The following is a 224842-nucleotide window of genomic DNA, read 5'->3' as shown; positions in this document are numbered from 1 at the left end:
CATGCTGGCCATTCCGGTCAGCGGTTTGCTCTGGGTGCTGGGCGAGCTGGCCGGCGTGGTGACGGTCACCCAGGTCGCGCTGGTCTGCCTGACTATTGCATTCGTCTGGGCCGTACTGGGCAACGATTTCACGCGACGCATCGCGTTTCCGCTCGGCTTCCTGTTCCTGTCGATTCCGTTCTCCGACGGCATCCTGCCGCATCTCATGCAATGGACGGCCGACGCGACCGTCATCGCGCTCAGGTGGTCCGGCGTACCGGTGTATCAGGACGGTTTCAACTTCATCATTCCGTCCGGCAACTGGTCCGTGGTCGAAGCCTGCGCGGGTGGCCGCTATCTGGTGTCCTCGCTGTTTGCCGGTGCGCTGTACGCCTACATCACTTACACCAGCGCGACCAAGCGTGCGATCACCATGGTGCTGGCACTGGTCATTCCACTCTTTGCGAACTGGCTGCGGGCCTACACCATCGTGATCGTCGCGCATCTGACGAACAACGAATGGGGGCTCGGCGTCAGCCACATCACGCTGGGCTGGATCATCTTCGGCGCCGTCATCATGGGCATGTTCTGGCTCGGCATGCGCTGGCGCGATCCGGAACCGGTGGCGGCGCCGATGCATCCGGATTCCGCCCGCGGCCCGGTCGGCAAGCACTACGCTGCGCTTGTGATGGGTCTGTGTGCCGTATTGATGTGGCAGGCCGTGGCCGCTTGGCGGGCGCCGTCAGCCGATGCAGTCGATGTCCTCGAGTGGACCGCCATCGAACCTGCAAGCGGCTGGACGCTGGCCGAAGCCGATCCGGATGTGCGGTCCACCGTGGTCGGTGAGCGCACTGCGCTGAAGGCACAGTTTTCGACCGGCGAAGGCGATGTGCAGCTCTTCATGTACGCGTTTTCGGAGCAGGCGCAGGGTCGCGAAATGATCAACCGCTTCAACCGCATCGAGTTTCCGGCTGGACTGATCAGTCGCTCACTGTCCGACGAAACGCTGGACGTGGCGGGGATCGAAGTGCCCTTTGTGCGCGAAGCGCACCAGCGCCTCGACAACCGCATCGGATTTGCGGCCTACCGCAGCTACAACGTCAGGGGCCGCTGGACGGCCAGCGATTACGAAGCGAAGGCGCTGCAGGCATGGGGACGATTGAGCGCCGGGCGCGACGATTCGGTCATGGTCCTGTTCGTGACGCGTGCCGAGGCCGATCCATCGGTCGATCGCGATCGTGCGACGCGCTTTCTCGCGGCGTACGGCGATGCCATCCGCGCGCGCGCGGCGTTGGCCGTCGATGCCGCGTCAGAGAGGCGCCCTTGATGGCGAAGCCGCCGCGCGACGCCTTGCAGATCGTTCATGTGGTGTACAGCTTTCGCGTCGGCGGGCTCGAGAACGGCGTCGTCAATCTGATCAACCGTCTGCCCGCCGATCGCTTCCGGCATCGCATCATTTCGCTGACCCGATCCGATCCGGCGTTCGTCGGACGCCTCCAGCAACCGGTCGAATGCATCGATCTGGACAAGCAACCGGGGCACGGGCTGAAGCTGTTCGGCCAGATGCGCACGCTGCTGCGCGCGCTGCGCCCCGATGTCGTACACACGCGCAACCTGGCCGCACTCGAAATGGCGCTGCCGGCCTGGGCGGCCGGCGTGCCGGTACGCATACACGGCGAACACGGCCGCGACGTCGAAGATCCGGTCGGTGACGTGAAGAAGTATCAATGGATGCGCCGCGCCTACCGGCCCTTTGTGACGCATTACGTGGCACTGTCGCGCGATCTGGAAAACTATCTGGTATCCCGCGTCGGGGTGCCGCAAGGCCGCGTGACGCGCATCTGCAACGGGGTCGATCATCGACGCTTCATGTCGTCATCGGCACGTGCGCTGCCGGCCGATGCGCCATTCGGCAACGATGGCCTGTGCATCGTCGGCACGGTCGGGCGGATGCAGGCGGTGAAGAACCACCTCGGACTGGTGCGCGCCTTTGCCCGCCTTCGGTCGGGCGGCGACGAGGCGGCGCAGCGGCTGCGTCTGGTCATCGTCGGCGACGGCCCGGTGCGGCCGCAGGTCGAAGCGCTGGTGGACGAACTGGGGCTGCGCGAGGTGGTCTGGCTGGCAGGCGAGCGCAGCGACGTGCCGGCGCTGATGCAGGGCATGGATGTCTTCGTGCTCCCTTCGCTGGCCGAAGGCATTTCGAATACGGTGCTGGAGGCGATGGCCTCCGGGCTGCCGGTGATCGCCAGTGACGTCGGTGGCAATCCGGAACTGGTCGACCCCGGCGTGACTGGATTTCTGGTGCCGCCCGCCGATACAGAAGCCTGGGCCGACGCGATGCGCCGGCTTGCGACGGGTGATGCGGCATCGCGCATGGGGCAGGCCGCGCGCCTGCGGGTGGAGCAGGAATTCAGCCTCGACCGCATGGTCGGGCAGTACCAGGCACTTTATGAAACGCATTGTGGCGAGCGCCGCACGGCATAACGGACGAGGACGGAACAGTCGATGTGTGGCATAGCAGGCATGTTCGACACGCGCGACCGGCGCGACATCCCGCGCGACATCGTCGGGCGGATGAACGACGTGCAGTTCCATCGCGGACCGGACGGCGGCGACATCCATTTCGAACCGGGCGTGGCGCTGGCGCACCGCCGGCTGGCCATCATCGACGTCGGCGGCGGTCACCAGCCGCTGTTCAATGAAGACGGCTCGGTCGTCGTGGTGTTCAACGGCGAGATCTACAACTTCCAGGAACTGGTGCCCGAACTCGAAGCGGCCGGACATCGCTTTGCGACGCACAGCGATACCGAAGTCATCGTGCATGCGTGGGAGCAGTGGGGCGAAGCCTGCGTGCAGCGTTTCCGCGGCATGTTCGCCTTCGTGCTGTGGGACCGCAACCGGCAGACCCTGTTCGTCGCGCGCGACCGGCTCGGCGTCAAGCCCTTCTTCTACGCGCTGCTGCCGGACGGCATGTTCGTGTTCGGCTCGGAACTGAAGGCATTGATGCAGCACCCGCAGATGCCGCGCACCATCGAGCCGCAATGCGTCGAAGAGTACTTCGCGCTTGGCTACGTGCCCGAGCCGCGCACCATCTACCGCGGCGTGATGAAGCTCGACGCCGGCCACACGCTGACGCTGCGCCGCGGCGAGCCGTTTCCGGCGTCGCGCGAGTACTGGGACGTGCGCTTCACGCTCGACGCGAAGATCAGCGCGGCGGATGCCGAGGCGGAACTGACGGCGCGTCTGCGCGAGTCGGTCCGGCTGCGCATGATTTCCGAGGTGCCGCTGGGCGCCTTCCTGTCCGGCGGCGTCGATTCCAGTGCCGTGGTGGCAACCATGGCGGGGCTGTCATCGAACCCGGTCATCACCTGCTCGATGGGCTTCGACGATCCGTCCTTCAACGAAACCGAATTCGCCGCCATGGTGGCGCAGCGCTATGCCACCGACCATTTTGTCGAAACGGTGGCGAGCGATGATTTTTCGCTCGTCGATGCGCTGGCCGCGCTGTACGACGAGCCCTATGCCGACAGTTCGGCGATCCCGACCTATCGCGTGTGCCAGCTGGCGCGCACGCGTGTCACCGTTGCGCTGTCCGGTGATGGCGGCGACGAAAGCTTCGGCGGCTATCGTCGCTACCGCATGCACCTGATGGAAGAGCGCATGCGCGATGCGCTGCCGCTCGGCGTTCGCCGGCCGCTGTTCGGCCTGCTCGGCAGCGTCTATCCGAAAGCCGACTGGGCGCCACGTCCGCTGCGCGCAAAGACGACCTTCCAGGCGATGGCGCGCGATTCGGTCGAGGCCTACTTCAACACCGTGTCCATCCTGCGCGGTGCGCAGCGCAGCCAGCTCTATTCCGGAAGTTTCCGGCGCGAACTGGCGGGCTACAACGCGCTGGAGGTGTTCCGCCGCCATGCCGCGCGCGCCGGGACGGACGACGCACTGGCCTTGATCCAGTATCTCGACACCAAGACCTACCTGATCGGCGACATCAACACCAAGGTCGACCGCGCGTCGATGGCGCATTCGCTCGAAGTGCGCGAGCCGCTGATGGACCACGAGCTGGTCGACTGGCTGGCCTCGCTGCCCTCCAGCCTCAAGGTGCAGGGCAACGAAGGCAAGTGGCTGCTGAAGAAGGCGCTGGAGCCGCAGTTGCCGCACGACGTGCTGTACCGGCCGAAGATGGGTTTTGCCGTGCCGCTGGCGCGCTGGTTCCGCGGCCCGCTGAAGGATCGCGTGCGCGCGGCGCTGACCGGGCCGGTGCTGTCGGACAGCGGTCTGTTCGATCCGGATGTGCTGAAGCGGCTGTGCGACGAACATCAGTCGGGTCTGCACGACCACAGCGCACCGATGTGGACCGTCATGATGTTCGAAGCCTTCCTGCGTCAGCAGGGCGCCGACGCCCGTCCGCGGGCGCCGCTTGCCGCGTCGGCGGCCTGAGGCGGCACGGCGATGAAAGTCCTGCACATCCTGGATCATTCGATTCCGCTGCACAGCGGCTATACCTTCCGCACGGCGGCCATCCTGCGCGAACAGCGCAAGCTCGGCTGGGAAACCCACCACCTCACCTCGCCGAAGCAGGGCGCCACGACGGCGGCGTTCGAGGACGTGGACGAATTCCGCTTCCACCGCACGCCGGTGCCGGGCGCATCGCTGCCGCTGCTGCGCGAGATCGCCCAGATGCGCGCCATCGAAGTGCGCCTCGAAGCCCTGGTGCGCGAACTGCGCCCGGACATCCTGCACGCCCACTCGCCGGTGCTCAATGCGGTGCCGGCGCTGCGCGTCGGTCGCCGCCTCGGCGTGCCGGTCGTCTATGAAGTACGCGCCTTCTGGGAGGACGCCGCGGTCGACCACGGCACGACCGCCGAAGGCAGCCTGCGCTACCGCGCCACCCGGGCGCTGGAAACCTGGGCGCTGAAGCGCGCCGATCACGTCACGTGCATCTGCGAAGGTCTGCGGCAGGACATCGTCGCGCGCGGCATCCCGTCGTCGAAGGTGACCGTCATCCCGAATGCGGTGGATGTCGACAACTTCACCTTCTGTTCGCCGGCCGAAGCCGACCTGCGCCAGTCGCTCGGACTCGACGGCCATCGGGTGCTGGGCTTCGTCGGATCGTTCTACGCCTACGAAGGGCTGGATCTGTTTCTCGACGCCGCCGCCGCGCTGCGTCGTGACCACCCGGACATCAAGGTGCTGCTGGTCGGCGGTGGCCCGCAGGAAAAAGCGTTGCGCGCGCAGGCCAGGGCCCTCGGCATCGAGGATGCCGTGGTGTTCACCGGCCGGGTACCGAACCGGGAAGTGCAGCGGTACTACAATCTGATCGACCTGCTGGTCTATGCCCGCCACCCGATGCGTCTGACCGAACTGGTGACGCCGCTCAAGCCGCTTGAGGCCATGGCACAGGGCAAGCTGTTCGTGGCGTCGGACGTCGGCGGGCATCGCGAACTGATCCGCAACGACGAAACCGGCTATCTGTTCCGGGCCGGCGATGCGGCCGATCTGGGCCGGACGATGGCGCGCGTGCTCGATCAGCCCGAAAAATGGGACGCGATCCGCGCTGCGGGTCGCCGTTTCGTCGAATCCGAACGCAACTGGCGGACGTCCGTGGCGCGCTACCGGGGCGTGTTTTCGACGCTGGCGCCGGCTGCCGCGTGAAGCTGTCCGGACTGCGTCTGGCGGTGGTCGGGCCGCTGCCGCCTCCGGCGGGCGGCATGGCGAACCAGACCCGCCAGCTGGCCGACAAGCTGTCGGCCGAGGGCGTGAGGGTCGAACTGGTGCAGACCAACGCGCCCTACCGCCCGGCCTGGGCGGGACGCATTCGCGGGCTGCGTGCGTTCGCGCGGCTGCTGCCCTACCTCGGTTCGCTGTGGCGCGCGGCGGGGCGCAACGATCTGATGCACGTGATGGCGAATTCCGGCTGGTCGTGGCATCTGTTCGCCGCGCCGGCGATCCGGATTGCACGCCTGCGCGGCTGTCCCGTCATCGTCAATTATCGCGGCGGCGAGGCGGCCGATTTCCTGCAGGGCCATGCGCCCCGGGTGCGCTCGACCATGGCGCGTGCCAGCCTGCTCGTCGTGCCATCCGGTTTCCTGCAGCAGGTATTTGGTCGTTTCGGCATGTCGGCGGAGATTCTGCCCAATGCGGTGGACGTCGAACGCTTTTCGCCGACGCCGCGGCGGGAGGTCGGCCATGCCCCCCACCTCATCGTGACGCGCAATCTGGAGGCGCTGTACGACAACGAAACCGCCATCCGCGCCATGGCGATCCTGCGCGCCCGCTATCCGCAGGCCCGCCTGACGGTCGCCGGCGAAGGTCCGGAACGCGAGCGGCTGATCGCCCTGGTGAAGCAGCTCGGATTGCAGGACGCCGTCAGTTTCGTCGGTCGTCTCGATCGTGCCGGCGTGGCTGAACTGTATGCACGGGCCGATGCGATGCTCAACCCGTCGCGCGTCGACAACACGCCGAATTCGGTGCTCGAAGCGCTCGCCTGCGGCGTGCCGGTCGTCAGCACGCGGGTCGGCGGCGTCCCCTTTCTGGTCAGCGACGGCACAACGGCACTGCTCGTGCCGCCGGGCGACCCGGCGGCCATGGCGGCTGCCGTCATCCGACTGTTCGACACACCCGGCCTGGTGGAGCAGCTGCACCGGCAAGGTCTGGAACACGTCAGCCAGTTCGCTTGGCCAAAGGTGCGGCAGCGCCTGGCCGTGGTTTACGGCAGCGTGCTGTCAGGCACGGACAATCCGGGCCCCAGCGTCTAGACTTCAAGCGGTCGATTTTTCCTGCAGGGCCTGTCTTTCGACGCCCTTCGTATCCAGATGAATGTTTCGCTGCGGCAAACGCTGACGTCCGCCCTGAAAACAGCGGTGTCGGCGCATCGGGTTCGGGCCGGACGCGCCGGATGAGCGGGCTGTACACGCGCTTCGTGTCGTCGGTGCTGTTCCCGTTGCAGGAACGCATGAAGCAGCACAGCACCGTCGCCGATCATGCGGCACTCGACCGTTCGCAGTGGCTGCCGACGGCGCAGATACGCGACATCCAGTCGGATCGGCTGCGCAGTCTGCTGACGCATGCGGCGACCCACGTACCCTATTACCGCGCGCTGTTCGCCCGTAGCGGCTTCGATCCGGCCGGGGTGACGTCGGCGGCCGATCTGCAGCGGTTGCCCTTTCTCACCAAGGCGGTGATTCGTGCCAACAGCGACGCCCTGCGCGCCGACGACGCGCAGGGGCTGGCGCGCTTCAACACCGGTGGCTCCAGTGGCGAGCCGCTGGTGTTCTTCATCGGCCGCGAGCGGGTCAGCCGCGATGTCGCAGCCAAGTGGCGCGCCACGCGCTGGTGGAATGTGGATATCGGCGACCCGGAAATCGTGCTGTGGGGCAGCCCGATCGAACTGGGCGCGCAGGATCGCGTGAAGCTGCTGCGCGACCGCCTGATGCGCACCCGCCTGCTGCCGGCGTTCGACATGTCGGCGAGCAAGGTGGATCACTTCATCGATGTCATCCGCGACACACGGCCGAAGATGTTGTTCGGCTATCCGTCGGCCTTCGCCCTGATCGCCAGCCGGGCGCAGGAACGCGCCGTGCGGCTCGACGATGTCGGGCTGAAGGTGGCGTTCGTCACCTCGGAGCGCCTGTATCCGCACCAGCGCGAGGTGATCGAATCGGTGTTCGGCTGCCCGGTCGCCAACGGTTACGGCGGACGTGACGCCGGCTTCATCGCCCACCAGTGTCCGGACGGCTCGATGCACATCACGGCCGAGGACATCGTGGTCGAGATCGTCGATGGAGACGGCCGGGTACTCCCGGCCGGACAGTCGGGCGAGATCGTCGTCACCCATCTGGCCACGCGCGACTACCCGTTCATCCGCTATCGCACCGGCGATGTCGGCGTGCTGTCAGACCAGCCGTGCTCCTGCGGTCGCGGTCTGCCGGTGCTGGCCGAAGTGCAGGGCCGCAGCACCGATTTCGTGGTGGCGGCCGATGGCACGGTCATGCATGGTCTGTCGCTGATCTATGTGCTGCGCGACCAGCCGGGCGTGGCGGCCTTCCGCATCGAGCAGGAATCGCTGGCGCAGACACGTGTTGCCGTCGTGCCGGGAGACGGATTTTCAGTGGAACGCAGTGTGCCGGCGATCCGCAAGGGTCTGCAGGACAGGCTGGGCAGTGGCGTGACCATCGTCATCGATCTGGTCGATGCCATCCCGGCCGAAGCATCGGGCAAGTATCGGTATGTCGTGTCGCGTGTGCCGGTCAGCGGACAGACCGTGCCTGCACCGGCTGCCGTGGAGGCTGCCCATGCGTGACATAGCGGTACTTGCAATCGTGTTCGGCGCGAGTCTGTACGCCTTCAAGCACACCTGGGCGGGTGCGCTGGCCTGGACCTGGCTCGGTCTGATGAATCCGCACAAGCAGAGCTGGGGCATCGCGGTCAATTTTCCGGTCGCTGCGGTGGTCGGCGGCGCGACGCTGGTGTCGTGGATTTTCTCGCGCGAGAAGCGCATGGATATCTGGACGCCCGCATCGGTCAGCATGCTTCTGCTGATCGTCTGGCTCGTCGTGTCGACGCCATTTGCCTTCTATCCCGAACTCGCCCGACCGCACCTTGTGGACACCCTGAAGGTGTTTCTGATGATTTTTGTCGCGATGACCGTCATCAACGACAAAAAGCAGCTGCAGTACCTGATCTGGGTGATCGTCGCGTCGCTCGGCTACTACGGCGTGAAGGGCGGTGTGTTCACGATCATGACCGGTGGCGCGCACCGTGTATGGGGGCCGACCGGCACCATGCTCGAAGGCAACAATGAACTGGCGCTCGCGCTGATCATGACCATTCCGCTGATGCGCTATCTGCAGCTTCAGCTCGAGAAACCACGCTACAAGCAGATCATGCTGGCGGCCATCGTGTTGATGGCGGCCAGCGCGATCGGCAGTCAGTCGCGCGGCGCCCTGCTGGCCATCATTGCAATGAGCGGCGTGCTGGTGTTGCGCAGCCGCAATCGCTTGGGCCTGTCGGCGCTGATGGTGGTCGGTGCCGTGGCGGTGGTCGCGCTGATGCCCGACAGCTGGCACGAACGGATGGACACCATCAACACCTACGAGGAGGACGCCTCCGCGATGGGTCGCCTCAACGTCTGGGAGATGAATTACAACATTGCGTGCGCCAAGGTGTTCGGCGGCGGATTTTCAATGTACTCGCCCGAGGTGTATGCCGTCTTCGCACCCGATCCGCGTTTCGTCGTCGTGGCGCACAGCATCTACTTCCAGATCCTGGGCGAGCACGGATTCATCGGCCTGTTCCTGTTCCTGCTGGTCTGGTTCACGACCTACCGCGAATTCTCCAAGGTGCGCCGTTTCGGACTGGCCACGCCGGAGCACGCATGGATGGCCGATCTGGCCGGCATGTGCCAGGTGAGTCTGGTCGGCTATCTGGTCGGCGGTGCCTTCCTCAGTCTCGGTTTCCTCGATCTCGCGTACAACCTCGTGCTCATTGCGGTCTGCATGTCGCGCCTGATGCGCGATCACATCAAGGCGACACGGCCCTATCCGCTGTACGGTTTCGGTGCGCCGATGCCGGGTCCTCCGGCCGGGGAGGGTGGAAAGTGAGCGGTAACTGCCTGCTGATCGCGAATATCTACGCGCCGATCCGGGGCGGCTCGGCTTCGGTCTACGCCACGCTGGCTGCTCACGCGCCGGCCGGGCGCATGGCGGTGCTCGCGTCGCGCCACCATTATGAAAGTGATGCGGAAATTCCCGGCTGGGACCAGCATGACGCGGGGGTGACCTACCCGATCGAGCGGGTCAGACTGCTCCGGCCCGCCGAAATGCCGCCGCCGCGCAACCGTCTCGTGTCGGCGCTGCGTTTTGCCACGATTGATCTGCCGCTGCGCATCGGCGTCGCGTGGCGCACCTTGTCGATGATCCGCCGGCACCGGATTTCGGTGGTCTGCCTGGGCGAACTGAATTCGCTGGCCTGGCTGGGCGAAGTCTGCCGCCGGTTCGCCGGCAGCAAGGTGGTGTGCTACATCCACGGCGAAGAAATCACGACGTCGATGAGCCAGGCCGGTTCTTTCGGCCTGCGGCGTGCGCGAACCCTGCAGCGGGCCGACGCCATCATCGCGGTCAGCCGCTTCACGCTCGAAGCACTGGTGCGCCAGATGGGGGTCGATCCGGCCCGCATCTGCCTGCTCGAGAACGGTGTCGATACGCGCCGCTTCGCGCCCGGTCCGGTCGACGAGGCGTTCCGGGCGCGGCATGGCCTGACCGGCAAGCGCGTCGTGCTCGAAGTCGGGCGACTGGTGCCACGCAAGGGCTTCGACCGCACCGTCGACGCCTGGCCGCAGATACTCGCCGCGGTGCCGGACGCGCATCTGCTGATCGTCGGCGAAGGTCCGCTCGGGCCGGCGCTGCGCGCGCGGGCCGGGCAGCTTGGCGTGGCGGACAGCATCACGTTCGCCGGCGCGCTCGATGATGCCGACCTGCTGGCCGCGTATCGCAGCGCCGATCTGTTCGCGATGCCCAACCGCACGATGCCCGACGGTGACACCGAAGGTTTCGGTCTGGTCTTTCTTGAAGCGAACGCCTGTGGTCGCGCAGTCGTCGGCGGCCGCGCCGGTGGCGCTGTCGAAGCGGTGCGTGACGGCGAGAGCGGCCTGCTTGTAGAGAGCGAGCAGCCGGAGAACATTGCGCGGGCGATCATCACGCTGCTGACCGACGATGCGCTGCGCCAGCGGCTCGAAGCGGGTGGCTTGCGACACGCGCAGGCGAACAGCTGGTCGCACCGCATCACCACCTTCACCGCCCTGTGCGACAGCCTTGTGGCGCCCGGCCCCAAGGAAGTCTCCGCCATCCAGAAATCATGACTGCTCCGCGCACGCTGCTCATCATCGCCGCCGAGTTTCCGCCGCTGAAGACCATCGGCCGCATCCGCACCGTCAAGTTTGCCGAACACCTGCTGGCCCACGGCTGGAAGCCGGTGGTCATCACGGTCGAGCCGAGCGGGCTCGAACCCAATTACGACGCTTCGTTGTTGCGCGAGATCGCCGACGGCGTCGAAGTCATCCGCGTACCGCTGCGCGACTACGAGTCGGACATCGCGCGGCTGGCCAAGCAACTGCTCGGCCGCGGCGACACCGCAACTGCGGCCCCGTCCGCAGCGCCGGCCCCGAAGTCAGGCCCAAAGTCAGACCCCTCGCAGGCCCGGCCGACCGCTGGTGGCGGCTTGATGGACAAGGCGCACGCGCTGGTGCGCCACGTGTTCCGGCATTACATCTACATTCCGGACAGCTATGTCTTCTGGACCTTTGCCGCCGCGCGCCGGGCGCGCGAGGTGTGCGCCGAACGACAGGTCGATGCGATCTACACGACGCTGCCGGCCTTCAGCTCGATGATCGCCGGCCATCGCCTGCGCCGGCAGACCGGGCTGCCGTGGATTGCCGACTACCGCGATCTGTGGTTCGGCGATGTGCTGCGCGAATGGCTGCCGCGCTGGCGCCAGCGCATGGAACTGTGGCTGGAACGGCGGCTGCTGCGTCGCGCCGACGTCATCGTCACGGTGTCGGAACAGAAGACGGCCTACATGCGCCGGCTGCATCCGGACCTGCGCGCGCGCTGGGAAACGCTGACCAATGGTTTCGACGTCGAGCTGTACAGCGGCCGCGCACGCCAGCGACCGTTCGACGACCCGTGCATCGAATTCGTCTATACCGGCCGCCTGTTCAAGAACCGCCGCGGTCATGCGTTCGCCGAGGCGCTGGGTCGCATCGCGCGCAGTGATCCCGCGCTGGCCGCGCGCGCGCGGGTGCGCATCTTCGGCGGCGTCGAACCGGTGATCCGCCAGCGCTACGACGACATCCTCGCCCGCGACGGCATCGGCCACCTGTTCGCCTTCGAAGGCGATGTGCCTTACCAGACGGCGATGCAGGCCCAGGTGGATTGCGACTACCTGCTGCTCATCGTCGATACCGGCGAAACCTCGGATGGCGTCATTCCGGGCAAGCTGTTCGAATACGTCGCGTCCGGCCGACCGATGTTCGCGCTGTGCGATCCGGGCGCCACGCCGGACATCATCCAGCGCGCGAACCTTGGCGTGGTCGTGGGGGCCGAGGATGTCGATGCCTGCGAGCGCGAACTGCGCCGCGTGCTGGCGAGCCCGGTTCCGCGTGCCGTCGAGCCGGACGAGGCCTACCTCGCGCAATTCGACCGGCGCGCGATCACGACCCGGTTCGCCACGCTGCTTGACGAGGTCACCCACCGCCGGAGTCCAGCCGAAGGGCCTTTGGCCTGATGAAGACGCAGGCCGCGATCCTTCTGCTGGGCGCGGCATTGATGCTTGTCGTCTGCGTCGTGCATTCGTCCGGCGGCGTGCGGCGTCCCGTCCGCTGGATCGCTTTCGCGCTGCTGGCATTCGTGTCGATGCAGGGCGTGCTTTTCGTGGCGCTGGAGGTCAGCGGCGGTCGCAGGGACACGAGTTTCGGTCGTGTCGTGGCAGGTGCCGATCCGCTGCCCGGGCGCCCGTCGCTGGTGCTGCTGGGTTCCAGTTACACCGCGCGCAACATCGACGGACAACTGCTGCGCGAGGTACTTGCGCGAGGCGGCGTCGACATACAGGTGCTGCAACTGAGCCTGCCTGGCGGTTTTGCCTATGAGCAGGACTACCATCTTTCGCGTGTGCTGCGCGAGCCGTTGCGGAACACGATCGTCCTTGCCGAACTGGGCACCGAGCGCGCCTGGGGTGTGGCGCGAGAAAATCTCTACAAGCACGACACGATCGGTTATCACGATGCCGTGCGCGTGTGCGACAAGGTCGCGATCGGGCTGTCGGATGACGACGTCGATCAAGAGGGGCTGATCGACGTGCTGAAGCTCGGACTTGCCCATCACGTCAATCTGGGGCTGGCCCACGCGATGGTGTCTGGCGCGCGCCAGCTCGAACTGGCCGGATTTGTCCCGCAGCCCAAACTGTCGGCGGCTGTGCCCCTCGACCGCATTCTCGCCGGCCTGTCGGCGGCCGATGCCGACGTTCCGGTGGCCGAGGCATTCCCCGCCTATGCGCGCCGGCGCGCCGACGCCTGGCGATCCCTGGGTGCCGATCGGGTGCTGTTCTTCCAGCCGCCCAATGCCGATCCGGCCGCACGCGGCTGGACGGGCCGATTCTGTGCAGCCCTGCAGGGATCCTGTGTGCCGTTTGACGGAACCCGCCACATGGCAGGCGACTTCTGGAACAACGAAGGGCACCTGAACCTGCAGGGCGCGCGCCGCTTCACCGAATGGCTGGGGCAACGATTGCTGGAGCGGAAGGACTTCTTCAGTGTCATTTGACAGTCTCGCCTTCGCGGTCTTTTTCTTCTGCAGCTTCTTCATCTACTGGCGCCTCCGGTCGGAGGAGGGCAAGCGCCTGTTCCTGACGCTGGCGAGCATCTTCTTCTACGGTTTCTGGGACGTGCGCTACGTTGCGCTGATGGTGTTCGTGATGGCGGTCGCTTACGCTGCCGGCCGTCTGATCGACGCCGCGTCCATCGACGGCCGTCGAAAGACCTGGCTGTTCGTGGCGGTTGCGCTGCACCTTTCGGTGCTGCTGTTCTTCAAGTATTTCGATTTCTTCGCCGACAGCAGCGCCCAGCTGTCGCTGGCGCTCGGGCTTGGCATGTCGTTCCCGCGGCTCGAGCTCGTGCTGCCGATCGGCATCAGCTTCTACACCTTCCACGCCATCAGCTACACCGTCGACGTGTACCGGCGCCAGGTCGTCGCCGAACGCGATCCGGTGCGCATCGCCCTCTACATTTCGTTTTTCCCGCAGCTGATCGCCGGCCCCATCGTCCGGTCCACCTTCTTCCTTCCGCAGATGCGGATACCCAAGGTCCGTGACGCCGACCAGCTGGCCGCCGGCCTGAAAAGCTTTGCGCTGGGATTCGTGTTCAAGACCGTTCTGGCGGACAACCTCGCGACCATCGCCGATCCGGTATTCGCCGATCCGGGTGCATGGAGCCCGCAGGCACTGTGGATCGGCGCGCTGGCGTACTACGGTCAGATCTATTTCGATTTCGCGGGCTATTCGCTGATGGCCATCGGTGCCGCAGCGTGGTTCGGCTACACCTTGCCGGACAACTTCCTGTGGCCCTGCACGGCATCGTCGGTCACCGAGTTCTGGCGGCGCTGGCATGTATCGCTGTCGTCCTGGCTGCGCGATTATCTGTACATCCCGCTCGGCGGCAGCCGGCGCGGCCGCTGGATCATGTACGCCAGCCTCTGGACGACCATGCTGCTGGGCGGTCTGTGGCACGGCGCGTCATGGAATTTCGTGATCTGGGGCGCACTGCACGGATTCGCACTGAGCGTCCACAAGATCTGGCGGGACCTGAAAGGCCGGCCGGCCGATGACCGCTTCCATGTCGCCGGCTGGCTGCTGACCCAGCTCTGGGTGCTGTTTGCATGGGTATTCTTCAGGTGTCACGAATTCGACACCGCACTGGATTTCCTGGCAGGCATGTTCGGACTGCGTGAATCGCCCGGTGTGCCGCAGCAGTTGCCGGCCTATCTGATCGCCGTCATCGCCATCGCCCTGCTGGTTGACGCGCTGACCGGCCGCTGGCGCGCTGCGCTTCCGGGCATCCGCGTGACCTCGGGCAGCCATGCGGCCGTGATTGGATGCGCGTTCGCACTCGCGCTGTGGTTGATTCCGCTGACTGCGGTACCGTTCATCTATTTCCAGTTTTAGCGCCTGTGGCAGTTCGGGCAGGCATTACGGGACGTGACATTCGAATGAGTTTTCGGCAAACGGTCAAGAAGTGGGTCGTCCGAACCCTGCTGTCGTATGACGGCGAGGCATTGCTCCGGACAGTGCGACGCGCGGGGTTGAAGCCCGGCGACACGCTGATGGTGCATTCGTCATGGCTGGCGATGAACGGCTTCCGCGGCAAGCCGGCCGACATGGTGGCTGCCCTCAAGCGTGCCGTCGGGCCGGACGGCCTGCTGGTCATGACCTCGATGCCTTATCACAACATGAGTTCGGAGCAGTGGCTGGCGCGCGGCAAGGCGCTCGACCTGAAACGCAGCCCGTCGATGATGGGCATGCTGTCCGAAGTGTTCCGGCGCAGTGAAGGCGTGCTGCGCAGCGCCAGCCCGACCCATCCGCTGCTGGCCTGGGGGCGCGATGCGCAGGGATTCATACAGGGGCACGAACTGACGCCTTTCGCTTTCGGTCCGGCCTCGCCGTTCGCCAAGCTGCTGTATCGCGACGCGCTGATCCTGTGCGTCGACGCACCCTTCTCCTCCATCACCTTCACCCATTTCGTCGAGGACCGGCTGGCCCATACGCTGGCCGTGCCGTTGTACTCGCCGGTCCTGCACAGCGGCAGCGTGATCGACCCGGATGGCGAGCGCCATGCACGTGATGTGCGCGTACTGTCGAGCGAAGCCAATGCGCTCAGGCGGGATGCCGTGCTTGAAGACTGGCTGGTCGAGCAAGGCGTGCTGCGCCGGCTGCGCGTGGGCAACACGCGATTGCTCGCGCTGCGCGCCGCGGGCATGACCGCCGCAACCGAGCGCCTGGTTGCGTCCGGCCGCCATTTTTTTGACGTCAAGCCGTGACCGACGCGGCGCCACGCTTCGCATGGACGCTCGATGTGGCGCGCGGCGTCGCAGTGATCTGGGTGTTCCTGTTCCACGTGCAGTCGATGGCCCACATTGCGGCCCCGTCCCTGCATGGACTGTCCGCCATGGGCAGTGCAGGCGTGGTGCTGTTCTTCGTGATTTCGGGTTTCTGCATCCATGCGTCCGCCAGCCGCAAGGTCCGACATGGGTCGAGCGGTGCGGCCGCTTTCATGCGGCGGCGGATGCTGCGCATCTTCCCGCCGTTCTGGGCTTCGATCATCGTCGTGCTCGCGCTGCCGCATGTGCTCGCGCTGCTGAGTGCGTTGGCGAGCGGGCGCTACGAAGTGCCCGCCGCGGCAGACTGGTGGCACTGGACGGTGCTCGACTGGCTGGGTCTGGTGACGCTGAGCCGAGGCCTGTTCACCGGCGACGCGAATGCATACGCCCCGATCAATGCGGTGTATTGGTCGCTGGCGATCGAAGTGCAGTTCTATTTCATCGTGGCGCTCGCCCTGTGCTCGGGACGGGCGTGGAATCACTTTCTGGCGGCGGTGACCGTGCTGTGCCTGCTGCTGATCGGATTCGAGGTGCCGTTACCCGCCACGCTGTTTGTCAGCTACTGGCCGCAGTTCGCAGTCGGCATCGGCCTGCACATGCTGACGCAGCGCAGCGTCGCGCTGCCCGGCGACGGCGGTGTGCCGACGTCGGTGATCGCTGCACTGTGCTTCGGCGCATTGATCATCGCGATTGCCCGGACCGGCATGCCGTCGCCGCTCGGGTTTGCAGTCGCCTCCGCCGTGGCCATCTGGTTGATGGGGCATGTGGAAAGCGGCGCGCGTCGGCGGTTTGCCGCACCGCCCCATCCGCTGGTCCGGCTGCCGCTGCGGCTTGCACTCGCAGCGGGCGTCTGCAGCTATTCCGTGTATCTGCTGCACGGCAAGCTCCATCTGCTGCCCTGGATGTTCGTGCGGCAATGGGTGCCGGCGGACAGCGTATGGACGCTTGTTGGCGTCGTCATCATGACCGTCGCGCTGTGCTACGGGTTCTACGTCATTGCGGAACGTCCTTTCGCAAGCGGACGCAAGAGGGGCTAGGGCGCGATGCACATCACGACGAACGCGGCGGATTGTCCGGCGAGCGGCAGCATGCGTGACCGCAGAAGGGGTGGTCGCGGAAGGGGTGTCGATGCGTGCCCGTCCGCTGACGCGGCAGGCGCAATCAGACAGGCTGTGCGCGCCGGCAACAATCGAGGGCGTGTGCGGCGCGTTCCACGCATGACGCGCGGGACGAAGTGCGCGGCGCGGCCGGATCAATTGCATGTGGAGCGTGGGAACAGATGACCGCACCGGGACATATCGAGCTGCCCATCGGCACAACCGGAGCCGAGGCAGACCGGCCGACGCGACGGACCGATGCGCGCACCACGCCGGACAAGCTCGCCGTCATCGACGCTGCACGCGGCTGGGCCATCCTGCTGGTCATCGTGTCGCACGTCGGCGGGCTGTTTCCGGAACTGCCCTGGCCGGTGAAGAAGCTGACCAACTTCGGCTGGTTCGGCGTGCAGCTGTTCTTCGTGGTGAGCGCCTACACGCTGCTCGCGTCCTGGAACCGCGACCGCCGCGCGCTGCCGCAGAAGACGACCGATTTCCTGATCAGGCGCTTCTTCCGCATCGCTCCGATGTATTACCTGGGCGTCGTGCTCTATCTGTTCCTGCGGCCGCCCGGCGAGCGCTTTTCGTGGGACATGCTGGCGACGACGATGCTGTTCGTCAATGCATGGACGCCGGAATGGCTGGCCGTCGAACGCGGCACCTGGGTGGTCGTTCCCGGTGGCTGGTCGGTGTCGGTCGAATTCATGTTCTATCTGGTTTTTCCGCTGTTCGCGCTGCTGGTGTCTTCGCTCGGGCGCGCGCTGTGTGCCGTGTTCGTCGGTGCGGTGGTGGCCGCCGTGTCCTACCGGTTCGGCAACAGCCACTTCGCGGGCACCGTGAGCGACGAGGCGCTGCAGAACTTCCTCTTTTTCTGGCCGCCATCACAGCTCGTGGTGTTCGCCGTGGGCGCCGTGCTGTTCCATGCGGTCGCGCGCAGCGACGGGGGCGTGCGCCATGTGCGCGTCTGGATGGTTGCGCTGGCGGTACTCCTGCTGCTGATTGCGCAATTCCATTTCGACAAGTTCTGGTTCGTCGATGGCCGCCTGCCGCCGGTCTATTTCCTCGCCTCGGTCGTTTTCGCGGCGCTGGTGAGCGTGCAGTTGCGCGCAGCCCGACCGGCCTGGCTGCTGGTGAATCCGCTGATCTGCCGGCTCGGCGAAGCGAGTTTTTCTGCCTATGTGCTGCACTGGGCGTTTCTGGACCTCACGCACCGGTTTCCGTCGGTCATCCATGCCGATGCGACCGGCGTGCACGCCATCGCGGCCTTTCTGGTGGCGCTCGTCGCGGTGACGGTGGCAGTCTATGTGGCGGCGCGCGCGACCCACCTGCACTTCGAGCAGTACTTCATCCGGCTCGGCCGTCGCGTCGGTCGTCGCGCTTCGGGACGCGCTGACGCATGAGCCCGTTCGCCGCCGCGGCATCCACGATACGGTGGCGGCCGTCACACCGCGTGGCAGATTGGCAGGTAAAAAGCGCCGTGTTGTGCGATATCCGGCTGACGCGCCGCCGCGCAGGCGGCAGCATGCACGTCCATCTCCCGCTCATTCATCTTCACGAAGAATCTTCCGCATGACGCAACTTTCACCCCTCGCCATCAAGTGGCGCACCCTGATGGAAAGCTTCGACGTCGGGCTGTCCGCACCGCAGGACAACCGAGTGCACCTCGACGCGGCCATCCGCTGGCTGAAACTCGCACAGGACGTGACCGGCAACGGCGGCGTCGCGCAGACACGGCTGATCAAGTCGGGCCGCTGGGCACCGTCCTATCCCGAAACCACCGGCTACATCATTCCGACGCTGTATCGCTACGCCGCGCTGGCCGGCGACGACGATTGCCGTGCCCGCGCCCGCCGCATGGCCGACTGGGAAATCGACATCCAGCATCCGACCGGCGGCGTGCTGGCCGGTGCGCTCGGCGATTCCGACCAGCCGACCATCTTCAACACCGGACAGGTGATCTTCGGCTGGGTGCGTGCGTTCGAGGAAGAGGGCGACGAACGCTACCGCGCCGCCGCGATGCGGGCATCCGACTGGCTGTGCGACGTGATGGATCCGGACGGCTGCTGGCGTCAGTGGGGCTCGCCGATGACCGGCAAGCAGATCAACACCTACAACACGCGCACCGCGTGGTCACTGGCGCGCACCTTCGACATCACCGGCGAACGGCGTTATCTCGACGCCGCCGTGCGCAACGCCGAATGGGCGCTGACGCAGGCGCGGGCGAACGGTTTCCTCGACAACAACTGCCTGCAGGACAACGCACAGCCGTTCACGCACACCATCGCCTATGCGATGCGCGGCCTGCTGGAAATCGGTGCGGCGGCGGGGCGCGACGATCTCATCGCCGCGGCGCGCCGCATCGGCGACGCGATGATCGCCGCACTGCCCGCCGACGGCCGTCTGCCGGGGCGCTTCGACAATGACTGGCAACCGACGGTGAAATGGTCCTGCCTGACCGGCGACTGCCAGCTCGGCATCAACTGGGGTCGCCTGTTCCAGCTCACCGGTGACACGACCTACCGCGATGCGACCACGCGGATACTCGGTTTCGTGAAGCGTACGCAGAAGCTCGACGGTGCGCCCGAATCACTCGGCGCCATCAAGGGCGCCCACCCGGTCAATGGCAGTTACCACCCCTGGCAATATCCGAACTGGGCCACCAAGTTCTATGCCGACGCGTTGATGATGGACAGCGCCAATACGGGCGGCGGCCGGTACATCATCCGGGCGGTGCATGGCTGAGTGTCCGGACGGACCGGCGGCGGCCGGCTGTCTCATCTATCTCGCCTGGGAGCCCGACTATCTCGGCGGCGTCGATATCGCGGTGGAACGGCTCTACCGGATGATCTCCGCGCGACCGGGCGGTGCGACCCGCACCTGGGTCGGCGTGCAGGACTGGCAGAAGCAGGGTGAGCACATCGACCCGCAGGGCCGTCGCTTCCTGCACCTCAACCTGCCTGCAGCGCCTGTGGGCGGCCTGCTGCCCTGGCTGCGTTACGCCTTTTCGCTCGGTCGCCGGCTGCTTCCGCTGGCGCGGCAGCTGGCCGAACACCGCATCGAAGTGGTCAATTGCCACTTCCCGACCTCGAACGTGTTCGCCCTGGCTGCGCTGAAGCGGCTGGGCTTGTGGTCGGGCCGGCTCGTGCTGTCGTTCCACGGCTCCGACGTGCGGATGCTTGATCCGTCATCCATGGCCTGGAAGGCCATCGCGCGGGCCGCCGACGACTGCGTCGTGTGTTCCGAGGCGCTGGCCGACGAACTGGCGGCGCGTGGGCTGTGGCCGCGCAGTCGCCTCACGGTCATCCACAACGGCATCGACGCCGCGGCGTTCGCCGATCCGGCGCGTCATCTCGACCCGAAGGACGTGCCGCAGCGCTTCATCCTGAACGTGGGCAACTACGTGTCGCTGAAAGCCCAGGACGCGCTGCTGAACGTGTTCGCCCGCCTGCGCGTAACCGACCCCGATCTGGCACTGGTGTTCGCAGGTGGCAAGGACGATGGCGTATGGCTGGCGCGGCTGCGCGAACACTGCAGCGCGCTCGGCCTGGATGACCGGGTGCGCTTCCGGGTGGATGTGCCGCATGGCGAAGTGCCGAATCTGATGAAGCGTGCCGTGGCGCTGGTGCACACGTCCGAACGCGAAGGACTGCCGCTGGTGCTGCTCGAAGCTGGCGCGCTCGGCGTGCCGGTGCTGGCGAGCCGCGTGGGCGGGATTCCGGAACTGATCGAGCACGGGCGGTCCGGCCTGCTGCATGACTGCCGCGATGAAGCGCAGTTACTGTCCCAGTTGCGCGAGGTCGTGCAGGACGCGCACCTGCGCCGCGTGCTCGCCGAGGGATTGCACGAGCGCGTGGCGCGCGGGTTTTCGGCGGACCGGATGGCGGAGCGCTACGCGGAGGTGTTGTTCGGAGCGCCCGCGCGAAGCTGAGATGTTTTGCGTCGGGTCGTCGCAGGCACCGAAAAACACGGTAGCCTCGACGCGTCCGAACCGCCGCAAAGAGCGGATCGAACGCAATCAATCAGGGGGTTGCCTGCGCCAGCGCGCCCGACGACCCGAATCGGCGAGTCTGTGATGACAAGGGGGCAGCATGGAGTACGTACTTTTCGCGCTATCGGGTCTGGGTCTGCTGGTCAGTCTGTACGCGTTGCACAAGATCCGGCTGATACACATTTCGACCTTCAATATCGAAGCAGCATCGGCCACCGCAGCCCGTGAATCGACGCAGCTGTATGCCCAGATCCAGGCCTACCTGGACCTGATTCGTCTGGTCGAGCCGGCGCGGCCGTTGCCGACCCTGCGCGGCTGGGCCGCATCGCCCGACTTTCTGCTCCGGATCGCCGGGCACGCGCGGGACGCCGCGCCGCAGCGCATTCTCGAATGCAGTTCGGGCGCCTCCACGGTCGTGCTGGCCCGCTGCCTGCAACTGAATGGCAGCGGTCATGTGGTCAGTCTGGAGAACGATCCCGCGTTTGCCGAACAGACGAGGGCGTCGTTGCGGATGCACGGGCTGGCCGATTGGGCAACCGTGATCGATGCGCCGCTGCTGGCGAACCCGGTGACCGGCACGCCCTGGTACAGCCTCGCTGGCCTGACTGACGACCACACTGGGTTCGACATGCTGGTCATCGACGGCCCGCCGCGCACGGTGGCGCCGCTTGCCCGGCACCCGGCGCTGCCGATGCTGTCGTCGCGCCTGTCCGCGGCCTGCGTGGTTTTCCTCGATGATGCCGACCGGGTGGAAGAGCGGGACACCCTGCAGCGCTGGGCGACCGAATTCCGCGATTTCGCGCAGACCCTGCTGCCGTGCGAGAAGGGGTGCGCACGCCTGCAGCGCACGGCGGGCTGAATCAAACCCGACACGACAACGGTTGAAGCACGTCCGGCGCCCCGGCGGTGCTCCGGGACTGACAGCATGAGCCCTACCTTTCTATCGTTTTCCGCGGGATGGACATGAAGGCCGCACATACCCCGCGTACCGTTCTGATGGTGGCGTACGACTATCCGCCACTGAATTCGGGTGGCGTCGCCCGTACCAAGGTGTTCAGTGACCAGCTTGCCGCCCTGGGCTGGCAGGTCGTCGTGCTGACCCCCCGTCACCCTTATGGCAAGTCGCTGCCGGTGGCGGCGGACGCGCCCGGTGCCGAGGTGTGCCGCACGGCCGGCCTGGAGGCCGACGACGTGCTGCGCGGGGTGAACCGGCTGCTGTCCGCATTGGGGTTCGCCAGGGACGGACAGGGCGTCAAGGGCTGGCGGCTGAGGCAGTGGTGGTCTGCGTTGTCCTGGCCGGACGAGCAGACGGGCTGGGCGATCCCGAACATTGTGCGCGCCCTGGGACTGTCGATCAGCCGCCGGGTGGACGTGGTGTACACCACCTCGTCGCCGTGGTCGGATCACCTGGTCGGGCTGGCGCTGTCCGTGCTGCTGCGCAAGCCGTGGATTGCCGACTTTCGAGATCCCTATCTGCGCAATTTCGGCTACGTCCCGGCGGGTGCATTCAAGCATCGCCTGCATGTCTGGTTCGAGCGGCAGATCTGCATGCACGCGGACGTGGTCATCAGTGCGACCGGGCGTGCGTCGTCCGCCTTTGCAGACGATTACCCGGACGCACCGCCGCAGCGTTTCCGGACCATCCGTAATGGTTTCGACGATGCCGAGTTCGCCGGCGAGGTGCCGGTCCGACCGGGGCTGAATTTCGCGCACACAGGGGGGTTCTACGGCACCCGACGCCCGGAGCCCTTCCTCGATGCGCTGCGCGCCGCGCGCGCGGCACACGCCGACCTCCATGACCGGATCAGCGTCACGCTGATGGGACCTTTCCCTGATCCGGATTTCGATCTTCGCTGCCGGAATGACTACGGCTTTGTCACCGCCATACCGCCGCAGCCGCGTGCCGCGTCGATCGAATTGATGCGCTCGTCGCAGGTGCTGCTGCTGTTCCGCCACCTTGAATGCACCTTGACGCTGCCCGGCAAGCTGTACGAATACATGGCCAGTGGAGGCCACATCATCGCCGTGACCGGCGCCGAGGACGAACTCGATGTCGTGCTGGCGGACTACCCGAATTGCCAGATCCTGCGCAATCCGGATGAAGGCGCCTACCGTGCCGCGATCGAAAGGGTGTTCGACCTGTATCGATCCGGGCACCTCGTCGCGCGCGCGCCGGACGCCGTCGCGTCATTCAGCCGTCAGCGTGCGTCGGTCGTGCTGAGCGAGGTGTTCGACGAGGTGCAGCGAGACTGACCTACTTTTCCGTGAAGACGATGTGCTGGTCGCAGACGTAGGAAAACGCCGGTTCGGCGACTGCCCGGGTGGCGAAGAAGACTTTGCCGGGCAACGAATGTGACCGCGGATTGGAACGTCGGTACTCGATGCGGTGCTTGGGAAATGTCCGGTCGAGAATGGCGCGCAGTTCGTTCAGCGAGATCAGTCGCTTGCCGATGTAGCCGCCCTTGCCGAGCAGCTTGCACACGGGGTCCATCGCCGCCCGCGGCAGGAAGCCGAAGAACCAGACGCCGATGTGCGGTTCCGGGCTGACGATCGAAAACCGGTTCGGCGAATTCAGCAGCAGGTTGCCGCCCGGCTTGAGCGCGCGCTGCGCTTCGCTGAGGTAGGCCGACTGGTCGCTGACGTGTTCGATGACATCGGGCGAGTAGATGAAGTCGAGCGTTTCGGAGGCAAACGGCAGCGCTTCGGCGCAACCCGCGACCAGAAAGGCTTCTTCGCCCTTTTCGGCCAGCAGTTTCTTGGCCAGCATCAACTCGACCAGCGAAATGTCGAGACCCACGGTCATGGCCGCGCCGCGCTGCTTCAGTGCTGCGCAGGCTTCACCCGAGCCGCAGCCCAGATCGAGCGTGACGCCCTTGGGCAAGGCCTGGCGTGCAGTGATGTCGAGCAGGGACTCGAGCCGCGACGGCGAACGGATGGCGAGCGAACGGCGATGTTCGATGCTGGCGTCGATCTTCGCGTCCGGGCGCGGGTGCGGAAAGATCTTCCGTTCGAAGAACTCGATCAGCGCGTCGTAATCCATGGTGCGCGACGCTTCGGCAATGCGGTCTGCCGCATCCGATTCTTCCTGGCGCGTCATGTAGGGCGGGTCGAAATGCCGGAAATCGGGAATGCCGTGGATCACCGGATAGCGATGTGTGCCGGACTGATTGACCAGGCTGTGCGCGTCGACCTCGGTCAGCGTTTCGCCGGTCTGAGGGCAGCGCAGCAGCGACAGCAGTTTCTGGTGCATTTGACGCATCCTGTGAATGACTTGAATTGATGTTCGATGCTACCGAAGCACTGGTTTGCGCGCATCGAGCCCACGTCACGAACGTGCGAAAAAGTGCTTTTCGAGCCAGGCTCTGGGGCGTTCGAGCATCGGATCGCTGAGCAGGCGGTGCTGCACCACCCACAGACCCGTCAGCCATCCTGCGAGGGTGAGCAGGCCCGCCAGCGGGAACACGATCAGATCCGGCAGCTTGAAATCGAACACCATCAGGCCGGCTCGCAAGGCGCAGGCCGGGGCCAGCGCGACCAGGCTCAACCGGAAGGACTGCGACAGCTCGCGGCGCAGCGCTACGAAATCGGTCTTCATGACCGTCTGCTTGGCCGTGTACGTGACCGCGATCTGGATCACATAGGTGAGCAGCAGCACGTAGGCAAACGATTCGAGCGTGCGGAACACCCATGCGCAGGCGACCAGCAGTGCAATGCGTACCGGCTGGATGACCAGTTCTATGCGCACCGTCAGGTTCACGTGACCGCTGGCGGTGAGCGCGGTACTGACCAGCGACCACAGTACAGCCACCGCACCGGCTGCGCAGAATATCGGTACCAGTGCGGCGGCGGCGTCCCATTGCGGGCCGAACATCAGGCGCAGTGCTTCGGTCGGGAACAGCGCGAACAGCCCATAGAAGGGCCAGGCGAACGCCGCCACCATCGACACGCTGCGGGTGTGGATTTCATCGAGCGGCTGATTGTTGCGATGGCTGCTGGCAAAGGCGGGATAGGCCACGTTGCGGATGGCCGCCATGACGTCCCGATGGAACAGGCTCATCACGCCCTGGGCCCGGCTCAGCAAGCCGACCTCGGCGAATCCAAGCACGCGGCCGACCACCAGGTCGTTGAAACTGAGCGCAATCTCCGAAATCGTCCGCGCCAGGGTCGACTGACCACCGAAGTGCAGGATGCGCCGCCATTCGAGCAGGCACGGGCGATGCAGGAAGCCGCCGTCGGCGAACCAGGCCGCCATCAGGGCCGTGACCAGCGTATTGGCGATGGACGAGGCGACCAGACTCCACGCGCCGAAACCGGCAGCGGCACAGCCGATCGCGCACACGGTGCTGATCAGGTTGGCAGCGGTGGCGATCCAGAACAAGGCCTTGAAATTCATCGATCGCCGCAGCAGTGCCAGCGCAGTGGAACTGAACGGGATGAGCAGGAAATTGATGGCCAGCACCTGCAGGATCAGGCCCAGCTCCGCATGGTCATAAAACCCGGCGAGCCATGGCGCAATGCCGACCAGGAGGAGAAACGATGCGAGGCTGATCAGGCCGGTCAGCGTGAACGCGGTGCGGACGCGCTCGGGCGTGATGTCGGATTCCTGGATCAGATAGCTGCCGATGCCGAAATCGCGTACGACCTGGGCAAGGCCTATCGTTGCCGCCGCCACCGAATACAGGCCGATCTGGGCCGGCGTCAGCAGTCGGGCCAGGACGAAGAACGAAATCAGCTGGATCAGGATGCCGAAGTAACGTTCTGCCAGCGACAGCAGCAGCGACCTGCGGACCGTCGTCATTGAGCGTCCGCGTCGTCCGGCGCCGCCGGGGTCGGTGCCGCTCGCGCGGGTGCTGGAACGGCGATGCGGTGACCGGCAGCTTCAAGCTTCCTGGCCAGTCCCGGCAACGGGTAGCCGCCGCCGTAAGCCCTTTGCGCGTACTCCAGTGCGCGGTCGTATTGCTTGGCGTCGGCCAGCACGAGACCGAAGTTGTAGGCAAACATGATGCTGGCTTCGCCCAGCGACTCTGCGGTTTCGTAAGCCTTGATGGCTTCGCTGAAACGTCCGCGGTCATGCAGATGGATGCCATGCACGACATGAACACGCGCGTCATCCGGCTTGAACAACATCGCGCGCTGGAAGTAGCAGTCGGCGAAAAGTTTCAGCGGCGCGCTTTCCTTGTAGCCCTCGGCGGGCCTGCCGCCATAGTGCTTTTCGAGCTTCGACAGGGAATTCAGCGCAACGTAGTGATTGGGGAAGATGCCGAGCGTGTACCGGAATTCGCCCGACAGGCGGGCGGGGGAGTACTTCTTGGTGTTCAGGTCGCGCATCGCGGGCTTGAAGTGGACGTTCTCGACCAGTTTGGCCCGACCCTTGGGCGCGTCGCCCGACGGGCGGTGGTTCGCCGGATCGCTGTAATCCCACGGGCCGACGCCGCCGGAACTGTCCAGGCCGGCGCAGTCCATTTCGATCTGCGCCTGCGCGGCGGTCATCGGTACGGCGATCAGCAGCAGCAGGGTCGATAGCCACCGGACAAGCGGGCGGTGTGTGCAGCGGGCAGGCAACATCTTTCTCTCCTCCGGATGCTTGACGGGCTGATGACGGGCCGTCATGTCCTTTCCCCGGACGGTCGTGTCGCTGGCAGGGCATGACGCTGCATCCACTGATCCATCATCATCAGTATCCATACCATTTCGCCGTAGAAGCCGGGGTAGGCAGGCAGGTGCTCGGCGAACAGCGCGTCGGCGAACTGCGGCTGAACGATGCCGCGGTCGACAGTGCCCTGCACCGACGCACGCGACAGCGCATTCAGCCCGTCGTGCTTGAGTGCCCAGTGCCCGAATGGCAAACCGAAGCCATGTTTTTTCTTCGTGATGATTTCATCGGGCAGGAAGCCTCGCAGCGCCTCCTTGAAGAACCATCGCAGATCGAATCCCTTCAATTTGTAGTCCAGCGGCAGGCTGAGCGAGAAATCCAGCAGTTCGTCGGACAGCAGCGGGAAGCCGACGCCGAGCCCGGCCAGTGTTGTGGTGCCGATCACCTTGGGCAGGTCATTGTCGGCCAGCGTGAAGCGCCAGTCGAAGCCCAGTTCGCGGTTCAGGTCATCGTCGGCGTTCACACTGTCCCACACCGACTGCTGCAGCGCGAGCGGCGCGCGGCGGTCGATCTGCGCCAGAAAGTCGGCGGTGAAAATGCTTTCCGGGCCCAGGCGCAGCAGCATGTTGTACATCTCGTTGCGCGCTGGCATCGGCACGCGCGCCTGTTCGACATAGCTGGCGCCCTTGCTGGCCAGCGGCAGCTTGCCGAGCGGGCTGGCCAGCAGCGGCTCGAGCACGGCGCGCAGCACGCCCGGCACGTTGTCGTAGAAGCCGAACACGCGGTTCTTGGCGTAGCGCGAATTGCCGCCGAACAGCTCGTCGCCGCCGTCGCCCGCGAGCAACTTGTCGTAGCCTTCGTCGCGTGCGATCTGCGACAGGATGTAGGCCGGCAGGGCACTCGAATTGCCGAACGGCTGGTCGTAGTGCGCCGCCACCTTCGGGATGGCCGCCACCAGTTCGTCCGGCGTCACGTAGTGTTCGTGGTGGCTGGCGCCGAAATGCTTCGCCGCGAGACGGGCGTATTCCATCTCGTCATAGCCTTCGGCTTCGAAGCCCATCGAGTAGGCGCGCACCGGTCCGTGCTCGCGACACAGCATGCCGACCACGGTGGAACTGTCGGTGCCGCCGGACAGGAAGGCGGCATAGTTACCGGTGGCTTCGCGCGCGACACCGCGCTGCACGATGGCGAGGAAGTCCCGCTTCAGCGTTTCGAAGTTGCCACTGCGGGCCGGGCTGAAACGCGGGTTCCACCAGCGCTCCACCGTCGGCGCCTTGCCAGCGGAAAGCGTCAGACGGCTGCCCGGTGGCAGGCGCAGCACGTCGGGAAACACCGTTTCAGGCGCCGGGATCATGTGGAAGTACAGATAGTCGTACAAGGTCTGCGCGCGCAGTGCAGGCGTTGCGGCCAGCGCATCGGCGCGGCTGGCGATCGCGATCGACGCCGCGCAGTCCGCGCGATAGCACAGCGGATAGGTGGCGTAGCGGTCGGTCCACGCGCGCACGCTCAGCGCAGCAAGATCGATGTCGACGCGCAGCGCGCGTTCGCGCAGTGCGTCTGCCGCGGCGTCTCCGACCTCGATCAGCAGGTGGCTGCCGGACAGTGAAGCGCGAAAAGGCGCCGACAACCTGAGGCTGAAGGCTGCGGACGATAAGGCGACATCGGATCGGCCTGACTGCAGTGCCTGCGACAGGTTGTCCAGATCGGCCTGCGTCGGCACCGCGTGCTGCACGAATTCAATCATTGAGCGGGTCTCTGAAACATCGGGTTCGGTGAAACATTCAGGCGGTCTGCTGCCGGTGGTGGCTGGTCGATTCATGGATCAGCCGTGCCCGCAGACGCGCGACCGACAGGGACACCAGCAGTACGATCACCATGGACATCAGAAAACCGGCGGCAGGCGGCAGCCCTTCGGGTCTGACGAACAGGTAACTGTGAAGAAAATAGATTTCGAGCACACAGGCGTCGAACCACAACGCCGGGGCGCACAGCGTGCGCGGAAGCGGCAGCGTCAGCAACACCCCGCAGGCGGTGACCGACATCAGCAGGATGAGCGGGTAATTGAAGCTGTTGATGCCCGCTATCGCGTTCAGCGCACCCAGTGCGAGCGTTGCGCCGAGGCATGTCGCAAGCTGCAGCAAGCCCGCGCCCGGCCACCTGCGGCCCCCCGCGACGCTGCCAAGCAGGAACGCAAACACCGTCGGCCACAGCATGTGCCCGACATCGACGCTGTAGTGCAGGGCCGTCGTCGCGGCCAGACCGACCAGCGCGACGGCCAGCGCGCCCCGGTTGTTCTGCGTCATCATTCGCAGTACGGGGTAGGCCAGATAGAACATCAACAGCAGCGTGAAGAACCACAGGCCGGCGCCGTAGGGCCCGGGGTTTGGCAGACCGAGCCAGTTGAGCCAGCCCGACAGGCCCAGCGCGGCGATCAGGCTTTCGACGGTCCAGATGCCCGCTCGGTCCTGATACAGGAACAGGGCGAGCAATACGGCATCGATCAACAGGATGGCCGGCACCAGGCGCAGTATCTTCGCGCGCCAGAAGGCCGGAACCGAGAAGCTGCTGCGGTAGCGCTGTGCCGTGAAGTAGCCGGACGAGAAGCCGAACACGAACAGCGCAACCGTGGCGGGGATCCACAACAGGCTGCCTTCGAAGTAGTGCCCGGCCGCGACCGTGAGGATGCTCAGCACCTTTGCCACGGCGAAGTTGTGGCTGACGGTCGCTGCGTCCGGATGCGCCAGGGTCAGGGGCATCGCGTGCACGGGTTGCGGCGAGGGAGGCTGGCAGGCGGTGTCATACCAGCAGCTCCACCGGTTCCGGATGGCTCAGGAAGCCCTGCGGGCTGGCCGTGAAGCCGTACGCGCCGGACTGGAACACGACGACCAGATCGCCCGGTTGCGCATCGGGCAGCGACATGCGGTCGGCCAGCAGGTCGAGCGGCGTGCACAGCGGGCCGACGACCGACACCGGCTCGCCGGCCGGTGCGTTCATGCGGTTGCCGATGGCGACCGGGTAGTTCTTGCGGATCACCTGCCCGAAATTGCCGGAGGCGGCGAGATGATGGTGCAGGCCGCCGTCGACCACGAGATAGGTGTGACCGCGTGACACCTTGCGATCGACCACCCTGCATATGTATATGCCGGCTTCGCCGACCAGGTAGCGGCCGAGCTCGACCACCAGCCCGGCTTCCGGCAGCTCGCGCGCGGCGCGCTCGACCAGATGCGAGAGGTTGTCGCCGACCGGTGCCAGATCGAGTGGCTGTTCGCCCGGGAAGTACGGAATGCCGAAACCGCCGCCCAGATTGAGCGTGCGCACCGGCGCCGGCGCGTCGGCCGCGAGCCGCAGCGCCAGGTCATAACTCTTCAGCTGCGCTTCGCAGATCGACTCCGCCTTCAGGTTCTGAGAGCCGGCATACAGGTGGAAGCCTTCGAAGGCGAGACCCAGGCGGCCGATCTCGCGCAGCAGTTCCGGCACCTGTTCGGCATCGACGCCGAACTGCTTCGGGCCACCGCCCATCTTCATGCCGGACGATTTCAGTTCGAAATCCGGATTGATGCGTACCGCCACCCGCGCGGGCCAGCCATGGCGGGCGGACAGGTCGGCCAGCAGGCGCGCCTCGCGGAACGATTCGACATTGAGCAGCACGCCGGCCGCGATCGCCTGGATCAGTTCGGCTTCGCTCTTGCCCGGGCCGGCGAAACTCATTTCATGCGGATCGGCACCGGCGTCGAGCGCCACTTTCAGCTCGCGGCCGGATGCCACGTCCAGCCCGTCGACCCGCGCCGCCATGTAGGCGACCAGTGCCGGCATCGGGTTCGCCTTCATCGCGTAGTGCAGCTTCACCGCGCGCGGCAGTGCGGCGCGCAGTTCGGCGATGCGCGCATCGAGCGCGCTGCGGTCGTAGGCGTACAGCGGTGTCTGGCCGGCGCGCGCGACGACGCGGCTGAGCGGGATGCCATTGATCTGCAGCTCGCCGTATGCACTTGAGAAAAGGCTCAGCGGGGCGTGCTCGGGCAGCTTGCGGGGGCTTTCGGTCATGGATGTTCCGTGGTGAAGGACGGGCGGCTCACAATCCGGCGAAGCCGGCGGCCAGCGTCTTGCGATCTATCTTGCCATTCGGGTTGCGCGGCAGCGGGCCCTGTTCGACGACGATGCGTGCCGGCAGCTGATAGGCCGGCAGTGTGCGCCGGCATTCGGCGAGCAGTGCGGCCTCGTCGAGCGGCGCGCCGTTGCGGCCGGTCGCGATGACGACAATGGCCTGGCCCAGCGTGGCGTGGTCGACGCCGAACGCGGCGCACTCGCCGACCAGACCGGTCGCGTACAGCGCTTCCTCGATTTCGGTCGGGCTGACGCGGTAGCCCGAGGTCTTGATCATTTCGTCGCGGCGGCCGATGAAATACAGATAGCCCTCGGTGTCGCGGCGCACCGTGTCACCGGAAAAAACGGCGATTTCCGGCATCACCAGCCCGTCCGGGCGAACGCCGGCCGCGGCAGGCAGCGGCCGGAACCGCTCGGCAGTCTTCTCCGGATCGTTCCAGTAGCCCTGGGCGACCAGCGGCCCGCGCTGCACCAGTTCGCCCGGCTCGTCGGCGTTGCACGGGCTGCCGTCTTCGCGCAGCACCAGCACCTCGTTGTTCGGGATGGCCTGGCCGATCGAATCCGGGCGGCGATCGACCTGATCGGGCGGCAGATAGGTGGCGCGGAACGCTTCGGTCAGGCCGTACATCAGGAAGGGTTTCGCCTTCGGGACGCGAGCGCGCAGCGCGTTCAATGTGTCGAGCGGCATGCGGCCGCCGGTGTTGGCGAAGTAGCGCAGGTGTTCATCGACCCCGGCCGGCCATTCGAGCTGGGTCAGCTGGATGTACAGCGGCGGCACGGCGGTCAGGCCGGTCACCTTTTCGCGCACCAGGGCATTGAGCACGTCGCGCGGCATCAGGTAATTGAGCAGCACCACCCGCGCGCCGGAATGAAAGGCCGTGGTGAGCTGCGAAAAGCCGGCATCGAAGGACAGCGGGAGCGCGGCCAGCAGGGTGTCGTCGCCGTGGTTGCCCAGATAGCTGGCCACACTTTTGGCGCCGGCCACCATGTTCCGGTGAGACAGCACGACGCCCTTCGGGCGACCGGTGCTGCCGGAGGTATAGAGGATGGCGGCGATATCCGTGTCCGACATCGCCCCGTTGCCCGGCGCCGCATCGGACGCGTCGAGCAGGGCGGTCCATTCGTGCAGGGCCTGCGTCGGCAGCGCGGTGTCCGGCCGCGCGCCGGTCAGCACGACATGCCGACAGTCGGGGCAGGCGGCCAGGGTATCGCGCAGGCCGTCCAGCCGCTCCGGGGAGGTGATCAGCACGCGCACATTGCAGTCGCGCATGATGTGGCCGACCTGGTCCGCCTTCAGCAGCGGATTGATCGGCACGAAGACCGCGCCGGCGGTGGTCGCGCCGAAGCTGGCGACCACGGTTTCGAAGCGCTTTTCCAGATAGATGCCGATCCGCTCGCCACGCCCGCTGCCGATCGAGCGCAGTCCGGCGGCGAACTGGTCGCACTGCTGCTTCAACGATGTGTAGTCGATGGTCCGGTTGCCGTAGGTGAGCGCAGGCGCTGGACCGGGCGAAATCAGTTGGTGGAGGAGAAAGGCGTCCCGCATGGGTGAAAACCGGTTGAATTCCGACGTCGCAAAGGGTAGCCATCCGCGCCGATGAATGCAGAGACTTTTGCACGTCTCGGCGCGGATCACGCAAGAGGCGTGCCGTATTTGCCGCTTTCCTGGTCGCTCGTGGCATGCGGCGCCCCGCGAGCCGTGCAGACTGGTTCGCGCCGTTGCCGGCCCGAGGCGGCATGTCCGCAGCCGCAGCGCTGCCGAGGTTCTGTGCGCAATTTTGATTCGTACATCACGCGTGCGGCCGTCGCGTCGGATGGCCAGGCGGTGCAACGGGGCCAGTCCAGGCGCAACGTGACGCACGAATCGAATGCGGACAGACCCTAGTGTTATCCTCCGCGTCCGATTGCACGCAGGACGGGTGATGGCCGCGACACCCCCCTGCCGTGCCCAAGCTTGAGGGAGAACGGGATGGAAGTTCAGCAGCAGATCGCGCAAATACTCGATGAGGTATTGAGCCTGAAAGGTCGCTCAGCCACTTTTTCGGCCGCAACACCGTTGCTCGGTGCCGTGCCGGAACTTGATTCGATGGCCGTCGTGGCGGTGATTTCCGAACTGGAAGAGCGGCTCGGCATCGAAGTCGCCGACGACGAAATCGATGGTCAGGTGTTCGAAACCTTCGGTTCGCTGTGCGCGTTCGCCGAGGGCAAGCTGGCGGCCTGATCCGCCGGAGCGTGCTGCCGCGTCAGCTCGCGGCTGGCAAGCGCGAGGTAGCTCAACACCAGCAGCATGACGGTCAGCCGGGGAATGTCGAGCAGGGAGTCGAACATCCCGAGCGCCAGAAAGCCGGCGATGCCAGCGGCGGCGACCGAGCTGGCTGACGCACGATGCGGCCCCTGTACAACCACGCGTCCGAGGCAGGCCGCCAGCAGCAATCCCCAGGCGACGAGGCCGACAATACCGTGCTCCACCCAGAGATGCACCCACAGGTTCTTGGCGTGCCAGGGCAGGTGGTGACGATCTGACGTGAAGAACCAGTGGGCGGCGCCGTCCGTGAAGCGACCGTTCTGAATCAGTTCGCCCGCCGTCAGATCGACGATGCTGACATCGCGCACGTCGAGCAGCGTCGCACCGACGGCGATGAGGGACAGCGCCGACAGGCGCGGCGCATACCATTTCCCGCTGTACATGGGCTTGGCCGGCACGATGACTTCATACTGCGCCCAGTTTCCGTCCCCGTTGACCTTGAGGCTGCGGATCGTGCAGCCATCCTCGTAAAGCAGCCATTTGCGGCACAGCTCGATGTTGATCTCGGTCGCGCGGTTGGCGCGCGCGGTGAGCGTCACCTTCAGCGGGCCGCTCACCGATGAGGGCGCTCGCTGGGTAATGCGGAAGAGCTCTCCGAATCCCTGCACGTGCCGGGGCCCGGCGATCTGCAGGAAGGGGTCGTCATTTTCGGTTCGCAACGTGATGTTGCCCGGGTACTGCGCCTTGGGCAGGTTCCAGAAGTAGGCGGATGGAAACTGGCCTGGTCCGAGTCCGATCCAGCGATCGAGATCGCTCTTGATCAGTGCGATGCCATCGTGGAAATGCGCGGATTTGTGCGCGATGTCGCTGTCGATCGCATCGACGCGTTCCTTGAGGTAGTAGCTGCCCCCGGCGACCGCCAGCACGGCTGCAAAACCGATGCAGCAGAGCAGGCGCGTCGATTCCTGCACGCTGCCTGCCCAGATGGGTCTCGGCAGGAAGGCCTGCGCACAGGCCAGGCTCAGAACGAGCGCCGCTGCAACGAGCGATGACGCGGTCGCTTCGGGGCCGCCCCAGTGGATGCCCACCCAGGCGGCCAGAACTGTCTGTGCCGCCAGCGCACTCAGCACCACAGGGGCCGGTCTGCGCAGCGCAATGACAAGGAGTGTGCCCAGGAAGGCCAGTGCGTACAGTACGTACGGGCCTTTGGGAATCTGCGCGGACAGGGCTGCGGCGGCCAGTCCACCCGCCAGCCCCGCCACCCCCCCAAGCAGGGTTCCGGCGGCCGGGCTGTCCCGCAGGGTCTTGCACGCCAGTCCCGCGCAGGCGAGTGTGCCCGCGACGGCGGCGAGACTGCGATATCCCCCGACCGAGAACGCGCTGACGCATGCGGCAAGTACCGCTGCATTCACGACCACCCACCCGGGCCATCGGCTGAACCCTCCCTGAACGGGCGTCCCGTCGGGTGGTCGGGGCGAAAGGAACAGGCTGACTGCGACGCCGGCGAGGGCAGCGACGTAGGTTGTCCGGGTGAAGGTCGTGAATACGATGTAGGCCACAAGGGCCGCTGCCATCAGCAGCAGCGCCGCAACGCGCGGTCTGTCTTCGCGCTGCAAGCGCCACACCAGCACGGGCAGGGTGAGCACGAGCCATCCATCGAGCGCGGCGCCGCCCACGTGCGCCTCCCAGAACGGCGCCGTGGTCCGGTAGTCCGCAGAGAAGTTCGACAGACCCGGGAAGGCGAGGCGCTCGGACAGCGCCGCCATCGATGCGAGGATCAAGCCTGCGAACAGCCCGTAAAGTACCGAGTGGACGGCTCGCCTGCCGCTTGTTCCCGACTCGATGAACAGGCAGATGCAGTAAAGAATGGCGAGCGGAAACGCCTTGATCAGCCGCAGCGCGTTGGCCGGCGTGTCATAGCCGAGCCAGAATCCGGGCGAGAGTTCCGGCCATGGCCACAGCACCCGGCTCGCCGACAACAGATAGCTCACAGCGACCAGCGCCAGCAGCAGGTAGCCTACCGGCGCGTGCTTGAGCGGGCGATGCCGGATGCGCGGTGGCGCTCGTAGGGCATGATGGCCGAGGATGCCCGCGCAGGCAGCCAGCAGCAGTGCATCGCTTTCGGTAAAGTGGATTTGCCCGGTCCATGGCGCAAGGTCGGCAATCGGCCACAGCGCCGGTACGATGAACAGCCCCAGGCGTGGCCGACCGAGTGCGGCCAGCGCGACCATGATCAACGCGACCACCGCGAATGGCATCGATCCGGCGTAGTGCAGCAGCCAGACGACGACCGAAACGGTGGCGAGCAGCGCCAGTGCGCTCAGCGCCGCTCTGGCGCGGGGCGATCGGTCAGGCCGGGACGACAGTGCGGGAAACGACGATGGGAGATTCACCGAATGATCAGCGGCTGTGCGAACGCCGTAATGTGGTTTGCAGGCGATGATGCACGGAGTTTCCTGCTTCATGCGTGCGCCGCGTCGCGCAAGGACAAGAAATTGCAACGGTGTGTCGCGACGCTGGGCACGATGCGGTCCTTTGCTGCATGCATGCTGCTGTGCCTCGCCGCGCCGCTGTCCGCCGCGACCTGGGTGGTGGGTCCGGCGCACCTGCTGAAGACACCGTCTGACGCGGCGCAGATCGCCCGCGCCGGCGACACCGTGCTCATCCAGTCCGGTACATACAAGGCTGACGTTGCCGTGTGGACGCAGGCAAAGCTCAGGATCTCCGCATCCGGCGGTCCCGTCGTACTCGAGGCGGCGGGCAAGCATGCCGAGGGCAAGGCCATCTGGGTGATGCGCGGCGGTGAATTCGAAGTCGAAGGCATCGAATTCCGCGGCGCCCGGGTGCCCCATGGGAACGGTGCGGGCATACGCTTCGAATCAGGCCGGCTGGTGATCAGGAACTGCGTGTTCCGGGACAACGAGAACGGGATACTGACGTCGAACGACCTGCAGGCGGAACTGCACGTTTTCGACTCGGAGTTCGCCGATGCACCGCGCGATTCACGCGCCCTGCATCACCTGCTCTACGCGGGCAGCATCGCCGAACTGAAGGTGTCCGGATCGCGCTTTCACAACGGCTACAACGGACATCTGCTGAAATCGCGCGCAGCGCGCAGCGATCTGCGCTTCAACCTGCTGGTGGACGGGCCCACGGGCAAAGCGTCCTACGAGGCCGAATTTCCGAACGGCGGCCACGTGGTGATGATCGGCAACGTGATTGGCGAAAGCGCCGCCTCGGGCAATGCCCACCTTGTCAGTTATGGAATCGAAGGTGCGGTCTGGCCGGAGAACGCCCTGCTGGTGTCGCACAACACCTTCTTCTCGAAGGCAAAGACCGGAACGGAGGGTGCGTTCGTGCGGCTGGCAGACCGGAATCGGTTTCCGGCGCCGATTGCGCTTCACCTCATCAACAACCTCAATGTATTGCCGGGACAGGCGGTGCAGGGCGAAGCGACGGAAACATCCGGCAACGTTTTCGTTGTCGCCGGCGCGCTCGGCGACATCGATGCGCTCGACTTCGGGCTGGCATCCGGTTCGGCACTTCGGGGGACCGTCGGATCGGCCCCGACCGTGGGAACAACGGCGCTTGCGCCCGCTTTTGAGTTCGTTCTGCCACGCGGAATCCGTCCGCTTCCGCAGCCCGGAAAGTGGGTTCCGGGTGCTTTCCAGACCCCATCTGGCCGCTGATTGACTGTTCCGGACGCCCGTCCGGTGTTTCTTTTTGTGTCTTTGCCCGGCGACAGTGGCGCTGAAACGGCGTCGCAACGTGCCTCAGTTATCACATCCCCTTGTCGCGGCTCCGTCTTGTGATGGTATTCACGCTCAAAAGGCCTCGCCGCACATATCGTTCGCGCTCCACCGCTCACGGCGTCGCTATCGGCAACCCGTTGCATGACACGACGCGAATCAAAATGAGCAGCTCTAAAAGGGGTCTACCGTGGTCAGGTTGTTCAGTCACTATGTTCCGTCCGTAACGCTCATGAGACTTGTTGCCGAAGCCCTGGTCCTGTTGATTGCCGGCTTTGGCGCGGCGTGGATCAGCGCACCGGGGAGCGTTCAATCGCTGTTGCCGGCGCTGGTGCCCGCTGCGGTGTTCGCCGCCGTGATGACCGTGCTGATGAGCACGCTCGGCCTGTATCAGAGCGAACAGCCGCGCAACCTGTCGGAACTGGTCGGACGCGTGCTGTTTGCCTTCCTGCTGGGCCTCCCGGTGGCTTATCTGGTGTTCCGCCTGCTGCCGCAGGGCAGCATGGCGATGCCGGCGCTCGACATTTCGCTGTGCCTCGGCTTCGGCGGCATCCTGCTGCTGCGTGCGGCGTCCTTCGTGCAGGCCGACGGTGCCGGCATGTTCACCCGCCGCATCCTGGTCGTCGGCACGGGGTCCGAGGCGGCGTCGGTGTGGGCGAGTGTGTCGACGTCGGCCAGTGCGACGCACACCATCGTCGGTTTCGTGTCGGTCGGGGCGGATACCTCGGTGGAAGTGCCCAGCGCGATGGTCATGCCGGAGGGCAGTTGCGTGATGCAGCTGGCCCGCGATCACCGCGCAAATGAAATCGTGGTCGCGGTGCGCGAGCGCCGGGGCGGTGTGCTGCCGCTGCGCGAATTGCTGGACTGCAAACTGGCCGGCGTGACGGTCAATGACCTGTCGAGTTTCTTCGAGCGGATGCGCGGTCAGGTGCGTCTCGATTCGCTGCGCGCCAGCTGGCTGATCTACGGTGACGGCTTCCGCCAGGGCATCGGCCGGACGGTCGTGAAGCGGCTGTTCGACGTGCTCGCAGCGTCGGTGCTGCTGGTCGTGACCGCGCCGGTGATGTTGCTGGCCGCCATTGCCATCGCGCTGGAATCCGGTTTTCCTGTCATCTACCGTCAGGAACGCGTCGGCCAGGGCGGCCGTACGTTCAAGGTGCTGAAGTTCCGCAGCATGCGTCTGGATGCCGAAGCCGATGGCAAGCCGCGCTGGGCGAGCAACAGCGATGACCGCATCACCCGCGTGGGTCATTTCATCCGCAAGACGCGCATCGACGAACTGCCGCAGATCTTCAATGTGCTGCACGGCGACATGAGCTTCGTCGGCCCGCGTCCGGAACGTCCTTACTTCGTCGATCAGCTGACCGACCAGATCCCGTTCTACGCCGCGCGTCACTCGGTCAAGCCGGGCATCACCGGCTGGGCCCAGGTCCGTTACGCATACGGTGCCTCGGTGGACGACGCGGTACAGAAGCTGCAGTACGACCTGTACTACGTCAAGAACCACACCCTGTTCCTCGATGTGCTGGTGCTGCTGCAGACGGTGCGCGTCGTGCTTACCGGCGACGGCGCACGCTGAACCGGCGCGACACGTCGCCCGGCGCGCGTCAGGGTGCCTCCGGTGACGCGCCTGCGGTGACGATCCCTCGGCCGGCGGGCACAATGCGGCGGTTACCCCTCAAGCTACCGGCCCGTCGATGGAATCCTTCCCCGTAACGTTCGCGCTGTACGCCTATGGCGTGGCAGCGGTCGGCTTCGCCTTGTTCGGACTGCAGCTGATCATGGGCGCGCGTCAATCGCCGCGTGCCCGTCTGCTGTCCGTCTGCATGTTGTCGGGTGCTGCGTGGTGCGCGCTTGCAGCCCTGAGCGTGCTGAATGGCCATCCGGTACTGCGTACGCTCGTCTATGCGGCGGACGCGCTGCATACGCTTCTTTTCCTGCTTTTTCTCGCGGCCTGCGTCATCGATCCGGAAGGCCGCCGGCCGTTGCCGACGCTGCTCAAACGGCCGTCCTGGCTGATCCGTTTCGTACTGATTTCCGTGTTGCCGTGCGGCATGGGCTACGTTGCGCTGTCGTGGCTGGTGCCGACCGGTGTGGCATCGGTGATGTGGCTGATGGCATGCGGACTCGGCCTGAGCCTGCTCGGCGCGGTGATGATCGAGCAGTTCTACCGCAACACGCCGCAGCAGTGGCGCTGGGGCATCAAGCCGATGACGCTGGGCCTCGCGTTCTCGATCACCTTCGATCTCTATTTCTTTTCCGAATCGCTGATGTTCAGGCAGCAGGACTCGACGCTGTGGGCTGCCCGCGGTCTGGTGCATGCGCTCGCGATACCGCTGTTTGCGGTGTCGTCGGCCCGCGTCAGCGAGTGGTCGATCCGGCTGAATGTGTCGCGCGAAGCGGTGTTCCATACCTCGGCACTGGTCATGTCGGGCGGCGCGCTGCTCATCATCGCGCTGGCTGGGTACTACGTGCGCTACTTCGGGGGCGAGTGGGGTCAGGCCTTGCAGACGGTTGTGCTGGCAGCCGGCGCACTCGGATTTCTTGCGTCGATCGCCTCCGGCAGCGTGCGGGCGTGGCTGCGCGTGTTCATCAACAAGCACTTTTTCAGTCTGCGCTACGACTACCGGGCCGAGTGGCTGAAGCTCGCCGACACCCTGTACAGCGCGTCCAGCGTCGATGCACTCCGTCAGGCCTCGATCCGCGTCATGGCCGATCTGGTCGAAAGTCCGGGCGGCATGCTGTGGTTGCGCAGCGAAGCCGGTCATTACGCCCCCGCGGCACGTCTGAACGTGCCGATGATCGATGCACGCGAGTCGGCCGACAGCCCGCTGATCCAGCTGCTGCTGGGCAAGATGTGGGTGATCAACGTCGAAGAGCACCGTTCGCGCCCCGGGGTGTACGGCAATCTGAGGCTCCCGGAGTGGGTCGCGCAGACGCCGGATGTCTGGCTCATCTGCCCGCTCGGAAGCGAGGACATGCCGCTCGGCTTCGTGGTCCTGTGCCGTCCGCGTGCGCTGCTGGATCTGAACTGGGAAGTGCGTGATCTGTTGAAGACGGCCGGGCGCCAGGTGGCCGGCGTGCTCAATCAGACCCAGGCCATGGAAGCGCTGATCGAGGCCAAGAAGTTCGAAGCCTTCTCCAAGATGAGCGCGTTCGTTGTGCACGACCTGAAGAATCTCATCGCCCAGCTGTCCCTGCTGCTGCGCAACGCGAAAAAGCATCACGACAACCCCGAGTTCCAGCAGGACATGATGGACACCATCGAACACGCCGTCGGCCGCATGAACGGCATGCTGCTGCAGTTGCGCTCCGGCACCCAGCCGATCGAGCAGGCCGCGCCGGTCGAGCTGACACCTCTGCTCGAGCGACTGCACCGTGCCCGGGCGCGCAGCGGCTGCGAACTCGAACTCGATGCGGAAAGCGGCCTGATGGTGCGCGCCCATGAAGATCGTATAGAGCGGGTTGTGGGGCATCTTGTGCAGAATGCACTGGATGCCACGCCGCAAAACGGTAAAGTCAGTATCCGGGCGCGCCGCATCGACGCCGGGGTCGTGATCGAGGTCGAAGACTCCGGTTGCGGCATGACTGAAGAGTTCATGCGCGAGCGCCTGTTCAAACCCTTCCAGTCGACCAAGGCGAATGGAATGGGGATCGGCGCATACGAAAGTTTTCGCTACGTCCACGATCTGGGCGGGCGGATAGAAGTGACCAGCGAACCGGGTCGGGGCAGTCTGTTCCGGCTCGTTTTTCCTCTGCAGGCGGCTGAAGCAGCCGTTGCTTGACCGGGAGTGACATGGCAGACAAGGGGCGGACACTGTTGATCGTCGAAGACGATCCGGCGCTGCAGAAGCAGATGCGCTGGAGTTTCGACGACTACGAAGTCGTACTGGCCAGCGACCGCGAATCCGCGCTGGCGCAGATCAGGCGCCACGAACCTTCCGTGATCACGATGGACCTCGGGTTGCCGCCGGCGCCCGACGACGTGACCGAAGGGATGGCGCTGCTCGGCGAGATCATGGCGCTTGCGCCGCAGTCCAAGGTCATCGTGCTGACCGGCCAGAACGACCGCGCCAACGCGCTGCGGGCGATCGGCATGGGTGCCTACGATTTCTACGCCAAGCCGTTCGAGCCCGACATGCTCGCGCTGCTGATCGAACGCGCATTCAGGCTGCACGACCTGCAGGCGGAGAACATCCGGCTGGCCAACCAGCACCTGGGTGTCGAAGGGCGATTCATCACGCGCGATGCGGACATGCTGCGCGTGCTGCGGACGATCGAAAAGGTATCGGCGACGCGCGCCACCGTTCTGTTGCTCGGTGAAAGCGGAACCGGCAAGGAAGTGCTGGCGAAGACGCTGCACGACCGCTCGGAGCGGGCGAACGAGCGCTTCGTGGCGATCAACTGCGCGGCCATTCCCGACAACCTGCTCGAAAGCGAACTGTTCGGCTACGAGAAGGGTGCATTCACCGGCGCCACCAAGCAGACGCCCGGCAAGATCGAGGTCGCCAACAAGGGCACGCTGTTCCTCGACGAAATCGGCGACCTGCCCGGCGCGTTGCAGGCGAAGCTGCTGCGCTTCCTGCAGGAACGCGTCATCGAACGCCTCGGCGGTCGCGACGAGATTCCGATTGACGTGCGCGTGGTCTGTGCCACGCACCAGGATCTGCAGGCACTGATCGGTGAAGCACGTTTCCGTGAAGATCTGTATTACCGCCTGGCCGAAATCGTCGTCACGATTCCGCCGCTGCGCGCACGCGAAGGCGACGCCGCGCTGCTCGCACATTCCTTCGCAAAGCGGTTTTCCGGCGAGCAGGGGCGCAGCGCGCTGACGCTGTCGCGCGAGGCGGTGGCTGCGATCGAGGCGCACAAATGGCCCGGTAACGTGCGCGAACTCGAAAATTGCATCAAGCGGGCGACCATCATGGCCGATGGTAGCCAGATCACGGCGGCCGATCTCGGACTGAAGCCGGCCGACCAGGAGGATGCATTTTTCAATCTGCGCCAGATCCGCGAGGAAGCCGAGCGACGCGCTGTCGTCAGCGTGCTGGCGCGGGTAGATGGAAACATGGTCAAGGCGGCCGAAGTGCTGGGTGTCAGCCGCCCGACCCTCTATGACCTGATGAACCGTTTCGGTTTGCGCTGAATGCGCGAGGAGTGTCTGTCTTGAATCGATTTCAACTGCGTGATCGCATTCCGATGAGCCGCCTGGCGGCGGCCTTGTGTTGCGTCACGCTGCTCGCTGCATGTGACAGGAATCTGCCGCCTGCAGAACTTGTTTCCGAAGCGCGCGCGGCCATCTCGCGCAATGATTATCAGACGGCGTCCATCCAGCTCAAGAACGCCTTGCAGCAGGATGCCGGCAACGCTGCCGCACGCTTCGAACTCGGGCGCGTCCATTTCAAGCAGGGGGACATGCCGTCGGCGATCAAGGAACTGCAACGCGCGCGCGAGCTGAATCACGACGAGGGAGAGGTCGTTCCTGCCCTGGCGCGTGCCATGGTGGAAAACGGCAACTTCGTCGACGTCATCTCGAATTTCGCCTCGGCGAAAATGCCCACGCCGCAATCCGAAGCCGATCTGAAGGCGGCACTGGGCTATGCGTACATGGCAACCCGAAACAACGAGGCGGCAGCGGCGGCATTCGATCAGGCGATCGCCATTGACAAGCAGCATGTCTACGCCAGTCTGGGCAAGGCGAGACTGGCTGCGGTGAACAAGGACGTCGACGGTGCCCGCCGGTTGCTCGACGACGTGATCGCAGCGGATCAGGCCGATGAGAATGCCTGGTTCCTCGACGCCGAGTTGAAGAACTCGAAGGGGCAGTTCGAAGAGGCGCTGGCGTCCTATCGAAAAGTCTATGAAATCAGGCCGGACAATGTTCGTGCGCGCTACATCGTGGTGCACGCACTCGCCAATCAGGACAAATTCGCCGAAGCGCGGGCCGAGCTCGCGGCGTTGAAGAAGGCGGTTCCAAAAGCGCCGGAAGCGCTTTATCTGGAAGGTTTTCTGCTGGTCAAGGAACGCAAGTTCCCCGAAGCACGGCAAGTGCTGAACAAGCTGCTGTCGATCGCGCCGGACTATGTTCCGGCGCTTGGACTGGCGGCCTTGACCGAGTTCGAATTGAAGTCGTATGCACAGGCCGAACAGCATGGCGAAAAGGTGCTGGCCGCAGGCGGCGATTCGCTGTTCATCCGCAAGATATTGATCGGGTCGTATCTGCAGACCGGGCGGGTTGCCAAGGCGCAACAGACGCTGGACCCGCTGTTGCAGAAGCTCCCCGAGAACGCCGAAGTGCAGGCGTTGGCCGGTCAGGTGTTCCTGACGGCTGGGGACACCGAAAAAGCAGAAAAGGCCTTTTCCGCATCAGCCCGCCTGAAGCCGGATGACTCGGCGTCCCAGTCCAGACTGGGCCTGAGCCGCCTGGCGGCAGGTGATCGCACGGGCGGCATCGCCGCACTTGAAAATGCAGTGCGGCTGGAGGTGGATGACACGCGGCCCGATGTGCTGCTGATCGTGGCACATCTGCGCAATCGCGAGGCAGACAAGGCTCTCGTCGCAATCGATGCACTGGAAAGGAAAAAGCCGGGCGACCCCATGACGCCGAATCTGAGGGGCACGGCCTACCTGTTGAAGAAGGATTCTCCCAAGGCCCGCGCGAGCTTCGAAAAGGCGCTTGAAATCGAGCCGTCATTTTTCCCGGCCGCATCGAACCTTGCCCGGATGGATTTGCTGGACAAGGATGCGGCTGCGGCCGAATCCCGCTTCCGCAGCATCTTGGCAAAGTCGCCACAGCATCCGGATGCGCTGCTTGCGCTGGCCGGGTTGAAAGCGCGTACCAAGGAAGGCGCGCCGGACGCCCTGGCGCTGCTCGAGCAGGCGGTGAAGGCAAACGCCAAGCTGGTTGCGCCACGCACGGCGCTCGTCCAGTTGCTGTCGGCCATGGGTGAACGCAAAAAGGCGCTGGCGGCTGCAAGCGATGCGGCGGCGGCTTTGCCGGACGACACGGAAGTGCTTGAGTTGCTTGCATCGACCCAGGCGCTTGCCGGAGAGACTGACGCAGCGATCCTGACGCGGGAGAAACTTGTTGCGCGCTCACCTTCGACTGCGCAGCCGCTGCTGCGTCTTGCCGCAACCCAGATGGTTGCCAGGCGCGAATCGGAAGCGCTGCAGAACGTCCGCAAGGCGCTGACACTCGACCCCAAGTCGCGGGACGCGCAGAACATGCTCATCTCGATTCACCTTGATCGAGGTGCGCTCGACGACGCCCTCAAGGTGACGCGCGACATCCAGCGCCAGAACCCCGATCAGGCATTGGGATATGCGATGGAAGGCGAAGTGCTCGCCAAGGCGGGCAAGGCCGATGCGGCCGTCAAGCCCTACCGCGAGGCGCTGGCCCGTGAGCGCAACGCAGGCAACGTCGTAAGGCTGCACGGCGCGCTCATCCGTTCGAGCAATGGCGCTGCGGATGCGAAGGCTGTCGTGGACGGCTGGCTGAAGGAAAAGCCGGACGACAACGCCGTGCCCGCTTACCTCGCCGAGTTCGCGCTGTCCCAGAAGCGCTACGACGAGGCCGGGCAACGATATGAAGCGCTGCTGAAACGCGCGCCCAACGATCCGGTCGTGTTGAACAACCTGGCGTGGCTGGCTGCGCAGCGCAATGACAGCAAGGCGCTCGAGTACGCCGAACGGGCCTATGCGGCGGCGCCCAACAGCCCGGCCGTGCTCGACACATACGGCACCATCCTGTTCGACAGCGGTGAGACCGAACGTGGCCTGACGATGATGAAGCAGGCCGTCGCCGGGGCACCGGCCGCGCATGATCTGCGACTGAATCTCGCGCAGCGGCTGGTCAAGGCAGGCAGGAAATCGGAAGCACGCAAGGAGCTTGAGCCACTGGTGGCACTGGGCGACAAGTTTGCGCGGTCGGCGGAAGTGTCCGAACTGATGAAGAACCTTTGATTGCGGATTGGGGATAGAAGCGATGACCAAAGTTGCTGTGATTGGCCTGGGCTATGTAGGGCTGCCGCTGGCGGTCGAGTTCGGGAAGAAGATGCCGACCATCGGCGTGGACATGTCGGCTGCCAAGATTGCGGCCTACCGTGAATTCTATGATCCGACCGGCGAAGTCAGCCCGGAGGACCTGCGGGCTGCGACGCAGCTGACGGTGAGTACCGACGGGGCGGCACTGAAGGATGCGGATTTCATCATCGTTGCCGTGCCGACGCCGGTCGATGACGCGCACCAGCCTGACTTCTCGCCGCTGGTCGGTGCCTCGGAAACCTGCGGTCGCCATATGAAGCGCGGCGCCACCGTGGTGTTCGAATCGACCGTCTATCCGGGTGCGACGGAGGAAATGTGCATTCCGGTGATCGAGAAGTTTTCCGGCTTGAAGTGGCCGCAGGATTTCAATGTCGGCTATTCGCCCGAGCGCATCAACCCGGGTGACAAGGAACGCACGGTCACCAAGATCGTCAAGGTGGTGTCGGGCGACTGTCCGGAAACGCTGCGCAAGGTGTCGGATCTCTACAAGAGCGTCATCACCGCCGGCGTGTACGAAGCGTCGAGCATCAAGGTGGCCGAAGCCGCCAAGGTGATCGAGAACACGCAGCGCGACCTCAACATCGCCTTCGTGAACGAGCTGGCCATCATTTTCGGAAAGATGGGCATCGATACCGAAGAGGTGCTGCGTGCCGCCGGAACCAAGTGGAATTTCCTGCCTTTCCGTCCGGGTCTGGTCGGCGGTCACTGCATCGGCGTCGATCCGTACTACCTGACGCACAAGGCCGACATGCTGGGCTATCACCCGCAGGTCATCCTGGCCGGCCGTCGCATCAATGACGGCATGGGCAAATATGTCGCCGAACAGACGGTCAAGCAGCTCATCCGCAGCGGTGCGTCGGTCAAGGGCGCCAAGGCGCTGGTGCTCGGCCTGACCTTCAAGGAGAACTGTCCCGACCTGCGCAATTCGCGCGTGATCGACGTGATCCGCGAACTCGAGACCTATGGCATCGAAGTGCTCGTGCACGATCCGGTCGCAGAAACGACGGAAGCCGAACACGAGTATGGCGTGTCGCTGAAGTCGTGGGACGATCTGCCGAAGGTCGAGGCCATCGTGGCCGCCGTGTCGCACAAGGAATTTGCGGCCCGCCCGCTGAGCGATTTCGTGTCCAAGCTGAAGCCGGGCGGCATCGTTGCGGACATCAAGTGCCAGTTCGATGCCGAGGCGCTGCGTGCGCAGGGCGTCGCGGTATGGCGTCTGTGAGTCCGGCGTGACGCAGTTGTCCGCACTCCCGGCAGGCGTTGTCGCAGCGCTGGCGGCGCAGCCGCGCCGCTGGCTGGTGACCGGCGCCGCCGGCTTCATCGGTTCGCATCTGGTCGAAGTACTGCTGCAGGCCGATCAGCAGGTGGTTGCGCTCGACAACTTCTCGACCGGTCACCAGCGCAACCTCGACGAAGTGGTGGCGGGCATGTCTGCTGCGCAGCGTGCCCGGCTCGAGTTCGTGCGCGGCGACATCCGTGATCTCGCCACGTGCGCGTCGGTCTGTGCCGGTGTCGATGTCGTGCTGCATCAGGCCGCGCTCGGTTCGGTGCCGCGATCGCTGGCCGATCCGCTGGCGACGCACGATTCGAATGTCAATGGCTTCCTGAACATGCTGGTGGCGGCGCGCGATGCCGGCGTGTCACGCTTTGTCTATGCGGCGTCCAGTTCCACCTACGGCGATTCGCCGACGTTGCCGAAGGTGGAGGACGTCATCGGCCGGCCGCTGTCCCCGTATGCCGTCACCAAGTACGTCAACGAGCTGTACGCCGACGTGTTCGGCCGCTGCTACGGCCTGCAGTGCGTCGGCCTGCGCTATTTCAACGTGTTCGGTGCGCGCCAGGACCCTGAAGGTGCCTACGCGGCGGTGATCCCGAAATGGGCACGTGCGCTGTTGCTGGGTGACACCGTGCGCATCAATGGCGACGGCGAAACCAGTCGCGACTTCTGTTACATCGACAACACGGTGCAGGCCAACCTGCTCGCCGCGCTGACGACGCGCGCCGACGCGGTCAACACCGTCTACAACGTGGCGGCGCACCGCCAGACCACGCTGAACCAGCTGTTCGACGCCATGCGCGCCGAACTCGTCGTGCGCTTTCCGGACATCGCAAGGGCGCAGGCACAGCACCAGGACTTCCGGGCCGGCGACGTACGGCATTCGCTCGCCGACATCGGCCGCGCGCAGACCCTCCTGGGCTATGTGCCCAGTCACGACGTCAGTCGCGGTCTCGCGGAAGCGATGGACTGGTACATCGCGCGCTTTGCGCCCGTTGCGGCGGCCTGATCATGCGTACCTGGCTGCCTCGCAGTGTTCGGTTTGCCATCGCGTTGTGCGCCGCGGCGCCTGCGTTCGCGATCGAACCGGAGGCGGCCGCCCGCTCGCTGCTCGCCGAAGCGCGTCTGTTCGAACACGGCGAAGGCGTCAGCCGTGACCCGGCGCGCGCGGCGGCGCTGTACTGCCAGGCGTCCAAGCTCGGCGAAGCCGAAGCGCAGTTCAATCTGGCCTGGATGTATGCCAACGGTCGTGGGGTCGAGCGCGACGATGCGCTGGCCGCCACCTTCTTCGACCTGGCCGCGCGGCAGGGCCACGAGCACGCGCAGCGCATGCTGCGTTTCACCGGTGAGCCGACGCGCGAGCTGCCGGACTGCATGCGCGACCCGCCGGAACCCGAGCCGGTGGCGATCGCAGGCATCGCCCCTGATCTTGAAGCCGCCTTCGGCACCACGCCGGACCGGCGCAAGGTGATCGAAATCGTGCGCGAGCTGGCACCGACGTTCGACATCGATCCGCATCTGGTGCTGGCGGTCATCGGCACCGAATCGAATTTCAACCCGAAGGCGAAATCGCCGAAGAACGCGCAGGGCCTGATGCAGCTGATTCCCGAAACCGCGCAGCGTTTCAATGTGCGCGACGCCTATGATCCGGTGCAGAACATCCGTGGGGGTCTGGCCTATCTGCGCTGGCTGCTGGCCTATTTCGAGGGTGATGTCGAACTGGCGACCGCCGGCTACAACGCGGGCGAGGGCGCGGTTGATCGTTACAAGGGCGTACCGCCTTACCGCGAAACCCGCGAATACGTGAAGCGCATTCGCAGCCTGTTCAACAAGCCGGACCATCCCTACGATCATCGCGTCACCACGCCCTCGCCGGTGCTGCCGAAGATCGTGTCGCGCCGTGGCTGACGCCGGGCGCCGTCTCGCCTGCGCGGCGCTGCTGTCGGCGCCGCTGCTGGCGCACGCCGCACTGCGCGAGGCCATCGTCCGCATCAAGCCCTCCATCGTCGTGGTCGGCACGCTGATGCGCTCGCGCGCACCGGCCTTCGAGTTGAAGGGCACGGGTTTCGTCGTGGGCAATGGGACGCTGATCGCCACCAATGCGCACGTGGCGAGCGTGAAGCTGGACGACGAAAAATTCGAAATCCTTTCGGTGCTGGCGCAGGTCGATGGCAAACCTCAGATACGCGAAGCGCGCATCCTGGCATCCAGCCCCGAACATGACCTGGCACTGCTGCAGATACAGGGCGCACCGCTGCCGGCGCTTGCGCTGGGTGACTCGTCGCGCGTGGCCGAAGGCCAGTCGATCGCCTTCACCGGTTTCCCCATCGGCAGCGTGCTGGGCTTCACCCCGGTCACCCATCGCGGCATCGTGTCGGCCATCACCCCCATCGTGATTCCGGTCGACAACGTGAGCCAGCTGAACGCGCCCAACCGCAACCGGCTGGCGCGCGGCAGCTTTCCGGTGTTTCAGCTCGATGCCACCGCCTACCCGGGCAACAGCGGCAGCCCGGTATTCGACCCGGACACCGGCGAGGTGATCGGCATCATCAACATGGTGCTGGTCAAGGCCGGCAAGGAAAGCGTGCTGGCGCAGCCGAGCGGAATCACCTACGCCATCCCGGCGTCGCACCTTGCCGCGATGCTTGCCGTGCAGCGTTAGGGTCTGCTGACGTCAAACGCGAGCCGCGCGCGATGCGACCCTGCGCAGCGGCCGGTCTGGTGCGGCGACGGCCGCTGTTATAATCTGCGCGCTTGACGGTGTCGTCCCGACCCGTCGGCAATCACGCAGGCGTCGCTCCCCGTACATGTCCTTGTTCGCGCTTGGTCTCAATCACCACACTGCTCCACTTGCGGTGCGCGAGCGCATGACCTTCCTGCCGGAAGCGCTGCCCGACGCGCTGGGCGAACTGACCCGCGGCCGCCCGGTGCAGGAAGCAGCCATCCTGTCGACCTGCAATCGCACCGAGCTGTACTGCGCGACCAACGACCCCGACAGCGCGCTGGACTGGATGGCGGAATACCACCGCATCGCGCCATCCGACATCGCACCCTATGTATACAGGCTGGAGCAGCACCAGGCGGTCCGCCATGCCTTCCGCGTGGCGAGCGGCCTCGACTCCATGGTGCTCGGCGAGCCGCAGATTCTTGGCCAGATGAAGCAGGCGGTGCGCGTCGCCGAAGATGCCGGCACCCTGGGTGCGCTGCTGCACAAGCTGTTCCAGCGCAGCTTTGCAGTGGCCAAGGAAGTGCGCTCGACGACCGCGATCGGTGCCAACATCGTGTCGATGGCGGCGGCGGCCGTGCACCTGTCGGAACGCATTTTCGGCAGCCTGTCGACGCAGCGCGTGCTGTGCATCGGCGCCGGCGAAATGATGGAACTGTGTGCCGCCCATTTCGCAGGCTGTACGCCGCGCAGCATGGTGATCGCCAACCGCACGATCGAGCGCGCGCAGGCACTGGCGCAGCGCTTCACCCGGGCCGATCTGAAGGTGGCGGCGGTGAAGCTCGACGAGATCGGTGAACGGTTGTCCGAATTCGACGTTGTGTTGTCCTGTACGGCCAGTCCGCTGCCCATCATCGGTCTTGGTCTGGTGGAACGCGCGCTGAAGGCGCGCAAGTACCGTCCCATCGTCATGGTCGACCTGGCCGTGCCGCGCGACATCGAAGGCGAGGTCGGCAAGCTCAACGACGTGTTCCTCTACACGGTCGATGATCTTGCCCAGATCGTCGATTCCGGTCTGGAGTCGCGACAGGCGGCCGTGGTCGAGGCGCAGGGCATCATCGATGCGCGGGTCGCCAACTTCCTGCAGTGGGTGCAGGCACGTGAAGCGGTGCCGGCCATCCGTGCGCTGCGCGGTCACGCCGAAGACATGCGCACGATGGAACTCGAGCGCGCACTGCGTGCCCTGACGCGCGGCGAGGCGCCGGACCGCGTGCTCGACACGCTGTCGCGCAACCTGACCAACAAGTTGATGCACGGCCCGACCCGCCTGCTCAACGAAGCCCCTTCGGAAGCACGCGGCCAGATCGAGGATCTGGTGCAACGCCTGTACCCGCTGCACGACCGCGAAGGCTAGCGCCGCCCGTCCGTCCTGCTCCCGGGGTCTCTCCGGCGTCTCCATCCTTCTCCGATCGTCCCGCATGAAACCGCGCATCGCCGACAAGCTCGAACATCTGTCGCAACGTCTGGCCGACCTCGACGCCGCGCTGTCCGATCCTGACGTGACGTCGGACATCGACCGCTACCGCCGCTTCACCTGCGAACATTCGGAACTGACGCCGGTGATTGCGCTGTACCAGGCCTGGTGCAAGGCGCGCGACGACGGCGAAGCGGCGCGCGGGCTGCTGGCCGACCCCGACATGAAGGAACTGGCCCAGTCGGAAATCGATCAGTCGGTCAGCGACATGGCACGGCTAGAAGCCGATCTGCAGCGCGCCCTGCTGCCGAAGGATCCGGACGACGGCCGCAACGTGTTTCTGGAAATTCGCGCCGGCACCGGCGGCGACGAATCGGCGCTGTTCGCGGCCGACCTGTTCCGCATGTACTCGCGCCACGCCGAGCGCTGCCGCTGGAAGGTGGAGATCGTGTCGGCGAGCGAATCCGACCTCGGCGGTTACCGCGAAATCATCGCGCGCGTGGCCGGCGAGGGCGTCTATTCGCGGCTCAAGTTCGAATCGGGCGGTCACCGGGTGCAGCGCGTACCGGTCACCGAAACGCAGGGGCGCATCCACACCTCCGCATGCACGGTGGCCGTGATGGCCGAGGTGGATCAAGTGGCGGAGATCGACATCAACCCGGCCGATCTGCGCATCGACACCTTCCGCGCGTCGGGTGCCGGCGGTCAGCACATCAACAAGACCGATTCGGCGGTCCGCATCACCCACGTGCCGACCGGCATCGTCGTCGAATGTCAGGACGACCGCAGCCAGCACCGCAACAAGGCGCAGGCGATGGCCGTGCTCGCCGCGCGCATCCGCGACGCGCAGGTGCGCGCACGCGACAGCCAGATCGCCTCGACGCGCAAGAGCCTGGTCGGCAGCGGTGACCGGTCGGAGCGCATCCGCACCTACAACTTTCCGCAGGGCCGCATCACGGACCACCGTATCAACCTGACGCTGTACAAGATCGACGCCATCATGGACGGCGACCTGACCGAACTGCTCGACGCCCTGGCGCACGAGCACCAGGCCGAACAGCTTGCGCAACTGGCGGAGGAAGGCGCTTGAAGGCTCTTTCTCCGCGTCGTGCCGGGTAACGGGTTCCGATGACGCTCGACGACTGGTTGCGCAGCGCCCGTACCCGCATCGACGGGCGGGATGCGCAGGTGCTCGCTGCGCACGCACTGGGCTGCGACCGCGCCGGGCTGATCGCGCGCGGCTGCGAGAGGCTGGCGGAACCGTCGCTCGTCGCGCTCGTTGCGCTGCTCGAACGGCGTGCAGCGGGCGAACCGGTGGCCTATCTGGTCGGTCGCCGCGAGTTCTTCGGGCTCGACCTCGCGGTTGCGCCGGGCGTGCTGATTCCGCGTCCGGACACCGAATTGCTGGTTGAACTGGCGCTGGCGCGCATTCGCGATCTGGATGCGCCCCGTGTGCTCGACGCCGGCACCGGCTCGGGCGCGATCGCGCTGGCCATCAAGGCGAGTTGCCCGCAGGCGCAGGTGACGGCGCTCGACCGGTCCGACATCGCGCTGCAGATTGCGCGCGGCAACGCGCAGCGACTGGGCCTTGAAATCGGCTTCATCGCCTCGAACTGGCTCGAAGGCATGGCCGGGCACGAATTCGACTGCATCGTGTCGAATCCGCCGTACATCAGGGCCGGCGACGAACACCTGGCGCAGGGCGATCTGCGCTTCGAACCCGAATCGGCGCTTATCGGCGGGGCTGACGGGCTGGATGATTTGCGCCGCCTGTGCGGCAGCGCGCCGGAAAGTATCGCGCGCGGGGGCTGGCTGCTGTGCGAGCATGGTCATGATCAGGCGCCGGCCGTGCGTGCGCTGATGCGCTGCGCCGGGCTGACCGATGTAAGCTCCTGGCGTGACCTTGCCGGAATCGAACGTGTCACCGGCGGGGTGGTGGGCTGATGATTCACGCAGGCGGATGAATGTGTCGCTTCATCCGGATTCATTTCGCCCTGTTTGCGTCATGCGCAACAGGGCTGTTGACTTGAAACATTGAAAGGGAAACACCATGAGCATCCAGGAACAGATCAAGGAAACCGTCACCAGCCACCCGGTGGTGCTGTTCATGAAGGGCACGCCGCAGTTTCCGCAATGCGGGTTTTCGGCCACCGTGATCCAGATACTGAAGCATGTCGGCGTGCAGAACCTGCACACGATCAACGTGCTGGAAGATGCGGACATCCGTCAGGGCATCAAGGAATACGCGAACTGGCCGACCATTCCGCAGCTCTATGTGCGCGGCGAATTCATCGGCGGCTGCGACATCGTCAAGGAAATGTTCCAGTCCGGCGAACTGCAGAAGGAATTGGAAGGGATCTGACGGAAGGTATCCGGCGAAAGCGGCCTGCGAGAAGCTCGCTGATGGCAGCTCGGGGCTCCTTTGGGCACCGGCTGGCATCTGGCGGCACCTGAGGCGAACCTGCTGCGGAACGTCAGTCCCGCAGCGCCCCGGTCATGACGGGTGCACTCGCCTGAAGCTGGCTAAAAAGTTCGAGTCCGGCCGGCCATGGGCCATGGCCGGATTCGGTATTGACGTGCCCCGCCTCGCCGAGGTCGACGAGACGCGCCCCCCATCTGTCGGCCCAGTGCATGGCCGACATGAACGTCATCCACGGGTCATTCCGGCTCGCGGCCAGAACCGTCGGGAACGGAAATGGCGTGTCGGGAATGCGCGCCGTGATGCCGAACTTGTCAGGACTCGCCGGTGCAACCAGCAGGGCGCCCGCAATCCGATCAGCCTGCCGGCTGGCGGCGACCATCGACGCCAGGCAACCGAAACTGTGCGCCACCAGCCACACCGGTCTCGCCTGCGCAACGATGGCCTGTTCCACCCGCGCTGACCAGAGGTCTATGTCAGGTCGGGTCCAGTCATCCTGCTCGACGCGCTGCGCGCCGATCAGCGCTTCGATCCAGCTCTGCCAGTGAGCCGGCCCGCTGCCGTTGAGTCCCGGCACCACAAGCACCGGATCCGCCATCGCACTCATTTCCATCTTCCTCGCTGTAACAAGCGGATCGCGAACCGGGCCGGTCCTGCCCTGTCACTGCCCGGGCGCCACGCCCGCGGTGGCCTTGCCGTTGCGGGCCAGTTCCGTGCCCGATTTCGTCAGGCTCACCATGTCGCCCATGATGTGCGCCGCCTCGTCGAGCAACACGTCGCGCGCCGCCTTGCGTGACTTTTCGGCGGCCAGTTCTGCGCTCAGGCTGCGCTCGCCGGCCTGCAGTCCGTCGTCGCGCGGCAGTGCCGGGCCGTCGGTGTCGGCATCGCCGACACCCTTGGTCTGCGAACGCGCCTTCAGCCGGGCTTCCTGCGCTTCGCGTTCCTTGCGCCGCTCCTTCTCGTTGAGCGAAATTTCGGTGCGCTTGCGAATGGCTTCGACTTCGGCGATGTCTTCCAGCAACTCGCGGTAGCCGGCGTCATTCGCCACCCGGGCGCTGTGCCGGGTGGTCAGCGCCGGCAGCAGTTCGCGCGTGCTGCCCACCGGCTTGAAGTCGGCCGGTTCGATCTGCGTCCACGGCAGCGCGTTGTCGTAGCTCGATTCGCCGAAGCGTTCGCGGTCGGCAAACGACGCGAGCGGGATGTCCGGCGTCACGCCGCGCAATTGCGTCGTGCCGCCCGATACGCGGAAGAACTGGGCGACGGTCAGCTTCAGTTCGCCATAGGTCGGCTTTTCGCTCTTCGCCATTTCATCCATGTCCAGAAGGGTCTGCACCGTGCCCTTGCCGAAGCTCTGCTCGCCGATGACGATGCCGCGACCGTAGTCCTGGATTGCCGAGGCGAAGATTTCCGACGCCGACGCCGATGCGCGGTTGATCAGCACGCCGACCGGACCGTCCCAGGCCACACCCGGGTCACGGTCCTGCTCGATGCGGATCTGCCCCTTCGGATTGCGCTGCTGCACCACCGGGCCACGATCGATGAACAGACCGGTCAGGCGTACCGCTTCGTCGAGCGAGCCACCGCCGTTGTTGCGCAGGTCGATCAGCACCGCGCCGACTTTCTCCGCCTTCAGTTCGGCCAGCAGCTTTTCCACATCGCGGCTTGCGCTGCGGAAGTTCTCGTCGTTCTTGTGCCGGGCGTCGACGTCCTGATAGAACGTCGGCAGCGTGATCACGCCGACCTTTTGCTTTGCGTCGCCACCCACTTCGATCACCGATTTGGCAGCCGCCTGCTTTTCCAGCTTGATGGTGTCGCGCACCAGCGTGATCCGCTTGTGCTTGCCGTCCGGGCCGGCATCTGCCGGCAGCACATCCAGAATGACCTTGGTGTCCTTGGTGCCGCGGATCAGCTGCACGACATCATCCACCCGCCAGCCGAGCACATCGGCCATCGGGGCGTTTTCGTCCTTGGCCACGCCGGCGATGCGGTCTCCGATCGCAAGCTGTTCCGAGCGGGCCGCCGGGCCGCCGGGCACCAGTTCGCGGATGGTCACGTACTCATCGCGTTCCTGCAACACGGCGCCGATGCCGACCAGCGACAGCTTCATCGTGATGGCGAAGTCGGCCGACGCACGCGGGCCGAGGTAACTGGTGTGCGGCTCGATCGATTCAGCGTAGGCGTTCATGAACAGCTGGAATACGTCGTCGCTCTTCGAGCGCGCCGTGTGCGACATGGCCAGTTCGTAACGCTTGGTCAGCGTATCGCGGATCGCCGCGTCGTCCTTGCCGGCCAGCTTCAGGCGCAGCCAGTCGTTCTTCACCCGCTTGCGCCAGATTTCCTTCAATTCCGCCTCCGAGCTGGCCCAGGGCACATCCGTGCGCACATAGCGATAGCTGTCCGGCTTGTTGAAGTCGAAGCCGGTCGCCAGCAGCTCGCGCGCACCGGCCATGCGTTCGCGCACCCGTTGCGTGTAGCGGGTGAAGATCGCAAACGGCGCATCCAGCTTCTGCTGCAGGATGGCGTCGTCGAGCAGGGTGCGCACCGCGCCGAAGGTGTCGATGTCGGACTGCAGGAAGTAAATGCGCTCCGGGTCGAGCGTCTTCAGGTAGCGGTCGAAAATCCGGATCGACATTGCGTCATCGAGCGGCACGTTCTGATAATGAAAGCGCGACAGCAACTCTGCGCTGGCCTGCGCCGCCAGCGCATGTGCTTCGACCGGCCGCAGCGGCGGCGCCATGGTGGCGGTGGTGGCAGCCTGTGCCGAGGTGGCCAGTACAAATGCGATCCAGAAGGCTTTCAGTTTCATCAGGGGTACTCCGGGGCGATGGTCGAACAATGTCTGCAGACGTCTTCCACAGACCGCTGTTCAGGGCAAATCGTTCGGAAAGTCGGGCAATGACCCGCTTCCGAATCGTTCACTGCCCATGTTACCCACCGCTACGGCCATACGGGGCGGGCAGATGCCTCATCTGCCCACCCGTGAAACGCACGACACGCTTTCAGCGCTTGGTCAGGATGATCTGGTCGTAAATGCCGCCGTCGGCGAAGTGCGTCTTCTGCACGGCTTCCCAGCCGCCCAGCCTGTCCTCGACTGTGAAGGTCTTGATGGCCGGAAAGCGCGCGGCGTACTTCGCGAGAATCGCTTCGTTGCGCGGACGGAAGTGATGCTTCGCGATGACTTCCTGGCCTTCGGGCGAGAACAGATACTGCAGGTAGGCTTCTGCCTGACGGCGGGTGCCGCGCTTGTCTGCCACCTTGTCGACCACGGCCACCGGGGCGGCAGCCTCGATCGACAGCGACGGATAGACGATGTCGAACTGGTCGCCGCCCAGTTCCTTGTCCAGCAGCACCGCTTCGTTCTCGAAGGTCACCAGTACGTCGCCGATTCCGCGCTGCGTGAAGGTGGTTGTCGCGCCGCGGCCGCCGCCGTCGAGTACCGGAACATTGGCGAACAGCTTCGCCACGAAATCCTTTGCAGCAGCCTCGTTGCCGGACTTGTTCAGCGCGTAGCCCCATGCCGCAAGATAGGTATAGCGGCCGTTGCCCGAGGTTTTCGGGTTTGGCACGATGACCTGCAGGCCTTCGCGCGTCAGGTCCGACCAATCCTTGATGGCTTTCGGATTCCCCTTGCGCACCAGAAACACCGTGGTCGTTGTGTAAGGCGCTGCATCATTCGGCAGGCGCTTGCGCCAGTCGGGCGCCACCAGACCGTTCTTCACCAGGATGTCGATGTCCGGCGACTGGTTCATCGTGATCACGTCAGCTTCCAGGCCCCCGATCACGGCGCCCGCCTGCTTGCTCGACCCGCCGTGCGACTGGTTCAGCGTCAGCGTTTCTCCGGACTTCGTTTTCCAGGCGGCGATGAAACCCGGGTTGATGTCCTTGTACAGCTCGCGCGACACGTCGTAGCTCACGTTCAGCAAGGTCGTTTCGGCCCGTGCCGGCTGGCTGGCGATCAGGAGCGAAATCAGGGCGGTGACGACTAGGGGGGTACGGCGAATGGACATGACGGCTCCCTGTATGAATGAGCGGCGCAGGCTAGGCGCTTCGTCTAATCACTGGAAGTAACAAGAAATGATTTCGTTAGCAGAAATCCGACATAAGCAGACTGTCGCGCTTCGGCGATGCTGCAGGACCGGTTCAAGCGGACACGGGTGTCAGATTCGCCGGGCGACCCAGCGCATGGCCCTGGCCGCAGGGCGCGCCAGCGGCATGAGCGCGCTGCGCCAGCGCCGCGCAGTCGATACGCGTGACGATGAGCTGTGCGCCGAAACGCGCGCACCGATCCGCCGCGCCCGGCAGAGCGCGTGCGGTGTCATCGTGGTTGCCGTCGAGTTTCACAAAGTCGGGCCTGAGGTGGTCAAACAGCGCGTCGAGCATGTCGGTGTCAGGCAGGTTCACCGCGGTCCGGTAGCCGTTGTAGCGGTAGTTCAACATCACGTAGGCCAGCATCGACAGGTCATCGGCCATCGCGGGCGGCGACTCGATGACGATGGCACGCCGCGGTATGTGCAGCGACGCCAGTACGCGGCCAAATGCGCTGCCGTGGTCGTCACCGACCGCCAGCATCAGCCGTCCATGTACATTGAGGAACAGTGAATCCGCCGGCCCTCCGTGCCCGAAGTAATTGAGCACGTGCAGTGTCCGGCACAGCCGGTCGAGTTCCACCAGGGATTCGTCCGATGCGGCATGCGAGAACAGGTTCCAGGGCGACAGATCGCTGCCGGCATCGTCGAACGAGCGCACGAATGCCTCGTGACCGAAGATTTCACCGGTGCCCAGCAGCACGACCGGTTGGAAGACCGAAGACAGGTTGCATGCCATGAAGCGTCCGACGACGCGCCCGTCGGGCGCACTCCACAGGCGGCTTCGGCCATCGGCGTCACGTGGCAGTGACTTCAGGTAATGCTCGCGGATCCGGGTGCTGTCGGGCACGAGGTTGCTGCGCAGCGCGGGAGGCTCGAGTCGGGCCGTCATGTGACTGCACCGTAGGTCCGCCACAGCAGCACGAGCCCGCACACGAGCGCTACCCAGGCACATACGCGCTCCAGCAGCGTGAGGTCGGCCTGTGGTTCGGGGTGCTCCCGTGACGTTGCAGGTTCGGATCGGGCGGCTTTCATCACTGAAAGGTAATCCACCGGTCGCGGCGCGCGGAACCAAGAATTCCTGCACTGCTTATTCCCGCTGCGCGTCGAAATTCCTGCATTGCTTATGCTGATTTCGATCTGAATTTGAATTGGTTTGATCTGCCGGGTGCCACCTTTAGATTGGCATTCAGCCAAGGCCCGGGCGAATCCGGGCGGCCCATGTCAAGGGGGAGAGCATGACCGCTGCAACTGTCGATGAGAGGGCCGCAACGGCCGCGGCGCATCCGGCGCCCGCACCGCTGCTGCAGGCGCGTGAGCGCGCAGCGGCCGAAGGCCTGCCTTATGCCGGCGGCGTGACGCCGCACGAGGCCTGGGCATTGTTTTCTGCCGGAGAAGCCGTGCTGGTCGATGTCCGGACCTCCGAGGAACGCAAGTTCGTCGGTCAGGTGCCTGGCACGGTGCATGTGGCGTGGGCCACCGGTACCGCGATGACGCGTAACCCCCGCTTCGTGAAGGAACTTGAGGCGCGCGTCGGAAAGGACGCGGTGGTGCTGTTCCTCTGTCGCAGCGGCAAGCGTTCCGCGCTTGCTGCGGAAGCCGCCGCCAAGGCCGGCTTCGGCTCCGCATTCAATGTGCTCGAAGGGTTCGAGGGCGAACTCAATGCGGCGCAGCAGCGACGCAACAGCGGCGGCTGGGTGGTTTCAGGTCTGCCCTGGGAGCAGGACTGACCAGTACGGGCCGGTGTCCGGCGCGGCCCGGGCCTCTTATCGGGATCTCAAATGAATCTGAAGGACAACGGCAGTACCGGGACGTCTGTACTCGACGGGCCCTGGCAACTTGACCGCATCGTGTCGGAGTTGCGCGCGGTGCGCTCGCAATGGCGTGGCGCGCAGCAGCGCACCCGGGAGTTCGGCGCACGCGAGTTCCCGTCGCGCGATGCCTTGCGCGACATCGCCGATGCGCTGTGCGGTGCGCTGTTCCCGATGCGGCTCGGCCCGTCCGATCTGCATCAGGAGAGCGAAGACTTCTACGTCGGCTACACGCTGGATGCCGCACTGGTATCGCTGTTGCGTCAGGTGCAGCTCGAACTGCGTTACAACGCGCGTCACTCTCCGGACGCGAGCAATGGCGTCGATGCCCAGGCGCGCGCCATCGTCGAGTCGTTCGCGCTGTCCTTGCCTGACCTTCGCCGGTTGCTAGATACCGACGTACTGGCGGCGTTCCAGGGCGACCCGGCGGCGCGCAGTGTCGATGAAGTGCTGTTGTGCTACCCCGGTGTGCTGGCCATCATCCATCACCGGCTGGCACATCGCCTGTACAGCCTGGGCGTGCCGCTGGTTGCCCGCATCATCGCGGAAGCGGCACATTCCATTACCGGCATCGACATCCACCCGGGTGCACGCATCGGCGCGGGCTTCTTCATCGACCACGGCACCGGCGTGGTGATCGGGGAAACCGCAGTCATCGGCGAACGGGTGCGGCTCTACCAGGCGGTCACGCTCGGTGCCAAGCGTTTTCCGACCGATGTGGAAGGCACGCTCCAGAAAGGCTTGCCGCGCCATCCGCTGGTCGAGGACGACGTCGTCATCTACGCCGGCGCCACCATACTCGGCCGCGTCACCATCGGGCGCGGCTCCATCATCGGCGGCAATGTGTGGCTGACACGCAGCGTACCGCCCGGCAGCAATGTGACCCAGGCCAGTTCGCTGCATGAGCAGGGCGCAGACGGCAGTCCCAAAGGATGAACGCGCGACCTGATTCGGCCGGCGATCGCGACGGGAAGGCGGCGCAAGACGCTTCGGCGACCGGCGACGCGATTGCCGGCGCATTCGGCCGTGCGGTGCGCCGGGCGCGCGAAGCAAGGGGGTGGTCGCAGGAGTGGCTGGCCGAGCGCGCCGAACTCAACCGCTCCTACCTCGGTGAGGTGGAGCGCGGCAACGCCATGCCTTCACTTGTGACCATCGCAAAACTGGCACACGCCTTTGAACTCAGCGCTTCAGCACTGTTGTCGCGCTGCGAAGGAGAACTTGCCATCGCCGAACCCTCCGGAGGGGGCTGAGCGCGCATTCCCGTGCGTGTTTCGCCTGCTGGCGGCTATAGCCGGTTGAGCCTCGCTTAGAAGAAAGCGATATTAACTTAGCAATTTTTCGAATAAGCCGGATTCCCGGTTTCTACCTCGTCAGGAGTTTCCCATGGCAGAACAACAGGACGCGCAACTGGCGCTCGGCGACAACGCCGCCCGCCAGCTTGCCAATGCGACCAAAACCGTACCCCAGCTGTCCACCATCACCCCGCGCTGGCTGGTGCACCTGCTGCAATGGCTGCCGGTCGAAGCCGGCATCTACCGCCTGAACCGGGTTAAGAACCCGCAGGACGTACGCGTGGCGTGCTCGCAGCGCGACGAGGCTGAACTGCCGCAGATCTTCGTCGACTACGACGAACACCCGCGCGAGTATTTCCTGAATGCGGTGACCACGGTGCTCGATGTGCACACCCGCATTTCGGACCTTTACAGCAGCCCGCACGACCAGATCAAGGAGCAGTTGCGCCTGACGATCGAAACGATCAAGGAGCGCCAGGAAAGCGAACTGATCAACAACCCGGAATACGGCCTGCTGGCGAATGTGCATGACGACCAGCGCATTTCGACCTTGACCGGCGCACCCACGCCGGACGATCTCGACGACCTGATCACCAGGGTGTGGAAGGAACCGGGTTTCTTCCTGACCCATCCGCTGGCCATTGCCGCCTTCGGCCGCGAATGCACGCGCCGCGGTGTGCCGCCGCCGACCGTGAGCCTGTTCGGCTCGCAGTTCCTGACCTGGCGCGGCCTGCCGCTGATCCCGTCGGACAAGGTGCCGGTCGAGGATGGCAAGACCAAGATCATCCTGCTGCGCACCGGCGAAAAGCGTCAGGGCGTGGTCGGCCTGTTCCAGCCGGGCCTCGCCGGCGAACAGAGCCCGGGTCTGTCGGTCCGCTTCATGGGCATCAACCGCAGCGCGATCGCCTCCTACCTGATTTCGCTCTACTGCTCGCTGGCCGTATTGACCGAAGATGCACTGGCGGTGCTCGATGACGTGGAGATCGGCAAGTACCATGAGTATCCCGACACCTACAAGCAGTAACGTGAGCGGCCTGTCCGCGGCCCTGCCGCCCGGCGCGCCCGACGAGAGCCTGCTGGCCCGCATGGCAAGCGAGCTGTTCGCCGCGCTGCCGGGGCAGTCGGCGCCTGCTTTCGGCAGCGGCTCGGGTGCGCAGGCCTTTGCACCCGCGCCGACGCCACAGGCGCCGGCCGTACCGCTGCCCCAGTCAGCGCCATCGTCGCCGGTCACGGCCACCGTCCCGGCTGCGCCGCAACACGGCCTGTCGCTCGGCGCGTCGTCGCCGAAGCTGGTGCCGCATGCCACCGCGCAGAATCATGTGCCCGACGTCGCGAGCGACGCCTATCCGGTCGGATCGCCGCGATCGGCCGCCGCGCAGGGGGTACCTGAAGCCTACGCTGCCTCGCTGCCCGCTGTCGGTGGCGCACCGGCCTTTCCGGCAGGCGGCGCTTCGGCGCCGTCGTCGCCGTATTACTTCATCGGTGAATCAAGCGCGCTGCAATCGGCACCTCAGGCCGCACCGGGTGTGCCGCACGACGATCGGCTGACCGCGCAGTCCTTCGGTCTGCCGGGCAGCGATGCGCTGCGCGCGCTGCTGGCTGAACCGTCGCATGGCGCGTCGCCGACAGCTGCGCCATCGCCGTCAGCCTCACCGTCGTACTACTTCGTCGAGCCGAACGCAGCACCGACCATCGGTCACGCCGGTCGCGTGCCGAATGCCGATGCCGGGCGTCACCCGCCGTTCGACGTCAACGCGGTACGACGCGACTTTCCCATCCTTGCCGAGCGCGTGAATGGCCGGCAACTGGTGTGGTTCGACAACGCCGCGACGACGCAGAAGCCGCAGGCGGTGATCGACCGACTGTCGTACTTCTATGCGCACGAGAACTCGAACATCCACCGGGCGGCGCACGAACTTGCCGCCCGGGCGACCGATGCCTACGAGGCGGCGCGGCAGAAGGTTGCGCGCTTCATCGGCGCCGGGTCGGTCGAGGAAGTCATCTTCGTGCGCGGCGCGACCGAAGCGATCAATCTGGTCGCCAAGAGCTGGGGTGCGAAGAACATCCGTGAAGGCGACGAAATCATCGTGTCGCATCTGGAACACCACGCCAACATCGTGCCCTGGCAGCAGCTGGCGGCCGAAACCGGCGCGAAGATCCGGGTCATTCCGGTCGATGACAGCGGTCAGGTGCTGCTCGGAGAATACGAACGCCTGCTGAACGAGAAGACGAAGCTGGTTGCCGTGACACAGGTTTCGAATGCGCTCGGTACCGTGGTGCCGGTACGCGAGATCGTCGAACTCGCCCATCGCGCCGGCGCGAAGACGCTGATCGATGGCGCGCAGTCGGTGTCGCACATGCGGGTCGATGTGCGGGCGCTGGACACCGACTTCTTCGTCTTCTCGGGCCACAAGATATTCGGCCCGACCGGCATCGGCGTGGTGTATGGCAAGCGCGACATCCTTGAAGACATGCCGCCCTGGCAAGGCGGCGGCAACATGATCAAGGACGTCACCTTCGAGCGGACGATTTTCCATCCGCCCCCGGGCCGCTTCGAAGCCGGTACCGGCAACATTGCAGATGCCGTCGGTCTCGGTGCCGCACTCGACTATGTCGAGCGCGTCGGCATCGAGAACATCGCGCGCTACGAGCACGACCTGCTGGTGTATGCGACGCACGCAATCGAAGGCATTCCGGGTGTGCGACTGATCGGAACGGCGGCCGACAAGGCGAGCGTGCTGTCCTTCGTGCTGAAGGGCTACACGACCGACGAAGTGGGTCAGGCGCTGAACGACGAAGGCATCGCGGTGCGTACAGGACACCATTGCGCACAGCCCATCCTGCGTCGCTTTGGTCTGGAAACCACGGTGCGCCCGTCGCTGGCCTTCTACAACACCTGCGAAGAGGTGGATCGTTTCGCCGCGGTGGTCAGGCGTCTGGCGGGGCAGCGCAAGAGCTGAGCGCGTCACAGCTCCCGGTCGACGTTTCCGGATTCGCTAAACATAACGGGTCTGCTTTCCAGTAACGGAAACAGGCCCGTTATGCATTGCATTCCATGAATAGCTCATCGAAACGAATTGGTTTGGAAGCGCTGCGAGGCTCACTACAGTGCGTGCGTCCTGAACACCGATCTTTTGACCATGACCCGCCTCACCCTGCACACCCCCGACAGCGCACCCGCAGCCAGCCGTCCCTATATCGACAAGGTAATCACGGCCAACGGCTATCTGCCCAATCTGATCGCCGCGTTGTCCAATGCGCCGGTGGCGCTGGAGACCTATCTCACGGTGTCCGAGATCAACAGTCGCGCCAGCCTGACGCTGGCCGAGCGTGAGGTGGTGCAGATCACCGCTGCCACGCTTCACGGCTGCGATTTCTGCGTGGCCGGACACAGCGCGATTGCGCTGAAGAAGGCCGGCTTCGACGCGGCCGCCGTGGTGGCGCTGCAGCGAAGCCAGCCGACCGGTCACCCGCGGTTCGACGCCATCGCCGACTTTGCGCGCGCGGTGATCGCGACCCGTGGTGCTGTCAGCGACAATGAGCTGGCGCGTTTCAGGGCGGCCGGCTTTACCGATCAGCAGGTGCTTGAAGTCATCCTCGGTGTGAGCCTGGCGACCTTGTGCAACTTCGCCAACAGCCTGGCGCAAAGTCCGGTGAACCTGCAGCTCGAACCGTTCCGTGCCGGGGTGCTGCAGCCATGAGCCGTCTTCCCGACCGTTTGCGCGACTGGCTGCAGGCGCAGGCGCCGGCGATCAATGACGGCCGTGCCGACGATGAGGCGCTGCTGCCGGCGCTGGCCGCGGGGGGGCTGATCGGGGCGGGGGTGCCGAAGGAGCAGGGCGGTGCCGGCGGCGATGTGCGGGACGCGGTCGAGGCCATCGCCGCGGTGGCCGAACACTCGCTTGCCGCCGCCTTCGTGTTCTGGGGTCACCGCGCCTTCATCGAATATCTGTTGCAGAGCCCGAACGACGCACTGCGCGCCCGCTTGCTGCCGTCGTTGCTCGATGGCTGCCATGGCGGTGCGACCGGATTGTCCAACGCCATGAAGTTCCTGTGCGGCATCGAGTCGCTGCAGATCGAGGCACGTCGGATACCGGAAGGTCGCCAGCTCGACGGGCAGTTGCCCTGGGTGACCAATCTGCGCAAGTCGGGCTTCACCTTTGCCGCGGCGGTGTCCGATGCCGACGGCGGCCCGCCCTTCATCGTGGCGCTCGACAGTGCACGAAAGGGTGTCGAGCGCAGCGCCGATCTTGACCTGATCGCGATGCGCGGCTCCAACACCGCCGCGATCCGCATCCATGCGGTCAGGATCGACGATGGCGACGTGATCACGCCGGACGCCCGCGCCTGGCTGCCACGCGTGCGGCCGTCCTTTCTGGGCATGCAGTGCGGCATGTCGATCGGTCTGGCGAGGGCGGCGCTGGCCGCTGCCCAGGCACGCTGCAACAGTTCGCGCAGCGTCATACAGGACGCACTGGATGACGTGTCCGGCACGTTGCAGCAGCTGACCACAGCGCTGTTGAGCGGACTCGCCGACGGCATTTATGTGGCTGACGCGGCGTCGTTGTTCCATATCCGCATTGCGCTGGCCGAACAGGTGCAGCGCGCCGTGCAGCTCGAGTTGCAGGCCAGTGGCGGTCGCGCCTATCTGGTCGATCCGTTGTTCGGCTTTGCGCGCCGGCTGCAGGAATCCGCCTTTGTGCCGGTGATCACGCCGAGCGTGACCCAGCTGCAGGGCGAACTTCAGCGTCAGGCAGCGGCCTGCGCGAGAGCCGCGTGAGCGCGCTGGCCGCGCAGGCCGAAGCCGTGCGCGAGATGACCGGCGCGTCCGGTCTTGCCCTGCAGGCCAGCCATCTCGGCTATGCCTACGACGGCGAGCAGCCGGTATTCGCCGACGTGTCGCTCGAGGTTGCGCACCGCGAGATCGTCTGCCTGCTCGGCGGCAGCGGCTGCGGCAAGTCATCGCTGCTGCGCGTGCTGGCGCGGCTGGAAGTGCCCGCGTCGGGCGACATCCGGTTTCTGGGTGAGCCGCTGACGGCACCGCATCCGCGTGCGGCACTGGTGTTCCAGCAACCCGGACTTCTCCCCTGGCTCGACGCTGCCGGCAATGCCGGTTTCGGGCTCGATTTCGAACATCAGCCTCGCCTGTCGCGCAGCGAGCGCGAGGCGCGCATCGAACAGGCGCTGTCGGCGGTCGGCCTGTCGGGCCACGCACATCGCTATCCGTCCGAACTGTCGGGCGGCATGGCCCAGCGCGTGGCGCTCGCCCGTGCGCTGGCGCGCGAACCGCAGCTGCTGTTTGCCGATGAACCGTTCTCGGCGCTCGATGCGATCACCCGTGCCGACATGCAGTCGCTGCTTGTCGAGGTTGTGCACCGCTGGCATACCGCGGTGTTGCTGGTGACGCACGATATTGACGAAGCCATTCTGGTGGCCGACCGCATCCTGCTGATGGGAGGTTCGCCCGGCCGCATCGTGCGCGAGTGGACCGTGAACATCGACCGTCCGCGCGAAGCCGATCCGGCTGCGGTGACTGCGCTTCGACTCGACATCCTGACCGCGCTGCATGACCTGCGTGCGCACTGAACATCCGTCTCTGACCCTGCATTCAAAAGGAAGCAAGATGAATACTGAACATGATGTGCGTCCGGTCCACGTTTGCGCCTCGTCCGACTGCGGCTGCGGCCTGACCCGGCGAGACATGCTGCGTCTGGGCGCACTGACGCTGGCCGGCGTCGCCGCCCCGCTGCTGCGCGCCGGTGATGCGCAGGCGCAGTCGTTCAAGGGCGACGACCAGCCGGTGAAGATCGGCTACCTGCCGATCACCGATGCCACGCCGCTGCTGGTCGCACATGCGCGCAAGCTGTTCGAGGCCGAAGGGCTGAAGACCGAAGCACCGCGGCTGTTCCGCAGCTGGGCCCAGGTGGTCGAGGCGTTCGTGGCGGGCCAGGTGAATGTTATCCACCTGCTGTCGCCGGCGGCACTGTGGGTGCGCTACGGCACGAAGTTTCCGGCCAAGATCGTTGCCTGGAATCACGTGAATGGCTCGGCGCTGACCGTGGACCCGTCGATCAATTCGATCGCCGATCTGGGTGGCCGGACCGTCGCGGTACCGTTCTGGTATTCGATCCACAACATCCTGCTGCAGCAGTTGCTGCGCGCCAGCAATCTGGTGGCGGTCACCCGGCCGAAGGACGCGAAGCCGGCGCCGAACGAGGTCAACCTGATCGTGCTGCCGCCTGCCGAAATGGTGTCGGCGCTCGCCGGCAAGTCGATCGCCGGCTTCATCGTGGCAGACCCGTTCAACGCGCTGGCCGAAACGAAGAACGTCGGCAAGGTGCTGCGTTTTTCCGGCGATGTGTGGCAGAACCACGCGTGCTGCGTCACCTATCTGTCGGAGCGTGACACGGCGGACAAGCCGGAGTGGTCGCAGCGCGTCACCAACGCCATCGTCCGCGCACAGCTGTGGACGCGAAGCAACCAGCTCGACACGGCCAAGCTGCTGTCGGCCGGCGGTGACGGCAAGTACACGCCCCACGCGCTGCCGGTGCTGTCCAAGGTGCTGGCCGCCACCGATTACGCGAGCTACGAGGCCTCGGGTGTCGTGAAGCACAAGGGCTGGTATCAGCGACGCATCGATTTCCAGCCCTATCCCTTCCCGTCCTACACAGAAGAACTGGTGCGTGCGATCAAGCAGACCAAGGTGGAAGGCGACGCGAAGTTTCTGGATGCGCTGGAGCCCGGATTCGTCGCCGGCGATCTGGTCGACGACCGCTTTGCGCGCAAGGCCATCGATCTGGTCGGTGGCCCGTCGGTGTTCGGCCTGCCGGCCGATCTGCGTCGCAAGGAAGTCGTGCTGACGTGACGGCGGTGCGCTTTGTTCTGCCGCTGATCGGCCTGGCACTGGCGGTTCTGCTCTGGCAGGGCGGCACGCTGCTGTTGCAGCGGAACATGGTCATCGCCAGCGCTTTCGCGCCGGTCGAATCGGCCGTGTCGCTGTGGCACCTGATCAGTGGCGGCGAGATCTGGCCGCATGTCTTCGTCAGCCTGAAGCGGGTGGCGATCGGCTTGTTGCTTGCGGTGCTGATCGGTGTGCCATTGGGTGTATTGACCGGCCTGTCGAAGCGATTTGCGCAGGGTACGACCCCGCTGTTCCAGTTCCTGCGCATGGTGTCGCCGCTGTCCTGGATGCCACTGGCCGTCATGGTGCTCGGCGTGGGCGATGCACCGGTCTATTTTCTGCTCGCATTTGCCGCGGTATGGCCCATCCTGCTGAACACCGCAGCCGGCGTGGCCCAGCTCGATCCGAACTGGCTGCTGCTGGCGCGCAGCCTGTCGGCAACGCGGCGCGAAATCGTGCTGCGCATTGTGCTGCCCGGCATCACCGAACATATCCTGACCGGCGTGCGGCTGGCCATCGGCATCATCTGGATCGTACTGGTGCCGGCGGAGATGCTCGGTGTGTCGGCGGGGCTGGGCTACTTCATCCTCGATACCCGTGACCGGCTGGCCTACTCGGAATTGATGGCCGCCATCGTGCTCATCGGTGCACTCGGCTACGCGCTCGACCACCTGGCCCGCACGGCGCATGCGAAGTGGTTGCACCGCTGAGGCGGATGTCGTCACGTTTCCGATGTCGGGCTATTGCCCTGCGGCTGCTATCGTGAACGGGTTTTCATTACCGAGCCCGTGTTGTCGATGACGCTTCATGTGATCTGTCTGTGTGCCGAATGGTGCGGCACCTGTCGCGACTTTCGTCCGGCTTTCACCAGCGTGACCACGCAGTCGGCGGGCGACCGGTTCCAGTGGATAGACATCGAGACCCACGACGCGTTGCTCGATTCCCTGGGCGTCGAGATCGACAGTTTTCCCACCGTTCTCATTGCCGGCGATGATCGGCTTTGTTTTGCCGGACCGGTCACGCCATTCGCCGACACGCTGCAGCGCCTGTGCCGCGCGGCGCGCGCCGGCACGCTGGCATTCGGCGGCGAATCCGTCTGGGTGGAACTGGCTGGCTGCCTCGCGCAGCTTCCCCGCGAGGGCCCGGATGCATCATGCTGATGGCGATCTAGTCACAGTCACCCCGTTTCCTTCGAGCTTTCATGCACCCGCTTTCCCGCCTGTTTTCGCACGCCCGCCAGTACCGCCGAGACGTACGCATCGCCTCGCTCTATTCGGTGCTGAACAAGTTCTTCGATGTGCTGCCGGAAATCCTGATCGGCGTGGCGGTCGATGTCGTCGTGAACCAGAAGGCCTCCTTTCTCGCCGGGCTCGGCATCGTCGATCCAAAGGACCAGCTGGTGCTGCTGGCCATCCTGACGGTGTTGATCTGGGTCGGTGAATCGGCCTTCCAGTACCTGTACGACGTGCGCTGGCGCTCGCTTGCGCAGAATCTTCAGCACGATCTGCGGATGGAGGCCTACCGCCATGTGCAGCAGCTGGACATGGCCTACTTCGAGCGCAATCGCAGCGGCAACCTGCTGTCCATCCTGAACGAGGACATCAACCAGATGGAGCGCTTCCTCAATGGCGGCGCAAACGAGCTGATCCAGGTGTTCGTCGGTTCCCTGATGGTCGGTGGCGTGTTTTTCGTGCTGACGCACGAACTGGCCTTTCTCGCGCTGATTCCGGTGCCGCTCATCCTGTATGGCGCCTTCTGGTTCCAGCGTCGGCTGGCGCCGCGCTACACGGCGGTGCGCGAAGCCGCCGGTGCGTTGGCCACGCGACTGAACAACAACCTGCAGGGCATCGCCACCGTCAAGGCCTATGCGGCCGAAGAGTTCGAAGCCGGGCACATCCGCGATGGCTCGAATGACTACCGCCGTCGCAACGGCGAGGCGATCCGGCTGTCGGCGGCCATCACGCCGGTCATCCGGATGGCCATCCTTGCCGGCTTCACGGTGACACTGCTGTATGGCGGCTTCCTTGCGCTCGAGGGCGACATCGGCGTCGGCAGCTATTCTGTGCTGGTGTACCTGACGCAGCGCCTGCTGTGGCCGCTGACCGGGTTGGCCGAACTGACCGATCTCTACCAGCGTTCGATGTCGTCCATCCAGCGCGTGATGGACCTGATCGACACGCCGGTGAGCATCGGCTACGAAGGAAATGCGCTGTCGCGCGAGGCGGTGCGCGGCGAACTGGCGTTCGAGCAGGTGAGCTTCGCCTACGATGGCAGCGCACGGCCGGCGCTCGATGGCATCGACCTGCGCATCGCTTCCGGCCAGACCGTGGCCTTCGTCGGCAGCACCGGTGGTGGCAAGAGCACGCTGATCAAGCTGCTGCTGCGCTTCTACGAACCGCAACAGGGCAGGGTGCTGCTCGACGGCCAGCCCATTGCGGGGCTGCGCCTGCAGGACGTGCGGCGCGCCATCGGCTATGTCGCGCAGGACACCTTCCTCGCCGACTCGTCGGTCGCCGACAACATCGCCTACGGCATGGCCGACGTGCCGCGTGACGCCATCGTGCGGGCAGCGCAGTCGGCCGAGGCGCACGACTTCATCCGCGCGCTGCCGCAGGGCTACGACACCCAGGTCGGCGAGCGCGGCATGAAGCTGTCCGGCGGCCAGCGGCAGCGGCTGGCGCTGGCGCGCGCCATTCTGAAAGACCCGCCCATCCTGCTGCTCGACGAGGCAACGTCGGCGGTGGACAACGAAACCGAAGCCGCCATCCAGCGCTCGCTCGACCGCCTGGTCGTCGGCCGCACGACGCTGATCGTGGCGCACCGGTTGTCCACCGTGCGTCAGGCCGACGTCATTCATGTCATCGATGGTGGCCGCATCGTCGAATCCGGCACCCACGACGCGCTGGTCGCGCTGGGCGGCATCTACGCGTCGCTGTGGCGGCTGCAGACCGGAGAGCGATCACTCGCCTGACGCGGGCGCCGCTTTGGCGACGAGGGCGCGCTGCACCCACAGTCCCAGCCACACGGCAAAGAACATCGCCGCACCGAACACCCAGCCGGATACCGCACCGGCCATGGTGCCGGACAGCAGGTTGCCTATCGTGCAGCCGAGCCCGATCATCGCGCCCCAGCCGAGCAGCACCCCGCCAGCAAGGCCGCGTGCGGCGTCGCGCAGCGTGGGCCAGCGCGGCGTGAACTGGCCGGCCACCAGCGCCGATGCCCAGGCGCCGGCGACGATGCCGATGACCAGCAGTGCATTCGGTGTCTGCCAGGTTTCGGCGATCACCGTCGCGCAACCGGCGAAGCCATCGAGACCTTCGAGTCGTTCCGGTGTCAGCCCCCATGTACCGCCGAGGCTGCGCGCCTGACTCCCCAGTGCGGCGGTGACACCCAGCGGGCGCAGTCTGAGGATGACCAGAACGGCGATCCAGCCCACCAGCAGGCCGCCGATCCAGTAGGGCCAGCGTCCGCGGAACAGCGCTGCCAGTGCACCGGCAAAGCTGGCGGCGCGTGCGACCGGTTCGGCCGGCGCGGGCAGGCGACGCCACAACAGTGCAGTCAGCACGCCCAGCACGGCAAGCTGCAGCGCAGCCGACCCGGCGTAGCCCAGCCACTTCGGCAGCCACAGCACCGGTGCTTCGGCAATCGCCAGCACATAGAGCGTGTTCCAGCTGGCGAATCCCAGCCCGAAGCCCACGGCGGTGCCGATCAGCGCGAATGGCGCCACCGGTGAGCCCTCGCCAAGCCGATACCAGTGTGCGCTGATGCACGAGCCTGAAATGACCATGCCAAACCCGAACACGACGCCTGACAGGACAAGGGCCCAGCTCACCGGGCCGATGTGTGCCTCCGGCGGAAGTCCGTTCTGTGGCACCGGCAGCCAGCTCCCGAATATCCAGTGCATGCCGAGCGTGCCGATCGCAATGGCGAGCACGATGGCCAGCAGCCCGCGCGCGTCGTCGCGCTCGAAGTAGTCGCGGGCGTGGCAGAAGAAGCAGAAACGGGCGCGCTGCAGAACGACGCCCAGCAGCGTGCCGATGGCCAGTGCGAAGCCGGGCTGGCGGCTGCCCGGCACACCCGACAGCTGCCAGGCCCAGGCAGCTACGGCAATCACCACCAGCCATGCGGCGGCGGAAGAGAACAGGGTGGACATTGGGAGATGGGGGTCAGGTCGGCGGCACAAATGAAAAAAGGGGAACCGGGTGACCGGTTCCCCAACCGTCTGCAAGCAGAAGGAGGAGTGGGACCTGCAAGAAAAACTTACTTCGACGCCCAGACCGTACCGGCCGGATTGTCGATCGGCGCGCCGACCGAATTACCGTATTCGGTCCACGAACCGTCATAGTTGCGCACCGGGTAGCCGAGGATTTTGGTCAGCGCAAACCAGGTGTGGCTGGAGCGTTCGCCGATGCGGCAATAGGTGATGATGGGCTTCGTGCCGTCGAGGCCGACGCCGGCATACAGCGCCTTCAGGTCGGCCGCCGACTTGAACGTTCCATCCTCATTCACGGCCTTGCCCCAGGGCACATTCACTGCACCCGGAATGTGGCCTGCTCTTACCGACAGTTCCTTTGCGCCTTCCGGGGCGAAGATCTTGCCGCTGAATTCGTCGGCTGACCGGATATCGACCAGCTTGGCGCCCGAGCGGCCCTCGGCGGCAGCGATCGCATCCGTCAGACGGGCGCGCAGATCATTGTTCACCTTGGTCACCTTGTACTGGGTGGCTGCGTATTCCGGCGTACGGGTATCGAGCGCGCGGTTTTCGGCCTCCCATTTCTTGCGACCGCCGTCGAGCAGCTTCACATTCGGTGTGCCGTAGATATCGAACACCCAGGCGCCCCATGCCGCAAACCAGTTGTTGCTGTCACCGTAAAGAATGACCGTGGTGTCCTTGCCGACGCCGGCCTTCGACAGCAGCGCCTCGAAGTCCTGTTTCGACACGATGTCGCGGCGCACCTTGTCGTTCAGATCGTTGTGCCAGGAAAAATTGACCGCGCCCGGAATGTGCCCCTTTTCGTAAAGGCCCGGATTCACGCTCACTTCGACGATGCGGATCTTCGGGTCGTTCAGGTTGGCCGACAGCCACTCGGTCGTGACCAGCGGACCGGCCGGTACGTCCGCCGCCAGGGCGGGCAGGAAGGTGCCGACCGACAGGGCGAGCACAGCGACACGGGCGCTTCGGGAGAGGAGGTTCGAGAACATGGGCAGGACTCCGGGTTGTGGGTGCAGCGGACGATACCGACGACATCCGTCGCCCGGAACCAAGAAAACCCCCTCTGCTTTGCACGCGAACTGATAAGCGCTCGCAGTGCTTCGTCCGATATCACCGCGCTGGAAATCGTCTGCCGAAATTCTTGGTTCCCCACGGCTGCGCGACTGGCTAGGTTCTGGGCCCGATCCGGCATGACACCTCGTCATGTCGGCCCCGCCGGCGTGCGCAGCCAGTGCCGCGCCGCATGTCATTCAAAAAAAGGGCTCGCACATGAAGCACAGGAACTCACGAATCCCGTCACCGATCCGGCGCAGACTGGTCAAGGCCGGCGCGCTGCTGGCGGCTGGTGTCGCGTCGATGGCGATGCTTGCCGCGCCTGCGGCCGCACAGAACGCGGGTTCGGCGAAGGAGCTGCGCATCGGCTACCAGAAGTACGGCACGCTGGTCATCCTGAAGGCGCGCGGCACGCTGGACAAGCGACTGGCGGAGCAGGGGGTCACCGTCAAGTGGACCGAATTCCCGTTCGGTCCGCCGCTGCTCGAAGCCATCAACCTGGGCAGCATCGACGTCGGTACGGTCGGCGAATCGCCGCCGATCTTCGCCCAGGCGGCCGGTGCCGATCTGGTGTACATCGGCAACGAGCCCGCAGCGCCGGCCGGCGAGGCGTTGCTGGTGCGCAAGGATTCACCGGTGACGCAGGTGTCCGACCTCAAGGGCAAACGCGTCGCCGTGGCCAAGGGCTCGAATGCCAATTTCCTGCTGGTCAAGGTGCTGGAGAATGCCGGCCTGAAGTACACCGACATCGAGGTGTCCTATCTCGCGCCGGCCGATGCACGTGCCGCTTTCGAAAGTGGCCGTGTCGAAGCCTGGTCGATCTGGGACCCGTTCTATGCCGCGGCCGAGAAACAGCTCGGCGCGCGCGTACTGGCCGATGGCAAGGGCGCGGTGTCGAACTTCCAGTTTTATCTGTCGTCCCGTCCTTATGCGGAGAAGCATCCGGACATCGTGAAGATCCTGATCGAGGAGATTGCCCGGGTCGATCAGTGGGGCGCCGAAAATCCGAAGGAGGTGGCCAAGGCCATTGCGCCGCTCATCGGCGTCGATCTGCCGATCGCGGAACTGGCTGCCAGCCGCCTGGGCTACGGCATCAAACCGGTCACGCCGGCCGTGCTCGAATCACAGCAGAAGATCGCCGACAAGTTCTTTGAACTGAAGCTCGTACCCCGGCAGGTACGCGTGGCCGACGCGGTCGCGAAATAGGTCGTCTCGCACCGCTCCACGCCCCGCTCCGGCGCCACGCCGCGGCGGGGCTTTTTCTTGCCGGCCGATCGCCTTGGCGACCAGAAAGAGGACACCCATCATGACTGAAGCACTGCACCCTCTCATCGACTGCCGCAGCCGGCCCGCTTTTCTGGCCGACTTCTACGGTGCCACACCGGGCACTGCAGGCTTCGATACGGCCCGATGGCTGAACCGGCGTACAGGCTCGCTCGTCGATGACCACTTCCGTGCGTCCCATACGCTGGATGGCTATCTTGACGAGATCCGCCTGAGCGGGATTTCGCAGGCAGTCGTCGTGGGGCGGGACACACCCGGCCTGGTCGTGTCGAACGACCGAATTGCCGATCTCACCCGGGGCCGGCCGCAGCTGATCGGCATCGGATCGGTCGATCCGCAGACCCACGGCATCATCGCCACGCTGACCGAGATCGAGCGGTCGGTGCTCACCTTGGGCCAGAAGGCGATCAATATCGAACCAGGGTTCGGTGCGCCGCCGCTGCACGCCGACGACAAGCTGTTCCACCCTGTTTATGACGTCTGTCAGTCACTCGATGTGCCGGTGTGCCTGATGTCGGGCCCCACCACGCCTGACCTTGCGTACAACGATCCGTCTGCCGTTGGCCGCGTCGCGCGTGCCTATCCCCGGCTGAACATCGTCTGCTACCACGGCTACTGGCCGCGCGCGGACGAGATCATCGGCGTGGCCTTCCGCTACGAGAACGTTTTCCTGTGTCCGGACATGTATCTGTTCGCACCCGGCGGCAGGGCCTACTTCGAGGCCGCCAACGGTGTGCTGCAGGACCAGTTGCTGTTCGGCACGTCCTATCCCTTCCGTGCGATGGCGCAGACGGTAGCGGATTTCAGCGCGCTGGAATGGAAGGATGATGTGAGAGAAAAGGTGCGCGCGGGCAACGCGAAGCGGCTGCTGGGCCTGAGCTGAATCGTCTGCCGCTTTGGCGTCGGTGCTCGTCAGGCATCCCGTTTTTCGCGCTGCAAAGCACTGACCGTGGAATTCTCCGCAGAATTTCTTGGTTCAGTCATGACGACGGGTCTCTTACGCTCGGCGAACTTGTCATGACAAGTTCGAATCGATGCCCAAATCGCTGACCAAACTTTCGCTGCTGCCCGGTGCGCCGTCTCCCCTGTATGCGCAACTGACCGAACTGTTGCGGTCGCGCATCCTGGACGGGACCTATCCGCCGCACAGCCAGATGCCGTCCGAGCATGAACTGGGTGAGATGTTTGGCGTGAGTCGCATCACGGTACGCCAGGCGCTGGGTGACCTGCAGAAAGCGGGGCTCATCTTCAAGATCCATGGCAAGGGCACGTTCGTGTCGCGACCCAAGGCCTTTCAGAACGTCACCTCGCTCGAAGGCTTTGCCGAAGCCATGTCGCGCATGGGCTACGAAATCCTGAACCGGGTTGATTACCTGCGCTTCGTGCCGGCGGACGCCCGCGTCGCGAATCGGCTCGGTCTGGCCGAGGGTGATGAGGTGGCGGAAATCCGCCGAGTGCGTCTGCTCAACCGCGAACCGGTGTCGCTGGAACTGACCTGGCTGCCGGGCGAACTCGGCCACCGGCTGGAAAAGGCCGATCTGGCGACGCGCGACATCTTCCTCATTATCGAGAACGACTGCGCGCTTGCCCTCGGCCACGCCGATCTGGCAGTCGACGCCGTACTGGCCGACGAAGACCTGATGCAGGCATTGCGCGTGGAGGAGGGCGCTCCCGTGCTGCACATCGAACGGCTGACACACGATGCAACCGGACGCCCGATCGATTTCGAACATCTCTATTTCCGCGGCGACGCCTTCCAGTACCGGCTGCGCGTCGACCGTCACAAAACCGATACGCGCAAGGACCCCGCATGACGATGACGCACACGCTCGAGTACGACCTGGTGGTGGTGGGCGGAGGAACGGCCGGGCCGATGGCGGCCATCAAGGCTAAGGAGAAGAACCCGACGCTGCGCGTGCTGCTGCTCGAAAAGGCACACGTGAAGCGCAGTGGTGCGATATCCATGGGCATGGATGGCCTGAACAACGCCATCGTTCCCGGTCACGCGACTGCCGAGCAGTACGTCAAGGAGATCACCATCGCCAACGACGGCATCGTCAATCAGGCCACGGTCCATGCCTATGCCCGGCACAGCTTCGCGACGATCGAACAGCTTGACCGCTGGGGCGTACGCTTCGAGCGCGACGAGACCGGTGACTACGCGGTGAAGAAGGTGCACCACATGGGCGCTTATGTGCTGCCGATGCCGGAGGGACATGACGTCAAAAAGGTGCTGTACCGACAGCTCAAGCGTGCGCGTGTCGCCGTCACCAACCGTGTCGTCGCCACCCGGCTGCTGACTGCGGAGGATGGGTCGATCGCAGGTGTCATGGGCTTCGACTGCCGCACGGCGGATTTCTGTGTGATCCGGGCGAAGGCGGTGGTGCTGTGTTGCGGTGCTGCCGGCCGGCTGGGCTTGCCGGCGTCCGGCTATCTGATGGGCACTTACGAGAATCCGACCAATGCCGGCGACGGTTATGCCATGGCGTATCACGCCGGAGCGGAACTGGCCAATCTCGAATGCTTCCAGATCAATCCGCTGATCAAGGACTACAACGGCCCGGCCTGCGCCTATGTGACCGGGCCACTCGGCGGCTACACGACGAACAGCCAGGGCCAGCGCTTCATCGAGTGCGACTACTGGAGCGGCCAGATGATGTGGGAATTCTGGCAGGAACTGCAGGGCGGCAACGGACCGGTCTTCCTCAAGCTGGACCACCTTGCCGAAGAGACGATACAGACGATAGAAACCATTCTGCACGGCAACGAGCGGCCCAGTCGCGGCGAGTTTCACGCCGGCCGCGGCACCGACTACCGGTGCGACATGGTCGAGATGCACATTTCCGAGATCGGTTTCTGCAGCGGGCACAGCGCGTCCGGGGTGTGGGTGAACGAGCGTGCCGAAACCTCGGTGCCCGGCCTCTATGCCGCGGGCGACATGGCGGCGGTGCCGCACAACTACATGCTGGGCGCTTTCACGTATGGCTGGTTCGCCGGCGAAAACGCAACCGACTATATCGCTGGCCGCGCCCTGTCTGCCGTCGACGCCGGCCAGGTCGAACGAGAGCAGGCGCGCGTGTATGCGCCGCTGCACCGTGCGCAGGGTCTGGCGCCCAACCAGGTGGAGTACAAGCTGCGTCGCTTCGTCAACGATTACCTGCAGCCACCCAAGGTGACGCGCAAGATGGAAATCGGGCTCGACCGCTTCGACGGCATCCGCGATGACCTCGAACAGTTGCAGGCGAACAACCCGCACGAACTGATGCGCGCGGCCGAGGTGTCGGTGATCCGGGACTGCGCGGAAATGGCGGCGCGTGCTTCGCTCTTCCGCACCGAAAGCCGGTGGGGTCTGTATCACTACCGCGTCGACCACCCTCAGCGCAACGATGCCGACTGGTTCTGCCACGCACTGCTGAAGAAGGATGACGGCGGCCGCATGACCAGCTTCAAGCGTGCCGTCGAGCCGTACATCGTGCCCATCGACAGCCAGGAGATGACCGCCTACGAACGCCTGCGCGTGGCCTCGGCCTCACTGGCCAACCCATCGGCCACCCCATCAACCCACGTGCCGGCCATGCAGCCGGTCACCACCTGAACGGAACACGAACATGAGTTTCACCTTTCGCGAAACACTGCAGCGCAGCGCGGCGCCCGTCACCGTCGATCACGACAAGTGCATCGCCGACAAGGGGTGCACGGTGTGCATCGACGTCTGCCCGCTCGATCTGCTGGCGATCGACCCGGACACCGGCAAGGCCTACATGAAGTTCGACGAATGCTGGTACTGCATGCCATGTGCCAAGGACTGTCCGACCGGTGCCGTGCGGGTCGAGATTCCGTATCTGTTGCGCTGAATCGCGCCTGTCGGTGCCTGCCGGACTGCCCGGTCATCCCTTTTGATTCGAGATTGCAGGAGAACACGATAATGAAACTGAAGAACTTGCTGGTCGGCGTGGCCTTTGCGCTTGGCAGCCAGCTGGCTGCATCAGCCGAAACCATTCGCGTCGCCATAGGCACCCAGGACACCACCATCAATTGCGCCACCGGCGGTCTGCTGGTGCGCGAATTGGGTTTGCTTGAAAAGTACCTGCCGCGCGACGGCAAGTACAAGGACGTGAAGTACGAGGTCGAGTGGAAGAACTTCACCTCGGGGGCACCGCTGACCAATGAGATGGTGGCCGACAAGCTCGACTTCGGTGCCATGGCCGACTTCCCCGGTTCGCTGAATGGCGCAGCCCACCTGAAGGCAGGCAAGAAGAGCCTTTTCCTGTCCGTGTTGTCGGGCAGCACCATAGGCAGCGGCAACGGCATCGTCGTGCCGAGCGGCTCGTCGGTGCAGTCGATCGCCGAACTGAAGGGCAAGCAGATTTCGGTGCCGTTTGCGTCGACCGCCCACGGTCTGCTGCTGCGCGCGCTGAACGCCCAGGGCTGGGATCTGGAGCGCGACGTCACCATCACCACTCAGGCACCGGAAGTGGCCGGCAGCGCGCTGCAGGCAAACAAGATCGATGCGCATGCCGACTTCGTGCCCTTCGCCGACCTGTTTCCGTACCGTGGCTTCGCGCGCAAGATATTCGACGGCGCGCAGTCAAACGCGCCGACCTTTCACGGCACGCTGGTCAATGGCGACTTCGCGAAGAAGTATCCGGAAATCGTCGTCGCCTACCTGCGCGCCGCCATAGAAGCCGACCGCCTGTTTGCGGCCGAGCCGGAAAAGTACAGCGAGCTGATCGCCAAGGTGACCGGCATCGAAGCCGAGGTGAATTACCTGTTCCACGGTCCGCTCGGCCTGCAGACGCGCGACTTCACATGGAAGCCCGAGTATCGCCAGGCGGTCGCCACCTCGATCGACACGCTGCGCCTGCTCAAGCGCCATGATTCGGACCTGACCGCCGACGCGTTCATCGACGATCAGTTCGTGCGCGCCGCCTTCAAGGCGTCCGGACTCGACTACGAAGCGCGACTCAAGAATTACGACAAGGTGGCGTTGAACGCCAAGGACGCGCTGACCGGCAAGGCGATCGAAGATCCGAAGCGCGTGGCGCAGGTATGGGTGGTCGGCGAGCCGCTGGTTCGTCATTACGCCACGCCGGAGAACGCCTTTGCCGACGTGAGGAAGATCGAATCGGCGGGCGGCAAGATCCGCGTTGTGTTCGCCCACGACCGCAATCTCGGCATCAAGCTGCTGGCCAACCAGGCCTGGTTTGTCACCGACGCCAAGGGCCAGATCAATGCCTTCCTGCTGAAGGATGCTGCGACCACCTTCGCCCAGTCCAACAAGGGCCGCGTGCTGGATTACGCGGCGGTACGCACGCAATCAGCGCCCGTTGCGCTGGCGCCGTAAGGGAGACGCAATGGCCAGCCCTGAATCGGCGACGCTGGGCGAGGTGCTGGCGTCGGCGGGGCGTACCCCGCCGAATGCCGGATCGCGCCTGTTCAGGGTGACACCACGCGCCCTGGTGTCGGCGGCCTGCGCGGCTGCTTCGCTGTTGACCTGTCTGCTGTTGTGGCACTGGGTGTCGACCACCCGTGCGCACTTCGGCTTCATCACCTTTTCCAACGTGCCGCCGCCGGCCGAAGTCCTGGCAGCGGCCATCGAACTGCTGTCCTCGCCCAAACTCGGTCAGCACGTGGGCCACAGCCTGAGTCGCATCGCATTCGGATTCACCGCAGCGGCTCTGGTCGGCGTTGCCCTAGGCCTGCTGATCGGACGCTTCCGCCTGGCGGCACGTCTGCTGCTGCCGCCGCTCGAGGTCCTGCGACCCATCCCCGCAGTTGCCTGGATACCGCTCGCCATCCTGATGTTTCCATCGTCTGAAATGTCGATGATCTACATCAATTTCACCGGCGCACTGTTCCCCATCCTGCTCAACACCATTCATGGTGTCGAGGCGGTGGATCCGCGGCTGATTGCCTCGGCGCGCAGCCTCGGCACGCGGCGCTGGCGACTGTTCATCGAGGTCATCCTTCCAGCGGCGGCGCCTGGCATCTTCACCGGTCTGTCCATCGGCATGGGGACCTGCTGGTTTTGCCTGGTGTCGGCGGAAATGATTTCCGGTCAGTTCGGCATCGGCTACTACACCTGGGAGTCCTACACCGTGCAGAACTATGCCGGCATTGTCGTCGGCATGCTGTTCATCGGTGCCTTCGGCATGGGCAGCAGTGCACTGGTCCGCTGGATAGGTGCAAGCGTGACCCCCTGGTACCGCCTTCAGGAAAAGCAGTCATGAGCCGCATCATGCCGATGCGCGGGCGCGTCGAGGTGACGGGTGTGGACATCCACTTCGGTCGCGGTGATGCACGATTCAAGGCGGTCAGCGAGGTGTCATTCTCGGTACCTGCCGGACAGTTTCTTTGCCTGCTGGGGCCCTCTGGTTGCGGCAAGTCGACCGTACTCGGGGCTCTGGCCGGACACATCCGGCCAAGTGCCGGAAGCCTCACGCTTGACGCTCAGCCCATCGAGGGACCGGCGCCCGAGCGCGGGCTGGTGTTCCAGCATCACACGCTGTTTCCATGGAAATCGGTGATCGACAACGTCGCTTTCGGCCTGAAAATGCAGGGTATCAGCCGCAGTGAACGCACCGCGCGGGCGCGCGAACTGATCGAGCTGGTCGGCCTGAAAGGCTTCGAGCGCCACTACCCTGTGCAGTTGTCAGGCGGCATGCAGCAGCGCGTTGAGATCGCACGTGTGCTGATCAACCAGCCGCGTGTGCTGCTGATGGACGAGCCGTTCGGTGCGCTCGATGCGCAGACTCGCCAGCTGATGCAGCAGTTGCTGCTCGACGTGTGGGCGCGCGTCGGCACCACCATTGTGTTCGTCACGCACGACATCGACGAAGCATTGTTCCTGGGCGATCGAATACTGGTGATGGGCGCCCGCCCCGGTCGTTTGATCGATGACATTCCCGTGCGCTTCGCCCGGCCGCGCGACCGCACCCTCACCACGACCGTCTCTTTCAATGCGCTGAAGCGCCACTGCCAGGATCTGTTGCATCCCGATCACGCGGGCGCAGCGCGGCCGCGGTTGTCCCCGCTCGACACGGACGCCGATTTTTCGGTTGCGCATTTCGCCATCTGAAGCTTCCTTCGATACCTCTGACGGTTCCTTTTCTCATGCCCCTGACGACCCCGCTGCCGCTTGACTCCGTAACCGATCTGTTTGCCGAGCCCGGGCTGGCTGAACCTGTTTCGCGCCTCGACAGTGATGATCCTGCCGTACGCAGGGTCGCCGTGATTGCGCTGGCTGATCTCGAAGCCGACGCTGCATTGCCCTGGCTGATCCGCACGCTTGCGCAGGACCCGGCCGCCGATGTGCGGCGCGAGGCGGCGCTGCGGCTGGCGGGTTGGGACGATGACGCCGTGGTGCGGCAGTTGGCGCAGGCTTTGACCGACAACGAGGCGGCGGTGCGCGAGGCGGCGGCGCTCTCGCTGACCGAACTCCGCGATCCGGCTGCCGCCTTGCCGCTGCTTGAATGGACGGAGCACGCCGAGGCATCGGCACGCGCCGGTGCCTTGCGAGCGCTGCGCGAGCTGCGCCTGCCTGCGGCCTTCGAGCCGGCGCTGCGGGCGCTTGCGGACGCGGACGCCACGGTACGTCGCGAGGCGGTCGGCGTACTGGGCTGGCTCAAGCATGCCGACGCATTGCCGGCGCTGGCGCGTCTGGCATGTGGTGATCCGGACGCCGCCGTGCGCCGTGCTGCCACCGGCGCGCTCGGCGTGCCTGGTGCGGCGAATGTCATTCCGGCGTTGCTGGCCGCACTGCGCGATGAGGCCTGGCAGGTGCGCGAGGAGGCCGCGGTCACGTTGGGCAAGCTGCGTTCCGCCGAGGCCGTCGTGGCACTGGTGGACGCGCTGTCCGACGCCTACTGGCAGGTCCGACTGCAGGCGGTGCGTGCGCTCGGCCGGCTGAAGGCACTTGCCGCGCTCGACGCGCTGCTCGTGTTGATCGGTCACGCAGTGGTGAACCTGCGCAAGGAGGTGGCGCTGGCACTGGGCGAGCTGGGCGACCGCCGGGCGTTGCCGGCGCTTGAAGCCGCAGCCCGGGACGTGGATCCGGAAGTGCGCAAGGCGGTACAGATCGCGCTGCGGCAGATCGCTGCGGCGCCGGATTGAGCCGGTCCGTCACGCAGCCTGCGTGACGGACCATGGGCGCTCAGTGTTCGTGATCGGCGTGCCGATGTCCGGCCAGCGCCCGCTCCTCGTGATCGTGACCGACCGTAGCGAAGGAACGGTAATCACGCCAGTCAGCGTCGTCCGGCGTCACCGGCGCAGCATGGCCGCCGTGCGCGACGGCGCGGGGCTGGGTGCCGAGCTCCAGCGTCACGCCCAGACCTGCATACAGGTAGTTCTTGCCCCACGCCTCGATGAAGGCACGGAAGGTCGGTTCGCCCGTGCAATGGCCCGGCGCGACATACGCCACCTGGTAGGTATCGCGCAGCGTGCTGACGATCTTCGCGATGTCTTCATCCTTCGCGGTCACCAGATGAAACCCGCCGGCAATCAACTGGATGCGCGGATTGATGGCGCGTGCCGCTTCGGCAATCTTGTCGACGCCCGGATGCGAGCAGCCGACGATGACCACCACGCCCTCAGGTGTGTCGATCGCGAGGGACAGCTCACGCAGTTCCAGTGTGCCGGTCTTGTCCGATACCAGCGCGATCAGGTGGATGCCCGGCGCGATTTCGGTGGTCTTTTCGATGAGTTCGAAATTTGCGCCGTGCCAGGCGCTGCCGAACTTCAGCGTTTCTGCGGGTTGGCCGTCGAAGTAGCGCTGTTCGGCCGGCAGGCCCGCGTCCTTTCGGTAGAAGGATGACGGCAGCGAGAAACCGTACACGCCGAAGTTCTCCTTCGGGGCATACACCTTTACGCCCGGGTTCAGCTTCAGGATTTCTGTCAGGCCGGCCATGTGGTCGCCGTGACGGTGCGACAGCACGACAAAGTCCAGCTTTGCCAGATCGACACCCTTGGCCTTCGCATTCTTCAGCAGGATGTCCGGATTGTCGCCCGTGTCGAACAGGATGCGTTTGCCGCGGTACTCGACCAGGGCGGCATAGCCCCAGTCCTTGGTCAGGCCGGAGGCCTTGCCGAATGCGTCGTACAGCACCGTGATGCGTGCATCGCCGGTTGCCGCCTGTGCAACGGTGAAGCCACACAGTGCAAGCATCAGGATGAGCGTTCTGAAACAGTGTTTGAGCATGGTGAAACAGGTCTCCTGGCAAGGGTGATAGAAGCGGAAAATGAGGGGGCGTGATCGCACGCCCGGTCGACTCAGGCGGCGAAGCGCGCCAGCGCGCTGCGGATCTGGCTGCGGCTGCGCGCAGCGAACACGATGGGCAGTCCGTTCTGACTGGCCAGTCGGCGCACTCGCGCGGCCATGCCGTGATTGACATGGTCGATCACCAGAACGATGCCCTTCAGGCCCTGCGGCAGTGGTTGGTGATGGTCGCCGGAGCGGCGCCCGCTCCAGTGGTGCAGGCGTTCGATGCCGGCTTCGCGCGCCGATTCTTCGAACTGGTTCAGATGATCTCCACCGACGACAAGTATCGACATGACATGCCCCGAAAAATTGTGATGAGTCCGAGGCTAAGGGCAGGCACCGGCAGGACAAACCGATTTGTTCTGCTGTGCTTTGTGCAGTGCGTGATAAGCCCTGTTTCGCGTGTCTTGTGCACAGTGCGCACGTAAAAAGGCCCGGTCTGAACCGGGCCTTTGTGACGACGCGGGCGCGTGACGCGGCTACTTCGGCTGCGGCGTCAGTCTCAGATAGGGGCGCACCGCCTTGTAGCCGGCCGGGAAGCGGCGTGCGATCTCATCCGGGTCCTGCAGCGATGGCACGATGACCACGTCGTCGCCGTGCTTCCAGTTGCCCGGTGTCGCCACCGAATGCTTGTCGGTGAGCTGCAATGAGTCGATGACACGCAGTACTTCGTCGAAGTTGCGCCCGGTGCTGGCCGGATAGGTGATGATGAGCCGCACCTTCTTGTTCGGATCGATGACGAACAGCGAACGCACGGTCAGCGTGGCGTTGGCATTCGGATGGATCATGTCGTACAGCTCGCTCACCTTGCGGTCGCCGTCGGCGATGATCGGAAAGTTGACGGTCGTGTTCTGCGTGTCGTTGATGTCGGCGATCCAGCGCGTATGTGACTCCACCGGATCAACCGACAGTGCGATGGCCTTGACGCCGCGCTTGTCGAATTCGTCCTTGAGCTTGGCAGTCAGGCCCAGTTCGGTGGTGCAGACCGGCGTGAAGTCGGCCGGGTGAGAAAACAGCACAGCCCAGCTTGAGCCCAGCCATTCGTGGAACCGAATGGTGCCGGCGCTGGATGCCTGTTCGAAATCGGGGGCGATGTCGCCCAGTCGGATGGTCATGGTGTATCTCCTTGGCGTTTGATTACAGGGTGGCGCGGGATTGCCGTCGCAGCTTGGCCAGCCAGCCATGTCGGCGCTTGTCCGGTGCCTGACGCTCCATCATGCTCCCGAGTGGCAGATTGCCCTGCGCGTTCTGCAGCAATCGGAACACGCGCAGGCACTGCGGCCACGGACCTTGAAGCGTGTCTGGATTGCCGCCACCCATGGTACTGGCGAGCACCAGTCGGCTACCCCAGCGCTCGGCCCACTGACTGGCGGTGGTCAGGCGCATCCATGGATCGTCGGCGCGCGCCACCACGAGGCTGGTGAACGCCAGCGGCGACTGCGGCAGCAAACTCGAAATCGACGGATAACGCAGACGACTGTCGTCCGCGCTGACGCGCAGGCCATCGGCGCTGAACAGTTCCGGGTCGGCTGGCGCGACCAGCAGTGCACCGGCGACCCGGTCGGTTCGGTCGGCGGCCGCCATCACGCTGGCCAGGCAGCCGAAGCCGTGCGCAACGATCCAGATCGGGCCACTGCTGCGGTCGATCGCCTGCTTCACCCGCCCGGCCCAGCGGGCCAGCACCGGATCGTCCCATTCGTCGTGATCGATGCGCGTGGCACCGGGTACCTCGTGTTCGAACCAGGTCAGCCAGTGCCCGGCATCGGCCCCGTGCAGTCCGGGCACCACCAGTATGTGCGTCACCTGCGTCTCCGAGCGCCGCGCTCAGCCGCTGATGCGGGCGATGGACACTTCGGTCGATTTGACCAGCGCCACCACCTCGACGCCCGGCTTCAGGCCAAGCTCGTCGACCGAACGGGTTGTGATGACCGAGGTGACGATGCCCGCCGGGGTATCCACATCGACCTCGCTGACCACGTCGCCTCGCACGATTTCCTTGATCTTGCCGCGGAACTGGTTGCGGACATTGATTGCTGTGATTGCCATGATGTTTGATGCCTTTCAGATTGCCCACGAAATGCCGGGGAAGTTGGATGAAGAATCTGTTGTGGAGGGGCCGGTTTCGGCGTGCGCCGGTGCGCTCAGCACACGCGACAGAATGCGCGCTTCGTAGGCCGAAAAGCCGTTGCTCGCGCGCTCGCGCGGTCGCGCCAGACGCACGTCGACATCGAGCGCGATTTCGCCGTCCTCGATCAGCAACACGCGGTCGGCCAGCGCGACGGCTTCCTGTACATCGTGCGTCACCAGAATGGCGGTGAAGCCCTGTTCCAGCCACAGCGATTCGATCAGTTGCTGCATTTCGATGCGGGTCAGCGCGTCGAGCGCACCGAGCGGTTCGTCGAGCAGCAGCAGGCGCGGCGAATGAACCAGTGCGCGCGCCAGCGCAATGCGCTGGCGCTGGCCGCCGGAGAGCTGTGAAGGCCAATCCGTGCCACGATCGCCGAGGCCGACGCGTTCCAGCACGTCCTGGGCGCGGGTGCGCCAGGCAGGGGCCAGGCCCAGCGCAACGTTGTCGATCACGCGCTTCCAGGGCAGCAGGCGTGCATCCTGGAACATGATGCGCAGATCATCGCGTCGCCCCTCGATCTGCTGGGTGCCTGCCGACGCGACGTCAAGTCCGGCGAGCAGCCGCAGCAGGGTGCTCTTGCCGCAGCCGCTGCGACCCACGATGGCAACGAATTCACCGGGCCGGATGTCCAGATCGATGCTGCGCAGCACACGTCGCTCGCCGAATGACTTGTCCAGCCCGCGCAGCCGCACGCCCGCACCGTTCGAGGAGTGGTTGGCCGCCGCGCTGACCTGTTCGGTCTCTTCAGGGTGGTAGTACATGTTCATGCCTCAGCGTGCCTGGTAGTTCGGATGCCAGGACAACCAGGAGCGCTCGAGCCCCCGTGCCAGCAGGTCGGCCAGCTTGCCCAGCAGGGCGTAGAGCAGGATGCCGACCAGCACCACGTCGGTCATCAGGAATTCGCGCGCATTCATCGTCATGTAGCCAATGCCTTCCTGCGCGGATATGGTTTCGGCGACGATCAGCGACACCCACATCAGCCCGAGCGAAAAGCGCACGCCGACCAGGATGGACGGCAGCGCGCCCGGAAGGATGACCTCGCGATAGAGCTGCCAGCCGCGCAGGCCGTAGGCCTGACCCATCTCGATCAGACCCGGATCGACGGTGCGGATGCCGTGAAAGGTGTTGATATAGACCGGTAAGAACACGCCGAGCGATACGAGGAAGAGCTTGGCGGTCTCGTCGATGCCGAACCACAGGATGATCAGCGGAATCAGGGCCAGTGCCGGAATGTTGCGGATCATCTGCACCGTGGTGTCGAGCAGGGTTTCCGCCCGACGCAGCGACCCGGTCAGCAGGCCGAGCGACAGGCCGAGGCCGCCGCCGATGGCGAAGCCGATCAGGGCGCGTCGCGCGCTGACCAGGGTGTGCTGCAGCAGCTCGCCACTGATTGCCAGCGCCCAGGCTGCCTGCACCACGGCCAGCGGTGCTGGCAGCACGCGGGTGGACAGCCAGCCCGCCTGCGCGGATACCTGCCACACGATGATCAGCACGATCGGCAGGCTCCAGGGCAGCAGGCGCTGCCTCAGGCGGGATCCGGTTTCGGGAGAGAGGAAGCTCATGGTCGGAGTCAGGTGTAGATGGACGGCTCGGGCACGCGATCGTCGAGTACCCAGCGGCCGATGTCCTGCAGCTTGTAGTCGAGGTTGTCGTGCAAGGTGTGCACACGCACGTTGCGCCAGTAGCGGTCGTGGCCATAGCGGGCGGCCGTGGCGCGCGCGCCCATCAACTCGAAGATGCGCGAGGTGATGTCGAGTGCAGCACGACCGGCGGCGATCTTTGCCTGCCAGATCAGCAGTGCGACCTCGCCGCGGTCGCGTGCCGTCAGCGCGTCGCCCTTGTCCCACGCGCGCTGCAGTGCGTGCTCGGCCTGCACGGCGAGTGCCAGTGCGCCCTGGTACTGTATCCACAGGTCGCCGAAGCGGATCTGGCCGTAAGGGTCGTCGGCGGCACGCGCCACGCCACTGGAGAACCAGGGCCGGGCCTCTTCATGCACATAGCGCCAGGCCGCGCCCAGCGCGCCCTGCGTGTTGCCGAGGTAGATTTCGGTCAGGATCAGCTGCGACACCAGCGTGCGCAGCGTCGCGCGCGGCGTGCCGCGTGTGCCCGGTGGACCGAGGATTTCGTCGGCAGCCACACGCACCTTGCTGAAGGTGACGCTGCCGCTGTCGGTCTGGCGCTGGCCGAGATTGTCCCAGTCGTCATGCACGGTAATGCCGGCGCGGTCGGTCGGAATGCTGAGGAAAACCCGGTCGGCCGGATCGCCACCGCGCGGCGCGGTCACGTTCAGCCGGTCGGAACCGGTTGCGCCGGAACAGAAAGACTTCACGCCATCGAGCACGAAGTGATCGCCTTCGGGCGTCAAGGTGATGCGGGTATCCAGGCCGTTGGTGGCATTGCCCCAGAACCAGCTTTCGCTCACCGTGCGGCTCAGCAGATCGGCCTGCTGCACCGGGTTGGCGAACAGGCAAACGCTGGCGACCTGCAGATGCTGGAACCCGAACAGGTGGGCGAGCGAGCTGTCGACGCGTGCGAAGCGACGGATGATGGCGTAGATGTCGGGCCAGGGCAGTCCGGCACCGCCAAAGGTGGCGGGCACCGCGAGCGTCAGCAGCCCGCTGTCGCGCAGCACCTGTCTTTCGGCCCAGGCGGTGCCACCGTCCTTGTCGCGCTGCACGGCCGTGGCATCGAGTCGGGCGGCAGCGTGTTCGACCGCCTCGGTGTGGCGGCCGAAGTCCTCCCGGAACAGGTGATTGACGGTGTAACTGACCGGATTGCCGGAAGCGGCCGGTGCGATGGCGTGTGCGGAGTGCGGGGCGTTCATGGCAGGCGGCTCAAAGGGCGGGCTTCCAGATCGGCACGGCGACCGCATTCACCTTGCGCGGCAGCAGCCCTTCGCGGGTGAAGGTGTCGGCGATCGCCTGCTGTTCCTGCAGGCGTTCCGGCTGAACCAGACGGACGTCATAGCTGCGACGTCCGTTGGCCTGTTCGACGGTTGCTTCGTCCAGACCCCAGACCGGCGCCAGCAGCGACGCGGCGTCCTTTGGGGTCTGCTTCACCCATTTGCCGGTCTCGCTCAGCGCGTCGTGAATCACCTTGATCACGTCCGAGCGCGATTGTGCGAACGGCGTCGCCGCGAGGTAATAGCGCTGGTACTGCGCCAGATCGGTGCCATCGGCCAGTACGCGTGCCCCGGCCTGTCGCTGCACGGCAGACAGGAACGGATCCCACACCACCCACGCGTCGATGCTGTCACGCTCGAAAGCAGCGCGTCCGTCGGCGGGGGCGAGGTAGGCAGGTGTGATGTCCTTGAAAGTCAGTCCGGCCTTCTCCAGCGCGGCGATCAGCAGGTAGTGCACACCGGCAGCCTTGGCGAAGCCGATACGTTTGCCCTTCAGGTCGGCGACAGTCCGGATCGGTGAATCCGCCTTCACGACAATGGCCTGTGCGGTCGGCGACGGCGCTTCCTGGGCGATATAGGTGAGATTGGCGCCAGCGGCCAGCGCAAACACCGGAACCGTATCGGCCACGTCGGCGGATACGTCGATGCTGCCAACATTGAGCGCTTCGAGCAGCGGCAGCCCGCTGGCGAATTCGTGCCAGCTCACTTTCACGCCCAGGGGTGCCAGACGGCTTTCCAGCGTGCCGCGGGTTTTCAGGATGGTGATCAGCGTGGATGATTTCTGGTAGCCGATCCGCACGGTGGTGGGCTTGTCCTGCGACCAGGCCGGGCCGAAGGCGGCGGCGGGCAGCAGGGCGGCAAGCGTCTTCAGCGTGGTGCGGCGCAGCGGTGAATGGCGTGACATATGCGAGCTTCCTTGTATGGGGTGGCAGGCGCGCGTCAGAGGACGTGCGCACCTTCGAGGACTTCGAGAATCGTGTTGCGGGTGTTCGTCATGGCGGACGAGCGACGGTTGCGCGGCCGCGCGTCATGCACGGCCACCTCCTGGATGACATGGCCTTCGCCCATGACCAGCACGCGGTCGGACAACCAGGCCGCTTCATCCACGTCATGCGTCACGAGCAGGATGCTGGTGCCGTGTTCGCGGGCCACCGACAGCAACAACTCCTGCAGGCGGATGCGGGTGAAGGCATCCACGGCACTGAAGGGCTCGTCCAGCAGCAGCAATCGCGGCTGGTTGAACAGCCCGCGCGCGATGGCCACCCGCTGGGCCATGCCGCCCGAAAGCGACTTGGGCAGCGCATCGGCGACCTCGGACAGTCCCACCTCCGCGAGCAGCGCATGCACCCGCGGGTCACGCGCCCGCTCGGGATCGGCATCGAAGCCGACGTTCTGCGCCACGGTGAGCCAGGGCAGCAGGCGTGGCTCCTGGAAGATGAAGCCGATATCGCGACTGACACCGTGCTGTGGCACGCCGTCGAGCAGCACGTGACCGTCGTGATCGCGGTCGAGGCCGGCCACGATGCGCAACAGCGTGCTCTTGCCGCAGCCGCTGGCGCCCACCAGGCTGACGATTTCACCCGGCCACAGTGCGGCCGAAAAGTTGTCCAGCACGCGCCGGTTGGCGAAGCGCTTCTGGCCGATATGGACTTCGAGCAAGGCAGACATGTCGGCAGCCTCAGACCAGGCGGGTTTCGAGTGAGTCGCGCCACGTCAGCGCGCGTTGCTCGAGCGCCTTGAGCACGCTGTCAGACAGCTTGCCGAGCACCGCCAACAGCAGGATGGCAGCCAGCACGATGTCGGGTCGCGACGTTTCTCGACCGTCGGTGAGCAGGTAGCCCAGACCGCGGGTGGCGGCGATCAGTTCGGCTGCAACCAGGAACATCCACGCCAGGCTGAGACCGACGCGCAGACCTGTGTACAAACTCGGCAACGCGGCCGGCAGCAGGATGCGGCGCACCAGTGCGACCTGGCCCAGACGGTAAATCTCGCCCAGTTCGACCAGCTTGCGATCGACGTTGCGCAGCCCGGACAGCAGGTTGAGATACACCGGGAAAAAGGCGCCGATGGCGATCAGGGTGATCTTCGGCGTTTCGTCGATGCCCAGCCACAGCAGCAGCAGCGGCACCCAGGCGAGGCTGGGCACGGCGCGCAAACCCTGGAAAGTCGGATCAAGCAGCGCCTCGGCGCGCCGGTCCAGCCCGACCACCACCGCTGCGATGACGGCCAGTGAAGCGCCGATGGCAAAGCCGCCGAGTACGCGAGCGACGCTGACGCCGATGTGGCCGGCCAGTCCGCTGCCGAGATCGAACAGTGTGCGCACGATTTCGGTCGGTGCCGGAAACAGGTGCGCTGCCAGTACGCCACTGCGCACCAGTACTTCGAACAGGATGACGGTCAGCACCGGCAGCAGCCAGCCCAATGCCGGATGAGGGTGCCCGCGCCGGACTGGAGAGGCCGCCAGCGGCGCGGGCGGCACCGCCGCCTGCAGGGAGGAGGAGCGTGCGACGGTGTTCATGGCTTCAGTCCTTCGCCGCGAGCACGGCCGAGGTGAAGGTGGGCTCGATCAGTTCCGTCACCACCTTCGACACGTCGGTGCCCTTGCGCACCAGTTCTTCAGCCACCAGGATGGGTGCGGCGGCGCGCAGCGCATCGTGGTGTTCGCGACCGATGCGCGGGTTGGAGAAGTCCGTGCGCTTGAGCTGCGCCTGGGCAACAACCAGGTTCAGCTTCGCTTCCTCGGCAAGAATCTTTGCCGCTTCATCCGGGTTCGCGATGACCCAGCGGCGGGCGCGCTCGTACGCAGCAATGACGGTACGCACCTGTTCCGGATAGTTTCGGGCGAACTTTTCGGATACGTTCAGAAAGCCGTAGGTGTTGAAGTTCACATTGCGGTAAATCAGCTTCGTACCTGCCTCGAGTTCGCTGGCAGCGAGGTGCGGGTCAAGACCGGCCCAGGCGTCGACGCGCTTCTGTTCGAGCGCAACGCGGCCGTCAGCGTGCTGCAGGTGCACGATTTCCACATCATTGCGAGACAGACCGGCCTCGTTCAGCGAACGCAGCAGGAACAGGAAGGGGTCGGTTCCCTTGGTGGCGGCAATGCGCTTGCCCTTCAGTTCGGCGACCGATGTGATCGGTGAATCCTTCGGTACCGCAAGTGCGGTCCACTCAGGCCGCGAATAGACATACACCGACCGGATCGGGTTGCCATTGGCGCGGCTGAGCACGGCGGCCAGTCCGGCGGTACTGCCAAAGTCGATCGAGCCGCTGTTCAGGAACTCGAGTGCACGATTGCTGCCCTGGCTGAGTGTCCATTTCACTTCGATGCCGGACGATTTGACCGCTTCTTCCAGCCAGCCGAAGCGCTTGAGCACGAGGCTGGTCGGTGAGTAGTAGGCGTAGTCGAGGCGGATCTGGTTGGGTGTGTCGGCCGCGTGGACCAGACCGGGCAATGCGGCGGCCAGCAGGCTGCCGAGCAACGCGCGGCGCAGAATCGAGAAACCGGTGCGGATCATGTTCATTCCTTCTGTCGGGGGTCGGTCCGGATACGTCGGACGCACGGCAGTGCCGTGACAGAAGCGATGGTAGGGAGCGCCGCGCAGCCGGAGAACCAAGAAAAACTGCGCTGGATAGTCACCTCGTGCTGCACTGCATTTCGAAACGAGAGATAAGCGATGACGGCATTTCTGCCCTGCACATGGCAAAAAAAAGCCGCAGCGCATGTGCGCTGCGGCAAGTCCCCGTCATCAAACCCGATCAGCTTGCAGCGACGCGCGGCACGTAATGATTGGCAACGATTTCGCCGAACGGGCCAGACAGGCTGAATCCCGGCAAGCCCTGTTGCTGCGCGCGCGGAAGATGCGGAAACACGCGTTCCGCAAAGCTGTAGGCCTCCTCAAGATGCGGATAGCCCGACAGAATGAAGGTGTCTATGCCCAGTTCGGCATACTCCTTCATGCGTTCGGCAATCGTCGGGCCGTCACCGACCAGTGCGGTACCGGCGCCGCCACGAACCAGGCCGACGCCGGCCCACAGATTGGGGCTGACTTCGAGCCGGTCGCGCCGTCCGCCGTGCAGGGCCGCCATGCGGCGCTGCCCTTCGGAATCCATCTGGGCGAACTTCTTCTGCGCGGCTTCGATGGTTGCGTCATCGAGGTGCCGGATCAGATCATCGGCGGCGCGCCAGGCCTCGTCGTTGGTGTCGCGCGCGATCACGTGCAGGCGGATGCCGAAGCGCAGGGTGCGACCATGGCGTGCGGCGCGCTCGCGCATGTCGCGGATCTTTTCGCCGACAGCTGCGGGCGGCTCGCCCCAGGTCAGATAGACGTCGACCTGTTCCGCCGCCAGTTCGTGTGCCCTTGGCGAGGAGCCGCCGAACCACAGCGGTGGATACGGCCTTTGCACCGTCGGGTAAAGCTGCTTGCCACCTTTGACGGTCAGGTGCTTGCCGTTGAAATCGATTGAACCACCCTGATGCGCTTCTGAAAGGATGCCGCGCCAGATGCGCAGGAATTCATCGGTGATTTCATAGCGTTCATCGTGCGAATAGAACAGGCCGTCGCCATCCAGTTCGGTCGGGTCGCCACCGGTGACGACGTTGATCAAAAGCCGGCCACCGGACAGCCGATCGAAGGTGGCGGCCATGCGGGCCGAGACAGACGGTGCGGTGAGGCCGGGGCGCACGGCGACCAGGAACTTCAGCCTTTGCGTGAAGCCGATCAGCGCCGACGCAGTGACCCATGCGTCCTCGCAGGAACGGCCGGTCGGCAGCAGTACGCCTTCGTAGCCGAGCGTATCGGCAGCGATTGCGACCTGCTTCATGTAGTCCAGGCTGACCTGGCGGCCGCCCTCGGCGGTGCCCAGGTAGCGGCTGTCGCCGTGGGTCGGGATGAACCAGAAAACATTCATGACGTGTCCTTCAGTGCGTGACCGGCGCCGGCGCCGGTGCACATCGATGCGTGTGGTGGTCACCCGATGTGCGGGGACTGACCGGGCGGGTCAGATGCTGCAACGGACCTGATCGAACGGAACCGGGTCGGCGGGGGTGTCCGCGGGCGGTCGCCGTTCATGCAGTGCGCGATACTCATACACCAGGCGGTCGCAGGCGCGGGTCAGGCGATCGATGATGTCGTCGGACAGCACATAGCCTCCGCTGTCGGTTCTGGCCAACGTGGCATCGGTGGCATGCACGCCCGGCAGCACCAGTGACGGCGACATCGACTGCAGTACGGGACGCAATGCGTAATCAAGCACCAGGGCGTGGTTCGGGCTGCCTGCGGTGGCCAGGGGCAGCACCACCTTGCCGTCCAGCGCGTCCTGCGGCAGCAGATCCAGGAAGGCCTTCAGCAATCCGCTGTAGGCGGCCTTGTAGACCGGCGTTGCGATCACGATCGCCGTGGCGCCGCGTACCCGCTCGCTGGCGATGCGGATATGCGGGTCGGCGAAGCGTGCGTGCAGCAGTGCCTGCGCCGGCAGATCGGTCAGTTTCAGGCGGCTGTTGTCGATGCCGCGGCGACCGATTTCGTTCGCCACGAACCCCAGCAGAGCCGCCGAGCGGGAGGGCTCGACGGGACTGCCCTGGATGAACAGAATGGACATGAATGCGGATTACTTGACGGTGATCTGGTCAAACACGCCGCCGTCGGAGAAGTGCTCCTTTTGCGCCTTGTCCCAGCCGCCAAACACGTCGTCGATGTTGAACAGCGACACCTTGGCGTACTGGCCTGAATACTTTGCTGCAACGGTCGGGTCGATCGGCCGGTAGTAGTGCTTGCCGGCAAGGTCCTGGCCTTCCGGGCTGTACAGGTATTCCAGGTAGGCGGTTGCCACGGCACGGGTGCCGCGCTTGTCGACCACCTTGTCAACAACGCTGACCGGCGGTTCGGCGAGGATGGAAATCGACGGCGTGACCAGATCGAACTTCTCCGGGCCCAGTTCCTTCACGGCCAGATAGGCTTCGTTCTCCCACGAAATGAACACGTCGCCGATGCCGCGCTCGGCAAAGGTGGTCAGCGAACCGCGGGCACCGGAGTCGAGCACTTTCACGTTGGCGAACAGCTTCCTGACGAATTCCTTTGCGGTGGCATCCGAACCGCCCGGCTGCTTCAGTGCGTAACCCCACGCCGCGAGGTAGTTCCAGCGTGCGCCGCCCGAGGTCTTCGGGTTCGGCGTCACCACCTCTACGCCCGGCTTGGTCAGGTCGTTCCAGTCCTTGATGCCCTTGGGGTTGCCCTTGCGCACCAGGAACACGATGGTCGAGGTGTAGGGCGAGGCGTTGTGCTTGAGGCGCTTCTGCCAGTCGGCCGGAATCAGCTTGCCCTTTTCGTGCAGCGCACCCACGTCATAGGCGAGTGCCAGCGTGACCACATCGGCTTCCAGACCGTCGATGACAGCGCGGGCCTGCTTGCCCGATCCGCCGTGTGACTGCTTGACGGTGACGGTGTCGCCGGTCTTCGCCTTCCAGTGCTTCGCGAAGGCGGCGTTGTATTCCTGATACAGCTCGCGCGTCGGATCGTAGGACACGTTGAGCAGCGTGATGTCGGCCGCGATGGCCGAGGTGGCGAGCGTGCTGCCGAGCAGCAGGCTGGCGGCGATGTTCCTCAGGGTGTGACGCATTTTTCTGAACTCCGTGGGGTAGTGACGGAGCGCACTGTAGGCGGCGCTGCGAGCGGTGCGAACCAATTAGATCTGCATTGCTTTGCGCACATTCGATGCAAAGCTTATGCACCGCAGGGCGTCCGATCCGCAGGCCGGATCAGGTCTCTGCGGGGCACCTGCGCAATGAAAAAGCGCCCTGCAGCATGTGCTGCAGGGCGCTCGTTCCGCGCGGTCGCGCGGGATGCGTTCAGTCTTCTGCCGCGCCGGGTTTGAGGGCGGCCTTGACGGTCACTTCGTTCAGCGACGGCTCGCACAGTTCGATGAAGCGATAGGCATAGCCACGCAGGTAGTGCTTGCGGCGCAACGCGATCAGGCTGGTGTTGGCGGCGAACAGATGGTCGCTGTCGAGCAGGCGCAGGCCGCTGTCACGCACCGAATTGAAGGCGACCGACGCGACGATGCCGACGCCCAGCCCGAGTTCGACATAGGTCTTGATCACGTCGGCGTCGAGTGCCGACATGACGATGTCGGGCAGCAGGCCGGCGCGCGCAAAGGTGGCGTCGATGCTCGATCGACCGGTGAAGCCTTCGTGATAGGTCACCACCGGATGTTCGGCGATGGCTTCCAGCGTCAGCGGCGACACGCTTTCGAGCGGATGGCCGGCCGGCACGATCGCGGCGTGATGCCATGAATAGAACGGGAAGGCCACCAGTTCGGGCGCGCCGGCCAGCGTTTCGGTGGCGATGCCGATGTCCGCCTCGCCGTCGTTGAGCAGTTCGACGATTTCACCCGGGCTGGCCTGCAGCAGCACCAGGTGTACCTTGGGGAACAGCCGCTTGAACTCGGTCACCACGCGCGGCAGCGCATAGCGCGCCTGGGTATGCGTGGTGGCGATGCGCAACTGGCCCTCGTCGCGGCGGGCGAATTGTTCCGCCAGCCGCTTGATGTTGCCGGCGTCGAGCAGCATGCGTTCGACGATCTCGACCAGTTCGCTGCCGGGGTCGGTCAGGCCAAGCAGGCGCTTGCCCTTGCGCACGAACAGCTCGATGCCCAGTTCGTCTTCGAGGTCCTTGATGTGCTTGCTCACGCCCGACTGCGAGGTGAACAGCGCATTGGCGACTTCGGTCAGGTTGAATTGCCGCCTGACCGTTTCGCGGATGATGCGAAGTTGCTGAAAATTCATGATGCGGTGTCTTTCCGGAAATCCTCGATCAGCGCGCAAAAACGCGCAATTGCGACGGCAGCAGCCGCACCGGCTGGCCCTCCTGCAGTCCCAGCTCCTCGACTCGAGTGCGCGTCATTTCCACTTCGAAGTGCTGGCCCGACACGCCATTGAGGCCGTCCAGCTCTACCCTCGCCGTGACGCCGAACGACAGCACGCGGGCGATGCGTGCCGACACGCCGGCGGTGGACGCCGGGTCGATGACGATGTCCAGCTCGTGTGGGCGGGCGAAGGCAACGACCTCGTCGCCCTGACTGAAGTCATTGACACGATGCGGCAGGATATCGTCGCCGATGCGTACCGTACTGCCGTCGATGCGCCCATGGAACGGATTCACCGCACCGAGGAAGCCGTAGACGAAGGGCGTTGCCGGGTGACGGTAAACTTCTTCGGGCGTGCCGATCTGTTCGACCTTGCCGTGGTCCATCAGCACGACGCGGTCGGCGACTTCGAGCGCCTCTTCCTGGTCATGCGTGACGAAGATCGACGTGATGTGCAGTTCGTCGTGCAACCGGCGCAGCCAGCGGCGCAATTCCTTGCGCACCTTGGCGTCGAGTGCGCCGAACGGCTCGTCGAGCAGCAGCACGCGCGGTTCGACCGCCAGAGCGCGGGCCAGTGCGATGCGTTGACGCTGGCCGCCGGACAGCTGCGACGGAAAGCGGTCGGCCAGCCAGTCGAGCTGCACCAGCTTGAGCAGGTCATGCACCTTGGTGCGGATCACCTTTTCGCTGGGACGCTCGGCACGCGGCTTCATGCGCAGGCCAAAGGCGACGTTGTCGAACACATTCATGTGGCGGAACAGCGCGTAGTGCTGAAACACGAAGCCCACATGGCGCTCGCGCACGTGGGTGTCCGAGGCGTCTTCGCCGTCGAGCAGCACGCGGCCGCTGTCGGCGAATTCCAGCCCGGCGATGATCCGCAGCAGCGTGGTCTTGCCGCAGCCGGACGGGCCGAGCAGCGCGACCAGTTCGCCGGTCGGAAAGTCGAGCGATACGTCGCCCAGCGCAACGAAATCGCCGAAGCCCTTGTGGATGTTCTGTACCTGGATGCTCATGATTCTTCCTTGGTCTTTGCGGCCTGATGCTCGATCCACGTCTTGATGCACAGTGTGACCAGCGCCAGCAGGGCCAGTAAGGAGGCCACGGCGAAGGCAGCGGCGAACTGGTACTCGTTGTAGAGAATCTCGACATGCAGCGGCATGGTGTTGGTCAGCCCGCGGATGTGGCCTGACACCACCGACACGGCGCCGAACTCGCCCATGGCCCGCGCATTGCACAGGATGACGCCGTACAGCAGGCCCCACTTGATATTGGGCAGGGTGACATGCCAGAAGGTCTGCCATCCGTTCGCCCCCAGCACTACCGCGGCTTCTTCCTCTTCCTTGCCCTGCGCCTGCATCAGCGGGATGAGCTCACGCGCCACGAAGGGAAAGGTGACGAAAACCGTCGCCAGCACGATGCCCGGTACCGCGAAAATGATCCTGATGTCGTGGTCGGCCAGCGAGGAACCAAACCAGCCCTGGGCGCCGAACACCAGCACATAGATCAGGCCGGCCACCACCGGCGATACCGAGAACGGCAGGTCGATCAGCGTGATCAGCACCTGCTTGCCCGGAAACTCGAATTTGGTGATGGCCCATGCGGCGGCCACGCCGAAGCTCAGATTCAGTGGCACCGCAATCGCGGCCGCGATCAGCGTGAGCTTGATGGCCGATAGCGCATCCGGCTCGATCAGCGCAGCAAGATAGGTATCCCAGCCCTTGCGGAAGGCCTCGACGAAGACCGCAATCAGCGGCATCAGCAGGAAAAGCGTGAAGAAGGTCAGCGAAACGCCGACGATCGTCCATTTGATCCAGGTCGGCTCGCGGGTGGCCGAGCGCGTCTCGAATCTGGCGGCATGATCGACCGCGGCGTGCAGCGACGTGACGGCAGCCATCAGCGGTCCCTCCCGGTTACCTTGTTGGTCCAGGCCTGCAGCCCATTGATGGTCAGCAGCAGGATGAAGGACAGCACCAGCATCACCACCGCGATCGCGGTCGCACCGGCGTAGTCGTACTGTTCCAGCTTGGTGATGATGATCAGCGGGGTGATCTCCGACACCATGGGAATGTTGCCGGCGATGAAGATGACCGAGCCGTACTCGCCGACCGCGCGGGCAAAGGCCAGCGCGAAACCGGTCAGCAGCGCAGGGAGCAGGATGGGCAGCGTCACGTAGCGGAAGGTTTGCCAGCGGCGCGCGCCCAGACTGGCGGCCGCTTCTTCCAGTTCGGTATCGAGGTCCTCGAGGATGGGCTGTACCGTGCGCACGACGAAGGGCAGGCCGATGAAGATCAGCGCGACCAGCACACCGAGCGGGCCGAACGCGACCTTGATACCGAATTCACCTTCGATCCACTGGCCCAGCCAGCCGTTCTTGGCATACAGCGCCGTCAGCGCGATGCCGGCCACCGCGGTCGGCAATGCGAACGGCAGGTCGATGAGGGCGTCGACCAGTTTCTTGCCCGGAAAGCGGTAGCGCACCAGCGACCAGGCGAGCATCAGGCCGAACAGCGCATTGATGGCGGCGGCCAGCAGCGACGCGCCGAAAGTGAGCTTGTAGGTCGCGACGACGCGCGGAGCGGTCACGACGGCCCAGAATTCCGCCAGTCCGAGTTCGGTCGTCTTGATGAATACGGCAGACAGCGGGATCAGCACGATCACCGACAGATAGAACAGCGTGTAACCGAGCGTCAGATTGAAGCCGGGCAGCACGCGCCGGGTGCTCCGGCTCACGGTCGTCGCCCCGATGGATGGGAAGTGATGTGCATGGGTGGTCTCGGAAATGAATCGAATGTCGATCCGAAAGCCTACGGACCACTATCCATATCTGGAAATAATAAGAAACGAATTGCTTAGTCGTTTTTTGAATTGACTTCGAAGGTGTGACGGGTAGGCAGACGCGCCGCACAGGCCGGCTGCCTTTCGCGCGCGCATTTCGCCGGGCTTTCTCCCGTCTTTTCCGCCGATTGCCCGGCGCGGGGCGATCGCACAATCGGTGTCCTGTTCATCACCCGTCTGATCTGCGAACGTGGCAGAAGAAAGCGATCTCGAAAAAACCGAACCCGCGTCACAGCGCAAGCTGGAGAAGGCGCGGGAAGAGGGGCAGGTACCGAGTTCGCGCGAGCTGGCGACCTTTCTGGTCACCATGACCGGTGTGGCCGGCATGTATGGTCTGGCCGGCTGGATGTGGCCGCGCAGCGCGCAACTGCTGCGCGACGGGCTGACCGTGGACCGGCGTGCGATCTTCGATCCGTCGGCGATGTTCACCATCCTGATCGACCGTATCGTCGACGGGTTGATCGTGCTGGCGCCGCTGATGCTGGCGCTATTGGTCGCTGCGCTGGTCGCCCCCTTCCTGATGGGCGGCGCGGTGTTTGCGCCCAAGGCGCTCGAGCCGAAATTCTCCAAACTCAATCCGCTGGCCGGCCTCAAGCGGATGGTGTCGAAAACCGCGCTGGTCGAACTGGGCAAGGGCGTTGGCAAGGCCACCCTGGTCGGCAGCGTGGCCGCCTGGGTCGTGCTGCGTGACCAGGACATGCTGTTCGCCATGTTCAGCGCGCCGGTCGACGTGGCACTTGCCGCCACCGGCGACCTGGTGATGACCGCCACGCTGATCCTGGTGGCCGGCATGGCGCTGATCGTTGCCATCGACGTGCCGTTCCAGCTCTGGCATTACCAGTCCGAGCTGAAGATGACCAAGGAAGAGGCGCGGCAGGAATTCAAGGAGCAGGAAGGCGACCCGCACGTGAAGGGCCGCATCCGCCAGCAGCAGCGTGAGATGGCGCGCAGCCGCATGATGGCCAATGTGCCGAAGGCCGACGTCGTGGTGACTAACCCGACCCACTTTTCGGTGGCACTGAAATACGACGTGGCCAAGGGCGGCGCACCGCGGGTGGTGGCCAAGGGCGCCGGCGAAGTGGCGCTGCGCATCCGCACGCTGGCGGCCGAAGCCGGCGTGCCGCTGGTCGAGGCGCCGCCGCTGGCGCGTGCCTTGCACAAGCACGTGGAACTCGAGCAGGAAGTACCCGCGCGGCTGTTCCGTGCGGTCGCCGAAGTGCTTGCTTACGTCTACCAACTGAACGACGCCTTCGCCAAGGGCGTCGAGAAGCCCCGTCCGCCCGACGACCTGCCGGTGCCCGCCGATCTCGATCCGGGCAGCGCGTAGACAACGCTGCTTTTGCCGTGTCCCGGCACGAATGGGCGCGGCGTATGGATTCCCTGCGACGCCCAAGCAGCACACGACGGTGTGCGCGAGCGACGGGCTCGCGCGCCCCTCGTGTCCACTTCACCCGCTGTCGCGCCCTTTCAGCCTGGCAGTATTACCCTTGACGACATGGCTTGCCTATCCACCGAACGCGTTGTGCTGTAACGGATTTATCGCGAAGCGCTGCAGGGCATGACGTAGACTTCGGGGCTCCGATCTTCACTCAGGTTTCCGTCATGACCCTGCAACCCGTCATTCTGTGCGGTGGCTCCGGCACCCGCCTCTGGCCGTTGTCGCGCGAACGCTATCCGAAGCAGCTGCTGCCGCTGGACGGCGAGCGGACGCTGCTGCAGGACACCGCCCTGCGCGCTGGCGCACCCGGACTGACGATTGCCGCACCGCTCATCGTGTGCAATGAGGAATACCGCTTCCTGACCGCCGAACAGCTGCGCCAGATCGATGTGCAGCCGGCGTCGCTGCTGCTCGAACCGATGGGGCGCAACACCGCACCGGCGCTGGCGCTGGCGGCGCTCGCCGCCGGCGCGGCCGACCCGGTGCTGCTGGTCATGCCGTCCGATCATGTGATCCGCGATACCGGCGCTTTCCGCGATGCGGTGGCACTGGGCGCCGCGCACGCCGACGCGGGCGCGGTGGTCACCTTCGGCATCACGCCGGACAAGCCTGAAACGGGCTACGGCTACATCCGGACCGGCGCAGCGCTGGCCGGTGGTCCGGCGCGCACGCTCGACCGCTTCGTCGAAAAACCCGACGCGGCAACCGCCGAGGCCTATCTGGCCAGCGGCGACTATCTGTGGAACGCCGGCATCTTCATGATGAAGGCAAGCGTGGCGCTGGCCCTGCTGAAGCGGTTCCGACCGGACATCGAAGCGGCCAGCCGCACGGCCTTCGAGCGCGGTGCCGCCGACCACGACTTCTACCGCATCGACAAGGCCGCGTTCTCGGCCTGCCCGTCCGACTCGATCGACTACGCCATCATGGAACCGCTGGCCGCCGGCGAGCCGCGCGTGGCGCCGGCCGTCGTCGTGCCGCTCGATGCCGGCTGGTCCGATGTCGGCGCGTGGGACGCGCTGTGGCAGGTGGCGGCGAAGGACGCCGACGGCAATGTGTCGCGTGGCGACGTGCTGCTGCAGGACACGCAGGACAGTCTGGTGTTTGCCGAAACCCGCATGGTGAGCTGCCTCGGCATGAAGGATGTGGTGGTGGTGGAAACCTGTGATGCGGTGATGGTGGTGGCGAAGGACCGCACGCAGGACGTGAAGCGCATCGTCGCCCACCTGAAGGCGAACAAGCGGCCGGAGGCGGAGAATCACCGCAAGGTGTATCGGCCGTGGGGCTATTACGATTCGATCGACGCCGGTCCGCGTTTCCAGGTGAAGCGCATCGTCGTCAATCCGGGCGCATCGCTGTCGCTGCAGATGCACCACCATCGCGCGGAACACTGGATCGTCGTCAGCGGTACGGCACGCGTCACCTGCGGCGAGAACATCCTGCTGCTGTCGGAAAACCAGTCCACCTACATCCCGCTGGGCACGACGCACCGGCTGGAAAATCCGGGCAAGCTGCCGCTGGAAATGATCGAGGTGCAGTCAGGCAGCTATCTCGGCGAAGACGACATCGTGCGCTTCGAGGACACCTACGGCCGCAAGTGAGCGCGAAGGCAGTGCGGGCGGAGGACGCCCGCACTGGACGTCTGACGAAAGGTCAGACGACGAACTTCTCCAGCCGCTGCCGCATGCTCTGCGACAGGCTGTTCATCGCGTCGGCTGCGTCGCCGACACTGACCACGGCGTGCCGGTTGGTTTCGCTCATGCCGGCGATGCATTCGACCTGCCGGGCGATGCTTTCGCTGGCTGAGGTCTGCTCCAGCAATGCGCGTGAAATGTCTTCCGTGGCGCCGACCACCTTGCGTGATTCCGCCTGGATCTCGGCGATCGCCTGACCTGCGTCATGCGTCGACGCGCCGATCCGTTCGAACTGGTCGAAAAGCGTCGTCATGTTGCCGACCGCGCTTGTGCTGACCGATTGAACGGTGTCCACCGCGGCATCGATCTCGCGCGTCGCCACGGCAGTCCGTTCAGCCAGTTTGCGCACCTCGTCTGCCACGACCGCGAAGCCGCGGCCCTGTTCGCCAGCGCGAGCGGCCTCGATCGCCGCATTCAGCGCAAGCAGGTTGGTCTGGTCCGCGATGTCCTTGATGGTGGCCGCGATCTTGCCGATGTGCGCCATGCTCGCGCCGAGCGCATTCATGCCTTCCATCGTCGAATGAACGTCCTGTGCGGCTTTGGACATGGCGCCGGACGCCGACTCGATCACGCCACCGCCGAATTCGGCCCGTTCCATCGATGATCGGGACACATCGCGCGCGCTGCCGGCGCTGTCGCTGACGTGCGCCACGCTGACCGCCAGCTCCTCGGCCGCCGCCGCCATGTTCGACGTCGAGTCATTCTGCTGGGACACGGCGGCGGCAAGCGTCGACACCGAACCGTGCAACGAGGATGAATGGCTGGCGATGTGCTGCGCGTTGTCGCGCATCAGTCTGAGTACGCTGCGCAGCTCGCCGAACAGGGCGTTGATCGAGGCACCTGCTTCCGACAACTCGTCGCCGAGGTGATCCGGCGCCTTGACGGTCAGGTCGAGTCGCTCGCGTGCGGTCGCCAGCGCGGCGCGCAGCGACTGCAGGCTGTGCGCCAGCCGACGTACCGTGAGCACCACGCCGGTCACCAAGATCAGCGACAACAAGGAAATGGCAATCACCAGCGTCGTGAGTCCGGTCTGGTAAAGCGCGGCGGTATGCGCCTGCGTGCGCACGCCCAGCGCCTTCACGTCTTCGGCCATGCCCTGCGTCAGCGCGGTCATCGCATCGGTCGTGCTGCGGTCGATGCCCTTGACGGCCCGGTCCACCTTCTTGCCGGATTCGGGGTCAGCGGCATCAAATGACTGCAGTGCCGTGCGATAGCTTGCCAGCATCGCGCCGTGCGCCGCGATCAGCGCATCGACTTCCGCGGCGCGCGGCGAGGCGTCTTCCTTCAGGCGGGCGCTGATGCTGCCCAGTCGCTCGGCGACGGCGGCGGCCTGCGTTTCGAAGCCGTCGCGATAACGCTTGAACTGTTCAGGGTCGTTGCCGCGGATGAGCGTGTTCTTCCATTCCTGCACCTGGGTCTTGAAGTCGATGCCTGCGTTCTGCACGTCGAGCACGATATCGACCGCACGGCCCATCTGCGCGAGGTCAATGGCAACACCCCGGTCGAGACGCGCCAGCTGGAAAAGGCCGAAACCGCCGGCCATGAGCAGCCCGAAGAGCGATGCTGCACCGAGCGCGAGCAGTCTGCTGCGCAGGGTCTTGAGTGCAAACATGGACGTGCTCCCCGAATTCCGATGAAGCAATGGATATCGGCAGCAGGAAGTGTGACTTGATGCACGTTTTCGAGGTGCCGTGCGCACCGGGGCACTGCAGCTACTTGCGCTTGATCAGTCCGGCGGCGCCGATTGCGATCAGCACGGCCGGCCACCAGGTGCCGAGAATCTCGCCCAGGTCCCGCAGCGAAAAGAGCTCCAGATTCGACGCCAGCAGCAGCGCGCCGATGAGAATGAGGCCGATCGAACCGATCATGGGGTGTCCTGTGTGCGGTCTGGGTAGTCTGAAGCCGGCGCCTGAACGACATGCCGACGCCGGATGGTAGTGCGAGTCGGCACGTTTGAGGCGACTGCGGCTGCAGCCGTGCGGCTTGCGGCATACTTCCGGCTTCTCCAGTCATCCCCGCAGCACACCATGGCCCAATACGTGATGTCGATGCTCCGCGTGAGCAAGGTCGTTCCGCCCAAGCGCACGATCATCAAGGACATATCGCTTTCCTTCTTCCCCGGCGCAAAGATCGGCCTGCTCGGCCTGAACGGCTCGGGCAAGTCGACGGTGCTGCGCATCATGGCCGGTGCCGACAAGGAATTCGAGGGCGAGGTGCAGCACCTGCCGGGCATCCGCATTGGCTATCTGCCTCAGGAACCCGAGCTCGATCCGGCGAAAACGGTGAAGGAAGAAGTGGAATCCGGTCTTGGCGACATCATGGAAGCGCGCACGAAACTGGACGCGATCTATGCCGCCTACGCCGAGCCGGACGCCGATTTCGACAAGCTGGCCGAAGAACAGGCGAAGTACGAAAACGTGCTGGCGACCGCCGGTGCCGACATCGAAACCCAGATGGAAATCGCCGCCGATGCGCTGCGCCTGCCGCCGTGGGACGCGAAGATCGCGCCGCTGTCCGGCGGCGAGAAGCGCCGCGTGGCGCTGTGCAAGCTGTTGCTGTCCAAGCCGGACATGCTGCTGCTGGACGAACCGACCAACCACCTGGACGCCGAATCGGTCGAGTGGCTGGAACAGTTCCTGGTCCGCTTCCCGGGCACGGTCGTGGCGGTGACGCACGATCGCTACTTCCTCGACAACGCCGCTGAATGGATCCTCGAGCTCGACCGCGGCCACGGCATTCCGTGGAAGGGCAACTATTCGAGCTGGCTGGACCAGAAGGGTGCGCGCCTGAAGCAGGAAGAGAACACCGAATCGGCGCGCCAGAAGGCGCTCGCCACCGAACTGGAATGGGTGCGCGGCAATCCGAAGGCGCGCCAGGCCAAGTCGAAGGCGCGTCTGGCGCGTTACGAGGAAATGAGCAGCGTCGAGTACCAGAAGCGCAACGAAACGCACGAAATCTTCATCCCGCCGGGCGAGCGCCTGGGCGACAAGGTGATCGAATTCAACGGCGTGTCGAAGGGTTTCGGCGACCGTCTGCTGATCGACAACCTCAGTTTCAGCGTTCCGCCGGGTGCCATCGTCGGCGTGATCGGCCCGAACGGCGCCGGCAAATCGACGCTGTTCCGCATGATCCAGGGTCTGGACAAGCCCGATTCCGGCGAAATCGTGGTCGGGCCGACGGTCAAGATCGCCGCGGTCAATCAGACACGCGAAGGCCTGGATGGCGCCAAGACCGTGTTCGAAGCGGTCGCCGACGGCGCCGACATCCTGACCGTGGGCCGCTTCGAAATGCCCAGCCGGGCCTACATCGGCCGCTTCAACTTCAAAGGCGGCGACCAGCAGAAGATCGTCGGCAACCTGTCGGGCGGCGAGCGTGGCCGGCTGCATCTGGCCAAGACGCTGATCGCCGGCGGCAACGTGCTGCTGCTCGACGAGCCGTCGAACGACCTCGACGTGGAAACGCTGCGCGCGCTGGAAGATGCCCTGCTCGAGTTTTCCGGCTGCGTGCTCGTCACCTCGCACGACCGCTGGTTCCTCGACCGCATCGCCACGCACATCCTCGCTGCCGAGGGGGACTCGCAGTGGACCTTCTTCAACGGCAACTATCAGGAATACGAAGCCGACAAGAAGAAGCGCCTCGGCGAAGACGGCGCCAGACCGCACCGCATCCGCTACAAGCCGATCGCCCGCTGAGCCGCTGCCTGCCGGTAGCCGTACCGGCAGGCACTCGGGTTGCAGTCATTCGGCGAACGGCCGTTAATGCTGCAGCGTCTTCTCCTTACCTTCAATCCCATGACTTCCCGGCAGACTCCACTGCAGCGCAACGACGCCGATGCGTCGGCCGCCTCGACGCCGTTGCCCGCCCAGACCATGAACCGTCACACGCGCGGTCGCGTGACCGGCAAGCACCGGCTTCTGCTGCTGCTCGGCCTGCTGCTTTCGCTCGGGTTTGTCATGACGACACTGGTCAGCTACTACGTGTCGAAGAACGGGATCCATCGCTCCATCGTCGACAGCGAACTGCCGCTCACGTCGGACAACATCTACTCGGAAATCCAGAAGGATCTGATCCGCCCGGTGTTCATCGCGTCGATGATGGCCGGCGACACCTTTCTGCGCGACTGGGTGCTGCGCAACGAACGCGATGTGCCGGCGCTGACCAAGTTCCTCGGCGAAGTGCGCAGCCGTTACGGCACCTTCACCAGCTTTTTCGTATCGGAGCGCACGCGAAACTACTATCACCCGGACGGCTTGCTGCGCAAGGTGAGCGAAGACAACCCGCAGGACAGCTGGTATTTCAGGGTGCGGCGGCTGGAAGAGCCCTACGAGATCAATGTCGACACCGATACGCGCAGCCGCGACACGCTGACCGTGTTCATCAACTACCGCGTGTACGACTACGACGGCGGCCTGATGGGCGTGACCGGTGTAGGTCTGACGGTCGATACCGTCCGCAAACTGCTGGCCGGCTACCAGCAGCGCTATCAACGCAGCGTCTACTTCGTCGACAAGCAGGGGAAGGTCGTGCTGTTCGGCGAAACCCCCTGGCACGGCGCGGCTCATCTGAACGAGGTCGAAGGGCTGCGCGACATCGCGCCAGCCATGCTGGCGGCGGAAGCGGGCTCGTTCCAGTATCGCAGCGAGGGGCGCAACTACCTGCTCAATGTGCGTTATGTGCCGGAAATGAAGTGGTTCCTGGTGGTCGAGAAAATCGAGGACGACGCCCTCGCCGACATCCGGCGCACCCTCTACATCAACCTCTGCCTGTGCGTGGTGATCACGCTGGTCACGGTCTATCTGGCCAGCCTGACGCTGGATCGTTACCAGCTCCGCCTGGAAAAGATGGCCACCACAGATCGCCTGACCGGCCTGCTGAACCGGCACGCGTTCGAGATCATGATGGTGCAGACGCTGGCGGATGCCCGGCGCGCGCGTCAGTCGCTGTCAGCGATCCTGTTCGACATCGACCATTTCAAGGCGCTGAACGATCGTCACGGCCATCTGGCCGGGGATCGCATGATCGAGCACGTCAGTGGCCTGATCCGCGCCAGCCTGCGCGAGTCGGACCTGGCGTGCCGCTGGGGTGGGGAAGAATTCCTGCTGGTGCTGCGCGATTGCCGCGAAGCGGACGCGCTCCTGCTGGCGGACACGATCCGGCGCAGGATTGCCGATTGCCCATTGCCGACGATCGGGGAGGCGCTGGCCGTGACGGTGAGCGCCGGCCTCACCACCTGGCGGGCCGAAGACACGCCGGAGACGCTGGTGGAGCGGGCCGATCAGGCGCTGTACGCCGCCAAGCACGCCGGGCGGAACTGCACGAGGAGTGCCTGAAACGGGCGACTTGGGCCGTGCACAATTGCACGCGGCGTTGCAGGGAGTCTGCGATACCCTGCGGCAACCTTGAGGAGATTGCGTTGAAAAAGCCCCTGATTGCGGCAAGTGCCGCGCTGATTGCCACGCTGTCCGTGCCTGCCCAGGCCATTGATGTGGTGTTCGATTACACCTACGACAGCGCCGGATTCTTCACCAGCGACAAGCGGGTGGTGCTCGATCAGGTGGCGCAGGTATTCAGCCTGAACCTGCTCGACACGCTGACCGCGATCACGCCGTCCGGCAGCAACGCCTTCACGGCGCGCCTCTACAACCCCCAGGATCCGTTCGGCACGCCGCTGGCGATCAACAACTTCAGCATCCCCGAGAACGAGATCCGCATTTTCGTCGGCTCACACGCTTTCAGCGGCCAGACGCTGGGCGTCGGCGGCCCGGGCTTCCAGGCCGTCAGTGGCAGCACGGCTTTCATCAACAACGCGCTGTCGCGCGGCGAGCCGGGCGCGCTGACGCCGGTCGAAACCGATTTCGGGCCGTGGGGCGGGTCGATCAGCTTCGGTGCCAACATCAACTGGTACTTCGACAGCGACGTGTCGACCGCCGAAGGCTTTTCCGGCTTCGACTTCTACACCGTGGCGATGCACGAAACGGCGCACGTGTTCGGTTTCGGCACGGCCGACAGCTGGTTCGACGCGGTGGTCGGCGATACCTTCACCGGCGCGGTCACCACGGCCACGAACGGCGGTGCCGCCGTCGCGCTGCAGGGCGACAACACCGATGCGCATTTCGCCACCAGCTTGCGCGGTGTCGCCAATGGCAGCCAGCAGATTCCGCTGCTTTCACCCTTCATACCTTCAGGGCAGCGGCGCTACATGACCGACCTCGACTGGGCGGCGCTGGACGACATCGGCTGGGAAGTGGCCAGCCTGCAGGCCACGGTGCCGGCGCCGATACCCGAGCCGCGCACCTGGGCGATGATGCTCGGCGGCGTGCTGCTGATCGGCATGATGGCGCGTCGCCGCGCCTGATTCCGCACCGGCTGCGACACGAACCGGCTTCGGCCGGTTTTTCATTTGTGGCGCGCTCGCGGATAATCGCGCCTTTACGGCTCATGCCCTGTCGCGCTTCCCGATGACCTCAGACCGCCGCATCCTCGAACTGCTCGCGCCTGCGAAAAATGCCGATTTCGGCATCGAGGCGATCAACCACGGCGCCGATGCGGTGTATATCGGCGGCCCGTCGTTCGGCGCACGCAAGGGTGCCGACAATGAAGTGGCCGACATCGCTCGCCTGGCCGCGCACGCGCACCGCTTCCATGCGAAGGTGTTCGTCGCCTTCAACACCATCCTGCGCGACGACGAGCTGGAACCGGCGCGGCACACCATCCACCAACTGTACGACGCCGGTGTCGATGCGCTGATCGTGCAGGACATGGGCCTGCTGGAAATGGATCTGCCACCGATCCAGTTGCACGCCAGCACGCAGACCGACATCCGGGACGCAGCCAAGGCGCGCTTCCTGCAGGACGTCGGCTTTTCGCAGATCGTGCTGGCACGCGAACTGACGCTGGAGCAGATCCGCGACATCGCATCGAACACGTCGTGTTCGCTTGAATTCTTCGTGCACGGCGCGCTGTGCGTGGCATTCAGCGGTCAGTGCTTCATCAGCCATGCGCACACCGCGCGCAGCGCCAACCGCGGCGAATGTTCGCAGGCCTGCCGTCTGCCCTACACGCTGACCGATGCCAGCGGCGCCGTCGTGGCGCACGACAGGCACCTGCTGTCGATGAAGGACAACGACCAGAGCGCCAATCTGCGCGCGCTGATCGACGCCGGCATCAGCTCGTTCAAGATCGAAGGGCGGCTGAAGGATCTGGCTTACGTGAAGAACATCACCGCCCATTACCGCACGCTGCTCGACGACATCTTGGACGATCTGCCGGCGCACCGGCGCGCATCCAGCGGCCGCTGCACCTTCTTCTTCACGCCGCAGCCGGAAAAGTCATTCAACCGCGGCGCGACCGACTACTTCGTCAATGGCCGGCAGCACGGCATCGAAGCGTTCGAAGCGCCCGGTTTCGTCGGCGAGGAAGCCGCGACCGTGACCCGGGTTGCGGTCGACCACATCGAAGTCGAGTCGCAGGTCGACATCCACAACGGCGACGGTCTGAGCTATTTCGACAGCCACCGCGAACTGCAGGGCCTGCGCATCAATACCGTGCACGGGAAGCAATTGTTCCCCAACGTCATGCCGGATGACCTGAAGCCGGGGCTGACGCTGTTCCGCAACCGGGATCAGGCGTTCGAGCGCGCGCTGGAGAAGAAATCGAGCGAGCGGCGTGTTGCAGTGGATCTGCGGTTTGCAGACACGCCGGACGGTTTTTCATTGACGCTGACCGACGAGGACGGCTGTACGGCGCGCGCGGACATCGCGTTCGAACGGCAGCCAGCGCGCGACGCCGAACGCGCGCTGGCGGGCATCCGGGAGTCCGTCGCACGGCTCGGCAACACGATGTTCGAAGCGCGCACGGTGACGCTGGATACGCAGCAGGCGTGGTTCCTGCCGGCTTCGGTGCTGAACGCCATGCGCCGTGACGCCTGCGAAAAGCTGGAAGCGGCCCGCGTGAAGGCGCATGCACGACCGCGGCCGCTGGCGGCGGTCGAACCGCCGGTGCCGTTCACCGACACCGAACTGAGCTATCTCGCCAACGTGTACAACGAGAAGGCGCGCACCTTCTATCGCCGGCATGGCGTGCAGCTGATCGCCGACGCCTACGAGCTCAATCACGAGCCGGGCGAGGTGTCGCTGATGATCACCAAGCACTGCCTGCGCTACAGCCACAACCTGTGTCCGAAGGAATTGAAGGACTACGACCTGCGCGGCATGGTGAAAGCGGAACCGATGACGCTGATGAACGGCAACGACCGGCTCACCTTGCGCTTCGACTGCAAGAAGTGCGAAATGCATGTGGTCGGGAGCTTGCGAAAATCGGTCCCGCAGGCGCCTGCGATACCGGTCACCTTCCATCGCAGTGCGCCCGCCGGCGTCAAGGTGACGCGCAGCGCGCGCTGAAGTTTCAGCCGCCGATGCCGCTGAAGACGATGGATGCCGTGCGGCGCGCCGCGCGAAGGCATGCCGACCGTTCAACCGCCCGCCTGTCGATTCGACCATGAGCCCGAAACCGAACTGCCCCTCCTGCCGCGTCCCGATGGACGTGCATACCTTTTCGCACCACGGCGGCGGGCCGCTCGAACTCGACATCTGCTACGCCTGCCAGGGCATCTGGTTCGATACGCACGAGAACCAGCAGCTTTCGCCGGCGTCGGTGAATGACCTGTTCAAGCAGCTGCACGAGCATCGCGACGTGCAGCGCAATCCGGTGGCGCCGGTGATGGCCTGCCCGCGCTGCAGCAGCAAGCTCGAACATGGCTACGACATCGTACGCAGTGGCCGCTATGCCACCAGTCGCTGCCCGCATCGCCACGGCCGCTTCAGCACCTTTGCTTCGTTCATGATCGAAAAGGGTTTCGTCCGCCAGCTCACCAAGCCGGAAATCCACGATCTGAGCAAGCGGGTCGGCGCCATCTACTGCACCGGCTGCGGCGCGCCGGTCGACATCCGAAAGGACCACGCCTGTCCGCATTGCCGGTCCGCCTTCTCGCTGATCGATCCGGATGCGGTGAAGAGTGCGCTCAACGGTTATCGTGCGGCAGAGGAAAAGCGCGCCAACCGCGATCCGGAGGCGATTGCCGACGCGCTGATCGAAACCGAAAGACGCGAACAGCAGGCGCGCCGCTCAGGGGGCACGTCGGCCCGTTCGTCGCGTGCCAATCCCGCACTGGACGCCACCTCGCTCGATGTGGGCGATCTGGTGATGGCAGGCGTTTCACTGGTCTGGAAAATACTCACATGATCACCGTTCATCATCTGGCGCATTCCCGTTCGCAGCGCGTGCTGTGGTTGCTTGAAGAGCTCGGGCTCGAGTACGCGGTGAAGCGTTACGAGCGCGATCCGGAAACGTCCTATGCGCCGCCGGAACTGCGCGCGGTACACCCTCTTGGCAAGTCGCCGGTCATCACCGACGGCGATCAGGTCATCGCCGAATCGGGTGCCATCATCGAATATCTGGTCGAGGTGCATGGCGCGGGCCGGCTCAAACCCTCACCCGGAAGTGCCGACGCGCGCCGTTACACCTACTGGCTGCATTTCGCGGAAGGCTCAGCGATGCCGTACCAGCTGATGCATCTGGTATTTCAGAAGGTGCGCAATGCGCCGGTGCCGTTTTTCATCAAGCCCGTGGCGCGCGGTCTGGCCGATCACGTGCTGAAAACCTTCGTGCAGCCGAACATCGATGACCAGCTGCGCTTCATGGAAGCGGAACTGGCGACGCGGCCGTGGTTTGCCGGTGACGCGTTCACCGCGGCCGACATCCAGATGAGTTTTCCGGTCGAAGCGGCGGCAAAGGGGGCCGGCCTCGGTTCGACGCATCCGCGTCTGGCCGATTTTCTGACCCGCATCCACAGCCGCCCGGCCTGGCAGCGGGCACGCGAACGCGGTGGCCCCTACAGTTTCGCCGACTGATCGGCGCGTGCAGCGCGTGCCGCATCCTCTTCGATATGCCGCTTGAAGAAGCGGCCGAACCAGATGCTCATGAAGAGGGTGAATGCAATGACCAGCAGGCTCATCAGTCCGTAGTCGGTAGACAGCAGATCAGTCAGCGCTTTCATGATGCAGACCTCGGTGGATGGTTGGCATCATTGGACTGCTGCGCCGGCCGGGGCAGACTGATTCAGGTCAACCTGGTGCCTGTTTGCCGGCCACCCAGGACAGCAGGTCGCTCAGGAAGCGCCAGACGCGCGGCAGCAGCCACAGCATGCACAGCAGGAACACGCCGAGAAAGCCGAGAAACACGATCGGGTAGGCGAAGGCCAGCCACAGGCCACCGACCGCAACGCCGTCTTCGCTGGTCGATGCGATCAGATTGCTGACCGGTTCGGGCGACGTGTTGATGGCGATACGGCTGCCCGCCTTGGTCAGATGTGTGCCGGCCGTCAGCGAGCCACCGAGCAGTGCGCCCGCCAGCACGACCGGCGCGCTCTGGTCGGCGAGTGCCCACGCGGCGAGCAGCGCCCCCGCCGGAATGCGGATGAAGGTATGCACGCCGTCCCACAGGCTGTCGAGCGCCGGAATCTTGTCGGCAAAGAACTCGACACACAGCATCAGACCAGCCGCTGCGAGCACCAGCGGATGTTCGAGCGTGTCGAGGTCGCCCGGCAGATCGACCCAGCCCAGGCGCCCGGCCAGTCCGGCGAGAAAGATCACCGCATACAGGCGCAGACCACTGGCCCAGGCCAGGCCGGCGGCGGCGGCAATCGTGTCGATGGTGTCCATGCGGTCGCTTTCCTGGTCGCATTGCGGCTGCGCGTAAAAGACGATTAACGGGCGCTGCATGCGCTGCCTTCAATCCTAGCCCAACATCGGGCCCGTGCTCCAGTGTGCCGTTGACAATATAAGGCTCCTAACTATAATGCGGCTAATCATGCTTCAGCTCCGCGATCTCCCGACACCTGATGTCCTGCGCAAGTTTGCCGCCCGCTATCCCGAAGCGGATGTCAGCGCGGTGGCGTCCTTTCTGACCCTGCTGCGCGTGGCGACCGAACTGTCGCAGGCGCTCGACGGATTTCTTGCCCGCCACGGGCTTCTGCAGGGCCGCTGGTGGGTGCTCATCCTGTTGATGCGCGAAGAGGCATTCGAATCTTCGCCCTCGGTGCTGGCCCAGAAGGCCGGCGTCACGCGTGCCACGATGACCGGCCTGCTGGACGGGCTGGAGCGCGACGGGCTGGTGCAGCGCGTGTTCGATACCGCAGACCGGCGCCGCCTGACCGTTCGCCTGCTGCCGGCCGGACAAGCCGTGCTCGATGCGGTCATGCCCGATTACTACCGCCGCGTGCGCACCGTGATGGCCGGGCTCGATGAAGCGCAGCGTGGCGCGCTTCAGGCGATGCTCGGTGTCGTGCATTCCGGTACAGGCGCCTTTGCCTGAATTTGTTCGCCGCTCAAGTGGGCCGGCTGATCCCTTTTCCCCAACTCGACTTTTCAAGACTTTCCCAAGGAGATTCACGTGACTCTGCAAGCCCTTCAAGCCGCCGTTGCCGACCTCAATCAGCGCTGGGACGCGGCCTTCAACCGCGGTGATGCCGCCGCGCTGGCGGCGCTGTACGACGAGCAGGGCGCCGTGCTGCCGGCCGGTGGCAACGCTGCGCTGGGTTCGGCGCAGATCGAGGCGCTGTTTGCCGGTGCGATCGATCAGGGACTGCACAACCACCGCATCGAGCTGCATGCGGTGATCGGTGACAGCGAAGTCGCCACGCAACGAGGGCGCTGGAGCGCGCAGGCCAACGGCGAGGGCGGCCTGCAGACGTTCAGCGGCCATCTGACGATGGTCTATCGTCGCCAGCCGGACCGCAGCTGGCGCCTCATCACCCACATCTGGAACTGAGTCGTCCATGCCGCAGAGCCCGTCCGCGCGCGCGCTGGCAGCCCTGATGCTGCTGGCCGTGATCTGGGGCTACAACTGGGTGGTCATGAAGATCGCGCTGGTCGACATCGGCCCCTTCCAGTTCGGCGCGCTGCGCACGCTGTTCGGTGCCCTGGTCCTGTTCGGCCTGGTGCTCGCGATGCGTCGCCCGGTGCGCATCGTCGAAATGCGCGCGGTAGCGTTGATGGGTCTGCTGCAGACCACCGGCTTCACCGGGCTGATCATTCTCGCGCTGGTCAGCGGGGGCGCCGGCAAGACAGCCGTGCTGGCCTACACCATGCCCTTCTGGGTGATGCTGCTGGCCTGGCCGCTGCTCGGCGATCGCCTGCACGGCTGGCAGTGGCCATCGGCTGTCGCCACGCTGGTCGGCCTGCTGTGCATTCTTGATCCGCTGCATCTGGCCGGAGACCTGCTGAGCAGCGTGCTGGCGACGCTGGCGGGCGTGTGCTGGGCACTGGCGGTGATCGTCGCGAAAAGGCTGCAGGCCCGGGAGCCCGACCTCGACGTGCTGGCCATCGCCGCCTGGCAGTCGCTGATCGGTGCCGTGCCGCTGGTCGTCGTGGCGCTGTGGTGGCCGGCCGAGCCGATCAACTGGACACCGTCGCTGATCGGCGCGCTGCTCTACAACATCGTGCCGGGCACCGTGATCGCGTGGCTGTTGTGGCTGTACGCGCTGCGCCGGCTGTCGGCCGGAACCACCAGCATGGTGTCGCTGGTGACGCCGGTCATCGGCGTGCTGTCGGCTGCCTGGCAGCTCGGCGAGCGGCCGGGCACCGGCGAACTGGCCGGCATGCTGCTGATCGGCATCGGCCTGCTGCTGCTGTCGGCCGAGGCCTGGCGTCGCGGCCGGGCACGCTGATTCCGTTGCCCGCTGCATCCGGATCAGGGATGGGCGGGTAGTGGACGCATGCGGGGTGCCGGACCGGGCCCCGCGCAGATGTTGTGTCCACTGCCTATCAGGAGTCCATCCATGCAAAAGAAGATACTTGGCGCCGTTGTCGCCGGACTGATCATCGCCGGCTGCAGCCAGATGAGCGCACCGCCGCCGGTGGCGGCATTGAATGACGGTCAGTTGCCGCTGCCAACCGACTACCGGACCTGGCCGACCTTCCTCAGTGCGGTGCAGCGCGAGGACGCGAAACAGATCCGCGACATCTACATGAATCTGCAGGCGAAGAAGGCCGGACCGGGCGAGGCTTTCCCGCAGGGCTCGACCTTCGTGATGGAGAACTGGTCGGTCAAGCTCGATGGCGCCGGCAAGCCGATCAAGGGTGCCGACGGCAAGCTGGTGAAGGACAAGCTGGCCGCGGTCTTCGTCATGGGCAAGAACCCGGGCTGGGGCGCCGGCGTACCCGCAGCGCAGAAGAACGGCGACTGGATCTACAGCGCCTTCAAGGGCACCGGCGAACTCAATGGCGAGGCGAAGTACGACACCTGTCGCACCTGCCACACGCCGTTGAAGGACAAGGACTATGTGTTCCGCTACGACGAGCACTTCGCCGCCGTGAAGTAGGCGGGCGTCTCAACCGGCAAGGTCGAGCCGGCCGACGCTGCGCACGCCGCCGCGCCGGTCGGGTTGCACCACCACCGCCCCGCCCATGGCGAGGTTGTCACCGGTCAGCGCCAGGATGTTGACCTGATGCGTCACCAGCGCCACCCGGCGCGATCCCTCCAGCGTTCCGAGCCAGCTGCGCAGCGCGCCGGTCTGTCGTTCGCGCGCGCTGCCATTCTCGAAGAACGAATTCAGCGCCTCCAGCACCTCGACCGGTTGCCCCGGAAACATCAGCGATGCCGTATCGACGCAGCGGCACCAGCGGCTGCTGAACACCGCATCGAACACGAATCCTTGCTGCGCGAGCCATGCGCCGGCGCGTCGTGCCTGTTCGCGTCCGGCCGGTGACAGGTTGCGCTGCGAACCGCAGGTGTCGAGCCGGTAGCCGGGCGGATCGCCGATGCCCGGTTCGGTCGCGGCGTGGCGCATCAGCAGTGCGCAGCCGCCGGATTGCAGCGCCGCACGTGCGGGGTCCGGCGTGCCCGGGCGGGCCCGCCCGGGCACCAGCAGCGCCGCCCCGGCTGCGAACGTGAAACGACGACGGTTCATGGCAGTATCGCTTTCGGTTGCGGCGTAAGGTATGCAGGCTTCGACCGGTCAGATCGCTCGGGTTCCATGGTTTTCATGGTGACCGCCAACACTGGACATCGGGGAGCGCAGCATGAAGCGATGGATGAACGCTGCCTTGTGCAGCCTGCTTGTCAGCACGGCAGCGCACGCAGATGTACTGTCGGGCACGCGCACCATCACGCTGGGCAATGCGCAGGGCGAACGGATCGTGATCGGTCAGGTCACCTTCACGCCGCAAGCCGACGGCACATCGCGCTTCAGCATCGTGCTGGACGAAAAGCTCGGCGAGTATTTTCTGGCGATGCGGCCGTTCCGCTGTCTCACCGGCCCGAAGCAGCGCCTGTGCAATTTCCCGGTCGGGAACGAGCCGCCACTGGTCAGCCGTGCCGACCTCACGCCGCTCGAATACGCCCTGATGTTCATGCATACGCTGCCGGCTGCGCTGCACGTCAATCCGTTCAACGGCGTCTACTACCGCATGAAGATCGATGGCGAGCGCATCGAGGGGCGGCAGCACGATGTCGACATGGATCCGTTCATCGCACCCACCACGGTGCCGCTCGAACGCCGCAAGCGGCCGCTGCGCGACGAAGACCTGACCCCCGCCGACGAGCGCTCGCACTGGCTGCCGCAGCTCACCATAGAGTGAACGCGGCCGCGCGGACTATTGATTCACCGGCATGACGAATTCCGGCCCCTTCGAGCCGCTGTCCGGCCAGCGCTGCATGATGCTCTTGTAGCGCGTGTAGAAGCGCACGCCTTCTTCGCCGTAGGCGTGCAGATCGCCGAACAGGCTCTGCTTCCAGCCGCCGAACGAGTGCCAGGCCATCGGCACCGGAATCGGCACGTTGATGCCCACCATGCCGGCTTCGATGCGCTGCGCGAATTCCTGCGCAGTGCGCCCGTCGCGTGTGTAGAGCGACACGCCATTGCCGTATTCGTGGCTGTTCACCAGCGCGACGGCTTCGCCGAAGCTTGCCGCCCGCACCACGCACAGCACCGGGCCGAAGATTTCTTCCTGCCAGATGCGCATCGCGGGCGTCACGCGGTCGAACAGCGTCGCGCCGAGGAAGTAGCCTTTCTCCCGGCCGGCCACCGTGTGTCGCCGCCCGTCGAGCACCAGCGTCGCACCTTCCGCGATGCCACTCTCGATCAGCGACACGATGCGTTCGCGGTGCGCGGCGGTGACCACCGGCCCCATGTCGGCGCCCGCGCTTTCGCCGTCGCCGATACGGAGTGTCTGCGCGCGGACCTTGACCGCCTCGACCAGCGCATCGGCGATGTCGCCGACCGCGACGGCCACCGAAATCGCCATGCAGCGTTCGCCGGCCGAGCCGTAGGCGGCGCCGATCAACGCGTCGGCCGCCTGGGCGATGTCGGCGTCCGGCATCACCACCATGTGATTCTTCGCGCCACCCAGTGCCTGCGCACGCTTGCCGTGACGTGCCGCGGTTTCGTAGATGTGGCGCGCGATCGGCGTCGAGCCGACGAAGCTCACGGCACGCACGTCCGGATGCACCAGCAGCGCGTCGACGGCTTCGCGATCACCCTGCACGACGTTGAACACCCCCTCCGGGAGTCCCGCGTCGCGGAACAGTTCGGCGGTCAGCAGCGACGGTGACGGATCGCGTTCCGACGGCTTCAGGATGAAGCTGTTGCCGCAGGCGATGGCCACCGGGGCCATCCACATCGGCACCATGAACGGGAAGTTGAACGGCGTGATGCCTGCGGTCACTCCGAGCGGCATGCGCTGGCTCCAGTTGGCGATGCCGCCGCCGACGTTGTCCGAGTACTGGCCCTTGAGCAGTTGCGGAATGCCGCAGGCGAACTCGATCACTTCCAGCCCGCGCTGTACCTCGCCCTGGGCGTCGGGCAACGTCTTGCCGTGCTCGCGCGTGATCAGGCGCGCGAGGTCGGTGCTGTATTTCGTCACCAGTTCCTGCATGCGGAACAGCACGCGCGCACGGCGCAGCGGCGGCAGCGCGCCCCAGGCCGGCTGGGCGGCGGATGCGCTGGCCACCGCTGCCGACACGTCGCTGTCGGACGCCAGCAGCACGCGCCGCGCAACGCGGCCATGGGCCGGATCGAACACGTCCGCCTGACGTTCGCTGCGCAGCGTGTTGCGCGCGTTGTTGATCCAGTGGGGCAGGGCGGGGGCGTGTTCGATGCTCATGGTCGGTCCGGTACGGGAAGGTCAGCCCTGATTGTGCAGCAGACGTGCGGCATCGGTGCAGGCTGCGTGCGTCGCCTCACTCGAACCAGTCCTGACGCACCGATCGCACGGAGCCATCGCGGGCGTTGATGTTGACCTCCCACTCCTTGCCCTCGGCGTCGATCACTTCGAACTCATAGTCGTAGTTTCGTCCCATGAAGCGGCGTTCGAGGTCGACATCGACGATGGTGCCGGGTTTGGCGGCGAGTGCCTTCGCCTGCGCGTCCTCGAGCGATATCAGCTTGGCACCGGCCGCGATGGCACGCATCTTCGGCAGGTCGTCATCGTCGGCCAGTGCGGGCAGCGTGGCGCACGCGGTCAGCACGGCAACCAGGGCCGTGCGGATGGCAGATGTCTTCATGTCAGTCTCCTCGGGTGTTCGGGACGGTGTGCCCCAGATGGCCGGGCAGGTGTGCGGTGACGCGCAGTCCGCCCAGTGCGGTCGAATGACCGAATTCGAGTGTGCCGCCGTAGCTGTCGACCAGGTCGCGCACGATGGCCAGACCCAGACCGTGGCCGGGGCGTGATTCGTCGGCGCGGAAGCCGCGTTCAGTCAGTGCTTCAAGCTGTGTGGCCGGGCATCCCGGGCCGTCGTCCTCGATCGTGACGCCGATGTCGCCGGCGTACCGGATGGAAACGCCGACCACGCCGGTGCACCAGGCGCACGCGTTGTCCATCAGGTTGCCCAGCAGTTCGAGCAGGTCTTCCGGGTCCATGGCCAGTGCCAGCCCTGACGGCACGTCGATGCGGATATCCGGCTCCTTTTCCGCGTACAGGATGCCCAGCGTGCGCCCGAGCTGATCGATCACCGCAGCGACGCTGCTGCGCTGGGCCGGATGCGCACCGCCCATCAGCCGGGCCCGCCGCAGTTCGCGCTCGATGGCGTGGCGCATCAGCGTGTTGCTGTCGACGAGGCGCTGCCTGAGCGCCGGGTGTGCCGCCAGTTCGGGTGACTCGGTCGCCTGCACGAGCACGGCCAGGCGCGTTTTCAGGGCGTGGGCCAGGTTGCCGAGTGCCTCGCGCGAGCGTTGCGAGCGGCGCGCGAGCATGCCCAGCATGCTGTTGAGCTGCGCCACCAGTGGTGCAATCTCGTCCGGTACCGGGGCGTCGAGCTGTGTGCGCTCGCCGCGTTCCAGTGCCTGCAACTGCTGCTGCAGCGCGTTCAGGGGGTACAGCGAGCGCTGCACGACCCAGCGCTGAACGGCCAGCACCAGCAGCACCACCGCCATCGACAGCAGGCCGTACAGCAGATGCCACTGACGCAGACCGGACTGCAGTGGCGCAAGGTCTTCGGCCACCGCGATCACGACGCGCTGGGCGCGCTTCTCGTACTGCATCGACACCACCCACAGCGACTGTCCCTGCGGACCGCGCGCCGCGGTCTCGCGCTGTCGCACATCGACGGCCGGCGGCAGCGCAAGCCCGCCGTCCCACAGCGAGCGCGACGTGATGTCATGCGTCTGACCGTCGTGGGTGACCATGATGCGGTAGTAGTGGCCAGAGAACGGGCGCTGATACTCGCCGCCGACGCGCGTCGCGTCGAGCGCCAGCCGGCCGTCGGCGCCGGTGTGCAGCGCAGCCAGCAGATTTTCCGCATCGCGCTCCAGACGCTGCGCGAGCTGCGCCTTCAGCAGCCGCTCGATGGCGATGCCGGCCAGCAGCCACTGCAGCCCGGCCAGCAGCACCAGGCTGACCGCCAGGCCCACGGCAAGACGCCGGTGCAGCGAACCGTTCATGATCCGGCAGGGGCGTCGAACACATATCCCTGGCCGCGCCGTGTCTGTATCCAGTCGCGGCCGATCTTGCGACGCAGGCGGGTGATGTGCGCCTCGATCACATTGCTTTCGTGTTCGGTGGCGTGGTCATACAGGTGTTCGTTCAGGCGCTGCTGCGACAGCACGCGGCCCGGGTGCAGCATGAAGCAGCGAAGCAGGCGGAATTCGATCTGGCTCAGTTCGACGCGCGCGCCATCCGCCAGCGTTGCACGCTGTCCGTCCTCATCGAGCGACAGGCCGGCGACCGACAGCGGTCCCGGTGTCCGCACCGCGGACGTGCTGCGCTTGAGTACCGCCGCCAGGCGAGCCAGCAGTTCTTCGGTGTGGAAGGGCTTGCACACGTAGTCGTCGGCGCCGGCCGTGAGTACCGCGACCTTTTCCTGCCAGGTGTCGCGCGCCGTCAGCACCACCACGGGCATCGACTTGCGCGAGCCGCGCCAGTGCTGCAGCACCTCTACGCCGCTGCGCCGTGGCAGACCGAGGTCGAGCAGCACGAGGTCGTAGTCGATCGCGTCGGCACACAATTGCGCAAACACGCCGTCGGTCGCCAGATCGACCGCGTAGCCGGCCCGCTCCAGCGCCGGCTTGAGCCCGGCGACGAGCGCTTCGTCGTCCTCGGCGAGCAGCAGTCTCACGTCAGTCGTCCTGTTCCAGCTTCAGCAGTTCGCCATTGCGTGCGTCGAGCTTCATTTCCCACACGCGACCCTGATCGTCGAGCAGTTCGACTTCATAGATCCACAGCTCGCGCTTGCGCTCCAGATCGATGTCGATCAGCTTGCCCGGGCGCACCGCCTTCGCCCGCTCGGAGATCTTCTCAAGTGACAGGATTTCGCCGCGCTGGCTCAGTTCGCGCGCCCGGATGTGATCGTCGTCGGCGAAACCCATGGGCATGTAGAACACGCCGGCGGCGAGCGCACCGAAGGCGAGCAGCGGGACGGCCAGGAAGAGCATGAGGCGTCGGGTTGTCATGCCTGCAGTGTAGGTGCCGAAGCTGAAACCAGCCTGAAAGCGCGGCGCCGCCCGCGCTCAGAGGTTGTGCCGTGTGTCGCGTCCTGCCCGGCGCCGTGCCAGCAGGTCACCGGCCAGACCGATCATCACGCGCACCATGCCGTAGGCCATCCAGCGCAGCACGCGTTCGTGGATCGGTCGGTTCTTCCACTGCCGATGCCGCAGCTCGCGGCCGCCATGGCTGGCCGCCTGCAGCAACTTCTGCCGCAGCTCCCGGGTGAAACCGGCGTCGCTCACCACCACATTGGCTTCGCGTGCCAGCATGAGGCTGAACGGATCGATGTTGCTGGAGCCGACCGTGGCCCAGTCGTCGTCCACAACGGCCGCCTTGGCGTGCATGAAGCTGCGGCGGTACTCGACGATGCGCACGCCTTTCGAGAGCAGCGCACCGTAGAGCGCCTGCGAGGCGTAGTGCATCAGCAGGTATTCGACCCGCCCCTGCAGGATGAGCGTCACCGTCACGCCGCGTTCCGCAGCACGCACAAGCGCCTGGCGGAAGCGCCGGCCCGGCAGGAAATAGGCGTTGGCGATGATGATGTCGCTGCGCGCCCCGTTGATTGCCTCGAGATAGGCGTCCTCGATATCGCGCCGGTGGCGCAGGTTGTCGCGCACCAGCAGCGTGGCGCGGATCTGTCCGGCCTGCCGGTTGGCATACTCCCGCAGGCGCGGCAGGCGCGGCCTGAACTGCAGCGTCGCCCAGGCCACGCGTTCCCAAAGCTTCTGACATTCGGCATGCATGCGGGCCACCAGCGGCCCGCGCACCTGAACCGCAAAGTCGAAGCGCGGCGGCGTGTGACCGGGGGTGTGCATGTCATCGATGATGTTGATGCCGCCGGCAAAGCCGGTGCTGGCGTCGATGACGGCGAGCTTGCGGTGCATGCGCCGCAGTCGGTTGCGACGCAGCGTGACCCAGCTGATGTCGGGGCGGAAGATCAACGTGTGTGCGCCAGCGGCCTCCAGCGCCACCCGGTGCGTGCTTTCGAATTCGCGTGCGCCGAAGCCGTCGACCAGCACGCGCACGCGCACACCGCGCTGCGCGGCCCGCGCAAGGGCGGCCGCGATGCGCTCGCCGATGCTGTCGTCGGCAAAGATGTAGGTTTCCAGAAAGATTTCCTGGCGCGCCCCGTCGATCGCCGCTTCCAGCGCGGGAAAGTACTGTTCGCCGCACACCAGCAGGCGGATGTCGTTGCCGGGCAGGAATCGACTCATTGCAGGCTCACGGCGTGGTCACGCGCGCGGCAGCGACAGACGCGCGGTCAACGCCGCATGATCGGAAATGCGCGACCACGGTCGGCCGGCATGCAGCTTCACCTCGCCCACGTCGAGGCCGCGCACATAGATGCGATCGAGCCGCAGCAGCGGAAAGGCCGCCGGATAGCTGCGCGCCGGGCGGCCGTGGAACAGGCTGTGCGCCTCCTGCAGGCCGAGTGCGTCGGCCCACTCGCCTTCGGCGCGGTTGTGCCAGTCATTGAAGTCGCCGGCCACGATCAGCGCCTCGGTGGCGGGTATGGTTGAAGATACGTGCTCGGCCAGCATGGCGTACTGCTGGGCCCGGCCGCGTGCGGTCAGGCCCAGATGCACGCAGAGCGCATGCACGCGCCGGCCGGGTGCCGGCTCGATCACGCAATGCAGCAGGCCGCGCTGCTCGAAGCGGTGTGCCGACATGTCGTGGTTGTCGGTCTGCGAGATCGGGTGGCGCGACAGGATGGCGTTGCCATGGTGACCGTGGTCGTACACCGCGTTGCGGCCATAGGCGGTCGCCGGCCACATTTCATCGGCGAGGAACTCGTACTGCGGCTCGATCGGCCAGTCGGCGTGGCGCAGCGCGTGTCCGTGGTGCTGACCCTGCACCTCCTGCAGGAACACCAGATCCGACGACAGGTAACGCAGGCGGTCGCGCAGTTCGTGGATCACCATGCGGCGGTTGAACTGCGAAAAGCCCTTGTGGATGTTCCAGGTGCAGATGCGGAGGTCTGTCGTCATGGATCGAGCGGGTGGCCGCGCCCGGCTTCGGCCAGCCTCATCATGTGGCGCGCAAACGCAGGGTCTTCACCGCGCAGCAGGGTCATCAACTGGTTGCGGAAGGCGTCGCAGGCCAGCCACTCGCGCATGTAGTCGTCCCACGATGCCCAGCGGCGCGCTGCCAGCCCTTCGGTTTCGTCAGTCCAGGCGACCAGGTAGGCGCGCTCGAACAGCGAAATGAGCATCTGGTAGATGATGTGCATGCGCCGTTCCTGCTCTTCGCTGAGGTGCTGCGGCGCGGCGGTCTCGCGCAGCGGCAGGTCCGGATTGGCGAGCACGATCTTCAGGAAGTCGATGTAGGCGTCCGACAGCATCTGGTACGCCTCTTCGTCTTCGTTGTCGCGCTCGCGCCGTTGCTGGTAGATGAAGGTGATGACGGCGAGCGGCAGGCCCAGCGCGGTCACGACGTAACTGGCCAGTTCCCAGCGCTGCATCCAGTCCATGTGGATGCCGGCCTCAGGGGGAGGCGGCCAGCATGCGGTCGAGCGCGAGTTTGGCCGGCACCGCTTCGTGTTCCGGCACGCTGATCCGGTTCACCACCTGGCCTTCGGCAAGATTCTCCAGGCACCAGGCAAGATGCTGCGGGTCGATGCGCTGCATGGTCGAGCACATGCACACGGTGGGCGCCATGAACTGCACGGTCTTGCCCTCGTGCTTCACCTCTTCGGCAAGGCGATTCACCAGGTTCAGTTCGGTGCCGACCAGCCACTTCGTGCCCGGCGCGCCTGCCTTGACTGTCTTCAGGATGTATTCGGTCGAACCGACGTAATCCGACTGGCGGCACACTTCGAGGGCACTTTCCGGATGCGAAATGACGAGGCCATCCGGATGCTGGTTGCGCCAGCGCAGGATGTGCGCCGGCTGGAACATCTGGTGCACCGAACAGTGGCCCTTCCACAGCAGGATCTTCGCCTTCGCCACCTGCTCGCGGGTCAGGCCGCCGTTTTCCAGATCCGGGTCCCACACCACCATGTCGTCCAGCGGGATGCCCATCTTGTAGCCGGTCCAGCGGCCGAGATGCTGGTCGGGGAAGAACAGCACCTTTTCGCGTCGCGCCAGCGACCATTCGAGAATGCTGGCCGCGTTCGACGAGGTGCATACGATGCCGCCGTGCTCGCCGCAGAAGGCCTTCAGGTCGGCCGCCGAGTTGATGTAGGTGACCGGCGTGATCAGCGCATCCGGGTCGCCGGTCATGTCGCGCAGTTCGCGCCAGCAGCGTTCCACCTTGGCCAGGCTGGCCATGTCGGCCATCGAACAGCCGGCCGCCAGGTCGGGCAGGATGGCGATCTGTTCCGGGCGCGACATGATGTCGGCCACTTCGGCCATGAAATGCACGCCGCAGAACACGATGAATTCCGCATCGGTCTGACTGGCCAGCCGCGCCAGCTTCAGCGAATCGCCGGTCAGGTCGGCGTGGCGATAGACATCGGCCCGCTGATAGTGGTGACCGAGGATGACCGCGCGCTGGCCGAGCTTTTCGCGCGCTGCCAGGATGCGCGACTGCGCCTGGTCGTCGGCCAGCGCGTTGAAACGATCAAAAGTGATGTTGGCGATCTGCATCGGGTGTCCTTCAGGTCTGGCTCCACGGCAGGCCGGCCTTGCGCCAGCCACCCACGGTGTTGCGATGGCCGTTGGCGTCCATGTCCCCCTCGAATCCTTCGAGGATGTTGTAGGCATTGCTGTAACCCGCTTCGGCCGCTGCCGCCGCGGCGCCGTGCGAGCGCCCGCCGCTGCGGCACAGGAACATCACCAGGGCTTCGGGATCGACCTGATGCTTGAGCTGGGTGAGGAAATCCGGGTTGCGCTGGCCGGATGACTGGTTCCATTCGATCTGCACCGAGTCCGGTACCTCGCCGACCCACTGCCACTCGGCCGCCGTGCGCACATCGACGACGCGCGCGCCCGGCGCGAGCCTGAGCAATTCGTGCGCTTCGTTCGGTGTCACTGCACCGGCGTAAGGCAGTTGGAGCTGCTGCGCACGTTCCCGTGCGAGACCGAGTATCTGTCCGAGTGTAGCCATGGCTGATGTTCAGGCGAATAAAAGTGGTCGAAGTATATCGTCCGCTGCTCCCGACGCCTGTTCGCACCAAACGGGTGCGTACAAAAACGAGTGCGCATCAAATTGGTGCGGTTTTCCGGCCCGCCGCTCGCGTTGCCGACGTCAGCGCGGCCTGTGGCACAATCCCGGGGCGAAATCCGGTGCGTGGCACGCGATCTGCTTTAGTCAGCGCTGCGACAGCCGCCGCGACGGAACGGTTGCGGCGTGCCAAAGACTCGCCCAAAACAGAAATGACCCCGTTCAAAGCCGACCGAGCAACATCCATACATCCATCGTAGGAGAAATCATGACGACCGCGAAGCAGGTACTCGACATCATCAAGGAGAAGGAGGTCAAGTTCGTTGATTTCCGTTTCACCGACACCCGTGGCAAGGAACAGCACGTGGGTGTGCCGGTCAGCGCCTTCGACGCCGACAAGTTCACCGAAGGCCACGCTTTTGATGGTTCGTCGATTGCCGGCTGGAAGGGTATCCAGGCCTCGGACATGCTGCTGATGCCGGATCCGGAAACCGCCTTCATCGACCCGTTCTTCGATGAAACCACGCTGGTCATCAGCTGTGACGTCGTCGAGCCGTCGGACGGCAAGGGCTACGACCGCGATCCGCGCTCAATCGCCAAGCGCGCCGAAGCCTTCCTCAAGTCGTCCGGCCTGGGCGATACCGCCTACTTCGGCCCGGAACCCGAATTCTTCATCTTCGACAGCGTCGAGTGGAACATCGACATGTCGGGCTGCCGCGTGCAGATATTCTCCGAAGAAGCTGCATGGTCGTCGGGCGAGAAATTCGAAAGCGGCAACACCGGCCATCGTCCGGGCGTCAAGGGCGGCTACTTCCCGGTCCCGCCGGTCGATTCGCACAATGACATCCGCGCCGCCATGGTGCTGGCACTGGAAGCCGTCGGCATCCCGGTCGAAGTGCATCACCACGAAGTCGCGACCGCCGGCCAGAACGAAATCGGCACCAGGTTCAACACGCTGGTGCGCCGCGCCGACTGGACCCAGACGCTGAAGTACATCGTGCACAACGTCGCCCACAGTTACGGCAAGACGGCGACCTTCATGCCCAAGCCCATCGTCGGCGACAACGGCTCCGGCATGCACGTGCACCAGTCGATCTGGAAGGACGGCAAGAACCTGTTCGCCGGCAACGGCTACGCCGGCCTGTCGGAATTCGCGCTGTACTACATCGGCGGCATCATCAAGCATGCCAAGGCGCTGAACGCGATCACCAACCCGGGTACGAATTCGTACAAGCGTCTGGTGCCGCATTACGAAGCACCGGTGAAGCTGGCCTACTCGGCCCGCAATCGCTCCGCGTCGATCCGCATTCCGCACGTCGCGTCGGACAAGGCCCGCCGCATCGAAACCCGCTTCCCGGATCCGCTGGCCAATCCGTACCTGTGCTTCGCCGCGCTGATGATGGCGGGCCTGGACGGCGTGCAGAACAAGATCCACCCGGGCGAACCGGCCGACAAGAACCTGTACGACCTGCCGCCGGAAGAGGACAAGCTGATCCCGACCGTGTGCGCCAGCCTCGACGAAGCCCTCGATGCGCTCGCCGCGGACCACGCCTTCCTGACCAAGGGCGGCGTGTTCTCGGAAGACTTCATCGCAGCCTACATCGAGCTGAAGATGACCGAAGTGAATCGCACCCGCATGACGACCCACCCGGTCGAGTTCGAGATGTACTACAGCCTCTGATCGCCACCGATCAGCACATGCCGGCGTGGCGTCAGCCCGCGCGGCATGTGAAGCGTTGAGGAAAAGGACGGCAATTAGCCGTCCTTTTTCATTGTCACTGCGCAAGTGTGCGCCCTACACTCGCGCTGCTTCGACCCGAAACGCCCAGGTGATCCACATGCTACAAGGTCTGAACCGTATCCTGATTGCCGCGGCAAGCCTGCTTGTCGCAGCGCCCGCCACGGCAGAAATCTACAAGTGCGTCGACGCCGAAGGCCACACCACGTACACCAACGAAAAGTCGCGCGCCGGCGGATGCAAGGTGCTCGCGAGCGACGTGCCGGTCAGCTCGGTGCCCGGTCCGGCTGCCGCCACGCCCAAACCCGCCGCCAATCCGGGTGGTTTCCCGAGCGTCAGCAATGACCAGCAGAAGGCGCGCGATTCCGAGCGCAGGCGCATCCTCGAAGCCGAACTTGCGACCGAAACCGGCAGTCTTGAAGAAGCGCGCAAGGCGCTGACCGAAGGCGAAGCGGTGCGTCTGGGCAACGAGCGCAACTATCAGAAGTATCTCGACCGGATACAGGGGCTCAAGGACAATGTGGCTCTGCATGAACGCAATGTCGATGCGCTGCGCAAGGAGCTGTCCAAGCTGCCCTGACTGCAGGGCATGTGCCGGCCTGCCGATGGATCGGCGGGCAATGCTGGCGCGCTTCTTGCGTGGATCGCGGTCATGACTGCATCCAAGCCCGGCAGGTCGTCCCGCCACCCCTCCCGCGAAGGGTCCGAACGCTTCAGCGGGCTGGAACTGCTCGCGAGCGCAGTGGCGCTGCTCGATGCCGAGCGGCACATCGTCTACCTGAATCCGGCGGCGGAAAACCTGTTCGCTGCCAGCCTCGCCAAACTGCACGGCAAGCACTGCGACCGGCTGATCGGCCCGATGCATGGCCTCGATACCGCGCTCGACAACGCGCTCGCCAACAACTGGAGTTACACCGGTCACAACCTGTCGGTGGATAGACAGATCGGCGGATCGCTGCAGCTCGACTGCACGGTGTCGCCGGTGCATGCGGAAGACGCGCGCATCCTGCTGGAATTCCGCCCGATCGACCAGCAGTTGCGCATCGCGCGCGAAGAGCAGGTGCTGCAGCAGCAGCAGGCCAACCGCGAGCTGATCCGCAATCTCGCACACGAAATCAAGAATCCGCTCGGCGGCATCCGTGGTGCCGCACAACTGCTGGAACGCGAACTCGACCGGCCCGAATTGCGTGAATACACGCAGGTCATCATCAACGAATCGGACCGGCTGCAGGACCTGATGAACCGACTGCTGCATTCGCATCGCGCGATGCAGGTGACCACGGTCAGCATCCACGAAGTCCTGGAACGCGTGCGCCTGCTGATCGCGTCGGAGTTTCCAGAGGTTGCGGTCGAGCGCGACTACGACACCAGCCTGCCCGACCTGACGGCCGATCGCGAACAGTTGATCCAGGTCGTGCTGAACATCGCGCGCAACGCCGCGCAGGCGATGAAGGGGGACGGCAGCATCCGGCTGCGCACCCGTGCCCACCGGCAGGCGACGCTGGTGAAGCGCCGGCACAAGCTGGCACTCGAATTGCAAGTGATCGACAACGGCCCGGGCATTCCGGAAGACCTGGTCGACCGCATCTTCTATCCGCTCGTGTCCGGCCGCGACGACGGCACCGGACTCGGGCTCACGCTGGCGCAGAGCTTCGTGCATCAGCACCACGGCACCATCGAGGTGCAGAGCCGGCCAGGCTACACCGTTTTCACAATACTGCTGCCGTTCAAGCAAGGCACTTCGGAGAAACCATGAATCCGGTCTGGATAGTCGATGATGACCGCTCGATACGCTGGGTGCTCGAAAAGGCGCTGGCGCGCGAGTCGATCCCGTATTCCGCTTTTTCCACCGCACAGGAGGCGCTCGACGCGCTCGATGCCGGCGGCCAGCCGCAGGTGCTGGTGTCCGACATCCGCATGCCGGGCGAATCCGGCCTGTCGCTGCTGGAAAAGGTCAAGGCGCGCCACCCCAGCCTGCCGGTCATCATCATGACCGCCTATTCGGATCTGGACAGCGCCGTCGCGGCCTTCCAGGGTGGCGCATTCGAATACCTGCCGAAACCATTCGACGTCGATCACGCGATCGAGCTGGTGCGCCGGGCCATCGAAGAGAGCATGCACCAGGCCAGTGCGCCGGCCGAAGCCGACATGGCCCCGGAAATCCTCGGCAAGGCGGCGTCGATGCAGGACGTGTTCCGCGCCATCGGCCGCCTGGCGCAGAGCCATGCCACCGTGCTCATCAACGGCGAATCGGGCACCGGCAAGGAACTGGTGGCGCGTGCGCTGCACCGCCACAGCCCGCGCCGCGACGCGCCCTTCATCGCGATCAATACCGCCGCCATTCCGCGCGACTTGCTGGAGTCGGAACTGTTCGGCCACGAGCGCGGCGCCTTCACCGGCGCCACCGCGATGCGTCGAGGCCGTTTCGAACAGGCGGACGGCGGCACGCTGTTCCTCGACGAAATCGGCGACATGCCGTCCGAGCTGCAGACGCGCCTGCTGCGCGTGCTGTCCGACGGCCACTTCTACCGGGTCGGCGGCCATTCGCCGATCAAATCGAATGTGCGGGTGATCGCAGCCACCCACCAGAATCTGGAAGACCGGGTGAAGCAGGGGCTGTTCCGCGAAGACCTGTTCCACCGGCTCAACGTGATCCGGCTGCGCATTCCGCCGCTGCGCGAGCGGCGCGAGGACATCGTGCTGCTGGCCCAGCACTTCATGACCAAGAGCGCGCAGGAACTGGGCGTCGATGCCAAGCGCCTGTCCGAGCCGGCGACCCGCTACCTGCAGGGGCTGGAATTTCCGGGCAACGTGCGTCAGCTGGAAAACCTCTGCCACTGGCTCACCGTGATGGCGCCCGGGCAGGTGGTCGACGTGAAGGATCTGCCGGCCGAACTGCGCAGCCAGCCCGCGCGCGAAGCCGCGGGTGACTGGGGTGCGGCGCTGGCGTCCGAGGTCGATCGCCTGATCGCGCTCAAGCAGCCGGCACTGTTCGACCATCTGGTGCAGGAATTCGAACGCACGCTGATCCGGCGCGCGCTGGCCAGCACCGGCGGGCGGCGCATCGAATCCGCGCAGTTGCTCGGCATCGGCCGCAACACGATCACGCGCAAGATCCAGGAGCTGAACATCGAAGGCGGACGCGAAGTCGAGACGGACCTCGAGTAGTCCCACCTGCACGACGGCGGCTGGCTGCATGCAGCCGCCCGGCTACAATCCGCAGCATGACTGCCCACGCCGAAACCGCCGTTGCGGACACCGCCCTTGCCGACGCGCTGCGCCAGCGCGCCCGCGTCGTTCCCGAAAACTGGACAGTCGAGGTGTGCGCCGCGTGCACCAGCACCAACAGCGTGCTGCTCGACCAGACCGGACGCGACACGCGCCTGCTGTTCGCGCTCGAACAGACCGCCGGCCGCGGGCGGCGCGGTCGCGCATGGACCGCCCGCCCGGGCGACAGCCTCACCTTTTCGCTGCGCCACCGCTTTGCCCTGCGTGCCGACGCGCTGTCCGGACTGAGTCTGGCGGTCGGCGTCGCACTCGCCGATGCACTGTTCGCGCGCGGCGTCACCGACATCGCGCTCAAGTGGCCGAACGACCTGATGCGGGCCGACCGGAAGCTGGGCGGCGTGCTGATCGAACTGTCATCGCCGCCGGCCGGCGACACGACCGCCGTCATCGGCGTCGGACTCAATCTCGCGCTGCCGCCGGCAGGCGACTACGCCCATGCACCGGCGGCGCTCCTCCCGGATGCGCCCGGCCGCGAAGTCTGGCTGGACGTCGCGGCCGCCCTGGCCGACGCGCTGGCGCGCCTGCTGCCGCAGTTCGCGGCGCACGGTTTCGCACCTTTCGTGGATCGCTGGAACCACTACAACCTGCATGCCGGCCGCGCGGTCACCGTGTCGGGCGATAGCGCGCAGCTCAGCGGATGGTGCCTCGGCGCCGACCACGACGGCGCGCTGCGGCTCGACTGCGAAGGCCGGATCGAGCGAGTGCTCGCAGGTGACGTATCGCTGCGTGCAGCGCCCTGACATGCAGTTGCTGATCGACGCCGGCAACAGCCGCATCAAGTGGGCCTGGTGCGAGCTCGGCCATCCCGGCGAGGTGTCGGCGTTCGACACGGCGGCGCTCGACATGGCGGCGCTGGCGCATGCCTGGCAGGCGGCAACGTCTGCGCACTACACCTGCGTGGCCGGCGATGTCGTCGATGCCGCCATCCGGCGCGCGCTGCGGCCGGACTGCTTGGCACAGCGCGTGTTCGCCGGGCCGACGGCCTGCGGCATCGTGAACCTGTACGACCAGCCGGCCCAGCTGGGTGCCGACCGCTGGGCCGCGCTGATCGGCGCCCGCGCGCTGCAGTCCGGGCCGCTCGTCGTCGCCACCGCCGGCACTGCCACCACCATCGATGCACTCGACGCCGACGACCGCTTCATCGGCGGCTACATCCTGCCCGGACTGCGGCTGATGCTTGAGTCGCTGGCGCGCCGCACCGCCGGTCTGCCGCACGCCGCCGGTCACGCTGCCGACTGGCCGCGCAACACCGACGATGCCATCCACAATGCGTGCACCGATGCCCAGGCGGCGCTGATCGAACGCGTGCGCGAACAGCTGGGTCAGCAGGCGACCGTGCTGCTGTCCGGCGGCGCGGCGAGCGCGATTGAGCCCCGACTGCGCTGCGCCCACCGGCGGGTGGACGATCTGGTGCTGCACGGGCTGGCATGTCTGGCGGCTGCGGACAACCGCCCGGATGTGATGAAATGCGGATCGGGACGGGACGCCGCGAATGAAGCCCCGGACTGATGGTTCCCGAATGACATGGGCCGAATGACGTTTCCTCCCGACGGCATTCCGCCGCGCTCCGGACATTGACGATGCGTCTCGCGTTCTTCCTGTTGCTGCTGATCAATGTTGCGCTCTACCCCTTCGTGTCCGGCCTGATCGCCGGAAAAGGCGACGGCAGCGAGCCGCTGCGCATGGCCAGCCAGATGAAGCCGGACAGCATCCGCATCCTGCCGTCCGATGCGCCGTCGCCGGCCGCCGAAACCGTGACTGCGCCGGTGTCTGCAAATGCCGTCGTGGCCGGCAGCGAGGCGCCGGCGGTGTGCCGGGCGCTCGACGGGTTGTCGCGCGAACAGGTCGATGCGCTGAACGCACGCATCGGCGCAGAGCAGCTTCTGCTGCAGCTGGCGGAATCCGAACAGACCGAAACCACCGCCTGGTGGGTGCACATTCCCGACATGCAGACGCGCCAGCTTGCCGAACGCAAGCAGGCCGAATTGCGCGCGCTCGGCGTGCGCGAAATGATCGTCATGGCCGATCCGGCCGATCCGCAGAAGCTGGCTGTATCGCTCGGCCTGTTCAAGACCGAGGCGGCGGCGAAGGAATTGCTGGTCACGTTGAACGGGCAGGGCGTGCGCAGCGCGCGCATCGCGCCGCGCGAAGGCCGCGCCGGCCGTTACCGGGTCGAGGTGCGTGGCGCCGGCTCCGATCTGGCCGCCTTGTTCGACAGCTTCCCGGCGCTCGACGAAACAACCCAGCGGACCGACTGCCAATGACCTTCGTGGTCGGGCTGACCGGCGGCATCGGCAGCGGCAAGTCGGCCGTGGCCGAGCTGTTCGTGCAGCGTGGCGCCGCGCTGGTCGACACCGACGCCATTGCACACCAGCTCACCGGGCCGCACGGCGATGCCATCGCGCCGCTGCGTGACGCCTTCGGCGATGCCTTCATCACGCACGACGGCGCGCTCGACCGCGCCCGCATGCGGGCCCATGCGTTTGCCGAACCGACGGCACGGGCCCGGCTCGAAGCCCTGCTGCACCCGCTCATCCGCACCCGCGCACGCGAGGCGGTGGACCGCAGCGCGGCGCCTTACGTCGTGCTGGCGGTACCGTTGCTGATCGAATCCGGCGACTGGAATACCCGCTGCGACCGGGTGCTGGTGGTCGATTGTCCGGTCGAACTGCAGCGCGAACGGGTGCGTGCGCGCAGCGCCCTTCCTGAACAGGAGATCGACCGCATCATCGCCGCGCAGGCGTCGCGCGAAGCCCGCCTTGCGGTGGCCGACGATGTCATCGACAACGCGGGTGCGCGCATGGCGCTCGCACCACAGGTCGATGTGCTCCATGCGCGCTACATGAAGCTCGCAGAACGTGAAAAACCCGCGTCGGCGTTGTGACTCAAGGGGTTTTCCGTCAGAATCATGAGAATTTGCTTGAACAAGTCCCGGACAAGCCCCTGTGATTACATACGAATATCCTCTGAACGAGCGCATCCGCACGCTGTTGCGCCTGGAGGACCTGTTCGAACGCACGCAGCATTTCATGCGTGCCGAGGGCGCGCATGAACATCACGTTGCCCTGGTCAGCCTGTTCGAGATTCTCGAAGTCGCGTCGCGTGCCGACCTGAAGGTCGATCTGGTGCAGGAACTGGAGCGGCAGCGCCAGACGCTGATGTCCTTCCGCAACAACCCCGACATTTCCGAAGAAGCCCTGTCCGGTGCGCTGTACGAGATCGAGCAGGCCAGTGCGGCGCTGCTGTCGATGGCCGGCAAGATCGGCCAGTATCTGCGCGAGAACGACTGGCTGATGAGCATCAAGAGCCGCGCGGCGATTCCGGGCGGACTGTGCGAATTCGACCTGCCGTCGTATCACTACTGGTGTCACCGCGCGCCATCGCTGCGCCAGGCCGACCTCGCCGGCTGGCTGACGCCGATGCTGCCGATCCGCGATGGCCTGACCATCGTGCTGCGCCTGCTGCGCGCCAGCGGCCGACCGGAACGTCATGTTGCAGGCAACGGCGCGTTCCAGCAGATGATGGGCGGCAAGTCGGCCCAGATGCTGCGTCTGCGCGTGTCGATGGAAGAAGCCGTTACACCCGAAATCAGCGCCAACAAGTACGCGCTCAACATCCGCTTCGTGGCGCCCGGCGGTCACGCCCGCCCGCGCGTGACCGAAACCGACGTCGGCTTCGAACTGACTTTCTGCAATCTGTGAGCACTCCGGGCACCGGCGGTCGCATCGTCACCTGTCCGCGCTGCGGCCAGCCCGCCGTCTATGCGCCGTCGAACCCGGCACGGCCGTTCTGCAGCCCGCGCTGCAAGAATTCCGATTTCGTCGCCTGGGCGAACGAGGAGTACCGCGTGCCTGATGCGTCGCCCGAACTGCCGCCGGACGAAGACATTTCGTAAGCTCGGAGACCGGAATCGCCTGCGGGGTCGGCGAACACGGCTCCCGCGAAAACCGCGACGGTGCTGCCCTTCGCAGGAGCGGACCCTGTCCGCGATCCGTACGTTGATCACGCGATGCCGCATTTCGGAGACGGGAATCGCCTGCGGGGCAGGCTCCTACGAAAACCGCGACGGTGTTGGCTTGCGTAGGAGCGGACCCTGTCCGCGATCCGCTCGTCGAGCGAGCGCTGCCGCATCTCGAAGACCGCATCGCCTGCAGGGCAGGCTCCTACGAAAACCGCGACGGTGTTGTCCTTCGCAGGAGCGGACCCCGTCCGCAATCCGCACGTCGACCACGCGACGCCGCGTCAATCCAACCTGAACATCACCGGCAGCAGCAGTTCGCGTGCGCCGCCCGCGTCGATGCGGCCGATCTGGCGTGCGGCGTCGAGCGCCGCGCGATCCAGAATGGCGTGACCGCTGCCGGCCAGCACGGCGGCGTCGATGACCCGGCCCGACGCATCGAGCAGCAGGCGCAGTGTCACTTCCCCTTCCAGTTCCCGCTCGATCGCCTCCGGCGGGTAGAACACATGACGGTTCAGCTTCTGCTGCGCCTGCTCGCGCGCCTCGGTGGTGGCCGTCGTGCTCCGCGGCGCGCGGACGACCGCTGGCGGACGCGGTGCCGGTTCAGCCTGTTCGCTGCGCGTGTCCTTCAGCAGCGGTTCAGCCGGCTCGGGCTCCGCTGCGCGCGGCGCGGCTGCCGCAGGCGCGGTCTGCAGCCGGGCCTGCAATGCCGGCTCCGGCGCGGCGCGCGGCGCTTCGGCCGTGCGTTCGGGCCACAGCAGGAACAGGGCGTGCGTCAGCGCGGACAGTGCAAGTGCGAAATGAAGTTTCAGGCGGGACAAACCGGCGGACGGGATCGTTAGACTGGCGACCTCTATTGTGCCCGACCCACCGGGCTGCCTTGACGGGGACGCACTTGATCCAGACTTTCCGATGTCTTGCCGCGCTGCTGCTGGCGCTCTGCCTGATCCCGCCCGCGTGGGCGCAACTGCCCGATCCGGCGCGTTTCGGTCGCGCGATGGAAATGGGCGACATCCGCTCGGCGACCCGCTGGCTGGACGAAGGCCTGCCGCCGGATTTCGAAGCCGACACCGTGGGCAGCGGCATGATGATCGCCGCCTGGGATGGCAACATCGAACTGATGCAGCTGTTTCTCGAGCGCGGTGCCAACATCGATTACATCAGCCGCATCGGCGAACAGGCGATCGCGCTGGCGGCATGGCGCGGCCATCAGAAGGCGGTCGAATGGCTGATCGAGCGCGGTGCGTCGCTCGACCCGCCGGACAAGACCTGGGGCGCGCTGCACTACGCCGCGTTCGCCGGCCACCGGCGCATCGCCGACCTGCTGATCGCGCGTGGCGCGAAGCTCGACGCGCGCGCACCCAATCTGTCGACGCCGTTGATGATGGCGGTGCGCGAAGGCCATGAAACCATCGTGCGCGCGCTGGTCGAGGCCGGCGCCAGCACGAATGCGGTGTCCGACCGCGGTGAAAATGCGCTGGCCTGGGCGCTGCGTTACAACCGGCTGCGCATCGCCAGGCTGGTCGCGCCCACGGAAGAGGTGGCGGCGGCCGTCAAGGCGCAGCCGGTGCCGGTTGCACCGCCGCCGCAGGCGTCAGTGCCGGCGCCGCCCGACGTGGCCGCCCTGCTGAAGAAGTTGCGCGAGGCCGAGGCGCGTGGACAGCCGACGGCTGCGCTGCGCAAACAGTTCCTCGCCGCGGTGGAGAGCCATCGCAGCACTGCAACCCGGCAGACGGTCAAGGCGGCGCCGTCGGCGCTGGTCATTTCCGCCAAACGGGGCAAGCCTGGCGCCGAGCGCGCCGAGCTGGTATCCGGCGCCGCGACACCGGCGGCGCAGACGCTGGCGGCCGACGCCGGTGCGCTGGACATCCTGCGCGCGATCGAGGCGGCGCAGGCGGCCGGTCAGCCGACCGAGGAACTGCGCAAGCGCTTCAGGGCGGCGGTGGACAAGATCCGGGCGCCGTGAGCGCCGTGACCGCTTCGTGATGTGACAGGAACACCCGGCCGCCGAGCTGCGCCAGCAGGTCGGTGCGTTCGAGCTTGTCCATCACCGGACCCTTCACCTCCGACAGGTGCAGCAGCACGCCCATGTCGCGCAGCCGGTGTGCCACGCTCTCCAGCATTTCGAGCGCGCTGGCATCGATGTCATTCACCGCCGAACACTGCAGCACCACGTGCTTTGCGGCAGGCTGTGCAGCGACCAGCGCGAGCATGCGGTCCTCGACCTGACGCGCATTCATGAAGTTCAGGCCTTCGTCCACCCGCAGCCCGATCAGCGACGGATCGGTTTCGACCCGATGACGGTCCACATTCCGGTAGTGCTCGGTACCCGGCACGCGCCCGACCACCGCCATGTGCGGTCGGCTGGCGTGCCACAGCAGCGTGAGCAGCGTGAGCAGCACGCCGGCGCCGACGCCGGTTTCGACGCCAGCCAGCAAGGTGACGACCAGCGTGGTGACCACGGCCGCGAAATCGGTGCGCGAACTGCGCCAGGTACGGCGCAGCGTGTCGGTGTCGACGAGCGTCATGATGGCCACGACGATGGTCGCCGCCAGCGTGGCCTGCGGCAGGTAGTGCAGCAGTGGCGTCAGCGCCAGCGCGGCCAGCGCGATGCCGACCGCGGTGAAGGCGCCGGCCGCCGGGGTCGCGGCGCCGGCGTCGAAATTCACCACCGAGCGCGAAAAGCCGCCGGTCACCGGGTAGCCGCCGGTGAAGGCGGCCGCGAGATTGGACGCGCCAAGACCGACCAGTTCCTGGTCTGGCTCGATGCGCAGCCGGCGCTTGGCGGCGAAGGTCTGCGCGACCGATACCGACTCGACGAAGCCGATGATGCTGATCAGCAACGCCGGCAGCAGCAGTTGCGACAGCAGCGCGGGGTCGAAGGAGGGCAGGGTCAGCGGCGGCAGTCCGGCCGGGATGTCGCCCACCTTGCGCACGCCGATCTGGTCGAGCCGCAAGGCCCACACCAGCGCCGTGCTGCCGAGCACAGCCACCACCGGCCCGGCCTTGGCGCAGGTGTCGGCCGCGCGTGCGGAGAGGCCGAGCCCGATCAGCAGCGGCTTGAGCCCACGGCGTGTCCAGTACAGGAAGATCAGCACGCCGGCACCCAGTGCCGCGGTGGGCAGGTGGGTGTCGGGCAGATTGGCGATCAGGCCGGGCAGCAGATCGGGCAGCGTGTCGCCGCTGGCCTGTATGCCGAGCAGATGCTTGAGCTGGCTCAGCGCGATCAGCAGCGACGACGCGGTGACGAAGCCGGATACCACCGGGTGACTGAGGAAGCTCGCCAGAAAACCCAGCCGGAGCGCGCCCATGAAGGTGAGCATGACACCGGACACGAAAGCCAGCGTCAGCGCCGCCTGCAGTCGCGCCGCCTCGTCCGCCAGGCCGAGTGAACCGACCGCGGCGGCGGTCATCAGCGACACGACGGCCACCGGCCCGACCGACAGCGCGTGGCTGCTGCCGAAGATCGCGTAGGCGAACAGCGGCGCGATGCTGGCATACAGCCCGACCTGCGGCGGCAGGCCGGCCAGCTGGGCGTAGGCCAGGCTCTGCGGGATCAGCATCAGCGTGACGATGACTGCGGCCAGCAGGTCGGCGCCGAAGGTCGGCCGGTCATAGCGCGGCGCCCAGCCGAGCACCGGCAGCCAGCGCGACCACGCGCCGAACGTCGTGACCGGATGCGTCGGCCGGCTCACAGCACGTCGAGCGGAATCTTGAGGTAACGCGTGCCGTTGTCTTCCGGCTCGGGCAGGTGGCCGGCGCGCATGTTGACCTGCACCGACGGCAGGATCAGCACCGGCATGTCGAGCGTGGCGTCGCGCGCCGTGCGCATGGCGACGAAATCGTCTTCGGCGATGCCGTCATGCACGTGGATGTTGTGTGCGCGCTGTTCAGCCACCGTACTTTCCCACGCGGGAGCGCGGCCGCCCGGTGGGTAGTCGTGGCACATGAACAGCCGCGTCTCCGGCGGCAGGGACAGCAGCCGGCGCACCGAGCGGTACAGCGTGCGTGCGTCGCCGCCGGGGAAGTCGCAGCGTGCGGTGCCGTAGTCGGGCATGAACAGCGTGTCGCCGACGAACACCGCGTCCTCGATCACATAACTCATGCAGGCCGGCGTGTGACCCGGCGTGTGCAGCGCGCGCGCGGTCAGCGAGCCGATGGTGAAGGTGTCGCCGTCGGCGAACAGCCGGTCGAACTGGCGGCCGTCGCGCGCGAAATCGTCGCCGGCGTTGAACAGGCTGCCGAACACCTTCTGCACGGTGACGATGTGGGCACCGATGCCCAGCTGTCCGCCGAGCTGTGCGCGCAGATGCGGCGCAGCCGACAGGTGGTCGGCATGCACATGGGTTTCCAGTATCCATTCGAGCCGGGCGCCCAGTTCGCGCACCCGAGCGATCAGGCGGTCGGCCGACTGGGTCGAGGTGCGACCGGCTTTGGGATCGTAGTCGAGCACGCTGTCGACGATGGCGCACGCCTGCGTGCTGCGGTCGAGCACGAGGTAGCTCACCGTGCTGGTTGCTTCATCGAAGAAGGCTTCGATCTGCATCGAACTGCTGGACATGAATGCTCCCGTGAATCGGATGGGAGCACCATATATCGCCTGCTGCGCCGCGTCAGTAACTGCAGTCACCTTCGTATGCGGCGTCACCCATGAAAAACGGCGGGAGTACCCGCCGTTTTTTTTCCTGCCTGTACTGCCGAGCCGTTCAGCGGTTGGCGATGTACATCGTGATTTCAAAGCCAAAACGCAGATCGGTCGCCTTCGGGGTTTGCCAGTTCATGTCAGTCTCCTTGGTGTGTGCTGCGTACTGCATCAGGTCTTTCGCGCTGCATCGGCGTCTGCCGTGCATGGATTGAATGATGGACGCGGCCGCGTCGGCGCACCTGATGATGCGCACGAAAGAAGGCCCATGATTTCATGATCGCGGCCGATTGACGCTGCCACCGGCCGGCCGCCATACTCCGCGCGCAAAATAACGGACAACCCGAACATGACGCAGGAAAACCTGTTCTGCGCACTGCGCGCAGCCTTCCCGGACGATGTCGATGCAATCGCCATCGAAACCGCCGACACGCCCGACCCGCTGTACTACACCTGGCGCGACCTCGAACGCGGCACGGCCATGCTGGCCAACCTGATCGATTCGCTCGCGCTGCCGCCGGAAAGCCGCATCGCGGTGCAGACCGAAAAGAGCGTCGAGGCGTTGATGCTCTACCTCGCCGTGCTGCGCGCGGGCCATATCTATCTGCCGCTGAACACCGCCTATCAGGCGGGTGAGGTCGAATACTTCATCGGCAACGCGGAACCGGCGGTGGTCGTGTGCACCGAGAAGAACGTCCGATGGGTGAGCGATCTCGCCGCGCGTCTGGGTACGCCGTACGTGTTCACGCTGGAGGACGACCGCAGCGGCAGTCTGCTCGACGCCGCCGCGCCGCACGGCGACCGCCACACGCCGGCGCTGCGCGCCGCCGATGATCTGGCCGCAATCCTGTATACCAGCGGCACGACCGGCCGCAGCAAGGGCGCCATGCTGACGCACGGCAACCTGCTGTCGAATGCCCAGGTGCTGAAGGAGGTGTGGGGCTGGCAAGCGGGCGATGTGCTGCTGCACGCGCTGCCGATCTTCCATGTGCATGGCCTGTTCGTCGCCTCGCACGGCGCGCTGCTCAATGGCAGCCGCATGATCTGGTTCAGCCGGTTCGATCCGCGTGCGGTGACGGCGCGCCTGCCCGAAGCCACGGTCTTCATGGGCGTGCCGACGCTGTACGTGCGTCTGCTGGCCGAACCCGGCTTCACGAAGGATGCCTGCCGCAGCATGCGGCTGTTCATCAGCGGTTCGGCGCCGCTGCTGATCGAAACCTTCCGCGAATTCCGTCAGCGCACCGGTCACACGATACTGGAGCGCTACGGCATGAGCGAAACCGCGATGCTCACGTCCAACCCTTACCGGCCGGAAGACCAGCGCCGCGGTGGCACGGTCGGGCCGGCGCTGCCGGTGGTGAGCCTTCGGGTGCGCGACGACCGTGGGCAATCGCTGCCGGCGGGCGACATCGGCGGCATCGAGGTGCGTGGACCGAACGTGTTCAAGGGCTACTGGCGCATGCCGGAAAAGACCGCCGCCGAATTCACCGCCGATGGCTGGTTCATGACCGGCGACGTCGGCCATCTCAGCGAGGATGGCTATGTGACCATCGTCGGCCGCAGCAAGGACCTGATCATCAGCGGTGGCTACAACGTGTATCCGGCCGAGATCGAAAGCGTCATCAACGACATGCCGGGCGTGGCCGAATCGGCGGTGGTCGGTGTGCCGCACGCGGACTTCGGCGAGGCGGTGGTCGCCATCGTGGTCGCCAAGCAGGGCAGCACGCTCGACGTTGCCGCGATGACGGCACGGCTGAAGGCGCAGATCGCCAACTTCAAGGTGCCCAAGCGGCTGTTCATCGTGTCCGAACTGCCGCGCAACACGATGGGCAAGGTGCAGAAGAACCTGCTGCGCGACGCGCATCGCGCGCTGTTCGCCGGATGAACGAGCCGGTCGCCGTCGATCCGGACCGCTGTCCGCGCTGTGCAGGCCGCTTTACCTGCGGCGCAGCCGGACCGGCGCCCTGCGACTGCTTCACGTTGACGCTCGACCCCGAGCTGCTGGCCGACCTGCGCGAACGCTACGTCGGCTGCCTGTGTCTCGCCTGCCTGCGCGAAATCACGGATGCGCAGACCGATGTGCCGACGTCGGGCCCCGCCTGACGCACTTCGTCAGGGCCTGGGTGCCGCCTCGGGCGTCGCAGCCGGTGCGCCCGCCGGCGGGGTGGCCGGCGCGCTCTTGGGCTGAATGATGGCGCGCACCCGCTTCGACTGGTCGCCGCCCGACGGCACCGCCTTCGCGTCGCTCGAATTGGTGACCGTGTAGTTTTCGCTGATCGAGTTGTATTCGATGTACTGGCCGCGCACCTCGTCGCCGCCGCTCTTCACGTGAGCGCGTACGTAAAAGCGGGTGATTTCGGTTTTGGCGTCGTGCTCGATGCGCTCCGCCTCGCCTTCCATCCACAGGTCCTGACCTTCGCGCTTCTGCCGGAAGCGTGCCAGACCGTTTTCGCCGCCGGTGGCCACGCCCTTCTGGTAGCCGGTCCCATCCTGCGTCACCACGACCTTGTTGGCCTTGATGGTCAGCGTGCCCTGCGTGAACACGACATTGCCTTCGAAGTTGTGGGTTTTCGTGCGGTCGTCCACCGTCACCTTGTCGGCTTCGAGATTGACCGGCTTGTCGCGGTCGGCGCGTTCGGCGCGGGCAGTGGCGGGCAGGCCGGCTGCGAGCAGCAGGGCCAGGGTGGTCAATGCGGCAGTGATCTGACGCGAAATCATGGGCGGCGGGCTCTTTCTATGGTGGCTTTGACGCGCGATTCGAGTACGTACTGTTCCTTGATGCGGTCAGCGACCATGCCTACGCCGGTCGCCACCGACTTGCCCTGCGTCATGCGCACCGGCTGATCGGTGCGCGCGATTTCTTCTTCCGGATACACATACAGCAGCGTGGTCGCCAACGTCATTTCGGCCCGGCCCGGACTGGCTTCGCGCAGCACGCGCACATTGTCGCGCAGGATGGCTTCCTTGCCATCCTTGGTCAGCAGTGCGCGTTCGGAGCTGATGTGGGTCGGCGCCAGATTGCCTTCGTAGCGCAGTGTCGGGTGGTCGAGTTCGGCCGAGTCGTCGTCCGGGTAGTGACGCATCTGACGGGCGGTCAGTGTGTGCTGTATCGCGCCGGTCTCGTCGTAGCGGTACAGCGTGAAGTTGTCGATGATCACATCGGGGTCGTGACGCAGGCTGCCGCTCGACGGCTTGTCGTCGATGCGCGTCGTCCGCTCCAGCCAGATCGTCATGCCGGCGAGCGCGATCAGGATGAGCAGCGGCAGTGCCTGCTGGATGCGTCGGTTCAACGCAGGCAGTCCTGCAGCAGCACGTCGAGCGCGCCGCGTGCGTCGAGCAGGTATTCGCACACCTCGCGCACCGCGCCGCGGCCGCCGTCGGCTTCGGCGATCCAGCGCGCGTGCTGGCGCACGAAGAAGTGGGCGTTGGCCGGCGCCGCCGAAAAGCCGCAGGCGCGCATCACCGGCAGGTCGACGATGTCATCGCCCATGTAGCCGCAGTGTTCCAGCGCAATGCCGCGTTCGGCCGCCAGTTCGCGCATCGCGTCGCGTTTGTTCTCGACGCCGAGCAGCGCGGTGGTGATGCCGAGATTGGCCGCGCGGTGGCGTACCGCCGCCGACGAGCGGCCGGAAATGATGACGATTTCGACGCCGGCGCCGGCCAGCATCTTCAGACCGTGTCCGTCCAGCGTATTGAAGCCCTTCATCAGGTCGCCGTCCGGGCCGAACCAGATCGTGCCGTTGGTCATGACGCCGTCGACATCGAAACCCATCAGGCGGACCTTGCCCGCCACCTCGCGCATTGCGTTGCCGTCCATGTTCAGATCACCTTGGCCAGCATCAGGTCGTGCATCGTCAGCGCGCCGGCCAGTGCGCCGTGTTCGTCGGTCACCAGCAACTGGTTCACCCGGTTGCGTTCCATCACCTCGGCCGCTTCGGCGGCCAGCTTCGCCTCGCTGATCGAGCGCGGCTGACGGCTCATCACGTCGGCCACCGGCACCGTGCGTACGTCGCCCAGGCGGTCGATGGCGCGCCGCAGGTCGCCGTCGGTGAACACCCCGGCCACGCCGCCGGCCGCATCCAGCACCACGGTCATGCCCATGCCCCCACGCGTCACCTGCAGCAGCGCCTCGGTCACCGTGCTGTCGACCGCCACCGTCGGCACGTCGGCGCGCGCGCGCATCACATCGCGCACATGGGTCAGCAGGCGCCGGCCGAGCGCGCCGCCCGGGTGGCTGCGTGCGAAGTCGTCCTCGCGGAAGCCGCGGGCGTCGAGCAGCGCGACCGCCAGCGCATCCCCGAGCGCGAGCGCGCAGGTGGTGCTGGCGGTCGGGGCAAGATTCAGCGAGCAGGCTTCCATCGCGACGCCGGCGTCCAGATGCACGTCGGCCAGCCGGGCCAGCGTCGAATCCGGCTTGCCGGTCATTGCGATCGTGCGGCCGCCCTGCCGGCGCACCAGCGGCACCACCGCCAGCAGTTCGGCGGTTTCACCTGAATTGGACAGCGCGATCAGCACATCGTCGCGATGGATCATGCCCAGGTCGCCGTGCAGCGCTTCGGCAGCATGGACGAAATAGGCCGGCGTGCCGGTGCTGGCCATCGTCGCGGCGATCTTGCGCGCAATGTGGCCGGACTTGCCCAGACCGCTGACGATGACTCGGCCGGTGCTGTCGAGCACCAGCCGCACCGCAGCGGCGAAGTCTTCGCCCAGGCGATCGGCAAGTGCGTCGAGCGCGCGGGCTTCGATATCGAGCACGCGACGGGCTGCGGCGACGATGTCTTCGGTGACGGGCGGGGGACTGTGTGTCATGCGTCTGGCGGGGGAAGGCCCGGTTGATCCGGCAGGTGCCCGCAGCGCGGGCGTTCGAGTGGATCGGTTATGATCGACGCGGATTATAACAACCTGCCCACGGCAGGCGGCCGGCCATCCGCTCATGGCCCTGCCGCCCCTTCTTGCCCACCATGTCCGCACTCGAGCTGGTCCTGCTGTTGCTCGCCGCTTCGGTGCTGGTGGTCGGTCTTTTCCGCAGCGTCGGCCTGCCGCCCATTCTCGGTTACCTGCTGGTCGGTGCGCTGGCCGGCCCGCACGCGCTGGCGTTCATTCCCGATACCGAGGAGGCGCGCCAGTTCGCCGAATATGGCATCGTGTTCCTGATGTTTTCGATCGGGCTCGAGTTCTCGCTGCCCAAGCTGTTTTCGATGAAGCGCGTGGTGTTCGGCCTGGGCGGCACGCAGGTCGCGTTGTCGGTGGCCGGCGTCATCACCTTCGCCTGGCTGTTCGGACTGAGCATCAAGGGCGCGATCGCCGTCGGTGCAGCCATCGCCATGTCGTCCACCGCGGTGCTGATCAAGCTGCTGGTCGAGCGGCTGGAACTCGATTCCGCGCACGGCCGGCAGGTGATCGGCGTGCTGCTGTTCCAGGATCTGGCGGTCGTGCCCTTCCTGGTGGTGATTCCGGTGCTGTCGCTGGGCGCCGAGGAAAGCATGGAAGCGCTGGCGCTGGCCGGCGTGAAGGCGGCCGTTGCGCTCACCCTCATCCTGTATCTGGGGCCACGCCTGATGCAGCGCTGGTTCTTCGTCGTGGCGCAGCGCAAGTCACCCGAACTGTTCATGCTCAATGTGCTGCTGGTGACGCTGGGCATGGCGTTCGCGACCGAGCACGCAGGGCTGTCGCTGGCGCTTGGCGCCTTCCTGGCCGGCATGCTGATTTCGGAAACCCAGTACCGCTATCAGGTGGAAGAAGACATCAAGCCGTTCCGCGACGTGCTGCTCGGCCTGTTCTTCGTCACCATCGGCATGAAGCTCAATCTGGCCCTGGTGCTGTCCGAGCTGTTCTTCGTGCTGGTGACGGTGCTGTTCATCCTGATCGGCAAGTTCGTGGTCGCTGCGTCGGCGTCGCGCTTCTTCGGCTCGTCGCCCGGTACGTCGCTGCGCGTCGGTCTTTGGCTGTGCGCGGGCGGCGAATTCGGCTTCGTGCTGATGGCGCTGGCCGATGCCGCCAACCTGCTGCCCGACCGCATCCTGCAGATCGTGCTCGCCTCGCTGCTGCTCAGCCTGCTGACCGCACCCATCCTCGCGCACTACGCCGACCGCATCGTGCTGCGGCTGGTGCCGTCGGAATGGCTGATGCGCTCGATGCAGCTGACGTCGATCGCGGCGCAGTCGCTGGCGACCGACGGTCACGCCATCGTCTGCGGCTACGGCCGCAACGGTCAGTATCTGGGGCGCTTCCTGGAAAACGAGGGCATTTCGTTCATCGCGCTCGACCTCGACCCGGAGCGGGTGCGCGAGGCGGCGGCGGCTGGTGAAACGGTGGTGTTCGGCGACGCCGGCAAGCGCGAAACGCTGATCGCGGCCGGGCTGACGCGGGCGTCCATCGTCGTCATCACGTTTGTCGACACCGAGGCGGCGCTGCGCGTGATCCATCTGGTCAATGAGCTGCATCCGGAAGTGCCCGTGGTCGTGCGCACCTTCGACGAGCGCGACTACGACAAGCTGTCGGCCGCCGGTGCCACCGAAGTGGTGCCGGAATCGCTCGAATCGTCACTGATGCTGGCCACTCACGCGCTGGTGCTGCTGGGCATTCCGCTGCATCGCGTGCTCAAGCGCATCCGCCAGTTCCGCGGCGACCGCTATCACCTGCTGCGCGGGCTGTACCGCGGGGCCGAACATCTGGCGGAAGAGGCGGCGACCGATCAGCAGCACACGCGCCTGCATTCGGTGCCGCTGGCACCGGGCGCCTGGGCCATCGGACACCGCATCGATGAATTCCACTTCAACGACATCCGCGTCGAGGTCAGTGCGATCCGCCGGCGCGGCATCCGGGCGCTGGAGCCCAGTTCCGACCTGGCGTTCGAAAGCGGCGATGTGGTGGTGCTGCTGGGCGCGCCGGCCGAACTGGCTCAGGCCGAATCGCGCCTGCTCAAGGGCTGAGCGGCCATTCCTGCGAACCCGACGTCAGAACGCCACGCACACCGTGTAGCGATCAGCCGCGGTTTCGGCCGCGGCGTCGATGTTGGAGGCGGTCGATGTGGCCGACGGCGTGCCATTGACGTCGATCATCGCGCGCACGTTGCCGGTGTTGGTGACGCCGTCGTCCATGGTCGAATCGACCTGACGCGCGAGGCGGGCCGTGATGCCGGACGAACAGATGAAGAAGGCGCCGGTCATCGGCCGCGAATCCGGAGCGCTGCCGGTGGCCGGCGTGATCGGCGAGGTGCTGGTGATGCCGATGGTGCCGTTGTCGGCATTGCGCGGCAGGTAGGCCGGGTCGCTTTCGACGGTCGGGCCGGTCAGCAGGTTGGCCAGCCGCAGGTGCTGCCATACCAGACGCGACTCGTCGGTCGCGGTGGTCGAGTTCCAGTTGCCGCCGATGCGGCCATTACCTTGGGTTTCCGGCGTGCCTGGCGTGGTCGCCAGCGTGCCCGCGACGTGCTGCACCACGGCCGGATCGTCGCCCGGCATGAAGCGGAAGCGGTCCTGGTAGGCGTACACGGCGGTCGACATCGTGCGGAAGTCATTCACCAGACTTTTCGCCTTGGCGCTGTTGATCAGTTCCTGCCCCTTGAGCACGCCGCCCAGCAACAGACCGATAATGACGAGCACGATGGCGATTTCGACCAGCGTGAACCCTTGTTGATTGGCTTTCATGTGAATCCTCCGTATGCGTCCCGACGATGCAGATTCCGTGCCCGAACGGACGATACCGGGAGTGTTTCCTTGATTCCGCTGATTTGGAAACGTTTTTTTTCATTGGCGAGGGTGAACGACCGTTCACAACCCGGCTGTTCCGGTGTGAAAGGCACGCAACCTGACCGGATCCGGACAGTTCTGTCACGATCCGGTCACCTTTCGCGGGGCTGCGTCCTGGCCGATGAAAGCAGGGCGACACCGTGATGCGACGCCCTGCCGTTCCGCGCCGCATGCGCGTCATGTGGCTGACGCGCGCCCAGCCCTGGCTGTTGCTGGGCGTGCTGGTCAGCCTGCATCTGCTGCTGTGGCTGGACGACGACCTGCTGTTCGGTCGCGCGCTGCTGCTGCCCCACCTCGGCCTGCTGCTGCTGTGGCAGCCCCTGCTGCGCGCGCAGTCGCGCATCGAATGGCCGGTGCTGGCGGCGCTGTGCGCGCTGGTCGGCGTGTTCCTGTGGTTCTACGGGCCGCTGGCCCTCAGCCTGTGGCTGCTGCTGCTGGCCGGTCTGGTCGGCGGCAAGGTGTTCTTTTCGCGCTCGCGCGGCCCGCGCATCTACTACCTCGGCGCACTGGCCTACCTGATCACGGCGCTGCTGACCATCGCACTGCCGCGGGCGTTGCCGCCCGGCCTGCCGGTGCCGTCCGGCATCGATGCGCTCGGCCTGCAACTGGCGCCGCTGGCACTCACCGTCATGCTGCTGGTGCCCGGTCGCGAGCGGGTCGACCGCGACCGCGAAGTGCTCGACTTCGTGTCCGGCACCTTCGTGCTGTTGCTGCTCGCGGTACTCGTGCTGGGCACGCTGGCAGCGATGCAGCTGGCCGGCGTCGACTACCTGCGCGCGCTGCTCGCCACGCTGGGCGTGCTGGCCACCGCATTGATGGTGATGGGCTGGGCGTGGAATCCGCGCGCCGGTTTCGGCGGCGTCAGCGTCGCCTTCACCCGCTACGTGCTGTCGCTGGCACTGCCCTATGAGCGCTGGCTGGAAAGTCTGGCGTCGCTGTCGCAGGAAGAAAGCCGGCCGGAGGAATTCGTCGCCCGCGCCGCGAACCGCCTGCTCGCCCTGCCGCTGATCAGCGGCGGAGAGTGGACGACTCGCGGTGGCGAGTGGCGCACCCGCAGCGGTGCGAACGCCGCGCCACCGCGTCGCTTCGGCGAGGTTGCCGCGCACCGGCAGGACTTCGAACACCCGCTGCTCGACCTGACGCTCTATACCGCGCGCCCGCTGTCCGGTGGTCTGCTGTGGCATTTCAACCTGCTGGTGCAACTGCTCGGCCAGTTCTACCAGGCCCAGCTGCGCACCGAAGAACTGCGCCGCCTGTCCTATCTGTCGGCCATCCACGACACCGGCGCGCGGCTGACGCACGACGTGAAGAATCTGCTGCAGTCGCTCAACACCCTGTGTTTCGCCGCCCGCGAAGCCACGGATCCGGACAGCGCCGCCCGCGCCAACGCACTGCTGGCGCGCCAGTTGCCGGTCATCAGCGCACGCCTCGAAGCCACGCTCGACAAGCTGCGCCGCCCGCAGCCCGTGGATGGCGAATGGACGCCGGCTCCCGAATGGCTGCAGGCCACCGCGGCCCATTTCGCCGAGCAGGGCGTGACGGTCGAAGGCATGACCGAACCCGACCAGGTGTTGCCCGGCGCGCTGTACACGACCGTGGCGGAAAACCTGGTCGGCAACGCGCTGCAGAAGCGGCTGGCCGAACCGGGCATCGCCATCGTGCTGCGCCTGGGCGGTGACCGGCTGTCGGTCGAAGACAGCGGCAGCGCCATCGCCGACGATCTGGCCGGAAACCTGCTGCAGGCACCGGTCGCCTCCGCCAGCGGTCTGGGTGTCGGGCTGTACCAGTCGGCACTGCTGGCCCGCGCCAGCGGCTTCCGCCTGCAGCTCGATCACAACCGCGAAGGCTGCGTCCGCTTCGTGCTGGCGCCCGAGCCCACGCGCTGACCCGCCATGCAGCACCGGCCGTGGGACGGCTCCTGTGAAAACCGCGACGGCTTCATGACGGGTGCTGTCGTTCGTAGGAGCGGACCCCGTCCGCGATCCGCACGTCGATCACGCGACATCGCGTGTTCGGAGACCGGGATCGCCCGCGGAGCTGGCTGGCCATGCAGGGCCAGCCGTGGGACGGCGCCTACGAAAACCGCGATGGCTTCATCACGGGTGTTGTCGTTCGTAGGAGCGGACCCCGTCCGCGATTGGTACGTTGATCAAGCGATGTCGCCATTTGGGAGACGGGCATCGCGTGCAGGGCACGCTCCTGCGAAAACCGAGATGGCTTTAATACTTGCGACGTTTTTCGTAGGAGCGGACCCTGTCCGCGATAGGCGGTGAATTCGGTGCTGGCCTACTTCGCGGTGCTGGCCTACTTCGCCTCGGCGAAGCCTTTCGCCAGCGCTTCCATGCGCGACCGGTTCACGCCGAAATCCGAATGACCCGTCCGCGCGCCGGAGCGGTAGTGGATGACCGACGCTCCGGCGTCGATCGCGAACTCTGCGGCGTCGACAAAGCGGAAGATGCGCGAGCGGAATTCGGCGGCGATGAAGCCGGGCTCTTCGCGGGTGATGGTGGCGCGCGGCTGGGCGAGGATGACCTGCTTCAGACGCGCCTGCGCGGCGGCGGCGTCGCCGCTGAAGGGGATTGGCGCCATCTTCGCCGCACTCGCAGACTGGGTCGACACGCAGTTCGGCGAGTCGGGGCAGGGCGTCAGCACGCGCGGGGCGGTATCGGCCGCCATGGCGGTGGAGGCGCAGGCAGCGAGTGCCAGCGCAGTGTCGCGGGTTTTCATGGTGTGCTCCTTGAGCCAGGTCAGTACGTCGGCGGCATTGCGATCGGGCGGAAAAACCGGGTAGAACACCTTGACGATGCGTGCGTCGTCGGTGATCAGCGTGAGCCGTCGGTACAGCTCCAGCCCGGCCGCGGTGAAGGTGGGCAGGCGCAGTGCGGTCTTGAGCTGCAGGCCGTCGTCGCTCAGCAGCGGAAAGGGCAGCAGCAGGCGCGCCGCCGCTTCCTGCTGGTAGGGGCCGCTCTGGCTGCTCAGCCCGAACACGCCGGCGCCCAGTGCAGCCAGTTCGGCATGGTGGTCGCGGAAGGCGCACGACTGCGGTGTGCAGCCGCGTGCGCCGGGTATCGCGTCCCAGCCGTCGGGCAGCGGCGAATCCGGCCGGCCGGTCATCGGATAGACATAGATCACCCGCAGGCCGCGCAGCGCCGCAAGATCGATCGTGCCGCCGTCGGTGCGCGGCAGCGCCAGCGCGGGCAGATGCATCCCTTCGAGGTGGGCGGCTGCCCCGTCGTCGAGCGGCACCGGCAGGTCGTCGGGCAGGGTGGTCAGTGATGTCGCCATATCTATATGCAGTGCATGCTTCGCGTGCTTGCCCCGAGCACCTACCAGGTGAGCGTGCGCGTGTTGTCGCGGAACAGCGCTTCGCCGACCCGCTCCGGGTCGTCGAGCTGCATGCCCTGCATCAGATTGGCTTCGGTCACGCCGTAGTGGCGCATGCACACGCGGCACACCAGTACCACGGCCCCCTTGCCCATCAGGTCCCGCAGCAGCTTCTGCTGCGGAATGAAATTGCGCAGGTTGGCGCTGCTGCCCATGCGCACCGCCTGATCGTTCAGCAGCACGGTCAGCGTATGGCCGCGCTCCAGCTGCTCTTTCGCGAAGGTCAGCCCGGTTTCAGAGCGCTGCGAATTGTCGGTGGTCAGGTTGAGGAACAGCGACGGGCGATCCGCCGCCTGCGCCGCGGCGCAGACGAAGAATGCGAAAAAGGCGGTCAGGACGGACCTGAGTGACATGCGGTTTTCCTTCCGGGGCGTTGCAGACAAGGGGATGACGCGGACGACATGATGGCACGTCGGTGTGCTGGGCCTGAAGGCACATCGCTTCGTGCGCCAGACTCACGACGTTCGAACGTGCGCATTAACGGACGTTCCGCGCCGCTGGGCCGACCAGCGTTCCCCCGCCGACATACCCGGCACGCAGACACAAGCCGTCGAGGCTGAACACGCCCTAGAAAGTGGTCGCGAGCGCCGCGGCCTGCGCCACAGCCGCCGCCCGCGCGTCGGTATCCACCTCCGGCCCGTACAGCGTCTTCTCCACCAGAATGTGCCGGGTGTCGGTCACGCCCACCATGCGCAGCCACAGGTCGAGGTACTGGCGCTGCAGATCCCAGTCCGACGCTTTCAGCGCATCGGCGGCATCGCCCACCTCCACGCCGCGCGCCAGCACCAGCATGGCCTTGCAGTGGCCCAGCGTGCCGAGCTGGCCGCGCTCGTCGAAGGTGAACAGCAGGTCCTTCTGCGACACCACGTCGATCAGCTGCTTCAGCTTGTACGGAATCGAGTAGTTCCACATCGGCGCGCTGATCAGCAGCCGGTCCGCCTGCTGAAAGCGCGCCGCGAGCGCCCGAATCTGCGCCCAGGCCGCTGCCTGCTCTTCGCTCAGCGGCGTACCGGCAATGCCCGCGTACTTCGCGTCCAGCACCGGGCCATCGAATTCGGGCATCGGTTCGGACCACACGTCCAGCACATCCACCGTGCCGTCAGGGTGAGCCGTCTGCCAGGCGTCGATGAAGGCGCGGGCGACTTCGATGGAGGCCGAACGCTGCTTGCGCGGCGAGGATTCGATGTAGAGCAGGTGGGGCATGTGCGGGAATCTCCGGTTGAAGGCCCGGTGATTCTGGCATCAACCGGGCAGGCCGGCGACACCGTCGATGTACGCCCGAGGCGCGCTGTGCCTGATGGGCGGTCTTCTCGACGATCGCGTCGAGAATGAAGGCGTGCGTCGTGTGCATGCCCATTCCCCAGCCACCGGAGCGCGATCCGTCCATTCCGGACACGCGGGCATCTCCCGCCCCAGGCTTCAAACGCGGGGCCGCGCAGGTGTGGAAGTGGCCGCCCGCCACGGCCGCTTCGCTGACGTGGCCTTACAAGGGTCTCCCCGAGCGAAGCGCCCGCTCCCGCTGTTCGGCACTTTCCTTCTGCATGCGGTCTTTCTGGGCAGTCGCTTCACTGGCAAGCTGGATGACGTACTGGCAGCGAAAAACGGCGCCATTACACTCGCCTCGCACGATGAAGTCCTTCACGTTCCAATGGATGTGATGGAAGTTTGGCGTGCATTGCCCGATCTGGCCGGTCATGAAGTTCACGCACGTTTCGCCTTGCGGTTTGACGAGTCTTGGCTTCACCCCGAATTTGGCTGTCAAGGCTTCTACCGCGATTGAATCAAGTTCGTGCCGGGATTCGAAATGGATGGCAGTGACATTCCAGTTACGAACGTCCAGGCGCAGACTGGGATTGGGAAGATCGAGCGAATTCGATTGGCCGATGGTGCCCAACCAGGCGGGTGAGTCGGCCTCAGAGAAATAGACCGTGACCGTCGGTACATGCTCGTCGCCCCGGCCAAGTTTCTGTTTGCATGTCGTGGGTACATGCTTTGGACGCTGAACCACGCCTTGCATCGGCATGGGACATTCCATCATTCTGAGCGGGGCGCCCAGCGGGATGCCGAACACGGTCAGAAGTCCTTTTTCGCGATCCTGGACCGCCTGGACCGCTTTTTCGTTGCCGTGGCGTATTGCGGCGTCCAGCCGCGACAAGTCCCGCTCACCCAGCACACCCGTCGCCTCATCACCCGCGGCCTCCTGCATCCTGCTCAGCACGTAGCGATAGTCGGTGCAGAGCGTCTGTCTGGAGTCGGAAGGCATGTGCAGGCGCCGTACGCCCCACATGCCCAAGACACGGGCAAAGTCGACATTGGCGCGATACCTGGCTTCGACCGACGGCGATGCGTAGAGCAGGCGTCGGGTATCGGAGAACTCCTTGGTCGAGCTGAGGCAACTTCTCGGCCAGGATTCCGGCTTGTCCCTGGGCTCAGGAAGTTGATCGACACTCTGTTCCCAGGTGTCAGCGCTCCACGATGCGCTTTGCGAATAAGCGGGCACCGGCATCATGTTCAGCAGCAGTCCGAGCGCAAACACGAGCCACGCCATGCGCCTTTCCGGCGTCCGCAGGGTCCCGACCGAATGGAATTTTCGCGCTAGCCGCATTGCATGCTCCAGGTTTTACAGGTTGAAGAATCTCGGTTGCCGTTCGCGGCCAGCCGACTCGCAGCCGGTCCCTGAATACTTCCAGGGCGGCGTTCCCGGCGATGACCTCGTGAATGAAATCGGGTGTCGTGCTGCCCGCCCGTTCCGCAGCCGCCGCAATGCGACCCGTCGGGTCTTCCGGAAGAAGACGGGTTGTGGCGGACATGCGCCGTGCCTCGACAGGGACGACGAAATGTAGCGCACTCGCACGACAGGTCTGAAGTGCAGAAAGTCGCTTGTGGGAGAACGGTCGCAGACGCAGCCGGAGAGACAGCCCGGGAAGGGGGGGCTTCCACAAGGCCGCTGCTGGGAACGCCGAAGGCTGGCCGCGCCAGAGAAGGGGCGACGTCCTTATCCCCTTTCCTGTCGTGCGACGAACAGGCTTTTGACGATGTCCCGACGCGGCGCGCTTGCGTCGTAAAGCACATCCACCCGGTCGCCGCGGGCCAGCGACAGCACGTCACGGGTCTTGTGTATCGGCATCCATGTTCGTACCCGCGTGCCGACGGCGTCGAATTCGAACACCAACTGCCCGCGATCCTTTGCAATCATCAGGTCGATAACCGTGCCGCTCACCGCCACCCCGCGCGCGAACAGATCGGCGACACGCTTGATGCGCCAAAGGAGCACGGCGACGAGCGCGACGGACACCCCGACCGGAAGCGCGAGCGGCAAGGCAGCCGCGCTGCGCTGCAGGTACAGGAAGCCGAAATGGATGACCCAGGTGATCGGCATCGCCACCCATGACGCCAGCGCGGGCCAGTCGTTCCACATGATTCTGATCGGGCTGAAGTTCATGGTGTCGGGAGTGGGGGGGCGATATCGGGCGACGCTCGCCACGTGGTTGGCGAACATCAGGAGGCAGGAGCGGCGAAGTCTGCCCGGCAGAGTGGTTGGCTGCGCAGCGTACGATCGAGCGCGGAACGCCCTGTGACACGCTCGGGCGTCGACATCCTGCCCGAAGCAGCGGCGAAACTCAGCGAGGCCGCCCCGTAGCCGTTCGATGCAGGCAGCGAAACCTTGGCGTCGGTCCGCTGCCTGCTGGGCGGGGACTATCCCGGGTCTGTGCTTATTCCCCGGTTTGTCCACCGCTTCCCGTTGGCGCGAGCCTGCTGAGGCTTTCTGCCATACGGGTCTGCCATCCCGGCCCTGTGGCGCGCCAGCGTTGAATGACATCCTCGGTCAGACGAATCGAAATCAGCCTCTTCGGATTCGCGGATCTGGGTCGCCCACCTCGATTCACCTTTCCACGCGCAAGCATTTCATCGTCGAGTTCAGGCAGTTCATCGTATTCGGCCGGCTGAATGACATGCCCGTCGACACGCTTCAGATCAGAGCCCAGGGATGGGCCCGATGCGCGCTTGCTCGCGGTCATTTGCTTTCCTCATGCTGAATACATGGCGATCCGCGCCACGCGGCGTGTAGCCCACCACCGAGGAAATGTTGCTACGTCCCCTATTGTTCCGGAATATCTGAAGAGGCTACGGCCATGGTGTGCGCTTGACCTGCTGAATCAACAGGCGCGCGCCGCGCTCGCACCACGATGAATATGCGGGGAAACCTCAGGGTCTGACCCCTATTGTTCAAACTGTATAAAAAAGGCATCAGCCACCTATTTTACGATGCAAGTCCTAGGCTGCGCCAATATTCCCTAAATAGACCGGCACAGACTAGATCGTTGCGAATCTGAAAGCGGTCGCTGAATACGGCTCCTAGCCGAGAGAGTTCAAGTGCGATTTCTTGGCAGTCTGCGCGAGATATGCCAAAGCCGGTGGCGAATGCCGGGCGGCTAACTACTTGCTCGCCATCAGCAAGACCAGGAAAGAGCAGTGCCACATTCAGCCGGTGAAAGGAAAATCCAAGGAAAGCTAGACGATTCGCCGCTCGAAGAGTGGCTCTGATCGATTCAACGTCGCTCGTGGCGGGATCGATGCCTTCTGTGAAGGTTCTTATTCCCTTGGTAGCTTCAATAAGAGTTCGCCCTCCGACCGTTGCGCCGTACTCGATGCCGCCAGAACGTCTTTGCCAAGGTAGCGGGCCTACCGAGCCGTAAGGATGAAATATCTCCAGATTAGCGAGCGCTTCAGCTGAACGATCAGGCGTGATCCCGTAGTAGTTCTGTAGTGCGCCATAAAGGTAGTGCTCGATGCACCGATCGTAGTTGAAGGTGATAATCGATATTTTACTGAGCCGCTCATCAATATCAGCTGCCTGACAGTTCTCGGTAAGTAGTTGGAAGAAACTGTTAAACCACGTTGGCTCAACCGCTGCGAAGTCAATCTTTGGATATCGATCTCTGGAGTTCACGAATAGAGAGCTTTCGGCCTCCGCTGCTAGAATACAGCGTGCTATTGCAAGCTTGCCACAAGTGGTAATACGCTCGTCGTCACGATGTGAGTCAATGAAGTTGTCAATAGATATCGCCTGCGGCATTGCATCCCTAATGCGCCAAGAACAATGAAGGAACGGATTGATGTCCACGTGAAGCGGACTCCGTTCTCGAACAATTTCACGAAAGGCATCATCAATGGTTCCATCCCCGCTACTCCGTCTGTAGCCGTCCTCGTAGCGAATGTCTAGTGCGCATGCGATTCGCGAGCGCAGTTCTGCGCCGATCGGAAGATTTACTTCCTTGCTGGCTCCGGCGCCCACTACCAGAACAAGTGATTTTGCCATTTACAGAAGGCGCCAAGTGATAGGAAAAGAGAATGGAACAGGAATGGGGGAGGCCAAGTGTACTGATTCAAATGTATCCTCACTCGCTGAAAATCATGGCCTGTCCCCTATTGTTCGCTATTGTTCGAGTCATCCATTTGAGGCTCAACGATTGACTTAGCCAGCAAATAGGCCGAGCTGACCATCTGCTTCGAGGGGAACAACCTTATCTACGATTAGGGTGGGCCTGCGATCTGCGACAAATCGATTCTTGGCGTGTCGAGTGATTCGGCCTTCAACCTTGCAACGCAGGAACAGTGCGGGCTTGTACTGGCGAACACTCCCTTGAGCAGGGACGCAGTTAATCACGTGCCCCAAGTACTCAAGACCAATTGAATTCGACGCCTCGCTGCCACGGATGAGACGCCCTTCCAGGCGAGCATCTGCACCGTGAGTGAGTTCTGGAAATAGGATGTCCTCTTCGAATTCGTCTTCTTGCAATTGATCGAAGAGATGCTTCTCCTCGTCGACAATGGTGACCTCATCAGTTCCTGCTGCTTTGATAACGCCGATTGTTAGAACTCGATCAGCGCGAACTACCGAGGTCATTCTTGTGAGTAGGCGAGGCGGAACTTGTTGATACCAGAGAAAATATTCCAGCGGTACTGGAAGTTCTTCGCCTTTTTCGTTGGCGACAAGCACAGTCTCTTGCCCAAGAGATGGCTCTATTCGAGCTCTATCCCACCCACGGGCTCTACGTGTGTGCTTGATAAGCTTGGCGAGGGTTTGAAGTGCAGCCATCGATTTCTTTAGTGCATCTTTCAGGCCGATGTCCTTGAAGTCGTTTTTGGCTAATTTCTCGCCGGCCTTCTTGGCATAGCCAAGTGCGAAAGCTCCGCCTACGGCAGCACCGGCAACAAGGACTGCTTCCCACGAGCCTGCACGCGTTTGCACCGGAACGTCGTATTGGAGGTCACCAAAGCTTGGAGACTGCTGGGAGTTGAAGAACCGGACAGCCTCATCTAAGCCTACAAGAGCAGAGCCGGCGCTGCCAGCGTCGATGACTCCATTAACCAAGCTTTCGCCGGTGTACTTGACGAAGCCGAGGTCTTCGAATTGTTCTGTTTCGACTGACATCGAACCTCCCTTTGATGGCTACTTTAGTTTCTGGCGACAGTTTGCTGGCTAAATAGCTGACTGGAGTCGACTCAATGACATGTGTCTTCTAAGGTGCGCTTCGTATCAACGCATTGCGTGGAGTGTTGCTGCATATTCCTCCACAAAATTTCACGCGAAAAACCTGACGTCACGCAGCCTGCATTATGACAAGGCCCTCCCCAACTTCAACCATGAAGGTTCCGAACGTCCTCCCGCCGAGGGCACAAGGCTTCTCCTCCGACGCATAAGGGTCAAGTCGCCTCCGCACGCAGCCTCACCCCGAGCGCCCTTGCCACCTTGAGCACGGTGCCGAAGCTCGGGTTGCCGTTTTCGCTCAGCGCCCGGTAAAGGCTTTCACGGCTCAGTCCGGTGTCCCGCGCGACCTGGCTCATGCCCTTGGCACGGGCGAGGTCGCCGAAGGCGCGCGCGATGCCTGAGATGTCGTCGTCCGCGCTTTCAAGCCAGGCGTCGAGGTAGGCCGCCATGTCTTCCGGTGTGCGGAGGTGATCCGCAACGTCATAGGGCGACGTGTTCGCCTTTGGCGGTGAGAGGGTCTTTTCTGTGGTCATGTTTCTTCTCCCCAGGTTCGGGCCAGACGGATCGCGCGTGCAATGTCGTTCTCCTGCGTCGACTTGTCGCCGCCGACCAGCAGCAGAAGCAGGACGTTGCCGCGCTGGGTGTAATACACACGGTAACCGGGCCCGACATCAATCTTCAGTTCGGACACGCCATGCGTCAGATTGCGATGCGTGCCCGGGTTGCCATGGATCAGTCTGTCGACGCGCATCAGTATCCGCGCGCGACCGACGACGTCCTTGAGGCTGTCAATCCAGTCGCGATACTCGTCGGTCTTTTCGACGCGCATGATCACACCAGAGAAGTGTAGCCGTTGGGCTACAGGTGGGCAATGGAGGGATGGCGGTCTGGCGAAAGGGGCGACGCGACCGACGATCAGGTGAAGACGGCCGAATTGTCAGGTGCAAGGCCGCCGGCCGACATCGTCCGAAATGCCGATGTACTCGGAACTGGGCCGCCTCACTCCGCCAGCGGCTCGAACAGCGCCGCCAGATCCGTCTCGCCGAATTTCTCCAGTGCCGCTTCGTCGTTGCCGAGGATGCCTTCGGCCAGGGCGGCCTTTTTTTCCTGCAGGGCGACGATGCGTTCTTCGATGCTGCCGGCGACGATGAGCTTGTAGACGAACACCGGCTTGTCCTGGCCGATGCGGTGGGCGCGGTCGCTGGCCTGGTTTTCGGCGGCGGGGTTCCACCAGGGGTCGTAGTGGATGACGGTGTCGGCGTTCGTGAGGTTGAGGCCGACGCCGCCGGCTTTCAGGCTGATCAGGAAGACCGGGACGGTGCCTTCCTGGAAGCGGCGCACAACGGCTTCGCGGTGGGTGGTGTCGCCGGTCAGCATGACCGAGCCGATGCCGGCGTCGTCCAGTTCGGTCTTGATCAGGTCGAGCATGGCGGTGAATTGCGAAAACACCAGCACCTTGCGGCCTTCGGCCAGCAGGTTTTCCAGCATGTCCATCAGGAGGTCGAGCTTGGCGCGTTCCTTCACGCGCAGCGCGGCGTCGGTCTTCAGCAGGCGCGGGTCGCAGCACACCTGACGCAGCTTGAGCAGCGCGTCGAGGATGACGATGCGGCTGCGCGCGAAGCCGCGGCTGGCGACTTCTTCGCGCACCCGCTTGTCCATCGCGACGCGCACGGTTTCGTACAGGTCGCGCTGGCGGCCGGTCAGTTCGACCGTGCGCAGCACTTCGGTCTTGGGTGGCAGTTCCTTCGCGACGTCGTCCTTGCGCCGCCGCAGGATGAAGGGCGCCACGCGGCGCGCCAGCAGTTCGCGCCGGATCAGGTCGCCGTGCTTTTCGATCGGCGTGCGCCAGCTGCGCGTGAAATCCTTCGATTCGCCGAGAAAGCCGGGCAGCAGGAAGTCAAACTGCGCCCACAGCTCGCCCAGATGGTTTTCCATCGGCGTGCCGGTGAGGCACAGCCGGTGGCGTGCGCGCAGCAGGCGCACCGCCTTTGCCGCCTGGCTGCCGGTGTTCTTCACCGTCTGCGCCTCGTCGAGGATGAGCAGGTGGTAGTCGTGCGCGGCCAGCTTTTCGTGGTCGCGCCACAACAGCGGGTAGGTCGTGAGACACACGTCGTGCTGCGGGATCTGCTCGAACAGCGCACTGCGGTCGGCGCCGTGCAGCTTGAGCACGCTGAGCTGCGGTGCGAAACGCTCGGCTTCGCGCTGCCAGTTGAACACCAGCGAAGTCGGCAGCACGACCAGCGCCGGGCGGTCGAGCCGGCCGGCGAGCTTTTCGATCAGCAGGTGGGCCAGCGCCTGGGCGGTCTTGCCCAGCCCCATGTCGTCGGCCAGGATGCCGCCCAGATCGTGCGCCCGCAGATGCTGCAGCCAGGCCAGCCCTTCGCGCTGGTAGGGCCGAAGTTCGATGCCGAAACCCGCCGGCTCGGCGACCGGCGCGATGCCCTTCATGCCGCGCAGCCGCTCGACCCACTGCTCCAGCGACTGGAAGCCGGCGCGCGTCCATTTCGCGTCGAGCGCCTCGGTCAGGCGCGGGGCGTCCATGCGCGACACGCGCAGCGCGCCGTCGGTCGGGCTGTCGAACAGGTCGACCAGGGTGCGCGCCAGCGGCTTGATGCGCCCGGCCGGCACGACGATACGTTCGCCTTCCGGCGTACTGAGTTCGGTCGCGTCTTCGTCGCGCATGCGGTCGAGCGCGACCGGGTCGAGCCAGCGGCCGTCGCGCTTGAACAAGGCGTACAGCAGCGGCGCCAGGTCGAGCCGACGGCCGCCGACGTCGATGCCGAGCGATAGTTCGAGCCAGCCGTTTTCGTTTTCGTCGAGTTCGGCGTACCAGTCATCGACCACCAGCACGCGGTGGCGGAAGTCGGGCGGGCAGTCGATCTGCCAGCCGGCGCGGGTCAATGTGCCGGCTTCGGCGGAGAAGAAACGCGCCCAGGCGGCTTCGCTTTCCAGCCCGAGCGCGCCGACCGGCAGCGGATCGAACATCTGCAGCCAGCGCGCCTGCAGCGGCGCGAAGCCGACCTCGCTCAACAGCGCGAGCGCGCGGCCCTCGGCCGCCAGGTCGCGCTTGACGCGCACCGCGCGCCCGCTGGGCAGGGTGGCGAGATCGGACGAATCGGTGGCGGCGAAGCGCGCCTGGCCGTAGTGCAGCGACACGGTGGCGAGGTCGTACAGCGTGTGGCCGAGCGCCTTGTCGTAGCGGCGATGCGGCTTCACATGCCATACGGCGAGGCTCTGCAGTTGCAGCACCGGACGCAGCGGCTCGGTCAGCAGCGGCAGGTTGGCGGCGTCGCGACCGAGCGGCGACGGCAGCGCGGGCGCCACTTCGGCCAGCGCACCGGCGATCAGCGGCAGTTCGGCCGGCGACAGCAGCGGCAGTTCCAGCACCGCCATCAGCGCGGCGCGGTCCGGGTGCAGCACTTCGCCGGCCTGACCTCGGGCGGCGTCGACATACCAGGGCGGTTCGGTCGGCAGCACCGTGTCGGCCGGCGGCGTGCAGGCGAGCAGGGCGCGCACGCCGAGCTTTTCGGTCTGCCATTCGAGCTGGCCGGGGCGCGGCTCGCCAGCCTCCAGCCGATGGGCGGTGCCTTCGGCGCCGCTGTCCAGCACATAGGTGCGGCCGGTTTCGAGCGCGCTGCGCAGCACGCCCAGCCCGTCGCTGCCACGCAGTTCGAACGGCACGAAGGTGCTGCTGTGGCGCTTCCGGATGGCGTCGCGCAGCACGCGGAACACCGGCAGATCGCTTTCGTGCACGAAAGAGGGCGGCTTGAGCAGCGCCTGCTCGTAGTTGAACCAGGGCTGGCCGTCGCCGCTGAAGGCGCCGTCGCGCGTCAGGCGCGCCTTGAGCAGCCGGAACTCGGGCGCCTGCGCGCCGCGCAGCGCGACCAGAAAGATGATGGCGTCGCGCACTGGGTTGCTGCGCTTCTTCGTTTCGGTGCTGTTGTCCCGGGCCAGGCGCTGACCCAGGGTTTGCGCCCAGCGCAGGATTTCGGCGCGCGGCTTTTCGATCAGCTCGCCCTGCTGTTTCGCCGCCAGCAGCAGTCCGACCGCGTGCTTGCAGCGGTTGCCGACCGGGCAGCTGCAGCGCGACGCCACTTCAAGCGTGCGTTCGCCGAAGTATTCGCGCCGTTCCAGCCGCACCGACACCTGATAAGGCTGCGGCCGCGAGCCGCGCACCAGCGCGCGCAGCGTCGGGCCATTGACCTCGATATCGCCCACCCGCGACACATAGCCGCTGCCGCGCACGATGGTCTCTTCCGAGAACAGCTCGCCGAGCATGCGGTCGTCGAGCTGCGAAAGCAGGCGGGTCAATTCCATTGCGAAACGGCGCGCACAAGGCGAAAAAAAACGGACGCAGGATTGTAAGCCCTGCGTCCGCCGCTCGCATTACAGTTGGGTTCAGGTGCGCGGCCGCTCGGCGCCTTCGCGCTGGGTCAGCGTGTCGGCGCGCACCCAGCTGACGTGCCGGTGCAGCATGCCGGCCGCGGCGCGGGCCTGTTCCTCGTCGCCGGCCACCACGGCAAACATGCCCTGGCCGCCCGGCTCGACATGCACGCCCATGCCGCCGTACGAGGCGGTCAGCACGCGCGCCTTCTTTGCCGTGTTCTGCGGCAGCAGCAGCAGGGTGGCCGGGCCCTTGTCGGTGTCGAACACGATGTGCCAGCCGGTGCCGCCGGGCACCGGGCACAGCTTCACGTAGCGCACCGACGACAGCGGCACCCGCACTTCGGCGCCGAAGCTTTCGAACACCTGCGCCACCCGTTCCGGTTCGATCAGCCGCGTGCTCATCAGCGCCTGCGGCTCGTGCATCACGTGATCGACCGCCAGCGCGATGCGGTCGCGGTCGGGTGCGGCGTGCCAGTACTGCGCGCCCATGCCCACGCTCAGCACCAGGCTGGCCGCCAGCGCCCACAGCTTGAACGGCGTGCGCGTCTGGCTGCGGCCGGCCACGATGATGCGTTCGGCCAGACCGTCGGGCACGTCGATGCTCACCGCCTGCTGGAGCGCGCGTTCCTGCGCATTGACCCGGCGCGAAAAGCTCTGGCAGCCGGCGCAGGCGATCAGGTGCTCTTCCGCCGCTTCGGTCAGACGGCGCGGATCGGCCATCTTTTCGCGCCGGAAGTCGATGCAGTTGAAGCCGTCAGCGCTCATGATTCGGCCCTCCGGCTGGCGGTGCCCGGTTGGGCGGTGAGCGTGCTGCGCAGCGCCTGCCGGGCGCGGGTCAGCCGGGTCATGATGGCGCCTTCGGTGGTATCGAGCATGGTGGCGATCTCGGCACATGAAAATCCGCCCAGTGCCTGCAGCACCAGCGGTTCGCGCAGGGTCAGCGGCAGGCTGCCGAGCAGGTTTTCCATTTCAAACAGTTCCATCGGTTCGTGATCGGCGGCGATCTGCAGGTCTTCCAGCTCGACATCGACGTAATCGAACTGCTTCCGCTCGTACAGCCGGGCGTGCTCGCGCCGCACGATGGTGATCAGCCAGCTTTTCGTGGCGTTGGAATCCTTGATGTCGTCCCACGCCTTCCAGGCGCGGACAAACGTTTCCTGCACCAGGTCTTCGGCCACGAACTTGTCGCGGCACAGCCACCAGGCGAACCGGTAAAGGTCCGGGCTGAAGGCGCGCACCGCCTGTTCGAAGCTTTTGCGTTTGCTGAATCCGAGTATCACGACGTCGTCCGGGAATGAGCTGACAAGCCTACAGACCCGTGCACGGTGCGCAACCTTACATCGTGTGACAGCCCGAACGAGCCGGCCACTGCCTGCCGCCCGCAAACGACTGGCCAATGAAGGTTCCCACGAAAACCGAGACGTTGTTGCCTTGCGTAGGAGCGGGGACCCTGTCCGCGATCCGCACGTCGATCATGCGCTGCCGCGTGTCCGAAGACCGGATCGCCTGCGGGGCAGGCTCCTACGAAAACCGAGACGGTGTTGTCCTTCGTAGGAGCGGACCCTGTCCGCGATCCGCACGCTGATCAAGCGCTGTCGCGTTTCGGTGACGGGAATCGGCTGCGGGGCGACCCGTGGATGGCTCCTGCGGGATTCGCCTGTCTCTACAATGGCGCCTTCGATGATTCGGGCGGCGCGACATGCAGAATTTCCTTGCCGTGGGCGGCGGTGCGGCGCTCGGTGCCTGGCTGCGCTGGGGGCTGGGCCTGACGCTGAATCCACTGTTTGCCGGTTTCCCGCTCGGCACCTGGGTGGCCAACATGGTCGGTGGCTTGCTGATGGGTGTCGCGCTGGCGGTGTTCCAGGCGGTGCCGGATGTGCCGCCGCACGTGAAACTGCTGTGTACAACGGGGTTTCTTGGCGGCCTGACCACCTTTTCGAGCTTTTCCGGCGAGGTGTTTTCGCTGTTCCAGCGTGGCGACACGATGTGGGCCTTCGTCGCCGTGGCCGCGCACGTGATCGGTTCGCTCGCCATGACCGCGCTCGGCTGGTGGATGTGGAAGAACGTGGTGGGCTAGCCGTATGCCGGGTGGTCGTCGGGGATGGGCGTGTCGAGGGTGACAGGCCGCTGTTGGGCATCGCTGCGCTCACCCCAACCTACAACGACAACGGCGTGAGGTGTCCGTAGGTTGGGGTGAGCGCAGCGATGCCCAACACCCGCCCCCCGCAGCCGCCCCGTTCGTTGAAGTCAGCGCAGCGATTCCCAACCCCACCGATCCGAACCGCCCGCCCGGGGCACCTTTCAACGACAATGACGCCCTTTCCGCCGCAGGCGGATCGCCGTCCCGCTTCATGACTTTGCTGCGTCCCGATCTGAACGCCCTCCTCGAAAGCTGCATGAGCCGCGATGCGGCGGCGATCGGCCGCGCGCTGCGCGATCTGCCGCCGGGGCAGCGTGCGCCCGACAAGTGGCCGGCGAAGCTGGCCGAGCGCGTTGCGGCCTCGCAGGCGAAGGTCGCTGCGCGCCGGGCGTCGGCGCCGAAGATCGAGTACCCGGAAGAGCTGCCGGTGTCGGCGCGGCGCGACGAGATCGCCGCCGCGCTCGCTGCGCATCAGGTCATCATCGTGTGCGGCGAGACCGGCTCCGGCAAGACCACGCAACTGCCCAAGCTGTGCCTCGAACTCGGGCGCGGCGCGCGCGGGCTGATCGGCCATACGCAGCCGCGCCGCATCGCGGCGCGCGCCACCGCCGACCGCGTGGCGAAGGAACTGAACGTGTCGCTCGGCCGCGAAGTGGGTTTCGCGATCCGCTTCACCGACCGCACGTCGGAAGACAGCCGCATCAAGCTGATGACCGACGGCATCCTGCTGGCGGAGACGCAGCGCGACCGCTGGCTGGCCGCCTACGACACGCTGATCATCGACGAGGCGCACGAGCGCAGCCTGAACATCGACTTCCTGCTCGGCTATCTGCGCGAGGTGCTGCCGCGCCGGCCTGACCTGAAAGTGATCGTCACCTCGGCCACATTGGACGCCGAGCGCTTTGCCAATCACTTCGCGCAGGGCGACACGCCGGCGCCGGTGATCGAGGTCAGCGGACGGCTCTACCCGATCGAAATGCGCTGGCGCCCGTTCGAGGCGCAGAAGGATCGCGACCTGTATGACGCGGTATGCGACGCTGTCGACGAAGCCTTTTCGACCGGCCCGGGCGACGTGCTGGTGTTCATGCCGGGCGAGCGGGAAATCCGCGAAGGCACCGAGGCGCTGCGCAAGCACCACACGCGGCTGGCCGGCGTAAAGCCGGAAGTGCTGGCGCTGTATGCGCGCCAGTCGGCGCAGGAACAGGCGCGCGTGTTCCAGGGCTCGAACGGCCGGCGCGTCATTCTCGCCACCAATGTGGCCGAAACTTCGCTCACCGTGCCCGGCATCCGCTACGTGATCGACACCGGTCTTGCGCGCGTGAAGCGCTACAGCTATCGCAACAAGGTCGAACAACTGCAGGTCGAGCCGATCGCGCAGTCGGCGGCCAAGCAGCGCGCCGGACGCTGCGGCCGGGTGTCCAGCGGCATCTGCTTCCGGCTGTACGACGAAGAGGATTTCAACCAGCGGCCGGCGCACACCGACCCGGAAATCCTGCGCTCGTCGCTGGCCGGCGTGATCCTGCGCATGAAGTCGCTGAGTCTGGCCGATGTCGAGGAATTCCCGTTCATCGACCGCCCGGCGCCGCGCGCCATCGCCGACGGCTATCAGCTGCTGCAGGAACTGGGCGCGGTGAACGAAGCGCGCGACCTGACGCCGCTCGGCCGCGAACTGGCGAAGCTGCCTGTCGACCCGCGCGTGGCGCGGATGATTCTGGCGGCGCGCGATCACGGTGCCCTGAAGGAAGTGCTGGTCATCACCGCCGGCCTGTCGGTGCAGGACCCGCGCGACCGGCCGGAAGAACGGGCCGGCGCCGCCGATCAGGCGCATGCGAAGTTCGCCGACGAACGCAGCGAATTCCTGTGGTACCTGAAGGCCTGGGCGGCCTTCGACGAGGTGTGGCATCACCAGTCACAGGCCAAGCAGCGCGAGTGGTGCCGTGCCCACTTCCTGAACTGGATGCGCATGCGCGAGTGGCGCGACGTGCACACCCAGCTGCACACGCTGTGTGCCGAACACGACTGGAAGGAGAACGAGCGGCCGGCCGAATTCGACGCGCTGCACCGCGCGTTGCTGACCGGCCTGCTCGGCAATCTCGGGCTGCGCATCGAGGACGCGCGCGCCGGCGAGCCGCCATATCTGGGCGCACGCGGCATCAAGTTCTGGCCGCATCCGGGCTCGGCGCTGGCCAAGAAGGGCGGCAAGTGGATCATGACCGCCGAACTGGTCGAAACGACGCGGCTGTTCGCGCGCTGCATCGCGCGCATCGAACCGGAGTGGGTGGAGGAGGTGGGCGCCCATCTGCTGCGCCGCTCGACCTATGAGCCGCACTGGTCGAAAAGCCGCGGCGAGACGGTGGCCTGGGAGCGCGGTGTCATCCACGGCATCACGCTGTATGCCAAGCGGGCGGTGCAGTACGGCAAGACCGACCCGGTGCTGGCACGCGAACTGCTGATCCGCGAGGGGCTGGTCAATGGCGACGTGACCGACATCGCGCTGAAGCAGATGAAATTCCTGCAGCACAACCTCGACCTGATCGCGCAGATCGAGCGGCTGGAAGAGAAGCAGCGGCGGCAGGACCTGCTGGTGGACGAATCGCTGATCCACGCCTTCTACGATTCCATCGTGCCCGCCGACGTGATCGACCTGCGCGGCTTCGAGCGCTGGCGCCGCGACGCCGAACGCGAAAACCCGAAGCGGCTGTATCTGACGCGCGAACAGCTGATGCGGCACGAGGCGGCCGGCGTCAGCAGCGAGCGCTTCCCGGCCAAGATGGATCTGCTGGGTCAGCGCCTGAAACTCGAATACCGGCACGAGCCGAATGCCGCCGACGACGGCGTCACGCTGACCGTGCCGCTGACGCTGCTGAACCAGATTCCGGCGGCCAGGCTCGACTGGCTGGTGCCTGGCCTGATCGAAGAGAAGGTGCTGCAGCTGGCCAAGACCATTCCGCCGAAGCTGCGCCACCGGCTGCAGCCGGTGGCCGGTTTCGTCGCCGATTTCATCGCGCAGGAATACGACCAGGCCGAACCGCTGGTGAAGGCGCTGGCGCGCGCGATCGAACTGAAGGTGAGCCTGAAGCTGCCGTCCGATGCCATCCGCGCGGAAAACCTGCCGGCGCATCTGATGATGAATGTGCGCGTGGTCGACGAGCACGGCCGGGTGCTCGGCCAGTCGCGCAATCTGGCCGAACTGCGCACCCGGCTGAAGGACGAGGTGGCGCGTCGTTTCGAGTCGGCACGCATCGCACTGCCGCCGGCCGCACCGTTTGCCGATGCGTCGCGAGTGTTGGCCAATGAGCTTGCCAGTACGCAGGCAAGCGCACCGGCCGCGGCGCACGACGAGGCGGTGACCGCGAAGGCGGCGACGGCGCGCGGCAGCATGGCCGATGCATTGTCTGCGCTGCGCGCGCGCGACGTGGTGGCGAAGGCGCCGGTACCGCAGCCGACCAGGAAGGGCCGCGCTGCAGCCGAACCGGCCGCCCCAGCGGTCGCCGAGCAGACTGCCGGCGACGAACGCTACCGCGCGTGGACCTTCGGGCCGCTGCCCGAATTGATGGAAGTCGAAGTGGCCGGTCGCCGGGTGATCGGGTTTCCGGCGCTGCAGGACGAAGGCGAGTCGGTCAGCCTGCGCGTGCTCGACACGCCGGAGGCCGCGCTCGAGGTACATCGATGCGGGCTGCGTCGCCTGTTCGCGCTGGAGCTGCGCGATCAGGTGAAGTACATCGAAAAGAGTCTGCCCGGTCTGCGCGACATGGCGATGCAGTACATGAACCTCGGCAGCGAGCCGGAACTGCGCGCCCAGCTGGTGGCCGCCACCATGGACCGCTGCTGCATGATGGAACCCTGGCCGCAGGATGCCGCGAGCTTCGCCGCGCGCCGCGACGAAGCCCGGCCGCGCATTTCGCTGGTGGCGCAGGAAATCGGCCGCCTCGCCGGCAGCGTGCTGACCGAATATGCCGCACTCAGCAAGAAGCTGGCCGCGCTGAAGGCCCATCCGGACGCCGGCGCCGACATGCGCGCGCAGCTCGATGCGCTGGTCGGCAAGTTCTTCATCGAACGTACGCCGTTCGAGCGGCTGACCCACTACCCGCGCTATCTGAAGGCGATCGCCCTGCGCATCGACAAGCTGCGCACCGACCCGGAACGCGACGCCCGTGCGCTGACCGACTGGCAGTCACTGGCCACCCTGTGGGATCGCGAACGCATCGTCCGCGCGCGCGCCGGCGTGGCCGATCCGTTCATCGATGAATTCCGCTGGCTGCTCGAAGAGCTGCGCGTGAACCTGTTCGCCCAGGAACTGCGTACCCCGGTACCGGTGTCGGTGAAGCGGCTGCAGAAGATATGGGAGTCGCGTGCACGGGCGTGACCGGCCTGCCGAGCGGCGACTGTGTATCGGCAGCACCTGTGAGCGGCGGCTTTGGTAGCGGCACCTGCGGGAGCGGCGGCCCCGCCGCGATCTTCACTTCGATCAGCGACCATCGCCGCACGATCGCGGCGAGGCCGCCGCTCCCACAGATGCCGCCCGCACCCACAACTGCACCCCATGGTCACTCTCTGCAAGAATGGCCGATGGAAAATCTTCCGGAATGACACGACATGTCTGCTGACACCGACCTGCGCCTGCGCACGCTGATCGCGGCGTTCGAATCCTTGACGCCGGATACCGTGGATGCGCTCGCTGCGCTGTATGCGGCCGACGCGCGCTTCCGCGATCCGTTCAATGACGTGCGCGGTCGGGCTGCCGTGGCGCGCATCTTCAGCCACATGTTCGAGCAGGTCGGCGCGCCGCGCTTCGAGGTGCACTCGGCGATGAGCGAAGGCGATGCGGCGTGGCTGGACTGGACGATGCACTTCACGATGCGCGGGCAGGCGCTGCAGATCGTGGGTGCGACGCGGCTGTGCTTCGACGACGCGGGGTGCGTCGCCGAACATCGCGATTACTGGGATGCCGCGCAGGAGCTGTACGAAAAGCTGCCGGTGATCGGCGGCGCGATGCGCTGGCTGCGCCGCAGGCTTGCGGTACCGGGCCTCTGACGACGCCCGGCGACCGGCAGTGCGCCTACTTGCGGGCGCCTGCCTGATCCAGTCGGCGCGCTTCTTCCGGCGTGACGATTTCGAAGATCGCGACCACCTTGGCGACGCCACCGGTGGCGGCGGCGACCTGCTTGGCGGCATTCGCTTCGGCTTCGGTCAGCAGGCCCATCAGGTAGACCTTGCTGCCTTCGGTCACCACCTTGACGTGGTTGGCCGATACGCGCTGCGAATCGAGAATGCGCGCCTTCACCTTCGAGGTGATGACCGCATCGCTCGAACGCTGGGTCAGCGACGACACCCCGGCGATTTCGGTTTCGTTGCTGATGCCGCGCACATTCGGCACGCTGCCCACGATGGCGCCCGCTTCGGCGCGCGTGGCTTCGTCGGCCACCTGGCCGGTCAGCAGCACATTGCGGTTGTAGCTGGTGACACTGATGTTGGCGCGACTGCCCAGCTTTTCGCGCAGGCGCGAGCTGGCGCGCAATTCGATGCCTTCGTCTTCGACCTGGGTGCCGCTGGTGCGCCGGTCCAGTGCCGACAACACGGCGCCGCCGGCACCCGCCGCAACGACCGGGAAGCAGCCCTGGAGCATCGGTACGCAGGCCGCGGCGAGCGCGACGATCAGCAGGGGGCGCGCAAGTTTCGCGCGGGGGGTCTTGATCGGTGTGTGGGTCATCATTCGGTTCCTAGAAGCATGCAATCAATGCCGTCACACAGGCAATGCAGGGTGAGCAGGTGAACTTCCTGGATGCGTGCCGTACGTTCGGCCGGCACGCAGAGGTGGATGTCGCGTTCGGTCAGCATTTCGGCGATGCGGCCGCCGCCGCGTCCGGTCAGTGCGACCACGCGCATTTCGCGTTCGTGCGCGGCGCGGATGGCCTCGATCACGTTGCCCGAATTGCCCGAGGTGGACAGTGCGAGCAGCACGTCATTCGGCTGGCCGAGCGCACGCACCTGTTTGGCGAACACCTGTTCGTAGCCGTAATCGTTGGCGATGGCGGTCAGGATGGACGTATCGACGGTGAGCGCGATGGCGGCCAGCTCGGGTCGTTCGCGTTCGTAGCGGCCCACCAGTTCGGCGGCGAAATGCTGTGCGTCAGCCGCCGACCCGCCGTTGCCGCAGGCCAGTATCTTGCCGGTGGACATCAGGCTGGACACCATCAGTTCGATGGCATCGCCAATCGGTGCCGCCAGCAATTCGGCCGACGAAAGCTTGGTTTGCGCGCTGTCGAAGAAATGCTCGGAAATGCGTGAAACCAGATTCATGGGGACACGGGGCAGGGTGAAGCGCAGAGTTTACCAACATCCCCCGCGTTACCCCGTTTTCTTACAGCCGGAAACGAAGCGGCCCTTCATCGCGCGGGCGCCAGTTCGACATAGACGTCGATGCGCACGCGCTGCCACGGGTCCGGGTCGTCGGTCAGCCGGCCGATGCGCGCGCTCAGCCGCTGTCCGGCATCCATTTCGGCTGCCGCCTCGAAATTGGCGGCGCGCGGCAGATAGCCCAGCATGTGACCGCGCCACAGCACGCGGATGGCGCGCCGGTCATGGCGATTGTCAGGTTCGCGTTCAAGTGTCAGCGCATCGCCTTCGCGCAGACCCGGGCGTACCGCGTGCAGCTGGTGGAACTGGGCGCCGGCCAGTGGCGAGCGTTGCGCCAGCAGGCGCACGCTCTGGGCGGATGCGAGATCAGCGGCGAGCCAGGCGAGCAGGGCCAGCGCGCTACAGGCCGAACGCATCGCGTATCCATTCGATCTGCCTGCCGTCCAGCCCGGACAGCGCCACCACGTCGAAGCGTGCCGGGCGCTGGCGCGCGCGCCGGCCCTGTTCGGCGAGGTAGTGCTGGGCGGCGCGGATCAGCCGCGCCTGCTTGGTCGGGCCGACACTGGCCGCTGCGCCGCCGAAGCGCGCATCGCGACGCAGGCGCACCTCGACGAAAACGAGGCTGTCGCCGTGTTCGCACACCAGATCGAGTTCGCCGTCCGGCCAGCGCAGGTTGCGGCCGATCACCCGCAGGCCGTGCGCTTCGAGATGACGCGCCGCCAGCGCCTCGGCCGCCGCGCCGTGCGCGGCGCGCAGCGTCATGCCGGCTTGTGGCGGACCGCTGCCACGCTCAGAATGGCGGCCCGCCCGCAGGAAAGCACCCGATGACCGATGCCGTGACACCCCATGATGACCTCGCGCGAGAATTTACGACATCGGCATTGTATGTCGTCGGCACGCCGATCGGCCATCTGGGCGAACTGTCCGCGCGCGCCATCGCGGCGCTGCGTGCCGCCGACCTGATCGCCTGCGAGGACACGCGGGAAACGTCGCGCCTCGCCCGTCACCTCGGCCTGAACGCGCAACTGGTGGCGGTGCATGAACACAACGAGCGCAGCGGCGCCGAGCGCCTGATCGCAGCGCTGCGCGACGGCCGGCGCGTGGCGCTGGTGTCCGATGCGGGCACGCCGGCGGTGTCCGACCCCGGTGCGCGGGTGGTGCGCGCAGTGCAGGACGCGGGCTTTCGCGTGATACCGATCAGCGGCCCGAGTGCCGCCGTGGTGGCGTTGTCGGCCAGCGGTCTGCTCGACGCACAGTTCCGTTTCATCGGCTTCCTGCCGGTCAAGTCGACGGCGCGTCGCAAGGTGCTGGAATCGTTGCGCGGGCAGGACTGCGCGCTGGTGTTCTACGAAGCGCCGCACCGCATCGTCGAATGCGTCGACGATATCGCCGCGGTGATCCAGCCGGAGCGCGAACTGGTGATCGCCCGCGAACTGACCAAGCTGTTCGAGCAGATCGTGCGCCTGCCGGTATCGGAGGCTGCCGCGTGGCTGGCGGCCGACCCCAACCGCCAGCGCGGCGAATTCGTGCTGCTGCTCGCGGCCGCGCAGCCGGAAGAAGGTCTCGATGCCGCGGCGCGTCGCACGCTGGACCTGCTGCTCGGCGAACTGCCGCCGAGCCGCGCCGTGAAGGTGGCGCAGGCCATCACCGGCGCACCGCGCAAGCTGCTGTACGACCATGCGATGGCGCACGGCACGGATGCGCCGCAGGACGAGGATGCGGGATAATCAGACGATAAGGACGGGCCCGCGTGTGCGCGTGGCCCCTGTGGGAGCGGAGGCGTGTGGGACAGGCACCCTGTCGGAGCGGCGGCCCCGCCGCGATCGTGCAGCGATGGTCGCCTTGCAGCGTGCGCATCGCGGCGGGGCCGCCGCTCCCACAGGTGAGCTACCCACAGGTGTCGCCTTGCCGATGAAGCGTCCGCGGGCAGGGCAAGCCGGCAAGACATACTGACCGCGTATCGCGACCCACATCGCAGAAAGAACAGGAACGCTCTTGAACAGACTGACGCTCACCCGCCCCGACGACTGGCATCTGCACCTGCGCGACGGCGCCGCGCTTGCTGCAGTACTGCCCGATACGGCGCGCCGTTTCGGGCGCGCCATCGTCATGCCCAACCTGCGTCCGCCGGTCACCACGGTGCCGCTGGCGGCGGCCTACCGCGACCGCATCATGGCGGCGCACGCGGCTACGCCCGGTCTGCCGCCCTTCGAGCCGCTGATGGTGCTGTACCTGACCGACAACACGCCGGCCGACGAGATCGACCGCGCCTGCGACAGCGGCTTCGTGCACGCGGTGAAGCTGTACCCGGCCGGGGCCACCACCAATTCCGACTCCGGCGTGACCGACGTGGTGCGTTGCGACGCGGCGCTGGCGCGCATGGCCGAGCGCGGCCTGCCGCTCCTCATCCATGGCGAGGTGACCGATGCCGAGGTGGACGTGTTCGATCGCGAGGCGGTGTTCATTGAGCGCGTGCTGCGCCCGCTGCTGGCGCGCCACCCGACGCTGCGCGTCGTGTTCGAGCACATCACGACCAGGGATGCCGCAGACTTCGTGGCGGCGGCCGGCGACAACATCGCCGCCACCATCACGGCCCATCATCTGCTGATGAACCGCAATGCGATCTTCGCCGGCGGCGTGCGTCCGCATCATTACTGCCTGCCGGTATTGAAACGCGAGGTGCATCGCGTTGCGCTGGTGGCCGCCGCGACCTCGGGCAACCGGCGCTTCTTTCTCGGCACCGACTCGGCGCCGCATGCGAAAGGCACGAAGGAGACGGCGTGCGGCTGTGCCGGCTGCTACACGTCGCATGCCGGCATCGAACTGTATGCCGAGGCCTTCGATGCCGCAGACGCGCTGGACCGGCTGGAGGCTTTCGCCAGCTTCAATGGCCCGGACTGGTACGGTCTGCCGCGCAATACGTCGCGCATCACGCTGCTGCGCGAGTCATGGGAGGTCAAGGCGGAGCAGGAATTTGCCGATGGTGATGTGCTGGTGCCGTTGCGCGCGGGAGAGCGCGTGGCGTGGCGCATCGAACCTGAAAAGGTTGAATGAGTGACCCCATGACACGACTGACCTTGCTGATGCTGCCGCTCGCCGCCCTGCTGGCCGGATGCGAGATCGACAACGCCGCCTACATGATCGAGAACAAGGAACATGCCCTCATCCTCAATCGTGAAAAGCCCTATTTCTGGAGCAGCGAGTACAAGCTGGCCATCGTCGTGTCGCGCATGCCGACCTGCCAGCGCCGTCACGTGATGAAGCCGGCGCGACTGACCGCCGCCAACGTCAGCGTTTTCGACGGCGGCGAGCCGAACCGCTACCTGCTGCGCCAGGGCAGCCGCTGGTATGCCGTGAACACCACCGACTGCGCTTTCGCGGTGGTCGAGAAGCCGGCTGAAGTGCCCGAGGCGATCGGTGTGTTCCGGCGCAAGGACGACGTGCTGACCTTCGTGAAGAGCACGACCGCCGAGGCGGAGCAGCGCTGAGCCCTTCCGCTGCGTGGCCGATCGGTCCACTGCATGCGGGCATGCGGCCGCTGTTCGATGCCCTGTTGCCCGACCTGAAGGCACCCGCTGCCGCCTGGCTGGACGCGCAGGCGGAACGCGTCGGCCGTCCGCGAACGTCCACCGGACATGCGCTGACTTTTGCCGCATCGACACCCGACGATCAGCCGTATGAATCGAGAATCGCCGGCACCGGCTGCGTGGTGACGCGCGATCACAACTGGCACGACACCTTCAATGCGTGGGTGTGGCTGACCTTTCCGCTGACCAAGGCGGCGATGAACCAGTGCCACGCCGCGCATCTCGTGCACACGGCAGACGGCGCCGGGACGCGCGGGCCGGTACGCGATGCGCTGACCCAGTTCGACGAGGACGGGCTGGTGCTGGTATCGGACGACAGCAGCCTGCTGGAGGCCATCCGTCATCACCGCTGGCGCGAGGCGATGTTCGATCGCCGGCGTGCGCTCGAATCCGCCCGGGTATTCGTGATCGGTCATGCGCTGCTGGACAAGGCGCGCGCGCCGCATGTCGGGCTGTGCGCTCGGTCACTGCTGGTGTGCAGCCGCGAACTGGGCTGCGATGCGGCCGCCGTGTCCGCCGGGCAGGTCGACGCCTGGCTGGCGGCGCGGATGGCGCGGGGTGACTGGCCCCGTTCGCCGCGCGACCTGCAGCCGCTGCCCGTGCTCGGTCTGCCCGGCATGACTGCGGACAACACCTGCGCCAGCTACTTTGACGATCGGCGCCAGTTCCGACCGGCACCAGGCCAGCGGTCCCGTCAATGAAAAAGGGCGACCCCTTCGGGTCGCCCTTTTCGCATCTGCCCGCTGTCGTTCAGACCAGCTTGCCGTGGCACTGCTTGTACTTCTTGCCCGAGCCGCAGTGGCAGGGGTCGTTGCGCCCGATCTTCGGACCGGCCGCCGCCGGCGTCGCCGCCGCGTTGCCACCGGCCGGCGGCGCCATCGGATCGACGCCTTCGCCCGCCATCGACGGATCGAATTCGGCGTGCGTGTAGCGCACGTTCTCGAGATCGGGGGCCACCGGTTCGCTGTCCTGGATCTGCTCCGGCGAACGGATTTCGACGTTCATCAGCACGCGCGTCACGTCGGCACGTACCGAATCGAGCAGGCCTTCGAACAGCTCGAACGCTTCGCGCTTGTATTCCTGCTTCGGATTCTTCTGCGCGTAGCCGCGCAGATGGATGCCCTGCCGCAGGTGGTCGAGCGCGGCGAGGTGTTCGCGCCAGTGGCTGTCCAGGCTTTGCAGCATCACGTTGTGTTCGAACTGGCCGAACGACTCCGCGCCGACCAGCGCGACCTTCACCGCATACAGGTCGTCCGACATGACGGTGATGCGCTTGAGCAGGTCGTCATCGGCCAGGTTCGGTTCCGCAGCGATCCAGTCGGCAAGCGGCGCTTCGATGTGGTATTCGGACATGAAGGCCGACGTGGCACCCGGCAAGTCCCATTGCTCTTCCACCGTCTCCGCCGGAATGTACTGGCGGAAGGTGGCTTCGAGCACGCTGTGGCGCATGGCGGTGATCGTCTCCGCGATGTTGCCGGCTTCCAGCAGCGCGTTGCGTTGTTCGTAGATGACGCGACGCTGGTCGTTGGCCACGTCGTCGTACTCGAGCAGCTGCTTGCGGATGTCGAAGTTGCGCTGTTCGACCTTGCGCTGTGCGGACTCCAGCGAGCGGTTGACCATGGCATGTTCGATCGCCTCGCCTTCCGGCATCTTCAACCGGATCATGATGGCGTTCAGACGTTCGCCGCCGAAGATGCGCATCAGCGAATCTTCGAGTGACAGGTAGAAGCGCGACGAACCCGGGTCGCCCTGACGGCCGGAACGGCCGCGCAACTGGTTGTCGATGCGGCGCGACTCGTGGCGTTCGGTGCCGATGATGTGCAGGCCGCCGGCCGAGATGACCTTCTCGTGCAGCGATGTCCATTCGGTGCGCAGCTTTTCGACGCGTGCCGCGCGATCGGCGTCGTCGATGCTGCTGTCCGCCTGCAGCGCCTGGATGGACTTTTCGACGTTGCCGCCGAGCACGATGTCGGTACCGCGACCCGCCATGTTGGTCGCGATCGTGATCACGCCCGGACTGCCAGCCTGCGCAATGATTTCGGCTTCGCGTTCGTGCTGCTTCGCGTTCAGCACCTGGTGCGGCAGCTTGTCCTTGTTCAGCAGGCCGGACAGCAGCTCCGAACTTTCGATCGAGGTCGTGCCGACCAGCACCGGCTGGCCGCGCTCGTGGCAATCCTTGATGTCGGCAATCACGGCCGCATACTTTTCCGGTGCCGTGCGATACACCAGATCGTTCATGTCCTTGCGGATCATCGGACGATGCGTCGGAATCACGACCGTTTCGAGGCCGTAGATCTGGTGGAATTCGTAGGCTTCGGTATCCGCCGTGCCGGTCATGCCGGCCAGCTTGCCGTACATGCGGAAGTAGTTCTGGAAGGTGATCGACGCCAGTGTCTGGTTCTCGGACTGGATCTGCACGCCTTCCTTCGCTTCGACAGCCTGGTGCAGGCCGTCAGACCAGCGGCGGCCCGGCATCAGACGGCCGGTGAATTCGTCGACGATGATGATTTCGCCGTTCTGCACCACGTACTGCTGATCGCGGAAGTACAGGTTGTGCGCGCGCAGGCTGGCGTACAGGAAGTGCACCAGCGTGATGTTGGCCGGCTCGTACAGGCTCCTGCCTGCTTCGAGCAGGCCCTCGCTGCTGAGGATTTCCTCGGCATGCTCGTGACCGGCTTCGGTCAGCAGCACCGTATGCGCCTTCTCGTCGACCCAGTAGTCGCCCGGACTGTCTTCCTTTTCGCAGCGCGTCAGCCGCGGCGCCACGACGTTGAGTCGCAGGTAGAGATCGGTGTGGTCGTCGGCCTGCCCGGAAATGATCAGCGGCGTGCGCGCCTCGTCGATCAGGATGGAGTCGACCTCGTCGACGATGGCGTAATTCAGACCGCGCTGGACGCGTTCATCCAGCGAATACACCATGTTGTCGCGCAGGTAGTCGAACCCGAATTCGTTGTTCGTGCCGTAGGTGATGTCGGCCGCATAGGCAACGCGCTTCTTGTCGGTCTGCATGCGCGACAGGTTGACGCCGGTGGTCATGCCCAGAAAACCGTACAGCCGCCCCATCATTTCGGCGTCGCGGCTGGCGAGGTAGTCATTCACCGTGACGACATGCACGCCCTTGCCGGACAGCGCATTGAGATACACCGCCAGCGTCGCGGTCAGCGTCTTGCCTTCACCTGTCCGCATTTCAGCGATGCGGCCGCTGTGCAGCATGATGCCGCCCAGCAGCTGAACGTCGAAGTGGCGCAGCCCCAGCACGCGCTTGCTCGCCTCGCGCACGACTGCGAACGCTTCGGGCAGGATGTCATCGAGTGTCTTGCCGTCGGCGAGCTGCTGCCGGAGGCTGACGGTCTTTCCCGCGAGTGCTTCATCGCTCAAAGCCGACAATTCGGATTCGAGTGCATTGATTCGATTGACGACCGAGCGGAACTTGCGCAGCAACCGATCGTTGCGGCTGCCGAAAATCTTGGTGAACAGGGAAGCAATCATCGAAGACTGGGGCCCGTTTCGGGCAAACCGAAGGCGGAAAAGGGTGCGATTCTAGCATGCGGCTGCACAGCCTCCAGCCGGGGCTGCCATACCTGCGCACGCAGGGGGGAGGCGGGCGCCGGAAGGTCGCTCAGTGCTTGTGGCTGCCTGCTTTCGCCTGCTGCAGACCGGCGGGCTGGGCTTTGCGCGCCAGCTCCAGGAAGCGGTTGGGGTTCTGTGCCACGTCCTTCACCCTGACCTCGAAATGCAGGTGCGGACCGGTGGAGCGACCGGTACTGCCGACTTCAGCGATCTTCTGGCCGCGCTTGACGATCATGCCGGTGCTGACTGTGAGCTTGCTCGCATGTGCGTAGCGCGTGCTCAGGTCGCGTCCATGGTCGATCTCGATCATGTTTCCGTACTGCGGATGGTAGGACGCAGCGGTGACCACGCCTGCCGCGGCGGCGATGATGGGCGTGCCCACATCGGCGACGAAATCGACCCCCTCATGCATCGCACGCGAACCATTGAAGGGATCGATGCGCCAGCCGAAGCCCGATGCATTCCAGGCGCCGCCGATCACCGGCAATGTGGAGGGCACGAGGGAGAGGCTGGCCTGGTCGAGCAGCAGTTCGGATTCGATCACCCCGAGGTAATCGTCCTGCTGCGACAGCAGGTCGGCAAAGTGCTTCATCTGCGCTTCGAGTTCGATCGCGGACAGTGCGTTTTCACTGACCAGCGGACCGCCCTGGCCAGGTGGCGGCGAAGTGCGCACCGGTTCGGGCGCCTTGATGCCGGCAAACTTCGCAAGTCGTGAACCGAGGGTGTCGAGCTGGATCAACTGGGCCTGCATCTGCCCCAGCTTGACCGCCATGGTGTTCAGGTTTTCGCGCACGAACTGCTCACTTCGCTGGATTTCCTCGTTGCGGGCGGTCGCGATCATGTCGTCGATCAGCGGCAACTTCCATTCGCTGGCGTGCTTGAGGGTGATGAAGGAGAAGGCTGAAGCGAGGGAAAACACGAGCACCGTGAAGGCAACGAGCGCACTGACGAGGTGCCAGGGCTGGACCGTGATGGCCTTTGCTGTTGTCAGGCGACTGGAAACAAGAATAATCTGCACGCTCGCTCCCGAGTTCTTGTCTATGTCAGCCCGCCGTCTGCACGATCACCTTACAACGCAGGACAGCCTGGCTCAACTTGCCCTGCACGCCAGAACCATCGGTCGCGTGCAACGGGCTTATGAAAAATTTCTGCCACCGGAACTGGCGAACATCAGCCGCGTGTTGAACGTGAAGCAGGGGGTGGTGGTGGTCAGTGCGCCTTCGGGTGCCGTCGCCAACCGACTCAGGCAAGTGTTACCGAGCGTACTGACAGCCGTCCGGGAAAGTTGCAGCGAGGTTACCGAAGTCAGGGTCAAGGTGCAAGCCCATGAAGGACAACAGCTTCCGGCGCGCGCACCCCGTCGCGAGGTCAGTCAGCAGGCGCGTGCGAAGCTCGCCGAAGGCAACGCCGGGCTCGCGCCGGACAGCGCGCTGCGCCGTGCATTGCAGAAGCTGATCGACCGGAACTGATGCGGCGGACGGACCCTAGATGACCAGGACCCGTTCGAGTACGAACAGCGCGCCGATCAGCAGTGCCGCGATGACCGAATACTTCAGCAGCAGCCCGGCCAGCGTCAGGTAGCGCCTGTTGCGCGTGATGACATACGTGATGAAGCAGGCCGCGATCGAAATGACCAGCAGGACGCCGATCAGACGCAGGATGAGCACCGGCCGTCCTCAGGCGAAGGCCGGCAACGACGGGCCGTTGTCCGGCAGCGGCATGAACTGGTTCGACACGGCAGCCGGCGCAGGATGCGAGGCGGCGAAATCCGCCCACTCCCAGGCATCCTGACGGGCCAGCAGTGCGTGCAGCAACTGGTTGTTCAACGCATGTCCCGACTTGTGCGCACTGAAGGCAGCCAGCAACGGATGGCCGATGATGTACAGGTCGCCGATCGCGTCGAGCACCTTGTGCTTCACGAACTCGTCGGCGTAGCGAAGGCCGTCGCTGTTCAGCACACGGTACTCGTCCATCACGATCGCGTTGTCGAGACTGCCGCCCTGTGCAAGGCCGTTCTGGCGCAGGTATTCGACTTCGTGCATGAAGCCGAAGGTGCGCGCGCGCGCCACGTCGTTGACATAGGACTGGTGCGCAAAATCGATCTTCACCTTGGTGCCGGTACGTTCGATCGCCGGATGGCGAAACTCGATGGAGAACTCGAGACTGAACCCTTCGTAGGGTTCGAGCTTCGCCCACTTGTCGCCGTCGCTGACTTCGATGGTTTCGAGCACGCGGATGAACTTCTTCGGTGCCGCCTGCTCGACCACCCCGGCCTGCTGGATCAGATAGACGAACGTCGATGCCGAACCATCCATGATGGGCAACTCGGAGGCGTCGACATCGACGAACACATTGTCCACGCCGAGGCCCGCCAGAGCCGACATCAGGTGCTCGACGGTCGAGATCGTCGCGCCACCGCTGCTGAGGCAGGACGCGAGGCGCGTGTCGCCCACGGCGCGTGCATCGGCGCGTATTTCAACCGGCGGGTCGAGGTCGGTGCGGCGAAAGACGATGCCTGTATCGACGGGCGCGGGGCGCAGGTCGAGATTCACCTTCAATCCCGAATGCAGGCCGACGCCGGTCGCGTGGCTGATTGAGCGGATCGTGCGTTGCCTGATCATGGCGTATGGGGATGACCGATTCGAAAAGCGGATTTTATCCCAGCTCGGTGTAATACCCGTGTAACACGACGTTTCCGGGCTGCAGCAAGGCTGAGCCCGGACTGCAAACGTCGGTTCAGTCGGCCTGCTTGCGCAGGAAGGCCGGGATGTCGAGCGTTTCGACGCCGTTGGCGCGCATCGCTTCGACGGCGCTGGAGGCCGTGCGCCCGCCGCGCCCGCGCATCACGGCCGGGATGTCGAGGTGCGAGTAGTCGGTGCCGTTGCCGGACGCCATCGCCATGTCGTCGGTGCCGGTGCGGATGATGGTCATCGGCGGCTTGCTGCTCATTGCGCGCGGTGCGCCGAGCCCGGTTGCCACGACGGTGACGCGCAGGCGGTCGTCCATCGTTTCGTCGAACACGGTGCCGAAGATCACGTGCGCACCTTCGGCCGCGAAGGCGCGCACGGTTTCCATCGCGTCCTTCACTTCCTTCATCTTCAGCGAGCGGCTGGCGGTGATGTTGACCAGCACGCCACGGGCACCCGACAGCTCGACGCCTTCGAGCAGCGGGCTGGCGACGGCCTGTTCGGCGGCGATGCGCGCGCGGTCCATGCCGGCCGCTTCGGCCGAACCCATCATGGCGCGACCCATTTCGCCCATCACGGTGCGCACGTCCTGGAAGTCGACGTTCACCAGGCCCGGAATGTTGATGATTTCGGCGATGCCGCCGACGGCATTGCGCAACACGTTGTCGGCCGCCTTGAAACCATCTTCGAGACTGGCGTCCTCGCCGAGCACTTCCATCAGCTTCTCGTTCAGCACGACGATCAGCGAATCGACATTCTTCGCCAGTTCGTCGATGCCGGTTTCGGCCGCACGCATGCGGTTCTCGTAATCGAAGGGCTTGGTCACGACAGCGACCGTCAGGATGCCCATTTCCTTGGCGACTTCGGCCACGATCGGCGCGGCGCCGGTGCCCGTGCCGCCGCCCATGCCGGCCGTGATGAACACCATTTCGGCGCCACGCAGCTGGTCGGCGATGTATTCGCGATATTCGTCTGCCGCGCTGCGGCCCACTTCCGGCTTGGCGCCTGCGCCGCGGCCGTTCTTGCCGAGCTGGATCTTGATCGGGGCGAGGCTGCGATTCAGCGCCATGCCGTCGGTGTTGGCGGCAATGAACTCAACGCCATTCACACCTTCCCGAATCATGTGGTCCACCGCATTGCCGCCTGCTCCGCCGACGCCGATGACCTTGATCACTGCCCCCACGGGTTCCTTGTCGAGAATCTCGAACATACCGCCTCCTGTCTATACAAAGATGCCTCTAAGCCCGAGGGCTCGCGAGCAGCGAAAAGCCGAATGCTTGTGGTGAACCACTACATTTAGTGATTTTTAACAAGTATACGACTAAACTTAGTGCAACGCATGACGTAGATGCCGTTTGAGTCGCATTTTCAAAAATTTCTTTCGAACCATGAGCGCATGTTCGCCAGCACCTGGCGAACGTTGCGCCCGTCGCGTGCAACCTGTCCGCGGCGGCGCTGTGCAGCCCCTTCCATGACCAGCCCGATCGCCGTTGCGTAACGCGGATGGCGCACCACGTCGGCGAGGTTTCCGCTGTACTCGGGCACCCCGATGCGAGCCGGCAGGTGGAACACGTCTTCGGCCAGATCCGCCATGCCGCGCATGGTCGCGCTGCCGCCGGTCAGCACGATGCCGGATGACAGCAGTTCCTCGTAGCCGCTGCGCCGCAGCTCGGCCTGCACCAGTTCGAACAACTCGGATACGCGCGGCTCGATCACGTCGGCCAGCGCCTGTCGCGACATGCGGCGCGGGCCGCGGTCGCCGATGCCCGGCACCTCGATCATGTCTTCCGCGTCGGCCAGTGCAGACATCGCGACGCCGAAGTGCAGCTTGATGTCTTCGGCTTCGGCCGTCGGGGTGCGCATCGCCATCGCGATGTCGTTGGTGATCTGATCGCCGGCGATCGGAATGACCGCCGTGTGGCGGATCGCACCCTGCGTGAAGATGGCGATATCCGTGGTGCCGCCGCCGATGTCGACCAGACAGACGCCCAGATCCTTTTCGTCCTCGGACAGCGTGGCCTGGCTCGAAGCCAGCGGCTGGAGCACCAGATCGACGACTTCGAGGCCGCAGCGGCGCACGCACTTGATGATGTTCTGCGCCGCCGACACCGCTCCGGTCACGATGTGCACGCGCACTTCGAGTCGCTTGCCGCTCATGCCGATCGGCTCGCGTACGCCGTCCTGGCCGTCGATGATGAATTCCTGCGTCAGCGTATGCAGGATTTCCTGATCGGCCGGTATCGGCATGGCGCGCGCGGTTTCGACCACCCGCTCCAGGTCCAGCCGGGTCACTTCCTTGTCCTTGATCGCGACGACGCCGTTCGAATTGAAGCTGCGGATGTGGCTGCCGGCGATGCCCGTGAACACCTCGCGCACCTTGCATTCGGCCATCAGTTCGACTTCCTGGATGACGCGCGAAATCGAATCCACGGTGGCTTCGATGTTGACCACGACGCCCTTCTTCAGCCCCTGTGATTCCTGCGAGGCAAGACCGAGGATGTCGAGTCGGCCATCGGGCCCCAACTGGGCGATGACGGCCGAAATCTTCGACGTGCCGATGTCGAGTCCGACGATGAGGTCCTTGCTGTCTCGTGTCATGGTCTTTCCTGGGTGGCTGTGCTGCCGGTACGTATCGCGTAGCCGTTGGGGTAACGAAGGTCGGCGTATAGGATCTTCTGTGCGCCTTCGCGTGACACGGCCGGCTGGGTCGTGACATAGCGCGCGAGGCGCGTGGCGATCGGCGTCTTGTCGTCGTCGCGACCGAGCTCGAGGCGGGAGCCGTCGTCGAGCAGCAGTTGCCAGGCTTCGCGGCGGGTCAGGGCCATCTTGTCGATCCGCCGTTGCAGCGGCGACAGCGTTGCGCTCCATTCGAGGTGCCGCTGCAGCATCGTCGAAGCCTGTTCGTCCGGGCCGATGAACAGTGGCAGCGTGCGGTCGTGGTCGGCGGCAAACAGTTCGCCCTGCGTATTCACCATGCGTGACGGCGTGTTGTCCGGCACCCACCAGCGTGCGGCGGCCCTGTGCTCTTCGAGCTCGACCTCGATGAAACCGGGCCAGACGCGTCGCACCGCTGCATTGCGCACCCAGGGCAGTTGTTCGAACACTTCGCGCGCGCGCTCGATGTCGGTCGTCAGAAAATTGCCGTTCACCGCGCGCCGCGCCGCGTCCTCGATCTGGGCGGTCGTCAGGTGAGTGGGGGCACGGTCCAGCGTGACGGCCTGCAGCGGCAGCAGCGGCAGGCGCGTGACGCCGAGCACCAGCGCGTAGATCAGTGCGGCACCGGCCAGCAGCAGGATGCAGTCGGCAATCATCGTGAGCGCACGCGGGCTGTCCCACAGTCCGCCCTCGTCGGCCGGAACACCGGGTTTGCGTCGCGCGGGGGCTCCCCTAGCCAAGACGTGCCGACTCCAGGATGCGCAGGCACAGTTCGCCGAATTCGATGCCGACCGCCCGTGCGGCCATCGGTACCAGCGAATGCGAGGTCATGCCGGGCGAGGTGTTGATTTCGAGCAGCCAGGGCTTGCCGTCCTGTCCCAGCATCAGATCCGCACGGCCCCAGCCGCGGCAGTCGATGAGGCGCGCAGCACGCATCACCAGGGCCTGTATTTCCTGTTCGAGCTCCTCGTCCAGTCCGCTCGGGCAGTGGTACTTCACCTCGTCGGTGAAATACTTGTTCTGGTAGTCGTAGTTGCCGCGCGGCGCTTCGATGCGGATCAGCGGCAGCGCCAGTTCGCCGATAAAGGGTGCGGTCAGTTCCTGGCCCGAGATGAACTGTTCGGCCAGCACCAGCGGGTCGCAGCGGGCGGCGGTTTCGTAGGCGGCGGGCAGTTCCGCCAGCGTGTTCACGCGGGTTGCTCCGACGCTCGATCCTTCGCGCGCCGGCTTGACGAACAGCGGCAGCCCGAGCTCGGCCGCGACGGCGGCGAAGTCGGTGCCGGCGTGCAGCAGCTTGTAGCGCGGTGTCGGCAATCCGGCCGACAGCCACACCATCTTGGTGCGCCACTTGTCCATGCCGATGGCGGACGCCATCACGCCGCTGCCGGTGTAGGGAATACCGAGGCATTCGAGCGCGCCCTGGATCGTGCCGTCCTCGCCGCCGCGGCCATGCAGCGCGATGAAGGCGCGCTCGAAGCCATCGCGCTTCAGTTCCCACAGATCGCGCTCGGCCGGATCGAAGGCGTGCGCATCCACGCCTTGCTCGCACAGTGCCGCGAGTACCGCGCTGCCCGACATGATGGAAATCTCGCGTTCGGCGGAACGTCCGCCGAACAGCACGGCGACCTTGCCGACAGACTGTGGAGTGGGTGTGCTCATGTGCGGTCCTGATCCTGTGCAAATTTCGATGGCAACTGGCCGATGGAACCCGCGCCCATGCCGACCACGACGTCGCCGTCGCGCACCGTGTCGAGCAGCGTCTGCGGCAGTTCGGCGATGTCCTCGACGAACACCGGTTCGACCTTGCCGGCGACGCGCAGCGCGCGTGCCAGTGCGCGGCCGTCGGCCGCGACGATGGGCGCTTCGCCTGCGGCATAGACTTCGGTCAGCACGACCGCGTCGGCGCCCGACAGCACGCGCACGAAATCCTCGAAGCAGTCGCGGGTGCGTGTGTAGCGGTGCGGCTGGAAAGCCAGCACGATGCGCCGGCCGGGAAAGGCGCCGCGGGCCGCGTCCAGCGTTGCGGCCATTTCGACCGGGTGATGGCCGTAGTCATCGACCAGCGTGAAGTGGCCGCCGGCCGGCAGTGCGATTTCGCCATGCCGTGTGAAGCGCCGGCCCACGCCCTTGAACTCCGACAGCGCGCGCGCGATGGCTTCATCCGGCACGCCGACCTCGTTCGCCACGGCGATCGCGGCGAGCGCATTGCGCACGTTGTGCAGGCCGGGCAGGTTCAGTTCGACCGGAATGCGCGTCGTCGTGCCATTGATGCGCACCGCGTCGAACAGCATCCGCGTGCCGTCGGCGCGCACGTTTTCGGCACGTACCTGGGCGGCCGGATCGAGGCCGTAGCGGATGATCTGCTTGGGTACCTGCGGCATGATTTCGCGCACATTCGCGTCGTCCACGCACAGCACGGCCACGCCGTAGAAGGGCAGCCGGTTGAGAAAATCGACGAAGGCCTGCTTCAGTTTCGAGAAGTCGTGGCCATAGGTGTCCATGTGATCGGCGTCGATATTGGTCACCACCGACACCACCGGCGACAGGAACAGGAAGGACGCATCCGATTCGTCGGCCTCCGCAACCAGGAATTCGCCGGTACCGAGCCGGGCGTTGGCACCGGCCGAATTCAGGCGGCCGCCGATGACGAAGGTCGGGTCCAGTCCGCCTTCGGCCAGGCAACTGGCGATCAGCGATGTGGTGGTCGTCTTGCCATGCGTGCCGGCCACGGCAACGCCCTGCTTGATGCGCATCAGCTCGGCCAGCATCTGCGCGCGCGGCACCACCGGAATGCGCCGTTCGCGCGCGCTGACCACCTCCGGGTTGTCTGCGCTGACCGCGGTCGAGGTGACCACCGCGTCTGCGCCGGCGATGTTGTGCGCCGCGTGGCCCTGCACCACGCGTGCACCGAGGCTGGCCAGCCGGCGCGTCACCGCGTTGTCGGCCAGGTCCGAGCCGCTGACGACATAGCCCTGGTTGAGCAGCACTTCGGCGATGCCGCTCATCCCGGAGCCACCGATGCCGATGAAATGGATGTGACTGATCTTGTGTTTCATGTCGGGTCCTTGCGCGCGATGGCAGCGCAGATGTCGGCCACTTCGGCTGCCGCGCCGGGGCGCGCCAGCGCGCGGGCGCGTTGCGCCATGTCGAGCAGTCGCGCGCGATCGAGCGAGCTGAGCAGGGCGGCCAGCGATGTCGCGTCGAGTTCGGTCTGCGGCAGCAGCAGCGCTGCGCCCGCGTCGGCGAGGAAGCGGGCGTTGCCGGTCTGGTGATCGTCGACGGCGTGCGGGAAGGGCACCAGTACCGACGCCACACCGGCGGCGGCGAGTTCAGCCACGGTCAATGCGCCGGCACGGCAGATGACCAGGTCGGCGCCGGCGTAGGCCGCAGCCATGTCCTGGATGAAAGGCGCGAGCGTGCCGGTCACGCCGGCCTTCGCGTACGCGGCTTCCAGCGCCGGCATGTTCTTTTCGCCCGCCTGGTGCACGACCTGCGGCCGCTCGCTTTCCGGTATCAGCGCCAGCGCCTGTGGAACCGCGTCGTTCAGCGCCTGCGCCCCCAGACTGCCACCGACCACGAGCAGGTTCAGCGGACCGCGGCGCGTGGCGAATCGGGCGGTCGGTTCGGGCAGGGCGGCGATGTCGGCGCGCACCGGATTGCCGGTCCATTGGGCACCGGACAGCGCCTTCGGAAAGCCGGCAAGCACGCGGTCGGCCACCCTTGCGAGCACCCGATTGGCCAGTCCGGCGACCGAGTTCTGTTCGTGCAGCACCAGTGGCGTGCCGCGCAGCGCGGCCATCATGCCGCCCGGGAAGGTGACGTATCCGCCGAGGCCCAGCACGACCTGCGGCCTGACCCGCCCGAGCACGCCGAGCGCCTGCCAGAAGCCGCGCAGCAGATTGAGCGGCAGCAACAGCTTGCGCAGCACGCCCTTGCCGCGCAGTGCGCTGAAGCGGATTGACTGCAGTTCGTAGCCGCGCGGTGGCACGATGCGACCTTCCATGCCGTCGGCGTTGCCCAGCCACACGACGCGCCAGCCGCGGCTGCGCAGTTCATCCGCCACCGCCAGACCGGGGTAGATGTGGCCGCCGGTGCCGCCCGCCATGATGAGGGCCGTGCTGCTCATCGCCGGTTCTCCCAGTCGATGCGCAGCAGGATGGCCAGCGCGATGCAATTGACCAGGATGCCCGAGCCGCCGTAGCTCATCAGCGGCAAGGTAAGGCCCTTGGTCGGCAGGATGCCGACGTTCACGCCCATGTTGATGAAGGCCTGCACGCCGAACCAGATGCCCACGCCCTGCGCGACCAGGCCGGCGTAGGCGCGCTCGAGCAGCAGCGCACGCCGGCCGATCGCGAACGCGCGATGCACCACGAGCGCGAACAATGCGATCACCGTGGCGACACCGATCAGACCGAGTTCCTCGCCGATCACCGCGAGCAGGAAGTCGGTGTGCGCTTCGGGCAGGTAGAACAGTTTTTCGACGCTGCCACCCAGCCCGACGCCGAACCATTCGCCGCGCCCGAACGCGATCAGCGAGTGCGTCAGCTGATAGCCCTTGCCGAGCGGATCGTTGTTGAACGGATCAAGGAAGGCGATGAAGCGGCCCCAGCGCAGTTCGTTGAAGCGGATCAGCGTCGCGAAGCCGATGATCGCCACCAGCCCGAGCGAAAAGAACAGCTTGCCGTTGATGCCACCGAGGAAAAGCATGCCGAAGGCGATCAGCACGATGACCACGAAGGCACCGTAGTCCGGTTCGGCCACCAGCAGCGCGCCGACCAGCAGGATGACCAGCGCCATCGGCACGAAGGCGCGCCGGAACGAGCCCATCTCGGGCAGGCGGCGCACGATGTAGCTGGCCGCATAGAGCACGGTGAACAGCTTCACCAGTTCCGACGGCTGGATATTCACCGGGCCGAGATTGATCCAGCGGCGCGAGTTGTTCACCACGCTGCCGATGCCCGGGATCAGCACCAGCACGAGCAGCACGATGCCGCCGAGAAACAGCCACATCGACCAGGCCTGCCAGGTGCGTACCGGTACCTGAAAGGCCATCAGCGCCGCCACGCCGCCGATGGCGAGGAACACCGCCTGGCGGATCAGGAAGAAGTCGGGCCGGTTGCCGGTAAACCGGCTGCTGTCCGCGACCGCGATTGATGCCGAATAGACCATCACGAGACCGATCAACAGAAGCGCGACCGCCGGCCACAGCAGCCACGGGTCGAGTTCGGCCGGGCGCGGTCCGCTGCCCGGCAGGCGAGGCGCATCGAGGCGCATGCTGCCGCTCATGAGTGCGCTCCCTGCAGGATCGCGAGGCGGCGCGCTTCGGCGATGAACACCTCGGCGCGGTGCGCATAGTGGCGGAACATGTCGAGGCTGGCGCAGGCCGGCGACAGCAGCACGGCGTCGCCCGGCTGTGCGGCGTCGAACGCTGCGCGGGTGGCTTCCTCCAGCGTGGCGAAAGCGCGGTGCGATACAGCGTGGTCGGCCAGCACAGCCGCGATGGAAGATGCGTCGCGGCCGATCAGCGCGCAGAACCTTGCGTGACGCGCACACACCGGCCCGAGCGGCGCGAAGTCCTGACCTTTGCCGTCGCCGCCGAGAATGATGTTCAGCGGCCGGCCCAGTCCTTCGATCGCGGCGACGGTGGCACCGACATTGGTGCCCTTGGAATCGTCGATGAAGCGGATGCCGTCGATGTCGAGTACGGTTTCGACGCGGTGCGGCAGTCCGGCAAAATCCTTCAGCGCCGCGATGCAGTCATCCTGCGGGAGGCTGATCGCCTCGCACAGCGCCAGCGCGGCCAACGCGTTGTGTGCGTTGTGGCGACCGGAAAGTTTCATGTCGTCGAGCGCCAGCAATGGCTGTGCGCCGCGCACCAGCTGCAGCCTGCCGCCGACTTCGGCCAGCCCGTAGTCGTTGCCCGGGGGGGCGCCATCCCCGAAGCGGATCGATTGCACGCCGGGGCGTTGCATCGCTCGAACATGGCAGTCGTCGCGGTTGAGCACCTGCACCGTGTGCGTGCCGAAAATGTGCGCCTTGGCCGCTGCATAGGCCGTCATACCTCCCGGGTGACGATCGAGGTGGTCCTGCGTCACGTTCAGCACGGTGGCCGCGTCGGCCTCCAGCGTGTCGGTGGTTTCGAGCTGGAAGCTCGACAGCTCGAGCACCCACACGTCGGGCACGACGCCCTCGTCGAGCACGCGCATCAGCGCATCGAGCGCCGCCGGGGAAATGTTGCCGGCCACCTCGGTACGCAGGCCGCAGGCGCGGCACAGCGCACCGGTCAGCGCGGTGGTGGTGGTCTTGCCGTTGGTGCCGGTGACCGCGATGACCTTCGTGCGTTCGCGCCAGCCCAGCTCGCGCAGCGCGCGCGCGAACAACTCGATTTCGCCGACCACCTCGATGCCGCGGCGGGTCGCCTCCAGCACCAGCGGTTCGTGCGGCGCCAGTCCGGGCGACAGCGCGAGCAGCGCAATGTCGTCGAGCAGGCTGTCATCGAACGGGCCGCAACGCAGTTCTGCAGCCGGGATGTCGCGCGCCAGCGCGTCCATGCCGGGCGGCGCGGTGCGGCTGTCGGCCACGCGCAGCACGGCGCTCTGGCGCCCGCACCAGCGCGCCATGGCCAGCCCGGATTCACCGAGGCCGAGGATGAGGACGTGGGTTCCGAGAAGGCTCATCAGCGCAGCTTCAGGGTCGAAAGGCCGAACAGCACCAGCATCAGCGTGATGATCCAGAAGCGCACGACCACCTGCGTTTCCTTCCATCCGCCCAGCTCGTAATGGTGGTGCAGCGGTGCCATGCGGAAGATGCGCTTGCCGCCGGACCACTTGAAGTAGAGCACCTGGATCATCACCGACAGCGTTTCGGCGACGAACAGGCCACCCATGATGAACAGCACGATTTCCTGTCGCACGACCACCGCCACGGTGCCGAGTGCGGCGCCCAGCGCCAGTGCGCCGACGTCGCCCATGAATACTTCCGCCGGGTAGGCGTTGAACCACAGGAAACCGAGACCGGCACCGCACAGCGCGCCGCAGAAGATGGCCAGCTCACCGGCGCCCGGGATGAAGGGCACACCGAGATAGCGCGAAAACACCGCGTTGCCGGCGACGTAGGCGAAGATGGCCAGCGCGCCGCTGACCATCACGGCCGGCATCGTGGCCAGACCATCGAGGCCGTCGGTCAGGTTCACCGCGTGGCTGGTGCCGACGATGACGAAGTAGGTCAGCACCATGAAGCCGAAGGCGCCCAGCGGATAGGCGACCGATTTGAAGAACGGCACGATCAGGTCGAGCTGGGCCGGTACCTGCGGCGTCAGCCCGAGGTAGACGGCGGCACCGGCAGCGAAGATGGACGACCAGAAGAACTTGGCGCGTGCCGACAGGCCCTTGGGATTGCGATGCACGACCTTGCGCCAGTCATCGACCCAGCCCACTGCGCCGAAGCCCAGCGTGACGATGAGCACCACCCAGATGTAACGGTTCGACAGGTCGGCCCACAGCAGCGTGGTCAGGCCGAGCGAAATCAGGATCAGCGCGCCGCCCATGGTGGGCGTGCCGGCCTTGGTCAGGTGCGATTTGGGTCCGTCGTCGCGCACCGACTGACCGATCTTGTATTCGGTCAGCTTGCGGATGAGCAGCGGTCCGAAGGTCCAGCAGATCGCCAGCGAGGTCATCATGGCCAGCACCGCGCGCAACGTGATGTAGTTGAACACGTTGAAGGCGCGTGTGTCCTGGGCCAGCCAGCGGGTCAGTTCAAGAAGCATGGGAATCCTGTATGGAAGGTTCGACGAGTGCTTCTGCGATGCGCTCCATGCGCATGAATCGCGAGCCTTTCACCAGCACCGTGGTGTCGGCGTCGAGTTGCGGACGCAGTGCGGCGGCGATGGCGGCCTGATCGGTGTAGTGCACGGCGCCCGGACCGAACGCGGTGACCGCGTCGACACTGGCTTCACCCAGCGCATGCAGCGCGTGGATGCCGCGTTCGCGCGCGTAGGCGCCGGCTTCGCGATGGAAGGCCGGACCCTGATCGCCCACCTCGCCCATGTCGCCGAGCACAAGCACGCGCCGGCCCTTCGCGCCGGCCAGCACGTCGATGGCGGCGCGCACCGAATCCGGATTGGCGTTGTAGCTGTCGTCGATGACCGTGCTGCCGGCAGCGCCGCGCTTGACCTGCTGGCGTCCCTTGACGCCTTCGAAGTGGTTCAGCGCCCACACCGCGGCCGCCATGTCGGCGCCGGCGGCGAGGCTGGCGGTGGCGGCGCACAAGGCGTTGCGCGCGTTGTGCAGGCCAGGCACGCGCAGCATGATCTGCGCCGTGCCGAACACGCCGTGCAGGTCGAGCCGGTAACCGAGTCCCACCGGCGTCGCGGTGGCGCCGACGTCGGCGTCCGGCGAAAAGCCGAAACGCAGCGTGTGGCGTCCGCTGTTTCGGCCAGCCCAGTACTCGGCGAAGTCGTCATCGGCATTGATGACGGCGACGCCGTCGGCGCCGAGCGCGTCGAACACGTCGCCGTTCTCGCGTGCCACTTCAGCGACGCTGTTCATGAATTCGAGGTGTTCGCGCTGGGCATTGTTCACCAGAGCGACGGTCGGCTTCGCCATGCCGGCCAGCCAGGCAATTTCGCCCGGGTGGTTCATGCCCATTTCGATCACGGCCAGCCGGTGCGCGTCGCGCAAGCCAAACAGCATCAGGGGCACGCCGATGTCGTTGTTCAGGTTGCCGCGCGTCGCCAGCACCGATCCGGTCGGCCAGCCGACACTCAGTGCATGCGCGCGCAGGATGGCGGCGATCATGTCCTTCACCGTGGTCTTGCCATTGCTGCCGGTGACGCCGATCAGCGGCAGCGTGAAGCGGCTGCGCCAGGCGCGTGCGATGTCGCCCAGCGCGACTCGCGTATCGGCGACGCGGATCAGGGTGCCGGCCGCATGCGCACAGTCCTTGGCGACCACGACCGCCGCGGCGCCCGCCGCCTGCACGTCGGCGATGAAATCATGGGCGTCGAAGCGTTCGCCGCGCAGCGCGACGAACAGGTCACCCGTCGTCACGGCGCGGCTGTCGGTCGAAAAGCCGCCCAGCGCAATGTCCGGCCCGATCAGCGTGCCCCCGCAGGCGCGAGCCGCATCCGACGCGGTCCAGAGCGCGGTCATGCGCAGGCTCCCCAGGCCGCGAGCGCGGCATGTGCCTGTTCGACGTCCGACCATGGCATGCGCCGACCGTCGCGCTCCTGATAGTTCTCATGCCCCTTTCCTGCCAGCAGCACCACGTCGGCGGCGACCGCTTCCGCCACGGCCTGCCGGATCGCCTGCGCGCGGTCGGTGATGCGATGGACGCGTCGGTCTTCGACCGTGCCGCGGGCGATGTCATCGAGGATGGCGTCCGGGTCTTCGCCGCGCGGATTGTCCGAGGTGAGCCATACCTGATGCGCCTGCTCGCACGCCACGGTGCCCATCAGCGGTCGCTTGCCGGCATCGCGTTCGCCGCCGCAGCCGAAGATGCACACCAGCCTGCCGCCGCGGGCCGCCGCGACCGGCTGCAGCGCGATCAAGGCCTGTTCGAGTGCGTCCGGGGTGTGTGCATAGTCGACCACGACAAGCGGCTTGCCCTGACCGCCGATGCCCTGCATGCGTCCGGGGGGCGGCGTCAGGCCGGCGAGTGCGTGCGCCGCGTCATTCAGCGACACGCCGGCATGCAGCAGGCTGCCGGCCACCGCCATCAGGTTCTGTACGTTGAAACGACCGATCAGTGAGGTGCTGATGCGCGCCGAGTGCTGGTCCAGCCCATGCACGAGGTCGAACGATACGCCGTGCGACAGGTCGGCACTGCGCGCGCGCAGCCCGGTCGCGCCTGCCGGCGGGGCGTGATCGAAGGCGCAGGTGGTCACGTCGAGCTGCCCGGCGCACTGCTGCGCCAGCATGCGACCGAACGCGTCATCGGTATTGATCACCGCAGCCTGCAGACCCGGCTGAGCGAACAGCGCAGCCTTGGCGTCGGCGTAGTGCTGCATGTCGCTGTGGTAGTCGAGATGGTCGCGCGTCAGATTTGTGAATACCGCGGTATGCAGTCGCACGCTGTCGATGCGATGCTGATGCAGGCCGATCGACGACACCTCCATCGCGCAGGCGGTGGCGCCGGCGCGCCGCAGGTCGGCCAGGGTCTGATGCACGCTCACCACGTCGGGCGTGGTGTTGGCGGACTCGGTCAGTCGGCCCGGCAGGCCGTTGCCCAGGGTGCCGATGACGCCGCATTCCCGACCGAGCGCGTGCAGCGCCTGGGCGATCCACTGGCTGACCGACGTCTTGCCGTTGGTGCCGGTGATGCCGATCACGTGCAGATGCGCCGACGGCTGATCGAGCAGCGCATCGGCGAGCGCGCCGGCATGGTGGCGCAGATCGTCGATCTCGATCACCGGCGCCTGCGGGTTTGCCCTCGTCGTGGTACCGGCTTCGCACAGCACGGCGGCCGCGCCACGATCGATCGCGACGTCGATGAAGCGACGTCCATCGGTGCGCTCGCCGGGCAGCGCGAAAAAGATGTCGCCGGGCGCGATGTGGCGCGAGTCGGCGCGCAGCGTGCGCGGCTCGACACCATGCCTGGACAGCGCGGCGCGAACCTGTGCGATCACGGCCGCGCTCACGGGACGCCTTTCACCGGAACGCTGACGCGCGCCATCTGCAGCGGTGGCATCGCAGCGTCCGGCGCCACGCCGGTTGCGCGCAAGGTTGCGTTCATGATGTCGGAGAACACCGGCGCAGCCACCTGGCCACCGTAGTGCATGCCGTTCGACGGCTCGTCGATCATCACCGCGACGATGTAGCGCGGGTCGGACACCGGCGCGAAGCCGACGAACGATGCGATGTACTTGTTGGCGTAGGTGCCGCCCTCGAGCTTGTGCGCAGTGCCGGTCTTGCCGGCGACCCGGTAGCCCGGAATCTGCGCCTTCGGTGCGGTGCCGCCCGGGCCGGCGGCGAGCTCGAGCATGCGACGCACTTCGCGCGCGGTCTGTGCCGAAAAAACCTGCAGGCCGTTGATCGGCGGCGTGTCGACGCGGGTCAGCGACAGCGGGATCAGGTCGCCGTCGCGGGCGAACACCAGATAGGCACGCGCCATCTGCATCAGCGTCACCGACAGGCCATGGCCGTAGGACATGGTGGCCTGCTCGACCGGCTTCCAGCCGGCCGGGTTGCGCAGGCGGCCGGCGGCCTCGCCCGGAAAACCCAGCTTGAGCGGGCTGCCGAAGCCGACCTGGTCATAGACGCGCCACATTTCTTCCGGCGTGAACTGCGCGGCAATCTTCGCCACGCCCACGTTCGACGATTTCTGGATCACTTCGGCGACGCTCAGCACACCGTGCGGATGTGCGTCGCCGATGGCGTAGCGGCCGAAGTGCAGCTTGCCCGTGCAGTCGACCGGCGTTTCGAAACTGTAGCGTCCGGCGTCCAGCGCCATGGCGGCGACGAAGGGCTTGATCGTCGAGCCGGGTTCATAGGTGTCGGTGAAGGCGCGATTGCGCAGCGGCGGGCCGGACAGCTGGGCGCGGTTGTTCGGGTTGTAGGTGGGCCAGTTGGCCAGCGCCAGCACCTCGCCGGTACGCGAGTCGAGTACCACCGCGCTGCCGGCCCGCGCCTTGTGTTCGGCCACCGCCTGCTTCAGGCGGCTGTGGGCGAGAAACTGCAGTCGGGTGTCGATGGCCAGGCGCACATCGCCGCCGTCGCGGGGCGGCTTCAGCGTTTCGACGTCCTCGACCACGTTGCGGCGTGCGTCGGTGATGACGCGGCGCGAGCCTTCCTGTCCGGTCAACGGCCGGTTCATCGCCAGTTCGATGCCTTCGAGGCCCTTGTCGTCCATGCCGGTGAAGCCGACGACGTGCGCGCTGACCTCGCCGTGCGGGTAGTAGCGGCGGTATTCCGGTTCGGCGCGGATGCCCGGCAGCTTCAGGGCCAGGATGCGCTGGGCGACGTCGGGTGCCACCTGACGCTTCAGATAGCCGCGGCCGCGCTGCTCGGGAATCTTGCGCGCGACCTCGCGATGGTCCATGTCGAGCAGGTCGGCCAGCTGGCGGATCTGTGCCGCCGAAAGTTTCTCTGCACCGATGTCGCGCGGATTGGCTTTGGCTTTTGCTTCGGTGCGGCTCGGTCGCGCTTCGGCGACGATCGCCGACACCTGGGTGCTCATGGCGAGCACCTGTTCATTGCGGTCGAGCACACGGCCGCGCGACGCAGGTGTCGGCAGCACCTTCGAGAAGCGCTCTTCGCCCTTGCGCTGGTAGAACTCGTTGTCGATCGCCTGCAGCCAGAAGGCGCGCACGAACAGGCCGCCGAACAGCACCATCATGACGATCAGCATGGCGCGCGCACGCCAGGCCGGCAGCAGTTCGGCCAGCAGCGGGTTGTGTGCGAGCTTCATTGCACGGCCTCCGGGCTGTCGAGCACGATGACCTGATTGCGGGCGGGTGCTTGCATCTTCAGCTTGGTTCCGGCGAGATCGGAAATCCGTGCGTGAGCGGCCAGCGTGCCCTGTTCGATCTGCAGTTGCCCCCACTCGGTTTCCAGCATGCGCATGCGCTGGTGTTCGCGTTCGAGCTGCGTGTGCAGACTGCGCGAGCGGTGCTGTGCCGACACCAGCGAAATGGCGCTGGCGAGCAGCAGCAGGATCAGGACGACATGAAGGCGCAACACGTCAGGCCGCCTTCTCGGCCACGCGCAGCGTGGCGCTGCGCGCGCGCGGGTTCGCCGCCACTTCTTCGCTGCCGGCGCGGATGCGTGCGATCAGGGTCATCGTCGGCCGCGGCAACTGGTCGGCGCGCAGCGGCAGGCCACGCGGCGGCTGCGGCGGATTGGCCTGATCAGCCATGAAGCGCTTGACGATGCGGTCTTCCAGAGAATGGAAACAGATCACCGCCAGCCGGCCGGAGGGCTTCAGCACAGCCAGCGCCTGCGGCAGCACTAGCGAAAGCTCTTCAAGCTCCTTATTGATGAAAATCCGTAGAGCTTGAAAGCTCCGCGTCGCCGGATGCTGGCCCGCCTCCCGCGTACGGACAGCGGACGCCACGATCTGGGCAAGCTGGTATGTGGTGTCGACAGGCCGCTCGCTCCGAGCAGCAACAATCGCCTTTGCAATCGCTGAAGCAAACCGTTCTTCGCCATAGTCCCTGATGACCTCCCTGATGTCTGCTTCGTCTGCCCGCGCCAACCACTGCGCCACTGTTTCGCCCCGGCTGGTGTCCATGCGCATGTCCAGCGGTGCGTCCTGCCTGAAACTCATGCCCCGTTCCGCGTCGTCGAGCTGCGGCGATGACACGCCGATGTCCAGCAGCACGCCGTCGACCGCGGTCACGCCGAGCTCGTCCAGCACCTCGGCCAGTTCGGCGAAGCGCGCATGCACCAGCGTGAAGCGTTCATCGATGATGGCTTGCCCGGCTGCGATGGCGCTCGGGTCGCGATCAAGCGCGATCAGCCGGCCGTTCGCGCCCAGCCGGGCGAGCAGCCCGCGGCTGTGGCCACCACGGCCGAAGGTGCCGTCGACGTAGACGCCGTCGGGGCGCACCGCCAGCGCATCGAGTGCTTCGGTGAGCAGTACCGGGATGTGCGCCATGTCAGAACCTGAAGTTGCCGACGACGTCGGGTGGCAGTTCCGCCGCCTGTTCGCGCTCGTCGCGCGCCCGGGCCTCTTCGTTCCAGCGTGTTTCGTCCCAGATTTCAAAGCGGTTACCGCGGCCCACCAGCATCACGCTCTTGTTCAGACCGGCACGCTCGCGCAGGTCGCTGCACAGCAGGAGCCGGCCGGCGCGATCGATGGTTTCGTTGCGCGCATTGGCGGTGAAGCTGCGTTTGAAGTCGTCGCTGGCCTGGTCGAGATCGGGCATGACCTCGAGCCGGCTCATCAGGGCGAGGAATTCAGGCTCGGGATAGAGCAGTACGAAGTCCCGGGTACGCGCCGTCATCACGACTTCGCCGCCGCACAGGTCCAGCAGCTTCTTGCGCGGACGAGCGGGGACGACAAGCCGATGCTTGTCGTCCATCGTGAGCCGGGTTGTCCCGTAGAACATTCGTATGCCCGAGAAAGTGAATCAAATACTGTGGATATATACAGCTGATTGTGGGGTGATTCGGGAATGCGGCTTGGCCGGCGAATCATCGCATTCCCACTTTCAATCCACTATATATCCAATATTGTTCCACTTTAGCTTTCGGCTGCGCCAGGGTCAATAGACGGATGCAAGCAAAACTGTTGTCGCAACAATGACTTAGCGTGAATTTTTCACGCTGTTTCAGGTAAAAACCTTTTGTTTTTAATGGGATAGAAAATGAATTGAATGTGCTTGATGAGAAGCTGCCCGCTCACCAAGGCGCGGTGGGGCAAAGTGGGGCGGAAGTGGTGCGGAATGGCGCGGCCGCCGCTGCGTGCCGGTGTGGGAAAGCAGCAGCGAAGGGTCAGGGAATCGGGCGGGTAGAACCGGGTGGATGCGGGAGAGGCGGGCAGGGGGCAAACGAGCCAGGGGAGTGGAAGTCCGCCTGTAAGCCGGGTTCTGTTGTGCGCGAACGCACTGGCAACCATTCATCTGGGCGACGTGTTGCCACGTCGCTCGAGCAGCCTACCCGGAAGCGACGCGAGCCGCGTCATCGCTTCCCTATTTGGCCTTGCCCCGGATGGGGTTTTGCGTGCCGTGCGCGTTGCCGCGCACGCGGTGGGCTCTTACCCGGCGTTACCGCCCGCCTTGCGGCGCACCATTTCAACCTTGCCTGATCCTTGCGGCCATCGGCGGTATGTTTTCTGTTCCACTTTCCGTCGCCTTGGGCCGCGCTTTCGCGCGGCTTGCTGCGCCCGGCCGTTAGCCGGCATCCTGCTCTGCGGGGCCCGGACTTTCCTCCGCGCTTGCGCGCCGCGGTTGCCCGGCGGACTTCCGGCGCGGATTCTACCCGTTCGTCGGCCGGACGCCGGAAACATCGTCCGCCGTACTCAAGAACCCGCGTCGCCGGCCGTTCAGATGGGTCAGAACTTCGACCCTGAAGGCCCTCCTTCCGCCCATGAACCTGTCGCTGCAGTCTGCCCGACATCTTGCCCGTCACTGGCTGGCCTACCTGCTGGCCGCGCTGGTGATCGGTCTGCTGGTGGCCGAACTGGCCGGTGCGACCGGACTGGCGGGTGCGGGTCGCGTGTCCCGCCTCGGTCTGGCGCCGCTGCTGGTGCCGGTGCTGATCGTCTGTCTGGCGCTCTGGGCAGTCGGTGTGCGGCTTGATGCTGCGCGACAGGAACTTGAACAGCTGCACGTCGAACTCGAACGGGCGCACACGCTGGGCCGCACCGGCAACTGGTCACACGCGCGCGGCGCGTTCGAATGGTCGGGCCGCGCGCGGCGGATACTCGGCATCGACGGCGCTGCCCTGGTGTCCTTCGAGCAGCTGCTCGCCCATGTTGCGGCGGACGATCGTCTGCCGCTCGAACGCGCCTGGCGTGCTGCGCAGGCCGGTGCGCATTACCGTACCGAATTCTGTGTCAGCCACCCGGATGGCGAACGGCGCGTGCTGTTCGAAGGCCGCGTCGAGTCCGCAGGCGCGGCGGCGGCAGGCGGCTCTGGCACGGATGCGCCGGTGCTGGCCGGTATCGTGCAGGACATGACCGACCGCTGGCGCATGGAGCGCGAGTTGCACCGCGCGATGCGCTATCAGCGCGCGCTGCTCGACAATTTTCCATTCATGGTGTGGCTGAAGGATCGCGACCTGCGCTTTCTCGCGGTGAACAAGCCGCTCGCACTGGCCGGCGGGCTGAACGATCCGGACGAGGCCTGTGGCCTGCAGGATCACGACCTGTGGCCGACCGACTGCGCCGACGCCTACCGGGCCGACGACATCGAAGTGCTGAACAGCCGCCTGCCGCGCTGCTCAGAGTCCTTCGTCGCATCCGGTACCGGATCGATCTGCCTTGAAGTGTGGAAGGCACCCGTGCTCGACGAGAACGGCGAACTGCTGGGCACGGTCGGCTTTGCGCGCGACATCAGCGAGCGCAAGCGCAGCGAACAGGCGCTCGAGCGCAGCCGCGAGCAACTGGCCATGCTGGGTCGCCTGCAGGCGCGCTTCATCCGGGGTGAGTCCGGCGAAGCGCTGTTCGCCGCCATGCTCGACATCCTGCTTGACCTGGCGGGAGCGAGCGACGGTTTCATCGCCGAAGTCATGCACGACCCGCGCCACGAGCCGCAGGTGAATCTGCTGGCCTGCCGCGACACCGACTGGCTTGCCGTGCATCCCGGACTGATCGATGAAGCCCTGAAAGCCGATCGCAGCACGCAGGAGTCCGGCGCTGTCGTGGCGTCGGCTGCGCTCGATGGCCAGCCCGGGGAACGGGTGTGCTTCGCGGTGATGAGTGACCGGCGTCTGGTCGGTCTGGTCGGCCTTGACCTCCCCCTGGCTCTGCCGGAAGCGTGCTGCACCGGCGTGCAGGCGGCGATCAGTACGTTTGGCCTGATTCTTCAGGCGGGCATTCGCGACCGCGGCCGGCAACGCGCCGAGACCGAACTGAAACGGCACCGGGATCGCCTGAGCGAACTGATCGAGGTGCAGCTGTCCGACAGCATGTCGGCGCGGCGCATGGCCGAACACGCCAACCGCGCCAAGAGCCGCTTCATGGCCAGCATGTCGCATGAACTGCGCACGCCCATTCACGCCATCCTCGCGTTTTCCCGGCTGGCGTTGCGCGACAGGCCGCCACTGGCCGACGTCACGCGCCGGCGCTTCGAGGTGATCCGCGAACACGGTGACCGTCTGCTTGCGCTGGTCGACGATCTGCTTGACCTGTCGCGCCTGGAAGGCGGCGCGATCAAGCTGAACGCATCAAGCTGCGATCTGGAATCGCTGGTGGCCGAGGCGATTGCGCAGATGCAGGCTGTTGCAGTCGAACGCGGGGTGCATATGCGGATGACCGGCTTGTTCCCGCAGGTGCCGTTGCAGGCCGACGCGCAGCGGATGGCACAGGTGCTGCGCACGCTGCTCGACAATGCGATCCGCTTTTCGCCACCGTCTGCCGAAGTGCTTTTGTCGCTCGAGCGGCATGAACATGAAGGTGTGGCGGGTGTGTTGCTACGCGTGTCAGATCACGGACCGGGCATCGCCGAAGAAGATCGCGAGCGCATCTTCGACCAGTTCGAGCAGGCGGCACGCCTTCGTGGCGCCGAAGGCGGTACCGGGCTCGGACTCGCCATCTGTCGCGAGATCGTCAATCTGCACGGCGGCTGGATACGGGCGGCGAACCGGGACGACTGCGGCGCCTGCATTGAACTGTGGCTGGCGGCCCGCGAGCTGGATGGGTACTCGACAGAATCAACTCAAATAGAAGTGGAAACAACGACTTGAGCTGACGTCCGGGGCGCGTTGCGGTGCCCGGGGGTAGGCGCTAGAGTGCGCAGTGGTTTCACGGCAGGTCTTTCCGGAGAGGATGTGAAATGGGTATCGGCGACTTCATCAAGAAACAGTTCATCGACGTACTGCAGTGGCAGGAAGACGGCGATGGCACGCTGGCCTGGCGGCATCCGATGCAGGACGCCGAAATCCAGTACGGGGCGCAGCTGACCGTACGCGAGTCGCAGGCGGCACTGTTCGTCAATGAAGGGCGCATCGCCGATGTGCTCGGTCCCGGTCGCCACGTGCTCAAGACCAGTACGCTGCCGGTGCTGACCTATCTTCAGAACTGGGACAAGCTGTTCGAATCGCCCTTCAAGAGCGACGTCTATTTCTTCAGCACCCGGCTGCAACTGGGCCGCACGTGGGGCACGGCTCAACCGGTGACGGTGCGCGACAAGGATTTCGGCATGGTCAGGCTGCGCGCATTCGGCGTGTATTCCTACCGGCTGGCCGACCCGAAGCAGTTCTTTGCGGAAATCAGCGGCACGCGCGACATCTACACGGTCGATGATCTCGAGATGCAGCTGCGCAACCTGATCGTGTCGGCGATGAGCAACACGCTCGGCGTGTCGGAACTGCCATTCCTCGACATGGCGACCAATTTCGGCCTGCTGGGCGAGCGCATGAAGGAGGCGATGGCGCCGGTGTTCGAACGCTACGGCGTTGCGCTGGACAATTTCGCGGTTGAAAGCGTGTCGCTGCCGGAAGAACTTCAGAAAGCCTTCGATACCCGGGTATCGATGGGCATGGCCGGCAATCTGGCCGCCTTCACCCAGTATCAGACCGCCACGGCCATTCCGATGGCGGCGCAGAACGAAGGCGGACTGGCCGGCATCGGCGCCAGCCTGGGCGCCGGGCTGAGCATGGGTCAGGTGATGACCGAGGCGATGCGAGGGTCGGTATTGCCAGCAGCGGCAACCCCGGCGGCTTCGGCGCAGGCAGCGGCCGATACGCCCGAAGCGAAGCTGGGCAAGCTGAAATCGCTGCTTGATGGCGGTTTGATCACCGAAGCCGATTACACCGCCGCCAAGGCAGCATTGCTGAAGCAGATCACCGGCTGAACGCAGCGGTGGCACGGTGCGGCGCGTCCCGGCGGACGCGCCGGCATTGCCGGCTGGCGATCGATGCTGCGTATTGCCGTCGCCCTGAAGGTAGACTCGACGGTTGAACGATACACAGCCCGGCGGCAACGCCCCAGTCCTGCATGTTGCGATTAACCGAAGTCAAGCTGCCCCTCGATCACCCGGATGAGGCGCTGTGTGCCGCCGTGCTCGAGCGGCTGCGCATCGCGCCCGGCGAACTGCTGTCCTGTACGGTATTCAAGCGTAGCTACGACGCGCGCAAGCGCTCGAACATCTTCCTCATCTACTCGCTCGATGTGGAGCTGGCGAATGAAGCCGCCGTGCTGGCGCGCCTGAAGGGCGTTCCTCACGTACACCCCACACCCGACATGGACTACCGCTTCGTTGCCCGGGCCCCCGCCGGCCTGGCGCAGCGCCCGGTCATCATCGGCATGGGGCCATGCGGCATTCTGGCGGCGCTGGTGCTCGCGCAGATGGGATTTCGCCCCATCGTGCTGGAGCGTGGCAAGGCGGTGCGCGAGCGCACGAAGGACACCTGGGGCCTGTGGCGCAAGCATGTGCTGGATCCGGAATCGAACGTGCAGTTCGGCGAGGGCGGCGCCGGCACCTTTTCCGACGGCAAGCTGTACAGCCAGGTCAAGGATCCGAAGCACTACGGGCGCAAGGTGCTGAAGGAATTCGTCAAGGCCGGTGCGCCGGAAGAAATCCTGTACGTCAGCAAGCCGCACATCGGTACCTTCCGGCTGGTCGGCATGGTCGAGAAGATGCGTGCGGAAATCGAGGCGCTGGGGGGTGAAATCCGCTTCAGGTCGCGCGTCGAGGACCTGATCATCGAAGACCGCAAGGTACGCGGCGTGATGCTGGCAGGCGGCGAAATCATTGCCGCCGATCATGTCGTGCTGGCGGTGGGCCACAGCGCACGCGACACCTTCGAAATGCTCCACGAGCGCGGTGTCTATATGGAAGCGAAGCCGTTCTCGGTCGGTTTCCGCATCGAACATCCGCAGGCGCTGATCGACCGCTGCCGCTTCGGCGACTACGCCGGACACGAATTGCTGGGCGCGGCCGACTACAAGCTGGTGCACCACGCATCCAACGGCCGTTCGGTGTACAGCTTCTGCATGTGTCCGGGCGGCACCGTGGTCGCGGCCACCTCGGAACCGGGCCGCGTCGTCACCAATGGCATGAGCCAGTATTCGCGCAACGAGCGCAATGCCAACGCCGGCATCGTGGTGGGCATTTCGCCGGAGGACTATCCGGGGCACCCGCTGGCCGGCATTGCGTTCCAGCGCCAGTGGGAATCGCGTGCCTTCGTACTGGGGGGCGGCGACTACAGCGCGCCGGGTCAACTGGTCGGCGATTTCATCGCTGCGCGGCCGTCGACGCAGCTCGGTGTGGTGACGCCGTCCTACACGCCGGGTGTCCGGCTGGGCGCGCTGGATGGCGCGTTGCCCGACTACGCCATCACGGCCATCCGCGAGGCGCTGCCGGCGTTCGACCGGCAGATCAAGGGTTTCGCGATGCATGACGCGGTGCTGACCGGCGTGGAGACGCGCACGTCCTCGCCGATCCGCATCAAGCGTGATCCGGTGAGCTACCAGAGCCTGAACACCGTCGGGCTGTATCCGGCCGGCGAAGGCGCAAGCTACGCCGGCGGCATCCTTTCGGCAGCGATCGATGGCATCGAGGTGGCGGAGGCCGTGGCGTTGAGCATGGCAGGCGGGTCGCGCGTCAGCGCAGGCACGCCGCGATCTGTCGGGCTGTCTTAGGCACCGTCCGCGGCCGGTGATCCGGTCAGCGCCCGTGCTCGAAGAAGTGCAGTAGCCGTTGCGGCAGCCAGTCGAGATGACCTGTCGGCGTACCGCTCACATAGCCGACATGGCCGCCCTGCGCGGTGTATTCAGGCAGTACGTCGGACGACAGCATCTGCGGCGTGGCGAGCGACCAGTCAGGCACCATCGGGTCGTTCAGCGCCTGTAGCAGCAGAAGCGGCACGCGCACCTCGCGCAGCAGCGGGCGCGCCGAGCAGCGCGTCCAGTAATCGTCGGCATCCCTGAAGCCATGCAGTTGCGAGGTGACGGCGTCGTCGAACGCCTTGATCGACGCGCTGGCCGCAATCGCCGAGGCATCGAGCACGCCCGGAAACAGCGCGGCCTTGTGCAGGGCACGCGGCTTCATCGTGCGCAGGAAGTACTGCGTGTAGACGCGGTTGAAACCCTGGTCGAGCGCGCGCCCGGCGGCCCCCAGATCGACCGGTGCGCAGACCGACGCCGCGCTGCGCAGCCAGCGCGATGCGCCGTGGCCCTGCTCGCCCAGCCACTTGCACAGCACATTGCCGCCGAGCGACACGCCGACCGCATGCACCGGCTGTCCCTGCATGCGCGGCACGACACGTGGCAGCAGCCAGTCCAGCTCGGCGCTGTCACCCGAGTGATAGGCGCGTACCAGCCGGTTCGGTTCGCCGGAACAGCCGCGCGCATGCACCACCACGCCGTTCCAGCCGCGCGCGTCGACGGCACGCATCAGCGCCCGCGCGTAATGGCTTTCCGAACTGCCTTCCAGCCCGTGCAGCAGCATGATGAGCGGTTGATGTTCGCGCGGGGGCAACCAGTCGAGATCGATGAAGTCGCCATCGGGCGTATCGATGCGCTCGCGTGCCAGTGCAGGCAGCGGCGGCAGGATGAAGCGGGGCCAGATGGTCTGCGCATGGCCGCCGGGCAGCCAGAGCGCCGGGCGGAAGCGGGGCGGCGACACGCTCGGTGCAGGACTCGATGAAGTACTCAGTGGAGTATTTTCGGCGGGCCCGCCGTCTCCTGTGTCGCCGGGGCGGCGGAAGCGTGGTGCAGCACCATGTGCCAGCCCAGCGGACCGCGCAGATAGACGTTGGTCACGATGAGCAGCGGACGCGACGCGCGGTCACCGGCGGCGCTGCACTGTTCGTTCAGGCTGTGGATGGACTGCAGCACGCCCTGCATGATCTGCGCGTTGATCACCCGTACATCGACCCGGGTACCGGCGAACACGCGCCGCCAGGCATCGCGGACTTCTTCGTAGCCGCTGGCACGCGGGCAGCCGGCCAGCGCGCAGATGATGTCGTCCTCGTCGCCCCACACCGCCATCATGGCTTCGATGTCGCCCCGCGCGCGTGCTTCGTAAAAGGCCGCTTCGGCTTCCTGAGGCGTCGCGAAAAAGGCCTTGCGGGGCATTTCCATGGTCAGTGGACTCAGTGGCCGGCGGGTGCCGGGCCGTTGTAGCGGTAGCGCGTACCGCAGTACGGGCAGGCGGCCTCGCCGGTCTTGGTCACGTCGAGGAACACACGCGGATGGCGCGCCCACAGCGGTGCGCCGGGGAGCGGGCAGTGCAGCGGCAGATCGCTCGCACCCACTTCGACGTCGCGTGCGCGGTCGCGGCTGGAATCACTCACGGCTGGGTTCATGGCAGATGGGCTCCAGGTTCAGATCTTGGTCAGCCAGCGGTGGTACTCGGGCGCGCGGCCATTGACGATGTCGAAGAAGCGCGCCTGCAGCTTTTCGGTGACCGGGCCGCGCGTGCCGCTGCCGATGACCCGGTTGTCGAGTTCGCGGATCGGTGTCACTTCGGCGGCGGTGCCGGTGAAGAAAGCCTCGTCCGCGGTGTAGACGTCGTCGCGCGTCAGCCGCTTCGACACCACCTGATAGCCGAATTCGGCGGCGATCTCGATCACCGATGCGCGCGTGATGCCGACCAGCGCCGAGGCGATTTCCGGTTCGTAGATCTTGTTGTCCTTCACCACGAACAGGTTTTCGCCCGCACCTTCGGCGACGAAGCCATCGACGTCGAGCAGCAGCGCCTCGTCGTAGCCGAGGTCGGTCGCTTCCATGTTGGCGAGGATGGAGTTGGCGTAGGTGCCCGAGTACTTGGCGCGGCACATCGACACATTGACGTGGTGGCGCGAGAAGGACGAGGTCTTGACCCGGATGCCCTTCTTCAGCCCGTCCTCGCCGAGGTAGGCGCCCCAGGGCCAGGCGGCGATCGACACATGCACCGAGGCGCCACGCGTGGAAATCCCCATCTTTTCCGAGCCGAAGAAGGCGATCGGCCGGATGTAGCAGGATTCCAGCTTGTTGGCGCGCACCACTTCAAGCTGCGCTTCCATGATTTCCTCGCGGCTGTAAGGCATCTTCATCATGTAGATGTGCGCCGAATTGAACAGCCGGTCGGTGTGTTCCTTCAGGCGGTAGATCGCGGTCCCGATCTCGGTGTGGTAGGCGCGCACACCCTCGAAGACGGCCAGACCGTAGTGCAGCGAGTGGGTCAGTACGTGCGTGGTGGCCTCGCGCCAGGGCACCATCTTGCCGTCGTACCAGATAAAACCGTCGCGGTCGGCCATCGACATGAGAAACACTCCAGTGGATTGCGATAAGCGCGCGATTTTAGCTGATGCGCGCAGTGCGGCGACGGTCATCGCAGCGGCTCGCGTTAAAATCGATGGATGAGCGAACGCATATGGAAGCCCAATGTCACGGTGGCCGCCCTGATGGAGTACCGGGGCCGCTTCCTGATGGTGGAAGAGGAAACGTCGAAGGGGCTGATGCTGAACCAGCCGGCCGGCCATCTGGAAGAGGGCGAGTCGCTGGTCGAGGCGTGTGCCCGCGAAGCGATGGAGGAAACCGCCCATCCCTTCGTGCCGCAGGCGCTGGTCGGTGTCTATCAATGGCGCCGGCCCGACGGCGAAGTTACCTACCTGCGCTTTGCGTTTTCCGGCGAAAGCGGCGAGCAGATCGCCGGCCGCGCGCTGGACGACGGCATCGTGCGCGCCTTCTGGATGACGCCCGAAGAGATCGAAGCCAGTCGCGAGCGCCATCGCAGCCCGCTGGTGTGGGCGTGCGTGCAGGACTGGCTGGCCGACGTGCGCCTGCCGCTGGCGGTCGTGCGGCACTTTTCCTGATGCGGCGATTGCTGGCGGGGATGGTGCTGTGCAGTGCGCTGCAGGTTCAGGCGATGCCGGGCATGGCGCAGCACCTCGAACTCGACATCTGCTTCAACTACGGCTGCCTCGTCGTGCAGACGGTCAGCCTCGCGCCCGAGCAGCGCGCCGTGCTGGTCGGTGAAATGCTCAAGGCGAGCGATGCCGCCGGCGAACGCGAGCAGCTCGAGTGGGTGATCGCGCGCATGTACCGCTGGGCCGGCGAGCAGTCTCCGATCGGCGCCGACCGCGCCGGCGACTACCTCGATCTCGGGGCCGAAGGGCGCATGGACTGCATCGACCACGCGCACACCACCACCGTGATGCTCGAACAGCTGCAGGAGGCAGGCGCCCTGCGTCACCATCGGGTGCTGGACATCGCGCGGCGCACCAGCTGGGTCATCATGCAGCATTTCACCGCGGTGATCGAAGACACCGAAAGCGGCCGACGGTACGCGGTCGATACCTGGTTTCGCGACCACGGCGAACCGCCGGTCGTGATGGACATGGAACACTGGAAGAATGGGGGATATCCGGATGACTGGAATGCACGGCGCTGAAACAGCGGCCGAACCGGGTGAACCGGGTGAACCGGGTGAAACCGTGGTCGTGGGCATGTCGGGCGGCGTCGATTCGTCGGTGTCGGCGCTGCTGCTCAAGCGCGCCGGCTACAAGGTGGTCGGCTTGTTCATGAAGAACTGGGAGGACGACGACACCGACGAATACTGCTCGACCCGGCAGGATCTGATCGACGCCGTGTCGGCGGCCGACGTGATCGGCATGGACCTTGAAGTGGTCAATTTTTCGGCCGAATACAAGGACCGCGTTTTTTCGAGTTTCCTGCGCGAATACCAGGCCGGCCGCACACCCAACCCCGACGTGCTGTGCAACGCCGAGATCAAGTTCAGCGCCTTTCTCGATCACGCGATGCAGCTCGGGGCAAAGCGCATCGCCACCGGCCACTATGCGCAGGTACGCGAGTTCCAGGGCCGCTTCCAGCTGCTCAAGGGTGAGGACGGCAACAAGGACCAGAGCTATTTTCTGCATCGGCTGAATCAGGCGCAGCTGTCGCACACGCTGTTTCCGGTGGGTCATCTGCCCAAGCGCGACGTTCGCCGCATCGCGGCCGACGCTGGGCTGGCCAACGCCGGCAAGAAGGATTCGACCGGCATATGCTTCGTCGGCGAGCGGCCATTCCGCGAATTCCTGCAGCGTTACCTGCCGGTCACGCCGGGCGACATCCGCGATCTGGATACCGACCGTGTGCTCGGCCGCCATGAAGGCTTGATGTATCACACGATCGGCCAGCGCAAAGGACTGGGGATCGGCGGGCTCAAGGGCATGGCGGATGACGCCGGCGAACACGACGCGTGGTATGCGGTGCGCAAGGACATGGCCAGCAACGTGCTGTACGTGGTGCGCGGCCACGATCATCCGGCCCTGCTGTCCGAACGGCTGGTGGCGGGCGACCTGTCATGGGTGTCGGGCGAGCTTCCGCACACGCACTGGGTGTATGCGGCCAAGACCCGCTACCGCCAGGCGGATGCGCCGTGCAGCATCGACGCGGTCGATGCTGAGCGCTGCGACATCGCTTTTGCCGAAGCGCAGTGGGCGGTCACGCCGGGCCAGAGTGTAGTGGTCTACGAAAGCCGGGTCTGTCTGGGGGGCGGGGTCATCACCGCTGCCGGCAGCGCAGCCTGAACTTTGTGCCGACCGGGTTGGCGCCGACCTTATTCGACCGGTACGGTTTCGGCGAGTGATGGGCGCTGCATCAGCTTGTCCTGCAGCTTGGCGAGGTTGGCGTGTCGCGCGCGCCAGTCCAGCTCCGGAAAGCGGAAGTCGAGGTAGCCGAGCGCGGAACCCACCGCGATGTCAGCCAGCGAAATGCTGTTGCCGTGGCACCACGCGCCATCGCCCAGATCGGCTGCCAGCGTGTTCAGCGCACGGTCGATTTTCGTGCGCTGACGCGAAATCCAGCTCGCGTTCTGTTCGCTGACCATCCGGCGCACTTCCAGCACGATGGCCACCGCAGCGTCGGTCATGCCGTCGGCCAGCGCCTCCCAGCGCTTGACCAGTGCGCGCTCGCGGGCGGTGGACGGCAGCAGCTTGTTGTTCGGCGCCACACCGTCGAGGTATTCGACGATCACGCGCGAATCGAACAGACAGGTATCGTCATCGAGTACCAGCACCGGAATCTTGCCCAGCGGGTTCACATCCGGGACGCCCGTGCCTTCGAGCCAGGGCGAGTCGAGCACGAATTCGCAGTCGATCTTCTTTTCTGCAAGCACCACGCGCGCCTTGCGCACGTAAGGACTGGTGTAGGAACCGACGAGTTTCATGGACAGCACCGATGGGAGAGCAGCCGAGTATAGCGTCCGGGCCGTTCCCGCAAGGCGGGGCCATCATGCGGTGCATGATAAAATTCGCGCCGCGCTGCCCGGGCAGAACTGCTTCGTGGCCTTCGATCCCTTCCTTCCCGCAGGTCCTTCATGAGTGCCCACACCCTCACCGCGCTGTCGCCGCTGGACGGTCGTTACGCCGCCAAACTCGATCCCTTGCGCGGTCATTTCAGCGAGTTCGGCCTGATCCGCAACCGCGTACGCGTCGAAATCGCATGGTTGCGTGCGCTGGCTGCCGATGCGCAGATCGGCGAAGTACCTGCCTTCTCGCAGGCGACACTGGCCGAGCTTGACGCTGTCGTACGCGATTTCAGCGTGGTCGACGCCGCCGCGATCAAGGCGATCGAAGCGCGCACCAATCACGACGTGAAGGCGATGGAGTACTGGCTGAAGGACCGGCTGGCGAACAATGCCGAAGTGACCGGGGTGTCCGAATTCATCCACTTCGCCTGCACGTCGGAAGACATCAACAACGTGTCGCACGCACTGATGCTCAACGAGGCGCGCGCCGACACGCTGCTGCCGGCGCTCGATGGCGTGATCGCGTCATTGCGCGCCATGGCACACGAATTCGCCGCGTTGCCGATGCTGTCGCGCACGCACGGCCAGCCGGCCAGCCCGACCACGCTGGGCAAGGAGATGGCGAACATCGCCGCGCGCCTGATGCGCGCCCGTGCGCGCGTCGCCGCGGTCAGCCTGACCGCCAAGTTCAATGGTGCGGTCGGCAATTACAACGCCCACCTGTCGGCCTATCCGGACGTCGACTGGGCGCAGTTCAACCGCGTGTTCATCGAATCGTTCGGGCTGGAATTCAACCCCTATACGATCCAGATCGAACCGCACGACGCGATGGCCGAGCTGTTCGACGCCATGTCGCGCGGCAACACCATTCTGCTCGATGCGGCGCGCGACTTCTGGATGTACATCTCGCTCGGCTACTTCCGCCAGAAACTGAAGGCCGGCGAGATCGGCAGTTCGACCATGCCGCACAAGGTGAATCCGATCGACTTCGAGAACGCCGAAGGCAATCTGGGGCTGGCCAACGCACTGTTGCGCCACCTGTCGGACAAGCTGCCGGTGTCGCGCATGCAGCGTGACCTGACCGATTCGACCGTGCTGCGCAATATGGGCGTGGCCTTCGGCTACACCGTGCTGGCGCTGGATTCGCTGTCGCGCGGGCTGGGCAAGCTGGTGGCCGAGCCGGATACGCTGGCAGCCGATCTCGACGCCTGCTGGGAAGTGCTGGCCGAGCCGGTGCAGACCGTGATGCGTCGCTACGGTGTGCCCAATCCGTACGAACAGCTGAAGGAACTGACGCGCGGCCGCGGCATCACGCGCGAGGCGCTGCAGGCCTTCATCAGTGGTCTCAACATTCCGGCGGCGGAGCGCGAACGCTTGCTGGCGATGACGCCCGCCAGCTACATCGGCGACGCGGCCCGTCTGGCTGCCGCCATCTGAGGACGCATCATGAGTTTTGCCGAAACGCTCAAAACCCTGCCCGGCGTGTCGCATCTGGCGGCGCTGCAATTGATCGATGCCGCCGGAGAAGTGGTCGCGACCATCGAGAACAAGCCCGGCCAAGCCGGGTCGCTGGCGGTATACAACCACCTCGCCCAGCTGCATGGTGCCATCACGCCTGATGCATCGAAGCAGGGCCTGGATCTGTATGGCGAGCACACCGTCGACGCGCGTGCCAATCCGGGAAAGCATCCGAACATCGACCGGCTGATCGCGCTGGTCGACAGCGGTCAGACCTTGCGCGTGAAGCAGGTTTTCGCTCAGCCCTGAGCGGTCGGATTCGGCGGGGTGGAGCGGCGGCGCCCCGACCGACGCGATACGCCGCTCGATACAACGCGCCGCGGCAGCGCCCGGGTGCAACCGCCCGCGCAGGCGCGCGGGCTCGGGTCGGTCGTCGGACATCGCTGCGCTCACCCCAACCTACCGGGTGGGTCAAGCAGGGCAGCGCCGCGTCAAGCCAGGCTTCGGGGGTGTTCGCGTCTGGCATCACTACGGTGAGCCTGGCTGCAGGCCTCCGGCAGGTAGGTTGGGGTGAGCGCAGCGATGCCCAACGTTCTCGCGTCGAATCAGAACGGCAGTACCCGAAGGCAGACTGGGTCGTGCCTCCGACCGCCGGTCAACTCAGACGACCGCTTCTTCCTTGCGCTTGGGCGGCTTGATCAGTTGTTCGCGCTTGACGCCCAGCCACATCGCCAGCGGGCAGGCGACGAGCACCGACGAATAGATGCCGAAACAGATGCCGATGGTCAGCGCCACCGCGAAGTAGTGCAGCGCCTCGCCGCCGAACAGCAGCATCGACAGCACCATCATCTGGGTTGAACCGTGCGTGATGATGGTGCGCGAGATCGTGCTGGTGATCGCGTTGTCCATGACCTCGGCCACCGTCAGCGTGCGCTTGCGGGCGTTGCGGAACACCTCGCGCACGCGGTCGAACACCACGACCGATTCGTTCACCGAATAACCCAGCACCGCCAGCACGGCCGCCAGCACCGGCAGCGAGAATTCCCACTGGAAGGCGGCGAAGAAGCCGAGGATGATCACCACGTCGTGCAGGTTGGCGATGATGGCCGACACGGCATAGCGCCATTCGAAGCGCATGGCCAAGTAGGCCATGATGCCGCAGATGACGAACATCAGCGCCAGCGCGCCGTCTTCGGCCAGCTCCTTGCCGATCTGTGGGCCGACGTATTCGACGCGCCGCAGTTCGGGCTTCGGACCGTCGCCTGCGCTGAGCGTGGCGATCACCTGCTGGCTGACCTTGGCGGAATCGACGTCCTTGACCAGCGGCAGCCGGATCAGCACGTCACGTGCGGTGCCAAAGTTCTGTACCTGCGGTTCGCTGAAGCCACTGTCTGTCAGCGCCTTGCGCACGCCCTGCAGGTCGGCCGCTTCGCTGTATGAAATCTCCATCAGCGTACCGCCGGTGAATTCCACTGACAGATGCAGGCCGCGCGTGGCCAGGAAGAACACGGCCAGCAGGAAGGTGAGCAACGAAATGACGTTGAACACCAGCGCCTTGCGCATGAAGGGGATGTCGCGCCGGATGCGGAAGAATTCCATGACTGTTCAGATTTCCTTGGTGGCGGCTCAGAGGTTGGCGCCCGGTTTCCACACGGTGCCGATCGACACTTTTTCCAGCTTGCGGGCGCGTCCGTACACCATGTTGACGATGGCGCGTGACACGACGACGGCGCTGAACATCGAAGTCAGGATGCCCAGGCAGTGCACCACGGCAAAGCCGCGCACCGGTCCGGACCCGAACACGAGCAGCGCGATGCCGGCGATCAGCGTCGTGATGTTCGAATCGAGAATGGTTGCCCAGGCGCGCTCGTAGCCGGCGGCGATCGCCGCCTGCGGCGTGACGCCATTGCGCAGCTCTTCGCGGATGCGCTCGTTGATCAGCACATTGGCGTCGATCGCCATGCCCAGTGTCAGCGCGATGGCGGCGATGCCCGGCAGTGTCAGCGTGGCCTGCAGCAGCGACAGCAGTGCAATCAGGAACAGCAGGTTGGCCGCCAGCGCCGTGGTCGAGATGAAGCCGAACACCGCGTAATAGAAGATCATGAACACGGCGATCGCCACGAAGCCCCATAGCGTCGAATCGAAACCCTTTTCGATGTTTTCGGCGCCGAGCGACGGGCCGATGACCCGTTCTTCGATGATTTCCATCGGTGCTGCCAGCGCGCCCGAGCGGATCAGGATGGCCAGCGTGTTCGTTTCCTGCGGCGAGAACTGGCCCGTGATCTGGAAGCGGTCGCCGAATTCGCCCTGGATGGTGGCAACCGAAATCGCCTCGCCGCGGCCCTTTTCGAACAGCAGGATGACCATCAGCTTCTTGAGGTTTTCACGCGTGACCGTGCGCATGATGCGGCCGCCGGTGGCGTCGAGCTTCACCGCAACGGCCGGGCGGTTCGAATCGTCGAACGAGGCCTGGGCGGTTTCGAAGCGCTCGCCGGTCAGGATGACCTGCTTCTTCACCGGCACATTCGAAACACCGCCGCTGCGCGAGTTCTCCGGATAGACCTCGAGCCCGTCCATATTGCCGCTGGTCATCGCTTCCTGATCGACCAGGCGAACCTCCAGCGTGGCGGTACGGCCGATCAGGTCTTTCGCCTTGGCCACGTCCTGCACGCCGGGCAACTGCACGACGATGCGGTCGGCACCCTGCTGCTGGATGATGGGTTCGGCCACGCCCAGTTCATTCACGCGCTTCTGCAGGGTCAGGATGTTTTGCTTGATGGCCGATTCCCGCAGCTCCGTCTCGGCCAGTTCGCTCATGCGACCTGTATACAACTGGTCGGCACCGGATTGGCCCGGTGTCCACACCATTTCCGGCAGCGCCTTTTCGACTGCGCTGCGCGCGGCATCGCGACCGGCTGCGTCGCGGAAACGCAGCACGATGGTGTTGCCTTCGCGCGAAATGCCACCGTGGCGGATGTTCTTCTCCCGCAGCTGGGTGCGCAGGTCGGATGACATCGAGTCCAGCCGCTTCACCATCGCGCCCTGCATGTCGACCTGCAGCAGGAAGTGCACGCCGCCGCGCAGGTCGAGGCCGAGATACATCGGCAGTGCGCCGACCGAACGCAGCCAGTCCGGTGACTTCGACAGCAGGTTCAGCGCCACGACGTACTTGCCGTCGGCCGGATCCGGATTGAGCGCCCGCTCGAGTACGTCGCGCGTCTTCAACTGGGTGTCGGTGTCGGCCAGGCGTACGCGCACACCGGTGGTGTCCAGCGTCAGGCCGGTGTGTGCGATGGCGGCGCCCTTCAGCGTCGATTCGACCTGCGTCATCAGGGCGGCGTCGATCTGCACGCCGGTGCGCGCGGTCGATACCTGCACCGCAGGCGCCTCGCCGAAGAAGTTCGGCAGGGTGTAGATCAGGCCAAGTATCAGCGCCACGATCACCAGCGCGTTTTTCCAGATCGGATAGCGGTTCATTGCGGAGTCTGAATGAGGAGTGGAAGGCCGGCGGTACTGCCGCCGGCCGCAGCCGGACGGATCAGCGCGGAATCAGAGTGCCTTCAGCGTGCCCTTGGGCAGCACCGTGGCGATCGCCTGCCGCTGCACGGCGACTTCGACGTTCGGCGCCAGCTCGACGCTGATGAAGTTGTCGCCGACCTTGGTGATCCGGCCGGCCATGCCGCCCTGGGTCACCACTTCGTCGCCCTTGGTCAGCGCTTCGATCAGCGCCTTGTGTTCCTTCGCGCGCTTCATCTGCGGGCGGATCATCAGGAACCACAGGACGACGAACATCAGCAGGATGGGCAGCAGTCCCATAAGGCCGCCGGTGGGGTCGGCGGCGCCTGCGGCCTGAGCGTAAGCGGGGGAAATGAACACGTTGAACTCCGTTTGCGCGATTGGTAAAGCGCGCGAGTATATCAGCCGGGCCCGGACCGTCCCGGGCCGACAGATTTGCTCACACTCCGCGCTGCCGGTCGGCGAGGAACGCGGCGGACCAGGGCGCGTAACGGCCGGTTTCGATCGCCTCGCGCGCCTCGCGCGTGAACTGCTGGTAGAAGTGCAGGTTGTGCAAGGTATTCAGCCTGGCGCCCAGCATTTCGTTGCAGCGGTGCAGGTGGTGCAGATAGGCGCGCGTGTAGTGAGCGCAGGTATGGCACTCGCAGGACGCGTCCACCGGCCCCGTGTCGTCCTTGTAGCGCGCGTTCTTCAGCTTGATGTCGCCGTAGCGCGTGAACAGCCAGCCATTGCGCGCATTGCGGGTGGGCATGACGCAGTCGAACATGTCGATGCCGTGCGCGATCGCATTGATCAGATCTTCCGGCGTACCCACGCCCATCAGGTAGTGCGGCGCATGCTCGGGCAGTTTCGGCGCGGTGTGCGCGAGGATGCGCTGCATGTCGTCCTTGGGCTCTCCGACCGACAGGCCACCGATGGCGTAGCCGTCGAAGCCGATGCCCTCGAGCCCGGCGAGCGACTCGTCGCGCAGCGTTTCGTGCATGCCGCCCTGGACGATGCCGAACAGCGCATTCACGTTGCCCAGTGCGTCGTGCGCGTCGCGCGATCGCTGCGCCCAGCGCAGGCTGAGCCGCATCGACGTCGCCGCCTGATCGAGATCGGCCGGGTAGGGCGTGCATTCGTCGAAAATCATCACCACATCGGAATTCAGGTCGTGCTGGATGCGCATCGACTCCTCCGGCGTCAGCAGCAGCTTGTCGCCGTTGATCGGGCTGGCGAAGCGCACCCCGTCCTCGCCGATCTTGCGCAGCGCGTCGAGCGAAAACACCTGGAAGCCCCCGGAGTCGGTCAGTATCGGCCGGTCCCAGCCCATGAAACGATGCAGCCCGCCGTGCTTGCGGATGACCTCGGTGCCCGGGCGCAGCCACAGGTGGAAGGTGTTGCCGAGCACGATCTTCGCGCCCATGTCCTTCAGTTCCGCCGGGTCCATGCCCTTGACCGTGCCGTAGGTGCCGACCGGCATGAAAACGGGTGTGTCGACCGTGCCGTGGGCAAGGGTCAGGCGGCCGCGCCGGGCGAGGCCGTCGCGCGCGAGCAGATCAAACTTCATCGGTGTCCTTCATGCGCGCCGGAATGAACATCGCGTCACCGTAGCTGAAGAAGCGATAGCGCTGCGCCACCGCGTGCGCATAGGCGGCGCGGACCCGCTGCCGCCCGGCCAGCGCCGACACCAGCATCAGCAAGGTCGACTTCGGCAGGTGAAAATTGGTCAGCAGTCCATCGATCACGCGGAAGTCGTAGCCTGGCGTGATGAAAAGGCGGGTATCGCCCCGGCAGGCGGCGAGCGGGCCCGGCGCGCAGGTGGCCGCCGCCGATTCGAGACAGCGCAGACTGGTGGTGCCGACCGCGATCACGCGTCCGCCGGCCGATTTCGTGTCGGCGATGGCCTGTGCGGTGTCGGCCGACAGCTGGAACTGTTCGCTGTGCATGCGGTGTTCCGCCAGATTGTCGGTGCGCACCGGCTGGAAGGTGCCGGCGCCGACGTGCAGCGTGACATGGGCACGCTGCACGCCGCATGCGGCGACCGCATCGAACAGTTCATTGTCGAAATGCAGGCCGGCAGTGGGTGCGGCGACCGAACCGGTTTCCCGTGCATAGACTGTCTGATAGCGCTGTTCGTCCGCATCGGCGGCCGCTCGATCGATGTAGGGCGGCAGCGGCAGACGGCCGTGGCGTTCCAGCAGTGCGGTCAGCGGTGTCTCTCCGAGACTGCGCAGACGGAAGAATTCGCCGTCACGTCCGAGCACCTCGAAGTCGAAGGCGTCTTCCATGCGCAGCCGGCTGCCGGCGCGTGGCGTCTTGCTGGCGCGAATCTGCGCCAGCGCCTCGTGCTCGCCGGTCAGCCGTTCGATCAACACCTCGATGCGGCCGCCGCTGTCCTTCATCCCGAACAGCCGGGCATGCATCACGCGGGTGTCGTTGAACACCAGCAGGTCGCCCGCCTCGAGCCACCGGGGCAACTCGCGGATGCGGCTGTCGGTCAGCGTCGCTGGCCCGACGACCAGCAGGCGACTGGCGCTGCGTTCGGGCAGCGGAGCCTGGGCGATCAGGTCGTCGGGCAGGTCGTAATCGAAGTCGGACAGGGTGAGCACGGAAAGCGGCACAGGGTCGGCCTGAAAGGCAAAGCCCGCAATTGTAGCGTCCGTCAGGCTTGCGCAGCGACCGGCCCGACACGCATAATCCGGCGCTCTTCCCTGCCGGGATGGCGGAATCGGTAGACGCAGCGGATTCAAAATCCGCCGCCGCAAGGTGTGGGGGTTCGAGTCCCCCTCCCGGCACCAACAAGCGCCAAGCTATAATCGCGCGATTTTTCGGGCGCTTTTTAATCCGTGCAGGTCTTTCGCGCAATCCCTTCCGTGGCCGATGCGCCGGTCGTCCTGACCATCGGTAACTTCGACGGTGTGCATCTGGGCCATCAGGCCCTGCTGGCTCAGCTCGTTTCGCGTGCGTGCGAAGATCGTCTGCCGGCAGCGGTGATGACCTTCGAGCCGCACCCGCGCGAGTTCTTCACGCACGAGCGACGGCCGACCCGGCTGACCAGTCTGCGCGAGAAACTCGAACTGTTTGCCGAAGCCGGGGTGGACAGGGTGTACGTGTGTCGTTTCAATGCGCGGTTTGCGGCGCTGAGCGCCCAGGCTTTCATCGAGGACCTGCTGGTGCGCGGTCTTGGCGTGCGCCACCTGATCATCGGCGACGACTTCCGGTTCGGACGGGGTCGGGAGGGCGACTTCGAGCGCCTGCGCGTGGCCGGCGAGCGGCACGGCTTTTCACTGGCGACCATGGCCACGATATCGGTCAATGGCGAGCGGGCGTCCAGTTCCGCGGTGCGCGGGGCGCTGGAACATGGTGATCTGGCGCGTGCCGAAGCACTGCTCGGACGCCCTTACGAAATCAGCGGGCGCGTCGAGCACGGGCAGAAAATCGGTCGGGAACTCGGTTTTCCGACCGCGAACGTGCAGATCAGGCAGCGTTCGCTGCCGCTGTCCGGAATATTCGCGGTCACCGTGACCGGCGGCGGTCTGCTGGGTGCGCAGGGTGCGGCCAGCGTGGGCGTGCGGCCGACCATCGCCGACGGCCTGCGGCCGACCTGCGAGGTCCACCTGCTGGACCGCACGGTCGACCTGTACGACCGTCGCGTGTCGGTGCGATTCCGGCACAAGATGCGTGACGAGATGCGCTATGAAGGACTCGATGCACTGCGCGAGGCAATCGCGAAGGACGTGGCCGATATCCGCCACTGGTTTGCTGTACATACTCTCTGAAGGCTGAACATGGCTGATTACCGCTCGACGCTGAACCTCCCCGACACGCCGTTTCCGATGCGCGGCGACCTGCCGAAACGCGAGCCTGGCTGGGTGAAGCAGTGGCAGGACAGCAAGCTGTATCAGCGCATCCGCAAGCAGTCGGCCGGCCGGCCGCAGTTCGTGCTGCACGACGGCCCGCCGTACGCCAATGGCGACATCCACCTCGGCCATGCGGTCAACAAGATCCTGAAGGACATCATCGTCCGCTCGATGACGTTGCACGGCTTCGACGCGTCCTACATACCGGGCTGGGACTGCCACGGTTTGCCGATCGAACACCAGATCGAAAAGAAGCACGGCAAGTCGTTGCCGCCGGCCGAGGTGCGCAAGCTGGCGCGCGCCTATGCCGCCGATCAGGTCGAACTGCAGAAGAAGGGCTTTGTCCGGCTGGGCGTGCTGGCCGACTGGGACCGGCCCTACCGCACGATGGATTTCCAGAACGAGGCGGGCGAAATCCGTGCGTTGAAGGAAATGGTCAAGAAGGGCTGGGTGTACCGTGGTCTGAAGCCGGTGAACTGGTGTTTCGACTGCGCTTCGGCGCTGGCCGAAGCGGAAGTCGAGTATCAGGACAAGGGCAGCCCGGCCGTCGACGTGGGTTTCCAGATCGCCGATGCCTGCCGTCACATGCTGGCGGATGCCTTCGGACTCGATGCCCTGCCGGCGGGCACGGTGCAGGCCGTGATCTGGACCACCACGCCGTGGACGATTCCGGCCAACCAGGCGCTGAACGTGAATGGCGAGCACACCTACGCACTGGTGCGGACGCCGAACGGCCACGTGATCGTCGCCCGCGACCTGGTCGACAGCTGTCTGGCGCGCTTCAAGCTCGAAGGCGAGGTCGTCGCCACGGCGCCGGGCACTGCACTGGCGGATCTGCTGTTCCAGCATCCGTTCTACGTGCGGGACGTGCCGGTGCTGACTGCCGGCTACGTCGGGCTCGACGCGGGTACCGGCATCGTGCATTGCGCGCCGGCCTACGGTGTCGAAGACTTCCAGACCTGGACGGCGCACGGTCTGGCGACCGACGAGGTATTCGGCCCGGTGCAGGCCAACGGCGTCTATATCGATGCCCTGCCGCTGTTCGGCGGCATGCACATCTGGAAAGCCAATCCGGTCATCGTCGACACGATCGCCAAGGCGGGTGCGCTGCTGTCGCACGAACAGATCACGCACAGTTACATGCACTGCTGGCGCCACAAGACGCCGGTCATCTACCGCGCCACGGCGCAGTTCTTCGTCGGCATGGACATCCGCCAGCCGGAGTCCTACACGCTGCGTGAATGCGCGGCGGCGGCGGTCGAAGCCACCGCTTTCTACCCCGACTGGGGCAAGGAACGTCTGGCGGCGATGATCGCCAAACGCCCGGACTGGTGCATTTCCCGCCAGCGCAACTGGGGGGTGCCGATACCGTTCTTCCTGCACAAGGAAACCGGCCAGCTGCACCCTGACACGCCGGACCTGATGGAGCAGGTCGCGCTGCGCGTCGAGCGTGAAGGGGTCGACGCCTGGTTCAACCTCGATCCGGCCGAACTGCTGGGTGACGATGCGGCGCATTACGACAAGCTGACCGACACCCTCGACGTGTGGTTCGATTCAGGCACCACGCACTGGCACGTGCTCCGCGGTTCGCACCAGGACGGCCGGCGCGGCGATGGCGGCCCGGTCGCCGACCTCTATCTCGAAGGTTCCGACCAGCACCGCGGCTGGTTCCAGTCGTCGCTGCTCACCGGATGTGCGCTCGATGGCCACGCACCGTATCGCGCGCTGCTGACGCATGGCTTCACGGTCGATGCCAGCGGCCACAAGATGAGCAAGTCGGCCGGCAACGGCATCGAGCCGCAGGAAGTCGGCGACAAGCTGGGCGTGGAAATCCTGCGGCTGTGGCTCGCATCGGCCGATTATTCGGGCGAGTTGTCGATCTCGAAGGAAATCCTCGACCGCGTGGTGGAAACCTATCGCCGGCTGCGCAATACCGTCCGTTTCCTGCTGGCCAACATCGCCGACTACGATCCGGTTGCGCACAAGCTGCCGGTGACCAAATGGCTGACCATCGACCGCTACGCACTGGCGCTGACGCGCGACCTGCAGGAGAGGGTCGGCAACGACTACCTCACGTTCGAGTTCCACAAGATCGTGCAGGCGCTGCAGCACTTCGCATCGGAAGATCTGGGCGGCTTCTACCTCGACATCCTGAAGGACCGGCTCTACACGACGGCGCCCGGCTCGCACGCCCGCCGCTCGGCGCAGGGCGCGCTGTGGCACATCACGCAGACCCTGGTACGCCTGATGGCACCGATCATGCCTTTCACGGCGGAAGAAATCTGGACCGTGCTGGCCGAAGCGGGGAAGAACGGCCCGTATGCCGCGAATCTCGACAGCGTGATGCTGACCACGTGGAATGCGCTGCCGATGCAGGCCGACGAAGCCGCGCTGATGGAAAGCTGGGGGCGCATCCGCACACTGCGCGCAGAATCGGCGCGCGTGCTCGAAACGCTGCGCGCCGAAGGTGGCATCGGCTCGTCGCTGCAGGCTGAAGTCGAAGTGCGGGCATCGGGGGCTGTCTACGACGATCTCGCGGCGCTCGGCGACGATCTGCGCTTCGTGCTCATCACCTCCGCGGCGACCCTGGTCAAGGTCGAATCGGACGCCGAGCAGGGCGTCAGTGCGGCGGCAAGCGCGCAGGTCAAGTGCGCGCGCTGCTGGCACTATCGCGCTGATGTCGGCAATAACCCCGAGCACCCCCAACTGTGCAGCCGTTGCGACCGCAATCTGCACGGCGACGGTGAAACGCGCAGCCACGCCTGACCACCGTGAGTGCGCGCTTCGCCGGCTGGCTGGCCGTCGCCCTGTTGGTCGTGGGGGCGGACCAGCTCACCAAATACCTGATCACGGGGTGGTTGTCCTACGGCCAGAGCTGGTCGGTGACGTCCTACTTCGATCTGGTGCTGGTGTACAACCCGGGTGCCGCATTCAGCTTTCTGGCCGATCATTCCGGCTGGCAGCGCTGGTTTTTCATCGTGCTCACGTCAGCGGTGTCTGCCTGGCTCATCGTGCTGATGCGCCGACATGTCGCCGAAGTCGTTCTGCCGCTGGGGCTGGCGCTGATCCTCGGCGGCGCCATCGGCAACCTGATCGACCGCGTGGTGCTCGGCGCGGTTGTCGATTTTCTGTACTTTCATGCCGGGAGCCACGGCTTTCCGGCGTTCAACGTGGCCGATTCGGCCATCACTGCGGGTGTCGTACTGATGCTGATCGATCAGTTCTGGCTGGTGTCGCGCGCCGCCCGTGCGGAGAAACAAGCATGAGTGACAAGATCAAGCCGGACAGCCTGGTGACCCTGCATTACCGCATGGCCGTGCCGGAAACCGAAAGGGCCGTGGTACGCGTCAGCACCTTCGATTCCCGCCCTGCGACGCTGCAGCTGGGTCGCGGCGAGTTGGCGCCGGCACTCGAAATATGTCTGGTCGGCCTGGCGGTCGGCGATCACGAAGTGTTCGAACTGGAAGCGGGCGAGGTGTTCGGCGAGCATACGGAAAATCTGGTCGAGCGCTTCGCGCGCGCCGACCTTCCGGACGATGTCGAACTGGCGGTGAATTCCATCGTCGAATTCATGGTTGAAGACGGCAACAAGTTTCCCGGCCTGGTGAAGGAAGTGGATGACAAGTCGGCGCTGATCGATTTCAATCACCCGTTGGCGGGGCGTGCCGTGAGCTTCGAGGTCCAGATCATCGGCATCCTCTGACGGAGGAAACATGGAAATTCTGCTGGCCAATCCGCGCGGCTTCTGTGCCGGCGTAGAACGGGCGATTGCCATCGTCGAGCGGGCACTTGAGCAGTACGGTGCCCCGATCTACGTGCGGCACGAGGTGGTGCACAACAAGTTCGTCGTCGACAGCCTGCGCGCCAAGGGTGCGATCTTCATCGACGACCTCGAACTGGTGCCCGAGGGCGCCACGCTGATCTTCAGCGCACACGGTGTGCCGCAGGCAGTACGCCACGACGCGTCGTCGCGTGGCTTGCGTGTGTTCGACGCAACCTGCCCGCTGGTGACCAAGGTGCACGTCGAAGTGGCCAAGATGCGCGATGCCGGCCGCGAAATCGTCATGATCGGGCACAAGGGGCATCCGGAGGTGGAAGGGACGATGGGTCAGACCGACGGCGGCATGTATCTGGTCGAAACCGTGGCAGACGTTGCCTCGTTGAACGTCAAGGACGCAGGCAAGCTCGCCTACGTCACACAGACCACGTTGTCGGTCGATGATGCGCAGGTCATCGTCGAGGCGCTGCGCGCCCGCTTTCCGGATATCGTCGGTCCGAAGCGCGACGACATCTGCTATGCGACGCAGAACCGGCAGGATGCAGTCAAGTTCATGGCGCCGCGCAGCGAACTGGTGCTGGTGGTCGGCTCACCGAACAGCTCCAATTCGAACCGCTTGCGCGAGGTGGCGGAACAGTTCGGCGTGCCTGCCTATCTGATCGACAACGCGGCGCAGATCGACCCGTCCTGGCTGACCGGTCGCAAGCGCATTGGTGTGACCGCCGGTGCGTCGGCGCCGGAAGTGCTGGTCGATGAAGTGGTGGCGCGCTTGCGCGAGCTGGGCGCGGCATCGGTCCGCATGCTTGAAGGCGCGCCGGAAAACGTCAATTTTCCGCTTCCCAGAGAACTGGTGCAGGGGTGACAAGCCCGTTGATTGGCAGGGACGGGCCCGCTTACATATACTGGTAATCATGAAAACCACGTTGAACCGCGAACAAACGATAGACCTGTTGCGCAAGCACGGCGTCAATCTGACGCAGCCACGCGTAGATATCGCGTGTGTCCTTTTTTCCCGCATGGAGCATCTGTCGGCGGACCAGATACTGGGCATGGTGAACGAAACTTCACCGTCGGCCTCGAAGGCGACGGTCTACAACACGCTGAAGCTGCTGCGTGACTCCGGCCTGATCCGCGAGGTCATCGTCGACCCGACCAAAGTGTTCTTCGATCCGAACACCGAGCCGCACCATCACCTCTATGACGTCGTGACCGGCTGCCTGACCGACATTCCGCAACACGTTCTGCGCGTCGACGGAATGCCGTCGTTGCCGCCCGGCATGGTGGCTGACGGCATGGACATCGTCGTCCGCATGCGTCCGTCAGGCGCTTCTGCGTAACAGCACCGCAGATCCGTGCATTGTTCCGCGTTGCGCGCAGGTTCTCATTGATTTGAACCGTGCCAACAGCTAACATGCGCGCTCTTTTTCGCCGCTGTAGCTCAGTTGGTAGAGCAGCGCATTCGTAATGCGAAGGTCGCCAGTTCGATTCCGGCCAGCGGCACCAATAGAATCAAGCAGATAGGCCAACTCTTCGGGGTTGGCCTTTTTGTTGGGCTAGCGCCGGGCTAGCGCCAAGCCCCTGTGTAGCGACTTTAAGTGCGAATGTTGCTCCCGAGCGACGTGACTTCTAAGTTGAGTGCCCGCCATGAGCTACAAGATCATCGAGATACCGACTGATGCCCGTGAAGATACCGAGCAGCTTGGCAGTAAGCCTAAGTTTTGGGTTTTGCTCGACGATAAAAGGTGGTTGTTCAAAGAGTCACGCCCTGACACAGGCGAAGACTGGGCTGAAAAGGTTGCTGCCGAAGTTGCGCGAGCTGTTGGCATCCGAGCTGCGACGGTAGAGCTTGCCGAATACGATGGGCGACGCGGTTGCGTATCAATGAATTTTGTCGACGTTAAGGGCGGGCAGGCGCTCGTTCATGGTAACGAAGTCCTTGCTACCCGCTTCACTGGTTACGACAAAGGCAAAGTGTTTGGGCAATCGGATCACACTTTAGAGAACATCGAAGCCGCGATGCGCGGTTTATTCTCCTCTGACCAGGCAGACGGGGTTTTGACTGAACTTGCTAGCTATTTAGTACTTGACGCGCTGATTGGTAACACTGACCGGCACCACGAGAACTGGGGCCTACTGCTACATGTCTATTCGGAGTCGCCAGAGCTAGTACTTACCGTTGCACCTAGCTTTGACCATGCTTCGTCGTTGGGTAGAGAGTTACGGGATGAAAAACGGCTCAGATTTATCGCGGAGAAGCGTATAAGTTCGTATGTCAATAAGGGACGGGGCGGAGTTTTTCGCAGTCCGGATGAACCTCATGGTGAAAACCCTCTTCGGTTAGTGCAGTTGGCGGCACGAGCGTATCCTTCGTTTTTCGAACCAGCATTGACGCGGGTGCGGTCTTTATCACATGAACACGTTCTTCAGATTATTGGTTCGCTGCCCGATGAACGAGCTTCACCTGCTGCCAAAAAGTTCGCAGCAGCCATGATCTTCACTGCGCAAGCTTCGTTAGCTGAGATTTTGAGATGAGTACCTTGTTTGTTGCATGGCAAGCACCGGATCCAACGAGGGCTTGGTTTCCGATCGGCCGTCTTGATGCGTCTACTGATCGACGCGAGTACATGTTTCGCTACACGCACGGAGCCCTGCATGCTGAGGCTGCTGCGGGCTTCAAACCGCTAATTGCTTTTCCGGATTTCAGTCGAAAGTATCAAGCGGATGATCTGTTTCCGCTGTTCAAAAATCGGATTCTTGAACCTAACCGCAAGGATTTTGCAGAGTACTTGCGCTGGCTTGATCTTGACCCGGCCCACGCTGACCCTATCGAGATTTTGGGGCTGACGGGGGGCGAGCGGCAGACTGACAGTTTAGAAGTGTTTCCGAAGGTCCGTAAATTGGCGGACGGAACAATTCGCTGCCGATTTTTCTTGCATGGCTTGCGTCATGTGTCAGAAGCGGCGCGGACTCGCGCAGAAAACCTTACTGAAGGCGAGCCGTTGCAGGTTGCAATTGAAGTTAATAACCCAGCAACTACCTATGCGGTCCAACTACAGACTACAGACTGCCATTTGATTGGCTGGGCACCTCGGTATCTGGTTGATGACTTACGCGCTGCCTTGCTTGAGCACTCGACAGTAAGCGCTACTGTTCATCGCATTAATCGCATGGGTGCGCCGTTTGCCAGACGTGTACTTGTGGACCTCTGCGGTGGAGTTCCTGCGGCCTTCGAACCGATGACTTCGGATGAGTACCGGGTTGTTGCCGAGTGAATTTGAAGGAACAAGGTGTCTTTATGACGCCTTGATCTCTATCTAGTCGCTTGGCCTGATCATCCTCAAGCAACTGGACTGCTCGTCTAATCGCATAGCCAACTCGCGTAGCTTAGCCCGCATCCCTCCCCGGTATCCGTTCCGCGCCGTCCGCGCCTTGCCTTCATTGGTTCGCGGGCCGGTCGATTGTTCCCACGGCTTCCATGTGCGGATCAGCGCCGCCTGCCGTGCCCGGCGCTCGGGTGTCCAGCCTTTGCCCATGTGGTGCCTCCAATAGTTCGGTTTGCTCGGTTTCGGTTTCGCGCGCGCGCGCGTTTCGTCGCTCGATTGGTCCGGTGCCGTTGTTCACCTGCTGCTGCCCGCCGTTGTTGATGTTGGCTTGCTTGGCGAACACGACGGGCGGGTTCTTCAGCGTCGATAGCGTTTCGAGTGTCATTCGGCACTGGTTCTGCGCCTTCAGCGCCATGCGCATGTAGGTTTCCCATTGCTTCAGATATTCCTGCTTCACGGTCCGGCGCGATAGATTCACGAAGATGGATTGCAGCGCGTGTGCCTGCCCTAACAACATCCCTTCGGCCTCACTCATGTCGCCCGCCTTCATCTGCTCGATGCGATCCAGAAGCCGATCCGTCAGCGCGCCCATATCCAGTTCGCCATAGGTCGGAGCGCCGAAGGCTTCCACCACCGCAGCAGCATTCACGCTAGGTCGTGTCGCAAACTTGGCAATAGCGTCCGCCTTCTCCCTGTCGGTCGGGTCGGGAAACTTCGCAACAGCCGTGCGCTTGCCGGCCGGCTTGCGGGTGTTCTTCGTGGTCATGTGTTCCTCGCTTTCAGAATTGCCCGGTAGCAGCGCAGCGCGCCCGCTGGGTCGTTCAATGCTTCGGCTAAAGCATCTGCCCGGTCGTCGTCCGTTTCGCCGCCATAGACGGCTTCAATCAGCCCGCGCAGTTCCCGCGCTTCGGTTTCCGTCGCTGCACGTCGCGGTCGTTCGGGGATCGGCTCCGCCTCGATGGCGTGCGGGTAGCGCTCCAGCACGCTTGCCCTGGTTGCGGGCGGACAGAAAGTAACGTCCAGCGGCTCACCTTCGGCAAACTTCAAGCGCCAACAGGTCGCGCCTATCGGTTCCGTTTTGGCATCGTTCAGGGCTTCGATGATGTGCGCCTTGTGCTCGCGGATGACTGCAAGCCAGCGATTCACAGCGTCCGCATCGCCTGTCGCCTTGATCGTTCCCGGCTTGCACAGCGCCAGGCATACCCCGTCCGCCCGCGCGTCTCGGATGATCGCCGCCGGGTTCATATTTCGACCTCCACCGCGTCGGGTTCCGCCCGAAGGTGCTCAATTTCTCCAAAGGTGCTCACCTCTTTTTGTTGAGCATCTTCAGGATTTTTGAGCATCTTCGCGGATTCCTGCCACGGCATCCGCCATACCCAGCCGCCCTTCATGCCTTGCTTCACCGGCTCAATACGAAGTGCTTTCTGTGCCCTTCGAATCGTCGCCCAGGTATAGCCCGCGCCATCCGCATCCGCCTTGATTGCCTTACTTGACACAGGTCCGTCGGCCAGCAGATCAGCAAGGAATCGCTTTGCATCAGCCAGGGTGCCGCCTTCGCTGTCGTCGCCAGTGGCGTCCGCCGTCGCTAGCAGTTCGCGCGCTGCACCTTCCACCGCGTCACCCCACAGCACAGATGACGCGAATACGCCCGGATGCGCATCCAGTTCCGCTTGGTGCAAGTCGTATTCGAAGCCGCCGTCATCCGGTCCAATGTTCGACTTTGCCCGGCAGAAAAGCCGCACGGTGTGGCCGTCCTCGCCTTCCGTCTGGTGCTTTGCCGCCACCATCACCACCCGCGCAAGCGCCCCGAATGCCAAGCTTCCGGTCAGCCTTTCCACGGGGTCGCGCCCTCCCGTCCCTTTGGAAAAGTGCGTGATTCCCAGCAAGGCGCAGCGCATAGAACCGGCAAGGTCGACAAGCGGTTGCAAGCCTCGCCGGACCTCTGCGTTCTTGTGACTGTCACCGGCTATCGCGGAAACAACCGGATCAACAATCAGCAGGCGCACGCCACCGATATCCGCGACCTTGCGCCGTAGCGCTTCCATGTCTCGGGCTGGGTCAAAGGGTCGCCGCTCGTTGCCTTCCCGGATGTCGGCAATGAAATAAGCGCGCGACAAATCGGCGCCCGACAGCGCGAGTCGTGGAATCAGCGTGTCTGCAGGATCATCCTCGCCGCTCCAGATCAACACGTTTCCGGCAGTTGCCCGAGTTCCATCCGGCCAGCGCCCGCCAGTCGTCACAGTCGCAGCAAGGCCCATTGAGATAGTCGTCTTGCCGGTGCCCGGTGCGCCGCCTAATACGTGCATCTTTCCTGCCGCAAGCCACCCGCCCCACAGCCATGAAATAGCCTCT

Annotated in this window: 211 protein-coding genes, 2 tRNA genes and 1 other RNA gene (2 of these 214 cut by a window edge); 107 read left to right on the top strand and 107 right to left on the bottom strand. The window is 65.5% G+C overall.

The genetic code is table 11. The annotated features are described in order from the left end of the window. From xrtA to ACTIFF_RS03570, 18 genes are all read left to right on the top strand, one after another. Positions 1-1306, top strand: the 3' portion of a protein-coding gene (gene xrtA, locus ACTIFF_RS03655; RefSeq protein ID WP_439535598.1) for an exosortase A. Its footprint begins 197 nt before the window's first position; only the last 1306 of its 1503 coding nucleotides appear in the window; its start codon lies off the left edge, out of view; its stop codon occupies positions 1304-1306. Next, the gene (locus ACTIFF_RS03650) at positions 1306-2463 is read left to right on the top strand and encodes a TIGR03088 family PEP-CTERM/XrtA system glycosyltransferase (RefSeq protein ID WP_439535597.1); all 1158 of its coding nucleotides are present in this window, start codon (positions 1306-1308) and stop codon (positions 2461-2463) included. The genes xrtA and ACTIFF_RS03650 overlap by 1 nt, the downstream gene beginning before the upstream one ends. Positions 2464-2484: 21 nt before the next feature. Further along, positions 2485-4416: an XrtA/PEP-CTERM system amidotransferase gene (locus ACTIFF_RS03645; RefSeq protein WP_439535596.1), complete on the top strand. Its 1932-nt coding sequence runs from the start codon at positions 2485-2487 to the stop codon at positions 4414-4416. Positions 4417-4428: 12 nt separating this feature from the next. Then, the gene (locus tag ACTIFF_RS03640) at positions 4429-5631 is read left to right on the top strand and encodes a TIGR04063 family PEP-CTERM/XrtA system glycosyltransferase (RefSeq protein ID WP_439535595.1); all 1203 of its coding nucleotides are present in this window, start codon (positions 4429-4431) and stop codon (positions 5629-5631) included. Next, complete coding sequence (locus ACTIFF_RS03635; protein WP_439535594.1) at positions 5628-6734, top strand: glycosyltransferase family 4 protein; 1107 nt, start codon at positions 5628-5630, stop codon at positions 6732-6734. The genes ACTIFF_RS03640 and ACTIFF_RS03635 overlap by 4 nt, the downstream gene beginning before the upstream one ends. A gap of 140 nt (positions 6735-6874) precedes the next feature. Beyond that, positions 6875-8278: a phenylacetate--CoA ligase family protein gene (locus tag ACTIFF_RS03630; protein ID WP_439535593.1), complete on the top strand. Its 1404-nt coding sequence runs from the start codon at positions 6875-6877 to the stop codon at positions 8276-8278. Next, entirely contained in the window at positions 8271-9578 is a 1308-nt protein-coding gene (locus ACTIFF_RS03625; protein ID WP_439535592.1) for a putative O-glycosylation ligase, exosortase A system-associated, read from the top strand. Before ACTIFF_RS03630 ends, ACTIFF_RS03625 begins: the two co-directional genes overlap by 8 nt. Beyond that, positions 9575-10834, top strand: a complete 1260-nt coding sequence (locus ACTIFF_RS03620) for a glycosyltransferase family 4 protein (RefSeq protein ID WP_439535591.1) — start codon at positions 9575-9577, stop codon at positions 10832-10834. Before ACTIFF_RS03625 ends, ACTIFF_RS03620 begins: the two co-directional genes overlap by 4 nt. Further along, positions 10831-12258 (top strand): glycosyltransferase, encoded by a 1428-nt coding sequence (locus ACTIFF_RS03615; protein WP_439535590.1) that lies wholly within the window; start codon positions 10831-10833, stop codon positions 12256-12258. Before ACTIFF_RS03620 ends, ACTIFF_RS03615 begins: the two co-directional genes overlap by 4 nt. Then, positions 12258-13292: a hypothetical protein gene (locus ACTIFF_RS03610; RefSeq protein ID WP_439535589.1), complete on the top strand. Its 1035-nt coding sequence runs from the start codon at positions 12258-12260 to the stop codon at positions 13290-13292. The genes ACTIFF_RS03615 and ACTIFF_RS03610 overlap by 1 nt, the downstream gene beginning before the upstream one ends. Then, the gene (locus ACTIFF_RS03605) at positions 13282-14688 is read left to right on the top strand and encodes an MBOAT family O-acyltransferase (RefSeq protein ID WP_439535588.1); all 1407 of its coding nucleotides are present in this window, start codon (positions 13282-13284) and stop codon (positions 14686-14688) included. Before ACTIFF_RS03610 ends, ACTIFF_RS03605 begins: the two co-directional genes overlap by 11 nt. Before the next feature lie 44 nt (positions 14689-14732). Then, positions 14733-15560 (top strand): AAC(3) family N-acetyltransferase, encoded by an 828-nt coding sequence (locus ACTIFF_RS03600; RefSeq protein ID WP_439535587.1) that lies wholly within the window; start codon positions 14733-14735, stop codon positions 15558-15560. Then, positions 15557-16657, top strand: a complete 1101-nt coding sequence (locus ACTIFF_RS03595) for an acyltransferase family protein (protein ID WP_439535586.1) — start codon at positions 15557-15559, stop codon at positions 16655-16657. The genes ACTIFF_RS03600 and ACTIFF_RS03595 overlap by 4 nt, the downstream gene beginning before the upstream one ends. A 242-nt stretch (positions 16658-16899) precedes the next feature. Further along, positions 16900-18114 (top strand): acyltransferase family protein, encoded by a 1215-nt coding sequence (locus ACTIFF_RS03590; RefSeq protein ID WP_439535585.1) that lies wholly within the window; start codon positions 16900-16902, stop codon positions 18112-18114. A gap of 169 nt (positions 18115-18283) precedes the next feature. Then, entirely contained in the window at positions 18284-19456 is a 1173-nt protein-coding gene (locus tag ACTIFF_RS03585; protein ID WP_439535584.1) for a beta-L-arabinofuranosidase domain-containing protein, read from the top strand. Then, positions 19449-20642: a glycosyltransferase family 4 protein gene (locus ACTIFF_RS03580; protein ID WP_439535583.1), complete on the top strand. Its 1194-nt coding sequence runs from the start codon at positions 19449-19451 to the stop codon at positions 20640-20642. Before ACTIFF_RS03585 ends, ACTIFF_RS03580 begins: the two co-directional genes overlap by 8 nt. A 160-nt stretch (positions 20643-20802) precedes the next feature. Next, on the top strand, positions 20803-21561 hold the full coding sequence (locus tag ACTIFF_RS03575; protein ID WP_439535582.1) for a class I SAM-dependent methyltransferase: 759 nt from the start codon (positions 20803-20805) through the stop codon (positions 21559-21561). A 104-nt stretch (positions 21562-21665) separates the two neighbouring features. Further along, positions 21666-22955, top strand: a complete 1290-nt coding sequence (locus ACTIFF_RS03570) for a glycosyltransferase (RefSeq protein WP_439535581.1) — start codon at positions 21666-21668, stop codon at positions 22953-22955. Position 22956: 1 nt separating this feature from the next. Here ACTIFF_RS03570 and ACTIFF_RS03565 read toward each other — a convergent pair whose 3' ends face one another. The 7 genes from ACTIFF_RS03565 to ACTIFF_RS03535 form a co-directional block, all read right to left on the bottom strand. Next, positions 22957-23952 carry a methyltransferase domain-containing protein gene (locus ACTIFF_RS03565; RefSeq protein ID WP_439535580.1) on the bottom strand — a complete coding sequence of 332 codons (996 nt, stop codon included), beginning with the start codon at positions 23950-23952 and terminating at the stop codon, positions 22957-22959. A gap of 75 nt (positions 23953-24027) precedes the next feature. Then, positions 24028-25500, bottom strand: coding sequence for a lipopolysaccharide biosynthesis protein (locus ACTIFF_RS03560; RefSeq protein WP_439535579.1), 1473 nt, complete (start codon positions 25498-25500; stop codon positions 24028-24030). Then, positions 25497-26267 carry a hypothetical protein gene (locus ACTIFF_RS03555; protein WP_439535578.1) on the bottom strand — a complete coding sequence of 257 codons (771 nt, stop codon included), beginning with the start codon at positions 26265-26267 and terminating at the stop codon, positions 25497-25499. The genes ACTIFF_RS03560 and ACTIFF_RS03555 overlap by 4 nt, the downstream gene beginning before the upstream one ends. Positions 26268-26308: 41 nt before the next feature. Beyond that, entirely contained in the window at positions 26309-28039 is a 1731-nt protein-coding gene (locus ACTIFF_RS03550; RefSeq protein WP_439535577.1) for an asparagine synthetase B family protein, read from the bottom strand. A gap of 37 nt (positions 28040-28076) precedes the next feature. Then, entirely contained in the window at positions 28077-29051 is a 975-nt protein-coding gene (locus tag ACTIFF_RS03545; RefSeq protein WP_439535576.1) for an acyltransferase family protein, read from the bottom strand. 40 nt (positions 29052-29091) lie between these two features. Further along, the gene (locus tag ACTIFF_RS03540; protein ID WP_439535575.1) at positions 29092-30336 is read right to left on the bottom strand and encodes a pyridoxal-dependent decarboxylase, exosortase A system-associated; all 1245 of its coding nucleotides are present in this window, start codon (positions 30334-30336) and stop codon (positions 29092-29094) included. Positions 30337-30364: 28 nt separating this feature from the next. Then, positions 30365-31942 (bottom strand): acyl-CoA ligase (AMP-forming), exosortase A system-associated, encoded by a 1578-nt coding sequence (locus tag ACTIFF_RS03535; RefSeq protein ID WP_439535574.1) that lies wholly within the window; start codon positions 31940-31942, stop codon positions 30365-30367. A 423-nt stretch (positions 31943-32365) separates the two neighbouring features. Here ACTIFF_RS03535 and ACTIFF_RS03530 point away from each other — a divergent pair, with 423 nt between their 5' ends. After that, a complete protein-coding gene (locus ACTIFF_RS03530; protein ID WP_439535573.1) occupies positions 32366-32617 on the top strand; it encodes an acyl carrier protein in 252 nt (83 codons plus the stop codon). Here the strand turns inward: ACTIFF_RS03530 and ACTIFF_RS03525 are convergent. Further along, a complete protein-coding gene (locus ACTIFF_RS03525; protein WP_439535572.1) occupies positions 32557-34632 on the bottom strand; it encodes a hypothetical protein in 2076 nt (691 codons plus the stop codon). The genes ACTIFF_RS03530 and ACTIFF_RS03525 overlap by 61 nt on opposite strands. Positions 34633-34716: 84 nt before the next feature. Here ACTIFF_RS03525 and ACTIFF_RS03520 point away from each other — a divergent pair, with 84 nt between their 5' ends. The 13 genes from ACTIFF_RS03520 to grxD all read left to right on the top strand — a co-directional run bounded on the left by ACTIFF_RS03520 (position 34717) and on the right by grxD (position 52210). Then, entirely contained in the window at positions 34717-36330 is a 1614-nt protein-coding gene (locus ACTIFF_RS03520) for a hypothetical protein (protein ID WP_439535571.1), read from the top strand. Positions 36331-36622: 292 nt separating this feature from the next. Next, the gene (locus ACTIFF_RS03515) at positions 36623-37969 is read left to right on the top strand and encodes a TIGR03013 family XrtA/PEP-CTERM system glycosyltransferase (protein WP_439535570.1); all 1347 of its coding nucleotides are present in this window, start codon (positions 36623-36625) and stop codon (positions 37967-37969) included. A 118-nt stretch (positions 37970-38087) separates the two neighbouring features. After that, on the top strand, positions 38088-40175 hold the full coding sequence (gene prsK / locus ACTIFF_RS03510; RefSeq protein ID WP_439535569.1) for an XrtA/PEP-CTERM system histidine kinase PrsK: 2088 nt from the start codon (positions 38088-38090) through the stop codon (positions 40173-40175). An 11-nt stretch (positions 40176-40186) separates the two neighbouring features. Further along, entirely contained in the window at positions 40187-41536 is a 1350-nt protein-coding gene (prsR, locus tag ACTIFF_RS03505; RefSeq protein ID WP_439535568.1) for a PEP-CTERM-box response regulator transcription factor, read from the top strand. Between the two features lie 53 nt (positions 41537-41589). Next, a complete protein-coding gene (gene prsT, locus ACTIFF_RS03500; RefSeq protein ID WP_439535772.1) occupies positions 41590-44352 on the top strand; it encodes an XrtA/PEP-CTERM system TPR-repeat protein PrsT in 2763 nt (920 codons plus the stop codon). A gap of 22 nt (positions 44353-44374) precedes the next feature. Further along, a complete protein-coding gene (locus tag ACTIFF_RS03495) occupies positions 44375-45655 on the top strand; it encodes a nucleotide sugar dehydrogenase (protein WP_439535567.1) in 1281 nt (426 codons plus the stop codon). A 7-nt stretch (positions 45656-45662) separates the two neighbouring features. Beyond that, positions 45663-46718 (top strand): SDR family oxidoreductase, encoded by a 1056-nt coding sequence (locus ACTIFF_RS03490; RefSeq protein WP_439535566.1) that lies wholly within the window; start codon positions 45663-45665, stop codon positions 46716-46718. A 2-nt stretch (positions 46719-46720) separates the two neighbouring features. Further along, entirely contained in the window at positions 46721-47617 is an 897-nt protein-coding gene (locus ACTIFF_RS03485) for a lytic transglycosylase domain-containing protein (protein ID WP_439535565.1), read from the top strand. Then, positions 47610-48371 (top strand): S1 family peptidase, encoded by a 762-nt coding sequence (locus ACTIFF_RS03480; RefSeq protein ID WP_439535564.1) that lies wholly within the window; start codon positions 47610-47612, stop codon positions 48369-48371. Before ACTIFF_RS03485 ends, ACTIFF_RS03480 begins: the two co-directional genes overlap by 8 nt. 145 nt (positions 48372-48516) lie before the next feature. Then, positions 48517-49788, top strand: a complete 1272-nt coding sequence (gene hemA, locus ACTIFF_RS03475; RefSeq protein WP_439535563.1) for a glutamyl-tRNA reductase — start codon at positions 48517-48519, stop codon at positions 49786-49788. A 64-nt stretch (positions 49789-49852) separates the two neighbouring features. Then, the gene (prfA, locus tag ACTIFF_RS03470; RefSeq protein ID WP_439535562.1) at positions 49853-50938 is read left to right on the top strand and encodes a peptide chain release factor 1; all 1086 of its coding nucleotides are present in this window, start codon (positions 49853-49855) and stop codon (positions 50936-50938) included. Between the two features lie 38 nt (positions 50939-50976). Next, on the top strand, positions 50977-51792 hold the full coding sequence (gene prmC, locus ACTIFF_RS03465) for a peptide chain release factor N(5)-glutamine methyltransferase (protein WP_439535561.1): 816 nt from the start codon (positions 50977-50979) through the stop codon (positions 51790-51792). Positions 51793-51898: 106 nt separating this feature from the next. Continuing rightward, positions 51899-52210: a Grx4 family monothiol glutaredoxin gene (gene grxD / locus ACTIFF_RS03460; RefSeq protein WP_439535560.1), complete on the top strand. Its 312-nt coding sequence runs from the start codon at positions 51899-51901 to the stop codon at positions 52208-52210. A gap of 112 nt (positions 52211-52322) precedes the next feature. On the opposite strand, the gene ACTIFF_RS03455 is transcribed toward grxD, so the two are convergent. The 4 genes from ACTIFF_RS03455 to ACTIFF_RS03440 all read right to left on the bottom strand — a co-directional run bounded on the left by ACTIFF_RS03455 (position 52323) and on the right by ACTIFF_RS03440 (position 57244). Then, positions 52323-52874, bottom strand: coding sequence for an RBBP9/YdeN family alpha/beta hydrolase (locus ACTIFF_RS03455; protein WP_439535559.1), 552 nt, complete (start codon positions 52872-52874; stop codon positions 52323-52325). Positions 52875-52928: 54 nt separating this feature from the next. Then, positions 52929-55073, bottom strand: coding sequence for a carboxy terminal-processing peptidase (locus ACTIFF_RS03450; protein WP_439535558.1), 2145 nt, complete (start codon positions 55071-55073; stop codon positions 52929-52931). A 193-nt stretch (positions 55074-55266) separates the two neighbouring features. Then, a complete protein-coding gene (locus ACTIFF_RS03445; RefSeq protein ID WP_439535557.1) occupies positions 55267-56274 on the bottom strand; it encodes a sulfate ABC transporter substrate-binding protein in 1008 nt (335 codons plus the stop codon). A gap of 133 nt (positions 56275-56407) precedes the next feature. Then, positions 56408-57244 (bottom strand): EAL domain-containing protein, encoded by an 837-nt coding sequence (locus ACTIFF_RS03440; protein ID WP_439535556.1) that lies wholly within the window; start codon positions 57242-57244, stop codon positions 56408-56410. Between the two features lie 346 nt (positions 57245-57590). Here ACTIFF_RS03440 and ACTIFF_RS03435 point away from each other — a divergent pair, with 346 nt between their 5' ends. The 12 genes from ACTIFF_RS03435 (at position 57591) to ACTIFF_RS03380 (ending at position 69327) form a co-directional block, all read left to right on the top strand. Beyond that, positions 57591-58082 (top strand): rhodanese-like domain-containing protein, encoded by a 492-nt coding sequence (locus ACTIFF_RS03435; protein ID WP_439535555.1) that lies wholly within the window; start codon positions 57591-57593, stop codon positions 58080-58082. 51 nt (positions 58083-58133) lie between these two features. After that, positions 58134-59099, top strand: coding sequence for a serine O-acetyltransferase EpsC (gene epsC / locus ACTIFF_RS03430; protein WP_439535554.1), 966 nt, complete (start codon positions 58134-58136; stop codon positions 59097-59099). After that, positions 59096-59413 (top strand): helix-turn-helix domain-containing protein, encoded by a 318-nt coding sequence (locus tag ACTIFF_RS03425; RefSeq protein ID WP_439535553.1) that lies wholly within the window; start codon positions 59096-59098, stop codon positions 59411-59413. Before epsC ends, ACTIFF_RS03425 begins: the two co-directional genes overlap by 4 nt. Positions 59414-59546: 133 nt before the next feature. Continuing rightward, positions 59547-60479 (top strand): family 2A encapsulin nanocompartment shell protein, encoded by a 933-nt coding sequence (locus ACTIFF_RS03420; protein WP_306476726.1) that lies wholly within the window; start codon positions 59547-59549, stop codon positions 60477-60479. Position 60480: 1 nt separating this feature from the next. After that, positions 60481-62415 (top strand): family 2A encapsulin nanocompartment cargo protein cysteine desulfurase, encoded by a 1935-nt coding sequence (locus ACTIFF_RS03415; RefSeq protein WP_439535552.1) that lies wholly within the window; start codon positions 60481-60483, stop codon positions 62413-62415. A 180-nt stretch (positions 62416-62595) separates the two neighbouring features. After that, positions 62596-63156, top strand: coding sequence for a carboxymuconolactone decarboxylase family protein (locus ACTIFF_RS03410; protein ID WP_306476724.1), 561 nt, complete (start codon positions 62596-62598; stop codon positions 63154-63156). After that, positions 63153-64235 (top strand): acyl-CoA dehydrogenase family protein, encoded by a 1083-nt coding sequence (locus ACTIFF_RS03405; RefSeq protein WP_439535551.1) that lies wholly within the window; start codon positions 63153-63155, stop codon positions 64233-64235. Before ACTIFF_RS03410 ends, ACTIFF_RS03405 begins: the two co-directional genes overlap by 4 nt. Then, positions 64232-65041 carry an ABC transporter ATP-binding protein gene (locus ACTIFF_RS03400; protein ID WP_439535550.1) on the top strand — a complete coding sequence of 270 codons (810 nt, stop codon included), beginning with the start codon at positions 64232-64234 and terminating at the stop codon, positions 65039-65041. The genes ACTIFF_RS03405 and ACTIFF_RS03400 overlap by 4 nt, the downstream gene beginning before the upstream one ends. Positions 65042-65078: 37 nt before the next feature. After that, positions 65079-66320 (top strand): ABC transporter substrate-binding protein, encoded by a 1242-nt coding sequence (locus ACTIFF_RS03395; protein WP_439535549.1) that lies wholly within the window; start codon positions 65079-65081, stop codon positions 66318-66320. A gap of 5 nt (positions 66321-66325) precedes the next feature. Then, the gene (locus ACTIFF_RS03390; RefSeq protein WP_439535548.1) at positions 66326-67066 is read left to right on the top strand and encodes an ABC transporter permease; all 741 of its coding nucleotides are present in this window, start codon (positions 66326-66328) and stop codon (positions 67064-67066) included. An 87-nt stretch (positions 67067-67153) separates the two neighbouring features. Further along, entirely contained in the window at positions 67154-67516 is a 363-nt protein-coding gene (locus tag ACTIFF_RS03385; RefSeq protein ID WP_439535771.1) for a thioredoxin family protein, read from the top strand. Between the two features lie 41 nt (positions 67517-67557). Continuing rightward, positions 67558-69327: an ABC transporter ATP-binding protein gene (locus ACTIFF_RS03380; RefSeq protein WP_439535547.1), complete on the top strand. Its 1770-nt coding sequence runs from the start codon at positions 67558-67560 to the stop codon at positions 69325-69327. Here ACTIFF_RS03380 and ACTIFF_RS03375 read toward each other — a convergent pair. Next, positions 69316-70509 carry a YeeE/YedE family protein gene (locus ACTIFF_RS03375; RefSeq protein WP_439535546.1) on the bottom strand — a complete coding sequence of 398 codons (1194 nt, stop codon included), beginning with the start codon at positions 70507-70509 and terminating at the stop codon, positions 69316-69318. The two genes, ACTIFF_RS03380 and ACTIFF_RS03375, sit on opposite strands and share 12 nt — an antisense overlap. Before the next feature lie 107 nt (positions 70510-70616). Then, entirely contained in the window at positions 70617-71558 is a 942-nt protein-coding gene (locus ACTIFF_RS03370; protein WP_439535545.1) for a sulfurtransferase, read from the bottom strand. A gap of 280 nt (positions 71559-71838) precedes the next feature. On the opposite strand from ACTIFF_RS03370, the gene ACTIFF_RS03365 reads away from it, so the two are divergent. The 9 genes from ACTIFF_RS03365 (at position 71839) to ACTIFF_RS03325 (ending at position 81018) form a co-directional block, all read left to right on the top strand. Then, entirely contained in the window at positions 71839-72828 is a 990-nt protein-coding gene (locus ACTIFF_RS03365) for a sulfonate ABC transporter substrate-binding protein (RefSeq protein ID WP_306477616.1), read from the top strand. A 100-nt stretch (positions 72829-72928) separates the two neighbouring features. Then, positions 72929-73789 (top strand): amidohydrolase family protein, encoded by an 861-nt coding sequence (locus tag ACTIFF_RS03360; protein ID WP_439535544.1) that lies wholly within the window; start codon positions 72929-72931, stop codon positions 73787-73789. A 151-nt stretch (positions 73790-73940) separates the two neighbouring features. Next, positions 73941-74720 (top strand): GntR family transcriptional regulator, encoded by a 780-nt coding sequence (locus tag ACTIFF_RS03355; RefSeq protein WP_439535543.1) that lies wholly within the window; start codon positions 73941-73943, stop codon positions 74718-74720. After that, positions 74717-76501, top strand: coding sequence for a fumarate reductase/succinate dehydrogenase flavoprotein subunit (locus tag ACTIFF_RS03350; protein ID WP_439535542.1), 1785 nt, complete (start codon positions 74717-74719; stop codon positions 76499-76501). Before ACTIFF_RS03355 ends, ACTIFF_RS03350 begins: the two co-directional genes overlap by 4 nt. 13 nt (positions 76502-76514) lie before the next feature. Then, positions 76515-76760 (top strand): 4Fe-4S dicluster domain-containing protein, encoded by a 246-nt coding sequence (locus ACTIFF_RS03345; RefSeq protein ID WP_439535541.1) that lies wholly within the window; start codon positions 76515-76517, stop codon positions 76758-76760. 71 nt (positions 76761-76831) lie between these two features. Further along, entirely contained in the window at positions 76832-78250 is a 1419-nt protein-coding gene (locus ACTIFF_RS03340; protein ID WP_439535540.1) for an ABC transporter substrate-binding protein, read from the top strand. Between the two features lie 10 nt (positions 78251-78260). Further along, complete coding sequence (locus ACTIFF_RS03335) at positions 78261-79136, top strand: ABC transporter permease (RefSeq protein WP_439535539.1); 876 nt, start codon at positions 78261-78263, stop codon at positions 79134-79136. Beyond that, entirely contained in the window at positions 79133-79984 is an 852-nt protein-coding gene (locus tag ACTIFF_RS03330) for an ABC transporter ATP-binding protein (RefSeq protein WP_439535538.1), read from the top strand. The genes ACTIFF_RS03335 and ACTIFF_RS03330 overlap by 4 nt, the downstream gene beginning before the upstream one ends. A gap of 35 nt (positions 79985-80019) precedes the next feature. Continuing rightward, a complete protein-coding gene (locus ACTIFF_RS03325) occupies positions 80020-81018 on the top strand; it encodes a HEAT repeat domain-containing protein (RefSeq protein ID WP_439535537.1) in 999 nt (332 codons plus the stop codon). Between the two features lie 40 nt (positions 81019-81058). Here ACTIFF_RS03325 and ACTIFF_RS03320 read toward each other — a convergent pair whose 3' ends face one another. From ACTIFF_RS03320 to cysT, 19 genes are all read right to left on the bottom strand, one after another. Next, on the bottom strand, positions 81059-82102 hold the full coding sequence (locus ACTIFF_RS03320; RefSeq protein WP_439535536.1) for an MBL fold metallo-hydrolase: 1044 nt from the start codon (positions 82100-82102) through the stop codon (positions 81059-81061). A gap of 71 nt (positions 82103-82173) precedes the next feature. Beyond that, entirely contained in the window at positions 82174-82455 is a 282-nt protein-coding gene (locus tag ACTIFF_RS03315; RefSeq protein ID WP_306477618.1) for a DUF2325 domain-containing protein, read from the bottom strand. A gap of 186 nt (positions 82456-82641) precedes the next feature. Continuing rightward, complete coding sequence (locus ACTIFF_RS03310) at positions 82642-83277, bottom strand: peroxiredoxin (protein WP_439535535.1); 636 nt, start codon at positions 83275-83277, stop codon at positions 82642-82644. Between the two features lie 22 nt (positions 83278-83299). After that, positions 83300-83965: an RBBP9/YdeN family alpha/beta hydrolase gene (locus ACTIFF_RS03305; protein ID WP_306477621.1), complete on the bottom strand. Its 666-nt coding sequence runs from the start codon at positions 83963-83965 to the stop codon at positions 83300-83302. Positions 83966-83986: 21 nt separating this feature from the next. Continuing rightward, the gene (locus ACTIFF_RS03300) at positions 83987-84208 is read right to left on the bottom strand and encodes a TOBE domain-containing protein (protein WP_306477622.1); all 222 of its coding nucleotides are present in this window, start codon (positions 84206-84208) and stop codon (positions 83987-83989) included. A gap of 15 nt (positions 84209-84223) precedes the next feature. After that, a complete protein-coding gene (locus tag ACTIFF_RS03295) occupies positions 84224-85057 on the bottom strand; it encodes an ATP-binding cassette domain-containing protein (RefSeq protein ID WP_439535534.1) in 834 nt (277 codons plus the stop codon). 3 nt (positions 85058-85060) lie between these two features. Then, the gene (gene ssuC, locus ACTIFF_RS03290) at positions 85061-85852 is read right to left on the bottom strand and encodes an aliphatic sulfonate ABC transporter permease SsuC (RefSeq protein WP_439535533.1); all 792 of its coding nucleotides are present in this window, start codon (positions 85850-85852) and stop codon (positions 85061-85063) included. An 8-nt stretch (positions 85853-85860) separates the two neighbouring features. Then, positions 85861-87114 (bottom strand): acyl-CoA dehydrogenase family protein, encoded by a 1254-nt coding sequence (locus tag ACTIFF_RS03285; RefSeq protein ID WP_439535532.1) that lies wholly within the window; start codon positions 87112-87114, stop codon positions 85861-85863. 10 nt (positions 87115-87124) lie between these two features. Next, positions 87125-88096 carry an aliphatic sulfonate ABC transporter substrate-binding protein gene (locus ACTIFF_RS03280; protein WP_306477626.1) on the bottom strand — a complete coding sequence of 324 codons (972 nt, stop codon included), beginning with the start codon at positions 88094-88096 and terminating at the stop codon, positions 87125-87127. Positions 88097-88131: 35 nt separating this feature from the next. After that, on the bottom strand, positions 88132-88860 hold the full coding sequence (locus tag ACTIFF_RS03275) for an ABC transporter ATP-binding protein (protein ID WP_439535531.1): 729 nt from the start codon (positions 88858-88860) through the stop codon (positions 88132-88134). A 10-nt stretch (positions 88861-88870) separates the two neighbouring features. Next, the gene (locus tag ACTIFF_RS03270; RefSeq protein ID WP_306477628.1) at positions 88871-89710 is read right to left on the bottom strand and encodes an ABC transporter permease; all 840 of its coding nucleotides are present in this window, start codon (positions 89708-89710) and stop codon (positions 88871-88873) included. Positions 89711-89714: 4 nt separating this feature from the next. Continuing rightward, positions 89715-90707: an aliphatic sulfonate ABC transporter substrate-binding protein gene (locus tag ACTIFF_RS03265; RefSeq protein ID WP_439535530.1), complete on the bottom strand. Its 993-nt coding sequence runs from the start codon at positions 90705-90707 to the stop codon at positions 89715-89717. Between the two features lie 241 nt (positions 90708-90948). Then, the gene (gene ssuD, locus ACTIFF_RS03260) at positions 90949-92100 is read right to left on the bottom strand and encodes an FMNH2-dependent alkanesulfonate monooxygenase (protein ID WP_439535529.1); all 1152 of its coding nucleotides are present in this window, start codon (positions 92098-92100) and stop codon (positions 90949-90951) included. Positions 92101-92190: 90 nt separating this feature from the next. After that, positions 92191-92790, bottom strand: coding sequence for an NADPH-dependent FMN reductase (gene ssuE / locus ACTIFF_RS03255; protein WP_439535528.1), 600 nt, complete (start codon positions 92788-92790; stop codon positions 92191-92193). Positions 92791-92799: 9 nt separating this feature from the next. Then, the gene (locus ACTIFF_RS03250) at positions 92800-93807 is read right to left on the bottom strand and encodes a sulfate ABC transporter substrate-binding protein (RefSeq protein ID WP_439535527.1); all 1008 of its coding nucleotides are present in this window, start codon (positions 93805-93807) and stop codon (positions 92800-92802) included. 229 nt (positions 93808-94036) lie between these two features. Beyond that, positions 94037-94972: a CysB family HTH-type transcriptional regulator gene (locus ACTIFF_RS03245; protein WP_439535526.1), complete on the bottom strand. Its 936-nt coding sequence runs from the start codon at positions 94970-94972 to the stop codon at positions 94037-94039. 28 nt (positions 94973-95000) lie between these two features. Continuing rightward, positions 95001-96065, bottom strand: coding sequence for a sulfate/molybdate ABC transporter ATP-binding protein (locus ACTIFF_RS03240; protein ID WP_306477634.1), 1065 nt, complete (start codon positions 96063-96065; stop codon positions 95001-95003). Next, entirely contained in the window at positions 96062-96946 is an 885-nt protein-coding gene (cysW, locus tag ACTIFF_RS03235; protein WP_439535525.1) for a sulfate ABC transporter permease subunit CysW, read from the bottom strand. The genes ACTIFF_RS03240 and cysW overlap by 4 nt, the downstream gene beginning before the upstream one ends. Next, positions 96946-97782, bottom strand: a complete 837-nt coding sequence (gene cysT, locus ACTIFF_RS03230) for a sulfate ABC transporter permease subunit CysT (protein WP_439535524.1) — start codon at positions 97780-97782, stop codon at positions 96946-96948. Before cysT ends, cysW begins: the two co-directional genes overlap by 1 nt. Before the next feature lie 295 nt (positions 97783-98077). Between cysT and flhB the strand changes: the two genes are divergently transcribed. Together flhB and ACTIFF_RS03220 are read left to right on the top strand one after the other, a co-directional pair. After that, on the top strand, positions 98078-99214 hold the full coding sequence (gene flhB / locus ACTIFF_RS03225; RefSeq protein ID WP_439535523.1) for a flagellar biosynthesis protein FlhB: 1137 nt from the start codon (positions 98078-98080) through the stop codon (positions 99212-99214). Positions 99215-99489: 275 nt separating this feature from the next. Next, a complete protein-coding gene (locus tag ACTIFF_RS03220) occupies positions 99490-100923 on the top strand; it encodes a mannose-1-phosphate guanylyltransferase/mannose-6-phosphate isomerase (protein WP_439535522.1) in 1434 nt (477 codons plus the stop codon). Positions 100924-100975: 52 nt separating this feature from the next. On the opposite strand, the gene ACTIFF_RS03215 is transcribed toward ACTIFF_RS03220, so the two are convergent. Further along, positions 100976-102628: a methyl-accepting chemotaxis protein gene (locus ACTIFF_RS03215; protein ID WP_439535521.1), complete on the bottom strand. Its 1653-nt coding sequence runs from the start codon at positions 102626-102628 to the stop codon at positions 100976-100978. A 100-nt stretch (positions 102629-102728) separates the two neighbouring features. Next, the gene (locus tag ACTIFF_RS03210; protein WP_190295055.1) at positions 102729-102884 is read right to left on the bottom strand and encodes a LiaI-LiaF-like domain-containing protein; all 156 of its coding nucleotides are present in this window, start codon (positions 102882-102884) and stop codon (positions 102729-102731) included. Positions 102885-103043: 159 nt separating this feature from the next. Between ACTIFF_RS03210 and ettA the strand changes: the two genes are divergently transcribed. From ettA to ACTIFF_RS03180, 6 genes are all read left to right on the top strand, one after another. Then, entirely contained in the window at positions 103044-104708 is a 1665-nt protein-coding gene (gene ettA / locus ACTIFF_RS03205; protein WP_439535520.1) for an energy-dependent translational throttle protein EttA, read from the top strand. 99 nt (positions 104709-104807) lie between these two features. Then, a complete protein-coding gene (locus ACTIFF_RS03200) occupies positions 104808-106346 on the top strand; it encodes a sensor domain-containing diguanylate cyclase (protein WP_439535519.1) in 1539 nt (512 codons plus the stop codon). An 83-nt stretch (positions 106347-106429) separates the two neighbouring features. Continuing rightward, positions 106430-107371, top strand: coding sequence for a PEP-CTERM sorting domain-containing protein (locus tag ACTIFF_RS03195; protein WP_439535518.1), 942 nt, complete (start codon positions 106430-106432; stop codon positions 107369-107371). A gap of 103 nt (positions 107372-107474) precedes the next feature. Further along, complete coding sequence (locus tag ACTIFF_RS03190) at positions 107475-109415, top strand: peptidase U32 family protein (RefSeq protein WP_439535517.1); 1941 nt, start codon at positions 107475-107477, stop codon at positions 109413-109415. A 97-nt stretch (positions 109416-109512) separates the two neighbouring features. Continuing rightward, positions 109513-110256 carry a zf-TFIIB domain-containing protein gene (locus ACTIFF_RS03185; protein WP_439535516.1) on the top strand — a complete coding sequence of 248 codons (744 nt, stop codon included), beginning with the start codon at positions 109513-109515 and terminating at the stop codon, positions 110254-110256. Beyond that, complete coding sequence (locus ACTIFF_RS03180; protein ID WP_439535515.1) at positions 110253-110924, top strand: glutathione S-transferase; 672 nt, start codon at positions 110253-110255, stop codon at positions 110922-110924. The genes ACTIFF_RS03185 and ACTIFF_RS03180 overlap by 4 nt, the downstream gene beginning before the upstream one ends. Here the strand turns inward: ACTIFF_RS03180 and ACTIFF_RS03175 are convergent. Together ACTIFF_RS03175 and ACTIFF_RS03170 are read right to left on the bottom strand one after the other, a co-directional pair. Next, a complete protein-coding gene (locus tag ACTIFF_RS03175) occupies positions 110906-111070 on the bottom strand; it encodes a DUF3149 domain-containing protein (protein WP_439535514.1) in 165 nt (54 codons plus the stop codon). The genes ACTIFF_RS03180 and ACTIFF_RS03175 overlap by 19 nt on opposite strands. 67 nt (positions 111071-111137) lie before the next feature. After that, entirely contained in the window at positions 111138-111794 is a 657-nt protein-coding gene (locus ACTIFF_RS03170) for a DUF4126 domain-containing protein (RefSeq protein ID WP_439535513.1), read from the bottom strand. A gap of 88 nt (positions 111795-111882) precedes the next feature. On the opposite strand from ACTIFF_RS03170, the gene ACTIFF_RS03165 reads away from it, so the two are divergent. The 4 genes from ACTIFF_RS03165 (at position 111883) to ACTIFF_RS03150 (ending at position 114394) form a co-directional block, all read left to right on the top strand. Then, the gene (locus ACTIFF_RS03165; protein WP_439535512.1) at positions 111883-112386 is read left to right on the top strand and encodes a MarR family winged helix-turn-helix transcriptional regulator; all 504 of its coding nucleotides are present in this window, start codon (positions 111883-111885) and stop codon (positions 112384-112386) included. 78 nt (positions 112387-112464) lie between these two features. Continuing rightward, positions 112465-112842 (top strand): YybH family protein, encoded by a 378-nt coding sequence (locus ACTIFF_RS03160; protein ID WP_439535511.1) that lies wholly within the window; start codon positions 112465-112467, stop codon positions 112840-112842. Between the two features lie 7 nt (positions 112843-112849). Beyond that, positions 112850-113740 carry a DMT family transporter gene (locus tag ACTIFF_RS03155; RefSeq protein WP_439535510.1) on the top strand — a complete coding sequence of 297 codons (891 nt, stop codon included), beginning with the start codon at positions 112850-112852 and terminating at the stop codon, positions 113738-113740. Positions 113741-113851: 111 nt separating this feature from the next. After that, a complete protein-coding gene (locus tag ACTIFF_RS03150) occupies positions 113852-114394 on the top strand; it encodes a cytochrome P460 family protein (RefSeq protein WP_439535509.1) in 543 nt (180 codons plus the stop codon). A 9-nt stretch (positions 114395-114403) separates the two neighbouring features. On the opposite strand, the gene ACTIFF_RS03145 is transcribed toward ACTIFF_RS03150, so the two are convergent. Beyond that, complete coding sequence (locus tag ACTIFF_RS03145) at positions 114404-114982, bottom strand: histidine phosphatase family protein (protein ID WP_439535508.1); 579 nt, start codon at positions 114980-114982, stop codon at positions 114404-114406. Between the two features lie 124 nt (positions 114983-115106). Here ACTIFF_RS03145 and ACTIFF_RS03140 point away from each other — a divergent pair, with 124 nt between their 5' ends. After that, complete coding sequence (locus ACTIFF_RS03140; protein WP_439535507.1) at positions 115107-115652, top strand: hypothetical protein; 546 nt, start codon at positions 115107-115109, stop codon at positions 115650-115652. 15 nt (positions 115653-115667) lie between these two features. Here the strand turns inward: ACTIFF_RS03140 and ACTIFF_RS03135 are convergent, their stop codons facing one another. From ACTIFF_RS03135 to ACTIFF_RS03090, 10 genes are all read right to left on the bottom strand, one after another. Beyond that, a complete protein-coding gene (locus tag ACTIFF_RS03135) occupies positions 115668-117176 on the bottom strand; it encodes a CoA-acylating methylmalonate-semialdehyde dehydrogenase (protein ID WP_439535506.1) in 1509 nt (502 codons plus the stop codon). Positions 117177-117252: 76 nt separating this feature from the next. After that, positions 117253-117576, bottom strand: coding sequence for a PepSY domain-containing protein (locus ACTIFF_RS03130; RefSeq protein WP_439535505.1), 324 nt, complete (start codon positions 117574-117576; stop codon positions 117253-117255). Position 117577: 1 nt separating this feature from the next. Continuing rightward, complete coding sequence (locus ACTIFF_RS03125; RefSeq protein ID WP_439535504.1) at positions 117578-118951, bottom strand: ATP-binding protein; 1374 nt, start codon at positions 118949-118951, stop codon at positions 117578-117580. Beyond that, on the bottom strand, positions 118948-119625 hold the full coding sequence (locus ACTIFF_RS03120) for a response regulator transcription factor (protein WP_439535503.1): 678 nt from the start codon (positions 119623-119625) through the stop codon (positions 118948-118950). The genes ACTIFF_RS03125 and ACTIFF_RS03120 overlap by 4 nt, the downstream gene beginning before the upstream one ends. A gap of 1 nt (position 119626) precedes the next feature. Next, positions 119627-119959 (bottom strand): PepSY domain-containing protein, encoded by a 333-nt coding sequence (locus ACTIFF_RS03115; protein WP_439535502.1) that lies wholly within the window; start codon positions 119957-119959, stop codon positions 119627-119629. 57 nt (positions 119960-120016) lie between these two features. Then, positions 120017-121207 (bottom strand): cardiolipin synthase ClsB, encoded by a 1191-nt coding sequence (clsB, locus tag ACTIFF_RS03110; RefSeq protein ID WP_439535501.1) that lies wholly within the window; start codon positions 121205-121207, stop codon positions 120017-120019. A gap of 18 nt (positions 121208-121225) precedes the next feature. After that, positions 121226-121981: an endonuclease/exonuclease/phosphatase family protein gene (locus ACTIFF_RS03105; protein WP_439535500.1), complete on the bottom strand. Its 756-nt coding sequence runs from the start codon at positions 121979-121981 to the stop codon at positions 121226-121228. Then, positions 121978-122463: a hypothetical protein gene (locus tag ACTIFF_RS03100; protein ID WP_439535499.1), complete on the bottom strand. Its 486-nt coding sequence runs from the start codon at positions 122461-122463 to the stop codon at positions 121978-121980. Before ACTIFF_RS03100 ends, ACTIFF_RS03105 begins: the two co-directional genes overlap by 4 nt. 13 nt (positions 122464-122476) lie before the next feature. After that, on the bottom strand, positions 122477-123580 hold the full coding sequence (nadA, locus tag ACTIFF_RS03095; protein ID WP_439535498.1) for a quinolinate synthase NadA: 1104 nt from the start codon (positions 123578-123580) through the stop codon (positions 122477-122479). Positions 123581-123590: 10 nt separating this feature from the next. Beyond that, a complete protein-coding gene (locus ACTIFF_RS03090; RefSeq protein WP_439535497.1) occupies positions 123591-124040 on the bottom strand; it encodes a rhodanese-like domain-containing protein in 450 nt (149 codons plus the stop codon). Between the two features lie 325 nt (positions 124041-124365). Between ACTIFF_RS03090 and glnA the strand changes: the two genes are divergently transcribed. From glnA to ACTIFF_RS03040, 10 genes are all read left to right on the top strand, one after another. Next, on the top strand, positions 124366-125778 hold the full coding sequence (gene glnA / locus ACTIFF_RS03085; RefSeq protein WP_305615115.1) for a type I glutamate--ammonia ligase: 1413 nt from the start codon (positions 124366-124368) through the stop codon (positions 125776-125778). A gap of 157 nt (positions 125779-125935) precedes the next feature. Further along, positions 125936-126415 (top strand): DUF4124 domain-containing protein, encoded by a 480-nt coding sequence (locus ACTIFF_RS03080; RefSeq protein WP_439535496.1) that lies wholly within the window; start codon positions 125936-125938, stop codon positions 126413-126415. 72 nt (positions 126416-126487) lie between these two features. After that, complete coding sequence (glnL, locus tag ACTIFF_RS03075; protein WP_439535495.1) at positions 126488-127591, top strand: nitrogen regulation protein NR(II); 1104 nt, start codon at positions 126488-126490, stop codon at positions 127589-127591. Next, positions 127588-129003, top strand: a complete 1416-nt coding sequence (ntrC, locus tag ACTIFF_RS03070) for a nitrogen regulation protein NR(I) (RefSeq protein WP_069038158.1) — start codon at positions 127588-127590, stop codon at positions 129001-129003. Before glnL ends, ntrC begins: the two co-directional genes overlap by 4 nt. A 56-nt stretch (positions 129004-129059) precedes the next feature. Next, a complete protein-coding gene (locus tag ACTIFF_RS03065; RefSeq protein WP_439535494.1) occupies positions 129060-129863 on the top strand; it encodes a biotin--[acetyl-CoA-carboxylase] ligase in 804 nt (267 codons plus the stop codon). Next, on the top strand, positions 129850-130632 hold the full coding sequence (locus ACTIFF_RS03060) for a type III pantothenate kinase (RefSeq protein WP_439535493.1): 783 nt from the start codon (positions 129850-129852) through the stop codon (positions 130630-130632). The genes ACTIFF_RS03065 and ACTIFF_RS03060 overlap by 14 nt, the downstream gene beginning before the upstream one ends. 71 nt (positions 130633-130703) lie before the next feature. Then, positions 130704-131387: an SPOR domain-containing protein gene (locus ACTIFF_RS03055; protein WP_439535492.1), complete on the top strand. Its 684-nt coding sequence runs from the start codon at positions 130704-130706 to the stop codon at positions 131385-131387. Next, positions 131384-132007: a dephospho-CoA kinase gene (gene coaE / locus ACTIFF_RS03050; RefSeq protein WP_439535491.1), complete on the top strand. Its 624-nt coding sequence runs from the start codon at positions 131384-131386 to the stop codon at positions 132005-132007. The genes ACTIFF_RS03055 and coaE overlap by 4 nt, the downstream gene beginning before the upstream one ends. A 61-nt stretch (positions 132008-132068) precedes the next feature. Beyond that, the gene (zapD, locus tag ACTIFF_RS03045; protein WP_439535490.1) at positions 132069-132824 is read left to right on the top strand and encodes a cell division protein ZapD; all 756 of its coding nucleotides are present in this window, start codon (positions 132069-132071) and stop codon (positions 132822-132824) included. 23 nt (positions 132825-132847) lie between these two features. After that, on the top strand, positions 132848-133018 hold the full coding sequence (locus tag ACTIFF_RS03040; protein ID WP_069040461.1) for a DNA gyrase inhibitor YacG: 171 nt from the start codon (positions 132848-132850) through the stop codon (positions 133016-133018). A gap of 347 nt (positions 133019-133365) precedes the next feature. Here the strand turns inward: ACTIFF_RS03040 and ACTIFF_RS03035 are convergent, their stop codons facing one another. Continuing rightward, positions 133366-133902 carry an energy transducer TonB gene (locus ACTIFF_RS03035; protein WP_439535489.1) on the bottom strand — a complete coding sequence of 179 codons (537 nt, stop codon included), beginning with the start codon at positions 133900-133902 and terminating at the stop codon, positions 133366-133368. Between the two features lie 74 nt (positions 133903-133976). On the opposite strand from ACTIFF_RS03035, the gene ACTIFF_RS03030 reads away from it, so the two are divergent. Next, positions 133977-135047, top strand: a complete 1071-nt coding sequence (locus ACTIFF_RS03030) for an ankyrin repeat domain-containing protein (protein WP_439535488.1) — start codon at positions 133977-133979, stop codon at positions 135045-135047. Here the strand turns inward: ACTIFF_RS03030 and ACTIFF_RS03025 are convergent. From ACTIFF_RS03025 to pqqA, 3 genes are all read right to left on the bottom strand, one after another. Further along, complete coding sequence (locus ACTIFF_RS03025; protein WP_439535487.1) at positions 135013-136776, bottom strand: SulP family inorganic anion transporter; 1764 nt, start codon at positions 136774-136776, stop codon at positions 135013-135015. The genes ACTIFF_RS03030 and ACTIFF_RS03025 overlap by 35 nt on opposite strands. Continuing rightward, positions 136773-137642, bottom strand: coding sequence for an MBL fold metallo-hydrolase (locus ACTIFF_RS03020; protein ID WP_439535486.1), 870 nt, complete (start codon positions 137640-137642; stop codon positions 136773-136775). Before ACTIFF_RS03020 ends, ACTIFF_RS03025 begins: the two co-directional genes overlap by 4 nt. A 145-nt stretch (positions 137643-137787) precedes the next feature. Next, positions 137788-137862 (bottom strand): pyrroloquinoline quinone precursor peptide PqqA, encoded by a 75-nt coding sequence (gene pqqA / locus ACTIFF_RS03015; RefSeq protein WP_083224124.1) that lies wholly within the window; start codon positions 137860-137862, stop codon positions 137788-137790. 210 nt (positions 137863-138072) lie between these two features. Here pqqA and ACTIFF_RS03010 point away from each other — a divergent pair, with 210 nt between their 5' ends. Continuing rightward, positions 138073-139608 carry a malonate--CoA ligase gene (locus ACTIFF_RS03010; protein WP_439535485.1) on the top strand — a complete coding sequence of 512 codons (1536 nt, stop codon included), beginning with the start codon at positions 138073-138075 and terminating at the stop codon, positions 139606-139608. Continuing rightward, positions 139605-139826 (top strand): cysteine-rich CWC family protein, encoded by a 222-nt coding sequence (locus ACTIFF_RS03005; protein ID WP_439535484.1) that lies wholly within the window; start codon positions 139605-139607, stop codon positions 139824-139826. The genes ACTIFF_RS03010 and ACTIFF_RS03005 overlap by 4 nt, the downstream gene beginning before the upstream one ends. A gap of 9 nt (positions 139827-139835) precedes the next feature. Here ACTIFF_RS03005 and lptA read toward each other — a convergent pair whose 3' ends face one another. The 4 genes from lptA to ACTIFF_RS02985 are packed head-to-tail and all read right to left on the bottom strand — an operon-like array spanning position 139836 to position 142532. Then, on the bottom strand, positions 139836-140441 hold the full coding sequence (gene lptA, locus ACTIFF_RS03000) for a lipopolysaccharide transport periplasmic protein LptA (protein WP_439535483.1): 606 nt from the start codon (positions 140439-140441) through the stop codon (positions 139836-139838). Then, a complete protein-coding gene (gene lptC, locus ACTIFF_RS02995) occupies positions 140438-141013 on the bottom strand; it encodes an LPS export ABC transporter periplasmic protein LptC (RefSeq protein ID WP_439535482.1) in 576 nt (191 codons plus the stop codon). The genes lptA and lptC overlap by 4 nt, the downstream gene beginning before the upstream one ends. Further along, a complete protein-coding gene (locus ACTIFF_RS02990; RefSeq protein ID WP_439535481.1) occupies positions 141010-141540 on the bottom strand; it encodes a KdsC family phosphatase in 531 nt (176 codons plus the stop codon). Before ACTIFF_RS02990 ends, lptC begins: the two co-directional genes overlap by 4 nt. A 2-nt stretch (positions 141541-141542) precedes the next feature. Further along, positions 141543-142532 carry a KpsF/GutQ family sugar-phosphate isomerase gene (locus ACTIFF_RS02985; RefSeq protein ID WP_439535480.1) on the bottom strand — a complete coding sequence of 330 codons (990 nt, stop codon included), beginning with the start codon at positions 142530-142532 and terminating at the stop codon, positions 141543-141545. Between the two features lie 152 nt (positions 142533-142684). Between ACTIFF_RS02985 and ACTIFF_RS02980 the strand changes: the two genes are divergently transcribed. Next, positions 142685-144655 carry a cation:proton antiporter domain-containing protein gene (locus ACTIFF_RS02980; RefSeq protein WP_439535479.1) on the top strand — a complete coding sequence of 657 codons (1971 nt, stop codon included), beginning with the start codon at positions 142685-142687 and terminating at the stop codon, positions 144653-144655. A gap of 24 nt (positions 144656-144679) precedes the next feature. Here ACTIFF_RS02980 and ACTIFF_RS02975 read toward each other — a convergent pair whose 3' ends face one another. Further along, entirely contained in the window at positions 144680-145372 is a 693-nt protein-coding gene (locus ACTIFF_RS02975; RefSeq protein WP_439535478.1) for a prepilin-type N-terminal cleavage/methylation domain-containing protein, read from the bottom strand. A gap of 245 nt (positions 145373-145617) precedes the next feature. On the opposite strand from ACTIFF_RS02975, the gene ACTIFF_RS02970 reads away from it, so the two are divergent. Then, a complete protein-coding gene (locus tag ACTIFF_RS02970; RefSeq protein WP_439535477.1) occupies positions 145618-147360 on the top strand; it encodes an ATP-binding protein in 1743 nt (580 codons plus the stop codon). 418 nt (positions 147361-147778) lie between these two features. On the opposite strand, the gene ACTIFF_RS02965 is transcribed toward ACTIFF_RS02970, so the two are convergent. The 13 genes from ACTIFF_RS02965 to ACTIFF_RS02905 form a co-directional block, all read right to left on the bottom strand. After that, the gene (locus ACTIFF_RS02965) at positions 147779-148759 is read right to left on the bottom strand and encodes a DUF1499 domain-containing protein (RefSeq protein ID WP_439535476.1); all 981 of its coding nucleotides are present in this window, start codon (positions 148757-148759) and stop codon (positions 147779-147781) included. 41 nt (positions 148760-148800) lie between these two features. After that, positions 148801-149211 carry a DsrE family protein gene (locus tag ACTIFF_RS02960; RefSeq protein ID WP_439535475.1) on the bottom strand — a complete coding sequence of 137 codons (411 nt, stop codon included), beginning with the start codon at positions 149209-149211 and terminating at the stop codon, positions 148801-148803. A 214-nt stretch (positions 149212-149425) separates the two neighbouring features. Further along, positions 149426-150061, bottom strand: coding sequence for an FMN-dependent NADH-azoreductase (locus ACTIFF_RS02955; RefSeq protein ID WP_439535474.1), 636 nt, complete (start codon positions 150059-150061; stop codon positions 149426-149428). Between the two features lie 280 nt (positions 150062-150341). Beyond that, complete coding sequence (locus tag ACTIFF_RS02950) at positions 150342-151406, bottom strand: hypothetical protein (protein ID WP_439535473.1); 1065 nt, start codon at positions 151404-151406, stop codon at positions 150342-150344. A gap of 447 nt (positions 151407-151853) precedes the next feature. Continuing rightward, a complete protein-coding gene (locus ACTIFF_RS02945; RefSeq protein ID WP_439535472.1) occupies positions 151854-152357 on the bottom strand; it encodes a hypothetical protein in 504 nt (167 codons plus the stop codon). A gap of 214 nt (positions 152358-152571) precedes the next feature. Next, positions 152572-152877 (bottom strand): BrnA antitoxin family protein, encoded by a 306-nt coding sequence (locus ACTIFF_RS02940; protein WP_439535471.1) that lies wholly within the window; start codon positions 152875-152877, stop codon positions 152572-152574. Positions 152878-153119: 242 nt separating this feature from the next. Continuing rightward, on the bottom strand, positions 153120-154178 hold the full coding sequence (locus tag ACTIFF_RS02935; protein WP_439535470.1) for a hypothetical protein: 1059 nt from the start codon (positions 154176-154178) through the stop codon (positions 153120-153122). Positions 154179-154334: 156 nt separating this feature from the next. After that, positions 154335-155294, bottom strand: coding sequence for a hypothetical protein (locus ACTIFF_RS02930; RefSeq protein WP_439535469.1), 960 nt, complete (start codon positions 155292-155294; stop codon positions 154335-154337). Between the two features lie 272 nt (positions 155295-155566). Further along, entirely contained in the window at positions 155567-155884 is a 318-nt protein-coding gene (locus ACTIFF_RS02925; protein ID WP_439535468.1) for an addiction module antidote protein, read from the bottom strand. Next, complete coding sequence (locus tag ACTIFF_RS02920) at positions 155881-156180, bottom strand: type II toxin-antitoxin system RelE/ParE family toxin (protein ID WP_439535467.1); 300 nt, start codon at positions 156178-156180, stop codon at positions 155881-155883. Before ACTIFF_RS02920 ends, ACTIFF_RS02925 begins: the two co-directional genes overlap by 4 nt. A 170-nt stretch (positions 156181-156350) precedes the next feature. Beyond that, entirely contained in the window at positions 156351-159668 is a 3318-nt protein-coding gene (locus tag ACTIFF_RS02915; RefSeq protein WP_439535466.1) for a DEAD/DEAH box helicase, read from the bottom strand. 81 nt (positions 159669-159749) lie between these two features. Beyond that, positions 159750-160502: a DUF3379 family protein gene (locus ACTIFF_RS02910; RefSeq protein ID WP_439535465.1), complete on the bottom strand. Its 753-nt coding sequence runs from the start codon at positions 160500-160502 to the stop codon at positions 159750-159752. Further along, on the bottom strand, positions 160499-161017 hold the full coding sequence (locus ACTIFF_RS02905; RefSeq protein ID WP_257093054.1) for a sigma-70 family RNA polymerase sigma factor: 519 nt from the start codon (positions 161015-161017) through the stop codon (positions 160499-160501). Before ACTIFF_RS02905 ends, ACTIFF_RS02910 begins: the two co-directional genes overlap by 4 nt. A 419-nt stretch (positions 161018-161436) precedes the next feature. Between ACTIFF_RS02905 and crcB the strand changes: the two genes are divergently transcribed. From crcB to ACTIFF_RS02890, 3 genes are all read left to right on the top strand, one after another. Continuing rightward, positions 161437-161814 carry a fluoride efflux transporter CrcB gene (gene crcB / locus ACTIFF_RS02900; RefSeq protein WP_305631793.1) on the top strand — a complete coding sequence of 126 codons (378 nt, stop codon included), beginning with the start codon at positions 161437-161439 and terminating at the stop codon, positions 161812-161814. Positions 161815-162088: 274 nt separating this feature from the next. Next, positions 162089-166243, top strand: coding sequence for an ATP-dependent RNA helicase HrpA (gene hrpA, locus ACTIFF_RS02895; RefSeq protein ID WP_439535464.1), 4155 nt, complete (start codon positions 162089-162091; stop codon positions 166241-166243). A gap of 230 nt (positions 166244-166473) precedes the next feature. Further along, the gene (locus ACTIFF_RS02890) at positions 166474-166911 is read left to right on the top strand and encodes a nuclear transport factor 2 family protein (protein ID WP_439535463.1); all 438 of its coding nucleotides are present in this window, start codon (positions 166474-166476) and stop codon (positions 166909-166911) included. 25 nt (positions 166912-166936) lie between these two features. Here ACTIFF_RS02890 and ACTIFF_RS02885 read toward each other — a convergent pair whose 3' ends face one another. From ACTIFF_RS02885 to ACTIFF_RS02870, 4 genes are all read right to left on the bottom strand, one after another. Next, a complete protein-coding gene (locus ACTIFF_RS02885; protein ID WP_439535462.1) occupies positions 166937-167587 on the bottom strand; it encodes a BON domain-containing protein in 651 nt (216 codons plus the stop codon). Continuing rightward, a complete protein-coding gene (locus ACTIFF_RS02880) occupies positions 167587-168177 on the bottom strand; it encodes a phosphoheptose isomerase (RefSeq protein ID WP_439535461.1) in 591 nt (196 codons plus the stop codon). The genes ACTIFF_RS02885 and ACTIFF_RS02880 overlap by 1 nt, the downstream gene beginning before the upstream one ends. Positions 168178-168263: 86 nt before the next feature. After that, a complete protein-coding gene (locus ACTIFF_RS02875; RefSeq protein WP_439535460.1) occupies positions 168264-168650 on the bottom strand; it encodes an HIRAN domain-containing protein in 387 nt (128 codons plus the stop codon). Next, positions 168634-168996, bottom strand: a complete 363-nt coding sequence (locus ACTIFF_RS02870) for a YraN family protein (RefSeq protein ID WP_069038124.1) — start codon at positions 168994-168996, stop codon at positions 168634-168636. The genes ACTIFF_RS02875 and ACTIFF_RS02870 overlap by 17 nt, the downstream gene beginning before the upstream one ends. A gap of 119 nt (positions 168997-169115) precedes the next feature. Here ACTIFF_RS02870 and rsmI point away from each other — a divergent pair, with 119 nt between their 5' ends. The 4 genes from rsmI to ACTIFF_RS02850 all read left to right on the top strand — a co-directional run bounded on the left by rsmI (position 169116) and on the right by ACTIFF_RS02850 (position 172522). Then, complete coding sequence (gene rsmI, locus ACTIFF_RS02865) at positions 169116-169961, top strand: 16S rRNA (cytidine(1402)-2'-O)-methyltransferase (RefSeq protein ID WP_439535770.1); 846 nt, start codon at positions 169116-169118, stop codon at positions 169959-169961. Positions 169962-170229: 268 nt separating this feature from the next. Then, complete coding sequence (gene pyrC / locus ACTIFF_RS02860; RefSeq protein WP_439535459.1) at positions 170230-171288, top strand: dihydroorotase; 1059 nt, start codon at positions 170230-170232, stop codon at positions 171286-171288. Between the two features lie 8 nt (positions 171289-171296). Next, positions 171297-171722, top strand: coding sequence for a hypothetical protein (locus ACTIFF_RS02855; RefSeq protein ID WP_439535458.1), 426 nt, complete (start codon positions 171297-171299; stop codon positions 171720-171722). A 41-nt stretch (positions 171723-171763) separates the two neighbouring features. Then, on the top strand, positions 171764-172522 hold the full coding sequence (locus ACTIFF_RS02850) for a DUF3025 domain-containing protein (protein ID WP_439535457.1): 759 nt from the start codon (positions 171764-171766) through the stop codon (positions 172520-172522). A gap of 49 nt (positions 172523-172571) precedes the next feature. On the opposite strand, the gene secA is transcribed toward ACTIFF_RS02850, so the two are convergent. Next, positions 172572-175310 carry a preprotein translocase subunit SecA gene (secA, locus tag ACTIFF_RS02845; RefSeq protein ID WP_439535456.1) on the bottom strand — a complete coding sequence of 913 codons (2739 nt, stop codon included), beginning with the start codon at positions 175308-175310 and terminating at the stop codon, positions 172572-172574. A 130-nt stretch (positions 175311-175440) separates the two neighbouring features. Next, complete coding sequence (locus ACTIFF_RS02840) at positions 175441-176232, bottom strand: M23 family metallopeptidase (RefSeq protein ID WP_439535455.1); 792 nt, start codon at positions 176230-176232, stop codon at positions 175441-175443. Here ACTIFF_RS02840 and ACTIFF_RS02835 point away from each other — a divergent pair. Then, positions 176231-176860, top strand: coding sequence for a DUF721 domain-containing protein (locus ACTIFF_RS02835; protein ID WP_439535454.1), 630 nt, complete (start codon positions 176231-176233; stop codon positions 176858-176860). The two genes, ACTIFF_RS02840 and ACTIFF_RS02835, sit on opposite strands and share 2 nt — an antisense overlap. Positions 176861-176875: 15 nt before the next feature. On the opposite strand, the gene ACTIFF_RS02830 is transcribed toward ACTIFF_RS02835, so the two are convergent. The 18 genes from ACTIFF_RS02830 to rnpB all read right to left on the bottom strand — a co-directional run bounded on the left by ACTIFF_RS02830 (position 176876) and on the right by rnpB (position 195636). After that, positions 176876-177058: a hypothetical protein gene (locus ACTIFF_RS02830; protein ID WP_439535453.1), complete on the bottom strand. Its 183-nt coding sequence runs from the start codon at positions 177056-177058 to the stop codon at positions 176876-176878. A gap of 9 nt (positions 177059-177067) precedes the next feature. Next, positions 177068-178012: a UDP-3-O-acyl-N-acetylglucosamine deacetylase gene (lpxC, locus tag ACTIFF_RS02825; protein WP_439535452.1), complete on the bottom strand. Its 945-nt coding sequence runs from the start codon at positions 178010-178012 to the stop codon at positions 177068-177070. Between the two features lie 115 nt (positions 178013-178127). Further along, positions 178128-179288 carry a cell division protein FtsZ gene (gene ftsZ, locus ACTIFF_RS02820; protein WP_257093088.1) on the bottom strand — a complete coding sequence of 387 codons (1161 nt, stop codon included), beginning with the start codon at positions 179286-179288 and terminating at the stop codon, positions 178128-178130. Between the two features lie 158 nt (positions 179289-179446). Then, a complete protein-coding gene (gene ftsA, locus ACTIFF_RS02815) occupies positions 179447-180676 on the bottom strand; it encodes a cell division protein FtsA (protein ID WP_306477710.1) in 1230 nt (409 codons plus the stop codon). After that, on the bottom strand, positions 180673-181473 hold the full coding sequence (locus ACTIFF_RS02810) for a cell division protein FtsQ/DivIB (protein ID WP_439535451.1): 801 nt from the start codon (positions 181471-181473) through the stop codon (positions 180673-180675). The genes ftsA and ACTIFF_RS02810 overlap by 4 nt, the downstream gene beginning before the upstream one ends. Beyond that, positions 181466-182392 carry a D-alanine--D-alanine ligase gene (locus ACTIFF_RS02805; protein WP_439535450.1) on the bottom strand — a complete coding sequence of 309 codons (927 nt, stop codon included), beginning with the start codon at positions 182390-182392 and terminating at the stop codon, positions 181466-181468. Before ACTIFF_RS02805 ends, ACTIFF_RS02810 begins: the two co-directional genes overlap by 8 nt. Next, positions 182389-183789: a UDP-N-acetylmuramate--L-alanine ligase gene (murC, locus tag ACTIFF_RS02800; RefSeq protein ID WP_439535449.1), complete on the bottom strand. Its 1401-nt coding sequence runs from the start codon at positions 183787-183789 to the stop codon at positions 182389-182391. The genes ACTIFF_RS02805 and murC overlap by 4 nt, the downstream gene beginning before the upstream one ends. Then, positions 183786-184859, bottom strand: coding sequence for an undecaprenyldiphospho-muramoylpentapeptide beta-N-acetylglucosaminyltransferase (gene murG, locus ACTIFF_RS02795; protein WP_439535448.1), 1074 nt, complete (start codon positions 184857-184859; stop codon positions 183786-183788). The genes murC and murG overlap by 4 nt, the downstream gene beginning before the upstream one ends. Continuing rightward, positions 184856-186019, bottom strand: coding sequence for a putative lipid II flippase FtsW (gene ftsW / locus ACTIFF_RS02790; RefSeq protein WP_306477715.1), 1164 nt, complete (start codon positions 186017-186019; stop codon positions 184856-184858). The genes murG and ftsW overlap by 4 nt, the downstream gene beginning before the upstream one ends. Further along, positions 186016-187410, bottom strand: coding sequence for a UDP-N-acetylmuramoyl-L-alanine--D-glutamate ligase (gene murD, locus ACTIFF_RS02785; RefSeq protein WP_439535447.1), 1395 nt, complete (start codon positions 187408-187410; stop codon positions 186016-186018). Before murD ends, ftsW begins: the two co-directional genes overlap by 4 nt. Beyond that, complete coding sequence (gene mraY, locus ACTIFF_RS02780; RefSeq protein WP_439535446.1) at positions 187410-188498, bottom strand: phospho-N-acetylmuramoyl-pentapeptide-transferase; 1089 nt, start codon at positions 188496-188498, stop codon at positions 187410-187412. Before mraY ends, murD begins: the two co-directional genes overlap by 1 nt. Further along, positions 188488-189882 (bottom strand): UDP-N-acetylmuramoyl-tripeptide--D-alanyl-D-alanine ligase, encoded by a 1395-nt coding sequence (locus ACTIFF_RS02775; RefSeq protein ID WP_439535445.1) that lies wholly within the window; start codon positions 189880-189882, stop codon positions 188488-188490. Before ACTIFF_RS02775 ends, mraY begins: the two co-directional genes overlap by 11 nt. After that, entirely contained in the window at positions 189879-191369 is a 1491-nt protein-coding gene (locus ACTIFF_RS02770) for a UDP-N-acetylmuramoyl-L-alanyl-D-glutamate--2,6-diaminopimelate ligase (RefSeq protein WP_439535444.1), read from the bottom strand. Before ACTIFF_RS02770 ends, ACTIFF_RS02775 begins: the two co-directional genes overlap by 4 nt. Then, positions 191366-193138 carry a peptidoglycan D,D-transpeptidase FtsI family protein gene (locus ACTIFF_RS02765; RefSeq protein WP_439535443.1) on the bottom strand — a complete coding sequence of 591 codons (1773 nt, stop codon included), beginning with the start codon at positions 193136-193138 and terminating at the stop codon, positions 191366-191368. Before ACTIFF_RS02765 ends, ACTIFF_RS02770 begins: the two co-directional genes overlap by 4 nt. After that, positions 193135-193410 (bottom strand): cell division protein FtsL, encoded by a 276-nt coding sequence (gene ftsL, locus ACTIFF_RS02760; protein WP_439535442.1) that lies wholly within the window; start codon positions 193408-193410, stop codon positions 193135-193137. Before ftsL ends, ACTIFF_RS02765 begins: the two co-directional genes overlap by 4 nt. Position 193411: 1 nt before the next feature. Beyond that, positions 193412-194326 (bottom strand): 16S rRNA (cytosine(1402)-N(4))-methyltransferase RsmH, encoded by a 915-nt coding sequence (gene rsmH, locus ACTIFF_RS02755; RefSeq protein WP_439535441.1) that lies wholly within the window; start codon positions 194324-194326, stop codon positions 193412-193414. A 1-nt stretch (position 194327) separates the two neighbouring features. Further along, a complete protein-coding gene (gene mraZ / locus ACTIFF_RS02750; RefSeq protein WP_439535440.1) occupies positions 194328-194780 on the bottom strand; it encodes a division/cell wall cluster transcriptional repressor MraZ in 453 nt (150 codons plus the stop codon). 453 nt (positions 194781-195233) lie between these two features. Continuing rightward, positions 195234-195636: RNase P RNA component class A (gene rnpB / locus ACTIFF_RS02745), an RNA gene on the bottom strand. Between the two features lie 123 nt (positions 195637-195759). On the opposite strand from rnpB, the gene ACTIFF_RS02740 reads away from it, so the two are divergent. The 3 genes from ACTIFF_RS02740 (at position 195760) to ACTIFF_RS02730 (ending at position 200977) form a co-directional block, all read left to right on the top strand. Beyond that, entirely contained in the window at positions 195760-198078 is a 2319-nt protein-coding gene (locus ACTIFF_RS02740) for an ATP-binding protein (protein WP_439535439.1), read from the top strand. A gap of 89 nt (positions 198079-198167) precedes the next feature. After that, positions 198168-199187, top strand: coding sequence for an SPFH domain-containing protein (locus ACTIFF_RS02735; protein ID WP_439535438.1), 1020 nt, complete (start codon positions 198168-198170; stop codon positions 199185-199187). A 143-nt stretch (positions 199188-199330) separates the two neighbouring features. Beyond that, entirely contained in the window at positions 199331-200977 is a 1647-nt protein-coding gene (locus tag ACTIFF_RS02730; RefSeq protein WP_439535437.1) for an NAD(P)/FAD-dependent oxidoreductase, read from the top strand. Positions 200978-201002: 25 nt separating this feature from the next. Here ACTIFF_RS02730 and ACTIFF_RS02725 read toward each other — a convergent pair whose 3' ends face one another. From ACTIFF_RS02725 to ACTIFF_RS02710, 4 genes are read right to left on the bottom strand one after another with little or no spacing between them, the layout of a single operon-like run. Beyond that, positions 201003-201962: a hydrolase gene (locus ACTIFF_RS02725; RefSeq protein WP_439535436.1), complete on the bottom strand. Its 960-nt coding sequence runs from the start codon at positions 201960-201962 to the stop codon at positions 201003-201005. Between the two features lie 26 nt (positions 201963-201988). Then, on the bottom strand, positions 201989-202420 hold the full coding sequence (locus tag ACTIFF_RS02720; protein WP_439535435.1) for a nuclear transport factor 2 family protein: 432 nt from the start codon (positions 202418-202420) through the stop codon (positions 201989-201991). An 11-nt stretch (positions 202421-202431) separates the two neighbouring features. Continuing rightward, entirely contained in the window at positions 202432-202644 is a 213-nt protein-coding gene (locus tag ACTIFF_RS02715; RefSeq protein WP_439535434.1) for a zinc-finger domain-containing protein, read from the bottom strand. An 18-nt stretch (positions 202645-202662) separates the two neighbouring features. Further along, positions 202663-203583, bottom strand: coding sequence for a branched-chain amino acid transaminase (locus ACTIFF_RS02710; RefSeq protein WP_257093124.1), 921 nt, complete (start codon positions 203581-203583; stop codon positions 202663-202665). Positions 203584-203679: 96 nt separating this feature from the next. Here ACTIFF_RS02710 and ACTIFF_RS02705 point away from each other — a divergent pair, with 96 nt between their 5' ends. The 3 genes from ACTIFF_RS02705 to mnmA are packed head-to-tail and all read left to right on the top strand — an operon-like array spanning position 203680 to position 205854. Next, positions 203680-204135, top strand: a complete 456-nt coding sequence (locus tag ACTIFF_RS02705; RefSeq protein ID WP_257079488.1) for an NUDIX hydrolase — start codon at positions 203680-203682, stop codon at positions 204133-204135. Continuing rightward, complete coding sequence (locus tag ACTIFF_RS02700) at positions 204135-204713, top strand: hypothetical protein (RefSeq protein ID WP_439535433.1); 579 nt, start codon at positions 204135-204137, stop codon at positions 204711-204713. The genes ACTIFF_RS02705 and ACTIFF_RS02700 overlap by 1 nt, the downstream gene beginning before the upstream one ends. Then, positions 204700-205854 (top strand): tRNA 2-thiouridine(34) synthase MnmA, encoded by a 1155-nt coding sequence (mnmA, locus tag ACTIFF_RS02695; RefSeq protein ID WP_439535432.1) that lies wholly within the window; start codon positions 204700-204702, stop codon positions 205852-205854. Before ACTIFF_RS02700 ends, mnmA begins: the two co-directional genes overlap by 14 nt. A gap of 29 nt (positions 205855-205883) precedes the next feature. Here mnmA and ACTIFF_RS02690 read toward each other — a convergent pair whose 3' ends face one another. After that, positions 205884-206492, bottom strand: coding sequence for a glutathione S-transferase (locus ACTIFF_RS02690; RefSeq protein ID WP_439535431.1), 609 nt, complete (start codon positions 206490-206492; stop codon positions 205884-205886). 150 nt (positions 206493-206642) lie between these two features. Here ACTIFF_RS02690 and purB point away from each other — a divergent pair, with 150 nt between their 5' ends. Both purB and ACTIFF_RS02680 read left to right on the top strand, forming a co-directional pair. Beyond that, positions 206643-208010, top strand: a complete 1368-nt coding sequence (purB, locus tag ACTIFF_RS02685; RefSeq protein WP_439535430.1) for an adenylosuccinate lyase — start codon at positions 206643-206645, stop codon at positions 208008-208010. 9 nt (positions 208011-208019) lie between these two features. Continuing rightward, the gene (locus ACTIFF_RS02680; protein WP_439535429.1) at positions 208020-208340 is read left to right on the top strand and encodes a DUF2322 family protein; all 321 of its coding nucleotides are present in this window, start codon (positions 208020-208022) and stop codon (positions 208338-208340) included. A gap of 351 nt (positions 208341-208691) precedes the next feature. Here ACTIFF_RS02680 and secF read toward each other — a convergent pair whose 3' ends face one another. From secF to queA, 5 genes are all read right to left on the bottom strand, one after another. After that, a complete protein-coding gene (secF, locus tag ACTIFF_RS02675; RefSeq protein WP_439535428.1) occupies positions 208692-209630 on the bottom strand; it encodes a protein translocase subunit SecF in 939 nt (312 codons plus the stop codon). 27 nt (positions 209631-209657) lie between these two features. After that, complete coding sequence (gene secD / locus ACTIFF_RS02670; RefSeq protein WP_439535427.1) at positions 209658-211508, bottom strand: protein translocase subunit SecD; 1851 nt, start codon at positions 211506-211508, stop codon at positions 209658-209660. 72 nt (positions 211509-211580) lie between these two features. Next, entirely contained in the window at positions 211581-211907 is a 327-nt protein-coding gene (gene yajC, locus ACTIFF_RS02665) for a preprotein translocase subunit YajC (RefSeq protein WP_257093139.1), read from the bottom strand. A gap of 79 nt (positions 211908-211986) precedes the next feature. Then, positions 211987-213096: a tRNA guanosine(34) transglycosylase Tgt gene (gene tgt, locus ACTIFF_RS02660; RefSeq protein WP_439535426.1), complete on the bottom strand. Its 1110-nt coding sequence runs from the start codon at positions 213094-213096 to the stop codon at positions 211987-211989. Further along, the gene (queA, locus tag ACTIFF_RS02655) at positions 213086-214138 is read right to left on the bottom strand and encodes a tRNA preQ1(34) S-adenosylmethionine ribosyltransferase-isomerase QueA (RefSeq protein WP_439535425.1); all 1053 of its coding nucleotides are present in this window, start codon (positions 214136-214138) and stop codon (positions 213086-213088) included. Before queA ends, tgt begins: the two co-directional genes overlap by 11 nt. Before the next feature lie 104 nt (positions 214139-214242). On the opposite strand from queA, the gene ACTIFF_RS02650 reads away from it, so the two are divergent. From ACTIFF_RS02650 to ACTIFF_RS02605, 10 genes are all read left to right on the top strand, one after another. Then, a tRNA-Leu gene (locus ACTIFF_RS02650) sits at positions 214243-214327 on the top strand. 48 nt (positions 214328-214375) lie between these two features. Next, the gene (locus ACTIFF_RS02645; RefSeq protein ID WP_439535424.1) at positions 214376-215308 is read left to right on the top strand and encodes a bifunctional riboflavin kinase/FAD synthetase; all 933 of its coding nucleotides are present in this window, start codon (positions 214376-214378) and stop codon (positions 215306-215308) included. 9 nt (positions 215309-215317) lie between these two features. Beyond that, positions 215318-218155, top strand: coding sequence for an isoleucine--tRNA ligase (ileS, locus tag ACTIFF_RS02640; RefSeq protein WP_439535423.1), 2838 nt, complete (start codon positions 215318-215320; stop codon positions 218153-218155). Positions 218156-218160: 5 nt separating this feature from the next. After that, positions 218161-218655: a signal peptidase II gene (gene lspA / locus ACTIFF_RS02635; RefSeq protein ID WP_439535422.1), complete on the top strand. Its 495-nt coding sequence runs from the start codon at positions 218161-218163 to the stop codon at positions 218653-218655. Continuing rightward, positions 218652-219092 carry an FKBP-type peptidyl-prolyl cis-trans isomerase gene (locus tag ACTIFF_RS02630; protein ID WP_439535421.1) on the top strand — a complete coding sequence of 147 codons (441 nt, stop codon included), beginning with the start codon at positions 218652-218654 and terminating at the stop codon, positions 219090-219092. The genes lspA and ACTIFF_RS02630 overlap by 4 nt, the downstream gene beginning before the upstream one ends. Before the next feature lie 10 nt (positions 219093-219102). After that, positions 219103-220029, top strand: coding sequence for a 4-hydroxy-3-methylbut-2-enyl diphosphate reductase (ispH, locus tag ACTIFF_RS02625; RefSeq protein ID WP_306477740.1), 927 nt, complete (start codon positions 219103-219105; stop codon positions 220027-220029). 49 nt (positions 220030-220078) lie between these two features. Next, on the top strand, positions 220079-220504 hold the full coding sequence (locus tag ACTIFF_RS02620) for a Fur family transcriptional regulator (protein WP_306477741.1): 426 nt from the start codon (positions 220079-220081) through the stop codon (positions 220502-220504). A gap of 90 nt (positions 220505-220594) precedes the next feature. Next, a tRNA-Thr gene (locus ACTIFF_RS02615) sits at positions 220595-220670 on the top strand. Between the two features lie 141 nt (positions 220671-220811). Then, on the top strand, positions 220812-221699 hold the full coding sequence (locus tag ACTIFF_RS02610) for a HipA domain-containing protein (RefSeq protein WP_439535420.1): 888 nt from the start codon (positions 220812-220814) through the stop codon (positions 221697-221699). Then, positions 221696-222439: a hypothetical protein gene (locus ACTIFF_RS02605; RefSeq protein WP_439535419.1), complete on the top strand. Its 744-nt coding sequence runs from the start codon at positions 221696-221698 to the stop codon at positions 222437-222439. The genes ACTIFF_RS02610 and ACTIFF_RS02605 overlap by 4 nt, the downstream gene beginning before the upstream one ends. A gap of 163 nt (positions 222440-222602) precedes the next feature. On the opposite strand, the gene ACTIFF_RS02600 is transcribed toward ACTIFF_RS02605, so the two are convergent. The 3 genes in view from ACTIFF_RS02600 to ACTIFF_RS02590 are tightly spaced (each overlapping or abutting the next) and all read right to left on the bottom strand, a layout consistent with a single transcriptional unit that may run on beyond the window. Beyond that, complete coding sequence (locus ACTIFF_RS02600) at positions 222603-223256, bottom strand: hypothetical protein (protein ID WP_439535418.1); 654 nt, start codon at positions 223254-223256, stop codon at positions 222603-222605. Continuing rightward, a complete protein-coding gene (locus ACTIFF_RS02595) occupies positions 223253-223735 on the bottom strand; it encodes a hypothetical protein (protein WP_439535417.1) in 483 nt (160 codons plus the stop codon). The genes ACTIFF_RS02600 and ACTIFF_RS02595 overlap by 4 nt, the downstream gene beginning before the upstream one ends. Beyond that, positions 223732-224842, bottom strand: the 3' portion of a protein-coding gene (locus ACTIFF_RS02590; RefSeq protein ID WP_439535416.1) for an AAA family ATPase. Its footprint extends 131 nt past the window's final position; the window shows 1111 of its 1242 coding nt (coding positions 132-1242); its start codon lies beyond the right edge, outside the window; it ends in the stop codon at positions 223732-223734. The genes ACTIFF_RS02595 and ACTIFF_RS02590 overlap by 4 nt, the downstream gene beginning before the upstream one ends.

Source organism: Methyloversatilis sp. (assembly GCF_051861465.1).
GTDB lineage: Bacteria > Pseudomonadota > Gammaproteobacteria > Burkholderiales > Rhodocyclaceae > Methyloversatilis.
This window is presented reverse-complemented; position numbering and strand designations above follow the sequence as displayed.

What these genes read in the sequence shown, in the direction of transcription:
- ACTIFF_RS03650 (WP_439535597.1), top strand. Translation starts at nt 1,306, where the DNA reads ATGGCGAAGCCGCCGCGCGACGCCTTGCAGATCGTTCATGTGGTGTAC.
- ACTIFF_RS03645 (WP_439535596.1), top strand. Translation starts at nt 2,485, where the DNA reads ATGTGTGGCATAGCAGGCATGTTCGACACGCGCGACCGGCGCGACATC.
- ACTIFF_RS03640 (WP_439535595.1), top strand. Translation starts at nt 4,429, where the DNA reads ATGAAAGTCCTGCACATCCTGGATCATTCGATTCCGCTGCACAGCGGC.
- ACTIFF_RS03630 (WP_439535593.1), top strand. Translation starts at nt 6,875, where the DNA reads ATGAGCGGGCTGTACACGCGCTTCGTGTCGTCGGTGCTGTTCCCGTTG.
- ACTIFF_RS03625 (WP_439535592.1), top strand. Translation starts at nt 8,271, where the DNA reads ATGCGTGACATAGCGGTACTTGCAATCGTGTTCGGCGCGAGTCTGTAC.
- ACTIFF_RS03615 (WP_439535590.1), top strand. Translation starts at nt 10,831, where the DNA reads ATGACTGCTCCGCGCACGCTGCTCATCATCGCCGCCGAGTTTCCGCCG.
- ACTIFF_RS03610 (WP_439535589.1), top strand. Translation starts at nt 12,258, where the DNA reads ATGAAGACGCAGGCCGCGATCCTTCTGCTGGGCGCGGCATTGATGCTT.
- ACTIFF_RS03600 (WP_439535587.1), top strand. Translation starts at nt 14,733, where the DNA reads ATGAGTTTTCGGCAAACGGTCAAGAAGTGGGTCGTCCGAACCCTGCTG.
- ACTIFF_RS03590 (WP_439535585.1), top strand. Translation starts at nt 16,900, where the DNA reads ATGACCGCACCGGGACATATCGAGCTGCCCATCGGCACAACCGGAGCC.
- ACTIFF_RS03585 (WP_439535584.1), top strand. Translation starts at nt 18,284, where the DNA reads ATGACGCAACTTTCACCCCTCGCCATCAAGTGGCGCACCCTGATGGAA.
- ACTIFF_RS03580 (WP_439535583.1), top strand. Translation starts at nt 19,449, where the DNA reads ATGGCTGAGTGTCCGGACGGACCGGCGGCGGCCGGCTGTCTCATCTAT.
- ACTIFF_RS03575 (WP_439535582.1), top strand. Translation starts at nt 20,803, where the DNA reads ATGGAGTACGTACTTTTCGCGCTATCGGGTCTGGGTCTGCTGGTCAGT.
- ACTIFF_RS03570 (WP_439535581.1), top strand. Translation starts at nt 21,666, where the DNA reads ATGAAGGCCGCACATACCCCGCGTACCGTTCTGATGGTGGCGTACGAC.
- ACTIFF_RS03565 (WP_439535580.1), bottom strand. Translation starts at nt 23,952, where the DNA reads ATGCACCAGAAACTGCTGTCGCTGCTGCGCTGCCCTCAGACCGGCGAA.
- ACTIFF_RS03560 (WP_439535579.1), bottom strand. Translation starts at nt 25,500, where the DNA reads ATGACGACGGTCCGCAGGTCGCTGCTGCTGTCGCTGGCAGAACGTTAC.
- ACTIFF_RS03555 (WP_439535578.1), bottom strand. Translation starts at nt 26,267, where the DNA reads ATGTTGCCTGCCCGCTGCACACACCGCCCGCTTGTCCGGTGGCTATCG.
- ACTIFF_RS03550 (WP_439535577.1), bottom strand. Translation starts at nt 28,039, where the DNA reads ATGATTGAATTCGTGCAGCACGCGGTGCCGACGCAGGCCGATCTGGAC.
- ACTIFF_RS03545 (WP_439535576.1), bottom strand. Translation starts at nt 29,051, where the DNA reads ATGCCCCTGACCCTGGCGCATCCGGACGCAGCGACCGTCAGCCACAAC.
- ACTIFF_RS03540 (WP_439535575.1), bottom strand. Translation starts at nt 30,336, where the DNA reads ATGACCGAAAGCCCCCGCAAGCTGCCCGAGCACGCCCCGCTGAGCCTT.
- ACTIFF_RS03535 (WP_439535574.1), bottom strand. Translation starts at nt 31,942, where the DNA reads ATGCGGGACGCCTTTCTCCTCCACCAACTGATTTCGCCCGGTCCAGCG.
- ACTIFF_RS03530 (WP_439535573.1), top strand. Translation starts at nt 32,366, where the DNA reads ATGGAAGTTCAGCAGCAGATCGCGCAAATACTCGATGAGGTATTGAGC.
- ACTIFF_RS03520 (WP_439535571.1), top strand. Translation starts at nt 34,717, where the DNA reads ATGGCCGAGGATGCCCGCGCAGGCAGCCAGCAGCAGTGCATCGCTTTC.
- ACTIFF_RS03515 (WP_439535570.1), top strand. Translation starts at nt 36,623, where the DNA reads ATGAGACTTGTTGCCGAAGCCCTGGTCCTGTTGATTGCCGGCTTTGGC.
- prsK (WP_439535569.1), top strand. Translation starts at nt 38,088, where the DNA reads ATGGAATCCTTCCCCGTAACGTTCGCGCTGTACGCCTATGGCGTGGCA.
- prsR (WP_439535568.1), top strand. Translation starts at nt 40,187, where the DNA reads ATGGCAGACAAGGGGCGGACACTGTTGATCGTCGAAGACGATCCGGCG.
- prsT (WP_439535772.1), top strand. Translation starts at nt 41,590, where the DNA reads ATGAGCCGCCTGGCGGCGGCCTTGTGTTGCGTCACGCTGCTCGCTGCA.
- ACTIFF_RS03495 (WP_439535567.1), top strand. Translation starts at nt 44,375, where the DNA reads ATGACCAAAGTTGCTGTGATTGGCCTGGGCTATGTAGGGCTGCCGCTG.
- ACTIFF_RS03485 (WP_439535565.1), top strand. Translation starts at nt 46,721, where the DNA reads ATGCGTACCTGGCTGCCTCGCAGTGTTCGGTTTGCCATCGCGTTGTGC.
- hemA (WP_439535563.1), top strand. Translation starts at nt 48,517, where the DNA reads ATGTCCTTGTTCGCGCTTGGTCTCAATCACCACACTGCTCCACTTGCG.
- prfA (WP_439535562.1), top strand. Translation starts at nt 49,853, where the DNA reads ATGAAACCGCGCATCGCCGACAAGCTCGAACATCTGTCGCAACGTCTG.
- prmC (WP_439535561.1), top strand. Translation starts at nt 50,977, where the DNA reads ATGACGCTCGACGACTGGTTGCGCAGCGCCCGTACCCGCATCGACGGG.
- grxD (WP_439535560.1), top strand. Translation starts at nt 51,899, where the DNA reads ATGAGCATCCAGGAACAGATCAAGGAAACCGTCACCAGCCACCCGGTG.
- ACTIFF_RS03455 (WP_439535559.1), bottom strand. Translation starts at nt 52,874, where the DNA reads ATGAGTGCGATGGCGGATCCGGTGCTTGTGGTGCCGGGACTCAACGGC.
- ACTIFF_RS03450 (WP_439535558.1), bottom strand. Translation starts at nt 55,073, where the DNA reads ATGAAACTGAAAGCCTTCTGGATCGCATTTGTACTGGCCACCTCGGCA.
- ACTIFF_RS03445 (WP_439535557.1), bottom strand. Translation starts at nt 56,274, where the DNA reads ATGTCCATTCGCCGTACCCCCCTAGTCGTCACCGCCCTGATTTCGCTC.
- ACTIFF_RS03440 (WP_439535556.1), bottom strand. Translation starts at nt 57,244, where the DNA reads ATGACGGCCCGACTCGAGCCTCCCGCGCTGCGCAGCAACCTCGTGCCC.
- ACTIFF_RS03435 (WP_439535555.1), top strand. Translation starts at nt 57,591, where the DNA reads ATGACCGCTGCAACTGTCGATGAGAGGGCCGCAACGGCCGCGGCGCAT.
- epsC (WP_439535554.1), top strand. Translation starts at nt 58,134, where the DNA reads ATGAATCTGAAGGACAACGGCAGTACCGGGACGTCTGTACTCGACGGG.
- ACTIFF_RS03425 (WP_439535553.1), top strand. Translation starts at nt 59,096, where the DNA reads ATGAACGCGCGACCTGATTCGGCCGGCGATCGCGACGGGAAGGCGGCG.
- ACTIFF_RS03420 (WP_306476726.1), top strand. Translation starts at nt 59,547, where the DNA reads ATGGCAGAACAACAGGACGCGCAACTGGCGCTCGGCGACAACGCCGCC.
- ACTIFF_RS03410 (WP_306476724.1), top strand. Translation starts at nt 62,596, where the DNA reads ATGACCCGCCTCACCCTGCACACCCCCGACAGCGCACCCGCAGCCAGC.
- ACTIFF_RS03405 (WP_439535551.1), top strand. Translation starts at nt 63,153, where the DNA reads ATGAGCCGTCTTCCCGACCGTTTGCGCGACTGGCTGCAGGCGCAGGCG.
- ACTIFF_RS03395 (WP_439535549.1), top strand. Translation starts at nt 65,079, where the DNA reads ATGAATACTGAACATGATGTGCGTCCGGTCCACGTTTGCGCCTCGTCC.
- ACTIFF_RS03385 (WP_439535771.1), top strand. Translation starts at nt 67,154, where the DNA reads ATGACGCTTCATGTGATCTGTCTGTGTGCCGAATGGTGCGGCACCTGT.
- ACTIFF_RS03380 (WP_439535547.1), top strand. Translation starts at nt 67,558, where the DNA reads ATGCACCCGCTTTCCCGCCTGTTTTCGCACGCCCGCCAGTACCGCCGA.
- ACTIFF_RS03375 (WP_439535546.1), bottom strand. Translation starts at nt 70,509, where the DNA reads ATGTCCACCCTGTTCTCTTCCGCCGCCGCATGGCTGGTGGTGATTGCC.
- ACTIFF_RS03370 (WP_439535545.1), bottom strand. Translation starts at nt 71,558, where the DNA reads ATGTTCTCGAACCTCCTCTCCCGAAGCGCCCGTGTCGCTGTGCTCGCC.
- ACTIFF_RS03365 (WP_306477616.1), top strand. Translation starts at nt 71,839, where the DNA reads ATGAAGCACAGGAACTCACGAATCCCGTCACCGATCCGGCGCAGACTG.
- ACTIFF_RS03360 (WP_439535544.1), top strand. Translation starts at nt 72,929, where the DNA reads ATGACTGAAGCACTGCACCCTCTCATCGACTGCCGCAGCCGGCCCGCT.
- ACTIFF_RS03355 (WP_439535543.1), top strand. Translation starts at nt 73,941, where the DNA reads ATGCCCAAATCGCTGACCAAACTTTCGCTGCTGCCCGGTGCGCCGTCT.
- ACTIFF_RS03350 (WP_439535542.1), top strand. Translation starts at nt 74,717, where the DNA reads ATGACGATGACGCACACGCTCGAGTACGACCTGGTGGTGGTGGGCGGA.
- ACTIFF_RS03345 (WP_439535541.1), top strand. Translation starts at nt 76,515, where the DNA reads ATGAGTTTCACCTTTCGCGAAACACTGCAGCGCAGCGCGGCGCCCGTC.
- ACTIFF_RS03340 (WP_439535540.1), top strand. Translation starts at nt 76,832, where the DNA reads ATGAAACTGAAGAACTTGCTGGTCGGCGTGGCCTTTGCGCTTGGCAGC.
- ACTIFF_RS03335 (WP_439535539.1), top strand. Translation starts at nt 78,261, where the DNA reads ATGGCCAGCCCTGAATCGGCGACGCTGGGCGAGGTGCTGGCGTCGGCG.
- ACTIFF_RS03330 (WP_439535538.1), top strand. Translation starts at nt 79,133, where the DNA reads ATGAGCCGCATCATGCCGATGCGCGGGCGCGTCGAGGTGACGGGTGTG.
- ACTIFF_RS03325 (WP_439535537.1), top strand. Translation starts at nt 80,020, where the DNA reads ATGCCCCTGACGACCCCGCTGCCGCTTGACTCCGTAACCGATCTGTTT.
- ACTIFF_RS03320 (WP_439535536.1), bottom strand. Translation starts at nt 82,102, where the DNA reads ATGCTCAAACACTGTTTCAGAACGCTCATCCTGATGCTTGCACTGTGT.
- ACTIFF_RS03315 (WP_306477618.1), bottom strand. Translation starts at nt 82,455, where the DNA reads ATGTCGATACTTGTCGTCGGTGGAGATCATCTGAACCAGTTCGAAGAA.
- ACTIFF_RS03310 (WP_439535535.1), bottom strand. Translation starts at nt 83,277, where the DNA reads ATGACCATCCGACTGGGCGACATCGCCCCCGATTTCGAACAGGCATCC.
- ACTIFF_RS03300 (WP_306477622.1), bottom strand. Translation starts at nt 84,208, where the DNA reads ATGGCAATCACAGCAATCAATGTCCGCAACCAGTTCCGCGGCAAGATC.
- ACTIFF_RS03295 (WP_439535534.1), bottom strand. Translation starts at nt 85,057, where the DNA reads ATGAACATGTACTACCACCCTGAAGAGACCGAACAGGTCAGCGCGGCG.
- ssuC (WP_439535533.1), bottom strand. Translation starts at nt 85,852, where the DNA reads ATGAGCTTCCTCTCTCCCGAAACCGGATCCCGCCTGAGGCAGCGCCTG.
- ACTIFF_RS03285 (WP_439535532.1), bottom strand. Translation starts at nt 87,114, where the DNA reads ATGAACGCCCCGCACTCCGCACACGCCATCGCACCGGCCGCTTCCGGC.
- ACTIFF_RS03280 (WP_306477626.1), bottom strand. Translation starts at nt 88,096, where the DNA reads ATGTCACGCCATTCACCGCTGCGCCGCACCACGCTGAAGACGCTTGCC.
- ACTIFF_RS03275 (WP_439535531.1), bottom strand. Translation starts at nt 88,860, where the DNA reads ATGTCTGCCTTGCTCGAAGTCCATATCGGCCAGAAGCGCTTCGCCAAC.
- ACTIFF_RS03270 (WP_306477628.1), bottom strand. Translation starts at nt 89,710, where the DNA reads ATGAACACCGTCGCACGCTCCTCCTCCCTGCAGGCGGCGGTGCCGCCC.
- ACTIFF_RS03265 (WP_439535530.1), bottom strand. Translation starts at nt 90,707, where the DNA reads ATGATCCGCACCGGTTTCTCGATTCTGCGCCGCGCGTTGCTCGGCAGC.
- ssuD (WP_439535529.1), bottom strand. Translation starts at nt 92,100, where the DNA reads ATGAATGTTTTCTGGTTCATCCCGACCCACGGCGACAGCCGCTACCTG.
- ssuE (WP_439535528.1), bottom strand. Translation starts at nt 92,790, where the DNA reads ATGTCCATTCTGTTCATCCAGGGCAGTCCCGTCGAGCCCTCCCGCTCG.
- ACTIFF_RS03250 (WP_439535527.1), bottom strand. Translation starts at nt 93,807, where the DNA reads ATGCGTCACACCCTGAGGAACATCGCCGCCAGCCTGCTGCTCGGCAGC.
- ACTIFF_RS03245 (WP_439535526.1), bottom strand. Translation starts at nt 94,972, where the DNA reads ATGAATTTTCAGCAACTTCGCATCATCCGCGAAACGGTCAGGCGGCAA.
- ACTIFF_RS03240 (WP_306477634.1), bottom strand. Translation starts at nt 96,065, where the DNA reads ATGAGCATCCAGGTACAGAACATCCACAAGGGCTTCGGCGATTTCGTT.
- cysW (WP_439535525.1), bottom strand. Translation starts at nt 96,946, where the DNA reads ATGGCTGCCGTCACGTCGCTGCACGCCGCGGTCGATCATGCCGCCAGA.
- ACTIFF_RS03220 (WP_439535522.1), top strand. Translation starts at nt 99,490, where the DNA reads ATGACCCTGCAACCCGTCATTCTGTGCGGTGGCTCCGGCACCCGCCTC.
- ACTIFF_RS03215 (WP_439535521.1), bottom strand. Translation starts at nt 102,628, where the DNA reads ATGTTTGCACTCAAGACCCTGCGCAGCAGACTGCTCGCGCTCGGTGCA.
- ACTIFF_RS03210 (WP_190295055.1), bottom strand. Translation starts at nt 102,884, where the DNA reads ATGATCGGTTCGATCGGCCTCATTCTCATCGGCGCGCTGCTGCTGGCG.
- ettA (WP_439535520.1), top strand. Translation starts at nt 103,044, where the DNA reads ATGGCCCAATACGTGATGTCGATGCTCCGCGTGAGCAAGGTCGTTCCG.
- ACTIFF_RS03200 (WP_439535519.1), top strand. Translation starts at nt 104,808, where the DNA reads ATGACTTCCCGGCAGACTCCACTGCAGCGCAACGACGCCGATGCGTCG.
- ACTIFF_RS03190 (WP_439535517.1), top strand. Translation starts at nt 107,475, where the DNA reads ATGACCTCAGACCGCCGCATCCTCGAACTGCTCGCGCCTGCGAAAAAT.
- ACTIFF_RS03185 (WP_439535516.1), top strand. Translation starts at nt 109,513, where the DNA reads ATGAGCCCGAAACCGAACTGCCCCTCCTGCCGCGTCCCGATGGACGTG.
- ACTIFF_RS03180 (WP_439535515.1), top strand. Translation starts at nt 110,253, where the DNA reads ATGATCACCGTTCATCATCTGGCGCATTCCCGTTCGCAGCGCGTGCTG.
- ACTIFF_RS03175 (WP_439535514.1), bottom strand. Translation starts at nt 111,070, where the DNA reads ATGAAAGCGCTGACTGATCTGCTGTCTACCGACTACGGACTGATGAGC.
- ACTIFF_RS03170 (WP_439535513.1), bottom strand. Translation starts at nt 111,794, where the DNA reads ATGCAGCGCCCGTTAATCGTCTTTTACGCGCAGCCGCAATGCGACCAG.
- ACTIFF_RS03165 (WP_439535512.1), top strand. Translation starts at nt 111,883, where the DNA reads ATGCTTCAGCTCCGCGATCTCCCGACACCTGATGTCCTGCGCAAGTTT.
- ACTIFF_RS03155 (WP_439535510.1), top strand. Translation starts at nt 112,850, where the DNA reads ATGCCGCAGAGCCCGTCCGCGCGCGCGCTGGCAGCCCTGATGCTGCTG.
- ACTIFF_RS03150 (WP_439535509.1), top strand. Translation starts at nt 113,852, where the DNA reads ATGCAAAAGAAGATACTTGGCGCCGTTGTCGCCGGACTGATCATCGCC.
- ACTIFF_RS03145 (WP_439535508.1), bottom strand. Translation starts at nt 114,982, where the DNA reads ATGAACCGTCGTCGTTTCACGTTCGCAGCCGGGGCGGCGCTGCTGGTG.
- ACTIFF_RS03140 (WP_439535507.1), top strand. Translation starts at nt 115,107, where the DNA reads ATGAACGCTGCCTTGTGCAGCCTGCTTGTCAGCACGGCAGCGCACGCA.
- ACTIFF_RS03135 (WP_439535506.1), bottom strand. Translation starts at nt 117,176, where the DNA reads ATGAGCATCGAACACGCCCCCGCCCTGCCCCACTGGATCAACAACGCG.
- ACTIFF_RS03130 (WP_439535505.1), bottom strand. Translation starts at nt 117,576, where the DNA reads ATGAAGACATCTGCCATCCGCACGGCCCTGGTTGCCGTGCTGACCGCG.
- ACTIFF_RS03125 (WP_439535504.1), bottom strand. Translation starts at nt 118,951, where the DNA reads ATGAACGGTTCGCTGCACCGGCGTCTTGCCGTGGGCCTGGCGGTCAGC.
- ACTIFF_RS03115 (WP_439535502.1), bottom strand. Translation starts at nt 119,959, where the DNA reads ATGACAACCCGACGCCTCATGCTCTTCCTGGCCGTCCCGCTGCTCGCC.
- clsB (WP_439535501.1), bottom strand. Translation starts at nt 121,207, where the DNA reads ATGAGTCGATTCCTGCCCGGCAACGACATCCGCCTGCTGGTGTGCGGC.
- ACTIFF_RS03105 (WP_439535500.1), bottom strand. Translation starts at nt 121,981, where the DNA reads ATGACGACAGACCTCCGCATCTGCACCTGGAACATCCACAAGGGCTTT.
- ACTIFF_RS03100 (WP_439535499.1), bottom strand. Translation starts at nt 122,463, where the DNA reads ATGGACTGGATGCAGCGCTGGGAACTGGCCAGTTACGTCGTGACCGCG.
- nadA (WP_439535498.1), bottom strand. Translation starts at nt 123,580, where the DNA reads ATGCAGATCGCCAACATCACTTTTGATCGTTTCAACGCGCTGGCCGAC.
- ACTIFF_RS03090 (WP_439535497.1), bottom strand. Translation starts at nt 124,040, where the DNA reads ATGGCTACACTCGGACAGATACTCGGTCTCGCACGGGAACGTGCGCAG.
- glnA (WP_305615115.1), top strand. Translation starts at nt 124,366, where the DNA reads ATGACGACCGCGAAGCAGGTACTCGACATCATCAAGGAGAAGGAGGTC.
- ACTIFF_RS03080 (WP_439535496.1), top strand. Translation starts at nt 125,936, where the DNA reads ATGCTACAAGGTCTGAACCGTATCCTGATTGCCGCGGCAAGCCTGCTT.
- glnL (WP_439535495.1), top strand. Translation starts at nt 126,488, where the DNA reads ATGACTGCATCCAAGCCCGGCAGGTCGTCCCGCCACCCCTCCCGCGAA.
- ntrC (WP_069038158.1), top strand. Translation starts at nt 127,588, where the DNA reads ATGAATCCGGTCTGGATAGTCGATGATGACCGCTCGATACGCTGGGTG.
- ACTIFF_RS03065 (WP_439535494.1), top strand. Translation starts at nt 129,060, where the DNA reads ATGACTGCCCACGCCGAAACCGCCGTTGCGGACACCGCCCTTGCCGAC.
- ACTIFF_RS03055 (WP_439535492.1), top strand. Translation starts at nt 130,704, where the DNA reads ATGCGTCTCGCGTTCTTCCTGTTGCTGCTGATCAATGTTGCGCTCTAC.
- coaE (WP_439535491.1), top strand. Translation starts at nt 131,384, where the DNA reads ATGACCTTCGTGGTCGGGCTGACCGGCGGCATCGGCAGCGGCAAGTCG.
- ACTIFF_RS03020 (WP_439535486.1), bottom strand. Translation starts at nt 137,642, where the DNA reads ATGTCCAGCAGTTCGATGCAGATCGAAGCCTTCTTCGATGAAGCAACC.
- ACTIFF_RS03010 (WP_439535485.1), top strand. Translation starts at nt 138,073, where the DNA reads ATGACGCAGGAAAACCTGTTCTGCGCACTGCGCGCAGCCTTCCCGGAC.
- ACTIFF_RS03005 (WP_439535484.1), top strand. Translation starts at nt 139,605, where the DNA reads ATGAACGAGCCGGTCGCCGTCGATCCGGACCGCTGTCCGCGCTGTGCA.
- lptA (WP_439535483.1), bottom strand. Translation starts at nt 140,441, where the DNA reads ATGATTTCGCGTCAGATCACTGCCGCATTGACCACCCTGGCCCTGCTG.
- ACTIFF_RS02990 (WP_439535481.1), bottom strand. Translation starts at nt 141,540, where the DNA reads ATGGACGGCAACGCAATGCGCGAGGTGGCGGGCAAGGTCCGCCTGATG.
- ACTIFF_RS02985 (WP_439535480.1), bottom strand. Translation starts at nt 142,532, where the DNA reads ATGACACACAGTCCCCCGCCCGTCACCGAAGACATCGTCGCCGCAGCC.
- ACTIFF_RS02980 (WP_439535479.1), top strand. Translation starts at nt 142,685, where the DNA reads ATGTCCGCACTCGAGCTGGTCCTGCTGTTGCTCGCCGCTTCGGTGCTG.
- ACTIFF_RS02975 (WP_439535478.1), bottom strand. Translation starts at nt 145,372, where the DNA reads ATGAAAGCCAATCAACAAGGGTTCACGCTGGTCGAAATCGCCATCGTG.
- ACTIFF_RS02970 (WP_439535477.1), top strand. Translation starts at nt 145,618, where the DNA reads ATGCGACGCCCTGCCGTTCCGCGCCGCATGCGCGTCATGTGGCTGACG.
- ACTIFF_RS02965 (WP_439535476.1), bottom strand. Translation starts at nt 148,759, where the DNA reads ATGGCGACATCACTGACCACCCTGCCCGACGACCTGCCGGTGCCGCTC.
- ACTIFF_RS02960 (WP_439535475.1), bottom strand. Translation starts at nt 149,211, where the DNA reads ATGTCACTCAGGTCCGTCCTGACCGCCTTTTTCGCATTCTTCGTCTGC.
- ACTIFF_RS02955 (WP_439535474.1), bottom strand. Translation starts at nt 150,061, where the DNA reads ATGCCCCACCTGCTCTACATCGAATCCTCGCCGCGCAAGCAGCGTTCG.
- ACTIFF_RS02950 (WP_439535473.1), bottom strand. Translation starts at nt 151,406, where the DNA reads ATGGCGTGGCTCGTGTTTGCGCTCGGACTGCTGCTGAACATGATGCCG.
- ACTIFF_RS02945 (WP_439535472.1), bottom strand. Translation starts at nt 152,357, where the DNA reads ATGTTCGCCAACCACGTGGCGAGCGTCGCCCGATATCGCCCCCCCACT.
- ACTIFF_RS02940 (WP_439535471.1), bottom strand. Translation starts at nt 152,877, where the DNA reads ATGACCGCGAGCAAGCGCGCATCGGGCCCATCCCTGGGCTCTGATCTG.
- ACTIFF_RS02935 (WP_439535470.1), bottom strand. Translation starts at nt 154,178, where the DNA reads ATGGCAAAATCACTTGTTCTGGTAGTGGGCGCCGGAGCCAGCAAGGAA.
- ACTIFF_RS02930 (WP_439535469.1), bottom strand. Translation starts at nt 155,294, where the DNA reads ATGTCAGTCGAAACAGAACAATTCGAAGACCTCGGCTTCGTCAAGTAC.
- ACTIFF_RS02925 (WP_439535468.1), bottom strand. Translation starts at nt 155,884, where the DNA reads ATGACCACAGAAAAGACCCTCTCACCGCCAAAGGCGAACACGTCGCCC.
- ACTIFF_RS02920 (WP_439535467.1), bottom strand. Translation starts at nt 156,180, where the DNA reads ATGCGCGTCGAAAAGACCGACGAGTATCGCGACTGGATTGACAGCCTC.
- ACTIFF_RS02915 (WP_439535466.1), bottom strand. Translation starts at nt 159,668, where the DNA reads ATGGAATTGACCCGCCTGCTTTCGCAGCTCGACGACCGCATGCTCGGC.
- ACTIFF_RS02910 (WP_439535465.1), bottom strand. Translation starts at nt 160,502, where the DNA reads ATGAGCGCTGACGGCTTCAACTGCATCGACTTCCGGCGCGAAAAGATG.
- crcB (WP_305631793.1), top strand. Translation starts at nt 161,437, where the DNA reads ATGCAGAATTTCCTTGCCGTGGGCGGCGGTGCGGCGCTCGGTGCCTGG.
- hrpA (WP_439535464.1), top strand. Translation starts at nt 162,089, where the DNA reads ATGACTTTGCTGCGTCCCGATCTGAACGCCCTCCTCGAAAGCTGCATG.
- ACTIFF_RS02890 (WP_439535463.1), top strand. Translation starts at nt 166,474, where the DNA reads ATGTCTGCTGACACCGACCTGCGCCTGCGCACGCTGATCGCGGCGTTC.
- ACTIFF_RS02885 (WP_439535462.1), bottom strand. Translation starts at nt 167,587, where the DNA reads ATGACCCACACACCGATCAAGACCCCCCGCGCGAAACTTGCGCGCCCC.
- ACTIFF_RS02880 (WP_439535461.1), bottom strand. Translation starts at nt 168,177, where the DNA reads ATGAATCTGGTTTCACGCATTTCCGAGCATTTCTTCGACAGCGCGCAA.
- ACTIFF_RS02875 (WP_439535460.1), bottom strand. Translation starts at nt 168,650, where the DNA reads ATGCGTTCGGCCTGTAGCGCGCTGGCCCTGCTCGCCTGGCTCGCCGCT.
- ACTIFF_RS02870 (WP_069038124.1), bottom strand. Translation starts at nt 168,996, where the DNA reads ATGACGCTGCGCGCCGCGCACGGCGCGGCGGCCGAGGCGCTGGCGGCG.
- ACTIFF_RS02855 (WP_439535458.1), top strand. Translation starts at nt 171,297, where the DNA reads ATGACACGACTGACCTTGCTGATGCTGCCGCTCGCCGCCCTGCTGGCC.
- ACTIFF_RS02850 (WP_439535457.1), top strand. Translation starts at nt 171,764, where the DNA reads ATGCGGCCGCTGTTCGATGCCCTGTTGCCCGACCTGAAGGCACCCGCT.
- secA (WP_439535456.1), bottom strand. Translation starts at nt 175,310, where the DNA reads ATGATTGCTTCCCTGTTCACCAAGATTTTCGGCAGCCGCAACGATCGG.
- ACTIFF_RS02835 (WP_439535454.1), top strand. Translation starts at nt 176,231, where the DNA reads ATGTCGTCGATCAGCGGCAACTTCCATTCGCTGGCGTGCTTGAGGGTG.
- ACTIFF_RS02840 (WP_439535455.1), bottom strand. Translation starts at nt 176,232, where the DNA reads ATGATCGCGACCGCCCGCAACGAGGAAATCCAGCGAAGTGAGCAGTTC.
- lpxC (WP_439535452.1), bottom strand. Translation starts at nt 178,012, where the DNA reads ATGATCAGGCAACGCACGATCCGCTCAATCAGCCACGCGACCGGCGTC.
- ftsZ (WP_257093088.1), bottom strand. Translation starts at nt 179,288, where the DNA reads ATGTTCGAGATTCTCGACAAGGAACCCGTGGGGGCAGTGATCAAGGTC.
- ftsA (WP_306477710.1), bottom strand. Translation starts at nt 180,676, where the DNA reads ATGACACGAGACAGCAAGGACCTCATCGTCGGACTCGACATCGGCACG.
- ACTIFF_RS02805 (WP_439535450.1), bottom strand. Translation starts at nt 182,392, where the DNA reads ATGAGCACACCCACTCCACAGTCTGTCGGCAAGGTCGCCGTGCTGTTC.
- murC (WP_439535449.1), bottom strand. Translation starts at nt 183,789, where the DNA reads ATGAAACACAAGATCAGTCACATCCATTTCATCGGCATCGGTGGCTCC.
- murG (WP_439535448.1), bottom strand. Translation starts at nt 184,859, where the DNA reads ATGAGCAGCACGGCCCTCATCATGGCGGGCGGCACCGGCGGCCACATC.
- ftsW (WP_306477715.1), bottom strand. Translation starts at nt 186,019, where the DNA reads ATGAGCGGCAGCATGCGCCTCGATGCGCCTCGCCTGCCGGGCAGCGGA.
- murD (WP_439535447.1), bottom strand. Translation starts at nt 187,410, where the DNA reads ATGAGCCTTCTCGGAACCCACGTCCTCATCCTCGGCCTCGGTGAATCC.
- mraY (WP_439535446.1), bottom strand. Translation starts at nt 188,498, where the DNA reads ATGCTTCTTGAACTGACCCGCTGGCTGGCCCAGGACACACGCGCCTTC.
- ACTIFF_RS02775 (WP_439535445.1), bottom strand. Translation starts at nt 189,882, where the DNA reads ATGACCGCGCTCTGGACCGCGTCGGATGCGGCTCGCGCCTGCGGGGGC.
- ACTIFF_RS02765 (WP_439535443.1), bottom strand. Translation starts at nt 193,138, where the DNA reads ATGAAGCTCGCACACAACCCGCTGCTGGCCGAACTGCTGCCGGCCTGG.
- rsmH (WP_439535441.1), bottom strand. Translation starts at nt 194,326, where the DNA reads ATGGCGCACATCCCGGTACTGCTCACCGAAGCACTCGATGCGCTGGCG.
- mraZ (WP_439535440.1), bottom strand. Translation starts at nt 194,780, where the DNA reads ATGTTCTACGGGACAACCCGGCTCACGATGGACGACAAGCATCGGCTT.
- ACTIFF_RS02740 (WP_439535439.1), top strand. Translation starts at nt 195,760, where the DNA reads ATGAACCTGTCGCTGCAGTCTGCCCGACATCTTGCCCGTCACTGGCTG.
- ACTIFF_RS02735 (WP_439535438.1), top strand. Translation starts at nt 198,168, where the DNA reads ATGGGTATCGGCGACTTCATCAAGAAACAGTTCATCGACGTACTGCAG.
- ACTIFF_RS02730 (WP_439535437.1), top strand. Translation starts at nt 199,331, where the DNA reads ATGTTGCGATTAACCGAAGTCAAGCTGCCCCTCGATCACCCGGATGAG.
- ACTIFF_RS02720 (WP_439535435.1), bottom strand. Translation starts at nt 202,420, where the DNA reads ATGGAAATGCCCCGCAAGGCCTTTTTCGCGACGCCTCAGGAAGCCGAA.
- ACTIFF_RS02715 (WP_439535434.1), bottom strand. Translation starts at nt 202,644, where the DNA reads ATGAACCCAGCCGTGAGTGATTCCAGCCGCGACCGCGCACGCGACGTC.
- ACTIFF_RS02710 (WP_257093124.1), bottom strand. Translation starts at nt 203,583, where the DNA reads ATGTCGATGGCCGACCGCGACGGTTTTATCTGGTACGACGGCAAGATG.
- ACTIFF_RS02705 (WP_257079488.1), top strand. Translation starts at nt 203,680, where the DNA reads ATGAGCGAACGCATATGGAAGCCCAATGTCACGGTGGCCGCCCTGATG.
- ACTIFF_RS02700 (WP_439535433.1), top strand. Translation starts at nt 204,135, where the DNA reads ATGCGGCGATTGCTGGCGGGGATGGTGCTGTGCAGTGCGCTGCAGGTT.
- mnmA (WP_439535432.1), top strand. Translation starts at nt 204,700, where the DNA reads ATGCACGGCGCTGAAACAGCGGCCGAACCGGGTGAACCGGGTGAACCG.
- ACTIFF_RS02690 (WP_439535431.1), bottom strand. Translation starts at nt 206,492, where the DNA reads ATGAAACTCGTCGGTTCCTACACCAGTCCTTACGTGCGCAAGGCGCGC.
- purB (WP_439535430.1), top strand. Translation starts at nt 206,643, where the DNA reads ATGAGTGCCCACACCCTCACCGCGCTGTCGCCGCTGGACGGTCGTTAC.
- ACTIFF_RS02680 (WP_439535429.1), top strand. Translation starts at nt 208,020, where the DNA reads ATGAGTTTTGCCGAAACGCTCAAAACCCTGCCCGGCGTGTCGCATCTG.
- secF (WP_439535428.1), bottom strand. Translation starts at nt 209,630, where the DNA reads ATGGAATTCTTCCGCATCCGGCGCGACATCCCCTTCATGCGCAAGGCG.
- secD (WP_439535427.1), bottom strand. Translation starts at nt 211,508, where the DNA reads ATGAACCGCTATCCGATCTGGAAAAACGCGCTGGTGATCGTGGCGCTG.
- tgt (WP_439535426.1), bottom strand. Translation starts at nt 213,096, where the DNA reads ATGAAGTTTGATCTGCTCGCGCGCGACGGCCTCGCCCGGCGCGGCCGC.
- ileS (WP_439535423.1), top strand. Translation starts at nt 215,318, where the DNA reads ATGGCTGATTACCGCTCGACGCTGAACCTCCCCGACACGCCGTTTCCG.
- ACTIFF_RS02630 (WP_439535421.1), top strand. Translation starts at nt 218,652, where the DNA reads ATGAGTGACAAGATCAAGCCGGACAGCCTGGTGACCCTGCATTACCGC.
- ispH (WP_306477740.1), top strand. Translation starts at nt 219,103, where the DNA reads ATGGAAATTCTGCTGGCCAATCCGCGCGGCTTCTGTGCCGGCGTAGAA.
- ACTIFF_RS02620 (WP_306477741.1), top strand. Translation starts at nt 220,079, where the DNA reads ATGAAAACCACGTTGAACCGCGAACAAACGATAGACCTGTTGCGCAAG.
- ACTIFF_RS02610 (WP_439535420.1), top strand. Translation starts at nt 220,812, where the DNA reads ATGAGCTACAAGATCATCGAGATACCGACTGATGCCCGTGAAGATACC.
- ACTIFF_RS02605 (WP_439535419.1), top strand. Translation starts at nt 221,696, where the DNA reads ATGAGTACCTTGTTTGTTGCATGGCAAGCACCGGATCCAACGAGGGCT.
- ACTIFF_RS02600 (WP_439535418.1), bottom strand. Translation starts at nt 223,256, where the DNA reads ATGACCACGAAGAACACCCGCAAGCCGGCCGGCAAGCGCACGGCTGTT.
- ACTIFF_RS02595 (WP_439535417.1), bottom strand. Translation starts at nt 223,735, where the DNA reads ATGAACCCGGCGGCGATCATCCGAGACGCGCGGGCGGACGGGGTATGC.